This is a genomic window from Bradyrhizobium sp. HKCCYLS1011 (assembly GCF_051167795.1).
Lineage (GTDB): Bacteria > Pseudomonadota > Alphaproteobacteria > Rhizobiales > Xanthobacteraceae > Bradyrhizobium.
On record NZ_JBNPTT010000001.1, the window covers coordinates 507,121 to 736,500 of the forward strand.

Here is a 229,380-nt window from a genome sequence, read left to right on the forward strand (position 1 = left end):
GAGGTCGAGCGGCTGACGGATCAGTGCGCACGCAGCGAGGCGGCCGCGAGATTGGCCGACAAGGCCTATGGTGAGCTGCGCCGCTTTTTTGACGACCGATCTGTCACCTTCGAGTCGATCATCGCCGACTTCGCGAAGGCCCGGCAGGAGAATGACGAGATTGCCGAGCGCATGACTGCGCTCGACGGCGAGGGCGATGGCGGGTTGCGCGACAAGCGGCGGGAGCAACGCAAGCTGCGCGAGCACAGGATCGAGCAGAAACGAAGCCAGCAGCACGCCTTTAATACGCATCTGGTCGAGGCCGGGAAGGCAGAGGGCGTGATCGGAGGCGGAGAAAACATTCCGGGGTCCCGGCTCAGCGTCAAGCACGCCTGGAATTTATTTGGCAAGACCTTGCTACTGTACGATCGGCTCGCGGGGCGCGCGACCTATCGCAACCGGATCGATGCCGCCCCAAAGCGGCCGGATGCGGATCGCCACCGCGCCATTGCCGATGCCGCGACAAAGGCAGCCGAGGCCGCCGAGACCGAGCGCAACCGGATCGAACGCGACGTACGCCGCGCGCTTGGTGCTTATTTCGACAAGTTCGGCGTCGTGACGCAGGTCGGCGTTGAGAGCGAGCCGCTCGGTGAAGTCAAGCCGTGGATGGATCTTCTGATCGAGGAGATGGAAACCAGCGAGCTGCGCAAATATGAGAGCCAGGCGCGCGAGGCGGCAGAGAAGGCCGCGACCCTGCTGCGTGGCCAGTTCATCAACGCGCTGACCTCCAGGATTGCGAAAATGGAGCGCGAGCTGACCGCGATGAACCGCGGTCTCGCCGATCACCCGTTCCACAATGAGAAGTATTCGTTCCATCACACCCGGTTGGCCGAATTCCAGCCGATCCTGAAGATCATCGAGATCGGCAAGACCTCTCCGGAAGCGCTCGACATGCTGTTTCGGGGCGACGAGGTGCCCGAGGATTTTCCGCACCGGGACACATTGCGCGAGATCGAGGTGCTGCTGGAAGATCCCGAAAAGGATTTCAGCGAGTTCGAGGACTATCGCAACTTCTTCACCTTCGAGATCGTCATGGAGGACATCGTCAGCGGACGCAGGACCCGCTGGGAGACGCGGCGCGGCACCGGCTCGGGTGCCGAGCAGCAGGTGCCGATCTATGTCTCGATCGGCGCCTCACTGGCGTCGGTCTATGGCGGCGGCGGCCGGCATGGCGAGCGCGCGCCGGGCATGGCGCTCGCGATCTTCGACGAGGCCTTCTCCAAGATGGACGGCAAGAACCAGCGGCAGATGATGAGCTTCTACAAGAAGCTCGGCCTGCAGATCATCATCGCCGCGCCGAACGAGAAGCGCGTGGCCGTTCTGGAGCACATCGACACCGTGATCGAGGTCGACCGGATCGGCGAGAGCGCCCGTGCGAGCGTCGCGCAATTGAAGGAGCGCGCCCGCGCCGAGCTGAGGGCGATGGATCCGGACCTGCTGTCGGATGATGAATTGAAGAAGCTGGCAGCCGAGTAGGGCGATGGGACGGCGATTTTCCGATGCCGAGGCGCTCTTGTCCCATCTGCTGGACCGGCGCGAGGACGGCATCGCTGATCCGACCGCTCGTCCCGATTTTTCACCACTCGATAACGTCTCGGAGATCGACTGTTTCGTCAGGCGGCTCGAGGAGGCCGAGTCCGCTGGTGCCATCCGCATCGTCAAGGGGAAGGGGCGCGACAGCGACCAGATCAAGCTTGTCCGATTGCAGGATACCGTGCGGCTCTATGATCTGCTCGAACGCCGTCCAGTCGCAGAACTCGCTGTAGCGGCGACCGAACGGTTGCGCGACGGGCTCGATGTGCCGGATGCGCTTGCCCCCTCGATTGCCGCGATCAGCGCGCAATGGGAGCGTGGCCGTCCATGGCAGGGCTTTGCTGCAGCAGATGTTGATCGGTTGCGGACCGCGTTGATGCTCGCAACAGCCATTCTCCACGACAAGCACAAAGGCACAGACTACCGGACCTTCTCGCGCAAGATCGCCGGCGACAGCAAGGCGTTGGAGAGACTCGAAGGAGCAGTTGTCAGGCTGTTGGGCTTGACGCTCGAGCTGCCGCCGGGAGCGCGTCCGCGCGATGCGCTCAGGACGCTCGGACTGGAGAAGTTCGCGCCGCCACTGCTTCTGGCCGGTCGTCTCGATTTCGACAGCGCCGAGCTGTCTCTGATACGGCCGGCCTATTTCGGTATCCCGCCGCAGGAGGCGTCGCGCATCCGCTTGCACGAGACGCCACGCTACGTGCTGACGATCGAGAACTATGCCAGCTTCCACCGACATATCGCAGAGGCCGATCGCGACAGCATGGGCGTGACGATCTTTGTCGGCGGCTATCCGTCGTTGGCGACGCAGGGTGCGTTGCGCGCGCTTGCGGGTCTGGTGCCAGGCAATGTGCCGTTCTTTCATTGGTCGGACATCGATCCTGACGGCACCTGGATCTTCCGAACCATCGAGCGGATCATCGCGCGGCCGTTGCGGCCACATCTGATGACGCCGGAGCTTGCCGAGGTGTTCGGACGGTCGCCCGACGATCCGAGCCGGCCGCCGAGACAGGTGGAAAACACCGCAATTGCAGCTCTGACAACTTATCTGTCGAGCGAGGGCGCCAAATGGCTGGAGCAGGAAGAGCTCGATCCGGCAATGCCCGTGTAGGACCGTTCTCCGCGCAGGCTGCGGTCAATCGCCACATGCGATCATCACCCCGCATTGATGAGATGGGTTGCCACAAGCGGCGATTGCGGCGGCTGATGCGGCCAACACACACCGTGCAACTCTTTTGAGTTGGCCGCCGCTCCTTACGGCACGATTCACACACTTGCCGTAAACACATGGTGCAGCCTGAGTTCCGGCCCCATCAATCGAGATGCCTTCATGCGGATGTTTGCTCCTTCGACTGCCGTCGCCCAACGCGCCGGTATGCTGTTCTGTGTCCTTTTTGGCCTGTCCATGCCGACCCATGCGCAGACGGTGACACCCGAGCAGCCGGCGCAGGCCGCGGCGGACAAGCCGGACGAAACAAAACCGGTCGCGTCCGACGAGAAGCCGGCGCCTGCCGAGCAGAAGCCGGTGGCTGGTGCGGCGGAGCAACCCGCAGCGACGGCGGACAAGGCGGCCGAGAACAAGGCCCAGGCCGAGCCGCAATCGGCGCCGGTGAAAGCTGACGCTGCAGATGCGAAGGATCAGCCGGCCTCCGCCGCAGAGACTCCAGCGCGCAGCGATGAGAAGCCGGCGGCGGCTGAGCAGAAGACCGCTACGCCAGCCATCGTCGAGGAGAAGAAGGAGCCGGAAAAGCCGGTTCAAGCCGAGGAGAAGCCTGCTGCTGTGCAGGGGAAACCGGTTGCTGCGCCCGAGCCTGCCGCTGCGCAGAGCGAGAAAGCTCCCGCGCCTGAGACGAAGCCGGCCGACGCTGCGGAGAAGGCAGCTGTGCAGGACAAGCCAGCCGACGCCGGCGCGCCATCTCCTGCGCCGGAAAAACCTGCTGTCGCGGAGGACAAGAAGCCAGCCGCAGCCCCGCAAGAATCCAAAGCCCCGCTGGATTCCAAGCCGGCGGCGGCACAGGACAAGCCGGCTGCAGCGCAGCCGACGGCTTCAGAAGCGAAAGAGGCGAAGCCTGCGGCCACACCAAAACCAGCCGACAAGCCGAAGCCAGCTGCGGTTGAAGAGAAGCCGGCCGCCAAGCCCAAAGCGGCGACGCATTCAGAACATGCGGATGATGATGCGCCCAAGCACCGCAAGCATCACGCGCGCAGCGACGATGACGAGCCGGTCAAACGCAAGCGTCATGCGCATGTCACACACAAGCCCAAGGCGCATCAGAGGTGCACCCAATTCCGCACCTATGACGAGGATCGCGGCACCTATAGGGGATACGACGGGCGCATCCATTCCTGCAGGTAAGCTCGGACCGATCCGGCATAGCTGTTCGCGCCGGCTCACACCGACGCGCCAGCATGCCAGATTCTAACACGTGCGGCGGGCGCCGCGACGAGCGCAGCCCGGCGGTGACGGACTGATCATCGTCATCTTGCAGTCTCAAGTTGTGCCGCCTTGCACGACATCCCGGTTTCACGATACCATCGTTATTGCGTTGGGGATTTCGGGGGAGTGGGGCTCGTGCAAAGGTTGATCGTTGCTGCCGGCGCGATGGTGCTGGCGGCGCTCGTGGCGTTGTCCGCGTTTGCGCAATCGGCGCCGCCGAGCGAAGCTGCCCGCAAAGCGGAACTGAAGGCCGCCTGGCAGGCGGCGAGCCAGGCCGGCACCGACGGCCCCAGCGATATCACGCTGATCGACCAGGGTTCGCTGAAGCTGCCCGCCGACCATTTCTTCGTCCCGAAGAGCGAAGGCCTGCGTCTGCTGCGCGCGCTCGGCAACGTCGTCGATGATGCGACATTCGTGGGGCTGGTGCTCGGAAAGCGTCAGAACGACCAGTGGATGGTGGTGATCCGCCATATCAAGGAAGGCTACATCAAGGAGGACGACGCCAAGAACTGGAATGCGGACGACCTCCTGAAGAACATCAGCGCCGGCGTCGAGCATGCGAACCAGGACCGCGCCGCGCGCGGCTTTCCCGAGATGCAGGTGATCGGATGGATCGAGCCGCCGACCTACGATGCGAACGCGCATCGTCTGGTGTGGTCGCTCTTGGGCAAGGACAAGGGCGAGGCGGACGACGCGCCGAAGAACGTCAATTACAACACCTACGCGCTCGGACGTGACGGCTATTTCAGCTTGAACCTGTTATCCGGATCCGATCGGATCGCGAACGACAAGGCGGTCGCGCATGAGCTGCTGTCCGATCTCTCTTACAACCCGGGCAAGCGCTATGAGGATTTCAGCGCGAGCACGGACCGGATCGCCGAATATGGGTTGTTGGCCTTGGTTGGCGGCGTCGCGGCGAAGAAGCTCGGACTGCTCGCGCTCGCCGGCGCCTTCGTCCTGAAGTTCGCCAAGCTGATCATTTTCGGCGTGGTCGGCGCAGGGGCTGCCATCATGAATTTCTTCCGTCGCAAGCCGCGCAGCGACAACGCCGGCGGAGCCGCGTGAGGCGCCAACTGCGTCAGCCATCCCGACTCATTCAGCCCAGGGTGCGCCTCATCTCGATCCTGCTATCGGCACGACATGAACGTCATTCACAACGTTGTTGAACTGAATTCAGTGGATTGACAGCAAGGTCCACGGCAAGCGAATTGCAGCCCCGCTGCGTGGCGTCGCGGCTGCTCCTTGGGCCGAAATTTGCTTGCGGCGCGACCAATTGGACGCAGAGTGGACAAGCGTAGTTCGGGCAGGGGCGGCACATTTCTCAGGCGCAGCTTGAGCCGACCGTCGTTCTGAAGAGGGCAGTTGAATGGATTCACCTTTGCCGGAAAGCGAGACGGGTCAAGTCGCAGCCAATTCGAGCGATAAGCCGAAGACGCAACCTTCGACGCGTGCACCCGCCGTCATCGTGGCGCTGGTGGTGACAGGCGTCGCCGCGTTATCGATCTGGTATCTGATGCGGCCCGAGCCGTTGCTGGTGCAAGGCGAGGTCGACGCCACCCGCATGGATATCGCAGCCCGCATCGATGGACGTGTCGCCGAGATTCCGGTGGCGCGCGGGCAGAACCTTCCGTCCGGCGCGGTGCTGGTGAAGATCGACAACCCCGAGACCCTGGCCAAGCTCAGGGATGCCGAAGCTGCGAAGGTCGTTGCGCAGGCGCAGCTCGCCCATATCGAGGCCGGCACGCGCGTCGAAACCATTGCCGCGCAGAAAGCAGCCTATGAGCGCGCGCAGGCGGCGGCGACGCTGGCGCAGAAGACGTTCGATCGCGTCCACGAACTCTTTGGGCTTGGCCACGCGCCGCAGGCACAGCTTGACCTCGCGACGGACCGGCTGCAGGAGAGCCAGCGCGCGGCAGACCAGGCCAAATCGGCCTATGATCAGGCCGTCAACGGCGCCACGCGCGAGGAGCGGGCGCTGGCCGCAGCCAGCGTGCAGAAGGCGACCGCTGATATCGCCAGCGTGCAGGCACTGGTCGACCAGATGACCGTCACCGCGCCCGTTGCCGCTCAGGTCTATCAGCGCAACGTCGAGCTCGGCGAATATGTCTCGCCTGGGGTGCCGCTGCTCACTTTGATCGATCTCAGCGACATCTGGCTGCATTTCGATCTGCGCGAGGATCTCGTCAGGGCGCTGAAGGTCGGCGACCGTTTCGAGGTGCGGGTGCCGGCGCTGGGCGACCGCGCGATCACCGCCGAAGTGAAGCTGATCGCGACCCGCGGCGAGTATGCGAGCTGGCGGGCCACCCGCGCGACCGGCGCGTTCGACCTGCGCACCTTCGAGGTCCGTGCTTATCCGGTCGAGAAGGTGCCGGAGCTGCGCCCCGGAATGAGCGTCTACGCCGACTGGCGGAGCCGATGATGGCATCCGTGCCCAAGCCGGGTTTCCGCCTGGTCGTCACCCGCGAATGGCGCTGGATGCTGCGCGACCGCGTGATGCCGATCCTGGTACTCGGGGTTCCGCTCCTCGCCGTCATCGTGCTCACCGCGGTGTTCAGCCATCAGGTGATGCGCGGCCTCGGCGTTGTCGTGGTCGACGACGACAGGACGCCGACCGCGGCCACGTTCATTGAATCCGTCGCGGCGTCGCCGACGCTGGCGATCGTTGCCCGCCCGGCCGATTTGTCGGCCGCGGCCCGTGCGATCCGATCGGGCGAGGCCGGGGCGGCGGTCTACATCCCCGCGAATTTCGAGCGCGATTTGCAGGCCGGCCGCCGGCCGCAGGTCACGGCCTTCTACAATCAGCAGGCACTCACTGCGGCGGGCGTGGCCTCCCAAGGATTGTCCGATGCGTTGCATGCCGCAGCGAGCCACGTGGCCGCAGCCGGCCATAGCGCACCTTCGCGGCATCGGATCGGCACGCTCGCCGTCGAGCAGATCGCGCTCACCAATCCCGAACGCAATTATGCGCAATATCTGGTTCGCGCGCTGCTGCCCGTGGTTCTGCACATCGTGGTCGCCATCAGCGCCGGCTACGCGGTCGGCTCCGAGTTCCGGCGCCGCAGCTTGCGGGCTTGGCTCGCCTGCGCGGGCGGCAATCCCATCACCGCGCTCGCCGGCAAGCTGACGCCATTGTTCATCCTGTTCATCGGCATGATGGGCGTGCTGACGCTGGTGATCGAAGGCGTGTTCGGGATTCCATTCCGGGGCGACCTGCCGATGATGCTGGTCGCCGCGCTGCTGTTTCTGATCGCCTATCTCGCGCTTGGCGCGCTGTTGCAGTTGGTGACCCGCGAGCTTGCGACGGGGCTTGCGCTCACCGGCCTGATCGTGTCGCCGGCATTCGGCTTTGCCGGCGTCGGATTTCCCGTGATCGGCATGAACAGCTTTGCACAATATTTCGGCGCGCTGCTGCCCTTGCGCTGGTACATGTCCATGCTGTTTGGCCAGGCGGCCTGCGGCCTGCCGGTGCAGGCGAGCGCACAGCCGTTTGCAGCACTGGCTTGCTTGGCGGCCCTCTTTGTCATCCTGGCAGTGTGGCGGCTCCACGCGATCCAGCCTACCGCCCGGAGCGCGCGGACGTTGGAACGCGGGCCGGAGGATCCGGCGCTGCCGCAGCGCGACTTTGGCGGCGTTTTCGCAACCGAATGGCGTCGGGTCCTGTCGAATCGCAGCGTGTTCTCGACCCTGATGCTCGCGCCGCTCATCTACGGCATCTACTACCCGCAGCCCTATCTGACGCAAATTCTCCACGAGGTCCCGGTGGCGGTGGTCGACAACGACCTCACCCATCTCAGCCAGGACATCGTGCAAGCCCTCGACGCTAGCGGAACGGTGCGCGTCGCGGTCCGCGCACAGACCCTGGAGGAGGCGCGCGCGGCGCTTCAGCGCGGAAAAGTGTTCGCGATCCTCGGCATTCCGCCCGGTACTGAACGCGACGTGCTCAAAGGCGACATCGCCCATCTGCCGTTCTATGCCGACGCGACCTATCTCCTGATCTTCAAGGCGACCGCCGCCGGCGTGGCGTCTGCGGTCGCGACACTTTCGGCTGATCTGACCAGCCTCGGCGCGCGCAGCGAGGGCAGCCTCGCCAAGGCCTCTCTCGCCTCGGCAAGCCCCGCTGACATCCTGATCCAGCCGATCTTCAACCCGACCGGCGGCTACGCGAGCTATATCGTGCCCGCGGCGTTCGTGCTGATCATTCAGCAGACGCTGCTGATGGGGGTTGCGATGCTGACGGTGGGCGGGTTAGCGGCGTACCGTCCGCTGCCCACTGTGATTGGCCGCGCGGTCGCTCACTTGACATTGTCGTTGCCGGCGCTGGCGTTGTTTCTTGTGGTCCTGCCGCGCGTCTACGGCTTCTCGACGCTCGGCCAGACCCCGGCGCTGTTTGCGCTGGCGGCCCCATTCATCCTCGCCACCAGCTTTCTGGGCCAGGCTGCTGGCGCCTGGTTCAAGCAGCGCGAGACAGCCGTCCTGCTGTTTCTCGCCACCAGTATTCCGCAGCTCTTTGTCGTCGGCTTTGCCTGGCCGCGCGAGGCGATCCCTGCACCGGTCCTGACGGCAAGCCGGATATTCCCCTCCGACTTCGCCATCGACGGGCTGTTGCGGGTCAACCAGATGGGGGCCGATCTCAACGAAGTTTGGCCCGACTGGCGCGGCCTCTGGCTGATGACGTTGGTGTATTTCATCCTGGCCTGGCTGTCGGCAAGATGGCTTCAAGGGAGGCGGACCTATGGCTAGCATACGCACCCGGCTTCGCCGCCGCCGGCTGATCGGGCTGGCGGTGCTCGCTGCGCTGGCTGGCGGCGCCGCCTACCTGGTCTGGCGGCCGGAGCCCGATCTGCCAGTGGTCGGCATGGTCCGCTCCACCGAGATCAGGATTGCTCCCGCGGTCGGAGGTCAGCTCGCCGCCATCAAGGTCACGCGCGGTCAGCACGTGAAGGCCGGCGACGTGCTCGCTGAGCTCGGCGCGCCTGAGCTTGCGGCGGCGATCGTGCAGGCCCGCACGGCAGGCGACGTGGCGCGCGCCTCACGGGCTCATGTTTATGCCGGCGCGCGCGAGGAGCAGGTCGCGATGCTCGCGGCGGAAATGCGCAAGGCGCAATCGCGCCAGGACTATGCGACGCAGCAGCTCGGCCGCACCTCGCAGCTGGCGCATGATGATTTCGCCTCGCCGGCGGCGCTCGACCAGGCGAATGCCGATGCCGACACGGCGCGCGCCGATGTTGCGGAGGCCGAGGCCAATCTTGAATCGGCCAAGGCTGGACCGACGCGTGAAGAGCGCGGCATTGCCGATGCCCAGGTGGACGCTGCCGGCACGGCGCTGCGCGTATTGGAGCGACGCTTCGACAAGACCATCCTGCGCGCTCCGTCGGACGGCATCGTGGGCGTGATCGTTGCCGAAGTCGGCGAGGCTGTGCAGGCTGGCCAGCCCGTGCTCACGATCGAGGCCGTCGCGCAGCCCTGGCTTTCCTTCAACGTGCGAGAAGATCGCCTCCACGGCCTCACCTTGGGCACGAAGGTCGATCTCGTCGCCTCCGGTCATGATGGCCACTTTGCCGGCGTCGTCACGGAGTTGTTGCCGCTCGGCGAATTCGCGATCTGGCAGGCCGCGCGTGCGGTCGGCGATCACGATCGCAGCACGCTGCGCATGCGCATCGACCCGCTGCCCGATGCACCTGCACTCGAACCCGGAATGACGGTGCATCTCCTGCGCTAAGCGCGATCGGGATCCATGCGCGCCGTGCTGCATGGACGCGGCGGCGAGCGAGGTCGCGCTGCGACGCTGTCGCCGCACGCAACGCAAGATCAGGTTCTCTCTCACCTAGATCGCGGCCTGATGATCGATGACGGGGTGCGCCGGGCTGATCATATCGGGCAGCATCGCCGGCCGGCCCTGCAAGAGCTGCGTCGCCAGCGCCGCACATTGGTTGCGGATATCGGGAATGGCCATGATCTCCCAGAAGGCCGCGCGCGTGAGCGGACCAACCGCAAACAGCCGTTGCGACGGCAGGCCGTCGGCGCGCACGATGGCGCAGTCGGGCGTGATGTCGATGCCGATGCGGAGCACGTCAGGCCGCGCCAGGCCCTGGTCGAACAGGCTGCGCACGGCGACATTGGTGGTCGCACGGGGATCTCGCACGATACCGGTGCAGTCGACGATGGCACCGACTTCCATGCTCTCGATCTCGGATCGGCCGCGTCGACGATAATGGACGCGCGCACCGCTGATGCCGCCGTCGATGCCGACCAGCTTGGCCGCCTTGATCGTCAACTGTCCGTCGGCGATCACCGCCGCGATGCGCGCTTCGACTTCCGGCGCCATGCGATGCCGGTGGACGTCCCACCAGGCTCGGGCATGTTCCAGGAAGCTGCGCTTGGCGGAGAGCGGCAGCTCGCGCCACAGCCGATGACTGAAGGGTCTGATCGCGTCGATCACGCTGCGCCAATCACCACCGTCCACCGCATGCGCGGCGATCCGTTGCCGGAACCAGCGCAACAGCCTGCTGGCGCCGATGCCGAACGGCACATCCTCCTCGCGCAACGAAAGGGGCGCCGTGCGCCGATGGCCTTTGGCCATCAGGCCACGGCGGGACATTGCGATGATGGGACCGTGATGTCCTTCGCGCAGCAAGGTGAGCACGTAGTCAGCCATGCTGAGGCCGGTGCCGAGGATCAGCACGGTTGTGTCCTTGCCGAAGCCGGGAACGGATGGCGATATCCAGGGATCGGCATGCCAGGCGGATCGCGCGGTTGCCGCGTCATGGCCGGTCGCGAGCACCGCAACGTCGCCGACGAGGCGCGATCCGTCGGCGAGGCTCACTGTGACGTTGCCCCAGCCTTCGCTCACCGCCACGCATTCGCCGCGCAGGATCGTCAGTCGCTGCGCACCGTGCTGAGGCGACAGAAACGGATCAACGAGGCTCGTGACGTAATCGCCATAGAGGCGGCGAGGGACGAAGCAATACGGATCAGGACAGAGTGGCGCGCCCTTCGCGCCCGTCGACAGCCAGCGCCAGAAATGGTCGGGGTCGTCGGGGAGCGCGCTCATATTGGCGGCGCGAACGTTGAGAAGGTGTTCGGAGTTGCCGGTATGATAGGCAAGCCCGCGGCCGATCTCGCTGCGCTTCTCGATCAGCGTTACGCGGAAGTCCGAATCCGGATGTTGTAGCAGCTGATAGGCGAGCAGGACGCCTGATGCGCCGCCGCCAATGATGATTGCGTGTCGGTCTGGAGCGCAGCTCATGGATGGGCGCCTCTTTGAAACACCGCAAAACGCAGCAATTGCACTGTAGCATGCAATGCGGCTCCTGCCCGCAGGGCGCACGAAAAGACAAATCTATTCTCTTGTGCTGCGCGTTCCCGCTACGCGTCGGCTAGGAACAGGCACACGCCTGACGAAACGACATCGCGCCGTGGCCGGCGAGGGGACACTTGCTAACCGACCTTATGAGGGCGGCCCACATGACCGCCCGGTGCTCAGCGCGGAAACAGCGTCTGTGCTGTGGCGTTGGCGTTGCGAGGCCGTGGTGGCGGTACCACGCCTGGTGGCCGCGCTGCATCCGTTCGTTGCGGCAGGGGCGCAGCGGGCTTCGGCTGCTGCAGCGTCGAGATCCTGGTCATCACGCGCATCAGCTGGTCCTGGCCGGCCTGCAACTGCTCGGTTGCCCTGGCTTGATCGCGAACGACCTGCTCCTGGCCGGCCTTGAGCTGCTCGATCCCGATCTGCAGATCGGCGACGTCGCGGGCCAGCTTCTGGATCAACGGCATCATGTCCCGATCGACGGACGCGGTGTTGTTATCTCCACGGTCAATCGACGGCTGCGAAAGCGATGCGGATGACGCGTTCAGCGAGGCGGTCGTCATGTCCGAGGACTGTGTGCCGGCGGCAGACGACCGCACATTGGCCGAACTCACGTCGGTGGATGCATCGGCATCGTTGGTTGCCGAAAACTTCAAAAGCGACGGCGTCCAGCGCGCCACCATCGATGTCGTAGCGTCGGGATAGAACCAGGCGGCAGCTCCCCCGATCAGGCCGGCCACAACCAGAATACCGATTGCACTATGCAAAGCCCTGCGGCGAAGCGACCTGCGCAAACGTGTTTGCGGAGTGCCTTTGTCACCACCCAGCTCGGGCCCCCGGGGGGCGGGCTGGGCCGCGATATCCGCAAGTCGCTGGTCGATCCGCGACAGCACGTCGCGCACGACCCGCTTGTAGATATCCGTGTAAGAATCCTTCTCAGGCGACAGACCGATCTCGCCCGGATCAACCTCGTTCACGTTCTGCGTCGACTGCACTGGTATTCCTTTCAGGTCCAAGCCCCCCGGACCAAAGGCGCCCGTCAGTTCCCGAATCGTCCGACAAATCGGCGCGGTGCTTTGACCAAACAAAGACTTCGCCGTGACAAGTGCGAGGCGATTTCAGGTTCCAGGCGAGGTTCTTGGGTGAGCTTCTTGGGTGAAGTTCTCAGGTGAAGTTCTTGGGGATCGACCGCGCTGCCGGGCCAGGGCCCAGAGCGATTGCGACGCGCATGACGAAGATATTGTGACGATGAATTTGGCCGCCCTCGTGAATTGACCCAGGCAGGAAGCGGGCGGCCGGCTCCAATTTCCTGCGTGCTGGACGACGCGAAAGCGGCTCGCTACAAGGATGTATATTAAGTTTGATAAAGCTTAAAATTGCGAGACAAATCGATCGCGGCGGCCCCCGGAGCGCCGGAGCCCCGTCAGCATGCTGGACCGGCGACGCGGTCGGGGGCGCTCATTCTGTGCGGCGGCATTTCAACGCGGCCGCCAAACGGCCTTGTCAACGTCGCATCAATGGCACTAGAAGAAAATCGTCAGCGAGGCACCCAAGAAACATAAGCTGATCTCCAAGGGAGGAAGAATGCGCAAAATCATCATTACTGTCGCCATGACCCTGCCAATGCTGGGGGCGGCCTATGCGCAAGACAGCATCAAGCTCGGCTACATCGATCCGCTGTCCGGAGGCGGTGCCAGCGTCGGCGAGGGCGGTCTCAAGACCTTCCAGTATCTCGCCGATGAGGTGAACGCGAAGGGCGGCATTCTCGGCCACAAGATCGAAATCCTGCCGCTCGACAACAAGACCAACCCGCAGGAGAGCCTGATCCAGGCCCAGAAGGCGATCGATGCCGGAGCGCATTACGTCACCCAGGGCAACGGCTCGTCGGTGGCGGCTGCGCTCGAGGATTTCGTCACCAAGCACGATACGCGCAACCCGGGCAAGGAAGTGCTTTTCTTCAACTACGCCGCGGTTGATCCGAGCCTGACCAACGACAAATGCAGCTTCTGGCATTTCCGCTGGGATGCGAGCTCCGACATCAAGATGGAGGCGCTGACCAGCTACATGAAGGGCCAGTCGTCGATCAAGAAGGTCTATCTGATCAATCAGGATTATTCGTTTGGTCAGTCGGTGCGGTCAGATGCGCGCAAGATGCTGGCGGCGAAGCGGCCCGACATCGAGATCGTCGGCGACGAGCTGCACCCGCTGCTCAAGGTCACCGATTTCTCGCCCTATATCGCCAAGATCAAGGCCTCCGGCGCCGACAGCGTCGTCACCGGCAATTGGGGACAGGATTTCGCGCTGCTCCTGAAGGCTGCGGCGGATGCCGGTCTCAAGGTGAACTGGTACACCTATTATGCAGGCGGCGCCGGCGGTCCCACCGCCATCAAGCAGACCGGCCTCGATCATCAGGTGTTCCAGATCACCGAAGGCATCCCGAACTCCGGCAACAAGGAGGCCATGGAGTTCGAAACGGCATTCCGCGCCAAGGCCAACATGTCGCTGTGGTATCCGCGGGCGGTCAACGAGATCAGGATGTTCAAGGCGGCGGCTGAAAAGGCCAACTCGGTCGATCCGATCAAGGTTGCGGAAGCGCTCGAGGATATGAAGTTCCAAGTGCTGGACGGCGGCGAAGGCTTCATGCGCAAGGACGACCACCAGTTCTTCCAGCCGATCTACATCTCCTCCTTCGGTACGCTTGCGGACAAGGAGAAGGAGCCGTTCGACGAGGAGAACACCGGCTGGGGCTGGCACATGGTCTCCAAGATCGACACCGCGCAGACCATCGTTCCAACGACCTGCAAGATGAAGCGGCCCTGACAGGCCGGCCACGTCGCGCCCCGTGCCCACAGCGGCACGGGGCAGCGCGGCTGTTTCCGCTTATGAGCGGGCGAGGGCTCGATCCCTTGTCCAACGGGCCTTGGCTAGGTGCTTGGCCCGGCCCAAAATTGCAATCGAGCCGTCCGGAGAACAAACGAGTGCGTCGTGCTTGAGTTGATCGTCATATCGACCCTCAACGGCGTCTTGTTCGGGATGCTGCTGTTCTTGCTGTCGAGCGGGCTGACCGTGATCTTCAGCATGATGGGCGTGCTCAATTTCGCCCATGCGAGCTTCTACATGCTGGGCGCGTTTTTCGGCTACCAGCTCACCAAATGGATCGGCTTCTGGCCGGCGCTGGTGCTGGCGCCGCTCCTGGTCGGCGCGATCGGCATGGCGGTCGAGCGTTATGGCCTGCGCAACACCCACAAGCACGGTCATGTTGCCGAGTTGCTCCTGACCTTCGGTCTCGCTTTTGCGATCGAGGAGATCGTGTCGATGATCTGGGGCAAGAGCCCGGTCGACTATCGCGTTCCGGCTGCGCTCGATTTCCCGGCCTTCACGCTGTTCTCCACCAATTATCCGGCCTACAAGCTCTTCATGCTCGCGATCTCGGTCGCGATCTTCGTGGGGCTCTTGCTCGTCTTGAAGCGGACGCGCATCGGGCTCATCGTCCAGGCTGCGCTGACCCATCCGCACATGGTCGGCCACCTCGGTCACAATGTCGGGCAGATCTTCATGCTGGTGTTCGGGGTCGGCAGCGCGCTTGCCGGCGTGGCCGGCGTGATCGCGGGCCCTGCGCTGGTCACGCAATCCGACATGGCCGCGCTGCTTGGGCCGATCCTGTTCGTCGTCGTCGTGTTCGGCGGCCTCGGCTCGCTGCCCGGCGCCTTCATTGCTTCGCTTTTAATCGGGCTGATCCAGACGTTTGCGGTGGCGTTGAACGGCTCGCTTGCGACCGCCTTCGGGCCGCTCGATCCGAGCCTCGGCCCCTCGGTGCTGACCGACATCTGGAACGTCACGATTGCCCAGATCGCCCCGATCCTGCCTTACGTGCTGCTGGTGTTGATCCTGATCGTCCGTCCGCTTGGCCTGATGGGAACGCGTGAAACATGAGCCAGGCCATCACCACCGCCGCCGACCTCCTCAAGGAGCACAACGGCCGCAACCTCGGTTTCTATGGCATCTGGCTCGCGGCCGCCGCCGCACTCGTCGTGTTGCCGCTGATCTTCTCCTCCGGCGGCGCGCTGACCTCGTTCAGCCTGATCGGCATTTCGATCATCTTCGCGCTGTCCTACAACATCCTGCTCGGGCAGACCGGCCTGCTGTCGTTCGGCCATGCCGTCCAGTATGGGCTCGGCGGCTTCCTCGCGGTTCACGCGATGAACGCCGTGGCCGATCATCAATGGCCGGTCCCACTGCCGTTCATTCCGCTGATCGGCGGGGTCGGCGGGCTCGCCTTTGCCATGCTGGTCGGATGGGTGATAACCCGGCGCGCCGGCACCGTGTTCGCCATGATCTCGCTCGGCATCGGTGAGCTCGTTGCCTCGTCTTCGCTCATTCTGCGCAGCGTGTTCGGTGGCGAAGCCGGCATCACCACCGACCGCACCGCGCTGCCGCACATGTTCGGCTGGAGCTTCGGGCCACAGATCCAGGTCTATTATCTGATCGCGTTCTGGCTGATGCTCTCGGCGATCGCGATGTATGCGCTGACCCGCACGCCGCTCGGACGCATCTGCAACGCCGTACGCGACAATCCGGGGCGGGTCGAGTTCATCGGCTATGATCCGCATGTCGTGCGCTATCTGGCCTACTGCTTCGCCGGGCTGTTTGCCGGCGTCGCCGGTGGGCTCACCGCGATCAATTTCGAGATCGCGAACTCGGCCTTTCTCGGCGCGACGCAATCGGGGCTCGTGCTGTTTGCGACCTTCATCGGCGGCACGGCGTATTTCTTCGGCCCGGTCCTGGGCGCCATTCTCGTGACCTATCTGCAGCTCGGGCTGACCAATCTCACCACCGTCTGGCAACTCTATTTCGGCATCATCTTCATCGGCATCGTGATGTTCGCGCCGGGCGGCATTGCCGGCCTGCTGATGATGCATCGCCCACTGATCCGGGGCCGGACCCTCGGCATGGTGATCCCGTCCTATCTGATTGCTGTGCTCCCGACCGTGGCGCTGGCGCTCGGCATCATCCTCGCGATCGAGACGGTCGCGCGTTACGGCCAGGGCCAAGGGGAGGGCAGCGTCATCAACCTGCTCGGTGTTGCCTTCAACGCCACCTCGCCGATCACCTGGATCGTCGCGGCAGTGCTGATCGTCGCAGGCTTGCTCGTCTCCCGCATCACCTGGCGGCGAATGGCGGAGGCGTTCGATCACGCCGCCACCGTAGCCCGCGATCGGGGGTACCTGGCGTGACCGCAGCCATTGACATCAGCGCCGTTGAAAAGCGGTTCGGCAATATCAACATCATCCGCGATCTCAATCTGAGCGTCGCCAAGGGCGAACGCCACGCCATTATCGGGCCCAACGGCGCCGGCAAGTCGACGACCTTCAATCTGATCAGCGGTCATCTGAAGCCGACCTCGGGCGAAATCCGCTTGAACGGTGAGGTGATCTCCGGCCTGCGCCCGTTCGAGGTCAATCGCCGCGGTCTGTCGCGCTCATTCCAGGTCACCAACGTCTTCGCCAAGATGACGGTCTGGGAAAATGTCCGTTGCGCGGTGCTGTGGGCCACCGGCCATCGCTATGCGTTCTGGAAGAATGTCGACGAGCTGCCGGAGGTGCGCCGGCGCACCGCCGAGATCCTCGAGGACATTCACCTGATCCATCGCCGCGACGTGCCCGCCGGGCTTCTGACCTATGCCGAGCAGCGCGAATTGGAGATCGGCATCACCATCGCCGGGGGCGCCGATGTCATCATGCTGGACGAGCCAACCGCAGGCATGAGCCACGCCGAGACCGAGCGGGCTGTCGCGCTGATCCGCCGCCTGACCGAGGGCCGCACGCTCGTCATCGTCGAGCACGACATGAGTGTCGTGTTCGGGCTGGCCGACCGCATTTCGGTGCTGGTGTACGGACACATCATCGCCTCCGGCACGCCCGAGCAGGTTCGCGGCGATCCCAAGGTCAAGGAAGCCTATCTCGGCGAGGAGGCGCATTGATGCTCGAGGTCAAGGACCTCCACGCCTTCTACGGCAAGAGCCACATCCTGCAGGGCGTCGATATCAGCATCGGGGCAGGCGAGGTGGTGAGCCTGCTCGGACGCAACGGTGTCGGCCGCTCGACGACCGTGAAGGCGATCATGGGCGAGGTGGCGCCACAAGGCACGATCCGCTTCAAGGGAAAGGATATCGCCGGCCTCCCGAGCCATCGGATCGCGCGCGCCGGGCTCGGTTATGTTCCGGAGCACCGCGACATCTTTCCGGGGCTGACCGTCCGTCAGAACCTGCTGCTCGGCATCAAGGACGTCCGCAAGCCCGGCAAGTGGCGCCTCGAGACCATGCTCGAGATGTTTCCCAATCTGGCCTCACGGGCCGACACGCCTGCGGGCGTCCTGTCCGGCGGCGAGAAGCAGATGCTGACGATCTGCCGGACGCTGATGGGCGATCCCGAGCTGATCATGATCGACGAGCCGACCGAGGGACTCGCGCCCCTGATCGTCCAGCAGGTCGGCGATCTCATCGCGCAAATCGCAGCCGCCGGCGTCGCCATCCTGCTGGTCGAGCAGAAGCTCTCGATCGCGCTGCGGATCTCGCACCGCGTCTATGTCATGGGCCACGGCCGGATCGTCTTCGAAGGCACGCCCGACGAGCTCAAGGCCAACGCCGCCATCCGCAAGGAATGGCTCGAGGTGTGACGGTGGGTTGCGATCGACGGCTCCCGCGATCGTGCCGTATATGTTCAGCTTCCTGCCAAGGCGTCGCGCATGGCGACGCGGCTTCCGTCCGGCTTGCTGAAATAGAGATGGTTCTCAAGCACGGATTGCATGTTTTCAAACATCGAATAGAGGTCGTCGCAATAGACCGATGGATTGTCGTAACCGTTCTTCTTCGAAAAGCGATGTGGAAGATAGCCGCCGCCACACGCATTCATGAACTTGCATTCGCGGCACTTCGCGCAAAGCTTAACCGACGCGTCGCGTGCCGCTTTCCAGCGAGGCTCGTTCCTGACCTCGTCGATCTCATGATCGAAGATGTTGAACCTGGTGCTCGTGAAGCCGTCGCCCGCGATACGCAGCACATCGTGAGCCTCCACGGTGCCGTCGGTCATAACGGTGCAGAGCTCGACAGGCTTGTGGCCCACGCCTTCGGTCGGTGAATTGTTTCCGAGCAGGGCAGTGATCATATCGGAAATGATGCGGATGTTGGCCGTTTGCGTCGTGCGGTTGGCCGCAAGCCAGACGTCGAACAGGCCCTTGTAGAACGCGGCGATGGACGGCGGGCTTTCATCCACCGTCGCATCGGGGATCATGATGTCGTAGTTGACGATTCCGCATGCGGCGAAGAAATCGGCATATTGCTGCGGCGGGCAGTCAGGATTGCAGACCGCCAAGGCGATGACGCCGATGTCACGCGATACAAGCATGCGAGCGGCTCGTTCCACCGCAGCGTGGGTGCCTGTCCCCTGAAAGGTCCTGCGGTTTAGGTCGTGAATATGCGCGGGCCCGTCCAGACTGATCGCAACCGAAATGTTACCGCGCTCGAAGCAGTCCAGCCATTGGTCATCGATCAGCACGCCGTTGGTCGTGACCGCAATCGGTATGTCGCAGCCCGTGCGTGCTGAAATGCCGTCGCAGGCTTCGGCAAAGCGGTCAAAATTTTCAACGCCCCAAAGCAGGGGCTCGCCCCCGTGCAGGATAATGGGAAATTCAGCCAGACAGTATCTCACGACGTGCTGCTCGATGCGCTGAAGCAATCGATGCAGCACGTCAGCACTCATCAGCTTGGGCTTGCTATAGACGGACGCGTCGCGAAACCAGTAGCAATAGGAGCAGTCGATGTTGCATCTGGTTGCAACCTTGACCAGCAGCTGCGTGATCGGCTGATCCAGAAACGCGGCAAAGTCTGAACGTTCAGCCAGCATGCCGACACCGAGATAGACGTGGAGAAACCATCTGGAGCAGCGAATTTGAAATTCCGATCAGTCGGGCGGTGCGTTCTTCATCGGAACTTCAAATTCAAAGCCGCACCGGCGACGTGATGCGAAGGTCGCGGAGTGCTAGTACCCTCGAACAAAACCCCCGCGGCGGAATGCACCTACGCCCGGAGCGTACCCGCCTCGGCGAAAGGCGCCCGCATGTGGTCCTTTCGCAAACCCGCCACGTCTGAAATAAACCTGGGTCGTCGTGGCCTCGTCGGCGACTTCCTTCGCATTCTGTCCGCGGAGATCGTTCAGCAATGCCTCGATACCCTGATGGTCGCTCTGAATAGTCGTGCCTGGCCCGTGCAGCTGTATGAGGCTCGCCAAAATCTTCAGCGTCGTAATTGGCATGATGTGCTCCTCTTTTCGCGACGCAGCGTAGGAATCGAACGAAAGGCCGGTCAATCAAACCCGGCAGAGCAGCACCAACGTGTAAACCTTTTCTCGCACGGTGGCAACGCCACGAGAATGCACGCGCTCGAAGCGACCTGAGGACCAGCGCCCCCAGGGCTTTTGAGTGCAGAGGCTTTCGAGTTCAGGGGCTCAGGTCACTGGAATCGCAGAGGGCGCGGCAGAGCCGGCCGAGGCGCCGGACGTGGAGCTGCTCCGGCGGGCGCATCGCTTTTTGCAGTTCGGCAAACACGCGCCAGCTGGTCCTGACCTGCCTGCAGCTGCTCGGTCGCGCGGCTCGACTGTTCCTGGCGACTCTTCAGCTGCTCGATCCCGGCCCGCAGATCGGCAACGTCCTGCGCAATCTTCTGGATCAATGGCGTGAGGTCTCGCTCGGCGGCCGGCGCAGCGGCTGGCGAATTCGAATCGTCCGCCTCGGCTACCGTCTCCGCCGCTCCTGCATTCGTATCCGGCAAGGGTGAGGCAGGGGCCGCATGCGTCACATTGGCCGAGCTCAGATCGGTCGGCGTCTCGACTTCGCTGCCCAAGACTTTCTGAAGCGAAGGCACCCAGCGGGCCACCAAGGATGTGGCGGTACCGCCGCGAAACCAGATCACGACGGACCCGACGAGCCAGATCGACAAAGCCAGACCAATGACGGCGCGCACCAGGCGCAGCCCCCGTCGTCCCGAGCGGCGTACCTCCGCTTGCGCGCTGCCATCGACATCGCCGACGAGTTCACCAGCGTCGGACGACTCAGGGACAGAGGTCTGAGCTTCGATCTGCGCGATCCGTTGATCGATGCGCGCAAGCACCTCACGTACGACCCGCTTATAGATGTCCTCATAGACATCATTGTTGAGCGACAGAGCAACGTCACCCGGATCAACTTCTTTCGCGTCGTTCGCGTCTGACGTCGACTGCATTGGCATTTCCCTCAGGTCCAATACCCCCAGGGCAAAGGGTGACATTCCCGTGCTCCAATCATCCGCTGCTTTGACCAAAGCAAGACAGTGCGGTGACGAGCCCGAGGTGATTTTTAAACGGCGTTGCAACGCATGTCGGTGCAATCGGTACGCCGAATGAGATCACAGGCGACCGAATTGCCGAATTGAAAGGACATCGCGCAATGCTTACGCGAGAAAGTCCTCGACAGCCCTTATGAAGGCGTCAGGTTGCTCCAGCGGCGGACAGTGCCCGCACCCCGGCAATTCCACGTAGGTCGCGCCCGGAATCTTGTCTGCGAGCAGACGGCAGAGCGGGGGCGGGGTGGCCGCGTCGAGCTCGCCGCAGACGACGCGCGTAGGCTTGCGGATGGAGCCGAGCTGCGGCGTCAGGTCCGCGGACATCAGGCTGCGGCAGGCGGCGATGAATCCTTCCGGCGCAATCCCCAGCAGGACGCGCCGGCGCTCCTCGACGGCGCCGGGATGGGCGGCCAGATAGGCGTCGTGGAATACCCGCTTGGCCGAGATGGTCGCCACCGATCCGATGCCTTCGTGCTCGACCTTGGCCGCCATTACCTCGAACGCTTTCCGTCCCTCCGGCGGGAAGCCGGCCGCGACGTCTGTCAGCACCAGCTTGCCGAACTTGTCGCCGTGTCGGAGCGCCATCGAGATGGCGGTGGTGCCGCCGAAGCCGTTCCCGATGACGATCGTCTCCTTCGAAAGTCCGCCCGTCACGAAGACCGATGCAAGGCGATCAGCATAACCCTCGATTCCCGGCGCGATGCAGGCGGAGCCGTGAAAGCCGGGCAGGTTCACCAGCGTGACCCGGAACCTGCGCGCCAGCCAAGGCAGCACCGGATCGAACGCGGCGCGATCGGCAAGAAGCGAATGGACGATGAGCAGGTCCGCCCCAGCGCCGGTCTGCACCGCGGTCAGGCGACCATCCGCAAACGTGACGGAGTTGAGTTCCACCGGCTGCCTCATTCAATATCAGATTGAAGGAAATAAGCAGCATCTGAAATTGGCGTCAATGGAACTTGGATATGAAATTACGTGAATATTTGTCCTATTGCGCGTCGATCTGACCAGCCTATAATATATCAGATGAACGAGATTCCTTACCAGCTGATGCGTTCGGATATCTACGGCGTGCTGCGGCGTGAGATCCTGAGCTGCGCCATTCCGCCTGGGGCGGAAATCCGCGATGCCGACATCGCCGATCGCTTTTCGGTCTCCCGCTCGCCGGTCCGCGATGCGCTGCTGCGGCTCGAGGCGGAAGGCCTGGTCGTCATCAGCCCGCGCAAGGGCTATCGCGCGTCTCCGATCTCCATCGCTGATGCGCGCGATCTGTTCGAATTCCGCGCGGTTCTCGAGCCTGCTTGCGCCGCAAGCGTGGCGACCGAAGCCAGCGAGGAATCCTTGCGCGCGCTCGACCGGTTCCGTTCGATGAACGGCTTTGCTGCGGCCGAGGAGGGGACCGCGCCGTCCTTCGTGCACTACAATCGCGAATTCCACCTCGCCATCGCGCGCCTTTGCACCAATCAGCGTATTCGCGTGGCGACCATCGACCTGATCGAACAGTTCGATCGCCTGGTCACCGTGAGCATCAGCAGCAACGAGGCCGGTGGGCAGCGCGATGCGCTGATCGCAGAGCATTGCGACATCATCGATGCACTGCAGGCCCGCGACGGCAAGCGGGCCGGACGGATATTGGCGCGGCATGCCGGCCGTGCACGCAAGCGCGTGCTGTCGGCCCTGTCGCGCTCGCCGATCGTACCTTGAGGAGGCGACGGTGAAAGCCTCCGCCTTCGCCTATCACGATCCTCGCAGCTGCAGCGACTTGGTTGATCTGCTGGCGAAGCTTGACAATGCCAAGCTGCTCGCCGGTGGCCAGTCCCTGATGCCGATGCTCAATTTACGGGTGGTGGCGCCGGATCATCTCATCGACATCAACCGCATTCCGGAGCTTGCCGGCATCCGCCTTGCCGCGGACGCGGTCGAACTTGGCGCCATGACGCGGCAGTCCGACCTTCTGGACTCCCCGGATCTGGCCGTGGCGGCGCCGATCTTTCGCGCAGCGCTTGCCCATGTCGGCCATGTCCAGACCCGGTCGCGGGGCACGTTCGGCGGCAGTTGCTGTCATCTCGATCCCGCCGCCGAGCTGCCCGCACTCTGTGCGCTGCTGGATGCGGAGTTCGATGTCGTCGGCGCGGGCGGTTCGCGCGTTGTCAAAGCGCGCGACTGGTTCAAAGGCTATCTCGAATCTGCGCTGGACGAGCGGGAGCTGCTGCGCTCCATTCGATGGCAGCGATGGCCGGGCGGACACGGTTATGGATTCAGCGAATACGCCCGCCGCCGCGGCGATTTTGCGATTGCCGGCGCGGCGGCCCTGCTGGAATTGAACACGGAAGGGGCTGTCCGACGCGCCGCGATCGTCGTGTTCGGCGTAGAGCCGTCGCCTGTGCGACTCGCTGAGACCGAGCGGGCGCTGACCGGACGCAGGCTCGATAGCGGTGCCATTGACGAGGCTGTCGCGGAAGCCCGCAGGCTGGATCCGATGTCCGACGTGCATGTATCAGCCGCTTATCGGCGCCATCTCGCCGGGATCGTCACGATGCGCGCGCTCGCTGATGCCGCGCGCAATGCGGAGATGCCCACATGAGCGCACGCCGGATCAGTCTCCACATCAACGGCGGGAGCGTCGAGGCGGAGGTCAATGTCCGCACCAACCTCGCCGATTTCCTGCGGCAGCAGCAGGGTCTGACCGGAACGCATGTCGGCTGTGAACACGGTGTCTGTGGCGCCTGCACGGTCATCGTCGACGAGCGGCCGGTGCGTTCCTGCCTGATGCTCGCAGTGCAGGCCGACGGTGCGCGGGTGGAAACGGTCGAGGGACTGGGAAAACCGGAGGCGCTGTCCCCGCTGCAACAGGCTTTTACGAACCACCATGCGCTGCAATGCGGATTCTGTACGCCGGGCATGCTCATGACGCTCGAAGCCTTCCTGCGCGTCAACCCGTCGCCGACGCGCGACGAGGTCAGGGACGTGCTTTCCGGCAATCTCTGCCGCTGCACCGGCTATCAGGGCATCGTCGACGCCGCGCTCGATGCGGCGGCGGTGCAGAGGGGCACAAGATGAGCACACGCTATTTCGGCGTTGCCGTGCCGCGCCTGGAGGATCCCCGCCTTCTGACCGGCGGCGGCAACTATGTTGATGACATCGTGCTTCCCGGCATGCTGCATGCGGCGTTTCTGCGCTCGCCGGTCGCGCACGGGCTGATCAGGCGGGTCGATCTGTCAGATGCGCGCGCCATGCCGGGCGTGCGCGCCGTCTACGGGATGGCCGACTTCGGAAAGATTGCCGGCGGCCCGATGCCGCCCATGGCTCCGCATCCGCTGCTGAAAACGCCGATCACCTGCGCGCCGCTGACCAGCGACGAGGTCTGCTACGTCGGCGAGCCCATCGCCATGGTCTTGGCCGACAGCCGCGCCGAGGCCGAGGACGCACTGGCGGCGATTGAACTCGACATCGAGCACCTGCCGGCCGCAGCCGACGCCCGTGATGCGGCTGACGCCGGCGCGGCGCGCGCGCATTTGAATCGCGAGAGCAACGTCATCGCGACCTTGCGCGGGGCACACGGCAATGTCGACCAGGTCTTCGCGCGCGCAGCGCACCGGTTCACGGAGACGTTCGAAACCCATCGCGGCGGCTGCCATTCCATGGAATGCCGCGGCGTCGTCGCCGCGATGAATGCGCGCTCGGCCGAACTCTCGGTTTGGACGTCCTCGCAGTCGCCTTACATGGTGCGTCGGCACCTCGCGGCCTATCTCGGCCGTGATGAATCGGACATCCGGGTCATCGCCCCCGATGTCGGTGGCGGCTTCGGACCCAAGGCCAATGTCTATCCGGAAGAGTTCGCGGTCGCGCTCGCGGCGATCACCTGCGGCCGGCCCGTCAAGTGGATCGAGGACAGGCAGGAGCATTTCCTGGCCACAACGCAGCAGCGTGACCAGATCTGGACGCTGGAGGTCGCCTGCGACGCGCAAGGCCGCATGCTGGGCGTACGCGGCCGCTGCGTCCACGACAACGGCGCCTATGCGCCGTATGGCCTGATCCTGCCCGCGACCGCGCTGGCGTCCTTTCCGGGTCCCTATGCGCTCGACGCCTTCGACATCGCGGTAGATGTCGTGCTGACCAATCTGGTACCGACATCGCCGGTACGCGGCGCAGGCCGGCCGAACACGGCTTTCGTGCTGGAGCGTCTCGCCGATTGCGTGGCGCGTCACCTCGGCCTTTCCCGGGACGAGGTGCGACGCCGCAGTTTCGTGACTGCGGATCAGATGCCGTACGCCACCGGCGGAAGAATGCGCGATGGCTCGGCGGTTGCCTATGACAGTGGGGACTACACGCGGGCGCTCGATCTTGTGCTCGAGAAGATCGACGCTGCAGGCTTCGAGCGCCGCCGCACTGAGGCTGCCGCGCGCGGCCGCCTGCTTGGGCTTGGGCTCGCATCCTGTGTCGAAGACACCGGGCTCGGCCCGTTCGAAGGCGCTTCGGTGCGGGTGACGCCGGCGGGCCAGGTGGTGGTTTCGACGGGAGCCGCAAGCCAGGGGCAGGGCCATGCAACCACACTGGCCCAGATCGCGGCAGACGCTCTGGGAGTCGATTTGTCCCAGGTGTCGGTCAAGTCCGCGGATACCGGCGCCTTTCCGCTCGGCATTTCCACCATCGCCAGCCGCATCGCCGTCACGGCAGGCTCGTCCGTCGAGATCGCGGCGCGAAAGGTGCGCGACAAGGCGATCAAGGTGGCGGCCCATATGCTCGAGGTCGGCGAGCACGACCTGGAGATCGAGAACGGAATGGTCGGGGTCGTCGGCGTGCCCGGACTGACCGTGAGCCTTGCCGCGATCGCCCGGACGTTGTCCGGTGCCGCCGGCGTCCGGCTTCCCCCGGGCGTCGATCCCGATCTCGCCGCCACCGGCTATTTCGAGGCGAGCCAGCTCGCATTCGCGTACGGATCGCATGCCTGCGAAGTCGAGATCGATCCCGAGACCGGCGATGCGAAAGTGACGCGCTATGTCGTTGCCCATGACTGCGGCAAGTTGATCAATCCCTTGATCGTCGACGGGCAGATCCGAGGCGGGATCGTGCACGGCATCGGAAACGCCTTGTACGAACGCATGAAGCACGATGAGGCAGGCCAGCCGCTCACGACGACCTATGCCGACTACCTGCTGCCGGCCGCGTCCGAGATGCCTGATATCGAAATTCACCACATCGAGACGCCGTCGCCACGCAACCCGATCGGGGTGAAGGGCGCGGGCGAGGGCGGCACGATTCCTGCCGCGGCCTGCGTGATTTCGGCGATCGAGAATGCGCTCGGACCGGCCGGGCCATTCCTCAGGGCACATCCGGTATCTCCGGAGCAGATCGCAGAGTGGGTGAACGCAACCAGGCAATAGACGATCAGGCAATAAACATCAGACAACAAATAAAAGGGGGAAGCGATGAGTGTAGTGGCTGAAGCAGGCGCGGTAACAGCGGCGACAACGTCCATCTCGGTGCAATCGGGGGCGCGGCTCGACCGCCTGCCGATTTCCGCGTTTCACAAGCGCATCTTCTGGCTGATCGGCGCCGGCATGTTCTTTGATGGCTACGACCTCTATGTCGGCACCAGCGTGCTCGGCGCCACGCTCGCCAGCAAGTTCTCGACGCTGGCGCAAAACGCGCAGTTTGTTTCGTTCACCTTCTTCGGCATGACGGTCGGCGCGCTGGTCGCGGGATTTCTGGGTGATGCCTATGGCCGCCGCTTCACCTATCAGTTCAACCTGCTGCTCTTCGGCATTGCGTCACTTGGGGCCGCCGTCGCGCCTTCGATGGAGTGGCTGGTCGCGGCGAGATTCCTGATGGGCCTCGGTCTCGGTGCGGAAATTGTGGTCGGCTATTCGTCGTTGACCGAATTCGTTCCACCGGCCTCGCGCGGCAAGTGGCTGGCGCTGATGGCGATGATCGTGGTGTCCGGTCTGCCGGCAACGATCCTGCTGGCCTCGATCCTCATTCCCCTTGTCGGGTGGCGCGCGATGTTCGTGATCGCAGGGGTCGGCGCGCTTATCGTCTGGTACTTACGAAAATCCCTCCCGGAATCTCCGCGCTGGCTGGAGTCCAAGGGGCGCGCAGGGGAGGCGGAAGCCCTGGTGGCGGAGATCGAACGGGAATGCGGCGGGACGTCCCTGCCGCCGGTTCGCGCAGCTGCGCCCGTGAGAAGCTACGCCGTGACGGAGCTGTTCGGTCCGGTCCTGCTGCCGCGCCTGATCCTCGGGTCGATCGTCCTGATCGTGATCAACACGCTGATCTTCGGTTTCGTCACCTGGCTGCCGACCTTCTTCGTCCAACAGGGCGTGACGCTGACCAAGTCGTTTGCCTATACGCTGATCATGTCGTTTGCCGCACCGATCGGGTGCGCGCTCGGCGCGTTCCTGGCTGACCGGCTGGGGAGACGAATGACGATCGTGGGCGCGTCGGTTTCCACGATCGTGTTCGGCTTGATCTATCCCATGCTGGCGGAGCCGGTGGCCTTCGTGGCGATCGGCTTCTGCCTGCTGCTGTCGATCTACGTGCTCGTTGCCTTGCTCTACGGCGTCTATACGCCCGAGCTGTTTCCAACCGAGGTCAGGCTCCGGGCCAATGGTATCTGCAACATGCTTGGACGCGGCGCGACGATCGTTTCGCCATTCATCGTCGTCGGGCTTTTCAAGAGCTATGGCGTCAGTGGGGTCACATCGCTGATGGTCGGGCTTCTCGCGATCCAGATCGCTGCCGTGCTGGCTTGGGGAATCGAACCGGCCAAGCGCGGCCTGGAAGAGCTTTCGCCGCAGGACTAGTCCTTGAAAGATGCTTGGCCCTCAAGATGCTTGGCGCTCAAGATCCTTGGCACTTGAGCAACGAGAGTTGAAAAGCGCCTTCGGTCGCTCAAGCGTCGCGCGATCCAGCAAGCCCGGCCATCAGCGCCGCCTCGTTCACATGTTGCACCGGCATGCCGAGCGCCAGCGCTTGACCTGACAGCGCCGTCTCGAAGACCTCGCGAACATCACGCGAGGCGCAGAACAGCCCGGCGACGTCGCCATCGACGCCCGGGCGCAGCATCGCCTGCACGCCCGCGCGCGCAAGGCCCGCGACGCCGCCGAGCCATGAGAACAAGGCCGCCGGCTGCGATGCGATCGCCTCGTAGGCCGGAGGCGGCGCATCGGTGGACGAAAGCAGCACCACCTGCGCCTGCGCATACCAGGGATAGCCGGCGTCATCGAACAGACGCCGCGCCGTTGCGGTTTCCGTCGTCGACAGCAGGACGAGGTCGGCGGGCGCGCGACCCGACAGGCTCGCCACGGCGCGGCCGAGCGCCGAACGCACCCGGATCCGGGCGACGAAATCGCGTCCGAGCGCTTGCCATCCTGGCGCATCGGGAGCCGCGACCGTGGAGCAGGCGAAAGTCATGCGCCCGCAGGCGGCAAGCGCCGTCGCCAGCACGTCCGCGACCGGCGCCGGGACGCCGTCGCCATCGGCCTCGCCGCTCCAGCCGATCAGCGCGAAGGCGCCGGCGGATGGGGGCGGGGCGTCAAGCTGCCAATGGGCTCCCGGCGGATCATAGGTGATGAAGAACTGCACGTTGGTTCGTCCCGAAGCTGTGAGCAAAGAGATCAGGGCTGGTCGGCGGCCGGGAGCGGCGTGAAGAAGGTGTCCTCGGCCCAGTCATAGACGACGCCGCCGACTTTGCTGCCGAAGAGATAACCGCCGATGCCGCCGCCGATGCATCCGACAAAGCCACCCACCGCGGTGCCGCCACCGGGCTCGATGAACGTTCCGATCCCGCCGACGACGGCTCCGCCGCCTTCGCATCCGGCCCAGGCACCGGCCCAGCCGAACACGACCTGGGTGGTGCGCCGCAGTGGCTTGGAGGATTGGACGATCGACCAAATGTCCAGCGCGACGCCGACGACCAGCAGCACCCGTCCGCCCCAGCGCAGATACTTGCCGGCACGATAGAGTATCTTGCCGCCTCTGCCGACGGTCGTGTGATCCTGGATGCCCCAGACGTTCTTGGCGGCGCCACCGCGGTTCCAGTGATAGTCGATGGTCTTCGACTTCGTGTTGTAGCCGTAGTCCAGCCGCAGGTGCTTCTTGCCGGTGACGTCCTGAATGAAAATCGTGGATGTCGAGCCGGTTGGCGGCACCCATCCGCGCGGGCTGAGCTCGAGCGCAAGTCCGTTTGTGCCCGGGATCGGAATGCGCGCCACCGATGCGACGCCTGGCCCTGCCATATAGGGCACAATGCCGGACAGCGGCGCGTCCGATCCATCCACGTCCCAGGGATTGGAGCCGGGCACATTGCCCTCCATCTGGTCGACCGCATGGTCAATGACGGCTTGGCGCCGGTCGGCTTCCGCCATGGCATCGGACATCGCCTTGACGGCGCCGACCACGAGGTCGTGCATATTCGCCAGGCGCTCCATCTCGGTGAACGTGCGGCTGCCGGGATCGACATGGCCATCGGCGACCTGGGGTAGGGTCTTCTTCTGGAATGTGAGTATGGCGAGATAGAGCTTGTTGCTGCAGATGCCTTCGATCATCCGCTCGTTCAACGCGCCTTCCGCGCCGCCGAGTCTCGCCGGGATCTTGTTCAGGAGTTCCTGCACGGTTCGCTGATCGCTGACGCGATTTTGCGAATTCCGTCCGTGTCGCCGACCGACCGACGATACGATACCCATTGGAACCTCCCGGATGGCAGGTCCGACCAACAAAGCCGGCCGGAGCGCAACGGCTCATCGTTAGTGGCACGCGGCGCGCCGCCGGTTCATATCGATTGCGATCTGCAGATGCGCGGCAGGCTTGGTCAGCGCTACTTGCACGTGTCGTTTCGCGTTCAATCGGAGTCTGCGCGCCGAAAAGGGTAGGCGTTTCAGAGAGCGTTTTCGGCTTCGAACGGAGTGAATCTTTGTTCAATCGGAATCAGTCGGTGGAAATTGCGCTTCCATCGGAGTCGTTGGACCCGGACCGACGCGCGGAACTTATTGGCGCCCCAGATTGTTCCTAAAGCAGTACGTGGCGTTGCCGGCTTTTCCCGACCGCCGTTCTGCAGGGGAGGAAAACATGAGCGTTTCCGGCCGACAGGTTTCGTTCGCGCTTGCCGCAATCCTCGCGGGGGCTGTTGCAGGCGTCACATTCACCGGCTTCGCCCAAGCGCAGCCAGGCCGTGGAGGCGGTGGAGGCGGAGGCTTTCATGGCGGCGGCGGTGGCGGTTTCCATGGCGGTGGCGGCGGCTTTCACGGCGGTGGCGGCGGCTTTCATGGCGGTGGCGGCGGGTTTCACGGTGGCGGTGGTTTCCATGCGGCCGGTGGCGGCATCCACCCAGGTGGAGGCTTTCGCGGAGGCGGTGGTGGCTTCCATGGCGGAGGCATGCGCGCCGCCGGTGGCTTTCACGGAGGCGGCGGCTTTCATGCCATGCGCGGCGCACCCGGTGGTGTACGACACGGGTTTGCGGGCCACGCTCCCTCGGGCCGCAGCTTCGCCGGCCACAATGCGCCGGTGGGCCGCATTCATGCGCCGGCCGGCATTGCCGCGGGCAACCGCGCAGCGCCGAACAGCCACGTCGTCTCGAACCGCATGATGCTGCGTGACGCCAGAGCCGTCGGCCATGCGCTGTCGTCGCGACAGGTCAGGACCGCCATGCACGCACCCGGCGGCCTGCGCAATCCGGCGCGCCGCGCCGCGATCACCGCAGCCGTTGCCGGTGCCGCCTTCGCGCATCACCATGGCGGGTTCTGGTGGCGCCATGCGCATGGCGGCTTCGGCTGGGTCGGCCCGGTGTTCTGGCCCTACGCTTACGACGATTTCTACGATTACGCTTGGTGGGGCGGCGACTATTATCCGTTCTGGGACTACGGCTATGGCGATCTCTATGCCGGCCTGTTCGGCCCCTATGATTACGGCTCGCTGAACGCCTATGCCCGCTATCTGCCCGAGACCACAGGCTCGACGCGGCCGGCGCATGCGGCCAAGAACGAAGAGACATCGACGCTGGCCGACATGTGCGGCAGCGACAGCAAAACCATCGCCGGTTTCCCGGTCGAGCAATTCCGTAGCGCCATTCAGCCCAATGCCGAACAGGCGGCGGCACTCGACGATCTCGCCAATGCCTCGCAGAAGGCTGCGGAGCTCATCCGCAACTCCTGCCCGAAGGATGTGGCGCTGACCGCGCCGAGCCGCCTCGCTGCCATGCAGCAGCGGGTCCAGGCGATGCGCGATGCCGTCAACATCGTGAAGCCACCGCTCGACAGGTTCTATGGACTGCTCAGCGACGACCAGAAGGCGAAGATTACCGCGCTGGCAGCGGAGCAGCGCACCGCGCGGCGCGGCGACACCAACGCGAGCGGCGGCAGCTGCACCGCGGACCAATCTGCCACGACGTCGTCTGCGATGCCTTGGCCGAGCGATCAGATCGAGCGCGACGTCAAGCCGACCGACGCACAGCGCGCAAGTCTCACCGCTCTGCAGGATGCGACGACGAAAGCCGCCGATATCCTGAAATCATCCTGCCCACCGACCGAGGCGCGCACACCGCCGGCCCGGCTGGATGCAGTCGGCGCGCGCCTCGACGCGATGCTGCAGGCGCTCGGCACCGTGCGACCGGCGCTCGACACGTTCTACAACTCGCTCAGTGACGAGCAAAAGGCCGCCTTCGATGCGATCGGCCCGGCGCGTAACGGTCCCTCGACCGCCTCCGCCGACGAGGACGAGACCCCTCGCCGTTCTCGCCATCGCCACCATCACGGCGTGAGCGTGCGCAGCCTGGTGTTTCGGATGATGGGGCTGTGAGGGACGCATGCCTCATCTGATGGAGCGCTAAAGCAACCAGCCTATTTCCATCAAGCGATTTTTCGAAAGCTAATAGTAGCGAAGAACTAGCAAAACTAATCGTGACGCGCATGCGTGAGCACGATGGGATTATTGTTCAAATGAAAGGCGAATTTTCGATCCGGGAACGTGCTCGCAGCCAGTCAGCCAGCAACCTGAGTGAAAGGCTACGGTCAGCAGGGGTGCCAGATAGCAACCTTCGTGAGTTAAATTCGGAATCGTCTCAACGCTAAACGCTCCGTTGCGGATGAGAAATATCCAGCCGGTGCCAAGCTTCGGCGCTTCCGAACGGGCCAGGCAGCGCTCCAGCCGCCTGCAGGAGCTTCTCAGCCGATCCGGATCAAGGCCCGTCTCGTCTCTGACGCCGCTGCCGCGCGGCGCGGAGTATCGGCCGCCTTGGGGCAGCTAGGGGGGGCCGCCGAGGGTGTGTCAGACTTCGATTGAAGCAGAAAGACTCAGAACGACAGCACGGGCGATGCGCTCCATATCCAATTCGCATAAGGTATATTATGGAATATATTTATTCATAGAGCACACAGAGGCTTAGGCGGAAATCCTGCATTTGAACCTGAGTTTCGCGGCGCGCTTGAAGCTCCTGGAGGCCCGGTTCGGCGCTTGCCAAGGGTGCGTTGCCGACGCTGGTTCGAGGCGCGGCCCTGTCGCCCCGATGGCCCATATTGTCGCCGCGTCGTTCGCCTGCAATAAGCGCACGATGGACGGGGATCGCGGATGACGTCGGCGGATTCGGTCCGTATAGATCACGTGAAGCCGCATGAGACCTCGCGTCTCGAAACCACAAAAAGACGTCCTAAGGGAGAGACGAGCATGAGCCTGTCACGACGCGCGCTACTGAAGGCCTCCGCGGCGACAGCGGTTGTCGGCGGGATCGGCAGTATGGCTGCGCCCCATGTGGCACGCGCGCAAACCGCCGAGTTCACGTACAAATACGCCAACAACCTGCCCGACTCCCATCCGATGAACGTCCGCGCCAAGGAGATGGCGGCGGCGATCAAGGCCGAGACCAACGGCAAATTCGACCTCCAGATCTTCCCCAACAACCAGCTCGGTTCCGACACCGATATGCTGAGCCAGATCCGCTCCGGCGGCGTCGAGTTCTTCACGCTGTCGGGCTTGATCCTGTCGACCCTGGTACCGGCAGCGTCGATCAATGGCATCGGCTTTGCGTTCCCGGACTACGACACGGTCTGGAAGGCCATGGATGGCGATCTCGGCGCGTACGTGCGCGGCCAGATCAACAAGGCCGGGCTCGTGGTCATGGACAAGATCTGGGACAATGGCTTCCGTCAGACCACATCGTCGACCAGGCCGATCAATGGGCCGGATGATTTCAAGGGCTTCAAGATCCGGGTTCCCGTATCGCCATTGTGGACCTCGATGTTCAAGGCGTTCGACGCCGCGCCCGCCTCGATCAATTTCAGCGAGGTCTATTCGGCGCTGCAGACCAAGGTGGTCGAAGGCCAGGAAAATCCGCTGGCCATCATCTCCACCGCCAAGCTCTACGAGGTCCAGAAGTACTGCTCGCTGACCAACCACATGTGGGATGGCTTCTGGTTCCTGGCGAACCGGCGGGCCTGGGAAAGCCTGCCCGACGACGTCAGGACGATTGTCGCCAAGAACATCAATGCTGCCGCGGTCAAGGAGCGCGAAGACACGGCGAAGCTGAATGCCGGCCTTCAGCAGGACCTTTCGGCCAAGGGGCTGGTCTTCAACCAGCCGGCGGTGGCGCCGTTCCGCGACAAGCTGCGCGCGGCCGGATTCTATGCCGAATGGAAGGGCAAATATGGCGAGGAAGCGTGGGGCCTGCTTGAAAAGGCCGTCGGCAAGCTGTGATAGCAAGCTGATTTAACAGTCTGTCGCTCTCGTTTGGATCGACGCCATGGCGCATGCCGAGTTCACCGAGATTGTGGTCAGCGAGGTCGTCGTCGAGTCCCCTCGCCGGCGCTTGCTGATCGGGACGATCGAAGCTGTGCTCGGCCGTCTGGTGGAAATCCCGGCAGCAATCCTGGTCGTCGCCGAGATCGTGATCCTGTTTGCCGGCGTGGTGGCGCGTTACGCGCTGCACCAGCCGTTGATCTGGTCGGACGAACTGGCGTCGATCCTGTTCCTGTGGCTGGCGATGCTCGGCGCCGTCGTTGCGTTCCGCCGTGGCGAGCACATGCGCATGACGGCAGGCGTAGCCGTCGCCGGACCGCGGCTTTGGGCCTATCTCGATGCGGTGGCGACCGCCGCCGCGCTGGCCTTTCTGGTCATGGTGGTGCGGCCCGCTTATGACTATGCCGTAGAGGAGAGTTTCATCACCACGCCGGCGCTCGGAATCGAAAACATCTGGCGGGCGGCGGCGCTGCCGGTCGGCATCGCCCTGATGACGCTCTTTGCGCTGCTGCGGCTGATGCGAGCGGCCAATCTCAGGACCGTGCTGGCCGCCCTTCTGTCCGTCGCCGCCATTATTGCATTGTTCTGGCTGGCGCAGCCCTGGCTGAAGCCGCTCGGCAACCTCAACCTGGTCATCTTCTTCGTCGGCGTGGTCGCCTTCTGCGTCTTCGCCGGTGTGCCGATCGCATTCGCGTTCGGACTCGCGATCTTCGGCTATCTGGCGCTGACCACGCGCACGCCGCTGATGGTGCTGGTCGGGCGTATGGACGAGGGCATGAGCCACCTGATCCTGCTCTCGGTGCCGCTGTTCGTCTTCTTAGGGCTCCTGATCGAAATGACGGGCATGGCGCGCGCGATGGTCGCGTTCCTGGCGAGCCTGCTCGGCCATGTCAGAGGCGGCCTGCATTACGTGCTGGTGGGCGCGATGTACCTGGTCTCCGGCATTTCCGGCGCCAAGGCGGCTGACATGGCGGCCGTGGCGCCAGTGCTGTTTCCGGAAATGAAGGCGCGCGGCGCCCGTCCCGGCGACCTCGTCGCCCTGCTCGCGGCCACTGGCGCCCAGACCGAAACCATCCCGCCGAGCCTCGTGCTGATCACCATCGGCTCAGTCACGGGCGTCTCGATCGCGGCGCTGTTTACCGGCGGTTTGTTGCCGGGCGTGGTGCTCGCGGTCACGCTGTGCGCCTTGGTGTGGTGGCGCTATCGCAAGGAGGATATGAGCGGCGTGCGGCGCGCCACGCCATCCGAGATCGGCCGCAGCTTTGTCGTCGCCCTGCCCGCGCTCGCCCTGCCCTTCGTCATTCGCTTCGCCGTGGTGGAAGGCATCGCGACCGCGACCGAAGTCTCGACCATCGGCATCGTCTATGGCCTGCTCACCGGCCTCCTGATCTACCGCAGGTTCAACTGGCGCCGGCTGTTTCCGATGCTGGTCGAGACCGCGGCGCTATCCGGGGCAATCCTGCTGATCATCGGCACGGCCACCGGCATGGCCTGGGGGCTGACGCAGTCCGGCTTCTCGCGCTCGCTTGCGGCGGCCATGACCGGGTTGCCGGGCGGCGCGGCGACCTTCATCGCGGTCTCGATCCTGGCCTTCACGATCCTCGGCAGCGTGCTGGAAGGCATTCCCGCGATCGTGCTGTTCGGGCCGCTGTTGTTTCCGATCGCGCGCGCCGTTGGCGTGCACGAGGTGCATTATGCCATGATCATCATTCTGGCGATGGGGATCGGGCTGTTCGCGCCGCCCTTCGGCGTCGGTTATTATGCCGCTTGCGCCATCGGCCGTGTCGACCCCGCCGCCGGCATGCGGCCGATCTGGGGGTATCTGCTGGCGCTCCTGATCGGGCTTACGATCGTAGCGATTTTTCCCTGGATTTCGATCGGGTTCCTGTAGAATCCTCAGACAAGACGGGAACACAGCCAGGAGGGAGCCATGAGTGCGAACCAATACGCGATCGGTTTGGACAAGACCCCGGCCAATTATGTCGCGCTGACGCCGCTCAGCTTCCTCGCCCGCAGCGCCGCGGTCTATCCCGATCATGTCAGCACGGTCTATGAGGGCAAGAGCTTCACCTGGGCGCAGACCTATATGCGCTGCCGGCAGTTCGCGTCCTATCTCGCCGCACGTGGCATCGGCGAAGGCGCCACGGTCGCAGCCATGCTGCCGAACATCCCGGCGATGAACGAGCTTCATTTCGCGGTGCCGATGGCGGGCGCCGTGCTGAACACACTCAACATCCGGCTCGACGCACCCTCGATCGCGTTTCAGCTCGATCATGGCGGGGCCAAGATCATCCTGGTCGATCCCGAGTTCTCTGGCGTGATCACCGACGCGCTCAAACTGATGACCGGGCCGAAGCCCTTCGTGATCGACGTCGATGACCCCGCCTTCAAGGGCGGCAGCCGGATTGGCGAAATCGAATATGAGGCCGCGCTCGCGCTCGGCGATCCCGCCTTCGAGCCGCGCCGCCCGAATGACGAGTGGGACGCCATTGCGCTCAGCTACACGTCGGGCACCACCGGTAATCCCAAGGGCGTCGTCACCCATCACCGCGGCGCCTATCTGAACGCGGTCAGCAACATCCTGGCCGGAAATCTCGGCCAGCATCCGGTCTATCTCTGGACCCTGCCGATGTTCCACTGCAATGGCTGGTGCTTTCCCTGGACGATCGCGGCTGCCGCCGGCATCAATGTCTGCCTGCGCAAGGTCGAGCCGACCAAGATCTTCGAGCTGATCCGCGAGCATGGCGTCACCCATATGTGCGGCGCGCCCATCGTCTACAATGTCCTGATCAACGCGCCCGACGCGCCGAAGGGCAAGCGCGAGAAGCCGGTGGTCGGGCTGATTGCCGGCGCGGCGCCGCCGGTGGCCGTGCTCGAAGGCGCAGAAAACATCGGCATCAAGCTGACGCATGTCTACGGGCTGACCGAGGTCTATGGCCCAGCCTCGGTCTGCGCCGAGCAGCCGGGCTGGGACGATCTGCCGGCGGCCGAGCGCGCGCGGATGAAGCGCCGTCAGGGCGTGCCCTACCCGCTGGAGGAAGCGGTCACCGTGCTCGACCCCGAAACCATGCGCGAGGTGCCGCGCGACGGCGAGACCATCGGCGAGGTCATGTTCCGTGGCAACATTGTGATGAAAGGCTATCTGAAGAACGAGAAGGCAACCACGGAAGCTTTCGCCGGCGGCTGGTTTCACACCGGCGATCTCGGCGTGCTCGACGCGCACGGCTACGTCATCATCAAGGATCGCTCCAAGGACATCATCATCTCCGGCGGCGAGAACGTGTCCTCCGTCGAGGTCGAGGACATCCTCTACAAGCATCCGGCCGTGCTGTTCGCGGCCGTGGTCGCCAAGCCCGATCCGAAATGGGGCGAAGTGCCTTGCGCCTTCATCGAACTGAAGGAAGGCGCGGAGGCGACCGAAGCCGAGATCATCGCCTATTGCCGCGAGCGGATGTCCGGCTTCAAGACGCCGAAGGTCGTGGTGTTCGGCCCGATCCCGAAAACGTCGACCGGCAAGATCCAGAAGTATCTGCTGCGCAACGAGGTGCAGTCGGCCAAGGCGATCTCGGCGTGAGGCCGCGGCTTAACGCGGGGCGCTCCGGCGAAGCCGAGGAACGACGAAATTAAAGACGAGCGGCGCCAGCGCGAGATCGAGATGTCGAGCGGGCTGGTGAAGGTCGTACCAAGCCAGCTCCTCGATCTCGCCAGACGTCTTGGGTTCGTCCAGCAGCGAAACGCGATAAACTCGCGCTGCGATCCGATGGCCGGGTTCGTTGGCAGCATCGGCTTCAAACGTGCCAAGATGCTCGGCTGCGCCGAGCGGAGCAGTGCCCAATTCCTCCTGGATTTCCCGGACCAGGCATTCACGGTCGCTTTCGCCGGGCTCGAGCTTTCCACCCGGAAGCATGAACGCCGCCGTGCCCTGCTTCCGAACTAGCAGCAGGCGGCCCTGCGCCACGACAGCAGCAGCGGCGACGTTGAAAGTCTTGGATGGTCGCGACATCGGCTCGATCAATATCCCCGCGCCCACCAGTAGCAGAAGCGCTCGACATTGGCCGGCAAGCTCGCCTCATAGTTCGCCCATTTCTCGTATTTGGGCAGCTTGACCTCCTTCATCGCGGTGTCGAAGCACTTGCCTGCATCCGCGGCCTTCTTCACCTCCGTCGACAGATCCTCCATGTAGGCGATATCGTCCTCCACATCCTTCTTGGTGCCGTAGCGTCCGCCGGCATAGGGATGGCCCGGAATCATGCGCTCCCAGTCGAGCGCGGCGAGCTTCTTGAGCGAGGCGATATATTCCAGCGGTGAGGCGTTGTCGGGAATATTGCGAAACTGAACCGTTTCGATCGGGGCGAAATCGACCACAAAGACGATCTTCTCCTTAGGCAGCCGCATCACCAGCGAATTGTCGGAATGGTTGCGACCGACATAGATGAGTTCGAGCGTGGTATCGCCGAGCTTGATCGTCTTCTTGTCGTCAACGAGCTGGTCGGGCATTACCACGTCGGCGAGCAGCGCGTTCTGCTTCTTCAACTCGAGCAGACGCTCCTTGACCCGCCGGTGCGCCACAAACGTCGCGCCGAGGTCCTTGAAGGGCTGGCCGCCGGCGATGTGATCGTAATGGTGATGACTGTAGATGACGTATTTGATCGGCTTGTCGGTGACGGCCTTGATGGCGTCGATATAGGGCTTGGCGGGGCGCAGATATGAAATCGGATCGGTGGCGATGACGCCTTGCGACGTCACCACAAACATCGACTGGTGGCCGCCATAGCGGAAGACATACACGTTGTCGGTGCCATCGACCTTCTTGGTCGAGGTTTGCGGTGCGTTCTGCGCCGCGGCAGCTCCCATGCCGAGCAGAAGGATCACGACCGAGACGGCGGCATTCAGCGCTTTCATGGTGACCTCCGGCGCAAGCGCGTTGCACCGCCCCAGCCTCGATCAAAACGCTCTGCCCCTCAACCGAATTATTTCAACTATCAGGCTGGAATAAATGACGCAAAGGCGGGGTGCCGCAACGCTACGCCTCCCTGCTCTTTTCCGGATAATATTGCGGCGCCTCGCGGCGGTCGTACATGCCGTAGTCCCTGATGACCTCGACGATACGCACATACTCTGTCGCCGGATCGGCCAGCAATCTCGGGCTCAGCGCCAACCCTACTTCATAGTCCGGCAACGCGATCAGATGGGCATAGCGGCCCTCGCGATAGACGCTGGCGAAGCTCGCGAGCGGCATATCCAAGGCGGTGCCGAGCTTCGCCTGCGACGTTTCGGTCGCGAGCACATAGGTCGGCGGCCGCCGCTTCGGATCATTATAGGACGTGCGCCGCTCCGGCTGCCAGGCCGGCTTTCCGGACCGCGCTTCATGGATCACCTGCGCGACCCGCAGCCGGTAGTCGGAAAACACCTTGTCGCGCCCGAGCGTCTGGACCTGATGATGATGCGCATGCGCGCGCCAGGCGGTCAGCGCGCCCTCGTCCTGCCAGATCTGGTAAGACAGGATCAGATTGTCACGCGACAAACTCTTGAAGCGGTCGAGGAACAGGCAGCCACCGAGCTCCTCAAGCTCTGGCTTCAGCGCCGCCGCCAGGTTCAGATATTGCTCGATGCGGTCGGGCTTGACCTCGACCTCGAAGAACAAGGACATCATGGCTGCATCTCCATGTTCCAACCGCGCCCCTTGCCCACCTGCAATTCTTACCCGACCGTCAGCTGCATCCCGTCATAGGCAGGGATCACGCCCTCCGGCAGGCTCTGGCGCAGCACCTCATAGTCGAGATCGGCATGCATATTGGTGATGACGGCTCGTTTCGGCTGGAAGCGTTCGATCCAGGCCAGCGCGTCGTTGACCGAGAAATGGCTGGAATGCGGAGCATAGCGCAGGCCGTCGACGATCCAGAGATCGAGATTTTCCAGCGCACCCCAGCTCTCTTCCGGAATGTCGTTGAGGTCCGGCGTGTAGGCGGCGTTGCCGATGCGGTAGCCGAGCGCCGGGATGTTGCCGTGCTGAACCAGGAAGGCCGACAGCTTCAGCTCGCCGCCCTTGCCTTCCACGGCCTGAGTTCCGCCGGCCTCGATCGCGTGCTGGGTCAGGATCGGCGGGTAATCGCTGCCGGCCGGCGAGATGAAGCAATAGGAGAACCGGTGCATGATGTCCTTGGCCGTCGACTGGCTCAGATACACCGGAATGCGCCGGCGCTGATGCATGACGACCGAGCGCAGATCATCGATGCCGTGGGTCTGGTCGGCATGCTCGTGGGTTAGGAACACCGCGTCGATATGATCGACATCGGCGTCGATCAGCTGCTCGCGCAGATCCGGCGAGGTATCGATCACCACGCGCGTGGTGCCGTGGACGGACGTTCGCTCCACCATCAACGAGCAGCGGCGGCGGCGGTTCTTTGGATTGTTCGGATCGCAGGCGCCCCACCCCAGCGCCGGGCGCGGCACGCCGGCGGAAGAGCCGCAGCCAAGGATGGTGAGCGTCAGCATCATCAGGCACCTGTCGGGCGCGGCACTTTGGAGAACAGCTTGAAGAAGGTCTCGGTGGTCTGTCGCGAGAGGTCCTCCAGCGACACGCCGCGGGTCTCAGCCAGCACCCTGGCGGTCTCCACGACATAAGCCGGCTCGTTGCGTTTGCCGCGGAATTTGCCCGGCGCGAGATACGGCGCGTCGGTCTCGACCATGATGCGATCGGCCGGCAGCTCGGCGGCCAGCGCACGCAGGGCCTCCGACTTCTTGAAAGTCAGAATGCCCGTGAACGAGATGTGCAGTCCGAGATCGATCGCCTTCATCGCCAGCTCGCGTCCGCCTGTGTAGCAATGCAGCACGGCGTGAAAAGGTCCCTTTGCGATCTCCTCCTCCAGGATGCGGCCGCATTGCTCGTCCGCCTCGCGGGTGTGAATCACGAGCGGGAGCCCGGTTGCGCGCGCCGCGGCGATATGGGCACGGAAGCCGCGCTCCTGCGCCGCGCGCGAGCCGTACTCATAGAAATTGTCGAGCCCCGCCTCCCCGAGCGCCACCACTTTCGGATGGCTGGTCAGCGCGATCAGTTCGTCGGCCGTGATGCCGTCTTCCTCGTCGGCATTGTGTGGGTGGGTCCCGACCGAGCAATAGACGTTGTCGTAGCGCTCGGCGATCGCGAGCAGCTCGGCAAGGCGCCGCACCCGGGTCGAGATCGTCACCATGCGTCCGACCCCGGCCGCGACCGCCCGCGCGATGATGCCATCGAGATCGTCGGCGAAATCCGGGAAATCCAGATGGCAATGGCTGTCGACCAGCATCACTGAGCCGCCGGTTCGATGTAGCGCGGGAACACGGCCTGCGGCGCCGGGACCTGGGTGGCAGGCGCGATCCTGTCCTCGCCGCCGAGCCGCGCGAAGTCGCGCTCATCCTCGGGGATGCCGAGGCTGTCGAGCAGCTTTGCCGATGCGGCCGGCATCACCGGCTGGGTCAGGATCGCGATCTGCCGGATCACTTCCGCTGTGACATAGAGCACGGTGCGCTGCCGCGGCGGATCGGTCTTGGCCAGCGCCCATGGCGCCTCGCCGGCGAAATAACGGTTGGCTTCGGCGACCACCGACCACACCGCGTTGAGCCATTGGTGGATCTGCTGCGTCGCCATCGCCTTGCGCGCGGCGCCGATCATGGCATCAGCCTCCGCCAGGATCGATTTATCGTTGGCGGAGAGCTCGCCGGGCTCGGGCAGCACGCCGCCCAATTGCTTGGCGATCATCGACAGCGAGCGCTGCGCGAGATTGCCGAGATCGTTGGCGAGATCGGCGTTGATGCGCGCGACGATGGCCTCATGATTGTAGTTGCCGTCCTGGCCGAACGGCACCTCGCGCAGGAAGAAATAGCGCATCTGGTCGACGCCATACTGGTCGGCGAGCGTGAAGGGATCGACGACATTGCCGACCGACTTCGACATCTTCTCGCCCCTGTTGAACAGGAAGCCGTGCGCGTAGACGCGCTTCGGCACCGGAACGCCGGCCGACATTAGGAAGGCCGGCCAGTACACCGCGTGGAAGCGGATGATGTCCTTGCCGATGACGTGCACATCGGCCGGCCAGTACTTCCAGTTGGGATCATCCTCGTCGGGAAAGCCGATGCCGGTGATGTAGTTGGTCAGTGCGTCGACCCAGACATACATCACGTGCTCGTGGTCGTCAGGCACCCGCACGCCCCAGTCGAAGGTCGTGCGCGAGATCGAGAGATCCTTCAGCCCGCCTCTGACGAAGCTGACGATCTCGTTGCGGCGGGAGTCCGGGCCGATGAATTCAGGGTTGCTCTCATAGAGCGCGAGCAGCTTGTCCTGATAGGCCGACAGCCGGAAGAAATAGCTCTTCTCCTCGACCCATTCCACCGGCGTGCCCTGCGGACCAAGGCGGACATTGTCGTTGTTGAGGCGCGTCTCGTCCTCGGCGTAGTAGGCCTCGTCGCGCACCGAGTACCAGCCGGAATACACATCGATGTAGATATCGCCATTCTGCTGCATCCGGTTCCAGATCGCCTGGACCGAGCGGTGGTGCGCGGGCTCCGTGGTGCGGATGAAGCGGTCGAACGAGACGTTCAGCCGCTCGTCCATTTCGCGGAAACGGCCGGCATTGCGGGCGGCGAGTTCAGCAGGCGTCAAACCTTCGTTCTGCGCGGTCTGAATCATCTTCAGCCCGTGCTCGTCGGTGCCGGTCAGGAAGAACACCTCCTTGCCGTCGAGCCGCGCAAAGCGCGCGATAGCATCGGTCGCGATTGCCTCATAGGCGTGACCGATATGCGGCTGGCCGTTGGGATAGGCAATCGCAGTGGTGACGTAGAACGTGTTGCTGGCGGCGCGTTCGGTTGCCGCCGGCGCAGCGGCCTCCCGCTGTTGCGCCTCGCGATCAACCGCAGCTTTCGGCTTGCGCGGCGCCTTTGGCTTGGTGGGACGTGGCGCCTTCGGAGCCTCGACCACCGTCCTGATCTCAGCTGGTGTGGCAGCAGCCGGCTTTTTCGCAACGGGGGCCTTTGCGACCTTGCCCGCCTTTGCCGGAGCATTGCTCACATGCTTGACGGCTTTTTTCACGGTCTTCTTGGGCGCCTTTTTTGCGCCCGTCTTGTTTGCCGCCTTATTGGCTAGCTTGGCCTTCGGTGCCTTCGCTTTCGGCGCTTTCGCTTTCGAACTCTTCGACTTGCTCACCTTGGACTTGGCAGCCTTGGACTTCTCAGCCTTGGATTTGGCAGCTTTGGATTTGGCGCGCGGTTCGGCCTTGGCCTTCTTCGAGCCCTTCTTGACAGTTTTCTTGCTGGCCTTCGCCACGGCAAATTCCCCTCAAACGACGTCGGACGGATGATCTCGGGATGGGCGCCCGGACACTAGCGCGGCTACCGCGTGGCTTCAGCGAGCATCCCGAACACCGAGAAAACCAGCGGTTTTCGCTCCAGATTATAGGATTCGGTGTCGCGCGCGGCGCGAACGATCTTTTCCCATACCTCGGCGAGCCGTGCAAGGCGGGGCAGATTGGCGTTAGGATCGGGTCCACGCAGCCGCGCGGCCACCCAACGCTCGATCGTATCGATGAAGCTCGCAAGCGCGACGCGGTCGCTGGTGCCGAGCGCGTCACCCAGGGCATGCAGCTCGTTCGGATCGAGGTGCGGCAGGGTCGCAAGCAGCGCCGCGGTGCGGGTCTGCAGCTGCAACGCATCACCACCCAGTAAAGCCAGCGCGCGGGACACGCTGCCTTCGGATGCGGCCGCGGCCTCGATCAGCGCGGGATCGGCCGGGTCGGTCGCTGTGGCCTCAGCGACAGCGCGGATCACATCTTGAGTCGCGAGCGGACGTAGGCTCAGCCTCCGGCAGCGCGACTTGATGGTGGCAAGCACCCGCGCCGGGGCGTGGCTGACCAGGAGAAACAGCGAGCGCTGCGGCGGCTCCTCGAGGATCTTCAAGAGCGCATTGGCGGCATTGGGATTGAGCTCGTCGACGGTGTCGACGATGCAGACCCGCCAACCCTCGGCGGCAGCGGTCGAGCCGAAGAAGCTGATCGTCTCGCGTGTCTCGTCGACGGTGATGACGGTACGCAGCACGCCCTTGTCGTTGGCGGAGCGCTCGAGTGTCAGCAGCCCACCATGAGCGCCGGCAGCGATGCGGCGCGCGGTCTGGTCATTCGGATCGACGAACAGCGTATCGGCTCCGCGCACTGCGGGCGCGCCCGAATCGCCATGCGCGAGCACGAAGCGCGCCATCCGATAGGCCAGCGTCGCCTTGCCGATGCCAGGAGGACCTCCGATCAGCCATGCGTGAGCGATGCGGCCGCTGCGATAGGCCGCAAGCAAGGCCGCCTCGGCCTCGCGATGCCCGACCAGAATCGACGTCTCGCGCGGATGGCGGACCGCGATTTCGGTTTCGGTCTTGCGCGCGCTCATGGTGGTCCCACGGTGACGGGCGTGAACAGATGCATGCGAACCGTATCCCAGACGGCATCCGCGACCCGGTCCGGCTCGACAGTGGCGTCGATCAACACGCAGCGCTTGGGATCATCGGCTGCGATCTTGCGATAGGCCTCGCGCAGGCCCTGGTGGAATTTGACGTCTTCGCTCTCGAACCGGTCGGGTGCGTCACTGCCGCGCCGAACGGCGGCCCGTTGCATCCCGATCTCGACGGGTACATCGAGGATGATGGTCAGGTCCGGCTTGAGATCGCCGATCGTCACCCGCTGCATGGCATTGAGGACGTCGGGGGCGACCTTGCCGAGACTGCCCTGATAGGCACGGGTCGAATCAAAGAATCGATCGCAGAGCACCCAGCTGCCCTGGTTCAGCGCCGGCAGGATCACGTTGCGGACATGATCGTCGCGAGCGGCGGCAAACAGCAGTGTCTCGGCGTCGGCGCCGAGCAGCTTGCCAATCCCTGACAGGACCAGATGCCGCATGATCTCGGCACCCGCGGAGCCGCCGGGCTCGCGGGTTGAGACATTGCGCACGCCAGCGGCCTCAAGACGTTTGGCCAACATCTTGATCTGGGTGGATTTTCCGGCGCCTTCGCCGCCTTCGAAAGTGACGAATTTGCCGCGGCCGGGGCCGCGTTGCACTTGAGCATCGCCCATTGCTAGAGCTTCTCGACGCCAGCGCGGAACAAACCGATCACGAGCTCGCCGACGCCATCGATTGCGCGCCGCATGGTCGATCCCTTCTCGATCGGCTCGGCGGCATAGATCGGGCTTTCCACCGCGATATTGGGTCCCCGCCATACCCTGACAACCCCGACGCGCTGCCCTTGCTCGATCGGCGCCCGAACCGGACCGCTATAGACGATCCGGGCGATCAGCTTGTCGCTGCCGTTCTTCTGCACCATGACCTTGATCGGCTCCGGGCTCGACAGTTTGACGGAGCGGCTTTCGCCGCCGAACACCCGGGCGTAGCCGATCGGCTGGTTGGCTGCAAAGAGGGTGCGGGTTTCGAAATTGCGAAACCCCCATTCCAACATCTTCTTGGCTTCGGTGGCGCGGTCCTCGGGATCCTCGAGCCCATTGACGACAACGATCAGCCTCGTGCCGTTCTGCACCGCAGAGCCGACCATGCCGTAGCCGCCCTCCTTGGTGTAGCCGGTCTTCAGTCCGTCTGCGCCCTCCATCGCGTTCAAGAGCGGATTGCGGTTCTGCTGGCGAATCTTGTTCCAGGTGAACTCCTTCTCGCCGAACAGCTTGTAGAACTCCGGATAGTCCAGGATGATGTGGCGCGCGAGCATCCCAAGCTCGCGCACGGTCATCTTGTTGCCGGGGTCGGGCAGCCCGTTGGCATTGGCGAAGGTGGATTTGGCGAGGCCAAGCTCGCGGGCGCGCTTGGTCATGAAATCGGCGGCGAAGATCTTCTCGTTGCCGGCCATGCCCTCGGCCAGCGCGATGCAGGCATCATTGCCGCTCTGGATGATGGCGCCGTGCAGGAGATCGTCGACCGAGACCTTGCTGTTCAAGGCCGCGAACATTGTCGAGGTGCCCGAGGGGGCCCCACCCCTGCGCCAGGCGTTCTCGCTGATCCGGTACTCATCCGTCAGCTTGACAGTGCTGTCCTTCACGGCGTGGAACACCACTTCCGCCGTCATCAGCTTCATCATGCTCGAGGGGGCGCGGAGCTCGTCGGCATTCTTCTCGAACAGGACGCTGCCGCTGGTGGCTTCGATCAGGATCGCGGTCGGGGCGTCGCCTTCGAAGCCGCCCTCCTCCTTGCGCGCGCCTTGCACGCTTTGGTTGGCGGCCTGGAGCACACCGCTCCAACCGATGATGAGGGCAGCCGCGACCGCGGCGAGTGCACGCCAGGGGCGCCCGGAAAACGGAACGGACGGACGGAATGGTAACATTTTCAGTGCCATCGGCGGGGCCCCGGAGCAAATGGCGTTCTAACAGCTGGCCACAGCGCGAACAACATCGCCAGCCCTGCCGCCTTCGGCGCTCCCCAACCATCGGGCGCTCAGAGCAGAAAGGGCCCGAGCGGATATGGCTGCATCGATCCCGCGCTGCGTGAACCTTTTGCGGAATGCTGCGACACACTATCGCTGGGGATATTTCAGGGCCCAGTATTCGTCGCAGCGTTGCCTTGAGAACATATTCCTCACGGCAACGCTGTTGCTTTTTGGGAATTCAACCTTAAATATGCGTGATCAGTCGGCGCCTTTGGCCCTGAATCCCCGGTACGCCGACTGAGGAAACCCCGCGTCCAGCCCCGCGGGGTTTTCTTTTGCCGGCTTGGAGCCCGGCCTGACGGTCGCTTAATAGAGTCCGCGACCGCTGAGAATGTCGCGCGCCTCCTGCGCGCCGTCGTCCGGCGCGTAGGCGGAGGCCCGGCTCGTGCCGGTCACATAGCCGCCGTCCTGATCATAGCTCACGGCACGTGGATTCTCGAGCACGCGTCCGCGTGAGCGGCTCGATGCCGACAGCTCCGAACTGCCCCCGGACGAGGCGGCATCCGCCGCCGAGTTGCCCAGCGTGTAAGGCCGCTCCTCGGGCATCGGAATTTCGCCGCGGACCGAACGTCCGGCGCCGCCGATCTCCGGCACGAACGGCCGCGCCGAGGCGACCCGTACCAGGGAGGGCGCAGGCGCCGGGATTCCGGTGCGCAAGGTCGCCATCAGCTGCACGTCGTCGGAGCCTTCGAGCGGCGCGCGGCCGACATATTCGACCCGCACCTTGGCCACGCCGTGGTTCTTGAACTCGAGAAGCTCGGCGGCCTTGTTGGAGACGTCGATCAGGCGGTTGTCGTGATACGGGCCGCGATCATTGACCCGAACGATCAGCGACTTGCCGTTGGCCAGATTGGTGACGCGGGCATAGCACGGCATCGGCAATGTCGGGTGAGCCGCGGTCAGCGAGGCCATGTCGAACACCTCGCCATTGGCGGTGAGCCGGCCGTGGAAATCGTCTCCATACCAGGAGGCCAGCCCTTCGGCTCGGTAGTTCACGTCCTCTTCCGGCACGTAGACACGACCGCCCACCGTATATGGCTTGCCGACCCGGTAGACCCCGCCCCCCTTGGGCACAGGTTCTCCGAACGCAACCACGCGCGGGCTCGATGACACGCCGTATTTCGGATCGACGCGGCTGGCGAATTTGTTCGACGAGGCGCAATTTGCAACCGTCAGGCACGCGAGAACCGCGACAGCGCCGCGCACCGCTCTCTCGCCCGGATATGTCCGACGAAACCCCATTGACCCCGAATACCGTCCCGCCGGCGACCGCTGCTGGCAGCGAACCGGACTACTTCCCCGAGTCGCGTCCCACCGCGACCCAATGCACAAGGATAACGCAACCCGAACACGGCGGAAATGGGGTGGGCTTGGGCTTGGTTAACCAAGCCTTGCGCCCTATGCGTCCGCCTGGATGGACCGCTCGCGTCTCCCGCGAGGCCATCCTGTGTTTCCACTGCTTCCTTTATGCCACATCTGTTGCGGTGAATCCTCAGTCGGTCCTCATCTCATTTTGCGGGACTAAATCCTTTTGACTGTGCGGGGCCCCCCGTCGTTTGGTTCTCGCGGGGCTCAGAAGGACCTCTTGCGATGATCGAAGCAATCACAGCTGTCATGGGTTTGGTCGGCGCCGGGATTTTCCTGGCTCATGCGTTCGAAGGCGTGCGCTCCCGAGCCTGACGTCCGGCGCCTATGCGCCGCAACGTCCATCCCTTGGGCATGCCGCCGGGCGACAGGCCTGGGATGAGCTGAAGCTTAATTTCACGACCCGGCTTTTCCGAAAGTTTTAACCGGTTCGGACAAGCATCAAGCGCAGGAGGTGATCCATGCGCCATCAAGACAAGGTTTCGGGCGGCTTCCTCGCCCTGACGGCCGTCAGCCTCGCGGTTCTGTGCTCCAGCCTGATCGCGTTTGCGTTGACTTGAAGCGTTGATTCGAAACGGGTCGCGGCCGCGCCGACGCGGACGCCGACATGATGATCGAACAGGCGTGCCGAACACACAGATCGGCCCCCGTTGCACAGATAGATGAGGTCGACAGTCGGATGATCTCGGTAGCCCTTTTGTCCTGGGGGTGACCGGGTTACCCTCCCAGACGAGTTGCGGTTGGATGCAATCGGTCCGGGGGCTCGAATGGCTGCGAAGGTCGTTTCAGGAATCTGTTTGTTGCCGATCTGGTACGGCCTTGGAGGACTTGCTCCGGCCTACGCTCAGGACTTGGCCATCGCACCCTGCACGCGACATACTCCTCCAGGAGCCGCTTGTGCCTGCAATCCCGCAGTGATGCGAGGACGACAGCATATGGGTGCGCCAGGCTGGCATCTCGACGAGCGACAGCACGTGATCAAAGATGGCTGGCACGCGACTTATTACAAGGGCACACACAACGCCGTCTGTTCTCGAGATCAGTGACATCGGCCTCGCCCGAACGAAGCCACGTCGCGATCTCACCAGCTCAATCAGCTGCCCAAACAGCCATGTGACGACTGTGCGGTCTGTAATCTCCAGCCGCTCCGCTTGCCATTCATATTAGTGCAACAGCGGCAATCCCCCCTTTGAGGCTGCCCTCGCCCGTATCGGCGCGATAGTTTCGACGCTCTCTCCCTGAACTCCCCACCCCACAGCCATCGCCGGATCAGAACTCATCGCGACGGCGCGAGCCGGAGGGCCACGGCGTCGCATCGGAATTCCGATCAGCTCATTCGTCGTAATGAACTGAAACGAACTGATACCATTCTCTCACGCTGTGGCCTCATTCAACGCATTCTATCGCACACAGCGACGAGCAGCAGAACGCACGGTCCTATTAGTTGAAATCAAATAAACTCAATGGTTCTGACGTTTTACCGTGGTTCCATTCGGAACAAACTCGCCGGCCGCCGCGAACGTCGCAGGCGTGCCGCAAAGTTGATCGGCCGGCAATCAAGCGCGCTTGGCGTCGATCGGGACAAGCCGTACGCTGATCTCTTACTCATGGGATCACGCTCATGAGCTTACGCAAGACTTTTCGGCTGGTTCTGATCAAGCCGTCGCATTACGACGATGACGGCTACGTCATCCGGTGGTGGCGCGGCGGCCTGCCTTCGAATTCGTTGGCATGTCTCTATGGCATTGCGATGGATTGCCGCGAGCGCCAGGTTCTCGGCGCCGACGTCGACATCAGCATCGAAGCCATCGACGAGACCAATTGGCGGGTGCGAGTCGAGGATCTCGCGCGCACGATCAAGGCGGCGGAGGCCGGCATGGTGATGCTGGTCGGCGTGCAGTCCAACCAGTTTCCGAGGTCACTCGATCTCGCCAGGCAGTTTCGCCGCCGCGGTGTCGCCGTCGCCGTCGGCGGCTTCCATGTGTCCGGCACGCTCGCGATGCTGCCGGAGCGCGATCGAAGCCTTCAGGAGATGCTCGACCTCGGCGTTTCCGTGTTCGCTGGCGAAGCCGAAGGGCGGCTGGACGAGGTTTTGCGCGATGCGGCGGCCGGTCGGCAGCAACCCATCTACAACTTCCTTGATGATCTCCCGCATCTGGAAGACCGGCCGCTGCCGATCATTCCCCATCAGCAGATCGCGCGGGTGATCGGTCACACCACGAGCTTCGATGCCGGCCGCGGCTGTCCCTTCCAGTGCTCGTTCTGCACCATCATCAATGTGCAGGGTCGCAAATCGCGCCGCCGCTCCGCCGACGACATCGAGGCATTGATCCGCGCCAATGTCGCGCAGGGCATCTCGGCCTTCTTCATCACCGACGACAATTTTGCCCGCAACCGCGACTGGGAAGCCCTGCTCGACCGGATCATCGACCTTCGCGAAAGGGAAGGTTGGGATTTGCGCTTCACGATCCAGGTCGACACGCTGTGTCACAAGCTGCCGGGTTTCATCGAGAAATGCGCGCGCGCCGGCGTCAGGCGCTGCTTCATCGGCCTTGAGAATATCAACCCAGACAGTCTTGCCGGCGCCAAGAAGCGGCAGAACAAGATCACCGATTATCGCGAGATGATGCTGGCGTGGAAGCAGGCCAGGATCATCACCGTCGGCGGCTATATCTTGGGCTTTCCAAACGACACACCGGCGTCGATCGTCCGTGATATCAGGATCATCCAGCACGAACTGCCGATCGACATGCTGGAATTCTTCTTTCTGACCCCGCTGCCCGGTTCGGAAGATCACAAGACGCTGCATGCGAAGGGTGTTTCGATGGATCCGGACCTCAACAAATACGATCTGGATCACGTCACGGTCGCGCACCCCGCAATGACCAAGGCGGAATGGGAGCGCGCCTATGAGCTCGCCTGGGAGACCTATTACAGCTGGGAGCACATCGAGACGCTGATGCGGCGCGCCGCGGCGACCGGCAACAACATCAGCCGGATCGTCAACTACGCTCTCTATTTCAAGGGCTATCATCCGATCGAGCATGTGCATCCGCTCGAGGGCGGTGTGTTGCGGCTGAAGAGCCGGCACGAGCGCCGCCCGCCTCTGCCGGTCGAACCGGCCTGGTTGTTCTATCCGCGCTATGTTGCCGAGACGGCGGTCAAGGCGGTCCGCTGGGCCACGCTCGCCATCCGGCTTCAGCGGCTGGCGCGCAAGGTCAAGGCGGATCCGCAGCGGCTCGCTTACGTCGACCAGGCGCTGGCGCCGCTTGGGAACGAGACCGAAAAGCTGGAACTGTTCAAGACCAGATCGAGCGAGGCCTTTCTCGCGCAGCGGCGACATGTCGAGGCGGCGCAGAAGCCGAAAGAGCGCGCGCCGTCGCCTTGATCGCATCCGCGCGTGATCAGCGAAGCTTGCGACCAACGCTGGCGGACGAGGAGTCCTGTCAACTCCCTTGAAATCTCAGGATTATTACCAATCTAAGGTAGCAGAGCCATGGTTTCGGCTACGGCTCTCCGATCGAGGCCGTCGCTTCGACAAGTTCCGAATCGTGATTCTTGAGTGCCCTTTGTTCAGCGAAGCGGGGCACAGATGAGATTGCTCCGAGAATGGCGACATCCGCTCGCTTGGTTCAACAGAGCGTCGTGCCAGGGCGCCAGCGCTGAGGAATGGCAGCCCGTCGTCAGGCTTGGCACGTTCGCCCGGCTTCAAATGCGCAAGCGCGGGCCGGATGGCCGATGGACCTATCGAGAGCCGACCGAGGCCGAAGTCCAGGAGTATCTTAAGAATGAGGCCTGGTGAGCGCGGCGCTTCTCGCTCCAATTGTTTCGGTGCTTGTCAATATAGGCCTGTGCGCACTGCTCGAAGATCTAGGCCTTCTCTACGATCTCGGGCTGCCTTCTTCTCTTCAAACGAAATAGTGGCGGAAGGGGTGGGATTCGAACCCACGGTACCCTTGCGGGCACGCCGGTTTTCAAGACCGGTGCCTTAAACCACTCGGCCACCCTTCCAGCACATCGGCATCAGCCTGCTTCGGCATCGCCCTGCCCAGCCGTCAATTTGAAGCATCAAGCTGAGGCATTGTCGCCCCTTGGCGGCGTGTGACAGCTCAGAACGGGCGCCAAGGCGACCCGCCTCTTTAGGGTGATCCGGGGCGAATCGTCAACAAGGCTGATGGCGCGCGTCGATTGTCCGGATTGGACCCCGCAGAGAAGCCGCGGAACAGAGCGAATGCCGCGCGCAGGCCTGGTTGCGATCATCGCGACGGCCGGGCCTGCTGGGTGGCGGTATAGCAGGCCTGCGACGATGAGGCGTTCTGGGCGTTGCAGGTCTCGGGCGCGGTCGGCGCAGCGGCCGCGGCATTCGACGGGGCCGATGCTTCCGGCGGCGGCTTGGTCATCACGCTCGTGCCCGGCGCGACGTTGCCGCGGGACTGCTGAATGTAGACCTCCGAGCCGGCAACCCCGTCAGTCGCGCCCAGCGAGCCAAGGGCGAACGCAGCGAGCAGGGCCAGCGTTGTCGGTCTGGCGCGACTTTCGATCATCGGATCATGCCCGTTCGGCTTCCCGGTTCTGCTGAGGCGCCGCCAATTGAACTGATGCTGGACACAGATCACGGTTCCGCGCGTTTTCCAAGATGGCACCGGCAAATTAGGCAGGCGCATGAGAGCCGCTCCGTGTGCGCAGGGCCACCCTGCCCACCCGCGTTCCGTAGCCCTAGCTCTTCGGGACGTCCGGCTTGATCGCCGCCGCCTCCTGCTGCTTCTCGAGCTCGCGCATGAAGGCCTCGCCGGCCGCGCGATCCTTGAACTCCCAGAGGTGGTTCTTCACGCCTTCGAAGATCAAGGCATAGACCGCGAGCTGAACACCCTCGCGCACACCAAGCGTCGCTGGCGAGTTCTTGGTGAAGCCGAGCTCGGCCTGCAGCAGCTGATCGATCGCGGCGAACTGGAATGCTGCGCTGTGGACCTGGACCGAATAGATCGTCTTGGTGGTGGTTACGCTCGCCAGCACGCGCCCGGTCTGAACGCTGACGGCGCGCAGCGCCACCGTGATGATGTCTTGGCGATACTGGGTGTCGGCACCGATGCCGAGATAGTTGGCGCCGATGCCGCCGGTGGTCTCGTCGCTGTCGTAGCCGATGATGCCGCCTTCCAGCAGGATGCCGGCAAAGCGCAACGGCGGCAGGCTCGGCGCCTTGTCGCCTTCCGCGGCCGTGCGGGTGTTCTGGATGATCTGCCGCTCCTGCAGCAGCGGTTGCAGATCGTTGCGTTCAACGACGTTGAACCAGTCGCCGTGACCGGCCTTGGTCAACACATCGATCAGCACGGCACTAGCACCTTGCGTCAAAGCGCGAGAGAATTCCGCGAAATTGTCGTTCGGCTTGTTCTGCCCGGTCAGGTCGGGAAAGTTGTAGACGGAGACGTCGAGCTTGCGGCGCGGCGGCGGCAGGTGGTCGAGCACAATTCCGGTCTTGGTATCCGGCACCAGTTTCGCGGGCTTCGCGAACGGGTCCTTGGCCGAGCCGGTCATGCATCCGGCCAAGCTGAGAGAGAGCATCGCAATGGCCGCGATGCTTCGAAAATGTCTGTTCATGACGTGAGATCCGGCGCCGGCTCGGCGATGTCAGCGTGTCAGGGAACGAGGGAGCGCACCGCGCTTGTGGGCGCTGGCGATGAGCCGGACGGTGTAGGGTTGACGATGATGGCAGGGCCGTTGAGATTGCTCAACGCGTTGTTCAGACCCGACAGATCGGGACCCTGCGAGCCAGACTTGACGCCCTCGCCTTGCGCCTGTGCCTGCGACAGCAGGAACGAGCCGTTCAGCGGGCTGCCGCCGAAGGTCGGGTTCACCGGGTGATAGACGATCTCAGAGGCGACCGCGGCTGCTCCCGCCGCGGCGTAGGCGGATGCAATCGCGAACAAGGCCAGGCCGAACTTACGCATGTTACAGATCTCGATTTGGAAGTTGAGAGGTCATCGCTTGATCAACAGACTTCCGTTCGGAAGTCTGGCAATCAGCATGTTGATCGGGGCGGACCCGGGCGGCTGGAGCACCGCGATGTTCAGGCCCTGCGTGTTGATCAGGTTCAGGTTGGAATAGTCGCGACCGCCCTGAAGCACGGAGACATCGTTGTCGGTGCCGCCGATGGTGCCGACGTGGGAATAATTGTTGCCGCCGGTCTGTAGTTGCAGCACGTGGTTGTAGCTGCCGATCTGTAAGGTCTGTGCGATGTTGTTGCTGCGCGAGGATTGCGTCGCTTCCGGCGTCGGCACATAGGCCGTCTGCCGGGGCGCGTAGTTGGCGACCGGCATGAGTTGGGCAGGCTGGGATGCGGACGTCGAAACCGTGACACCCGCTTTGCCATTCACTTGCGCGATATAGGCGGACTCTGCGTGCGCTGAAGCGCTGACCGCCATGGCGAGGCCGGTGGCACCGATCGCGGCGATTTGTTTCATGGCGCGGTGCACGTCTGTCTCCCATGGTCCGAATCCAACATGAGCTCGGCGCGATAATGACCAGCGGCCGAGCCATCCAGCACGATCGTCGTGAGCACCTGCTCCTGCCCGGCTTGCAGCACGAAGCTGCCGCTCTGCGTGTTGCTGGAGCGTCCAGTGTCGCTCTGCTTGTCGACCAGGAAACGATAGTGACCGTTGGCGGTGATGACGGATCGGGCAATCGCCTCGATCTTCACGTAGCCGGACTGCGGAGCCGTCCGTATTGCGCATTCGATTGCCGTGGCTGCAGTCGGCTGCATCGGCCTGTTACTCACCTGTCACTCGCTCAAATTTGCCGTACATACGGCAATTTTGCGGGGACCGTATCGGTCGTTCTTTGCTGTTTTGCGACAATCTGTAAAATCGCGGTCGGCTTGGATCAACCCGGGCGCGGCCGTGATCCCCCTGCAACATAGTAAGCTGATCGCGTACACTGCAGGCTCGTGCTTCTTGCGCATCGTCATTCGACCAGTGATTGCTACTCGCATGCCTACTATCTCGGACCTTGTCGCGAACGGAGCGATCGTTCGGATCGAGGTCGAACTCGGCCCGCACGAACAGCCGCTGCGCCTGCTCTATGGGACGCCGCAATTCGTCGCCTGGTTGCAGGAGATCCTTGCAGGCGCATCGCCGCCATCACGGCTGCTCGGCCATCTGGCGCCCGCGCAGCAGATCGATGATCTGTTCTATTCGTTCTTGAGCGGCGCGCCGCTGGTCTTTAACAGACAGTTTCGCGCTGTTCGCGCCGAGGACAATGCGGTGTGGGAGCTGAAGACGCCCGATATCCGCATCTTCGGCTGGTTCATGACGAAAGACTGCTTTGTTGCGGTGTTCGGAAATTGGGCTGACATCATCAAGGATCATGATCTCTATCGCGGCTACCGGATCGCGATCCGGCGGCTGCGCCGCGAGCTTGGGATTGGTGAGACGTTGTGTGTGAAGGGGGATGCGCCGGATGACGTTCTTTCGGTTTGATATCGACGCGCGCGCACGCAAGGCCGGCCGGCTGATGGGACGGGTGCGTCGCGAGTTGCTCAAGGCGATCATGGAGGAAAGGCGTGCAGGCCTGACGCAGCAGCAATTGGCGCAGCGCCTGCAGACGCGCCGCGCGCTCGTCAATCAAAAGCTGTCCGGTGAAGCGGAGATCACCTTGCGCGAGCTTGCCGATCTCGCCTGGGCGCTCGATCGCGAGATCTGCGTCGAATTGCGCCGGCCGGACCAGATGGCCGGCGACAACATCGCCCCGCGCACGTCGACGATCAGCTATCAGCCGGCGCGGATCATCGCCCCGAAGCGATCCGCTGATTAGTCAGATCAGAGCGTACAGGCGGCGGGGAATGCCCGCCGCCTGCAAGCGCGGTTACTTCTGAACAACCGTCGCTGTGTTGTGGATGCCGTATTGGGCCGTGAACGACGTGTTGGTCACGTTGGCGCCGGTGGCCTGCACCAGCTGGATCGCGTTGCCCTGGCCGACCTGCATCGAGACCTGGTTGTTGTTGCCGGCGGTGGCCTGCTGGCCGACGCTTTGCGCGGCATTGACCACGTTGGAGCCGCCGACCTGGGAGATCAGCGAGTTGTTGTTGCCGAGCGCGAGCGGAACGGCGACCGACTGGCTGACGGTCGCGAGGTTCTTCGATCCGCGCTGCGAGGTCAGTGCGTTGTTGCTGGCATTGCCCGTACCGAAGGTCTGTGTGCTCTGCTCGATGCTCGCAGCGTTCTTGGTGCCACGCTGGAACAGCGCCTGGGTGTTGGCGCCATTGGCCTGCTCCACCTCTGCGACGTTCTTGACACCGCTTTGGCCGATGATCGAGGCGTTGGTGAAATTCGCGCGCTGCTCCTCCGGTGTATCGCCGAAGCTGCCGGCGGCGCCGCCGCCCTGCTTGGTCGATGCCAGGTTATCATTGCCGAACTGAACCGTGGCAGCGGTGTTCCGCACGCCTTCGCCCTTGCGGCCGACCGAGGTCTGTTCCGTTGCGACCTCGTTGCGGTTGCCCACTTGCAACGACATCGACGCATTGCTGTGGCCCGGCTGGAATTCACCGTCCGCGTTACCGTCTGCGCTCTTCTGCGAAACTGCGGCCTGGTTCTGCTTGCCGAACTGCTTGGTCTCGGCGTTGTTGGCGCCACCGACCGGACTCGCTGACGGCGAGGTCACGCTCGAATTCGACTGGATGACCTCCGACACGTTCATGTCGCCGACCTGCAACGTGCCCTGATTGTTCTTGCCGCCCTCCTGCTTGGCGAGCGCGGTGTTCTGGCGGCCATATTGAGCGCTGAACGAGTTGTTCCGGAAGCGCACATCCGTTGCGTCCGCGTTGGGCGCGGTGTTGGTCTGGAGCGTGGAGGCGAAGTTGTCCTTCCCAACTTGGACATTGCCTGAGTTGTTCTGGCCGCGGGCGAGTTTGTTCACCTGGCTGGTGAGCACCCTGTTGTCCTGGCCCGTTTGAGACGCGGCCTGGTTGTTGTTGCCGTTCTTCTGGTTGATCGTCGCCTCGTTATAGGTCCCGACCTGCTCGATGAAGGATTCGTTGCTGCGCGCGCCTGCGGCATTCGCGGCCGAAACGCTGGCGAGGATGAGTGCCAAGGCAGTCATCATTCTCATGAAATGGTCCTTGCGTTGTCCAAAGCGGGGCCGGCGGGGATCGCCGCCCTCGGCGCGCGTTAAAACATTGTTAACCTGACGGCCGAATGACAGACGTTCAGGCATCTGGCCAAATCGGACGCGGCGGCCCGCGGCCTTTCGCCTCGACGCGTTCGGATCGAATGATGAAATCGTCGATGTCGGTCGCAGGCGGCTGCGCTCAGCAGGCCTGGCCTTCGATCCGCAACGATCCGAGCCGCACTTCCTGCTCGGCGTCGACGAACGCACGGATGCGCAGCAACCCGCCCGATCGCAGTTCAAGCGGCGTGAAGATGAGGCTGGTGGCGGCCACGATATAGAGCGGCGCGCTCGTCTCGGGCCTGAGGTTGGCGACCAGTCCGGTCTGTTCGCTGCGCCGCGGCGTCTCGATCGGCTCTTCGGCAAACGGTTGCTCATCGCCCGGCAGATAGCAGCGCACCACGATCGAACTGAACGGCTGCGAGACCGGCGAGAAGATGTGCGTATGAACGCACAGTTTCGGCAGCACCAGCGGAAACTGGCCCGAGATGAAGATCACGCCGTTGTAGCAGCCGATGAAGCTGAGCTTGCCGCCGGGCTCGTTGCGAATATCGTCACAAAAAATCGAGTACCCGTACCGGTCCATTGCCAGAGGCCGCTGACGCGGCTGCCCCCTACTCCATGCGCCCAAGCCTGTCTTCTCTCACGAGTGTGACGGCAGCATTACAAATCCGGCCTCTGCCGAGCGATCCACATCGTCACGGCCGCACGGTCGATTGCTAATGGGCCTCGACCCAAACGTCGCTCTGGCGGACTCGTTCGAGCAGTGCCGCCGGATCGAATTTTCGCAGACCGGCCGGAAGATCGAACAGATCGACGGCCTGCACCTCTTCGCGTAGCGCTTCCACGGTGTAGGTCATGCCATCGGCAAGCGTGATCTGCAGCGGAAAGCGAAGCTGTGGATCGACCCAACCGATGAACTGCTGCTGATCACCGGCGCGCACGCGATAGGCCAGTGCACGGCGATCTCCGAGGCGCTCCTCGCCTTCGTCCGCGCACTGCCAGTCGCCGCCAATCCCGGCATTCGCCAACTGCGCCATGGCCTGCCATGCGCGGCATGGATCCTTGGGATCGACAGGGACGAACAGTCGCGTCAACCGGCTCGATCCCCGCGCATCCATATAAAGGCGGGCGGCGGGACGAATGAAATAGGCCGTCGGAACGGCAACATCCGTGAGAAAATAACCATCGGGCAGCGCCGGCGTCTCCAGACGCGTCCTCTCGCCGCGCACGCGCAGCCGGCCGGCCGGAACGGCCACACCGCCCTGCCCGCGTCCGATGATGTCGGCGGAAAACGAACGCGCATCCTGTGCCCGTGCAGGCTCCTGCCCGACCACCAGGGCCAGCAACGCCGCCCAGATCGTCAGCAGCCTCGATGCTCTTGCCATCTGACACGTCATCCCGCTGCTCGCTTCATACGACTGCTGCCGTCCATCGGCACGCAACGGCGCCGATCAAGCCGAAGCCTGATCGGCGCCGTATCAGTTGATACGGAAACGCGCGTTCACGCGCCTCAAGCGCAGCTCACTCGGTGTAGGGTTGGCTCACCGGGTGATCGAAGTCGAACGCATCGAACAGATCCGACAGCGCCGGGCTGTTGGTCGGCACATACGGATTGTTCTTCGCGATGGTTGGATTTGGCAGGTTGTCACGGCTGCGATTGGTCAGCGGCTTCAGCCGCCAGTTGCGCTCGATGAATTTGAGCAGCGACACGTGGTCACCGTAGTTGTGATAGACCTTACCGCCGGTCGTGTAGGGAGACAGGATCAGGATCGGAATACGCGGTCCGTCGCCGAAGAAATCGATCGACTGGGTGTAGCCGGAGTCCCAATAACCGCCGGCCTCGTCCCAGGTCACGAACACTGCGGTCTCCGCCTTGAGCTTCGGATTGGCGTCCAGCGCTCCGAGGATGTTCAACACATAGGCCTCGAACAGGTCGACTTTCGAGCTCTGCGGATGACCGTCGAGCAGACCGTCCGGCTTACCGAACGACACCGCGGGAAGCGCGTTGTTGTTGATCGCGGTAATCAGGTCGGCGGTGTCCTTGACATGCGCCGAGCGCACCGCCGGATTGGCCATGATCGAGGTCGCATATTGGAACGGATTGCAGATCTGGCAATACGCCACCCCGAGCGCATGAGCCGGATCTGCGAGCGCCGCGGCAGTGAGGTTCGGGCTGGTCGGGTTGGCCGTAACGGCCGCGTTTGCGAGCGCAACGGCATCATTATAGGCGCCGCCGTAATAGGCCCACGAGATGTTCTTCTCGATCAGCGCGTCACCGATCGTCCGAACCGGCGATGGCGGCAGGTTGCTGCCACCCGAAAGCGCGCCATTCGGCAGATAGCCCGGGTTGACGTTGTTGAGCATGTAGTAGTGGTTCGGCTTGCAGTTCGGTTCGGCGGCGTAGGGCAGGTTTTCCAGATAGCTGACGATCGGCTTGACGCCAGGCTGGTTGATGTCCGCGCAGTTGCTGAAATTGCCGTCGACGGTGTAGGTGTTGACGGTCCCCGCTTTCGGGTTCGGGTTGGCGACCGTGGGTGGCGTGGTCGGATTGCCATTGCCGTCGCTCCAAAACGCCGCATCGCCGGTGCCGAGCATGAAGTGGTTGGCGCCGGTGCCGCCGTGGAACGACTGATGGAAATTGTCGCCCAAGGTGAAACGGTCGGCGAGCATCTTCAGGATCGGGGCCTGCTCCTGCTGGGCGTTGTAGAAGCCCATCGCGTTGCCCTGGCTCTTGTTCGTCGCCGAATAGGTGGCCATGACGAACGGGAACAGGTCGTTCAGACAGCCCGAATTATTGGCCTTGGTCACGCTCGCGACGCTGCAATCTTCCTGCTGCCAATCCTGGTAGAAGCGGTGCGTCGTGTCACCGGTGTAGTCGTCGTCGCTCAGGTGCGGACCCTGAAGCGGGAATGGTCCGGCGAGCAAGCCCGCGCCGGGAACGCGGCTATCGAGCACGTTGGTCGGAAGGCCGCTTGCACCGGTGGTCAGGATGTCGAGATCGCTCGGCGCCATGTCCTTCTCGACGCTGGCCTCGGTGATCGTCTTGAAGGGCGGGCTGGTATCGGCCGGAGCTGACGGCGTGCCCGCCGTGTTCGGCTGCGGCATCACGTTGACAGGGTTGTAAGGCGACTTTGAAATCGCAGGCGCGCCGATATAGTACGACGACTGCGCTGCAACCGAATATTGCTGAGCCTTGGCATAGTTGGGACCCGGGGTCCCGTCTTCGTTCACGATGCCCTTCGACAACAGGTTGGAGATCGTCTGGCCCCTGCCCTTCGGCTTGTAGACGCCAAACGTATGGTCAAGCCCGCGGTTCTCGCCGATCAGGATGATCACGTGCTTGATCGGCGATGTCGTCTTGCCCTGGCCCTCGCCGGACTTTTCGATGGCATTGTGGACGTCATCCTGAATCTTTTCGATCAGACTCTGGACGGCATGGCGGTTCGGATGCTCGCGACGATCCCAGTCGCTGACGCCTCCTTCCGCAAAGGCTGCCGTCTGAATCGTAAAGCTTGCAACAAGACATAGCGCGGTCGTGGCGCGCCAGCGCTTTCGAGAGCTAATAATCATTGTGGACCCCAAGGAATTTGCGGTTAGCATCGCGTATCTAGTGGGGCAATGTGACGCACCGTTTTCGGTGATATGAATGGGCGAAAAAGCGACCGCTCAATCAACAACAATTCCGTGATGCGCATGCGCCTATGATCGACTTCAAATGCCGTTTTGTGACGAAGCGATCGCCGTCCGAGATGTCGACGAGCGGGGGACTTCGACAAGTCGACGGAAGACCGGACGGCGATCCTCGTGTATCAGACGGGATCGTCAACTTCCCTCCCATGCCTCGCGATGCTCGTATTGTTCTGCCTTTTGCTGCTTGGCTGTGCGTGTCTGGCGCTAGCCTGGATCGATTTTCGCGCGGGGATCATTCCTGACGCGATCAATCTCGCAATCGCTGTCCTTGGAGCTGCGCGCGCCGCGGCTCTGGGTGGATGGTCGGGCCTGGCCCAGGCCGCCGCCGAGGGCATCGTCATCGGCGCTCTGATCTGGCTGCTGCGCCGGCTCTATTTCATGCTGCGCGGCCTGCAGGGGCTCGGGCTCGGCGACGTGAAGCTGCTTGCGGCCTCGGCCCTCTGGGTGGGAGCGGAGGGAATCCCGACCCAGCTGCTCGTTGCTTCCGTCGCCGCCCTGCTCGCCGCGGCCGGCCTCCAACTGGGCGGCCAGGCGATGACGCGGCAAACGGCGCTGCCGTTCGGGCCGTTTCTGGCGCTCGGCCTGCTGGTCACGTTGGCGCTGCAGCAGACCGACTGGCTTAACGGGCTCTACTGAGGCTAGCGCTGCCGCCGGCGGCGCTGGATCGGATCGGCCTCGTCGTCGATGAAGGCATTCTCCGCCTGGACCGGGCCGGCGACCGAGGTCGCGGCGCCCTCGACGCCCGGCTCCGGAAGGCTGATCACGACGGTCTGCTGATCGCGCTCGAGCGCGACCTCGCGCCCCTGGACCGACCGCAAGCGCCAGCCCTGGAACTCTTCGCCGACACGCAGACGCAGCGCCGTTCGCGTGCTCTGATCGACGAAGATGCCGAAGCTCTGGTCGGCGCCGATGATGGTGCCGACCAGCGACAGCTGCGGCCGCTCGACCCGCGGCGGCTTCGGCGGCGGTGGCGGCGCGCGGACGACCGCAACGGGTGCTTCGGGAGGCGGCGGCGGTCGTCGCGAGGCGGAAAAGATCGGCCGCTCGCGCGTGTTCGACAAGGTCGCCAGCGGAATGGCCCAGAGCGGATTGGCGCTGACGGCACGTTCAGCCGCCGCCGGCTGCGGCCGAACCGGCGCCGTTGCTGATGCTGATGCTGGCGCCGAAGCCGATGGAGGATCCCAGACCGAAGGTGTCGCCGGCCCGTCCGCCTGCCGCGTGGGATCAAGCTCCAGCTCGGAGTCGGAGGCCGAGACCGATAGCGCCGTGCGCGATGCCGAAAGGCTGAGCGCGGCGGCGAGCAGCAGCACCAGTCTTGGCTTTCCTCGGAGCATCATCCGGCCTTCCCTCATTTCGCGCCCTGCCATTGTCCGGAGACGGCGACCAGGATCCGCAGCTTGCCCTCACCTGTATTGGCCAGGTTCGAGGGCGACTGCACCACCAGCTGATCGATAAACAGGAACGGCATGCCCGCCTCGATATCATACAGCAGCCGCTGCAGTCCGGGTTGATCGATGTCGCAGCTCGCGATCATGGTGATGAAACCGGTCTTGGACTGAGTCCCCTGCAGATCGATCTGGGAGGACTGCACGTTGCCGCCCAGCCTAGTGATCGCGCCGGTGACGCGTTGAAGCAACGCAGCGCCGGCCACGGTGACGGTAGCACCTTCCAGGAATGGCGACCCCGATGGTGCCGCGACATCGCCGCTGCGTCCGCGCGCAAAGGCCGGTTTGCGCCCTTCAAGCTGCTCGAGCATGGCCGTCGTTGCGGCAACGCTGGCACGACGCCCCACCAGGTCGGTCACGGAACTCGCGACGACGAACAGGAAGAAGAGCATCACGCCAAAATAGGCCATCGCGGCGGGCCAGGGCCGCGCCAGGACTTTCGCAAGCGTTGCGTTCTGGTTCATGAGCCCGACCCGAAATACGGCGTGATATGCGCTTCGATATGAAAACGCTCGCCCGGATCTTCCGCCGCGCGGGTGGTCGGCGCAAAGAAGGTGGCGCGGGTGAATTGCGGCGATTGCTCCAGCAGACGGATCAGCGACGGCGCATCCTGCGTCAAGCCGACCACCTGCATCTTGTCGCCCTCGATCCGCAGCTCCGTCGTGTAGGTGCTGTCGGGCAGCGCGCGCGACAGCGCTTCGAGCACCATGACGCTCGAGGCCGAACTCCGCTTGCGCTGGGCCAGCAACAGTTCGGCGGAACTCGTCCCCTGGTTGAGGCGCAGCGCCGCGCGGCGCTGGTTGAGCCGCTGTTGCACGTCCTGGAGTTCGGTATCGAGCCTCGCGCCGAGATAGGCGGAGACCGCGAAACTCGCGGCGGCCGCAACGCCGCCGCCGATCAGTAGTCCGCGCAACAGCCTAGGAATGCTGATGGCGAAGCGGCCGGCCTGCGCGAGCCGTGTATTGAACAGGCGAATGGTCGTTCCCGCTGTCTCGTCCGCCGGTACCGTGACAACGCCGGAGATCGATGCTGCGCCGAGCCCTGCCGCGAGATCGACCAGCGGCTGAATTTTTGCGCGCGCGGTCGCAGCCAGCATCAGCACGATGCGATCGTGGGAGCCCGGCTGCGGCGGGGTCAGACCATAGACAGCTTCACCTGCTGCCCACGGCGTCAGCCGATCGATCTGGGCCCGAACCATGCCATCGAGGAAATCGGCCGCCTGTTTCGGGAAATCGACTTCGCGGAACAACACCTGATCCGGCCGCATCTGGACCTCGACGACGCTGCTGCGGAGCGCTGCGCGCCATTGTGGCGACAACGGCGGCTCAGGACGTCCATGTGGTGTCAGCCGGAATGAGACGGGGCGAAGCCCCGCGCCCTTCGCCACCGAACCGAGCCGCGCCGTGAAACTGTCGTCATCGATTTCCTGCAGGACCACCCGGCGCCGCGATGCCAGGCGATCCATGACCGCCTCAACAGCCGCCGCCACGGCTGCGATCCAGGTTGCGAACAGCTCTTTCAGTTCCGCCAGCATCGCACTCACAACTCCCGTCCGCCGATGGTACCGATCCCGTCGCGCCACGCCAGCACGCGGTAGGGATTACCTGCGCTCTTTAAGCCAATCACGACTTCCGAGGCCGTCTGCCAGTTGTCCTTCTGAAGCCGGATCAGGATACGGTAGACATCGCATTTGTCCTGGCTGGCGCTGGCCTTGGCCTCGCCGAGCGCCCGCGCGATGGCCTGGGGATCGTTGCCCAGACTATCGCGATCGGCGAGAAACTGCTTGAGGATCAGCGGCGTCATGCCGGGCAGCGCGGCAATCACCTCCGGCTTGGCGTTGATCACGTCCACGCCGGCCGAGCCGCTGAACACCGTCACGAACGGAAGCGCCCGCTCGACCAGCGCCGGAGGCAGCCCGAGCACGAGCGCGAGTTCATTGATATGGGCGAAGGGCGCCTGGCGCGGACCGTAGGAGCGACCAGCGGCGCGGTAGAGCGCATCCTCTCCACCTGCGGCACTGCCGGGTGCAGCGCGGGTCCGCCATCCGACGATCCGGTCGGCGTAGTCCTTTGCATTCTCCGGCGGGGCGCCAAGCACGGTCATCAGGCCGGACAGGAGCTCCTTGGGCGCATTGTTGAGATCGATGCGGGCGGTTTCCGAGGTGAAACTGACGGACATCTCGGCCCCGTTCAGCCTGGCATGGAAGGCGCCGTGCGCCGGCGGGCTCTCGCCGGATGATGCCAGCTTATAGGCGGTCAATTCCACGGCCGCCGACACCAGCGCTTGCGCCTGCAGCGCATTGTCGTTGACGGCAATGGCGCGCGCCGAGTTGGCCAGAAAGGCGGAGAAAATGGTCGCGAGCGCGGCGAGCGCGGCAAGGATCCACAACACGGCGACGAGCACGAAGCCGCGCTCGGCGCGATGGCGATGACAGGCGGCAACGCTGGTTGGGCGCACCATCACGAGCCTCCCTGCTTGGCGGCGGCGCCCGTCGTCGTCTTGCCGTCGTCAGTCGCCTTCTTGTCCTTGTCTGACTTGCCGCCATCCTCCGACAAGCCGCCTGACGCGGGTGCCTCGACATGAATCGGCGTGACCGTTGACACCGCGAGAACGCGCTCGCTGGCCGCGTCGCGAACGGTGAGCCTGATCGCGGACGGCAATCGGTCGTTCTCATGCCAGCTGTCGCGGAACACGCGATCGACGCCAGCATAGGCGAAGGACAGGCGGAACGGCGGCGTCAGCAGCACGACGGGATCGCGGGTATGGATGGCCTCGGAGAGCGAGGCGCCCTGGGGGAGCGGGGCAAATGACGCGCGGGAGCGGACCATCACCAGCCGGCCTGCGTCCACGGTCTCCGCAATCCTGACGACGTCGAGACCAGGACCGGCATTCGGGCCAATTGCCGTGCGCACGAAGGTGACAGCCAACGCCGAGCCATCGAACAGCGGCTTACGGACATCGCGCGAGGGCGAGACAAATTCCGCCGCGGCAAGATCCGCCGCCATGCGCTGCATCGCGATGCCGACCAGCTCACTGCGCTGGACGCGATCGACACCCCTGTTCCAGTTCGGCAGCCATTGTGCGGTGACCGTGGCCAGCGCCGACAACACCAGCCCGATCAACGCGAGCGCTACCAGCGCCTCGATCAGGCTGAATCCCCGCTCGCCGGGGCGCTCGGCAGGATGGTCGACGTTCCAGCTCATTGCTTCGGCTTCGGCATCAGACGAACGGTCTCGAGCGTGATCATTCCACCGGCCGGACCACGGACCCGCACTTTGACCAGCTCGGGAATCCAATTCACATCATCCTTGTCCACGATCCAGTCATCGCCGACCGGACCGATGTCGATCTGCCAGCGCGCATCGCCGGTGCGGCCGTTCAGGGTGCCGGGGGCAAGCGCGCTGCGCTGCGGGATCGCCGTCGCAAGCACGGTTTGCGCCGACTGCACCAGGGCGACATGGTTCTCCAGCGCGCGCACGCCGCGGGCATTGGTCGACATCACCTGCCCGATCGCGACGATCGAGACGGCGACGATCGCAAGTGCGATCAGCACCTCGATGATCGTGAAGCCGGCATCAGGCCGGTCAATTGGCGAGCGGGACACGGGACGAAATCTCAACTCTGCCGGTCAGCCAGTTGACGCGAACCTCGTAGGTCGTATCGAGCCGGCTGAGGGCGATTGCACCGCCGCAGGACATACCGTCCGCGAAGAAGCTGATGGTGGAGAGCGCCGCGCGGTTGCGGCAGGTCTGCGGCAGGATGGCATCGAAGCGGACGTCGTCGGGAATGCGCAGCGTCTCGCGGCTTGCGCCCGAGCGGATGGCACGCGCATGCGGGTCGACCAGGGTCGCCACGTCCCGCTGGCGCCGGATCGCAGCGCTGCGGTCGATCTTCAGCAGCGTGGCCGCCTGAAGCGCATAGGCCTGCAGCCGTGCGCGCGACGTCTGGCGCGGCACAAAGGGCAGCAGCACGGCCGCGACCAGAGCGATGAGCGCGAGCACGCACACCATCTCCAGCAGTGTGAAACCGTGCTGATCAGCCTTCGTCATGGTCGTTCAATTCGTCGCCGAAGCAGTGAGGTGATCAAGCGAGAGATCGGCCGCTGTGCCGGTGCCGCCCTCCTGGCCGTCGGAGCCGAGCGAGACGATGTCATAGGGGCCGTGTTCGCCCGGCGCGCGATAGATGTAAGCGTGGTTCCAGGGGTCGTTGGGCAGGCTGCCGCCCTTCAGATACGGCCCGTTCCAGGCTCCGCCTCCGGTCGGCCGCACCAGCGCGGCAAGGCCTTCCGCCGAGGACGGATAGCGGCCGGTGTCGAGATTGTAGAGATCGAGCGCGCTGGCGAAGCTCTGCATCTGGATCTTCGCCGCCTTGACCTTGGACTCGCTCAGATAGTTCAGCACGCGCGGGCCGATCAGCCCCATGATCAGGCCGATGATGGTGATCACCACCAGCATCTCGACCAGCGTGAAGCCCGCTTCTCCCGCACGCGCCTTTGCGCCCTTCTTGGTGCCGTATCGCTTCAGCCATCCGGCAGAGTTCTGTTTCGACATTGCCTTCCCCTTCATCCCACGAGCTGGGTAACCGACAGAAGCGCGGTCATCACCGAGACGATCAATCCGCCGACGACCGTGCTGATCGTAATGATCGCGAGCGGGCCGATGATGGCCACGACGCGATCGAGGCTGCGCTGCAGCTTGGCCTCGTAGAACTCCGCAACACGGCCCGCGAGCGCCGGCAGCTGGCCGGTCTCCTCGCCAAGCCGCAGCATTCGCACCGCCATCGGCGGCAGGCTGCTGCCGGCCGACAGGGCGTCCGAGAGCTTGCCGCCATGTCTCACCCGCTCTGCCGCGGCCGACCATGCCGCCACGTTTCCGGTGACGGCCATGATGTCAATCAGAATGCGCAAGGTCGCCGTCAGGCTGACGCCGCTGGCGAGCAGAACGCCAAGGTTCCGGCAGAACAGGCTGGTCCGGTAGAACTGAAAGATGCCGGCGATCCCCGGAACGCGTGCGATCGCGCCGACGATCGCCACCCGGGTGGCGGGTCTTCGCAGCAGCCACCAGACCGTGGCGATCACCGCTGCAGTCCCGAGCAAGAGCTCCGTGGCATTGGCACGCATCGCGTCCGACAGGCCGATGAAGAAGCCGAGCGCAGTATCGGACTTGCCGCCGAAATCCTGCAGCACGGAGGAGAATTGCGGCAGCACGACCAGAATGAAGAACAGCATCACGCCGATGGCTGCGATCAGCACAAAGACAGGATATTGCATGGCATCGGTCAGCTTGCGGCGCGTCTGCTCGGCGCGGGCACGCTCCGCACCGAGGGCTTCCAGCACCTGATCGAGCGTGCCGGAGACTTCGCCGACGCGGACCAGCGCCACATACATCGCCGGGAACAGCTCCGGATGCCCGGCAACCGCGTCCGCAAAACTTTCGCCGCTCAACAACGAGGCCCGCAACTTGGCGACCACGGGACGAAGCCGGCCGACATCGGCATCTCCGGCAAGCAGTTCGAGCGCGTCATCGAGACGCGCACCCGCGCGAAGCAGCAGCGCCAGGTCCCGGGTAAAGGTGGTGACCTCGGCGGCGCTCGGCCGGTTGAGCAGGCCGAAGCCTGCGGAAGAAGATGGCTTCTTATCCTCGATCGTCTCGATCGGCAGCAACCGCAGATATTCGATCCGTGCCGCAACCTCACGCGCGCTCGGCGCCGAGAGCGTGCCGTGGACGATCTCGCCGTTTTGCGTGAGCGCGCGATAGCGGAAATTGGGCACGGTTCACCTCAGCGCGCAGTCGTGACCCGGAGGATTTCGGACGGGGACGTCAGCCCTGCGCGGCACTTGGCGAGACCGTCGTCGAGCATGGTCGTCATGCCGGCCCGAATGGCCGCCTGGTCGATCTTGTGACCGTCGGTCTTCTCTCCGATCAGGCCGCGCAGCTCATTGTCGACCTCGAGCACTTCGAACACGCCGAGCCGTCCGCGATAGCCGGTGCCGCCACAACGCTCGCAGCCGCGCGGATGGTAGGTGATTTCGCCGAGCCGCAAGCCCAAGGCGGGAAGCCGCGGATCCTCCGCAAAATCCGCCTCCGTCAGCGGCTGTGCTGTCTTGCAGCGCTCGCAGAGCTGCCGGACCAGGCGCTGTGCGATCACCGCCCGCAAGGTCGAGCGCAACAGATAGGCCTCGACGCCGAGATCAAGCAGGCGCGGCAGCGCCGCGGCGGCGGTCTCGGTGTGCAGCGTGGTTAGCACCAAGTGGCCGGTCAGCGCCGCGTGCACCGCGACATGGGCGGTCTCGGCATCGCGGACCTCGCCGACCATGATCACATCCGGATCCTGACGCACGAATGAGCGTAGCGCTGTTGCAAAGGTCAGCCCGATCGCCGGCTTGACTTGGGACTGATTGACGCCGGGAATTTCATATTCGACCGGATCCTCGATCGTCAGGATCTTGCGGCTCGGCTCGTTGAGGATCGACAGGATGGTGGCGAGCGTCGTGGTCTTGCCGCTGCCAGTCGGCCCGGTGATGACGATCATGCCGTGCGGCAGCTTGAGCAGCCGGCGCAGCTTGACCTCGTCGGGTGGCGAAAAGCCGAGCTTGTCGACCACCAGCAGCCCGCGATCCTTGGGCAGGATGCGAATGACGGCGGATTCGCCGTGCTGCGCCGGCATGATGGCAACGCGGATGTCGATATCGGTACGGCCGATCCGCAGCCGGGCCGCGCCGTCCTGCGGCAATCGCCGCTCGGCAATGTTGAGGCTGGCGATGATCTTGATGCGCGAAATGACGGCTTGCGGCAGCACGCCGGCGGGCGCGGGCACCGGCCGCAACAAGCCGTCGATTCGCAGACGCACAACAAGGCCGCTCTGGAACGGCTCGATATGAATGTCGCTCGCCCGGAGCTCGACGGCCTTTTCCAAGAGATCGTTGACAGCGCGGACGACGGGAGCGCCGCTGGCGAGGTCGCGCAGGCTTTCGATGTCGTCTTCGCGAAGCTGCGGCAGCCCCTCGGACTCGCCCTGCCCTACCTCATTGCCATCGTCGGCAAGCCGCCGGTCCAGCACGATCGACAGATCTTCGAAGGATGCGACCTTGAGGGCGAAATCAGTTCCCAGCACAATCTCGGCCGCACGTCTGGCGGCCTGATCAGTCGGATCCGCAATCGCGAGAACAACGGAGCCACCGGCCGATCGATATGGAAACAGCAGAGTCTCCCGCAGGAAGCGCTGCGAGAAAGGTGCGACCAGCGGCTCGGCGGCCAGAAGTTCTTGCAATGCAACACGGTCAAGGCCGTAGAACCGGGCCGCCTCCTCGGCGAACTCATTGGCCGACAGGTCGGTCAATTCCCATAGTTTTACCGACGGATTTCCACCCGCGCCGGCATCGTCAGCCGCAGCTGCCGCCTTGAGGTGTCGCATCCGGCGAAGATGCTCGACAAACGGCAATGGCTGATGACCGGTCATGCGTTTTTCCAGTCGCACTGCGTGGTGTGAGCGGGTGCGGCGCGGGCAGTCTATCAGCCGCGGATCGCCGGAGCCACGCTTATCAATGGCGAATGTGACGCCCGTACGAAACCGATCGGTTCCGCCACCGCAATGCGGGAAAGCCACACTGGCACTTGATCCGTGCCATGGGACTGCGCTCTAATGAATCTGTCTAATGACTCTGTCATATTGCCGCGCTAGGCATTCGGCACTCCACGGCTCGCCTTCGCGCCGCTGGGGGGAAGCGCGTTTTTTGAGTTGGGGATCGGCTAAAAGTATGGTGCGTGTCGGCAATCAGCGCCGGTCCCAGGCGACCACGGACTCTCTCTGTTTCAGAGCTCTCACGATCGCGGCTGTGTTGGGTGTCCTGACGCTGCTGGCTGCTTGTAATTCGGCGACCGTCGGCACGGTGGCGCCGGGCGATGTCGATCCGCTCGACAAGATTCGCTCGCTCGACATCATGCCGCGTCAGGCGGAGGGTGTGGGCGGCTCTCAGAACGCCGCGGCTCAGCGTAACAGCCGCGCTGCCGTCTACGAGGGCACCGAGGTCAACGATATCGGCGACGTGCCGCCGCGCCCGGTCGCAAACGGCGGCGGCTATGACCTCAACTTCGAAAACACGCCCGTCGGCACCGTGGCCAAGGTGGTGCTCGGCGATATCCTCGGCACCGGCTATACCATCGATCCGCGCGTGCAGGGGACGGTCAGCCTGGTCTCGGTCCGCCCGGTGCCGAAATCGGACATCGTCTTCGTGCTGGAGAATGCGTTGCGTCTGAGCGGCGTGGTGCTGATCCACGATTCCACCGGCTATCGATTGACGCCGCTCGGCGATGCCGTCGGAGCCGGCCGGGTCGATTCGGCAGCGGCGACCCCGGAGCCCGGCTACGGCGTCTCAGTGGTCCCGCTGCAGTATGTATCGGCGCCAACGATCCTGAAGCTGATGGACTCCTTCGCCACCAAGCCGGGCAGCGTACGCGCCGATTCCACCCGCAACCTGCTCCTGATCCAGGGCACCGGCGCGGAGCGTCGCAATGCGGTCGAGACCGCGATGAGCTTCGACGTCGATTGGATGCGCGGCCAGTCGGTCGGAATCTATCCGCTCAACAACAGCGCACCCGAGCCGCTGATCGCCGAGCTCGAAAAGATCATGGATTCCGGCGAGGCCGGGCTGAGCCAGGGCGTGGTCAAATTCCAGGCCGTGGCCCGGATGAACGCGGTGATGGTGGTCAGCCGCAAGCCGGCGCTGCTGCAGACCGCGGCGAACTGGATCAGACGGCTCGACCGCGAGGACTCGGCCCGGAACAGCGTCCGCGTCTATCAGGTCAAGTATGGCGAGGCCAAGCAGATCGCGCGCGTGCTCAACGACATGTTCGTGGGCAGCTCCTCCTCGTCCTCGCTCGACAGCGCCGACAATCAGCTGGCACCCGGCTCGGGATCGACCTCGTCGTCGAGCGCGGCGGAGCGGCTGTCTCTGAACACGAACTCGTCGTCATCCTCGCAGCCGAGCGGCTTCGGCTCGCGGCAGTCCGGCGCTTCCGGAGGCGGCATGTCAGGCTTCAGCCCCTCGCCCTCGGCAAGCGCCAACCAGGCCAGCGCGAGCGGGAGTGGCGGCGCCCTCGACAGCCGCAGCGGGACGGGCGGCAACGGACAGCCCCTGCTGCAGGGCGTCCGTATCACGGCCGACGTGGTCAACAACTCGCTGCTGATTTATGCCGATCAAGCCAACTACAAGATCATCGAGGCGACGCTCCAGCAGCTCGATCAGCCGCCGCTGCAGGTCGCCATCGACGCGACCATCGCGGAAGTCACGCTGACCAACGAACTCAGCTACGGAGTTCAGTTCTATATTACCAGCAAGCAGAACTCGCTTCTGAATACGCAGTCGACCTCGGCTCCGACGACGACAACGACCACTGATACGGCCACCGGCGCGGTGTCGACGGTCACAAACGCCCTGATCAATCGCGCCTTCCCCGGCTTCAACTTCCTGATCGGATCGGAGTCGAACCCGAAGGCCATTCTGGATGCGCTGCACGCGGTCACCAGCGTCAAGGTCCTGTCGAACCCCTCGCTGGTCGTGATCAACAATCAGGCCGCGACCTTGCAGGTCGGCGACGTCGTCCCGGTATCGACCGGCAGCGCCACGGTGCTCAGCTCCAGCAACACGGTCGTCAACACCATCGACTATCGCAACACCGGTATCATCCTGCGGGTGTCGCCGCGCATCAATGCCAACGGAGGTGTTCGACTGGATGTCGAACAGGAGATCAGCAACGTCTCACCGACGAGCAGTTCGACTTTGACGCCGACCGTTTCCGAGCGGCGGGTCAAGAGCTCGATCTCTGTGACCTCAGGCCAGACCGTCCTGCTCGCGGGCCTGATCAGCGAGCAGCAGAACGGCAGCCGCAACGGCATTCCGGTCCTGGATGAGATTCCCTATTTTGGTGATGCCTTCGGCGCCCAGGACAAGAAGGGCACGCGCACCGAGCTGATCATCTTCATCCGGCCCCAGATCATTCGCAACGGCACTGATGCCCATCATATTGCCGAGGAGCTGCGGTCGAAGCTGCGCGGCAGCGTCGGAGCGAGCACCAACGATCTCAACATGCATACGGTTCGCTGACATGCCCGGGACCAACCGCCGCCTCGCCGCATTGCTTGTCGGCCTGTTTGCTTTCGCATGGGCCTTCGGCTCGATCGCGCCGGCGCGGGCCGATAGCGTGTCGCGCGCGACCGCCGCCTACTCCCGCGGCGATTATCTGACGGCGGTCCGGCTCCTGACCCCGCTGGCATTGCGCGGCGACGCCAAGGCGCAATCGTTTCTCGGCTTCATGTATGAGAACGGCTATGGTGCACCGCAGGCCTATGTGGCCGCTGCCGACCTCTACATGCAGGCGGCGATCTGCGGCAATCCGTTCGGTCAGGTCATGCTCGGCCTGATGTACGACAAGGGTCATGGCGTCCCGCAGGACTTCGTGCTGGCCTATAAGTGGCTCAACCTCGGCGCGGCCCGCGCCGCGCGGCGCGATCGCGACTATTACTTGCGGCTGCGCAACGCGGTGGCGTTCAAGATGTCCGCCGCGCAGATCGCCGAAGGGCAGCACCTTGCCCTGGCGTGGGTGCCGGGTCAGCCCTGATCCAAGCGACCGCCTGGTCCTCCGATTGAGGTGTCGATGAGCACCGTTCCCTCGGTGGTAACGGACGATGCGGCGATGCGTCGTTGACGCGCGTGTGACGCTTTTGCCAACTCCACATGAGAGTTTCTGTCGACATAAGCGGCGTTTCATACCCGCGACGCGCAAACGTTACCGAACTATCAAAGCCTCGAAACAATCCGAAACATAATCGGCGGGCGTCGGCGATTGCCCCACTTTTGGTTGCGGCCGACTCGGGAGAGAGGCTCATGAGACGAACGAGATCAAAAATCAGGATGGCTGTGGGGCTCGCCTTTGGCGTCGCCTTGCTCACTACAGGTTCCCAATCCGCCTCGGCAGCGTGCCGGCTCAATTCGCCGGGCGGCCAGATCAAGCATGTCGTCAACATCGTGTTCGACAACGTGCATCTGCGTCGCGACAATCCCAACGTTCCATCGGATCTGGAGCAGATGCCAAACCTGCTCAATTTCCTGCAGAACAACGGCACGATCTCGGGCAATCACCACACCCCGCTGATCTCGCACACCGCGCATGACATCGTGACCGCGCTGACCGGCGTCTATGGCGACCGCAACGGCATTCCGGTGTCCAACAGCTACGGCTTCTTCAAGGCCGACGGCAGCGTCGGCTTCAGCAGCTCGTTCCTGTACTGGACTGCCGCAGGTGGCGACGGCAAGCCGCAGATGCTTGACGAGCGCGGCAAGACCGCGCCCGCGCCTTGGGTGCCGTTCACCCGCGCAGGCTGCGATGTCGGCGCCTTCTCGGTGGCCAATATCGAGTTCGAGCGTGTGCCTGACGACGTGACCACCTTCTACGGCGCGGGCAGCCCGACTGATGTCGCGGTGCGCCAGCAGCTCGCGTCCACAAGTGCCACCGTCAGGCAGCAGCCGACGACGGATTATCTCGGCATTGCGGTTCATTGCGGCCTCAACAGCCCGCTCTGCAACAATGGCTTTGCCGCCAATGACCCGCTGCCGGACGAGCCCGGCGGATACGCCGGGTTCAAGGGACTGTTCGGCAATATCAACGTGCAGCCGGTGATCTCGCCGAGCGGCGCGATCAAGGATCTCGACGGCAATGTGATCGCCGACCAGTTCGGCCGCCCGGGCTTCCCGAACGCGTTCAGTCCGCTGGCCACGCAGTCGCTCGGCTACGCGGCCACCATGCTCGAGGCCGGCGTCCAGGTTATCTACGTCTATATCGCCGACGCCCATGACAACCGCTTTGGCTCCGGCACCTTCGGTCCGGGCGAAGCCGGCTATGTGACGCAGCTGAAGGCCTACGATACCGCCTTCGGCAAGTTCTTCGCGCGCCTGGCGGCCGACGGAATCACCAAGGAGAACACGCTGTTCACCGTCACCCCCGACGAGAACGACCATTTTGTCGGCGGCGCGCCGACGCCGGCGAATTGCGATGGCGTCAATATCCCGTGCACTTACGCGGCCGGCCAGAAGGGCGAGATCAACGTCACGCTCAATCGCCTGCTGCTGACCCAGCGGGCCAATGCAACGACGTTCTCGGTTCACTCCGATGATGCGCCGACGATCTACATCAACGGCAACCCGGCCCCCGCCGACACCGTGGTCCGCACCATGGAGCACGATCTCGACGCGCTGGTTGCCACCAACCCGATGACAGGCGCGATCGATAAGCTGTCCAGCCTGCAGGCCGATCAGGCCGAGATGAAGCTCCTGCACATGGTGACGTCGAGTGCCGCGCGCACGCCGACGCTCACGATGTTCGGCAACGAGAACTACTTCTTCGCCACCGGCAGCGGCGGCGCATGCGCCACCCAGTCCGACTGTGTCTTCGTCGGTCCGAACTTCGCCTGGAACCATGGCGACTATCAGAAGGACATCACGCGGACCTGGGTCGCGATGGTCGGCCCCGGGGTGCGGCAGCTCGGCCGGCACGACTCCGACTTCACCGACCACGCCGATATCAGGCCGACACTGATAGCCCTGGTCGGGCTCACGGACGACTACGTTTCCGAGGGCCGCGTCATTGCCGAGTGGATCCAGGACCGCGCATTGCCGCAGGGCATTCGCGGCCGCACGGAGGCGTTCACTGAGCTTGCCGAGGTCTACAAGCAGCTCAATGCTCCGGTCGGCCAGCTTGGCCGCGCCAGCCTCGTCTGGTCGAACGGCGCGGTCACCGGCACCGACAAGTCCTATGCGCGGTATCTGAAGCGGATCGCCGATGTCACGGCTCGCCGTGACAGCCTGGCCGCCGCCATCAAGACCGCGCTGAACGACGCCGCGTTCCGCAATCGACCGGTCGATCTGGGGACCGCAATTGACCTCGGCGTGCGCGCCCGCATCCTGATCGAGGAGGTCAAGGCCGAAGCCACCATCGGTCGCGCCTTCACGAACTGACTCTGAGGCTGCGGCCCTCATGTTGGCGAGCCCGCCGGCTTCGACCGGCGGGCTCGTTTGCGTCCCAATCCTGGGGACAACCGTCGCGCGGCGCGTTGCCGGCGCTTGCTGCACCCGGAGCAAAGGAGAACACTTCGCCCTTGCGATTCGTGCGCGGGGGCGCCTCATGCAGAGCCGGGATCAAGGGTTCGACTACGAACGCTACCGAAGATTGTTGGCGCAGGCGGTCGACGAACCGAAGCGGCTGGCGCTGATCAGGCTGTTGATCGAGGAACGCGCCAAGGACCGGCTGGCCACAGTGCGGGCCGCCGAACAAAACGCAATGACTGGCGCCCCGACACGCTATAGCTCCCGCCTGTAGCCTGCTGCACCAATCGATCTCGCTCTCCGGCTTGGCCCGTGCAGCCTGACGGCCTAATCGAGCCCGCGCTCGTGGCTGAGGCGAACCATCTCGTCGATGAATATCTGCTTCTGCTTGTCGTCCAGGCTCGTATAGAGCGGCTCGGATGAATCGGCGACGTTGCGCTGGTCAGCGGCGCGATCGACCAGGAACTGGGCCTCGTTGCGCATCTGCTCGACGATGTCGTCAGGCGGGTCGCGCTTGGCGCGGGCAATCCGCAGGTTCAGGCGGTCGGCGCCGTTGTGGCCGAGATAGTGCATCGCGCTGGCGAACGGCCCCCAGTTCTTTTCCTGATCCGGCGTCAGATTGAGCTCCTTCTTGATGCGCTCGATATTGGCGTCGCTGTTGGCGACGATCTGCTCGCCGGTGAGCTGCGGTACGCCTTCCTGCGTCAGCATGGCTGGCGCTTTCGCCATCTTGGTACTCTTGTTCGGGCCCTTATTGGCGCTCTTGGCGGCCTTCGCGGCTTTCGCCTTGTCCGCCTCGCTGGCCTCAGGCGCTGGCTGGGCACTCTGGTTGGTGTTGCCAGTCTGGCTATTGCTGCCAGCGAAGGTTCCGGTGACGCCGGTGACGACGCCGACCACGCCGCCGATCGCGCCGCCTAGCACGCCCCCGACCGGGCCGGCCGCCTTGTTGCCCTCGCGCGCCCCCTGCTCGACGCCCTTGAACAGGCCTTGCGCGTCAACATGACGCGGCAAGCTCAGTGCGCAGCACGTGAGTAGCGCTGTCCCTACTGCAATGCACAGCCGCCACCGGTTGCGCATCGTCGACACAGGGAGGGTCATGGGCAGGCTCCGTTGGTCACTCGGCTAAATGGCAGTCGTCTCGATCGCAGTGGACCGATTCGAACTTTATCGGCGTCGCCGCTCAGAAGTCCATCTTTCGCGCCGCGCCGCGTTGCCGCGCCTGGCGCGAGAACCCAAGGTCTTGGACAGGAAACGCGCCCAGGAATTGCTGCTGATGTGCGACGCGAAATCGCGCCGCACCAATGCCGCCGCCGCCCGTCGTCTTCGACTTTCGGAGCAAGCCATCAGTTCAAGAATGTCCCCTCACCTCGTTTCTCGACAGCCGCAGGCAATTCTGCTCTGATTGCTGTTAGCGAAATCCCCGCAAGGCGATCGGCCTGCGACGCAACACAACAACAAACGGGATGCGCTCAAACAGAATCCGATTGGCCTATCCAGGGAGGAACGCCATGTCACGGAGGAAGCTGACCCGCCGACAATTTGTTGCTGCCACAGCGCTCACGACGACTGCACTGGTCGCCGCACCTTACGTGCGCGGCGCACATGCTGCAGGCAAGGTCTCGATCGGTTTCTGGGACCATTGGGTTCCAGGCGCCAACGACGCCTCGACTGCTCTCGTCAACGAATGGGCGGCGAAAGAGAAGGTCGAGGTCTCGATCGACTACATCACCAGCAACAACAAGAAGCTGGAGCTGACGGTTGCGGCCGAGGCCCAGGCCAAGTCCGGCCACGACATTCTGCAGATGCCGACCTGGTGGCCGCACGCCTATGCCGAGAATCTCGAGCCCGTCAGCGATGTGATGGAGCCGGTCATCAAGCAGAACGGCGACGTCAACGGCACGGTCAAGTATCTCGGGCAGCGCGATGGCAAGTGGCTCGCGGTTCCCGCGACGGTCGGCAGCCAGATCAAGGGGCCGTGCTCCCGCATCGATCTCATGAAGAAATATGCCGGGATCGACGTGCAGGAGATGTATCCCGCAGGCAGCCCTCCGAAGGCTGACAACTGGACCATGGAGACGTTCCTGAAGGCGGCCGAGGCCTGCCACAAGGGCGGATACCCGTTCGGCATCGGGCTCGGCGAGACCACGGACAGCGTCGACACCGCCGGCGCGATCTTCCAGGCATTCGGCGCCGAGCTCGTCAATGCCAAGGGCGACGTGACGGTCAAGACCGACGAGGTGCGGCAGGCGCTCGAATTCTACAAGAAACTGATCGCGGTGCTGCCGCCGGACGCCCCCTCCTGGGACGATGCTTCGAACAACAAGTGGCTGATCTCGGGCAAGGGCGCGATGATCTTGAATCCGCCGAGCGCCTGGGCGGTGGCCAAACGCGATGCGCCGCAGATTGCCGAGCAATGCTGGACGCACGGCTTCCCTGCCGGTCCAAAGGGGCGCTTCGCGCCGTTTCTGCCCTACTTCTGGGGCGTCTGGAGCTTTGGCAAGAACAAGGAGGCTGCCAAGAGTCTCCTCACCTATCTGTCGCAGCCGTCCTCGATCGAGAAGTTCGTGGCGGCCAGCGGCGGCTATGATCTGCCGGCCTATGCCAATATGACGAAGCTCAAGACCTGGGCCGAGGAAGGGCCGCCGAAGGGCACGCTCTTTCACTATCCGGACCCGTACAATCAACAGACGATGTCGATTGCAGCCTCGCCCGCCCCGCCTAAGATCGCACAGCAGATCTATTTCCAGGCGACGCTAACCAAGCTGGCGCTGCGTTATGCGCAAGGCCAGAAGCTGGAAGACGCGCTGGCCTGGGCTGAGGGCGAGTGCGAAGGCTTCATGCGCAGCTGATGCTCCCATGCCTGGCGACGGCCGGCCGAAAGGCAGGCCGTCGCACGCAATCTCACCATTGCTCCGCCAGCGCACCTGGTTGGCCCAGGTGAAAGGACATCCGCTCATGGTTGACGCCGCCTTTGAGCAGCCTCGTATCGCCCAGCCGGCACGCAGGCCCCGTCGCGCAAGCCTTCACTACGCGCTCAAGCGAAAGTCGACGGCGGCATTTCTGATGACATTGCCGCTGATCCTCCTGATCGCCGCCCTTGTGCTCTACCCGGCGCTCTATTCGATCCATCTCGCGACGCTGAACAAGTCGATGCAGAAGTTCGTCGGCTTCGGCAATTTCACCTTCCTGTTCAAGCGCGAAACCTTCTGGATGGTGGTGAAGCAGTCCTGCATCTTCGCCATCACGGCCGTCATCTTCAAAGCGCTGATCGGATTCATCGTCGCGCATTTCGTGCACAACATCCCGGCCAAGGGACAGCGCAAATGGCGCGGCATGCTGCTCGTACCCTGGGTGATTCCGCCCGCGATGAGCACGCTGGCCTGGCTGTGGCTGTTCGACCCCTCCTACAGTGCATTCAACTACACGCTCTCATTCTTCGGCATCGGTCCGATCCCCTGGCTCGGCGACACGTTCTGGGCGCGCTTCTCCGTCATTCTCGTCAACGTCTGGTACGGCGCACCATTCTTCATGATCATGTACCTGGCCTCGCTGAAATCCGTACCCGACCAGCTCTACGAGGCCGCCGCCATCGACGGCGCCAACTGGTGGCAGCGGATCTGGTACGTGACCTTGCCGATGATGCGCAACATCATCGCCATCACCACGCTGTTTTCGCTGATCGTCACCTTCGCCAACTTCGACATCGTGCGCATCCTGACATCAGGCGGCCCGCTGGATACGACCCATCTGTTTGCCACCTGGGCGTTCCAGGTCGGGATCCAGAGCAGCGACATCCCGCTCGGCGCCAGCGTGTCGCTGTTCATGGTGCCGATCCTCGCGGTGGCAGCGATCTTCATCCTGCGTGACGTCTCCAAGCGAGGGAACGAATCCTGATGAGCACGCTTGCGATCGACAAAGCGGGTCCGACCCGGAAGATCAAATATGGCAGCGTCAGTCGCGACCGCGCTTGGGCGCTGCGCTGGTCCTATTTCTTCCTGGTGCTGTTCGCGATCTTCTCGCTGGTGCCGCCGTTTTACATGCTGATCACCTCGCTCAAGAGCAGCGCGGAGATCTCGGCTGCGACCAATCCCTGGTGGGTCTTTCACCCGACGCTGTCGAACTACGTCGAGCTTCTGACCTCCAACCAGTTTCTGCGCTTCTTCTGGAATTCGACAATCGTTTCTGTCGTGGTGGTGATCGTTACCATGCTGATCAGCATTCCCGCGGCCTTCGCGCTGGCGCGGATGAAGTTCTGGGGCTCGGCGACGCTGGCGACGGGCGTGTTTCTCACCTACCTGATCCCGGACAGCCTGTTGTTCATCCCGCTGTTCAAGATGCTCGCGGTGGTCCAGGACCTGACCGGCATCACCTTGCTCAACAGATGGTATGTGCTGCTGTTCGTCTACCCGACGCTGACCGTGCCGTTCTGCACCTGGATCATGATCGGCTATTTCGCCTCGATCCCCAAGGAACTCGACGAGGCCGCCATCATCGATGGCGCGTCCTGGCTGCAGACCCTGACGCGGATCTTCATCCCGGTCGCCCTGCCCGGGCTGATCGCCGCGACGATCTTCGCGTTCACGGTCTCCTGGGCGCAATTCCTCTATCCGCTGGTGTTCACCACATCCATCGACCAACTTGTGCTCCCGGTGGGCATCACCACGACGCTGATCAAGGGCGACGTCTTCAACTGGGGACAGATCATGACGGGCGCGCTGCTCGGCGCTGCGCCGCCGCTGATCATCTACGCGTTCCTGATGGACTACTACATTGCCGGGCTGACCGCCGGCGCCACGAAGGGTTGAGCACCATGGCTGAAGTGAGCTTGCGAAAGGTGGTGAAGCGCTACGACGATGTCGAGGCTGTCAGGGGCATCGATCTCGACATCGCCGACCACGAATTCGTGGTGCTGGTCGGCCCGTCCGGCTGCGGCAAGTCGACGACCTTGCGCATGATCGCGGGGCTGGAGGACATCTCGGACGGCGACATCATGATCGGCGGCGACGTGGTCAACGACGTGCCGCCGAAGGACCGCGACATCGCGATGGTGTTCCAGAACTACGCGCTCTATCCGCATATGACCGTCGCGGAGAACATGTCCTTCGGGCTGCGGCTGAAGCGCTATCCCAAGGCCGAGATCAAGAGCCGGATCACTGAAGCCGCACGCATGCTCGATATCACGGACCTCATCGACCGCAAGCCGAAACAGCTGTCCGGCGGCCAGCGCCAGCGCGTGGCGATGGGACGAGCCATCGTGCGCAATCCCAAGGTGTTCCTGTTCGACGAACCGCTCTCCAATCTCGATGCCAAGCTGCGCGTGCAGATGCGGATCGAGATCAAGAAGGTGCACCAGAAGGTGCGGACCACGACCGTCTACGTCACGCACGATCAGGTCGAGGCGATGACCTTGGCCGATCGCGTCGTGGTCATGAACAAGGGCCGGATCGAGCAGATCGGCACCCCCAACGAACTCTATCATAACCCCGCCACCCGGTTCGTGGCCGGCTTCATCGGCTCGCCCGCGATGAATTTCGTGCCCTGCCGGCTCGAGGACGCGAACGGCCGTCTCCACATCCGCCTGACCGATCGCCTCGCCTTCCCGCTGCCCGGCCCGCGCGCGGCGCGCTATCAATCCGTGTCGCGGAATGAGCCGCTGCTGCTCGGCATCCGGCCCGAGCACATCACCGAGGCGAGGTCGCATCCTGAGCCCGGCGTGGAACCGTTCCAGGCCATGCTTGATGTCACCGAGCCGATGGGCATGGAAACCCTGGTCTACTTCACGCTCGAAGCCAGCCAGATCTGCGGCCGGGTCAGCCCGAATGCCGGCGCACGCGATGCTGCCCCGCTCAGAATGGCGATAGACCTCAACAACATGCACCTGCTAAACGAAACCACGGGCCTCGTCATCTGAGGCCGAAAAGAACGTGGTTCAAGGGCAGGAAATGACAACGAACACGGCCGCAAGCAACAAGAAGAAAGTCCTCGTCACCGAATCCTTCTCAGCCAAAGGCCGCGCGCTGCTTGCCGCGCGCGACGACATCGAAATGGTCGAGTTCTCCAACATGATCTCGGCCGCCGACTTCAACACGCTGCTGAGGGCGCATGCGCCGGTGCATGGCGTGGCGCTGGGCGCGACCCGGTTCGGCGAAGGCGAACTCGAGTCCTCCGGCGACATGAAGGTCGTGACCCGCATCGGTGTCGGCTACGACGCGGTCGATGTTCCCGCCTTGAGCCGCCGCAAGGTGCCGCTGATGGTGGCGGGCACGGCGAACTCACCCTCCGTGGCCGAGCAGGCGCTGTTCATGATGCTCACGCTCGCCAAGCGCGCCAATGAGATGCACGCCATGGTCAGGGATGGCACCTGGGCCTCGCGCCTGGGCGTGCTGCCGTTCGACCTCTATGGCAAGACCGTACTGATCATCGGCTTCGGCCGCATTGGCACCCGCACCGCCAAGCGCTGCCTGGCGATGGAGATGCAGGTCCTGGTCTACGATCCCTACAAGCCCGCCGCCGAGATTACCGCTGCGGGCTGCGAGCCGGTCGTAGACCTCGATGCCGCTTTGCCGCGGGCCGATTTCGTCAGCATCCACTGCCCGAAGACACCCGAGACGGTCGGCATGTTCAATGCGGCGCGCCTGAGGCTGATGAAGCCGACCACCTATCTGATCAACACCGCGCGCGGCGGGCTGATCGACGAGGCGGCGCTCTACGACGCGCTGGCTTCGGGCAAGCTCGCAGGCGCCGGCCTCGACGTGTTCGAGCAGGAGCCGCCACCGGTCGGCCATGCGCTGCACGCCTTGCCGAACGTGATCATGGCGCCGCATGTCGCCGGCGTCACCCGCGAGGCGGTCGACCGTATGAGCGAGCAGACGGCTCGCAACATCCTGAGCGTGCTCGACGGCGCCCCGATCAGCGAGAACGTCATCAACAAGGACGTCCTCTGACCGCGTGGGCCGGGTCGGCCTTCGACAAGGATTCCAATGATTTGCGGTCAGCTTTAACAGTAGGATGAAAGCCGGCCGGCAGCTTCTAGCGTTTGGATGACGCGGACGCAATCGCGCCATCCATTTGCCATATTGCAGAAGGCCTCAGAAAACAGCTACAACCATCAAGTTAAACCCTCGCATTTGCGCGCGTCAGTCAGGGGGCTGCTGATGAGTGTTGCGACTGAACATGCGCTCGCGACCATCGCGAGCATTCTGCACAGGCCGGAATTGTCGCCGGCTGTGAACGACGCCGGCCCGTCCAAGCCCGTCGAGGCCGACGGCTATAACAAGATCGGCCCAGGGCCAATGGCGGCGCTCCGCTTCAAGTGGACGGTGCGGCGCGGTGACGATGGTCACTACGTCGACGAGACCGTGGGGACAGGCTCGGTGCCGGTCAGCAAGGGCCCGATGAGCGCCGAGGCCGCGATCAAATTGGTCGATGACCGTGCAGCCGAGGCGCATGCGCGCTTCGAGGCGCTCAAGAGCGAGATGATCGGCCACGGCCCGCCTCCTCTGCCCACCGCCGGTGACGGGACGTAGGACGTCATATGGACCGCGGCGGCCCGAGATAATCGGCCTTGACGAGCGGCACGCCGGCGTGGCGCAGGATGTCGTAAGCCGTCGTGACGTGGAAGAAGAACTGCGGCAGGCTGAAGGTCAGCAGCAGGGATCGCCCGGTGAACGCGCGCGTCGCACCGCTGCGAAATGTGAACACGACCTCGCGCTCGGCACTGGCTGCGATCGGCTCGCGTGGCAGGCTCTCGATAAAAGCAATGGCGCGGCCGATCCGCGCCTGCAACTCCGCGAGATCGGCGTCACTCTCCTCGGTCGCAGGTGCCACCTGCCCGGCCAGCAAGGCGCTGGCGATGGTGGCGTGACGGTTGGCCTCACAGACCTGGCGCGTCAAATTGAACATGTCGGACGCCAGCCGCATGGGTGGGAGAGTGGCCGGATCGAGCGCACCCGTGGCCGCGTGAGCCGTCGCGCGATCAAGCAGCCCGGACAGGTTGTGCAGGTACGGCACGAAGACCTCCACCGAAGCCTGCACCATCGAGATACTCACAGCGGTCCCTCCTCCCACTCGCAGCCACGCTGCGTCTCATGTACACAGGGCGGCAACAACGAACAACGGAAGGTTAGATGGGATGAAAGGTTTCAAGGCTTCAATTTCTGTCCTGGTCGCGGCCGCCGCCTGTCTCCTCAGCGGCTCCGCGAGCGCCGATCCAGCCTCGCGGCTCGACGAGATCGTCCAGCGCGGCACATTGCGGGTCGGCATGACCGGCGACTACAAGCCTTTCACCTATCTCGACAAGGCGACCGGGCAGTTCACGGGATTTGACGTCGACATGGCGGACGCCCTCGGCAAGGTGCTCGGGGTCAAGGTCGAATTCGTACAGACGGCCTGGCCGCAGATGATGAAGGACTTCGAGGCCGACAAGTTCGACATCGCGATGGGCGGGGTCTCGATCACGTTGGACCGGCAGAAGAAGGGCTTGTTCTCGACGCCGATCATGCGCGAAGGCAAGACCCCGATCGCGCGCTGCACCGATGCAGCCAAGTACCAGAGCATCGCCGAAATCGACAAACCGGGCACGCGGGTGATCGTCAATCCCGGCGGCACCAACGAGCGTTTTGCGCGCGCCAATATCCATGCAGCCGAGATCAAGGTCTACAACGACAACGTCACCATCTTCGACGAGATCGCCAAAGGCGACGCCGACCTGATGATGACCGACGCCTCGGAGACGCGCTACCAGCAGAAGCTGCATCCCGGCGTGCTCTGCGCGGTGCATCCGGACAAACCCTTCGACTTCGCCGAGAAGGCCTATTGGCTGCAGCGCGATGTGGCGCTGAAGGACTTCGTCGACCAGTGGCTGCACATCAGCATGGAGAACGGCAGCTTCAAGAAGATGTACGACGCCTGGTTCGAATAGAGCCTGAGGTCCTGACGCAAACGGTCGTTTTCGGACCTCATCATCGGCTTCGGCTCGCGCCCGCGGGGCGATCGCGGTACATCGGGCCATGCACGACCCTGCAGCCCTTTACCAAGCTTTTTGCCGTCGTGACCCCGCCCTCGACGGCACTGTCTACGTCGCGGTCAAGACCACCGGCATCTATTGCCGGCCGGTCTGTCCGGTGCGGACGCCGCTGGCGCGCAATGTCCGCTTTTTCCGCAGCGCGGCGGCGGCCGAAGGCGCCGGCTATCGCCCTTGCCTGCGCTGCCGCCCGGAGACCGCGCCATTCTGCCCTGCCTGGAAGGGAACGCAGAGCACGGTGGATCGCGCGCTGACCCTGATCGAGGCGGGCGCGCTCGACGATGACGGCATCGATGCGCTGGCGGACCGGCTCGGCATCAGCGCCCGTCATCTCTCGCGGCTGTTCGCGCTGCATCTGGAGGCGTCGCCAACCGAGATTGCGCAATCGCTCCGCATCCAGCGCGCCAAGCGGATGCTCGACGAAACCGCGCTCCCAATCGCTGTCATCGCAAGCCGCGCCGGCTTTTCCAGCCCGCGCCGCATGAGCGCAACCTTCGTTGCCCTCTACGGTCGCCCACCATCGAGGCTACGCCCAACCAGGCGAAAGCCGCCGCACGAAGAAGCAAGGGAGCAGAGATGTCGGGCAAGAGCTACGGAACAGTCGACGACGCCAGACGCAAAGAGATGAGCGGCCTTCAATTCGTCCAGGGACTCGCTGACGGAACGCTGCCGCTCAACACCATCGCGCACACGCTCGGTTATAACGTGACTGATGCCGCGAAAGGGCGCGTCGTCGTGACCGCAATGCCCACCGAGGCGCATCTCAATCCAGCCGGCACCGTGCATGGCGGCCTCGCCGCCACGCTGCTGGACAGCTGCATGGGCCTTGCTGTCTGGTCGATGCTCGACAAGGGCGTGGCCCAGACCACGCTCGAGTTCAAGATCTCGCTGCTCCGCCCGATCACGCCGGCCACGGGCGTGATCCACGCCGAAGGCACCGTCCTCACCTGCGGCCGGCGCGTCGGCACGGCCGAGGGGCGGATCACCGATACAGGCGGCCGCCTGCTCGCGCATGGCACCACCACCTGCCTGATCTTCGATGCGTGATGCGCTGATACACCGCGGCGATTGGTAGAGAGCATCGACATCGTCCTCGATGCCTGCTGACACAACGCGATCGACGCTCACGCACGATAATTTGAGCATCCGCCTTGGAATGGTCTGGAGCCGAAACAGTCGAGTCCGGAATGGCGGCCGAGAACGATCACATGACCAGGACGGTTGCTGCCGTCACCTTGGGCGCATGCTGGCTGCCAGCATTCTCAACAGGTCCAGCAATTGATAGGATCGATAACGTCAGGAGGCGGATGTGAGAAACCTCATCGTCGGAATGGTGCTCGTGCTTTCGACGGGCGGCCCAGCCAGCGCGTATGTGTGTGCAGGCGGCCAGCAGCCTGTGCCGCCCAGCGTCGCTGCTCAGATGGCGCTGCCCTTGTGCGGCATTGCCGCGACGCAGCCTTGGGGCCCCAATGGCTGCCAGGTCTGCGACTCCCGTAACATGTATCCAAATCCGTTCAGTGCGTATGGTGAGGCGCGTGGCGGATATCCGAGAGCAGCGCGGCTCGCTCCGCGACTGAGGCATCTCGTCGACGAGACCGGGCCGCAATGAGGTTGCGCTCCGAGCCTTGGCTTTGCCGGTGAACCAGCAGGCATCCCGAAGTTGCGGAAGCTGCACGGCCTGTTGCGACGGCTGGCTGCAGATCGAAGTCCGCGGCCACCAGGTACGGAAAGGCCGGCCCTGCCCGTTCAGCGTCGCGCATCAATGTGCGATCTATCCGGAGCGGCCTCAGGATCCCTGCCGTGAGTTTGTCTGCGGCTGGCTGATCGCCTCGAGCCCGCTGCCGGACTGGATGCGGCCGGACCGAGCCGACATGATCATGCTGGCCGCCAATTTCTTCTGGCGGGGGGTTTCCGGTGGACGTGGTTGTGCCGGCTGGCGCGCGTCCCAAGCAGAAGGCGCTCGACTGGCTGAAGACATTCTGCGCCGAGAAGAAGCGGCTGCTGCTCTATCAGTTCGAAGGCGATTGGTTCGCCTTCGGCCCGCCGGCCTTTCAGGCCGACATCGCCGAGTGCCTGGCCCGCGGCGAGACGCCGTGGAGCCCTTGAGTTTCGCGGCTGAAACGACTTGCTGCATCGCAATGCGACTGATCGTCGCGACGCGTGCTTTGATGGGAATAGTTGCTTAAGAGCTACAGCCCGTCCGGAAAGGGTGCTGACCGCCGCTCCGTCGTTGTATGTGGCATCTGGCATACAATAGCCTCCTCCTGATCCCGGACTCGCAAGATGGTTCGGGGCACATAAGGGGGAATCGGATGAGGAAGGCCTTCCTGGTCGGAACGGGCGTTGCTGCCCTATGCGTGACATCTCTCTATCAACCACTGCAGGCAGCGACGCTCGAAGACGTCATTGCCCGCCTAGATGCGCTCGAGCGCAGCAATGCCAAGCTCGCAAAGGAGAACGCGCAGCTTCGCGAACGCGTCAACCAGATCGGCGAGCCCAGGGCGGCGGCCAGCGCGCCCGTCTCGCCAAAGGGAAATCCGGTCCTGCACGCGGCGGTGGCGCCGTCGCCTGCACCGGCCCCGGCAGCCGAGCACGCCGTCGTCAGCATCGGTGGCGCACCGCTCTACAGCAAGGCGCCAGGCGGCAACGCGTTCGTCGACAACACCACCGTAACGCTGTACGGCCACGTGGATCTGTCCGGCGACGTCTTCAATCCGGGTGTCTACGACCAGGGCACCAAGTTCGGCGTCTCGAGCAATCTCACCTATTTCGGCGTCCGCGCCCGACACAATCTCGAGCCCTATGGCATGCCGGGATGGGCGGCGGTGGCGCAATTCGAGTCGCTGGTCGAAGTCGCGGCCGTGCCGACCGAACGCGCGGCCTTCGGTACGCGTGACAGCTTCCTCGGCATGGAGAGCCCGTGGGGTGCAATCAAGGCCGGCAAGGCGGACACGCCCTACAAGAAGGCGACCGCGAAGTTCGATCCATTCTCGGCGACGCTCGGCGACTACAACTCGATCATGGGCAATACCGGCGGCGATCTCCGTGCCGAGTTCGATTGGCGGGCGGCGCACGCGATCTGGTATGAGTCGCCGGTGTGGAACGGCTTCCAGGCCGCAATCATGGTCTCGCCGGGACAGAACACGGCGAAGGACAACAGCGACTATGCCTTGGGTGACTTCAACTGCCCCGGCACTTCGGCCCGCGGCAGCGGCTCCGGCTTCCCGCTGACGTCGGCGCCGGAGGGCTGCACCGACGGCTCCTATGGCAATCTCTACAGCGCATCGTTGACCTACAACCAGGGGCCGTTCACCGCAGTCGCAGCCTATGAGATGCACGAAGGCACCAACCGGACCGGCGATGAAGCGGTGACGCCGCTGAGCAATGGTGGCGTTCTGGTCGTGCCTCCCGGCGCGGTCGGCATCGCCAATGAATGGGCGGCGAAGGTCGGCGCCGGCTACAAGTTCAACGACGTCGTCGGCACGCTACAACTCTACGGCATCTACGAGATGATGCGCCGCGAGCATACGGTCGCCGCCTTCAACGAACGCTCGCGTGATGGCTATTTCCTGAGCGCGACCCAGAGCGTCAACAATTGGGACGTCAGCGCGTCATGGGCCCACGCCAATTCATCGCCTGGCTCGCCCGGTACCGGCGTCCTCAACACTTACACCGCACTTGCTCCGGCCCCAGCCGGCGCTGCCGATTTCGCGCTCAACACCTTGGACTCGAGCGCCGACCAGTATGCGGTCGGGTTGAAGTACCATTTCAGCCCGTTCGTGGCCTGGTACCTGGTCGGGAGCTACCTGCGGAACGGACCCGGCGCGCATTACTGCCTCGGTGTCAGCGGCCACGGCTACGGTGTCTGCGGTCGCGACGCCAACAACAACGTGGTTGCCGGCAACAAGGCCGAGGCTGTCACGACCGGCATGACGTTCGATTTCTAAGGTGAGATGACGGTTACGCGAAACAGGGGAGCTGATGAGCTCCCCTGCAAGCCAGATGGCTTGACGTCAACTAATCGGAACCCTTGTAATACGCATCTGCCTTGAGCACTTCAACGCCGCGCCACCCCCAATACACGCGATGGGCCTGTATCAATCCCTCCTTGATCTCCATGACCTCGAAGAAATCCATCTGCTCGCCATCGGGCGCCGCCCTGGGATATTCCCAAACCAGGGTCTGGCCGTCGGTGAAGTAACCGCGCCGGTGGAACGTGCGCTCTTCAGGTTTTCGCGGCGCGGCCTTGTCGAGCAGTTTGCGGATCTGTTCGCGCCCTTTGATCACGCCGCGATCGCCGCCAAGCATGTACGGGACGAGCGGGCTCTCAAGAACCGCATCCGGCGCATAGAGCGCAATCATCGCATCGAGATCGTCATTCGACCACGCGCGATCCCATTCCGAATAGACCCGCTCGATCGCATTTGACGTTTCGGTTGGTACGACAGCCCGGCTCAGATTGTTGCTCATTGGCGCAATCCCACCTTGCAGCATTCTCGCAGACGGCAAACGCGTGGGACGCTTTCGTGTTCCGCCATTTGCGGACATGAGTTGGCGCACACGTCGTCACGATACGCGGAGGTCTTTCGCTGTCGTAGGTGAACGAGGGCATGGCCCTTGGGACGCCTCGGTGTTCGGGATCTTGCCTCGCCAAGCGACTTGTCTGGCTGCTCGGTTCCCGTACTTAGTAGGACTCGGCACGCCATACGTCCCTAGCTTGCGGAGAGCCATGAATGACGATTCCCACGACTCCAGTTAGGTAAAGGCAATCGCAGGATCGCGGGACCGATCGCCGGACCGTGATATCCGTCGTAGGCCGTTGATGATAGACTCACTGCCGCGTTCGTGCTGCCAGGTGCTTTCCTCCACGTCCCCTGCGCATTGTGGCTTTCCGTACTCCTCGAGCGGATAGGCCATGTCCTGCGCGAAATTCAGGACGCTCGCGGAACGGTCTTGAAGAGATTGCTCGATGACACCGTGGAAAGGCGGCTCGGCAGAGCGAGCACTGGGCAAGTAGTGGCGTAGCAAGACGTCCCAAGCCAGAACCGCGTCGGTCTGGCCCGGGTCCGATCCAGTCTCCATGATGAGCTCAGCAAGTCGCTTTGGTCAGGCCGATCTGATGGGGAGTGATCACCAGGATCATACGGGTTCAGGCGGCGCGGTCCCTGCCGTGCTGATCGACCCTCGCCGGGGCGACATCGAGGATGATGCCGCAAGCCCCGCACAGCGCTCGCTGCTTGCGATCGCCGGAAATCTGCTGGTCGAGGTCAGCCTGCCAAAGCTGCTGTTTGTCTGGCTGATCCTCATGGTGGTGCCCGCGATTCTGATCGGCGTTGCGCCGCTGGTCATCTCGGCTTGGCTTCACACGCTCTCGGATCGTCTGACCACGCTGTCCGAGATCGGCGCGGGATTGACGTTGGTCGCTGTCGCGGCCGTGGGCTGGATCGGCTGGCGGCCATTGTTTCGTATGGCCGAGACGAGTTTCTGGTCGCTCAACGCGCTCGCGGTCCAGCCCGGCTATGCGATCGGCAGGGAAGGATTGCGTCACCTGGTCGAACAGCTGGTTGGCCGCAAGCTCGGCAATGACTCGCGAGCCCGATTGCGCAGCCTATCTGCCATCGCTGCTGGAGTCCTGCTCTGTGCCGGCGCAGCGCTGATCGCAATGCTGGCGTGGCCCGCATCGCGGTGGACGGCTGGCCTGAATGATCTGCTTCAGCCACACCGGCTGGCCTGGACCCTGCTCGCAAACGCGCTTGTGTTGATCTCGAGTTACGTCGCCCTGGCGTCGCTCAGCTGGGGATTTGCGGACGCCACCATGCACCAGCCGGTCGGGCTGGCTGAATTCGACAGCCGTGTTCCCGGCGCGCGCTGCTGGCGCGTCGCCCATATGTCGGATATCCACGTGGTCGGGGAACGATACGGCTTTCGCATCGAGAGCGGGCGCGCCGGCCCAAGCGGCAACACGCGCCTTGCGCGTGCACTTGCGCAACTCGCGGCGATTCACCAGGCAGACCCACTCGATCACGTCCTGATCACTGGCGACATGACCGACGCCGGCCGTGCCAGCGAATGGGCCGAGTTTCTCGACGCCTTGGCCCGTCATCCCCAACTTGCTGCGCGATGCATCCTGTTGCCGGGCAATCACGACCTCAACATCGTCGACCGCGCCAATCCCGCGAGGCTCCATTTGCCCTTCAGCCCGCTCAAGCGGCTGCGACAGATGCGGGCCCTGGCCGTGCTTAGCTCGGTCCAAGGCGGTCGCGTGCGCGTGGGCGACGGATCGGGTCCCGCGGCCCCGACCTTGAACGATGTCCTCGCGTCGTACCGACAGACAATCTCGGCGTTCGCCGATCGGGGTGGTCTGCGCAACGCAGCGGCGCTGAGAAGCCTCTTTGACGATCAGTTTCCCATGGTCATTGTGCCGGAGGACGAGAATGGTTTGGGTATCGCAATCCTCAACTCCAATGCCGACACTCACTTCTCCTTCACGAACGCGCTCGGACTCCTATGCCTGGACCAAGTGCGGCGATTGGAGGCCATTCTCAACCGGCATCCGAAGGCGCATTGGATCGTTGCGCTGCATCATCATCTCGTGGAGTACCCGATGCCGGTCACTTCGTTCTCGAAGCGCATCGGGACCGCGTTGATCAACGGGAGCTGGTTCGCCCGCAAACTGGAGCCGCTTGGGCAGCGCCTGATCGTCATGCACGGCCACCGCCACATGGACTGGATCGGCCGGTGCGGTGCCTTGAAGATCATCTCAGCGCCGTCGGTGGTCATGAATTCCAAGGACGACTGCGCAAGCTCGTTCTACATCCACACGCTTTCGGCAGGCCCGGACGGAACGCTTCGTCTGCTTCCACCGCAGCGGGTGGACGTGGCCGGAGAGAACGACCATCGGATCTAACAGCCTTTCAATCGATCCGCCCGGCAGGTCCGCAATCGGGCCGCTGGATGGAACCCTGCATTCGACAACGCCGCGGGAACTTCGACTCAGCGATCGCAATCAGTTGCCGACCTTCTCTTCGCAGAACAGCCCGACCTACGAGATTTCCGAACTGTAATTTGCGAGTCCGGAAACAATTTGCCACATCCTCGGCACGACCGTGTTTGTCTTTAGGAGCAAAAATTTTGGGACGGCGGAGTCAGCTCGAGTTGCACGAGCGACAGCCTGATGCGCGTAATTCGTTCTTGGTCAAACGGAAGCGGTGGCATTGGTTCTCCGCCGAGCTCGTTCGTATCAGGCCAACTGAATTGGATTTTCGCGTGAAGGGAGATGCGGCTTTTCTTGCGCTGCATAACTCCGTGCGCTCCGATGGAGAAACGATGATAGCCGGCGGAGGCCGTTCTACAATCAATGACCTTCGGGACAAGTTGACGTTCGTGCCGATCGGGTCTTATGGAGAAGGCTGGAATCGTTTCGAACGCGGCACATCGTCCGTCTTTGCCGTTCATCTCTGCCCGACGACATCGGAACAAGACGCCAACGATATCTCCAAAGTTCCTCCGGCGCTGTATTTCGAAAACGACAATCTCAGAGCGACGCTCCAGAAGTTGCAAAGTGTCCTGGACGGCTCCGGCATCGACGACCATGCCTATGCGGAGACACTTGGGTTGTTGCTCTTGTGGGAGCTACGGCACGCCGCCGATCCAAAGCGGTCGCGTCTGAAACCGGTTCGGGGCGGTCTGACTGCACGGCAGTTGAAGCGGGTGACGGAATTTATCGACGCCCAAATTCCGAATGAAATTACGATATCCGATCTTGCGGCCCTCGCGGGACTGAGCCACTACCACTTTATCAGGGCGTTCAAGGACACAGTCGGGCTTACGCCCTACCGGTACGTCCTGTCGGAACGGGTTCGCCGTGCAAGAACATTATTGTCCAATCCAGCTCTCTCGCTGGCCGACGTGGCGCTTGCGGCAGGATTCAGTAACGTTTCCCACCTGAACCGGATCTTTCGTAAATTCTCCCGCATGACGCCAACTGCCTTCCGCCGGGAAATCGGTTGGAGACTTCCCTAATATTTGCGTCGCCACGTTCGCTCCGCTCAGAGCCACCTGAGCAAATGGGGACGTGCGATTACCTGCGCAAAATGCCGAGCCGTTCGCCGATCGACACGAGCTCAATCAGGTTGCCAGCCTTCATTTTCTCCATCACGCTGCGGCGATGTGCTTTGATAGTGCGTTCGGTCGCACCCAATTCATGGGCTATCTGCTTATTCATCCTGCCCCGGACAATGAGCAGGAATACCTGCCGTTCGCGCGGCGTCAATTTCGCCAGGCGGCCCCGCAAGGCGTCGACCTGGCGCTTTGTCTCAAGGGCAGCCTGGTGACGCGCCAAAGCGCGCTCGATCGCTCCAACGAGCTCATCTGATTTGATGGGCTTGACCAGGAAATCCTCAGCACCTTCCTTGATCGCCGTCACGATCGCAGTCACGTCGACGTAGCCCGTGAGAAACACGATCGGAAGCATTGAGCCGAGCTCAAGCAGCCGGCTGTGAAGCGCCAGTCCGTTCAAGCCGGGCATCCGAACGTCGAGGAGAATGCATCCTTTTTCCTTCTCATCGGGGCGCTGCTCCAGCAGCTGCTCGGCCGACGAATATGTGACCACACGATATCCAATCTTCTCCAGGTGCCGTTTGATGGCGGTGCGAAAGGATACATCATCATCAACGACATAGACGGTTCCAGACAAATGCTCTCCTGCAGGGAAGCCATCGCGCTTCTTCGTTCTGTTGGATTCGGACGGAACCATGCTTTTGGGTTCCCGTTGCGCAAATCAATGGCCGAGCTGATTTTCACAGCAAGAAATGCTCTTTGGCGCAATTTTGAGGATCCCGCGCGAACGGACGAACGATCATGGTTGCCGAACCGCGGGGCTGTTGCCCCGACCGCAAGCCGACAGGCGCCGGCGTTGTGAGGCGGAGGGGGGTGCGATCTTCCGTGTAGCGGTCCACGTGATGCAAGACCGAGCCAAGAAGACCCGGCGCCGAAACGCGATGTTCGCGAGCGTTTTCAACGCGAAGAGTCCTGTCCAGTCCCCTTTGCGAAAATACTTCTATTTCTTTTTTTCAGAAATTATGATTGACTACTGTTATCCCACCTCGGCAAGAGGGGCGTTTCGGCCGATCGTCACGACACGTGAGGTGGGGAAGCGATGGCCGCGTCGCGCCGTGAGACGAACGGCAGCTCGCGGACGTGAAGTCGCAGCGTCCCGACACCCCGACGCTGGTGTCCTCGTGCTGGTGCGTCAGCATCATGCGCGACATGGTGGCCAAAAAGCCCGGCGCACCAGGGAGACTGCGTATAAGCGTTAAGACCATCGCGCAGGGAATGCCGGATGTTCGGCTTGACCTGTGGTGACTGCCGCCTGCTTTTCTTCTGCAGGCGGGCCATGGGTGAGGCCTTCACCCGGCATTCCCTGCGCCCTCTTCCCTATCAGAGGGTAACGACTGATTGATCACTCGGACGCCGATGGGCGCCGCGAGAAGGCGAGGTCACGAGTGGATCGCCCGCGCGCCATAGACGGTGTCGTCCTCGAGCCGGGACCCATACTCACAGGCCGTCGTTCGTGGCCGGTCGGGACATGCAGGGTACCAGAACAGCTCTTCCGGTGGTTATGCGTCCCGGCTCGAGGCCGGGACGACGGCCGAGTGTGTTGGAGCGCTTAAGCTCTTCGCGACGAGACGAGTGCCGCTCAGACCGCCCTCACCCGTTCCGATACGTGTAGCTATAGCCGTTGATCGCAGGCGCGCCGCCGAGATGGGCGTAGAGCACCTTCGCTCCTTCCGGGAAGTAGCCCTTCTTAACGAGGTCGATCATGCCCTGCATGGATTTGCCTTCGTATACGGGGTCGGTAATCATGGCTTCGGTACGTGCGGCGAGACGGATGGCCTCGTTGGTCTCCGCGCTCGGCACGCCATAGGCCGGATAAGCATAATCCTCGAGGATCACGATCTCGTCGTCGCGAACCTTGCGCCCGAGTTCGACCAGCTCGGCAGTGTTGTCGACGATCTCGCGCACCTGGACGCGCGTCTGCGCCGGCGTGCCGGAAGCGTCGATGCCGATCACGCGATCGGCGCGGCCATCTGCAGCGAAGCCGACGATCATGCCGCCCTGGGTCGAGCCGGTGACCACGCAGACGATGATGTAGTCGAACTTGAACCCGAGCTCGGCCTCCTGCTTGCGAACCTCCTCGGCAAAGCCGACATAGCCGAGCCCGCCGAATTTGTGCACGGAAGCGCCCGCCGGGATGCCGTAGGGCTTGCCGCCGGCATCCTTGACCGACTGGATCGCCTCTTCCCAGCTCTTGCGAATGCCGATGTCGAAGCCATCCGGCACGATGCGGCTGTCGGCGCCCATCAGGCGGGTCAGCAGGATGTTGCCGACACGGTCATAGACCGCGTCCTCATGCGGCACCCAGCTTTCCTGGACCACCACGCATTTCATGCCGATCTTGGCGGCGGTGGCCGCGACCATGCGGGTGTGGTTCGACTGCACGCCGCCGATCGAGACCAGGGTGTCCGCGTTGGACTCGATCGCATCGGGCACGATGTATTCGAGCTTGCGCAGCTTGTTGCCGCCGAACGCGAGCCCCGAATTGCAGTCGTCGCGCTTGGCGTAGATCTGGACCTTGCCGCCGAGGGCCGCGGTCAGCCGCGGCAGATGCTCGATCGGCGTGGGACCGTAGGTAAGCGGATATTTCTTGAACTTGTCGAGCCGAAGCACCTGGCATCTCGCTATTGGAATGAAATTGCTTGAAAAGCATAAGGGCAAAGCGGAGAAAGGTGCTCTCTTTGTTCGGGATTAGATATGTGCTTTTGTTCGACAAATGCGATCAGATAGAGATATTATCCATTCCAAAGCCAATAACATGAAAGACTCTTCCATTCCGGATCCGATCGATCGGATCGACCGCAAGCTCCTGCAGCTGTTGCAGCGGGACGGCCGCATGACCAATGCCGACCTGGCGCAGGCGGTGAACGTCAGCCCGGCGACCTGTCATCGGCGCACGCAGCGGCTGTTCGAGGACGGCTATATCAGAAGCGTGCGCGCCGAGGTTGCGCCGGAGAAAGTCGAGCGCAGCGCCCTGGTGCTGGTCGGCGTCGTCCTGGATCGCTCGACCCCGGAAAGCTTCCGCACCTTCGAGGCTGCGATCAAGAAGCTCAAATTCGTGCTGGACTGCCATCTGGTCGCCGGCGACTTCGATTTCTTCCTGAAGATCCGCGTCCGCGACATCCACGATTTCAACCGCCTGCACGGCGATCAGCTGATCTCGCTGCCGGGCGTACGCCAGACCCGCACCTTCTTCGTGATGAAGGAGGTCGTCGACAATGCGCCGCTGGATTTCTGAGAGCGGCCGACGGGAACGCCCATTGAACCGCTGCGGTTGCGTTTAAGACTTAAGCAGGGAGCGTGACGTGGATCACGTCGCAGAGAGGTCAGGCGCCGGAGGCATCATGAAAAGGCTGTTGGCTTTCGCCGCGCTTTTGCTCGCGAGCAGTGCTGCTCAGGCGCAGTACACCATCGATTACGGCGGCAAGACCATCCGCATCGATCCCGACCGCGGCACGGTGTCGATCCCAGGGGTGTTCGACAACACCGGCGCCAAGAAGCCGAAGCGGGCCAAGCACGATCAGGACGCTGCGCGGAAGCCGGCGACACAGCCGCCGTCCGCGACGGATCCTGCGCCCCCAGCCGCTGATGCGGCTCCGACCACCGCTGCTCCGCCAACCGCCAATACACAGCCGGCACCGGCGACGGCTGGATCACCTGCTGCGACATCGTCGCCGGCGGTACCCGCGCCACCCTCCACTTCGATTCCACTTCCTCCGCCACGTCCGCCCCAAGCGCCCGGTAGCGCGCCGGCCGCAGCTTTGGCGGCCGCGCCGGCCACGGCCCCTGCTGCTGCTGCCCCCACCCCGGCTCCGGCGCGCGATCCCAGCTCGCCGATCGGTGTCTGGCTCACCGAGGAGAAGGAAGGCAAGATCCGCATCGAGCCCTGCGGCGCCAATCTCTGCGGCTACGCCGTCGACGAAAAATCGAACGAGAACCGCGAGCAGATCCTGATCAACATGCGTCCGGGCACCGACAAGAAATGGACCGGCCGCATCTTCGATCCCGACAGCGGCAGCACCTATGATTCCACAATCGCGCTGAAGGGCCCGGATGCCTTGCGGGTGCAGGGCTGTGCGCTCGGCGGCATGTTCTGCGGCGGCCAGACCTGGACGCGGGTCAACTGAGATGATGAAGCCGCCGTATCTCTACCAAGGGCGGCGGCAAGGCCCGTCGAGCAGCTGGACCGAATTTTCAATGTGCGTGAGCGTCGAATGGCGCTCCCTAGCGGAATCGAACCGCTCTCTCCACCGTGAAAGGGTGGCGTCCTGACCGATAGACGAAGGGAGCCAAACGCATGGCGCCACGAGCGGAACGGCCCGTGCAGCGTCATCGTTCTCCAGGTTTTTGCGAAACCTTCAGCAAATCAACGTCTTAGAACGTCGAATTGCGACACCGGTGCAGTTGCGAACGCGATTCCGCCCCGGCGCGGCCGAACGTATAGTGGCCTTTGGCCGGTCGGGCAAGCCGATGTTGGGAAATCCACGTGTCTCGCCCTGCCCGTCCCTGGCTCAGCGAGCGGCAAACAGCGGCGTGATTCCGGCGGTGTCGATATAGACGATCCCATCCTCGACCTTCACCGGATATTCGGCGAGCGCGCTTTCCTGCGGATGCAACGGCACACCGGTCGAGGCGTCCCAGCTCCAGTTGTGAACCGGACAGCTCAGCACCCGGCCATCGAATCCGGCTTCCTCCAACGGCGCGGCGGTATGCGGACAAACGCCCTGGAACGCCTTGAGCTCGGCGTTGTCGGGCCAAGCCAGGATGATGAGCTGGGCGTCGGCGATGACGAGGCGCATGCCGCCTTCATCGATCGTGTCGGCCTTGCAAACGCGGGTGAACATCAAGAGACCTTTCCATCAAGCACGCCGCCTCGCCATCCTAAGCAGATCGCACGCGACAGCGTGAGCCTTGAAAAGCGGCACTCGTCTCCGAGCGCGTCGCGAGCGTCGCCGCGGCGCTGGCACCCTTCTTGCTGCCGTGATCACAACAGTCTTCGTCGTGAAGTGCTGGTGTCGGGAGTCCGACACGGCCGCGCGATCTGAGACGACGCGGCGACGGAGCAGGTCATGACCGATATGACGGAGCTGAGACAGCGCAAGGAGCCGCTCAATCTCGCCATCGTCCATGTCGACCCCGACGCCTTCATCGCCAATCTGATGGGCTGGCTGGAGATCACGGCCTTCATCAAGGCGCAGCGCGCCGGCGAGGCTGACATCCCCGCCGATGGCAAGACGCCCGCCCTCTCGGCGGCTCAGCTCAAGGGCGGTGGGGTGCACGAGGTCGGCAATGACGCCCTGTTTGCGTTTGCGATGACGGCTGCGCTGAAAGCCGACAAGCCTGCGCTCGACAAGGTCGAAGCGGCGCTGCTCGAGCGCATGGGCAAGGACTTCCCCGGCTCGTTCGCGCTGTGGCATTTCCGCGCCAACATCGACGCGCCGACGACGCTGGATGATTTCGTCGGCCAAGCCGGCAAGAAGCTTCTGCTTGGCGACATTCCGCCACCGCCGCTGCGCGCCAAGGAGAACTGGAGCACGGGCCTGCGCTTCTTCGAGAAGGCGCGCAAATCCAATTTCATCCACGAGATCATGTTTCCGCTGGCAAAATGGACACGCGCGCGCTGGAGCGAGACGGCGGAGAAAGGCGTCGCCTTCCTGCACCACATCGAGGACAACGTGCCTGTGCTGCGCGAGGTGCTGGACGAGCCGCGCAACGACCAGCCGTTCATTGCCAATGTGCTCTTGAGGATGGCGCCTGCGGTCGACATGGAGCTGAACGAGGAATACCAGGGATTCTTGCGCTCGCTGGCCCGACGGAACTGATCAGCGCTCAGCAAAAAGGCCGGCGGGCACTACGCCGCCGACCTTTTGTCGCGACTGCCGGCTCCCGGTCGTCCGGTTCCGTCGCACTTCCAGGATCGGAAGCGTGAGCCTGATTTGGTTAACGAAACGTAAACAGATTGTTCCGGATGAGTACGGATAGGCGCAGGCATCGAAGGCCGGGCCGGCCGCAGCGACGAACCGTGTCGCCCCGCGCGGATCAGCTCAACAGGACCGCCCGCGTCTTGTCGCGACCGTCACGGCGGACTGAGAGTTCCTGACAACCCGACAAACGCACGAAACCTTGCGGGTGCATGTCATAGCCATGCGAGCCGAACGGGCTCTGCTGCGACATGGGAATCTGGATCTGGCGGACCGCACCAACGCCGCTCGTCTCGGCACCTTGGACCTGTTCAAGTCCAGTGTTCGAAGCGGTCATGGCGAACTCCCTGCGAAGGTGCTGCCCCCTCCTCGCACTATAGGCCCAAGCCTCGCCAACGCAATGCAGGGTCGGTTACCGTGCTGCGGTGCGAGCGTCCTCGGCCTCCTGCTCCCAGCGCAGGATGTTTTGCTCAAGGCTACGGAATTTCTCGTCGCTGGCGCCCTCGAACAGCGGATCCTTCCGGTTGGCCATGCGGGCGTCGATCTCGGCCCAATCTTCCGCGGTGAGCGCCTTGGCCGCAGCCGGGAACAGCAGGGCTTCTTCCTTCTTCAGATGGTCGCGCTGGTTCTTAATGAAGTCCTGCACGGCCAGATGGAAGGTCTCGCGCAGAAGCTCCTGGTCGGACAGAACGGCATTCACCGCGTCGCCGAACTTCCGCAGCCGCTTGGCCTCGATCGCGTGCTCGGCGTCGATATCGCCGTACGCTGCGGCACCGCGCGGATCGCGGGCGCGTAGCTTCTCAAAGATCATCTCTTCCTTGGGATGATGACAGCTTTGCGGATAATCTTCGAAATATTGGATGATGCTTTGCAGGATCTCGTAGTCCGGCCGCTGATTGTGGTCGAACAGCTCAAGCTCGCGCTCCAGCACGGCCAGCAGCTTCTCAAGATTGTGGTGCTCCTCCCGCAGTGCGTCGATGATCTCGGTCATAGCCAACCTCGCCTGCTCGCGAGCCCGCTTGCAAGATCGGGCCCGCCCGATTGTCCTTTTCGAAGCTAGGCGAGAAGACTGGCCGGGCGCATTGCGCGGGATCAAATTGCTATCGCGGATCACTCCGCTGCGCGCGCCTGCTCGGTCCGCTGCAGGCCGAGCCGCTCCCACACATCGACCAGCGCCTCGGCCAGCGCGTCGATCAGGCCATCATCATGATAGGGCGACGGCGTGATGCGCAGCCGCTCCAACCCGCGCGGCACGGTCGGGTAGTTGATCGGCTGGATGTAGATGCCGTGCTCGGAGAGCAGCAGGTCGGACGCCCTCTTGCATTTTTCAGGGTCGCCGACATGCACCGGGACGATGTGGGTGTCGCTCGGCATCACCGGCAGGCCCGCGGCCTGCAGCACCGCCTTCAGCCGCGCAGCGCGATCCTGGTGCCGCTGGCGCTCCCATTGCGAGGTCTTCAGGTGCCGGATCGCGGCCGTCGCAGCGGCGCAGACCGGCGGCGGCAGCGCGGTGGTGAAGATGAAGCCGGGCGCATAGGAGCGCACCGCGTCGATCAGGTTGGCATTGGCCGCGATATAGCCGCCGAGACAGCCATAGGCCTTGGCCAGCGTGCCCTCGAGGATGTCGATCCTGTTCATCGCGCCGTCGCGCTCGGCAATGCCGCCGCCGCGCGGCCCATACATGCCGACCGCATGCACCTCGTCGACATAGGTCAGCGCGCCATAGCGCTCGGCCAGATCGCAGATGCGATGCAACGGCGCGACATCGCCATCCATCGAGTACAGGCTTTCGCAGATGATCAGCTTCGGGCGGTCAGGATCGGCGGCACGCAGCAGCTGCTCCAGATGCGCCGTATCGTTGTGCCGCCAGATCTGCTTCTCGGTCCCGGCCTTGCGGACGCCTTCGATCATGGAATTGTGGTTCAGCGCGTCCGACAGCAACAGGCAGTTCGGCAGCAGCCTGGCGATGGTCGAGATTCCCGTTTCGTTGGAGACGTAGCCGGACGTGAATACCAGCGCCGCCTCCTTGCCATGGAGATCGGCAAGCTCCCGCTCCAACTCGATCAGCGGATGGTTGGTGCCGGCAATGTTGCGGGTGCCCCCGGCCCCGGTGCCCATCCGCGTCGCCGCATCCACCATGGCCCCGATGACCTTCGGATGCTGGCCCATGCCGAGATAATCGTTCGAGCACCAGATCACGACGTCCCGCTTGCCCTCAGGCGAATGCCAGAGCGCATGCGGGAAACGGCCGGCAAGGCGCTCCAGATCGGCAAACACCCGGTAGCGACGCTCCTGATGCAGCTGGTCGAGGGCGCGGTCGAAATAGCTATTGTAATCCATGGTGTGATCCGTTCCCCGGCGCTTGGCTGGCAGCTCCGCGCGGCATCGTGTGCCGGAGAGCGCCCGCTGCGGTAAACCTGCGATGTCGGATCGAAGCCCGGTTTGCGTGCCACGTCGTTGATCCAGATCAGCATTCCATCGTAACGCCCCGCCAAATACGAGACGTTCGCAACTGATCCGCCCCGCACGTGGGTGTGCAAATTTTTTTTTCAATGGTCGATAGAATGGCCAAATTGATGCACGCTTTCGGCACGATATTGACGCGATCCCTGTCGATTGAGACATTGCCAGGGCTTTCGCATCACCGGGCGCCGTGCCCGAAATCACGAGGGCGTTCATGAAATTTCTACCTGTTCTGATTGTCGCCTGCGTTTTCAGCCAGGCTGCCTTTGCCGAAGGATTGGAATGTCGGCGCGTCGCCGACCCCACTCCGCGACTGAGCTGTGTGGAGAAGCCAGCGACTGCCGAAGCACCATCGGCGACACGACCGGATGCCTGGACTCCGCCAGCCACAAGCCGACGCGACTCGGACGCGGCGCGCGACAGCGACGGCGTCACCTCGCGCACCACCCGGATCTGCCGCGACTGCTAAAGACAATCCACGCCTGACGCCAAGGGGGGCACGAAGGGGGCGCGAAAGGTGGCACGCGCAGATCGCGCGTCTGAACGGGACTGGCACATGATGGCCGCAAATTTGCGGTGCGACGCCTTGCCCTGTGGCCAGAAGCCGATGTCAAATCCAGATCGTAGGTGGAACCTGCCCTAGTGTCCCGGTTCTGACGTTCGTATCATTTTGCGGCGTCAGATCCGCCACGTCAGCTGTTACGTTCCGCCCCGGTACTGGATGATCGGATCATATGGCCTATCTGCCATCGCAGATGAATCTGCTTGAAGCCCTCCCGACCGTCATTGGAACGGCAGCCATCGCCCCTGCGCTGCTGATCCTCTGGCTCGTGGTAGCGGCCGGCGACCACCCCGGTCCGCCGCTGAGGATCTGGACCGCCTTCACGTTCGGAGCCGCCAGCGTGCTCCTGCTCGGCATCATCCGCGCGCCGTTTCGTCCGATCAGCGTCATCATCGACAATCCCTGGGTTGCCCAGGTCGTGCATTCGGTCGCGGGCGTCGCCTTGCCGGAGGAGCTGGTCAAGGTTCTCGTCATCGCCGCCATGTCCTCGCGCCGCCGCCACTTCGGCAATGCCATGGACACGGTGGTTTATGGCGCCGCAGTCGGCCTCGGCTTCGCCGCCTATGAGAACCTGGCCTATCTGGTGCAGCATGCCGATATGTGGCGCTCGCTGGCCGCGCTACGGAGCGTGCTGACGGTGCCATTTCACGGCGCACTCGGGATCATCGCAGGTGCCTATCTCGCGATCGCGCGCGCCGGAACGGCGCTCGGCGCGCACCGGCGTCATCGCGATTTCGCGCGAATGTCCAGTTGGGCCTTGGTGCTGATCGCTCCCGTCGCATTGCACTCAGCCTTCGACTTTCCCCTGCTGATGCTGCAGCGGAATCCGGATCTCGATCCCACGCTCCGCATCGGCCTCGGGGCCGTGAGCCTGCTGATCGGCTTTTCCTCGATCGGGCTTGCGGCGCGACTGGTCCGGCGGGTGGCTCACCACCACAGCCCGCGCACCGAGGTGGCGCGCGCACGGCTGAGCCAGCTCAGGCGGATGTGGGCGCTGCTCCTGATCGGAGGCGCCGCCGGCTTCATCGGCCTCGCCTTTGTCCTGACCTCGGTCCACCATTGGCTGCTCAATCCCGACCACAACGTGGCGATGGTGCTGGTTCCGCTCGGGCTGACTGCGATCCTGCTCGGGATCGCCCTATTGATTGTCACGACCGCGATCTACATTCTGGGACGCAATCGGATACGAACGACGGGCTGACGTCAGGGCGACTTGCGTCGGATCAAGCCCAGCCCGTGTCACCAGGTTAGAAACGATGCCTGCAGGCTAGCGTTCGTTTGGCGCTACAACCGTCGGGAGTATGAACATGACCCTTCCCCAAGGCAGCGAAGCCGATCGGCTCAGATCGGAGGTTGGCGCCGCCGTCCGCGCGCATTGGGTCGCGTTTCTGATCGAGGGCATTCTGCTCGTCATCCTGGGCCTTGCGGCGATGATCCTGCCGCCGCTTGCGAGTCTCGCCGTGACGATCTTCCTCGGCTGGATGTTCCTGATATCCGGGGTCGCCGGGCTCGCGCTGACCTTCTGGGCGCGTGCCATGCCCGGCTTCTGGTGGTCGCTGATCTCGGCCGTGCTGGCGATTGTCGCCGGCATTATCCTGTTGGCAGCGCCCGTCCAGGGCACGCTGACGCTCACAATCGTCATCGGCGCCTACTTCCTGGCCGAGGGCGTCGCCAGCATCATGTATGCGCTCGAGCACCGGCGCGAGATGTCCGAGCGCTGGGGCTGGATGTTGGCCGCGGGCGTGGTCGACATCGTCATTGCCGGCATCATCATCACCGGCCTGCCGGGCTCGGCGCTGTGGGCGATCGGCCTCTTGGTCGGCATCAACTTGCTGTTCGGCGGCATTTCGTTGATCGCCATGGCGATTGCGGCACGCAGCGCCTGAGGCGGCTCCACCTGAGCGGCTCAGTGAGAGCAGCTTCCGAGTCAGGGCCGCGCGATTTAGGGGGATGACAAACCGCGCGGCCGACGCTATACAGCCGGCCATGATCACCGTCGCCACCAGCTATTTTTGGTACTCTAGCTACGACAGCTCGCTGGCGGCGGGAGGATCGCGCTCAATCTGACACATTGCAGCAAGACATCCGAACAGCCGCCAGACCTGGCGGCTTTTTTGTTGCCGGCGGGTCGCGAAAATTACGCAAGGAGCCCGCCGTGCTGAGTACCACAGACGATCTTCGCATCAAGGAAATCAAGGAGTTGAGTCCGCCCGATGAGGTGATGGGCGAGATTCCGCGCACGCTCACCGCAACGCGCGTGGTGATGGCCGCGCGCAACGCGATCCGCGCCATCCTGAACGGCAGCGACGATCGCCTGCTGGTCATCGTCGGTCCCTGCTCGATCCACGACCCGATCGCCGCGATCGAATATGCCGAACGCCTCACGTCCTTGCGCGAGCGGCTCTCCGACCAGCTTGAGATCGTGATGCGGGTCTATTTCGAGAAGCCACGCACCACGGTGGGTTGGAAGGGGCTGATCAACGATCCCGATCTCGACAACAGCTTCGACATCAACAAGGGCCTGCGGCTGGCGCGCAACCTGCTCTCGGCGGTGAACAATCTCGGCCTGCCGGCGGCGACCGAATTCCTCGATCTGACCACGCCGCAATATATCGCCGATCTCGTCTCCTGGGCCGCGATTGGCGCGCGCACCACGGAAAGCCAGATCCACCGCGAATTGGCCTCCGGCCTGTCCTGCCCGGTCGGTTTCAAGAACGGCACCGACGGCAACATCCGCATCGCCAGTGACGCGGTGAAATCCGCCGCCCATCCCCACCATTTCATGGCCGTGACCAAGGGCGGACGTTCAGCCATCGCCGCCACGACCGGCAATGATGATTGCCACATCATCCTGCGCGGCGGCAGCCGTCCGAACTACGACGCCGCCAGCGTCGATCAGGCCGCCAACGAGCTGGTCCGCGCCGGCCTGTCACCGCGGCTGATGATCGACACCAGCCACGCCAATTCCGCCAAGAAGCCGGAGAACCAGCCGCTGGTCGCGGCCGACATCGCGCGGCAGCTGTCGGATGGCGAGCAGCGCATCATGGGTGTGATGGTCGAGAGCAACCTGGTGGCCGGACGCCAGGACGTGAAACCCGGCGTGCCGCTGGTCCATGGCCAGAGCATCACGGATGGTTGCATCGATTGGAGCACGACGGTCGATGTGCTCAACGGGTTGGCTGACGCGGTCACGGCGCGGCGCACCGCCGGTGACGGCGCTCTGCGCGAGCGCCCCGTCTCGGCTTGAAAACCAAGGGGGCGCGTGCTCGACACGCGCCCCGCTCAAGCGCTCAACCTAACAGCCGCGGCAGATGCTCTTGATCTTGCGATCGAGCGCCGCGTCTTCCTTGTTCTCCGGCGTGCTCGGATCGCTCAGGCTCTTCTCGTTCGAAAAGTCGCTGGCACGCGGCTGCCGGTGGCCGACCGGCGCTTCGACGCTGGGACTTGCACTACTTCCGGTATCCCGGCCTGAGCCGCTGACGCCCGTTCGGCCAGCTCCGCTCTGTGCAAGGGCCGGCCCGGCCGTCACCGCAATCAGGAGCCCCATCGCAATCGCAAATCTGTTCATGTTGCTCCTCCTCAGCCAAATCAGTCGCCCGTCTGGGGCGGATAGAGATGCACCTCGCCACAATAGTCAATCACACGATAGCGCGTATCCGCAGCCGCTTTCTGATCCCGCTCAACAGAATCATCTGTTGCCAGATATTGCGGACCGACCGGCGCCTTGCCGTGTCCGCCGGGGATGTCGAGCACATAGTCCGGCTGACACAATCCCGAGACCCGACCACGCAGCGCCCGCATCAACTCCTGGCCCCGCGCCAGCGTCGTGCGCAAATGCCCGGTACCGGGCGCGAGGTCGCCGTGGTGGAGGTAATAGGGCTTGATGCGGCATTCAACGAAGGCCCGCATCAAGGCTTCGAGAGTTTTGGGATCATCATTGACGCCGCGCAGCAGCACGGACTGGCTGACCATGGGAATGCCGGCGTCGACCAGCCGCGCGCAGGCGGCGCGGACCTCCTGGCTCAACTCCCGCGGATGATTGGCATGGAGCGCGACCCAGACCGTGGCCCCTGCAGGCTTCAGGGCTTCGACCAGCGCAGGGCTGATCCGCGTGGGCTCGGCAACCGGCAGGCGGGTATGGATGCGGATGATCTTGACGTGATCGATCCCAGCCAGATCGGACACGATTTCCTCGAGCCGGCGCGGCGACAGCATCAGGGGATCGCCGCCGGTGAGGATGACCTCCCAGATCTCGCGATGCGCACGGATGTAATCGAGCGCAGTCCGGTAGGCGGCTTCCGACAATCCGCTCTCTTTGCCCGGCCCGACCATCTCGCGCCGAAAGCAGAAACGGCAATAGACCGCACAGACATGGACCAGCTTCAGCAGCACGCGGTCGGGATAGCGATGCACGACGCCCGGAACCGGCGCATGCGTCTCGTCGCCGATCGGATCGGCGCGCTCGCCCGGCGCCGCAACGAGCTCGTCCGCCGTCGGAACGAACTGGCGGGCAATCGGATCGGCGGCATCGCCCGGCTCGATCAGCTCGGCCAGATGAGACGTCACCGCGATCGCATAGCGCTCACCGACCTGTTCCAGGACGGACTGATCCGTCGGCGCGGCCAGGCCACGCGCAACCAGGTCTGCGGCTGTCCGCAACGTGTTCGGCCGTAAGATGCGGTTCATGGTTCACCTGCAGGCGGCGTCCACACCACCTGATCGATCCTGACGGCACCGGCCGCCAGCATCACCAGCCGGTCGAAGCCGAGCGCGACGCCGCTGGCCGGCGGCATGGCGCCGACCGCGGCAAGAAAATCCTCGTCGATCGGATAGCGCTCGCCATAGCGGCGCAGCTTCTCGTCCATCGATTCGTCAAAGCGCCGGCGCTGCTCGGCGGCGTCGGTCAGTTCGCCAAAACCATTGGCGAGCTCGACGCCGCAGGCATAGACCTCGAAACGTTCCGCCACCCGTGGATCGGCTTGCTTCACGCGCGCCAAAGCGGCTTCCGGGGCCGGATATTCGCACAGGACGGTCAAACGCCCCTGCCCCAGATGCGGTTCGATATGCTCGACCAGGATCTTGCTGAACAGGTCGGACCAGGTGTCGTCGGCGGCGATCCGGACCTTGCCTTCGGCCGCTTCGGCCAGCGCCGCCCGGTCGCCCTCGCCCTTGGTGACCGTCGCGAGCAGATCGATCCCGGCATAACGGGCGAAGGCGGCGGCCACCGTCAGCAATTCCGGCTCGGCAAAGGGATCGGCGCGGCGGCCGCGGAAGGAAAACTCCCCGATTCCGGTCGCCTGGGCGGCACCACGGATGACTGCGATCGTGTCGGTCATGATGACGTCGTAGTCGGCATTGGCCCGGTACCATTCCAGCATGGTGAATTCCGGCAGATGCAGGTCGCCGCGTTCGCGGTCGCGGAATACGCGCGCCAATTCAAAAATTCGGCTTTCGCCGGCGGCCAAAAGCTTCTTGCAGGCGAATTCCGGCGAGGTCCGCAAGTACCGCCTGGCCCGGCTGCCGTCCGCACCCGTCAGCTCGGTGGCGGGCGCATGCAGATGGGTCTCGTTGCCCGGCGATACCTGCAAAATCCCGGTCTCGACCTCCGTAAAGCCCTGCTCATCGAACCAAGCCCGCAACGCACGCGTCACTACGCCCCGGGCCGCCAGAAACGGCCGTCTGTCGGCGTGCCGGCTGGCCGACCACCAGGGCGAGATCAGGGGCTGGGCGGGCATCAGAGGGGGGCCCTGCAGGTCCGCAAAAGACTGGCAACCCCAGACAAAATCAGTATGTTGCGCCCCGAAACCGCATTCAGCGTCGCGTGGCGCCCAGGTTCTGCCCGGGGCCCCGCTTCAATATCAGGAAAAACAGCTTTGAAAGTCATCGCCAGCTCTATTCGCAAGGGTAACGTCATCGAGCAAGACGGAAAGCTCTACGTTGTCGTGACCGCCGAGAACATCCATCCCGGCAAGGGCACGCCGGTCAGCCAGATCGAAATGCGTCGAATCAGCGATGGCGTAAAGATCTCCGAGCGCTACAAGACCACCGACCAGGTCGAGAAGGTCACCATCGAGGAGCGCAACTTCACCTATCTGTACGAAGATGCCGACGGCTTCCACTTCATGAACCCGGAGACCTACGATCAGGTCCAGGTGCCGAAAGACGTCGTGGGCTCGCAGGCGGCTTATCTGCAGGAGAATATGACCGTCAAGCTGTCGATGCACGATGTGGTGCCGGTGGCGATCGCGCTGCCGCAGCGCGTCACGCTCGAGGTCGTCGACACCGAGCCTGTCACCAAGGGTCAGACCGCATCGTCGTCCTACAAGCCGGCCGTGCTCTCCAACGGCATCCGCACCGGCGTTCCGCCGCACATCACCGTCGGCACCCGCATCGTGGTGATGACGGAAGACGGCTCCTATTGCGAGCGCGCCAAGGACTGACGCTTCGAGTACGAACGCGGATGAAGCCGATCTGACGCTCTCCCCCTTTGCCGAGCATTCGGCATGCGAACGTCACATCGAAAGCTTCAACAGAATCGGTCTGTCGGGTAGAGTTCCCCAGGGTTCGCCGAACATGCCTCTGAACAGCGGTCGGCGGCGGATCACGGGGCAACATATCGTCTGAGACCCGGGGGCGGGTCTCTTGGGGCAAGTCTTGGTACAAGTCTTGGGGGGCAAGACTTTCGCCGGCAGGATCTTCGGGGTCAGGATCTTCGATCTCGTCGCCATCCTGCTGGGATTGCCGGCGCTGGCCGTGGATACGTCTCGCCTGCTGGCCCAGGAATTTCGCACACCGGCGGTAATCGTGAGCCGCGCCGATTGGCGCGCCGCGATGGATCAACTTCGCTCCGAATTGAACACCGCGCCCGCGGTCGCGGCCGATTTCTCCCCCTTCGGCCGGCGGCACGGCCTCTCCTCGTCCGATCCTCGTGCGCGGCCGGCCTTGCTTGAGCTCAATGGGGCGACCTCGCCCATTTTCACCGGCATCGGGCGCAGTCCGGTGCCGGTGCTGTTGCCCTTCGACACCGCGGGCTATCTGGGAGCGCGACGGAGCGGCCTTGCCGACGGCACGTCGCTCACCCGCTATCAGGCCGACTTCCGCACCGATCTCTTCGATGCCGGCCCGGCCGGCTATGACGCGGTATTCTCACTGCCACCCGACGTCGGCGCGGGCCTGCCGTCCCGCATTTTCGCCAAGCCGGTCGAGGTGCAGATCACCGGGTCGCGCCTCGTCTACGACATCTCCGATCCGCAAGGCGGCAAGGGCGAGCCGGTCAAGGCGCTGGCGCAATATCCCGATCTGCGCCGCTTCATTCGCGAAGGCTATGTGCGTTACGCCTTCACCCGCTTCGGGATTGCCTATGTCGTGTCGATCCAATGTCTCGACAGCGCCCCCCGCCCGCGACGGCTGGCCTGCCGCGAGGCCTATCCGGTCGCCGAGCGCTTCCTGAAAGCGCTGCGCGTGGTCGGCGGCCTGCCGGCACCATCGCGGCCCGATGTCGCGCCGCTCGCCATCACACGTCCGACAAACCTCTCGGCCGAATTCACCTATCGTCCGCCCGGCGATGTGCTGCCGCCCAACGGGGCGCGCGGCCAAAGCGGGCGAGCCGATCGAACCGTCTATTCGCAGATCCGCTTTCCGCTGGACGCACCGGCCTATGTGCATTCGCAGTCATCGGGCAAAGGTCGCTCGGGCGACGCCGCCGACCTGCGCCTCGGGCAATTTCCCTGGCGCGACAATTTCTGTGAGCCGCGCAGCTTCAACGTCGGACAATGCGCAAGCGGCTCTGGACATCAGGGCGACGACATCCGCCCCGGCGCCTGCCCGGCGCGGCGCGAGGGTGCCGATGGCTGCGATCCCAAACGGCAGCGCGTGCTGGCGGTTCGCGACGGCACCGTGATCCGTACTGCCAAGGAGCAGGCCGCGACGCTGCAGGTCAACAGCGGCACCGAACATGTCCGCTTCCGCTACATGCACATGAATCCTGCTGTGATGGATGCCGACGGCCTGCTCAACGGCCGCAAGCTCGGCGAGGGCGAACAGATCGGCGTGGTCTCCAACTATCTCGACCATCCCAACGGCACGTCGCGCCATCTGCATTTCGACCTGCAGGTGTTCACGCGCGACGGCTGGATCTGGGTCAGTCCCTACGTCACCTTGGTGTCGGCCTATGAGCGTCTGATCGGCGGCCGTGGCCGCGAGATCGGGCCGCAGATGGCCTTATCGCCTGCGCTCACGGCCGCGCCGCTCGAGCCGGATCAAACGGCCGGCGTCCCGAGCGGGCGCAACTAGAGCATGATCCGGAAAAGTGCGAAGCGGTTTTCCGAAAAGATCATGCTCAAACAATAACCTAAAGCGCGATGACGATTCATCCTAATCTCATCGCGCTTTAGCGCAAGTTCCGCGCTTGCAGCGGCTGCGCAGCGCCGGAACCGCGACCCGACCGACGTCGTTAACCTGCGATAACGGAGGAGACGGCCGTGAGCAGCGAGCGGCGTGGCGGCAAAGGTCCGGTGGCCATCGCATTGGTGGTTGCGATCGTCAGCGTGGCGTCGCTGACCATGTTGGTGCGCGACCGCTGGCACGCGCCCGAGATCAAGCCGGCAACCGAGGCCCAGCACTCAACAACGGGCCAAATCGCGCGCGCCGCGGGCGCCACCGTGCTTCCGACCGATCCCTCGCTCGCCGTCGAGCCCAAGCCGGCCGGACCGAAGCGCGCCCAGCCGGCTAATCCCTATTGAATGCTGCGCTCTTGAGCGTTGGGATCTTGAACCTTGGGATCACGCGGGCAGCTGCCCTTGTCGGCCTCGACCGGAAAATCATGCGGTTTCAACTGGTCCGGCGCCTTGGTCGTCGTCGCCTCCTCCACGGTGTTATTTGCTCCATCAACTCTGCGCCTTACGGGCATGTTCCATGGCTGCGCTGCAACATGCGTAGAGAGGACACCAGCGCAACAGACCCGCGACCGCTTGACGGCTTCCCATTCCTCAAGTCATATAGATGACTAGATGACACAGATCAGTTCGGACGCCCGTCTGCCGCTCTATCAGCGCCTGCGCGACCATCTCGCCGAGCGGATCGCGAGCCATGCCTGGCGTCCGGGCGAGGCGATCCCGACGGAAGCCGAGCTCGCCGCCGCCCATGGGCTCTCGATCGGCACCGTGCGAAAGGCGATCGACTGCCTGGTCGCGGAAGGCATTCTGGAGCGTCAGCAGGGCCGCGGCACCTATGTCCGACGCGCCCGCTTCAACTCATCGCTGTTCCGCTTCTTCCGCTTCCAGTCGGAAAGCGGCGAGCGGCGGGTGCCGCAGAGCCGCATCCTCAGGCGGAAAGAGGTGCCCGCGCCGTCCGCCGCCGCCTCGGCGCTGCGCATTCCGCCGGGCGAGCCCGTGATCAACCTGTCGCGGCTGCGACTGATCGACGGCGTCCCCCTGCTCGCCGAGGAGATCTGGCTGCAGAAATCGCGCTTCGCTGCCATCATGGAGATCGACAGCGGCGATTTCTCCGACCTGCTTTATCCGCTCTACGAAGAGCGCTGCGGCCAGGTGGTGGTGTCGGCCGATGAGGTGCTGACGGTCGAAACCGCCAACACCATGCAGGCGCGGCTGTTGCGGCTCGAAGCCGGGGCGCCGCTGATCGTGATCGAGCGCATCGCCTACGATCTCGAACGACGCCCGATCGAGTGGCGCCGCTCGCGCGGGCCGGCGGACCGCTTCCGCTATCACGCCGAAATCCGCTGAGCTCGACCAACAAACAACAACAGAAATGATCAAGGGAGGACCAATGTCGAACTGGTACCAGGATTCCACGCCGCTGGAGCGGCGCACCTTCTGGGCGAGCTTCGGCGGCTGGGCGCTGGATGCGCTCGCCGTCCAGATGTTCAGCCTGGCCATTCCGGCCCTGATCGCGGCTTTTGGCATCACCAAGGCGCAGGCCGGCCTGCTCGGCTCGATCACGCTGTTCTTCGGCGCCTTCGGCGGCTGGCTGGGCGGCGCGCTCGGCGACCGCTTCGGCCGCGTCAACGCGCTGCAGATCACGGTCGCGACTTTTGCGCTCGCCACCTTCGCCTGCGCCTTCGTCACCGACTACAACCAGCTGCTCGTGCTCAAGGCCATCCAGGGCCTCGGCTTCGGCGCCGAATGGGCCTGCGGCGCGGTGTTGATGGCCGAGATCATCCGGCCCGACCATCGCGGCCGCGCGCTGGGCGCGGTGCAGAGCGCCTGGGCGGTCGGCTGGGGCGCCGCCGTGCTGCTCTCCGCCGTCGTCTTCACCTACCTCCCGAAAGACATCGCCTGGCGCGTGCTGTTTGCGGCCGGGCTGGTGCCGGCACTCCTGATCCTCTACATCCGCCGCGGCATCGTCGAGCCCCCGCGCGCGGTGAAAGCGGCCGATACGCCGTTCCTCGCCACCATCTCCGGCATCTTCAAGCCGGAGGTGCTGCGCTCGACCCTGATCGGCGGCCTGTTCGGCATCGGCGCCCATGGCGGCTATGCGGCGCTCACGACCTTCCTGCCGACCTATCTGCGCGAGGTCCGGCAATTATCGGTGCTGGGCTCGAGCGGCTATCTCGCCGTCATCATTGTCGCCTTCTTCTGCGGCTGCGTCGCCAGCGGCGTGCTCAGCGACCGCATCGGGCGCCGCGCCAATGTGGCGCTGTTTGCCTCCGCCTGTATCGCCACGGTGCTGGTCTACATCTTCGCGCCGCTGTCGAATGCGCAGATGCTGGTCCTCGGCTTTCCGCTCGGCTTCTTCTCGGCCGGCATTCCCGCCAGCATGGCCGCGCTGTTCAGCGAGCTCTATCCCGCCGGCGTTCGCGGCACCGGAGTCGGCTTCTGCTACAATTTCGGCCGGGTCGTCTCGGCCGCGTTCCCGTTCCTGGTCGGCTATCTCTCCGAGCATATCGGCCTTGGGCCTGCGATCGGCATCGACGCCGCCTTCGCCTATTCGCTGGTTCTGCTCGCCGTGCTGATGCTGCCGGAGACCCGCGGCAAGGTGTTCGAGCAGCCAGCCGAAGCGGCCTTACGGGCCTGACGATCGATGATCAGCATCGACGCGCATGCGCACGTGTTCCATCGCGGCCTGACGCTCGCCGGTGAGCGACGCTACGCACCGGACTACGACGCGCCGCTGGACCGGTATCTCGCGCAGCTCGACAGCGGCGGCCTCACGCACGGCGTGCTGGTGCAGCCGAGCTTCCTCGGCACTGATAATTGCTATCTCCTGAGCTGCATCAGGGCTGCTCACAGCCGCCTGCGCGGCATCGCCGTGGTCGACCCCACCATCGGCATCGAGGAGCTGCAAAGGCTGGATCGCGGCGGGGTCGTCGGCATCAGGCTGAATCTGGTCGGGCGGCCGTTGCCCGATCTCGACGAAAGCCATTGGACGCGACTGCTCGCCAACGTCGCTGATCTCGGCTGGCAGGTGGAGCTGCAGCGGCGCGCAGCCGACCTGCCCGACCTGGTCACACAGCTGCTCGATCACGATGTCACCGTCGTCATCGACCATTTCGCCCTGCCCGATCCAACCTATGGCATCGCGGACCCGGCCTTCGCTGCCGTGCTCAGACTCGGTACGTCCGCCCGCGTCTGGGTCAAACTATCAGCACCCTATCGCAACGGCCCCCAAGGGCGCGCCTTCGCACGCCAGGCCTATCCGCTGCTCCGCGATGCCTTCGATGTCGACCGCCTGATGTGGGGCTGCGACTGGCCCCACACCCAGTTCGAGGCGACGCAGGACTACGCCGCCAACCGCGACTTCCTCGATGAGCTGATCCCGGACGCAACCGAGCGCGCGCGCGTGCTGGCCGCGCCGCGCGGGCTGTTTCGGTTCTAGACCACCGCGCGCATCACGCGCAGCTATTGCAGATAGGTCGTCAGCTGCGCGCCTTCGTCGGCGACGAACACCGCGATCAATTCCGCAGGCTCCGTCGTGCTCGCATTCGCCGAGACCAGATGCGTCGACCCCGGCGGCTCGAAGAACGACTGACCGGCCGCGAACACTTCGGGCGGACCGCCGGCAAGCTGCGAGCGGATTTCGCCCTTGGTGATGTAGGCCGTCACCGAGCCGGAATGCCGATGCGGGGGTGAGAAACCGCCTGGGCCATAGAAGACGCGGACGATGGTGACGCGCTTGCCCGCCACATTCGGCAGCGGATACGACGCGATCGGCTCGACCTTGTCGAGCGGTGATCCCGCTGCCGCTGTTGTCATGCACAGAGGCTGCAGCGCGCCCGAGATCGTCGCGCTGGTCGCAGGCAAGGCCTTTGCCGCGGCCAGCGCGCAGGCAAGACCCGCCATGGCCGACAACCAGATCGGTTGCCTCAGCGGCCGCGCAGGCCGGCCGAACGCCATTGTCATAAGCGATGTCATGGTCCTTCTCCCTCATCGTTGACGGGCCGTTCACCTCAGGATCTGGCAATGCGCGCCGGCGGCGTCCAGGCATAGGCAACGCCGAACCGATTCCAGACATTGATCACGGTGATCGCCGAGCTGAGATAGACCAGCTCCTTCTCCGAGAACTCGGCACTCGCCTGCGCATAGACCTCATCGCTGACGCCGGCGGACACCAGGGTCAGCGCCTCCGTCCATGCCAGCGCCGCACGCTCGCGGGCCGAGAATAGCGGCGCCTCGCGCCAGACCACGACGAGGTTCAGCTTGTCGGCGGAAACGCCGAGCCGCTCGGCTTCCAGAATGTGGAATTGGACGCAGAAGGCGCAGCCGTTGATCTGCGAGGCGCGGATCTTCACCAGCCCCATCAGGTCCTTATCGAGGCCGGCCTTTCCGGAGAGCTGGCTGAGCGCCAGCACCCGCTCGTAAATGTCGGGCGCCAGCGCCTTGAAGTCCGGATAGTCCTTGCGCGCATGTGACATGTGTCACTCCCTGTGCTATATAAGAATACTGTTACGTTATAAGAGCTCTTATATCATGCGCAAGCCGACGAGCAAGCAACGCGCCCATGACGACAGCGCGACGCAGGAACCCGCTCCAAAGGGCCGCGGGCGGATCTTACCTTCGGCTGCAGGCGAGCCGGCGGTTCCGCTGCCGGCCGCGGTCCGGCCGCCGCCCCCCGGCGAGGGCAAACGCGGCGAGCAGGGCTATCTGGCCTATCTCCTGCGCCAGGCCCAGGCGGCCGCCCGGCTGTCATTCGAGCGCGCGCTGGGTGAGCTTGGCGTCACGCCGCCGCAATTCGTGGTGCTGACGATGCTGAAGGCCTATCCCGGACTGTCAGGTGCCGACCTTGCCCGGGTCGCGCTGCTGACGCCGCAGACGGTCGGCGTCATCATCCGCAATCTCGAGCGCGACGGCGCGATCGCCAAGACGCCTCACCCGGTTCACGGCCGCATCCTGCAATGGAGCCTGACGGAGCGCGGCCTCGATCTGCTGCAGGCCTGCCGCCGTCACGCCATGGCCCTGGAACGGCGTCTGGAAAAGGGCATGAGCGACACGGAACTTGCGACCATCCGCCGTTGGCTCGCCAAAATTGCGGTTGATCTGCAGGAGGGTTGAGGCGCGCGAGAACTTTGCCGGCACGCCATCGGAGCGGGTAAACTGTAGCCCATGACCCAGTATGATTCCTTCTCCCGCCGCGCACTGCTCCGCACCGCGGCCGGCGCGGCCGCACTGCTGGCCGTATCGCGCGCGGCAAGCGCCCTACCCGCGGGCTATGAGGCCTGGCGCGACGGGTTCCGCGACCGCGCGCTCGGCAAGGGCATTTCGTCCGCCACCTGGAACCGTGCCATGGCCCATGTCGAGCCCGACATGAGCGTGTTCAAGGAGCTGCGCAATCAGCCTGAGTTCAAGGAGGAGCTCTGGCAATACATCAACCGCCGCGTCTCCGACTGGCGCATCATCAATGGCAAGATCGCGCTGAAAGAGAACGCGGCGCTGTTTGCACGCATCGAAAAGGATTTCGGCGTCGAGCGCGGCACCTTGCTGGCGCTGTGGGGCGTCGAGTCGGCCTATGGCGATCCGCTGGTGCAGCAGAACCATATGCGCCCGGTGTTCCCTGCCCTCGCCGCGCTCGCCTGGAACGAGCCGCGCCGCAAGGCCTATTGGGAAGCTGAGCTGATCAACGCCCTGAAGATCGTCGACCGCGGCTGGAGCACGCCGGAGGAAATGAACGGCTCCTGGGCCGGCGCGATGGGGCATACGCAGTGGATGCCCGAGGTCTGGCTCAATGTCGGCTTCGACTATGATGGCGACGGCAAGATCTCGCCGTTCGGCAAGCCCGACGACGCGCTCGGCTCGACCGCGCGCTATCTCGTCAACAGAGGCAAGTATCACCGCGGCGAGCATTGGGGCTACGAGGTCCGCGCGCCCGGCAACATCTCCGGCAGCCGCTCCTATTCGGCGTGGCAGAGTGCCGGCGTCACCCGGGCCGACGGCGAGGCCTTCCCGCAACCGAACGCAACAGCACAGCTCTGGATTCCCGTCGCCGGCGGGCCTGCGTTCCTGCTCGGTCCGAACTTCTATGCGGTGAAGAGCTACAATCCCGCGATGAGCTACGCGCTCGCGATCTGCCATCTCGGCGACCGCATCTTGGGCGGCCCGCCCTTCATCCAGCCCTTCCCCGGCTCGGAGCGCGTGCTCACGCTCGCCGAAGTGCAGGAGATGCAGAAACGCCTCACGGCCGCCGGCTTCGACACCGGCGGCACCGACGGCCGCGTCGGCAACGACACTATGAAAGCGATCCGCGACTTCCAGGCCAAGGCGGGCATTCAGCCGGCCGACGGCTATGGCGGGCTGAAGGTGCTGGCGAAGCTAAGGCAGGGCGGGTGAGCGGCGTCCGCGCGGTGCATTCTTTTGCGATCTATGCTGACGAACATGCTCGCATGCTCCGTCATGACTACTGACAGCGGACTGACTGGAGCCGGCAATGACCGTGATCGTGGCTGAGCGTACGTTCCGAAATGTAACGACCGATACCGATGTCGTCGCACGACTGTTCGCGCCGGAAAGGATTGCCGGCACGTCGGAGTGGAGCTGCGAGATTGAAATTCTCGGGCTAGAAAGGTCCTTCGAACGCTCGATCATCGGGGTGGACTCGTTTCAGGCTCTTTGCCTTGGACTGCGTCGCCTGTGCACGCTCCTGGCCAGCCATGAAGCAACCCTGGCGTTCCTGGATGGAGCTCCGGGAGACGTTGATATCCCGTTGATTGCAAGCTGTTGTTTTGCTCAAACGAGGATCGAAGCGTCTCGCTTCATCACGGAGAGGGACCGCGAGCTGCTCGACGCAGGATCGTGACCTGTGCCCGTCATTGCTCGCAATGACGACAGAATCGAATAAGCGCAGCCGGAGTAACGAAGTCACGGCTTGGCCGGTGCCTCGCGCTGGCTTGACCTCGGCGTCTTCGCCTTGGGATGTGATCCGCTCGCCACCTTGACTCGAATGCGCACCGAGCCGCCCTTCGGCTGCTCCTCGATTTCGAAGGCGCCCGTCTTGCGCACGAGATCGCTCAGCTTCCGGCAGCCATAAGTCCTTGGATCGAAGTCTGACGCCAGATTGGCGAGCTGCTTGCCGACCTCGCCGAGCGCGACCCAGCCGTCCTCGCTCTCCATCTGCGTGATCACCTTCTTGATAATGGGGGTCGCCGCGCTGATCGGGAGCAGAGACTTCGGTGTCGAAACAGTATCAGCATCCTTGCTGTTCGCTGCGCCGCTGCGCAGGTTCTCCGTGTAGACGAACCTGCGGCAGGCCTGCCGGAAGCTTTCCGGCGTCTTCTGCTCCCCGAACCCGAACACGTCGATGCCCTGCTCGCGGATGCGTGCCGCAAGCCGGGTGAAATCACTGTCGGACGACACCAGGCAAAATCCGTCGAAACGCCCGCTGTGGAGCAGGTCCATCGCATCGATCACCAGCGTGATGTCGGAGGCGTTCTTTCCGGTGGTGTAGGCAAATTGCTGCTGCGGGACGATTGCGTATCGCGCCAGCGTATCGGCCCAAGGCTTCGAGCGCGGACTGGAAAAATCACCGTAGATGCGGCGCACGCTCGCTTCGCCGATCTTGGCGATCTCCTCGAACAGCCCGTCCACGATCTTGGCCGAGGCATTGTCCGCATCGATCAGAACGGCGAGACGAGGCGAACGAACTTCGGATGGCATCACGTATCCCTCGGAATGGCCCTGGTTGCCCGCTTCTATATACGCGCGCCGAGATCACGTCAGACTAAATTTCTTGGGGTTGCGCCGGGCGCGCGGGCGTTGTGGCGAGTTGATCGTCGGGCGGTCGGTGAGCGTTCTCATGACCAGAGAACTGATAACGGGCGTCCGGTCACGATGAGGATGTGAGACCTCCTCCTTGCAAACCTCCGGAATTGTTGAGGCTGTCGATATAAGCGCAGAACATGTCCGCCATCGCGTCGGCATAGGCGGCGATCTCCGCCGGCCTGCGCGGCGTCTGCGAGAAATGCTCGCCGACCTTGTTGAGCGTCGTCTTGATCAGGTCGCTCGCCAATTTGCGCGTCTGGTCTGACGCGTCAGGCAGCGCCTCCTGCATGAAGGCCCGCATCGTGCGGCCGCTTCCCGCGTGCGCCTGGCGGGCTTCGGGCGCATCGCGATAGAGCGGCGCGGCGTCGTGCAGTGCCACGCGGATCGCCGCCTCCTCGCATTCCGAACGGATGAACGCGTGGACCAACCTGCGCAGCCGATCCAGCGGCGGCCGCTCGCGGTCCTCCAGGATGCCGCGCAAGAGATCGCTGGTCTGCCGCCACTCGTCACTCTGCAATCGGAACAGGATCGCCGCCTTGTTCGGGAAGTATTGATACAGCGATCCGACACTGACCCCGGCCTTCTCGGCGACGCGCGCGGTGGTGAAACGCTGCGCGCCTTCCTTCGCTAAAACCTGAACAGCAGCTTCCAGGATGGCGGCGACGAGGTCGGTCGAGCGCGCCTGTTTGGGCTGTTTTCGCGAGGAAATTGAAGCACTTCGGCGAGGGGCCATGGCGGGGTCCGGGGAATGCGAATAGGAAATGCGACGAATTAGTCGTATTTCAAGCCCCGCACAACAACGCACTTCGCCTGACCGGAGACCTCCATGACTACCCTGACATCAGCCCCGCTTGCGCCGCTGCTGGAGCGCCTGTTCGCACAGGCCGCCGACAACCGGCCTGAGGCGAGCCCCGCGTTCGCGGATTTTTCCGACGCGGAGCTGTCACGGCTTCTGCAGAGCCGGACCGACTACATCGATCTCTACGCCCGGCTCAAGGACGTCCCGCTCCCGGTCTCGCGCGAGACCGGCGCCCTGCTCTACATGCTCGCGCGGGCGAGCCACGCGCGCGATATCGTCGAGTTCGGGACGTCGTTCGGCATCTCGACCCTGCACCTTGCCGCCGCGCTGCGCGACAATGGCGGCGGCCGGCTGATCACCTGCGAGTTCGAGCCGTCCAAGATCGCGCGGGCGCGCGCCAATCTGGCGGCCGGCGGCGTGAGCGACCTGGTCGAGATCCGCGAGGGCGACGCGTTGAAGACGCTGAGCACCGATCTTCCCGAGACGATCGACCTCGTGCTGCTCGACGGCGCCAAGCCGCTTTATCCCGACATCCTGCGCCTGCTCGAGAGCCGGCTGAGGCCGGGCGCCCTCATCATCGCTGACAACGCCGATGACAGCCCCGACTATCTCACGCAGGTGCGTTCAGCGGCGAGCGGCTACCTGTCGGTGCCGTTCGCCGAGGATGTCGAAGTGTCGATGCGGATCAGCTGAAGCCGTGTCCGGCGGGCGCCTATGCCCGTCGCATTGCGCTGCCTGCAAACATGCCGCCATCGATGACGAGCTCCGTGCCGGTCACGTAGGCCGAGGCATCCGACGCCAGATAGAGCACGCCGGCCGCGATCTCCGCGGCCTGCCCGGCGCGGCCGAGCGGGGTGGCGAGCCTGGCGCGCTCCTGCGGATCGATCGGCGCATTCTGCCCGCCACTAGCTTCGGTCGGGATCTTGCCCCAGATCGGAGTGTCGATGATCCCGGGGTGCACCGAGTTGACGCGGATGCCGTCACCAAAGGTCGCACACTCCATCGCGATCGCCTTGGCGAACAGCCGCACGCCGCCCTTGGTGGCGCAGTAGCCGGCCAGTCCGACGGCGCCGCGCAAGCCAGCCAGCGACGACATCATGATGATCGAGCCGCCGCCGGTCTTGCGCATCAAAGGCAGGCTGTGTTTGACCGACAGAAATACGCCGTCGAGATTGATCGCGGTCTGCCTGCGCCAGTCGGCCAGCGACATCTCGGTGATCGAGGGCACGCCAATGCCGATGCCGGCATTCGAGACCAGGATGTCGAGACCGCCGTGCCGCTTCCCGACCTCGGCGACCACTTCGATCCAGCGCGGCTCGCTGGTCACATCCTGATGCAGGAACGTCGCATGATGGCCGTGTTTGCTGATGCCGGCAACGACCTCCGGACCCTTGAGGTCATCGACATCGCTGACCACGACCGACGCGCCTTCGCGCGCCAGTAGCTCGGCAACTGCCGCCCCGATCCCGGATGCACCGCCAGTGACCAGCGCGACCTTGCCTTCGACCTGTCCTGCCATCCTGATTCCCTGCCGTTTCCTATTGCCCGACTCATCTTTCGAGGTAGCTCGATTCATACCTGACCGAGCTCGCCGGGATATTCATTTCACATCTAAAATTCAACATTGGAACGCTGGTGATGCAACACTAACGGCGCCGCTCGCTAGCTATTGTCACACATACGATTTCCTGTGTGACAACTAATGAGTTCCATGGACTACAAAGATAGCCTGTGGAACTATATAGGACAACATTACTGTCTAATTGGTCACAATTTGCCCATTGTCTTCTGACTCTGATCTGACTTCGCGAGAATAGGAATCGATTAGTATCAGTATGCGTGTGTTTAACTAACGATGGAGCGACGCCATGCGTGTCGCAGTTATTATTGTAGCAATCGCCACGATGACGACGCCATCCTACGCGTCGAATTCATGCATGACCAAGAGCGAGGCGCGTAGTCAGTTCGCCACCGTCCATATCTACTGGCACGGCCTTAACCACTGTTGGGACGCTACGCCGCCGTCGCGGCGACATCACATCGCGCGAGTTGAACGGCAGGCTGTTCGGCACAAGCTGTCGAAGGAGGAAGCGCCAAAAAAGTGGCGTGATGCGCGGTCGGAGCTGATGGTTAGCGCCGCCCCCCCACAATCGAGCGAGCAAGTCATCGATCCCTCGAATACGCCCATCCCTAAGAATACGCCTATTCCTAAACCGAATTGGTCCGAGCGCTGGGTTGACGTCGCGCAAGTTGCTCCAGTCTCTCTGCCCACGATCGCACCCTCTGTCCTGCTCGCATCGTCGAACCCAAAACCCGCATCCAAATCCAAAGTCGAACCTTATGGAGTCGTCCTGTTGGTCTTCGGCTCAATCTTGATGCTTGTCTTTGTTGGAGCCGTGTTTAGATCCGGTAGCACATCCATCGGCGTTATCGTCGCGAATGCACAACGCCGAATGTACTATTAATGCGCGCAGTCCCGACTTCGCTTCTGTGCATGCCGGCAGCATGTTCGGCGACGACCTTTTGGGCTGACGACGACGTCGTGCTGTCACGACGCGACCGCCGGGGTGCCAGACGCCAACCGGCCCAAATGGACCCAATGCCGGCCTCAGACGTTAGGGGAAGTCTTGCACCAGCGATCTCCCCATGGAAACGATCGAGGCCTATCTCAACCGAAAAGGTGAAGAACTCAGGCTCCTCAATGACTGCCTGAGAAACCCGCTGCAACTCGCTCGGCCGGGTTCGGTGAACCAGGTGATCCGGGACAAGTTCCAGCTGACCGCCAGGCTCAAGGCTGAGTATGCGCTGTCTCATTGGGCGATCACCGAGACAGCTTGGGCAGATCGGGTTCAGCCTCGCAGCGGTCCATTCGCGTTCGACTATGATTACCAGCGCGCGGATCTCGATGTGCGCGGCCCATCCTTTTACGATTTCGACCCCGGCTGGACCAGCGAGACGATCTATACCGCTTCCGGCATGGCCGCGATCTCGGCGCTGCTGTTCGCCTCGGCTCGGGTGATCGGCAAAGCCGATCTGGTCCTGCTGCCCGGCACCTACGGCGAAACCCTCGAACTGGTCGACGCCTACACCCGCCACCTGCGGCCGGTCACGGTGGGCCGCGCGTTGGACGACGTAATCACGTCAACGAGCTCTCCTCGCGTGATGCTGCTCGATGCCTGTGCCTCGGCCGCCCTGTTCGAAGCCACCCTTGGCTGCAGGACTCCCGCGTTCGATCTCCTGATTTTTGACAGCACCTGCCTCGCAACCGGCTCGGGACGCATCCGGCGCGTCCTCAACTGGGCTCGCAATTGGGAAATCCCCGTCGTGATGGTGCGGAGCCATACCAAGCTGGATTCTCTCGGAGCGGAATATGGCCGCCTCGGCTCTGCGGTTTTCCTCGATTGGAACAGCGATCATTCGCGGCTGATCGGATCCAAGCTCAAACAGCTGAGCAAGGAGATGCGGAATGCGGTTCGGCTCCTGGGCGGGGCGGCGCTGCCGGCGCATTTCCCGCCCTATGTCGGCACGTCAGCCCATCGCGAACTGACCAACAAGCGGATGGCTGCGATCCTGCGCAACACCCGCCGGGCCGCCCGATATTTTGCCTCCGCGCTCCCAGGCTTGACCGAGGAGCTACGCTTCGCGCACGCCCTCTATGTCACGCTCAGCAGTGCGACGCCGCTTGATGAGGCAACAGCGCGGCGCAGAGCCGCTGCCATGAGCGATGACTTGGCCGCGGACGGCTTTCCGATCCGGCATGCCGGCAGCTTCGGCTTCGATTTTGCCGCGACGGAGTGGTTTCACAGCGCCGCGACCGACGAGTACAGCGTCCGTGTTGCCGTTCCTGATCTTCCGACTGCGCTCTGGAGTGATCTCACGGAGGCAATTGCGCGATGGTGGTCGGCGCATCAGGGCGCAACGCGCGCAGCCCGTCGGGCGACTCACCTGGCATGAGTCTGCCCGGCTGCTCCCCGCTTCCGCGGGCAATCCGACCAGACAGCACGTGCGCGCAAAGATTCATTTCGCGAAGTGCTTCAACTACATTACCCAGTCGAGATCTCTCGCCCCAATTTTCTTCTTTCGTTTTTTCAGAATTTATGTTCTGTTCGGGCTGTCCCGCCTCATGAGAGGGGCGCATCGCGATCGTCACGAACGTCGAGTGCGGGATGCGGTGGCCGCGATGATGTCGCAGCGTAGTTCACCTACGCGGACGAACGGCAGCGCGCGGACGTGAAGTCGCGTGGTCCTGGCGCCCCGACGCTGGCGCTAAGCCTTCAGGTGATGATCCCGAGGGCGACGGTGGCTAACAAGCCCGGTACACCGAGGAGAGCGCGATATAAGCGTGAAACCATCGCGCAGGGAATGCCGGTTGATCGGCAACACCTGTGGTGACTGCCGCCTGCTTTTCTGTTTGCAGGCGGGCCATGGGTGAGGCCTTCACCCGGCATTCCCTGCACCCTCTCTCATGAAGAGGGTCTTTGATGACGTAACACTCGGGCGCGAATGCGTGCCGAGATCGACTGGTCATGCGGGCACGACGCGTCCACAAATTCCGCTGTCGTCCCGGCCTGCGCGCCGGGACCCATACGCCGCGGCGGCCGTATGAGGCACAGTCGCGGCGACATCGCATCCTCACATCATCCGCCGCGGCCGATGGGTCCCGGATCTGCGCCTCGCCGACGCCGGCGCGTCGACGAGGCTTGTCCGGGACGACAACCCAGACGTTGTCACCTGATCACCGCAGGCCCCTGGTCCGGCACGGCGACGTCGAGCACGCGCAGCTGCACCCGCTCGACACCCTGGTAGCGATCGACCGCGAGCGTTCCGGCGACATGCAGCAACTGGCCGCGATGCTGGACCAGCGCGTTGCCGAGCTTCTGGCCAACAGAACGGAAGGCGATGCCATTCACCGTCGCGCCGTCGCCAGCCTTGAAGCGCAGCTTCAGATGCGCCTGCCCCACTTCATCGGCATAGACCAGCTGATGCGCGGGCAGCGCCACGACAGGCTCGGGATTGCCGCTGCCGAACGGGCCGGCGCGGTTGAGCGTCGCGACGAGCTCGGGCGTTGCCGCGCGCGCACTGATCGCGCCATCGATCAGGAGCTCGTTGACGTGCCGCGCTTCTGCGACGTCAGGGCCGAGCGTGGTTTCGAGAAAGGCGCGGAACTCCGCAAGTTTCTCCTTGCGCAGCGTGACGCCGGCAGCCATCGCGTGCCCGCCGCCTTTCATCAGGATGCCCTGCTCGACCGCGTGCCGCACCGCCTTGCCGAGGTCGACGCCGAGGATCGAGCGGCCGGAGCCGGTGCCAATGCCACCGGGCTCGAGCGCGATCGCAAAGGCCGGCCGGGCAAATTTCTCTTTCAGCCGCGAGGCGACCAGGCCGACGACGCCGGGATGCCAGCCTTCCGACGCCGTGACGATCACATTGCCTTTGTCTTCCAGTCCAAGCGCGGCCAGCGCCTCGGCTTCGGCCTGCGCTTCCGCGGCCTGCTCGATCACGCGCCGCTCGCTGTTGAGGCGGTCGAGCTCGGCAGCGATCCGCGCCGCTTCGGACACATCACCTTCGAGCAGCAGCCGCACGCCGAGATCGGCCCGGCCGATGCGGCCTCCGGCATTGACGCGCGGCCCCAGCATGAAGCCGAGATGCCAAGCCTCGGGCGGTCCGTTCAACCGCGCCACATCCATCAGCGCGGTGTGGCCGACATGATCGCGCCGGCGCAATGCGATCAGCCCCTTGGCAACGAAGGCGCGGTTGAGCGCGACCAGCGGCGCGACGTCGGCGACGGTGCCGAGCGCGACGTGATGCAGCATGCCCAGCAGGTCCGGCTCCGGCATCTCGCGAGTCCAGAAGCCGCGCCCGCGCAGCTCGCGATTGACCGCAACCAGAGTGACGAGGGTCAGACCGACGGCAGCGAGATAGCCGAGGCCGGAGAGGTCATCAGGCCGGTTCGGATTGACCAGCGCGTCGACCTCCGGGAGATCCTCACCGCATTGATGGTGGTCGATCACCACCACGGACATGCCGAGCCGCCGCGCTTCGGCGAGCGGCTCCAGACTTGTGGTGCCGGAATCGACCGTGACCAGCAGCGTCGCGCCCTTCGCGGCGAGCGCACGCACGGCCTCTACGTTCGGCCCGTAACCTTCGAAGATGCGGTCCGGAATATGGATCAGCGGATCGAGCCCGCAATGGCGCAGATGCCAGGCGAGCAGCGCCGCCGAGGTCGCGCCATCGACATCGTAGTCGCCGAAGATCGCGACCTTTTCACCGCTGGTCGCCGCGTCCGCGATGCGGTTGGCCGCCGCCTCCATCTGCGTCACCGTGAACGGATCCGGCATCAGCTTGCGAATGGTCGGATCGAGGAAATCAGCCACCTCATCGAGGTCGACGTCGCGGCCGGCCAACACTCGCGCCAGCATCTCCGGGAGCTGATAGCGCTGCACGATGGCAAGTGCGCGTGCCGCCCCGCGCGCATCCAGCCTGCTGCGCCACAGCTTGCCGGTCAGGGACAGCTGCACGCCGAGGAACGCAGGCGGTGCTTCGATGGGCAATGCGGTGGCGGACAGGGGCATGATGCGCTGACGATGCGATTCGGAAGCCAGCCCCGAATCTACACCATCCGGAGGACGCATGAGGGCAACCGCCGGAATCGCTGTGGGAACTGCCAAAAAATCGAGTTTGCTCAAATTACAGGCAGTTTTGGCCGGTTGCAAACGCCCTGTATTAAACCGCCGTTAGGCCAAATCCACGACAAATCGAGTCAAATATACCTCAATTTGTTTTCTCGCGCTCTCCTTGCCGGGACGAGACGCGCGCCGCAACGTGGAGGCCATTTGCCGATGTTGACTGCGCTTGATTTGAAGAAATCCCCTGTCCTCGCTCCATCACAAGCAGCCAACGCCGAGGACGAAACCGATGTCGCCGCGCTGATTGCGCGGCTGACCGGCGAGGTCAACCAGATCGCCTGCGAGAAGACCAAGTCGATCCAGCAGATCACCAATCAAATGAAGATGCTGGCGCTGAACGCGCTGATCGAGAGCTCACGCGTCGGCGCGCAAGGCGCGGGCTTCGCGGTGGTCGCGCAGGAGGTGCGCGCCGTCGGCCAGCAGGTCGAGACCATCGCGCGCGAACTGGAAAGCCATCTCACCACCCGCACCGGCAATCTGAAGAGTTCGATCGAGCGGATGACCGACCGCGCCCGCGGCGAGCGCATGGTCGATCTGTCGCTCAATGCGATCGAACTGATCGACCGCAATCTCTATGAGCGGACCTGTGACGTGCGCTGGTGGGCGACGGATTCCGCCGTCGTCGACTGCGCCGCGACCCCGACTGCAGCGACGGTGTCCCACGTGTCCGAGCGGCTCGCGGTGATCCTGTCGGCCTACACCGTGTATCTCGATCTCTGGCTGTGCGATCTCGACGGCAAGGTCATCGCCAACGGCCGCGCCGATCGCTTCAAGGTGGTCGGCCAGAGTGTCGCGGACACCAGATGGTATCGCGAAGCGCGTGGCCTGCGCTCCGGCGACGACTACGTGGCCGGCGACATCGAGTGCCAGCCGCTGCTCGGCAACGCCCAGGTCGCGACCTATTGCGCCTCCGTGCGCGAGCATGGCAAGGCCCATGGCAAGCCGCTCGGCGTGCTCGCGATCCACTTCGATTGGGAGGCGCAGGCGCGCGCGATCGTGCAGGGCGTGAGGGTCGGCGCCGCCGACCAGGCGCGCGTGCTGCTGGTCGATTCGAATTTTCGCATCATCGCCGCCTCTGACGGCCAGGGCATTCTGAGCGAGCGTCTCGCGCTCAAGCTCGATGGCAAGCCGAGCGGCTTCTATCAGGACGCTTCGAAACGGCTGATCGCGTTTCACGCGACGCCGGGCTACGAGACGTATCGGGGGCTCGGCTGGTATGGTGTGATTGTCTCGGGAGGCTAGCAGCCGAGCCGGTCGGCGATTGCGCCGAAATCCTTGGCGACGATGTCCCAGGCGCCGGTGGCCTCGAAGTCGCGGCTCTGCAGCGGACCGTATTCGGTCGGCCGCGCCACGAACGCCGTCTTCAGGCCGTTGCGCTGCGCGGCTTCGAGATCGTTGTTATGCGCGGCCACCATCATCACCTCGCCCGGCGCCAGCCCAAGCAGGCGGGCAGCGCCAAGATAGGTCTCGGGATCCGGCTTGTAGTGCGCAAACAGCTCGGCCGACATCACGAGGTCCCAAGGGAGACCTGCGAACTTCGCCATGTTGGTGAGCAGCGCGACGTTGCCGTTCGACAGCGGCGAGAGGATGAATTTGCGCTTCAGCCGCGTCAGCCCGGCGACGCTGTCGGGCCACGGATGCAGCCGGTGCCAGCACTTGGTGAGATGGTCGAGGTCGGCATCCGTCAGCCCGGTGATGCCGAGCTGCGCCACCAGCTGCTCCAGCGAGCGGCGATGCAGCGTATCGAGAACCACGAAGCCGCGCTCGGGATGCCTGCGCACCTCATCCATCGAGGCGACATACATGCCGCGCCAGCGGTCGACCAGCGTGGTCCAGTCGCCGGTGACACCGCGGCTCTCCGACCATTTGGTGAAATCGGCGATCAGGCTGGTGCGCCAGTCCACCACCGTGCCGAATACGTCGAAGACGAGCGCCTTGACCGCGGACAGATCGGACATCAGCTGGCTCCGCTTGTAGTCGGCCGATCAATCGAGGTGGAATTTTTCCAGCTGCCGGTGCTCGGCGCGGATATAGCGCACCGTGCCCGTCACCGAGCGCATCACCACCGTCTCGGTCTCAATCACGCCGTCCTTGCGGAACTTGACGCCCGAGAGCAGCGAGCCGGTGGTTACGCCGGTGGCGGCAAACAGGCAATCGCCGCGCGCCATGTCCTCGATGCCGTAGATCATCTTGGGATCGCCGACCCCCATCTTGGCGGCACGCTCGCGCTTCTCCTCAGTGTCGAGGATCAGGCGGCATTGCATCTGACCGCCGATGCAGCGCAACGCTACGGCGGCCAGCACGCCTTCCGGGGCGCCGCCGGTGCCGAGATACATGTCGACGCCGGTATTGTCGGGATCGGCGCAGTGGATCACACCGGCGACGTCGCCGTCCGTGATCAGGCGGACGGCGGCACCGGTGGAGCGCACGCCCTGGATGATGTCGGCATGGCGCGGACGATCCAGCACCAGCACGGTGATCTGCGCGGGATCGACGCCCTTGGCCTTGGCGAGCCGGCGGACATTGTCGGCCGGCGTCGCATCGAGGTCGACAACGCCCTTGGCATAGCCGGGCCCCACCGCGAGCTTCTGCATGTAGACGTCGGGCGCATGCAGCAGTGTGCCGCCATCTGCCATCGCCATGGTGGCGATCGCACCCGGCATGTTCTTGGCGCACAGCGTGGTGCCTTCCAGCGGGTCGACGGCAATGTCGACCCTGGGGCCTGCATTCATGCCGACCTTCTCGCCGATATAGAGCATCGGCGCCTCGTCGCGCTCGCCCTCGCCGATCACGACCGTGCCTTCGATCGGCAGCTTGTTGAGCTCGCGCCGCATCGCGTCCACCGCGGCCTGGTCGGCCGCTTTCTCCTGGCCATGGCCGCGCAGGCGCGCGGCCGACACCGCCGCGCGCTCGGTCACGCGCACCAGCTCCAGCGTCAGAATGCGCTCGAGCAGCATCTGCTGCGGGACGGAAATATGCGTCGACATCGGCCAACTCCTCAAGACGTCACAGCGGGCGCCCAGCGCCCGCAATTCTATCGCTCAACCGTCTCCGAAACGACGGCACCGGATCGGCGACTGGCGTCGCCCGTCGATCGCCCGGTTTGAGCATGATCTCTCCCCAAACACCATGCGCTAATTTGAGCACAGCGAATGAGTTCCGTGAGCATCATGCCCTAATTTTTCTCGATCCGGATGACCTGCGGCTTGCCGCTGATCACCTTATCGTCCTGCACCGCCTGCAGCGCCCGATACACCGCATCCTCGTGGGTCGCATAGGTGATCAGGATGACCGGCACCGGAGCGCCCTCACCGACCGAAGCCGGCCCGGCACCATCCGGATGGCGCTGCACAATCGATTCGATCGAGATCTTCTGTTCGGCCAGGCGGGTCGCGATGCTGGCGGCCGTGCCGACGTGATCGCGAGCCATCAGGCGGATGTAGTAACCGCCCTCGTGACGCTCCATCGGCGCCTTCTCGGTGGCGCGCAACGTCTCGACCGGGCGCCCAAACGGCGCTGCACGCACGCCGCGCGCGACATCGGCAATATCGGCGACGACGGCCGACGCCGTGGCGGCGCCGCCGGCGCCGGGTCCGACCAGCGTGATTGGCGGAATCCCCTCGCCGTCGATGGTGACCGCATTGGTCACGCCCATCACCTGCGCGATCGAGGACGATTTCGGCACCATGGTCGGGTGGACGCGCTGCTCGATGCCCTTGGCGGTGCGCATGGCGACGCCAAGCAACTTGACCCGATAACCGAGTTCGGCCGCGGCGCGCAGATCTTCCGGTGCGATCGAGGAGATGCCTTCGACATAGACCGCGCTCTCCGCCACCTCGGTGCCGAAGGCGAGGCTCGCCAGGATGGCAAGCTTCTGCGCGGTATCATGACCGTCGACGTCGAAGGACGGATCGGCCTCGGCATAGCCCAGGCGCTGGGCATCCTTCAGGCACTCTTCGAAGGATAGCCCCTCCTGCTCCATGCGGGTCAGTATGTAGTTGCAGGTGCCGTTCAGGATACCGTAGACGCGTTCGATCCCGGTCCCGGCCAGCCCTTCGCGCAAGGTCTTGACGACGGGGATGGCTGCGCCGACCGCGGCCTCGAAATTCAAGGCAGCGCCGTGTGCCTCCGCGGCCTTGGCAAGCCGCAGGCCGTGCTTGGCGATCAGCGCCTTGTTCGCTGTCACCACCGACTTGCCCGATTTGAGCGCGGTCTCGATCGCCGACAGCGCCGGGCCGTCGGCGCCACCCATCAATTCGACCAGGCAATCGATCTCGGGATCGGCTGCAAGCGCGATCGGATCTTCGACCCAGCTGATGCCGGACAGATCGATGCCGCGGCTCTTGGCCTTGGAGCGGGCCGTGACCGCCACGACCCGGATCCCACGCCCGGTACGCTCGGTCAGCACGCGCTCCTGGCGCGCGATCAGACGGACAACCTCGGCACCCACGGTGCCGAGGCCCGCGATACCCACTCTCAGGGGTGCAACCATCACGAAAAGAACCTGCCGGAAATATTACCGCCGGTTGGCGAGGGGAACCACGTTGTGCAACGTTTCAATGCCGCTTTCAAGGAAGCGACGTACCCCACGTGCCGCTTGCCGGATTCGCTGTTCGTTTTCCACCAGCGCGATGCGGACATAGCCCTCGCCATGCTCGCCGAACCCGACGCCGGGCGACACCGCGACGCCGGATTTCTCGACCATCAAGGTCGCGAACTGCATGCTGCCCAGCCCCTTGAACGCCTCCGGCAGCGGGGCCCAGGCGAACATAGAGGCTTCCGGCGCGGGGATCTCCCAGCCGGCCCGGCCAAACGCCTCGACCAAGGTGTCGCGGCGCTTGCGGTAGGTTTCGCGCATCTCGCGGATGCAGTCGTCAGGGCCGTTCAGAGCGGCCGTTGCCGCGACCTGGACCGGGGTGAATGCGCCATAGTCGAGATAGGACTTCACCCGCGCCAACGCAGCGATGATGCGTTCGTTGCCGACCGCAAAGCCCATGCGCCACCCCGCCATCGAATAGGTCTTCGACATCGAGGTGAACTCGACGGTGACGTCCATGGCGCCGGGCACCTGCAGTACCGATGGCGGCGGGTTCTTGTCGTCGAAATAGACCTCGGCGTAAGCGAGATCGGACAGGATGAAGATCTCGTGCTTTTTCGCGAACGCGACCAGGTCGCGATAGAAATCCAGGCTCGCCACATAGGCGGTCGGATTGGAGGGATAGCAGACCACGATCGCAAGCGGTTTCGGGATCGAATGGACGATCGCCCGCTCGACCGCCTCGAAGAATTGCGGTGTCGGTTCAGACGGGACCGAGCGGATCACCCCGCCGGCCATCAGGAAGCCGAAGGCGTGGATCGGATAGCTCGGATTGGGACAGAGGATGACATCGCCCGGTGCGGTAATCGCCTGCGCCACGTTGGCAAACCCCTCTTTGGAGCCGAGCGTGGCGACGATCTGCGTATCCGGATTGAGCTTCACCCCGAAGCGGCGGTCGTAATAGGCCGCCTGCGCCTTGCGCAGCCCGCCGATCCCGCGCGAGGCCGAATAGCGGTCGGTGCGGGGCTTGCCGAGCGTGTCCTTGAGCTTTTCCAGGACGTGCGGAGGGGCCGGCAGATCCGGGTTGCCCATGCCAAGATCGATGATGTCGGCGCCAGCGTTCCGTGCGGCCGCCTTGGCCCGGTTGACCTGTTCGAACACATAAGGCGGCAAACGGCGGATACGATAAAACTCTTCCATGGGTCTCTGGCTCCGGCAACCGACGGGTGCTCACTCCCTTCGAGGCGGGTTTGCTGGCGGACCTGTGTGCCTGAAACCCACGCCAAGTCAGTACCTTGGCATGACTTCCGAGCTGACCGGCCCGCTTACCCTCACCACTTGACGGTTGATTCCGGTCTTTTAGCACGGACGCCGCGCCGCGCCAGAAGATTACTGCGTCAGCGAAGCCAGTTACTTCCCGGCGTCCTTGGCCACCGTCGAGGCCTGCCGGTCGCGCGCCGCCAGCAGCTCCTTTTCGATCTTGGCGCGCTCGTCCGGGGACATGGTCGCGGAGTCGCGCTCCGGCGGCAGCTCGTTGACCGGAAGGTAGCCGCCGGCCCGGGCCTGCGCGTCAGCGGGATTCGCGGTTGCGGGCAGATCCGCGATCGGCGTGGAACAGCCGGACAGCACGAGCGCGCTGGCGAGCAGCGTCATGCCCGTCACCAGCATCCCCAGCCTACGACTGCCATACCAAGACGCTGCCATTACCTGCGCCAACCTTCGTCCTTGGGTGCTGCGCTGCCGCTGGGTACATTTTGCCGCGGGACAACCAAATGTCACCGGACGCGTTGACAATCCCAACAGCAACCTCGCCGGGTAGAAGCGCAATATGTCGGAAGCACGATCCTTTGTCGCGGCGCAACACGCTGCAATCGAATTAACCGCAAACTCGCGGATTGTTGATCTCGCGCGGTGACGAACCGCCCACGACACGGTAGTGTAGTTGAGCCATGACTGACGTTCCCACCGAGACCAAACCGACAACAACATTTGATTCCGAAGCTTTCGCGAGGAACATCGCGAAAGCCCTGGAGAGCAGCGGCAAGGCGCTTGCGGCCTATCTGAAGCCGCGCGAGAGCGGCGAGGTGCAGGACCGGCCGCCGACCGAGCTCTCCGAAGTCGTCAAGGCGTTCACCGCGGTCGCCGAATATTGGCTCTCGGACAATGAGCGCGCCAGCGACATCCAGACCAAGATCGGCAAGGGTTATCTGGATCTATGGGGCTCTGCCGCGCGGCGGCTCGCCGGTGAAGAGGCGCCGCCCGCGATCTCACCTTCGCCGCGCGACCGGCGATTTGCCGATTCAGAGTGGAAGTCGAACCAGTTCTTCGACTTCATCATGCAGGCTTATCTGCTGACGACACAATGGGCGCAGGACCTTGTGCACAACGCGGAAGGCCTCGATCCGCAGACCCGCAAGAAGGCCGAGTTCTACGTCAACCAGATCACCAACGCGCTGGCGCCGTCGAATTTCGTGCTGACCAATCCGGAGGTGCTGCGCCACACGGTTTCGTCGAGTGGTGAAAACCTGGTACGTGGCATGCAAATGCTGGCGGAGGACATCGAAGCCGGCAAGGGCATGCTGAAGATCCGCCAGTCCGATCCGGCCAACCTCGAGGTCGGTGTCAACATGGCGACGACGCCGGGCAAGGTGATCTTCCAGAACGACCTGATGCAGCTGATCCAATATACGCCGAGCACGGAGACGGTGCTGCGCACACCGCTCCTGATCGTGCCGCCCTGGATCAACAAGTTCTACATCCTCGACCTCCGGCCCGAGAAGTCCTTCATCAAATGGTGCGTCGATCAGGGCATCACCGTATTCGTGATCTCCTGGGTCAATCCCGATAAGAGCCTCGGAGCCAAGGGCTGGGAAGACTATATGAAGGAAGGCCCGCTGAAGGCGATGGACGTCATCGAGCGGGTCACCGGCGAGATGAAGGTGCACACGCTCGGCTATTGCGTCGGCGGCACCATGCTGGCGACGACGCTCGCCTGGCTCGCGGACAAGCGGCGGCAGCGCGTCACGTCGGCAACGTTCCTGGCCGCGCAGGTGGATTTCACCCATGCCGGCGATCTGCTCGTGTTCGTCGACGAGAACCAGATCTCGGCGCTGGAGCGGGACATGCAGGCCTCGGGCGTGCTCGAGGGCAGCAAGATGGCGATGGCCTTCAACATGCTGCGCTCCAACGACCTGATCTGGTCCTATGTCGTCAACAACTACCTGAAGGGGCAGCCGCCGTCGGCCTTTGATCTGTTGCACTGGAATTCCGACGCGACGCGGATGGCCGCCGCCAACCATTCCTATTATCTGCGCAACTGCTATCTGGAGAACCGGCTGACCTCGGGCACGATGGTGCTGGACAACACGCTGCTCGATCTCACCAAGGTGAAGGTGCCGGTCTACAATCTGGCGACGCGCGAAGATCACATCGCGCCGGCCGACTCGGTGCTCTACGGCTCGCAGTTCTTCGGCGGCCCGGTGAAGTACGTCCTTTCGGGCTCCGGCCATATCGCCGGCGTCGTCAACCCGCCCGCGGCGGGCAAATACCAGTACTGGACCAACGAGACGATCCACGACATTTCGCTGAAGGATTGGATCAAGGCGGCGCAGGAGCACAAAGGGTCCTGGTGGTCGGACTGGCGCGAATGGCTTGGCCAGCTCGATCCGGAGCAAGTTCCCGCGCGCAGCGTCGGCAGCGAAGATTTTCCGCCGGTCGAGGATGCGCCGGGCTCCTATGTGCGCGCTCGTGCATAGCGCGGCAAGCCGCGATTGAATATAACCCCCGCGTCCCGCCGGGACGGGACGGCATAAGTTGAGGGGAAATCGATGACGCGGGAATTGTTCTGGCTGACGCTCACGGTGATTCTGACCGGGCTGTTGTGGATCCCTTACGTTCTGAACCGCTGCCAGGTGCGCGGCCTGTCCGGCGCGATGGCCAACCCGGCGCGCGGCGACAAGCCGCTGGCGCCGTGGGCCACGCGGCTGATGTTCGCACATGACAACGCGGTCGAAAACCTCGTCATCTTCGCGCCCCTGGTGCTCATCCTGAATTCGATGGACTACTCGACCAAATGGACCGTGCTCGCCACGGCCGTGTATTTCTGGGCGCGCGTTGCCCATCTTATCGTCTACACGCTGGGACTGCCGGTGTTCCGGACCCTCGCCTTCACCGTCGGCTTCTTCGCCCAGGCCGTGCTGGCGATCGCGATCTTCGGCTGGCTATAAGCTCGGGCCAGTCGTTACACGCAGCGCGCCTTGAAATTGGCCGCAGCGAGCTTCGCCATGACATCATCGAGATGCGCCTGATCGCGGGTCTCGATGACCAGCTCGAGCAAAGTCGCCTTGGCCGGCAGATCGGAGAAGGTGCGCTGGTGCGATACCTCGATGATGTTGGCGCCGGCCGCGGCGAGCAGCGTCGAGACCGCGGCAAGCTGGCCGGGACGATCGACGATGTCGATCGACAATTGCGTCAGCCGGCCCTCGCGCGCGAGTTCGCGCGTCAGCACCGAGGCGATCAGCCGCGTGTCGATATTGCCGCCGGTCAGGACCAGCCCGACATTGCGTCCGGCAAAACGCTCCGGAAAAGCGAGGACCGCGGCCAGCCCGACGGCGCCGGCCCCTTCCACCACCGTCTTCTCGATCGAGATCAGGGTTGCCACCGCACGCTCGATCTGCGGCTCGGTGACGAGCACGATGTCATCGACCAGATGCCGGATGATCTCGGTCGTGATCGCGCCCGGCGCCTTGACCGCGATGCCTTCGGCTAGGGTGTCGCCGCGCATCGGCAGATCCCGGCTGTAGACGGCGTTGTACATCGATGGGTAGAGCTCGGCCTGGACACCGATCATGCGCATGGACGGCTTGCGCGCGCGCGCCGCGATCGCCATTCCCGAGATCAGGCCTCCGCCGCCGATCGGCACCACCAGCGTGTCGAGATCAGGGATCGCGTCGAGCATTTCGAGTGCGACCGTGCCTTGGCCAGCGATGATCAGCGGATCGTCGTAGGGGTGGATCAAGGTCAGCCCGTTCGCCTTGCCATGGCTGCGTGCGAAAGCGCCCGCCTCTTCCAGCGTCGCCCCTGAGACGATGACCTCGGCACCTAGCCGTCGCGTGTTCTCGATCTTCACCATCGGCGTGCCGATCGGCATCACGATGACTGCGGGGATGCCGAGCCGCCTGGCATTGTAGGCCACGCCTTGGGCGTGATTGCCCGCCGACATCGCGATGACACCGCATTTCCGCTGCTCGGCCGACAGCGCCTGCAGCCGGTTCAAAGCCCCGCGCTCTTTGAACGAGGACGTGAATTGCAGGTTCTCGAACTTCAGCCAGATATTGCAGCCGCAGATGTCGCTGAGCGTGCGGCTCTTGTTGCAGGCGGTGGCCAGCACCGAGTCCTTGATCGTGGTCGCGGCGGCGCTGATATCAGACGGTGTGACCGGCAGGCGGTTGAAGTCGAATGTGGTCGCGGGTCCGCCCATCGTCTGCTCGTGCGGTTGGAATGTGAAGCATCGCATAGGCCGGGTCAGAGCCGGCCGGTCAGCGATCGAGCGCCCAGCGGCCAAGGCCGCCGAGCGAAGTGATTTGCGAAGTTATCAGCTCTCGAGATCGGGAAGGCCGAGCATCAGCCGCAGGTTCTGCACCGCTGCGCCGGAGGCGCCCTTGCCGAGATTGTCGAGCCGCGCCACCAGCACCGCCTGGTGATGCTTGGCGCTGGCGAAAACGTAGAGCTCGAGCCTGTTGGTCTCGTTCAAGGCTTCCGGCTCGAGCCGGCCGCTCCTGGCTGCGTCGTTGTCGAGCGGCATGACCGAAACATATTTGCTCCCGGCATAGTGCTTGGCCAGCGCTGCCTGCAGGTCGGCGCCATCAGGTTTGCCTGGCAGCGTGTCGAGCTGCAGCGGCACCGAGACCAGCATGCCCTGCCGATAGTTGCCGACCGACGGCACGAAGATCGGCCTCCGCGTCAGCTTCGAGTAAAGCTGCAGCTCCGGCAGATGCTTGTGCTCGAAGCCGAGGCCGTAGAGCTCGAAGGCCGGCGCGGTGCCGTTCTCGAAGCTCGCGATCATCGACTTGCCGCCGCCCGAATAGCCGCTGACGGCATTCACCGTGACCGGATAGTCCTGCGGCAGCAGTCCGGCATCGACCAGCGGCCGCAGCAGTGCGATTCCGCCGGTCGGATAGCAGCCGGGATTGGAGACCTTTCGCGCGATGCGGATCTTGTCAGCCTGGTCCGGGGCAAGTTCAGGAAAGCCGTAGGTCCAATCGGGGGCGACACGGAACGCGGTCGAAGCGTCGATCACCTTGGGTGCGGCGTTCCCCATGCTGTCGATCAGCGCCGCCGTCTCCTTGGCGGCGTCATCGGGCAGACAGAGGATGACGAGGTCGACCTCCTCCATCAGTGCCCGCTTGGCACCCGGATCCTTGCGCTTGTCGTCAGCGATCTGCTTCACCGTGATGTCGGGCTGCCGGCTCAGCCGCTCGGCGATGCCGAGGCCGGTCGTCCCCGACCCACCGTCGACGAAGACGGAGCGTGTCGCGGCACCTGCGGCTTGGTCTTTTGGCTGCTTGGTATCGATCAAGGTCATGACACGCTCCCTTCAGGTCCTGTTGGTCTCACCGGCAAAGGCGTCCGGCCGGGCCTCGCGCATCAGACGCGCAATCTGTTGCGAACTCGTGTCAGCTTGCTCGGAGAGCGCGCCAGCGACGGCGACGAAGTCGGCCTCCGACTTGTGCTGGTTGAGCTTGAAGCTGCCTTCGACCTCCTCGACGGCCATGACGAGACCGATGATCGCCTTCTTCATTGCCTCGAGGCGCCCAGCGCTCATCTTGTCCGACGTCCACGGCTTCTTCGGCAACAGCCAGTGTTCGAACTTGGCACTGAGGGCATCGACCTGCGCGCCGAGTTCGGCCTCCGACAAGATGCGTACCGGTCCGGTCAGGTGTACGGCCTGGTAGAGCCAGGTCGGGACCTGATCGGGCGAAACGTACCAGTCGGCCGAGACATAAGCGTCCGCACCGGACACTGCGAGGAGCCAGGACGTCGTGCCGTCCGCGAGCTTCGCCAACGGATTGCCGCGCGCCACGTGGAAGAAGGCCCGCGGCGTACCGTCGGCGGAGGCGCTCAGGTAGAACGGCAGCGACGATGCGATCGGCTTGCGTCCGTCCCACGCACAGACCGTGCCGAAGCCACGGGCCTCGGCAAAGCCGAGGCTCGCGGCGCGGTCAGGCTTGAAGGGCGGTGGCGTGTACATCGAAAGGCTCCTGCTTGGCGAAGGAGCCGCCTGATCAGATCACGCTGCAAGGGAGGCGCCGCGGGATCGGATCCGGCGGCAAGGGCTGTGATCTAAACGCAGATCGACGCCCGCACCGCGGAGGTACGGCGGCGTTCAATGGCGAACATCATGGTCGCGGCGTCGATCATGGGCGCAGGGCTATAAGGCCGCGCGGTTCCCGCGTCAAGCAGTGGACGGCAACGGCTTTCAGAAGAGCCGCCAGATCCATTCGACGGTGCGTCCGATGATATCGCCGAACAGCAACAACACGGCCGACCAGACCAGGGCAGAGACGAAATTGGCGATCTGAAACTGCAGGTAGGGCATCTCGAAGATGCCGGCGGCCAGCGGCACCGAAGCGCGCAAGGGTCCGAAGAAGCGTCCGATGAAGATGCTTGGGACCCCCCACTCCCGCACGAATGTCTCGCCGCGGATCAGGATGTTGGGGTAGCGGGACAGCGGCCACATCTGGGCGACGTGGTCCTTGTACCGGTAGCCGAACCAATAGGAGACCCAGTCGCCAAGGGCCGCGCCCAGTCCGCCGGCGAGCCAAAGCGGCCAGAAGTTCATGCCGGCGACACCGATCAGCGCCCCGATCGCAACCAAGGCCCCCCAGGCCGGGATCAGCAGGGAGATGAAGGCAAGCGATTCCCCAAAGGCGAGCAAAAGCACGATCGGAGCAGCCCAGGCCTGATGGTCGCGCACGAAGTCGGCGACCGTGCGCCCAACGTCTTCCATCTCCGCTTTGCCTTTCCCGCGTCCCGCGCCTTAAGTCATTGAAGCCTATTACGGTTCCCACGAAACGGACTGGTACGCCGGGGAACCATTTGACTTCAAGTCACAAAGGCCGGCACGGCGCGTGAAAGTGGCCGGCGCGGTCCCCATTTCAGGCGCTAGAACCGCCCCACAGGTGGCGGTCATTGTTTTCTGCCCATCCATGGCATAGTCAGGCCAACCGATTCGTCATGCTCGGCGTTCCGCCTGGCGCATGCAAGCTATCAAAATCTATGGACAAGCCATTGAAATCCGCAGCCAAAACCAAGGCAAAGCCCGGCGAGATGTTGGCGCAGGCCGCCAAGGCAACCGTGAAAAGCAAAGCGCCGGCCAAGGCGGCCGCGCGCGCCGCCGGTTCCGAAGGCGAATATACCGCCCGTGATATCGAGGTTCTGGAGGGGCTGGAACCGGTCCGGCGCCGCCCCGGCATGTATATCGGCGGCACCGACGAGAAGGCGCTGCATCACCTGTTCGCCGAGGTCATCGACAACTCGATGGACGAGGCGCTGGCCGGCCACGCCACCTTTATCGAGGTGGAACTTGATACCGACGGCTTCCTGACCGTGACCGACAACGGCCGCGGCATCCCGGTCGACCCGCATCCGAAGTTCCCGAAGAAGTCGGCGCTCGAGATCATCATGTGCACCCTGCACGCAGGCGGCAAGTTCGACTCCAAGGTCTACGAGACCTCGGGCGGCCTGCACGGCGTCGGCATCTCGGTGGTGAACGCGCTCTCGACCCGGCTCGAGGTCGAGGTCGCCCGCAACCAGAAGCTCTACCGAATGGTGTTCGAGCGCGGACACCCGAAGGGCAAGCTCGAAGAAGTTGGCAAGGTGGCGAACCGCCGCGGCACCAAGGTCCGCTTCCAGCCTGACCCGACCATCTTCGGCGCCAAGGCGGCGTTCAAGCCGCAGCGGCTGTTCAAGATGGCGCGCTCCAAGGCCTATCTGTTTGGCGGCGTCGAGATCCGCTGGAAGTGCGATCCGTCGCTGCTCAAGGGCGTCGAGGACGTGCCGCCCGAGGCGACCTTCCACTTCCCGGGCGGCCTCAAGGATTATCTGGCAGCCGCCATCCATGCCGATACCCTGGTGCATCCGGACATCTTCGCCGGCAAGTCGGGCCGCACCGGCGGCCATGGCGGCTGCGAATGGGCGGTGGCCTGGACCGCCGATGCCGACGGCTTCCTGTCTTCCTACTGCAATACCATTCCGACCCCTGACGGCGGCACCCACGAATCAGGCATCCGCAGCGCGTTGCTGCGCGGCTTGAAGGACCATGCCGAGCGCGCCGGCCAGGGCAAGCGCGCCGCCAACATCACCTCCGAAGACATCATGGCGGGTGCCGCCGTCATGCTCTCGGTGTTCGTGCGTGAGCCGGAATTCCAGGGCCAGACCAAGGACCGTCTGGCCACTGCCGAGGCTCAGCGGATCGTCGAGCAGGCGGTCAAGGACCCGTTCGACCACTGGCTGTCGGGCAATCCGGTGCAGGCGAATCGGCTGCTCGACTTCGTGATCGAGCGCGCCGAGGAGCGCATCCGTCGTCGCCAGGAAAAGGAGACGCAACGCAAGACCGCGACCAAGAAGCTCCGCCTTCCCGGCAAGCTGGCCGACTGCACCGATGCAGGGACGGCAAATTCGGAGCTCTTCATCGTCGAGGGTGATTCGGCGGGCGGCAGCGCCAAGGCGGCGCGCGACCGCAAGACCCAGGCCGTGCTGCCGCTGCGCGGCAAGATCCTCAACGTGGCTTCAGCCGGCAAGGACAAGCTGACCGCCAATGCCCAGCTCTCGGACCTCGTCTTGGCGATGGGTCCCGGCACCGGAACCCAATACCGGGAGGAAGACCTGCGCTATCAGCGCATCATCATCATGACCGATGCCGACGTCGACGGCGCCCATATCGCCTCGCTGCTGATCACCTTCTTTTACCGGCAGATGCAGCGGCTGATCGACGAGGGGCACCTCTATCTGGCCGTGCCGCCGCTGTACAAGCTTACCCATGGTGCCAAGTCCGTGTACGCACGAGATGATGCCCACAAGGACGAGCTGCTGAAGAGCCAATTTCACGCCAACGCCAAGGTGGAGATCAGCCGCTTCAAAGGTCTCGGCGAAATGAGTGCGGCGCAGCTCAAGGAAACCACGATGGACCCGTCCAAGCGCACGTTGTTGCGAGTGATGCTGCTCGCCGACGATCGCGAAGGCACGGCCGACTCGGTCGAACGGCTGATGGGCACCAAGGCCGAGGCACGCTTCGCCTTCATTTCGGAAAGAGCGGAATTTGCCAGCGACGAGCTCCTCGACGTCTGATTGGAAACGCCCTTTCAAGCCACAATTGCAGGTTCCACACAGTTCGCGTGGAGCCAGTTTTTCACAAAAGATTCAGAAACTTACTTCCGAAGCAACGAGTAGAAACCGTAGTTTTCCGCATGGTGTGCCCGTCGGGCAACAGCTTTTAGGCACCAATCGGCTATAGTTCGGGCACATCAGGCGAGGGAATCGCCGACAAAATGTCTGCCAGCGGCGGCATGTGGACTTGGGGATTAGGATTATGAAAAAGCTTTTGCTCGCTTTGACCGCGGTGGCCGCGATGACGGGAGCCGCTTCGGCAGCTGATCTGGCTGCGAAGCCCTATGTGAAGGCTCCGATGGCTCCGGTCGCTCCGAGCTGGACGGGCTTCTACATCTTCGGTGGCGCCGGCGGCGGCATCTGGGATGCCGATGAGCACACCACCCGCCTCGGCACCCCGACCCTCTCGACGATCGATTCTCGCGTCGGTGGTGACGGCTGGTTCGGCACCGTTGGTCTCGGCTATGATTGGCAGGTCAATCCGAGCTGGGTGATCGGTGCGTTCGCTGACGGCCAGTTCGGCAGCCTCCGTGGCAACGTCGAGGACGTCTTTGCCGGATTTACTGGCCGCATCAAGCTGCAGGATTCGTGGGCTGCTGGCGCTCGCGTCGGTTATCTCGTCGCGCCGAACGTGCTGTCCTACGTCAACGCTGGTTACTCCGGATCGCACTGGTCGGGCACGACCCTCGTTTCCAACATCACTGGGATCCCGGCAGGCTTCCACACCGACTCGTTCAACCGCAACGGCTGGTTCGTCGGCGGCGGCGTCGAGAACAACCTGAACATCTTCGGCATCTCGGCTCCCGGCTGGTTCATGAAGACCGAATATCGCGCTGCTTACTACGATCGGAAGGACCTCAACGTCCGTTTCGATGGTACGAACGCGCTCAGCACGGACACCGTCAGCTTCAAGCCGTGGGTGCAGACCATCAGCACCTCGCTGGTGTATCGCTTCAACTGGACCGGCCCGGTGGTCGCCAAGTACTAAGCCGAAAAGTACTAAGTCGATCCGACGGATCGGATGAGAAAAGCCCCGGCTCTGCCGGGGCTTTTTGTTTATGGCGCCCGTCGGTCCCAGCCAGTGCTCTGGTCAGAGCTGCACTCAGCCGGTACGGTCGCGGTAAGCCGCAAATAACAGCAGCCGCAGTTGACCGCCGCACCAGCGGACCTGCATGCAACGGCCTTGACCGGGAGGGATGCGGAGATGCGCAGAGTTCTTCTGATCGCAGGTCTGCTCCTGCTCGCCCTCGGCCTGCTGTGGATCGGCCAAGGGACCGGCGTGATCGCCTGGCCAAGATCGAGCTTCATGATCGATCAGATCGAGTGGGCCGGCTACGGCGCAGCCGCGGCGGCGCTCGGCCTGATCTTGATCTGGCAGAGCAGCCGTTGATCTGGCAGAGCATCCGCTCGTAAGCCAGCGCCCTCGCCGCGTCCCATCAGATCAGGATCAGCGGCGAAAGCTCTTGATCTCCGACACGCTCCCGTCGCGATAGGTCAACTCGACCGACACGAACTGCGTCGACGGCGGCAGCTTCAGATACGGCGTCGCATTGGAGGGAATCGCAATCGGATCCTTCATGTCGCAGGCCGGGAGGCTGAGGACCTTGTCGGGCACGGCGGTATCGATGCCGATTCGTATCTGGCGGATCGCGCAGCGATACGACATCAGATGCGTGTAGTAGACGAGCAGCCCGTTGAACTCGCGGAATGACAGCCAGCTGGTCGCGGTCATGTCGAGGATCTTGCGCTGATCTCGAATCAGCGCCGCCTCAGGCTCGAATTTGATCGGGAACGGCCCCTGCATCTCGCCACCGGCGTCGACATAGCGCACCTGGATCGTCCCGGCCGGCGCGTCTGCCGGCAGCTCGATCGAGGGATTGGGCATGCGCTTGCGGGTGCGCGGATCCAGCACATCCATGAAGCCGGTCTCGCGGAAGTCGCCGGCGTCACCCATCCGCCAGGAAATGCCGAGCGTCGGATCCACGATCGAGAAGGTGATGGTCCAGCCGCCATTGTGGCGCGAGAACATCGCGATCGGCGCATTCACGCTCTCATTGGCCGGAGGCAGGCGCGGCGCCGCGACCGGCGGCAGCGCCGCCAACGTCTGCGGCGGATCGGCAGGTTTGGCGCCTCCCGCTATGGCACTGGCGATGCCGTTGAGAAAGACGTCATCCACCATCTGATCGAAATAGACCGGGATCTGCTTATGGTGCACGGTCTCGGCCATCTCGCTGACGAGGCGGCGCGTGCGCTGCGCGACCTGCACCAGATTGACGCCGGGCTGGGTCAGCTCCTTGGCAAAGGTGCGCGTGAAGACCGAATTCGGGTTGGCATCATCGTTCGACAGCCGATCGAGCGCGGTCTGCCGCGGCCCTGCGGAGAACACCGAAAACACGCCTTCGGGGAGTTGCGTCATCGGCGCAAGCCCGCCGCCGCCGGCAACCGCGCGCGTGCCGGGGCGCTCGAACGGGTTGTTGCGGCAGGCGTCAAACACCAGGATCGAGGTCCGCGCCTTCTTGTTCTGCAGCCGCTCGATGATGCGGTCCGCCAGAACCGAGGCGTCGCGCACCAGTTCCTCCTGCCCTTCGGTCGCGGCCGGAACGTCGGTCGGCAGCAGGAAATTCTGGCCGGCAATCTCGAAGCCGTGTCCGGCATAGAAGAAGAACGCGGTGTCACCGGGCTCGACCGCATTGTCGAAGGCCAGCAGCGCCTGGCTGAACTGCTGCCGGCTCAGATTCTCGGCGACCATCACGTTGAAGCCGAGCTGCTTCAACGTGTCGCCCATGGTGCGCGCATCATTGACCGCCTTTTGCAGCTTCGGAACGAATCGGTAGTCGTTGTTGCCGATCACCAGCGCGACGCGTTTTTCCGCCTGCGCCGGAGCGGTCATGGCCATCGCGATCAGCGCCAAGCCGCCGGCAATCCACGTCCTGAGCGTTCTCGTCATTATCGTCCTCTGTCCCGCTCCGAGGCCGCGCTTGCGTCGTTCGGACCGATGCGAACCCATCTCTCGGCATAGTCGGACAATCATCGGGGGCGGTTCAATTCGCGACCGGCAGCTCCTGCCTCCAGCGCCGCAGCAGCGGGCCGCCGAAGGCCAGCAGAAAGGACCAGAGCGCAAGATGCGGAGCGACGAAACTCACGACGATCGCAACGACCGATGCGAGCATCAGCAGCAGCGCCGAGAGCTGCCGCTCGCGCAAATGATCGCCCTGCTCCAGATGCGGCGTGATCCGGACCAGGCGCGAACCGACCAATGCGATCAGGAGCGTGTGGCCGGCATAAAGCCATATCGCAGCCTGCACATGCGCGAAGCGCCCAACCACGATCGTGGTGAACGGAACGCAGGTGATGAGCAGCAGGTAGGACAGCCACCAATAGACATATTCCCGGTTGACGTAATCGGCGCGGCTGCGAACCTGAATATTGGCGAGCCAGCGCAGGCCCAGCACCCCGAAGCTCAGCAGATAGGGCAGAAATTTCGGCCAGAGATTGACGACCCCAACAATCAGGTCGTTGTTGTCGCGCGGGTGGAAATCGTCCGGCAAACGAACGTCCAGAACGAGCAAGGTCATCGCCACGGCGAAGATGCCGTCGCTCAATGCATCGAGCCGTACCTTCGAATACATCGCCCCTCCCCATCTGCGCCGATCTGAAATCCCTGATTCTTGAAATAGCTGGTTCTGATGTCGCAAGCCTCTCGAACCGGCTCGCGCAACGCCCTTCGGCGACGATTCTCGAGCTTCAGCAGCGGCTAAGGGCTCGTTCAAATGCAACAGCTTTGCGACAGGCTGCCTCCAAATAATGCAAAAACATTAAGCTTTTTCGATACTTCGCGCATCTCCTCCATTGACTTTGCCCAATTACCCCCTATCTTTCGTGGCGACGCGGCTCGGGATCGGTCCGATTCCTAACAGAGCAACCGCGGGGTCAGCGTAAGTCACAGAGCCCCCAGCTTATCAAAAGCACGCCGTTTGGGGCTGAGCGCGACCACAGCCTTTTACCTTCGATTCCTAACGGCGGCGTCGAATAGAGGCCTCGTCATAGAGGGGCCCGCCAAACAGAGGCTCGATGTCCTTTTCCAATCTCGGTTTATCCGACAAGGTGCTGGCCGCAGTCGCGGCAACTGGTTACACCGCACCGACACCCATTCAAGAACAAGCAATCCCCCACGTCCTGGCCCGCCGCGACGTTCTCGGCATCGCCCAGACCGGCACCGGCAAGACGGCCGCCTTCGTCCTTCCGATGCTGACGATCCTGGAAAAGGGACGCGCCAGGGCCCGCATGCCGCGGACCCTGATCCTGGAGCCGACCCGCGAACTGGCTGCCCAGGTCAAGGAGAATTTCGACCGCTACGGCGCAGGTCAAAAGCTCAACGTCGCACTGCTGATCGGCGGCGTCTCCTTCGGCGACCAGGACTCGAAGCTGACGCGCGGTGTGGACGTTCTGATCGCGACGCCCGGCCGCCTGCTCGACCACACTGAACGCGGCGGGTTGCTGCTCACCGGCGTCGAGCTCCTGGTGATCGACGAAGCCGACCGCATGCTCGACATGGGCTTCATTCCTGACATCGAGCGGATCTGCAAGCTCGTCCCCTTCACCCGGCAGACCCTGTTCTTCACCGCCACCATGCCGCCGGAAATCCGGCGCGTCACCGAGGCCTTCCTGCACAATCCGCAGAAGGTCGAAGTCTCCAGGCCCGCGACCACCGCCGTCACCGTGACGCAGTCTCAGGTGCCCGCCGGGCGCGAGGCACACCAGAAGCGCGAGGTGCTGCGCCGCCTGCTGCGCGAGGCCAAAGACCTCAAGAACGCGATCATCTTCTGCAATCGCAAGCGCGACGTCGCCATCGTCTACAAGTCGCTGCAGAAGCACGGCTTCAGCGTCGGCGCCCTGCACGGCGACATGGATCAGTCGGCGCGCATGGCCGCGCTGGACCAATTCCGCAAAGGCGAGCTGCCACTGCTCGTCGCCTCTGACGTTGCGGCCCGCGGCCTCGACATTCCCGAAGTCAGCCACGTCTTCAATTTCGACGTGCCGCATCACCCCGACGATTACGTGCACCGCATCGGCCGTACCGGCCGCGCCGGGCGCACCGGGACCGCAATCTCGATCGTGACGCCACCCGACCAGAAGTCGATCGCAGCGATCGAAAAGCTGATCGGACAAAGCATTCCCCGCGCCGAGGGCGACTACACCGTCCAGGAAGCGTCCTCGCATGATGACGAGGCGCAAGAGCGGCGGCCACGCGATGCGGCCCGACGCGGCCGCAAGGCGCCGTCGCGTGAACGCGAGACGCGCCGCACCCATAGCGAGCCGCGTCGCTCGGAGAGCGAACCGGCTCATGCCAATGGCGGCCGAAGCCGCGCAGCAGCTGCCGCGCCGCAGCCCGCTTCACCGGGACGGACGCCGATGCGACGCCCGCACCGCGAACCCGACAATGAGCCGGCGGATCACTCGCATCTTCCTGCGTTCCTGCTCAGGCCAGTTCGCGCGCCGGTCTAAGCCAAGCCCATCGCCATAAAGTCGTCGCCGACTAAGACTTTGTCGGCGCGGAATATCGCGCGCGCATTGCGCAGCGAGGGCTATGGCGTTGCGCCCCCTAGTCGTGCACGCGGCAGCAGGGTCCGCAGACGCGCGAGCGTCCCCTTCACCACACGCGTTTACCGCTGATTCATTCTCGTCCAATAGCTTGGCTCTCATTATTTAATGATTGCTGGCGACGCGGCTGATTGCGAGGAACTGGTAGTGGTCAATGTGCTTGACGAACACGAACGCACGATGGCCTTTGCCGATGTCGCGCTCAGCCAGATCAAGTCGCTGCGCCATCCGGCCACCCCTCGCAACTATGAGATCTGGTACGTCTACGCCACCGGCTACAACGCCGCGCTCAACAAGATCATCAACGAGACGCTCGCGCGTAGCGGCAAGCTGGCCGAAGCCGAGCTCGAGCAACTCTACGAAACCTATCTGTCCCATCTGAAGACCACCGACCGCCTCGACAAGGTCGGCGCGCGCGTCATCGGCGAGATTGACGACGTGATGAACCTGATCACAGACGCGCTCGGCATGACCGCAAGCTATGATGCAAGCCTTGCGAGCGCAGACCAGAAGCTTGCCTCTGTGACCGACCGCGAGCAGCTGGTCGAGATCATCGATATGCTCGCGAAGTCGACGCGCGAGATGCGCGACACGAACCGCATCCTGGAACAGCGACTGTCGCTCTCGAAGAGCGAAATCAGCGGCCTGCAGCACAGCCTTGAGGCGATCCGGGCCGAGAGCCTGACCGATCCGCTGACCAGTCTCGGCAATCGCAAATATTTCGACCGCATGATCGAGATTGCCGTGCAGACCGCGCTCGCCAACGACGAGCCGCTGTCGCTGTTGATGTTCGACATCGATCATTTCAAGTCGTTCAATGACTCTTATGGCCATCTCACCGGCGACCAAGTGCTCCGTCTGGTCGGTATATCGTTGAAACAGGCGATCACAGGCCGGGACGTCACGGCGCGGTATGGCGGCGAGGAGTTCGCTGTCCTGCTGCCGAACACAGCGCTACGGCAGGCATTGACCGTGGCGGATCAGATCCGCCGCGCCGTGATGGCGAAGGAGCTGAAGAAAAAATCGACCGGCGAGGTCCTCGGCCGCGTCACCATCTCGGTGGGCGTGTCGATGCTCAAGCCGGGCGACGATACCGACGCGCTGATCGAACGAGCCGACGCCTGTCTCTATGCCGCCAAACGCAACGGCCGCAACCGGGTGATCTCAGAAGTCGACTCGGAATACACCGCACAAGCCCGGAGCCAGGTGGCCTAGCAATATCCCCGGGAGTGATTGGCTCGCCGGCGCCTGATGCGCAGAAGCCTCATCGGCCCCGCGCTCAGCTTCTCTTGCTGCTGCCTTTGCGGCCGGATTTGCCCCCGCGTGCTGCGGCCTTCGCCGTCTTCGATTTCCTGCTTGGCGGCGCAGCGCCTCGCTTTGTTGCACGCGTCTTGCCCGATCCCAGGCGTCCGGATGCTGTCTTCGCCGCGGGTCGCTCCACGCCGGTCCCGGTCTTCTTTGTCGCCGGCTTGCGCGCCCTGCTCCGTTTCTTCAACGCGGCGCGCTGTGCCGCGGCCAACGCCGCCCTCGCCCATTCGGCGAATTCCTCGACGTCGTCGAACAGATGGGCAGGCACCTCCCAGTACGAGCCGACCGTCATGGTCCGCGCCCGCGTCTGGTATTGGAACGGCTTTGAACCTGCGGCTTCGAAAGCGGCAACGTTCTCCTCGTCGACGCGCAGATAAAGCCCGCTGCGCAGCGCCAGCGCGAAGTTGATGCCGTCGGCGGAGATGCCGAAGCCCGAGAACATCCGCCGTATCGTGACCGGCCCGAAGCCGGCAAACAGATCGACCAGGAATTCGCGGTCCATCGCGTCCACCGCTGATTGCTGTCCGGCATGCGATGCCGGAGTCCCGATGCGGTTGTCCTATCTGCGAGGAGCGATTGTCAATGTCCGGAATGCGACAAGGAGCGTAGCCGTCCAGCCGCGGAGCTGTCACACCTCGGCCGGCTTGAGCTGCACCGATTCGCCGCAACCGCAGGCGCTGATCTGGTTCGGATTATTGAACACGAACTGGGCCTGCATCTTGTCGGCGTGATAGTCCATCTCGGTGCCGAGCAGGAACAACACCGCCTTAGGGTCGACCAGGATCTTGACGCCCTTGTCCTCAACCACCTCGTCGGTGGGCCGGATCTCATGGGCATATTCGACCGTGTAGGACTGTCCGGCACAGCCGCCATTCTTGACCCCGACGCGCAGGCCCACGATCTGGGAATCCGCGCGGTTCGTCAGCTCACGGATGCGCGCGGCAGCCGCCTCCGTCAGCTTCATCACCTGCGGACGGGGCCGCGGCTTCGGTTTCGTGGCAGGGGTGGATTGCGTGTTTGTCATCGTGTTCATGTCGTCAATCCCGGCGGTCATGGATTCCGCCCTCTCATCAAAATTCGTGCCCGACAACGCCTCACCACATGTTGAGAACGAGCCGTGCCTCGTCGCTCATCCGGTCCGGCGTCCATTGCGGCTCCCAGACGATGTTGACGCTTACAACCCCGACCCCTGGCACGCTCGCAATGGCGTTCTCGACCATGGTCGGCAACTCACCCGCGGCCGGACAGTTCGGCGTCGTCAAGGTCATGACAACATCGACGCTGCGATCGTCCTTGATCTCGACCTTGTAGATCAAGCCGAGCTCATAGATATCGGCTGGGATTTCCGGGTCGAACACCGTCTTGAGCGCCGCGATGATCTCTTGCGAGAGCCGTTCGGTTTCTTCCGGCGGCAGGGCCGAATGCGTTTCGACGGACTGGGTTTTGATTTCGGCTGTGTCGCTCATGCAAACAAATCCCGCGCCTTGATCAGCGCCTGCGCCAGTTGATCGACTTCGTCCCGGGTATTGTACATGCCAAACGACGCCCGGCAGGTCGCCGTGACATTGAATCTCTCCAAAAGCGGCATCACGCAATGGGTGCCAGCGCGCACCGCAACGCCCTGCCGATCGATCACGGTGGCGACGTCGTGCGCATGCGCGCCCTTCATTTCGAAGGAGATCACCGGCCCCTTGCCTCTGGCCGTGCCGATCAGCCGCAGCGAATTGATCTCGCGCAGCCGTGCCTCCGCGTAAGTCAGGAGATCGTGCTCGTGCGCGGCGATTCGGTCTTTGCCGATCGAATTCACATAGTCGATCGCAGCACCAAGTCCGACCGACTCCACGATCGCCGGGGTTCCTGCCTCGAATTTGTGAGGCGGATCGCCATAGGTCACCCAGTCGCACGCGACCTCGCGGATCATCTCGCCGCCACCATTGTAAGGGCGCATCGCGACGAGGAGATCATATTTGCCGTAGAGCACGCCGATGCCGGTTGGGCCGTACAGCTTGTGTCCGGTGAAGACGTAGAAGTCGCAATCGATATCCTGGACGTCGATCGCCAGATGCACGGCAGCCTGGCTGCCGTCGATCAGCACCGGAATCCCGCGCGCATGCGCGATCCGGACCACCTCTTTGACAGGGACCACGGTGCCCAGCATGTTCGACATCTGCGTGATCGCGACCAGCTTGGTGCGGTCGGTCAGCAGCTTCTCGAACTCATCGATCAGGAAGTTGCCCTCGTCGTCGACCGGGGCCCATTTGATCACCGCGCCCTGGCGCTCCCGCAGGAAATGCCATGGCACGATGTTGGAATGATGCTCCATGATCGAGAGCACGATCTCATCGCCCGCACCGATATTCGGCGCGCCCCAGGATGATGCGACCAGGTTGATCGCCTCGGTCGCATTGCGGGTGAAGACGATTTCTTCCGTCCGGCGCACATTGAGGAATTGCGCGACCTTGGCGCGGCCGCCCTCATAGGCCTCCGTGGCGGCATTGGCGAGGTAATGCAGGCCGCGATGCACGTTGGCGTATTCGGACGTATAGGCCTGCGTCATGCGCTCGATTACCGCAGTCGGCTTTTGCGCCGAGGCCGCGTTGTCGAGATAGACCAGCCTCTTGCCATAGACTTGTAGCGACAGCGCCGGAAAATCGGCGCGCACGCGCTCCACGTCGTAGCTGCCGTTGGCGACTGCCGGATGCGTGCTCATGCGCGGGACTCCAACCAATGTTGTGCGGCGTCGATGACGCGTTCCCGCAAGCTCTCGTCCTCGATCGCCTCAATCGCCTCGCCGACAAAGGCTTGAACCAGTAGCGCCTGGGCCTGCTTCTCGGGCAGGCCGCGCGCACGCAAGTAGAACAGCAGGCTCTCGTCCAGCGCACCCGAGGTCGCTCCATGGCCGCAGGAGACGTCGTCAGCAAAGATCTCGAGCTCGGGCTTGTTGTCCGCCTCGGCCTCGTCGGACAACAAGAGCGCCCGCGTCATCATCTTGCCGTCGGTCTTCTGTGCGTCGGGGCGAACGATGATGCGGCCCTGGAACACCGAATGCGCGCGATCGTCGAGCACGGCGCGGAAATTTTCGCGGCTGGTGCAGCCGGGAACGGCGTGGTCGACGACGAGCGTCGTGTCGCCATGCTGCTTGCCGCGCAGTAGGTTGACGCCGTTGACCGTGAGTTCGCTATCCTCGCCCGCAAGCGTGATGAAGCCCTGCAGCCGACTCACAGCGCCGCCGCTGGTCATGTTGAACAGATTGAGCTTGGACCTGGCACCGATGGTGACGATGTCCGAGGTCACGTTGAAGGCGTCAGCGGCGTCGCGCATCAGCCGGATATGCGACAGCTCGACACCGTCGCCGATCCAGATCACTGCAGCGTCGTTGGCCTGATAGGCGTTGGCACCCTCGGCCGCGACGCAGGTCTCGACCAGGGTCGCACGCGCGCCCTTCCCCACCTGCAGATGCGAGCGGGTGTAGCGCGACGCCTTTCCGGCGGTCGCAACGTGAATGATCTGCAGCGGCGCCGCCAACTGCACGCCATCGGCGATTCCGACCACCACGCCGTCGGTCGCCAAAGCCGCGTTCAGCGAGATCATCGCGTCGGTCGAGGTCGTCAACAGCAGATCGCCACGCGCCTCGTTGGATTCGTTCTCCAGCACGTCGCGCAGCGTCCTAACGCTGACACCCGCCTGGACGCCGTCTGACAGCTCGGCCGCGAACACGCCATCGACCAGCACCAGCCTGGTCGCGCCGTCGATCGTAACGGACGGCAGCGCCGCCTTGGCACGCGCCAGCGCCGCCGCATCAGGCGCAGCAGCCTGCGGCAGCAGCTCGCGCATCAGCGCGCGCAGATCGGTGTATTTCCATTCCTCAACGCGCCGATGCGGCAGGCCAGCGCGTTCGAACGCCGCGAAGGCCTCTCGCCTGAGATCGGCGACCCTGCCCTTCCCGGGCAGCCGGCCGGCCGCAGCGGCAAAGATCCCGCTCGCCGCTGTGCCAGTGTCGTTCTTGACCAAAGCAACCGTCATCACAGATCCATTCGCGCGTTTTACGCCGCGTCTTCGAACTGGGTGTAGCCCGAAGCCTCGAGCTCCAGCGCCAATTCCTTGTTGCCGGTCTTCACGACGCGGCCCTTCGACATCACATGCACGACATCAGGCACGATGTAGTTGAGCAAGCGCTGATAGTGGGTGATGACGATCATCGCGCGCTCGGGCGAGCGCAGCGCATTGACGCCGTCGGCAGCGATGCGTAGCGCGTCGATGTCGAGACCGGAATCCATCTCGTCGAGGATGCAGAGCGACGGCTCGAACAGCGCCATCTGCAGCACCTCGTTGCGCTTCTTCTCGCCGCCGGAAAAGCCGACATTGACGCCGCGCCGGAGCATGTCCTGCGGGATGTTCAGCGATTTGGCGACCTCGCGCACTTTCTTCAGGAAATCGGGTGTCGAATATTCGTCCTCGCCGCGCGCCTTGCGCTGCGCATTCAAGGCCGTGCGCAGGAAGGTCATGGTGGCGACGCCGGGAATCTCGACCGGATATTGAAAGGCCAGGAACACGCCCTTGGCGGCGCGCTCATCCGGCTCCATCTCCAAGAGGTTTTCCCCCTTGAACAGGATCTCACCGCCGGTGACCTCGTAGCCGGGCTTGCCGGCGATGACGTGGGACAGCGTCGACTTGCCGGAGCCGTTCGGCCCCATGATCGCGTGGATCTCGCCTTCGTTCACGGTCAGCGAGAGCCCGTGGAGAATTTCGCGCTCCTCAACGCGCACCTGCAGATTCTTGATTTCGAGTAGTGCCATTGTTTCTCTTCCGTCTGTTCCTCGTCCTGAGGAGCGCCGAAGGCGCAACTCGAAGGACGAAGGCCGAGATATTTTTCGAAAACCATCCGGCGGGACGGACCGGGCCATCCCGCGACGAGGCGTTATCCCACCGAGCCTTCGAGCGAGATCGAGATCAGCTTCTGCGCCTCGACCGCGAACTCCATCGGCAGCTGCTGCAGCACGTCCTTGACGAAGCCGTTGACGACGAGGCCGACGGCCTCCTCTTGGCTCAGCCCGCGCTGGATGCAGTAGAACAGCACGTCCTCGGAGATCTTCGAGGTCGTCGCCTCATGCTCGAACACGGCGGACGAGTTCTTGGCCTCGATGTAAGGCACGGTGTGTGCGCCGCATTTGTCGCCGATCAAGAGCGAGTCGCAGGCGGTGAAATTGCGCGCGCCGCTTGCCTTGCGATGCGCCGTGACGAGCCCGCGATAGGTGTTCTGCGACTTGCCGGCGGCGATGCCCTTGGAGATGATCCGGCTGGTCGTGTTCTTGCCCAGATGGATCATCTTGGTGCCGCTATCGACCTGCTGGAAGCCGTTCGAGATCGCGATCGAATAGAACTCGCCACGCGAATTGTCGCCGCGCAGGATGCAGCTCGGATATTTCCAGGTGATCGCCGAACCCGTCTCGACCTGGGTCCAGGAGATCTTCGAATGGTTGCCGCGGCAGTCGCCACGCTTGGTGACGAAGTTGTAGATGCCGCCCTTGCCTTCCGAGTTGCCCGGATACCAGTTCTGCACCGTTGAATATTTGATCTCGGCATCATCCAGCGCGACCAGCTCGACGACCGCCGCATGCAGCTGGTTCTCGTCGCGCTGCGGCGCGGTGCAGCCTTCGAGATAGGAGACGTACGAGCCCTTGTCAGCGATGATCAGCGTGCGCTCGAACTGGCCAGTATTGCGCTCGTTGATGCGGAAATAGGTCGACAGCTCCATCGGGCAGCGCACGCCCGCCGGCACGTAGACGAATGAGCCGTCGGAGAACACCGCCGAGTTCAGCGTCGCGTAGAAATTGTCTGAAGTCGGCACCACGCTGCCGAGATATTTCTGCACCAGCTCCGGATATTCGCGGATCGCCTCCGAGATCGGCATGAAAATCACGCCAGCCTTCTTCAGCTCCTCCTTGAACGTGGTCGCCACCGAGACCGAGTCGAACACCGCGTCGACCGCGATCTTGCGGCTCTCCGGACTGCCGGCCCCCGGGACCGGCTCGACGCCCTCGAGGATCGCAACCTCGCGCAGGGGGATACCGAGCTTCTCGTAGGTCTTGAGAATCTCCGGATCGATCTCGTCGATCGAGGACAGCTGCTTCTTCGGCTTCGGCGCCGCGTAGTAGTAGATGTCCTGGAAGTCGATCTTGGGATAGTCGACGCGCGCCCAGGTCGGCTCCTCCATGGTCAGCCAGCGGCGATACGCCTCCAGCCGCCATTCGAGCATCCAGGCGGGCTCGTTCTTCTTCTCCGAAATGAAACGGACAATGTCTTCGGACAGCCCCTTGGGGGCCTTTTCGGATTCGATGACTGTCTCGAACCCATATCTATACTGGTCGACGTCGATCCGCCTGACGCGGTCGACCGTCTCTTGTACGGCTGGCATTCCATCCTCCGCTCGCGGTTTCAAGGACCGCGGTGGACCTCTTCCGGAACCGTCTTACGACGTTTCTCCGGCGAAATCACCTGCTTAGAATCGCTCAAGCTCTGTTTCGCCGCTCTTCTTAAGTAGGCTCAGGGACAGCTTTCGCCAAGCCTCCAGACAGCGATCCACATCCTCCGGACCCGTAGACCAGCCCAGACTGAGGCGCACCGCTCCCTGTGCCAAAGCGGAACTGGCCCCCATGGCTTCCAGGACGTGCGACGGCTGCACCTTGCCCGAGGAGCAGGCGGAGCCGGAGGAAACCGCGATTCCAGCCAGATCGAAGCCGATTACCGCCGTTTCAGCCTTCATCCCAGGGGCGGCAAACAGCGTCGTATTCGGTAACCGGGGGACGTCCGACGAGAACACGACGAGGCCGGCCGTCTGGCGCAGGCCGGCCTCGAGACGGTCACGCAAGCTGCCGACCCGCTCCGAGTCCGCCTCCAAAGCCGCCATGGCGGCCTTCACGGTCGCGCCGAAGCCGGCGATTCCGCTCACATTTTCGGTTCCGGCGCGGCGCCCGCGCTCCTGGCCGCCCCCCCGCAACAGCGCGGCCGGGCCTTCGCCCCCGGCGCCCAGCACGAGGGCGCCGACGCCTTTCGGGCCACCGATCTTATGCGCAGAAACGCTCGCAAGGTTCACGCCTAGTTCACTGATATTGAATGGTATTTTTCCAAAAGCCTGGATCGCATCGACGTGCAGAATTCCACCCGCCTGGCGTACCAGCTCAGCCACCTGCGAAATCGGTTGAAGCGCACCGGTCTCGTTATTGGCAGCCATGACCGAGATCAGCGCCGGCGGGCCGCCGGCGAGCATGGTCCGCAGACGCTCCAGATCCACCACTCCGGACGGGGTCACGGGGATGGTGCTGAGCCCCCTTCGATCAAACTGCCCGCCAGCCAGCACCGAGGCGTGTTCCACCGCCGAGACCAACAGCCGCTCGACCGGTCCGGCGGGTGCACGCAAGGCCGGGCTGAGCGCGAGCACGTTGGCCTCGGTCCCGCCTGAGGTGAACACCACGTTCCGCGGCACGGCCCCGAGCACCCGAGCGATGGTCTCCCGCGCCTCCTCGATCACCCGCCGCGCCTGTCGTCCCTCGGCATGCACGGACGAGGGATTGCCGACCAGGTCGAACGCCGCCGTCATTGCGGCCCGAGCCTCGGGCCGCAGCGGCGTGGTGGCATTCCAATCGAGATAGACGCGATCCGGCATGGTCCCTCTTACCACCTTCTGGCATTCGGCCAATCGGAACCGACAGCCTCAGGCGGGCTGCGGAATGGCCTTGACCGGCTGCTTCGCCTCCATCCGCAATCCGAACAGCGGCCTGAGCCAGGTGATCCGCCGCACGATCTCATAGGTCGACACGCACACAAGCACGGTGCCTCCAATGACGATCGAAGCTTCGAGGCCGGCCGACAGCCCGCTGCCCTGCAGGGCGTGCGCGATCATGATGATCGCGGTCTGATGCACGATGTAGTAGGGGAAGATCGCGTCCGTCAGATAGCGGCGCACCGGTCCATCGGCGGTGAAGTGGCGCCGCGCCTGCCCCAGCACCGCGGCCATCGCGAGCCATTGGTAGCAGCCATAGGCGACACCAGCGCTGATTTTCAGCGCCGGTGGCGGCGCGAGTGTCGCGCCGAGGCCCGCGCGCAGCAGGATGAAGACGGTAAACGAGCCGGCCGCGGCGGCGAGCGTCGCCCAGCGCCGGCGCTCCAGCTCGGACCAGACGCTGTCCTGCCGCGCCAGCAGGAAGCCGATCAGGAACGCCGTCGCATAGTCGGCGTGGTTGTACCAGTCCCCGAACAGCGCATGGGTCGACGGAAAGTTCGGGAACAGAGCGAGCCGCCACACGACGAACAGCAGGCATGGCAGGATCAGGAGCCATGGGCCGGCGAGCGCAGCCGCGAGCCGGGTTCCGAGCCGGTCGGCCAGCGGCGGCCACAGCGCCAGCACGCCGAGGAGCGCCATGGTGTAGACCCATAGATAGACCACGAACCAGAGATGGTTCCAGGTCGGCAGCACGATGCAGGGACCGGGGCAGAACTCCACCGCAAAGCTAAGATAATGCCGCAGGTAGAAATCGAGGAAGCCCGCAGGATATCCGACGCTCTCGACCACCTGGTCATAGGCCTGCGGCGGCACGATCACCAGCATGCCGAAGATCAGCGGGATCAGCAGTCTGGCTGATCGTGCGCGGAGCAACGCCAGCCGGTCGTATTTGCCGAGCATGAAGCGGGTCGCCACTCCCGACACCAGGAACAAGAGCGACAGCCGCCAGGGGTTGAGAAACAGCATCAGGGGCTCGAGCCAGACCAGCCGGTGCGCGCTCTTGATGTGGAATCCCCAGGATACGTAGAGCATGCCGACGTGGTAGAAGATCAGGAGCCCGAATGCTCCAATCCGCACCCAGTCGAGATCGATGCGCCGTTCCGAGGTCGTATGTTTCTGCGGTGTTGACATGGCTGCCGCCTCCTTGTCCTTGCCCGGACGCCGAGGACGATTGTCGCGCCAGGACTGATGAGATTGGCCTGAGATGAAGATGGCCGAGACGAAACATGCCAGCGATGCCGGTGGCGTCGAACCGGTTCGGGACCAGCACCGGAGCCCGTGGGATGAACCGCCGCCGACTGGGACGAGCGGTGGTTTCAGCGGGATCAGCGGCAGCGATTGGGCAATGTTCGGCGCCATCGCGGGCATCGCGATTGCGATCGGTATCGTGAACGCCCTGTCGACGGCACAGGACGCAGCCCGGCGTGGCAACAGCTATGACCCCGGCCGGCTCGTGTTCTGGGAACTGTCGAGCATCGCCGTCATCCTGTTGGCGATGCCGATCCTGGTTCTCGCCGTTCGGCGCCTGCGCCGGACCTCACGCTGGCTGCCCCGGGTCGTGATCGCGGCGGGCGCTCTGATAAGCTTCTCGACCGTCCATATCGCCGGCATGGTTGGGATCCGAAAGCTCGTGCTTTGGGCGATCGGAAGCTCGTACGACTTCAACACCTCATTCGCGACGCTGCTGTATGAATTCCGCAAGGACGTGGTGACCGCGATCCTGATCGGGAGCACGATCTGGCTGGTCGACAGCCGGCGCGACCTGATGGCCGAACGCAGAAGCGAGGCCGCGGGGCCGATCACGGCAAAGCCGGAACTGCCGCAATCGATCTGGCTGCGCGACGGCGCCAGTCGGATCCGGATTGAGCCGCGACAGATTCTCTCGGTCGCCTCCGCCGGCAATTACATCGAATACCGCCTTGCCGACGGCTCAGAGCACCTGATCCGCGGGACGCTGGCGGCCGCCGAAGCGGAGCTTGCGCCATTCCGGATCGTTCGCGTGCACAGGACCAAGCTTGCCAATCTCGATCGGGTGAGAGGTGTCGATTTCAAACCGTCGGGCGATTTCGAACTCATGTTCGATAACGGCCAGTCACTGCAAGGCAGCCGCCGCTACCGCGCAGGCGTGAGCGCGCTGGAGCGGCCCGCAGCGCCATCCTGAGCGGCGGCCGGCATCGGGAGCCAGATGCGCCCAATCACGATGTTCGGCAGCAATTCCAGGTACATAGAAGAGGTCGGCGGGACGCGGGGCCGGGGCAGCACGGAGCTGCGGCACAACGGCCCACTAACATCTTGAACCGACTGCCGGATGTTGAAAATCCTTGCTTTTTGCCCTGCGCTCCATGTTAGAAGCGGCCTTCCGTTCACGATGGTACCGCCCGCGTGTTTCACCGGATGGTGCCCCCGATCACCACTTTTTCCAGCAAAGTTTCGTCGGCGAGGCGCCAGATGAAGCACGGGCGAAGTCGGTCGACGATCTGCCAAGGATTCCAAGGGTTCTCTGATGCCTGAAGTCATCTTCAACGGTCCGGCTGGCCGTCTCGAAGGCCGCTATCATCCGGCCAAGCAGAAGAACGCGCCGATTGCGATGATCCTGCATCCGCATCCGCAGTTCCATGGCACGATGAACCACCAGATCGTGTACCAGTGCTATTACGCCTTTGCCCATCGCGGCTTCTCGGTGCTGCGCTTCAATTTCCGCGGCGTCGGCCGCAGCCAGGGGTCGTTCGACCACGGCACTGGCGAATTGTCGGATGCGGCGTCCGCGCTCGACTGGGCCCAGACCATCAATCCCGAGGCGCGCGCCTGCTGGGTCGCGGGGTTCTCGTTCGGCGCCTGGATCGGTATGCAGCTTCTGATGCGCCGCCCGGAGGTCGAGGGCTTCATCTCGATCGCCCCGCCCGCCAACCTCTATGACTTCTCGTTCCTGGCGCCCTGCCCGTCCTCCGGACTGATCGTGCACGGCGAAAGGGATGCGGTGGTGCCGCCGAAGGACGTCAACACGCTGGTGGAAAAGCTGAAGACGCAGAAGGGCATCGTAATCGATCAGCAGGTCATCCCCGGCGCCAACCACTTCTTCGACGGCAAGCTCGAGCCGCTGATGGAGACCATCACCGCCTATCTCGACATGCGGCTCGCCAACGTGCGGTAAGACTTCGACCACCGGTCCGCGACTGCTGCGCGCTTGACCGGTGGTCCAACGCCAAAATTTGCACCCCATTCGCGGTCGCTTCGCCGTTCAGCGTGACGGCACCGTCCTTCGCTCATCCGGCTGGTTGCCGATGGCGTCGAGAGGCTGCGCCACGCGCGTTGCCGGAGCCGCACGAACTCTGCTGATGGCGACGGCCGCCAGAACCATGCCACCGGCAAAATATGCACTCTTCGGCAGTCTCTCACCGAGCACGACGGCGCCAAGAAAGAGACCGAAGACCGGGACCAAGTATCCGGTGTAGGACACGAAGGTGTATCCGACCTGCGCGATCAGGCGAAAGCGCAAGTAGTGCAGCAGCGCTGTAGGGAAAATCGCCAAATAGAGCAGCGCGAAAACGGCCCACCCGTCGACAGGCTGACTCGTGGCCCGCACAAATGGAAACGCGGCGGCGGTGAGGAGCGCGCTCACGGTCATGGCGACGGCGGCAATACGAATCGGATCGATCGACTCACGAAGGCGGTTCTGAGCCACACCAGCTACCGCATAGAGCAGCGCAGCAGCGAGCACGGCTGCCTGCGCATAGATATCGGCTGCATGCCCCTGCGACAGGCCGGGATAGAGCACGAGCGACACGGCCGCGAGACCGACAATGACACTGAATAATTTATAAGGAGAAAACCGGTCGTCCCTCGTGAAGAGATGAGCAAGCACGAGCCCAAAGAGCGGAAGGGTCGACCACAACAGAGCGGCCATCGCACTCTCCAGATGGGTCTCCGCCCAATTCAGCAATGTGAACGGCACCAAGCCGCCGCACATGGCGATGACGGCCAGCAACAGCCAGCTATGGGCCATCCTCGGCCACCGCCCCGGCGCAATCAGAGCGAACGGCCAGAGCACCGCAGCGGCAATTGCCGCGCGTCCCAGCGTGACCTCGAAAGGAGAAAACGCGGTATCGGCAATCTTGATGGCAAGGAACGTACTGCTCGCCAGGCTCGAGATAAACAGCAACTGTAGGTACTGCCAAATGTTTGCCCGCATATGCCCCCGCGCCTTTTCAACTGGCCATCACCGACAGGATAGATAGCAATCCCAAGCGCGAGGGCAAAAGTGCGAGCGCAACGAATACCCGCGGATTGCCGCCAGCATGCCGATTGCGGACGCGCCAGGACCTGCATCGGTCCCCCGCCGGGGTCTTCCGGTCAGCCCCACCTCCTGCAACCACCGGCGCGAGGAGACACTTCGACGGTGTACTCAGCTCGAAGCCGACCCAAGGCGCGCTGTCCGATGCAGGCCATTGTCCCCCAGGCTCGTCACCCCTCCATGAGCTTCTCGCCGTCTCGCAGTCCGCTGAAGCTGGGCAGCGGAATGCCCCGCGCTTCTCGAATCTCGTAGAACCCGGACCTTAGTTCCACGGGATGATGCTCGGGATGCATGATACGCGCCTTGGCACAGAGCACCTCGACATAAAATGAGCTCCCGTCGCTGTAGAATACGAAACCCTCAACGGGTACCAGCACATGTCGTCCACTGAACGCCGGCTCGAACACGCGCTCATAGTCTCCGCTGGGGACGAGCGGCAGATGCCCCGGCACTGCATCTCGCGCATATATCCCTACATCACCCTGGCGATGCAGGAAATCCTGCGGCAGCAGCCACGCATAGGTCTCATCAATATTGCTCAATGCGCAGTCGACTTCGCGAACGTTGGTTTGCACCGGGTCCGCATCAATGAACAGAACCCGTCTTCCGGACTGTTCGCTGTCAACCGTCAACAGCAGAACGTGCTGCTTGCTCCCGGACTCATAACGGTACTGCTCTTGCAAACGCATGACGCCGTCAATCTCGGTCACAAGCTCACCCTGCCGGACGATGGCGAGCTTTCGCCCATACCAGACGAAGGTGAGGTTGAAGAATGTCGTATCACGGCCGATTTGCACCCATTGACAGACATTGGTCGTCCCCTGCCGCAGCAGCTTGTGGACGTCCGTGGCGCTGATCACACCGGTCACCCGCTCTTCCCCGTCCACGACGATGAGCCGCCAAGTGCGGTTATCGCCCATCCGGTTTACGACCCCGAGGACAGGATCGCTCTCGTGAACAAATACGGGATCGCGGATCATCGAGTCGTCGATCAATGCTTCGTCCTCTCCTTCCACGTATTTGCGGACTGCGAAATAGATCGGAGCGAGGCCGGCGATCGCATCCCGCCGCAAGGCAGCCTCAACGTCGCCGCCGCCATGCTTCACAACGACGAGTGAACCAACATTCGCCGATATCATTCGTCTCAGCGCGGCCACGATCGGCGTACCCGACTCCACAGTGGCAATCTCAGTGGTCATGACCGCGGAGACAGGCGTCGTCTGCAAGATGGTTTCGATCGTATGCATCACATGGCCTCCGCGATGACCTGGCTTTCTCGGCAGAATGTCGTTACGGCCTCGATCACCACGTCCGCCTGCGAGTCGGTCAGTTGAGGATGGCAGGGCAATGAAACAATCTTCGGGGAAAGGCCCCGTGCTACCGGAATGCTGAGACCCTCGACGCCGAGGCCCCTCACAGGTTTCTGGTCCGGGATGAGCGTCGGATAGTGGATAGCGGACGCGATTCCGCGCTGAGCCAAGTAGTTGCGCAGGCCGTCCCGATCATCGAGCGCGATGACGTATTGATGGTAAGCCGGCAGCGTGTCTAGACGAGGGCGTATCGGGCGAATATGCGGTGTTTGGTTGAATGCCTGATCGTAGCGCTCGGCTATTTCTCGTCGACGGCCATTCCACTCGTCGAGGCGAGCGAGCTTCAGGTCCAGAATGCGCGCATTCAATGTTGACAATCTGACATTAAACCCGGCGACGTCGTGCCGATTTTTCTCCACGCGTCCATGGTCGCGAAGGCCGGCGACCATCGCAGCGATGGCATCATCATCCGTGACCACGGCGCCGGCATCGCTAACACCGCCGATGTTCTTGCCCGGGTTGAAGCTGAAACAGCCGATGTCCCCGAGCGGCACCGGCGTGCCGCAGTATTGTCCCCCCACGGCATGTGCGCAGTCTTCGATGATGAGGACCGCCCCCCTTCCAGCCAGTTCAAGCCTGCTCCTCAGCCCGTTGATATCGACGATCTGACCATACAGGTGAACCGGGAGGACCGCCTTCGTCTTGTCGGTAACGAGCGCAATGGCGTGCTCGATGTCCATGAGATGTGTCTCCGCTTCCACATCGCAGAACACCGGCCTCGCACCCGTCAGCAAGATGGCCTCGGTCGTGGCAAAAAAGGAATTCGGTACCGTAACCACCTCATCCCCGGGGCCGATACCCGCCGCGAGGAGGGCGAGATGGAGGGCAGCGGTACCGCTCGCCACCCCAACGGCATGCTGCCTTTTGCAATAGCGTGCCAGACTACGCTCGAACGAAGTTGGCTTGCCATCGGATACGTAGCTTGCCGTGCGCACGACAGACAGAAGCGTATCGACGAACTCCGCACCCAAGGCCTCTTGCTGGCCGACCAAATCAAGCATCGAAACCTGCATCGCGTTGTTCCTCCCAGCGATCCCTGTAGATGTTTGTTATCGACCGTTTCCCCAGAGGGGCGCCGGATGCACCCCTCGGGAAGCCATGTCATATTCCTCCAATATCTCGGCGAGCGGTGAAAACCGCGAGTCCAGCTCGAGAATGCGATTTGCGGTGGACGGCACGTGCCGGAGTAGTCGTGCTACATCGACGGTCAGCGGCGCGACAGGATGTTCATCGGCTGCGCCCTTCTTCGCGTATATGGCATAGCCCTCGAACGTCCGTTCAAACGCGCTGTTGTCGGATCCGAGTCTTGGCTGTTCGATTTGCTCCAGTACCTGAAACCTGGATAGCAGAGGCAGATGGGTATCAATCTCCTGCAAAGGCGGATCGTGCGGCTTTTCCTCGAACCAGAAGCGCTCCAAGGCGTGGCGGCCACCAAAGTTCTGATGGATATGCGTCGTCCATATCAGCTCGCGCGCTCTCTCGACGGCGAGGTCCATTTCTTCCCTCAGCGCGCTTTCCGCGAGAGCGAGATGACCTATGTCGAGACAGATGCCTACGTCACCGCCAAACTCCGCAGCAACCGCGAGAACGTGGTCCAAATGAATACCGCCATATCCCAATCGCGGATTGAGGTTTTCCAGAACGATACGCTGTCGTGGATACCTGGCTTTCAGGCGAGGCAGCAAGGATTTCAGATTGCCTGTCGCGCGAGCTTGAGCCTCTGCATACTCGCTGCTCTTGACGTATTGACGTATGTCTCCTCCATTTGGAAATAGCCTTCGCAATTCGTCCATGCGCGCGATATCGTCAACAGGCAATTGAGCAGGAAGGCAGTAGAACGCGTGGATGACGACATACCGCGCGTCGAATTGGGCGGCCGTCGACATCGTGTCCTCGATCGCAGCGGCCGTCGCATCCCAATCATGACCGTCGGCAGCAAGATCCACGCTCGGTCCTCGACCAGGGCACGGGCTGTGCACACTGACAACTTTGGTACGTTCGCGCTCGAGGCCGAGAGCGATCTCAGGCATCGCGGCGGGTCTATGGCTCGATAGTTCCACGAACCGCACGCCGCTTCCTTCGATCGCCTGGTGGTGGCCAGTGAAGCAGCCGGTGCTGAGACCAACGATGCTCATGACAGCAACGATCTGAATGTCGAATCGAGAAGGCCGCTCACCGCGGCGTTCTCACGACGGCACTTCGTGTAGATGGAATCGATAAGGCAAACGACTCGCAGCCCATCCAGCCCCTCGACGACCTCCGCCGGCTCGTCTTGGAGATTTGCTTCGACCCGCCTGAGGTAACCGGCGTGATCTCCGGCCAATGGCCCCTGGAGTCGCCCGGTGGCTTCTGCCATCTCGGTTTCCGTTAGCCCGACGAGTTGCTCCCAGTGGTTGCCTCCCAGAGCAACGCGCCTGCCGTCGAATATGATTAGAAGTTCGGCGCTGTTATGCCCCTCAGGTGCGGCCGTGGTAACAGCAAAGTCGACCACGACATCGTGTTCGAAGACGATGCTCCCATAGGCCGTATCCTCAACGTCGATCTTGTGCAGCAAATTGCCGACAGCGCCATCGACCGTGATCGGCTCGCCGAACAGATAGATTAGGATATCGAAAAAGTGACTGGCCTGATTGAGCACAACGCCACCATTTTGGGACTCGGCGCGCCAGGGCCGCTCCTGGAAGTATTCGGGACGCCGATTCCAGGCCAGCCGCATTGAAGCTTTTCGGACAGCGCCGAACTGCTTGGCGGCGACGAGGGCGTTCAAAATCTGAACTGACTTCAAATACCTGCGCTGCCTCATCACAAAAATACGTCGGTCACAGTCGGCCGCGGCACGAAGGACGGCGCGGCCATCGTCCGACGTCGTGGCGAGAGGATGCTCCACAAGCACGTGGTGCCCTGCCCTTAACGCCGCTTGCGCGAGAGGCGAGTGCGTCGTGTTCGGACTCAGGATGCAGATCAGGTCGAGCCGTTCCGCGAGCAGAGCCTCCATCGATGGCTCGAATCGACATTGATATTTTGCAGCAAATTGCCGGCCGGCAACGGGATCGGTGTCGTGCACCATATCGAGTTGAAACGAGGAATTGCTCTTCGCGAAATATTCTCCGTAGTGACGAGAAACTGCGCCGCAACCGATCAGTCCAACTCTGCGCACGAGACACCTCCACGCTGAACCTGTAGAGATTTCAACGTACAAATAAGACCACCTTAAGTTGATGGTAGTATGACACTCACAAGATGTTTATCGATGAATAAAGCTATTTTGGGTTGTGGACCTTCCCGCGCGCCGCCCGTCCGCATCCCTTCCCGTCCCTCGGACTGCAGCATCTCGGGTCCACAAACGGCGACCGCTTCGGTCGGCCTGGACACGCAAGCGCAGAGCGACGAAGCTTCAACATTTCGCGCTGAATCTCTGCTCGCCTCGTGCAGGCGAGTCGCACAAGACAAAGAGCTCGATAGCCGGATGAGTGTACCGGCCGGTCGTCAATGACGGGGACGTCCCAGAGGTGGCCGAGCGGCACCGACCTCCGCGGACATGGTCGGGATTTTTATGCCGGCGCCAGTTTGAGCGCCGCGATGCCGGCCAGCACAAGCGCGATCCCGGCAAGCTTGGTCACGCTCACGGACTCGCCGAACAGCAGCACACCCATCAGCACCGTGCCCGCAGCGCCGATCCCGGTCCACACCGCATAGGCGATGCCAACATCAAGCACCTGCAGCGCGCGCCCGAGCAGGAAGACGAAGGCTGCAAGCAGCACCAGTGATACGAGGCTCCAACCGAGCCGCGTGTAGCCGTCGGTATATTTCATCGCGATCGCCCAGCCGACGTCCAGCACGCCGGCAACGATCAGCGCAAGCCAAGCCACCGGTGCCGACATCTCACGCCGCGATTTTCAACAGATGCGCATCGTGCCGCGCCAGGAAGGCTCGCAGCAGCTGCGGATAGTCGGCGCCGACGGCCGCCTTCACGCTGGGGCGCTGCGCCAGCGCGGTCCGCCAGGCCCGCAGCTTCGGCGTTTCGGCAAACACTCGGAGGTCGCTGAGTTCGTCGAAGATGTCGAAATAGCGGAAGATCGGCGCGAACACCGCGTCCACCAGGCTGAAGCTTTCGCCTGCGAAGAACGGCCCCTGCCTGAGCGCAGCCTCCACTCGCACGAATTTGGCGATCACGGCCTGCCGCTTGGCCCCGAATGTCGCGGCGTCGGTCGCCGTTTCCAGGCCCCACAGATCGGACAGGATCGCCGAGCCGAATTCCATCCAGGCGCGATGCTCGGCACGCTTGAGCGGATCGGCAGGGTGCAGCTTCGGCCCCGCTTGCGTCTCCTCGATATACTCGCAAATCACGTTGCTCTCGAACAGCGCCACCTCGCCTTGATCGGTGGCCACGGTCAGCACCGGCACCTTGCTGAGCGGCGAGATCTTCAGGAACCAGTCCGGCTTGTCGGCGAGATCGATATCGATCCGCTCGAAGGCGACACCCTTCTCGGTCAGGGCAATGACCGCCCGTTGCACATAGGGACAGAGCTTGTGGCTGGTCAGCTTCAGTGCGGCGGCCATGGCGATCCTCGCTGTTCATGCAGACGCATCAAACTAGATGCATTTGCATTGAACAGTCAAGGTGGATGCAACTGCATCCAATCACGGCCGCGCGATCATGCCCCCGGTCATCGGCATCGTGACGCCTGTGGTGGTGGGATAGCTCAGCGGCAGGCCCTTCATGCCGCGCGCGGCGAGAAAGCCGAACGCCTGTGCCTCGATCGCATCCGCCGACCAGCCGAACGCTTCGGCGGACTCCACCGTCGCCGGCGCCAGCAGCTGCCGCAGCATCTGCATCATGGTCAGGTTGCGGGCGCCGCCGCCGCAGATGATCCAGCTCCGAGGCACCTTCGGCAGCAGCGGCACGATTTGCGCAATGGCCGCAGCCGTGAACGCCGTCAGGGTCGCAGCGCCGTCGGCGGGCGAGACGCCCCCGAGCGCGAGATCAGCGAAATCATTACGGTCGAGCGATTTCGGCGGCGGCAGCTTGAAAAATGGCCGTGCCAATGCCTGGGCCACCCAGGCCTCATCGGCCGTGCCTAGCGCGGCCATGCGGCCATCCTGATCGAAGGCCTGGCCGGTGGTCCGGACCATGAAGTCGTCGAGCAGCGCATTGCCCGGCCCGGTGTCGCAGGCGATCAGCGTCTGCTCACCGTCGATATAGGTGATGTTCGAGACGCCGCCGATGTTGACGACCGCAACCGGCCCCTCGCGTCCGAGCGACTGCACCAATGCGCGGTGATAGACCGGCACGAATGGGGCGCCCTGCCCGCCCGCCTCGACGTCGGCGGCCCGGAAATCATGCATGACCGGGACATGGATCACCTTGGCCAGCACGGCGGCGTCGCCGATCTGCACGGTCAGGCGGCGCTCCGGCCGATGCAGCACCGTCTGGCCGTGGAAGCCGATGATATCGATGTCCTGGGCGGCGAGCCGGTTCTGCGCCAGGAACGCGGCGACCGCTTCCGCATGCGCCACGGTCACGGCCTCCTCGGCGGCCCGCAAGGCACCCGGCCGCGCCTCGCGGCTGTCCAGATGCACCGCCTCGGTGAGCGCCTGGCGCAACAGGCTGCGCTCGCTCGCGCTATAGGGCCGGTAGCCGGTCGGGCCGAACGCCTTGATCCGGCGGCCATCGGTCTCGAGCAGGGCTACGTCCACCCCATCCAGGGACGTCCCGCTCATCAGACCCAGCGTTGTCAGAATCATCGCCATTAGAACCCTAAAATGCCTACCTTTCGCACCGAGTGCGGCCATTTTGCGGTGACGCTTGTCGAAGGTGACGGCATCTTATAAGCCACAACGCGCGCCGTGGTCTGCGAAGTCTCCCCGCCATTTGCGCAATTCAGCGTAAACACCATTCGTCAGAGTCGTCGATAAATGACTGCCTTCAAGTCCGATTTCCTCAACGTGCTGCAGAGTCGCGGCTTCATCCACCAGTGCTCGGATTTCGAGGGCCTCGACGCGCTTGCGGCCAAGGGCGAGGCGACCGCCTATGTCGGCTACGACTGTACCGCACCCTCGCTGCATATCGGCAACTTCCTGACCATGATGATGCTGTATTGGCTGCAGCAGACCGGGAACAAGCCGATCACCCTGATGGGCGGCGGCACCACCATGGTTGGCGATCCCTCCGGCAAGGACGAGACCCGCGCGATGCGCACCATCGCGGAGATCGAGGCCAACAAGGCGAGCATCCGCGGGGTCTTTGCCAAGGTGCTGCGCTACGGCGACGGTGCGACCGATGCCGCCATGCTCGACAATGCGGAATGGCTGACCAAGCTGAACTGGATCGAGATGCTGCGCGACATCGGCCGGCATTTCTCGGTCAATCGCATGCTGACCATGGATTCCGTGCGGCTGCGGCTCGAGCGTGAGCAGGAGATGAGCTTCATCGAGTTCAACTACATGGTCTGCCAGGCCTACGACTTCGTCGAGTTGTCGCGGCGGGTCGGCTGTCGGCTGCAGATGGGCGGCTCGGACCAGTGGGGCAACATCGTCAACGGCGTCGACCTCGGCCGCCGCATGGGCACGCCGCAGCTGTTCGCCCTGACCACGCCGCTCTTGACCACCGCTTCCGGCGCCAAGATGGGCAAGACCGCGCAGGGCGCGATCTGGCTCAACGCCGACCAGTGCAGCCCCTACGACTTCTGGCAGTATTGGCGCAACACCGAGGACGCCGACGTCGTGCGCTTCCTCAAGCTGTTCACGACCCTGCCGCTCGGCGAGATCGACAAGCTTGCCGCACTCCAGGGCGCCGAGATCAATGAGGCGAAGAAGGCGCTGGCGGATGCCGCTACCGCCTTGCTCCACGGCGAAGAGGCCGCGCGCACCGCGGCGGAGACCGCGCGGCGCACCTTCGAGGAAGGCGCGATCGCCGAGAACCTGCCGACGGTCGAGGTTCCCTCCGCCGAGCTCGAGGCCGGACTCGGCGTGCTCACGGCTTTCGTGAAAGCCGGCCTCGTCGCCTCCAACGGCGAAGCGCGCCGGCAGATCAAGGGCGGCGGCTTGCGTGTCAACGACGCGACCGTGACCGACGAAAAGATGGCGCTGACGCCGAACGACATGACCAGCGAGGGCGTGATCAAGCTGTCGCTGGGCAAGAAGCGCCACGTCCTCGTCAAGCCCGCATAGGCGCATTCGCTTTTCACGGCTTGCCAGGGCGGACAATCTGCGGCCCCCTGGCAGGCATGAAAACAGAAGCGTCACGGGAGGACGCAGCCCCAGCACAAGCGGCGCAGCCCGCGCGCGTGGCGCTGGTCGTGCTGGCGCTGTGCTTTGCGCTCTCGGTGCTCGGGCGCGGCCTCGCCGAGAGCTTTACCGTCTTCCTGAAGCCGATCTCGGAAAGCATGAGCTGGGACCGCGCCGAGGTGGTCTCGATCTATTCGCTGGCAGCGCTGGCCGGCGGGCTCGCAGCGCCGCTGATCGGCCGGCTGTTCGATCACTCCGGTCCGCGGGCCGTCTACGCGCTCGGCCTGCTGCTGCTCGGCTCGGCCTTCCTGATTGCCGCCTCTGCCTCACAGCTCTGGCAATTCCGACTCTCGCTCGGCCTGTGCGTCGGCATCGGCATGGCCCTGATCGGGCTGGTGCCGAACTCGATCCTGCTCGGGCGCTGGTTCGGACCGCGGCTGCCGACCGCGATGTCGGTGATCTATTCGGCCACCGGCGCCGGCGTGCTGATCCTGCTGCCGGCATCGCAGCTGCTGATCGACAGCATCGGCTGGCGCAGCGCCTATCAACTGTTCGGCGCGAGCACGCTCGCACTGCTCGTGCCGCTGTTGCTGCTGCCGTGGCGACTGTTCGCCAAGGGCGCCTCGCATATTACACGCCCCCTCGGCAGCGAAGCAGCCGATGACGGCTGGACCTTGCCACGCGCCCTGCGCCATCACGCGTTCTGGGCGCTGTTTGCGACCTTCTTCTTCACGGCAATCGGGATGTTTTCGATCGCGCCGCAGGTTGTGGCCTATCTGATCGATGCCGGCTTTCCGCCGCTGCAGGCGGCGACCGCATGGGGCTTCTCCGGCGTGGTTCTGCTGTTCGGCATGCTCGGCGTGTCCTGGCTCGACGGCGTGATCGGGCGCAGGCCGTCGGTTCTGTTCAGCTATGCGCTGTCGATCGCGGGCATTCTGATGCTGTGGGGCCTGCAGTTTGCGCCGAGCATCTGGCTCCTGACCGGCTTCGTGATCTGCTTCGGCAGCATGATCGGCTCGCGCGGTCCGCTCCTGTCGGCGACCGCGATGAAGATCTTTCGCGGCAGGTGGCTCGGCACGATCTATGGAACCATCACGATCGGTTCGAGCCTGGGCGCAGCGCTCGGCTCATGGGGCGGCGGCGTCATCCACGATCTCACCCACAGCTACAATCCGCTGATCGTGCTGGCGCTGGTCAGCGTCATCATCGGCATGATTCCATTTCTCGTCGTCCCCGCGCTGCGTAATTAGTTCAAGGGCCGCAGCTGGATCGAACTACTCCGTCCATCTAATGGACACGCAAGAAGCGGGCCACATTCACCATTAGTAAGAGGATTGATGATAATTCGTTCGTCAAAATAATCATGACGAGGAAGCCATGGCCCTGCTCAGCCGCATGAAGATCCGCACCAAGCTCGCGAGCATGGTGATCCTGGCCGCCATGAGCGTGCTGGCCATCGTCGGTGTCTCGGCATGGCTCAGCCGCGCCCGCATGCTGGAGGATCGCGTCACGCAGATGCACACCGCGGTCGATCTGCTGCACGGGCTCGCGGAAACACTGCAGACCGAGGTCGCGGCCGGCAAGATGACCGTGGACGAGGCCAAGACCAAATTCCGCTATCTCGCGCGGCGCATGAACTTCAACAACGGCCAGGGCTATCCGATCGCGTACAACGTCTCGGATAGCTCGCTGCTGCTCAATGGCCCCAATGAGAAGCTGGAAGGCAAGATCCTGGGCACCACCGACGCCAACGGCGTCAAGATCGCCGACGCCCAGATCAAGGCCGGGCTGGAAAAAACGGAAGGCAGCACGACGTCCTATCTCTATCCGCGGCCGGGTCAGACCGAACCGGTTCGCAAGGTGGTCTTCGTCCGCAGCTTTGCGCCGTGGAACATCGTCATGAGCTACGGCCTTTACGTCGACGACATCGAGGCCGACGTCACCGCGCTGTTGATACGGCTGGGCACGATCGGCGCTGCGCTGCTGCTGCTGCTCGGCATCCTGTCGTTCCTGATCTCACACAATGTGGTCGGGGGTTTGCATCGGTTGAAGGACCGGATGCAGGGCATCGCTGGCGGCGCGCTCGAGCAGCCAGTGGCCGAGACCGAACGCGGCGACGAGATCGGCCGGATGGCCGAGACGCTCGAGGTGCTGCGCAAGACCGCGATCACCGCACGCATGCTGGAAGAGGAGCAGTCCGCCACCAAGCAGCGCAGCGAGGCGGAAAAGCGCGACGCCCTGATCGCCATGGCGAACCGCTTCGATGCCTCCGTCGGCCGGCTGGTCGGCATGATGGCGTCCGGCGCCGGCGAACTCGAGGCTACCGCGAAGTCGATGACCGGCACCGCCGAGAGCACTAATGCGCGCGCCACCGCGGTGAGCTCCGCCGCAACCGAAGCCAGCTCGCGCGTGCAGACGGTCGCCACCGCCGCCGAGGAACTGTCCTCGTCGATCACCGAGATCAGCCGCCAGGTCGCACAATCCGCTGAAGTGACCGGCCGCGCCGTCGATAGCGCCCGCCGCACCGACGCCATCGTCCGCGCGCTCGCCGATGGCGCCCAGCAGATCGAGCACGTCGCCGAGCTGATCTCCAGCATTGCGGGCCAGACCAACCTGCTTGCACTCAACGCCACCATCGAGGCCGCGCGTGCCGGCGAAGCCGGACGCGGCTTTGCCGTGGTCGCTGCCGAAGTGAAGAGCCTCGCCAGCCAGACCGCCCAGGCGACGCAGGAGATCGGCGACCGCATCGCCCAGATCCAGAACGCAACCAAGGAGGCGGTCGGCGCGATCGACGGCATCACCTCGACGATCGAGGAGGTCTCGGCCATTGCCGCCACCATCGGCTCGGCCATCGAGGAACAGGGCGCGGCAACGGCCGAGATCGCCCGCAATGTGACCCAGACCGCGCAGGCCACGCGCGAGGTCACCGCCAATATCGGCGGCGTCTCGACCGCCGCCAACGAGACCGGCAGCGCCGCCGGTCACGTGCTGGCAGCCGCCAGCAACCTCTCCAAGCAGGCCGAGCAGCTTTCCGCCGAGGTCAACACCTTCTTGGCGGGCGTGCGGGCGGCGTAGCATCCTGTCGACTGATCATGCGACAAACGGCCCGACAAACAATGTCGGCAGGTCACAAAGGCAGCCATCATTGCGGGCGAAACGACTTGCCCTCCATAGCCCGACGGGCGACGGCGGAAGCAATCCATCATCTCTCATCAGGGACGGTCTCGATGAGGACGCGCTGGGATTGCTTCAGCGCGCAAGCGCGCGGCCCGCAATGACGGAAACAACGACTCCAGGCCGTCGTCAGTTATTGGGAGGCGCGTCCATCGGCGTATAAGGCTGGTTGCCGGTGTTGAACCGGAAAATGTTGCGGAACACGCCCGGCGCGATCGCTGAGATCGGATTGACGCGGACGACCGGTTGGCTCGGCGTCCCCACAACTTCATAGGTCAGGCCAAACATGCCCTCCTTGTTGCCGTTGCCGAGCAGCAGGCCAATGAGAGGGATCTGACCTGGGATAGCGTTGAGCCCGCAAGCCGGAATCATGGTTCCGTTCATGCGAACCTTGTTGGCATTGTAGTCGATGCTGCCCTCGACGGTCAGGCAGATCGCTGCCCCCTGCACGATTCCGTCCCTGACCGACAACAGGCCGGGCTGCCGCGTGAACTCCGCGCGTGCCGCGCTGAAGGCGATGCCCTGCCCGCCGCCACCTGTGCCACCCCCGGCGACCGCGCGGTCCAGCGCCTGCTCGCCCTTGACGGTGAAGTCGCGCATGTTGATCAGCCCTTCCTTCGGGCCGGAATCAGCGGTCGGCGGCTCCATGGCGAGCTCCAGCTGGCCGCCGATCACCTTGGAATAGGTGTCGGTGAAATTCAGGAAGGCGCCAGCGTCGGCGGTCTGTAGATAGATCACCTCGCGACCTTGCGCGCGGCTGCTGCGCTGAGTCGAAGTCGGGCTGTCGCGTCCGATCCGCAGATCGGCGCTCACCGACGTGTCCCGGCCAAGCTTGCCGCTCAGGTTGAAGCTCTTGAAGGCGCCGCTCCGCCGCGACAGCTTGATGTCGACGCTGCGCAGTGCCTCGCCATTGAAGCCGGCGACCGCGCCGAGCTTCACGTCGGCGTCGATGTCGATGGCCTTGGACTTGCCCTTGTCGGTATCCTTGCCGGACATCGTCGATTTGATGAAGCCGCGGCCGTCAAACACGTCGCCGCGCATCGTCACTTTGAGCACCCCGTCCGGGCCGCGCTCGGCCTTGATCTGCGCCTTGTCTCCGTCCGATGGTGAATAGACCGGGAAGTTGGCGTTCACCAGGTCGCCATTCTGGTCGACCTCGAGCGACCCTTTGATCGAGGCGCCGCTGCTGTCGATGACGATGTCTTCGAACCGGGTCGATTGCGGCTTCGACACCACGTTGAAGATGGCGCGGCCAGCCCTGCCCGGCGACTTCACCCACCCAGGCAGGACGTTGTCGAGCTTCAGCTGGGTGAGATCGGCCTCGACGCCGATCTTGCTGTCGTGATCGCTGGAGGCGGCGATCTTGCCGTTGAGCTTGAGCGGGATATTGCCGCTGACCGCGGATCCGAGATCCATGCCCAGCCGCGCGCGGCCGGCGTCATCAAGCGTCGCCTGCAGCTTGATATCGGCATCGCCATCGGCCGGCTTCCTATAGTCGAGCGATGCCTGCTGTCCGTTGATCTTGACGTCGCCCTTGACCTGATAAGCCTGGTTGTTGGCGGCGATCTTCAGCGTATTGGCCTCGAGCTTCTGGCCCATCACCAGCTTTTCCGCGGAGAAGCCGTTGAGATCGGCCGTCGCAGTGTAGCTGGTATCGGTCTTGGACAATTCGCCCTTCACCGGCATGGCGAGATTGATATTGGCTGCGAAGGTGCCCTTGGTGGTGTTCGGATCGATCGGCATCGCCGACAGATCGCTCAGCCGATCAGAGGAGAGAATCTCGGCGGCAGCGGCCACCTGACCATCGACCCGCATGCGGATGCGCGAGGGCGACGGCTTCGGCGCCATGTCCGGCACCTCGAACACGACGTCGGAGAAATTGATCTTGCGCCCGGCCGGCGTGTCGGCCACGCCCTGCCCGATGCTGACGGTCGCGGTGCGACCGGTCACATGCGCCTTCAGATCGGCGTCGCGCACCGAAGGCAGTCCATCGACCGGATGCACGCTGACGCCGGAGGCGAGGATGTTGATCTCGAGGCCGTCTTCCGGAATCGGCGGTCCCTTCCGCGGCAGGTTCTTCACCGGCGAGTTGAGCGCGATGTCGATGCGCTGCAGCGAGCCCCGCTCGATGCGGTCGATCACCCAGGCCCGGACCTCCGGCACGATCAGCGCCGGCCACAGCCGCTTCATCGCGATCGCCGACATCGGCGTACCCGCAAAGCCGAGCTTGATCTGCGGCTCGCCCGAATAGTCGATGCTGCCGGTGCCGGCGACGCCGATCTCACCGTTGGAGATGTCGGCCTGCGTCAGCAGCACGCGCTTGCCCTGGGTATCGAAGCGGAAACCGATCGAGATGCGGTTGAAGATCAGCGGCGGCTCGTTCTCGATGCCGCCCAAGAGGATCGTGCCGCCGGACAGGCCAAGCCGCCAGTCATTCGCCGCGCCATCGGGCGGCTCGAGATGGGCGAGCAAGGTGATGCGGTTGGCGCCGGAGACGATCTTGAACGGGGCGACCAGCGCGTGACGCCCGGCATCCCATTCCAGGTTCAGCTCGGCCTGATCGATCGGCATCGGATAGTCGGGCGTGTCGGTGTCGATGATATTGCCCGCACCGACGGCGATCTTGCCGTGCAGATAGGTCGGCACTCCGTCGCGGCCGAGTTCGCCCTTGACCTCGCCGGACAGCGGCAGGTCGGCCATATAAGTGAGATCCTTCAGCCGCAGCGCCAGCAGGATATTGCTGGTCGGCACCTTGTCGGCCTTGATATCGACGGCGCGGACGCCGCTCGAGGGCGTACCGACCGTGACGCGCAGCGACCAGGGCTTGGCGCCCTCCTCGCCGACACTGAGCGCCACGCCGCCGCCCATGGGACGGCGCAGGCTCAAGCTGATGTTTTCGAACGTCCATTTGTTGCCGCGCTGCTGGTCGTCCACCACCAGCACGCCGTTCTTGAGGCCGATCTCATTGAGGTTCTGCCCATCGAGCCCGCTTAGGCTCAAACTGTCCAGCCAGTCGAGCCCGGCAAGCACCCCGCTCGGCGCATTGCCCGGTGCAGGCACTGCCGATGGCGGCACAGGTACCGGCTGGCTCGCGCCTGGCGGTGCGGCCATGCCAGGGGCAGCAGCGCCGCCGTCGGCGCGGGGGAATGTCGGCGGCAGGCCGGCGTCGCGCTTGGAGGCAACGCCGGTGGCCAGCGGCTTGTTGCTGGCGCCGGTCGACACCGTGACGGTGCCGTCGGGCGTGATGCGGACGGCAAGTTCGGCATCGACCAGCTTCAAGCTCTCGGCGCGCAGTCGGCCCATCAGCAGTTCGGCACCGGACAGCCGCACCTCGGCCTTCGGCGCGCTCGCGACCACCGCATGATCCTGATCGCGGACGACGACGTCACGGAGACGCACCGCGATGTGGATCCGACCCGCGCGCTCGATCTGGGTACCGCCAACCTCGACCGTGTTGCCGTGGCCGATATTGTCCTCGATCGCCGCCGCGAGCCAAGGCGTGGCGATGTCGAGATTGATGGGGCCGGTCCCCAATCGCCACCACAGCACGGCGAAACTCACCGCAAATACCGCCGCCACAGTGACGATCGAGACGACGAGCCGCCTGATCCAGCGTTCTCTCACCAGCCAGCGTGGCAGTGCCAGCAGCCGATCGATGAAAACATCCAGCCGCGAGTTGGAGCGCGACAGCAGCCGACGCGCATGGTGACCCGCCACATCGTCGTGCTCGCGCTCGTCGGCGTCGGAATCATCGTGCACACGCGCATGATCCCAGTCGGCATGATCCCACTGTCCGGCCTGGGTCTCCGCCTGCAGATTGGGCCGTTGGGGGGATGTATTCCTTGCCATTGCCTCTCGGTATTGGCGTCGTGTGTCAGATGAGTCGCAACCCACCTGGTACGTACCAGATTGGTCGCCGGTTCGGCTCCGCCCGTTGACAGGTAACGAGCGCTCCTCTGCCGGCATCGCGCCCCCAATCGCTGATTGATCCTGTTGCTCGCTAGGGTGCTGCCGGCCCGCTCGAGGAGCGCAACTGGCGAGGCGCCGAAATCCTTGTCACCATACCCCGGCGGCGTCAGATTTGCCCAGTCACACCTGCCCCCGATCTGAAGTTCCTGCGGCCGTCATCTCGTCATGCCATACCGGGAACTCCGATCGAATTGCCGAACAGGAGCCCGCAGATTTGAGACCTGCAAGCTTACTGGTAGCTTACCGGTGCCCATGAGCTTCCACGTCCATTTTCCGAAGTTCGCGCCACGCCGGCGGCGATCGCTTACGCGGGCTTCGGAAACTGGGGTGTGCCAGCCGCTCGATCCGGCATGCCGGACGAGGATTCGCATCCTCCCATGATTGATCCGCGGAAAACGTCGAAAGGAAGGCGTATGTCAAAGCAATCACGTAAGAAATCCCCCAAAACGTCACCAGCGGACAAATCCGCTGGAAAGTCCGGCGCACGCGCGAAGGCGCCGGCCAAAGCTGCCAAGACCTCTGCGGCGCCCGCCCGGAAGACCGCTAAGAAGGCGGTCAAGAAGGCCGTCTCCAAGGGCAGCAAGGCGTCCACCAAGCCAGGAACCGCCAAACCCGCCGCGGCACGTCGTCCGGCTGCGAAGTCCGCCAAGTCCCCGTCGTCTGCCGCGACTGGCCGCGAATCGGCCCCCAGGCCGGCGGCGCTCGCCGAAGGCGCGAAGGCGCCCGGCTTCAGCCTGCCGCGCGACGGCGGCGGAACCGTATCGCTGGCCGATTATGCCGGCCAGAAGCTCGTGCTGTTCTTTTATCCCAAGGCCAATACGCCGGGCTGCACCAAGGAGGCGATCGACTTCACCCGCCTCGCCGCGGCGTTCGCCGACGCCGGGGCGGCCGTGCTCGGCGTCTCCGCCGACACGGTGAAGGCCCAGGACAATTTCCGCGACAAGCACGGCCTCGCGGTGCCGCTGGTCTCCGACGAACACCATGAGATGCTCGAGGCCTACGGCGCCTGGGGCGAGAAATCGCTCTATGGCCGCAAGTTTCTGGGCATCATCAGGAGCACGGTGTTGATCGATCACGATGGCCGCATCGCCAAGGTCTGGCGCAACGTCAAGGTGGATGGCCACGCCGACGCCGTGCTCGCCGCTGCCCAAGGACTTTGAGAGGCGCTTTGAGGGGAGCTTTGAACGGAGCTTTAAAAGCCGCATCCTCTCGTTGGGATAAAATTAACCATGCATGGGTCAAATCGGCAGGCGTTGATGCCGTAGGAACTTGATCCGACCGGCACGGGAGTGCCGATGTCGCATCGTTCCGGCCACTATGCCGAATATCCCCAGCACCATGCCCATGATCGCGGCCGCGCCATGCAGGCGCGCCGCATGCAGGCCAGCCACTCCGCCCCTACTGCGGCCGTCTCGCAAAGCGACTACACGCTGGTGCATGCTGGCAAGCAGGTGCGCGTCGGCCCGGTGGTGTTCTGGATCGTGGTCGGGACCATCACGTTGCTCGGCCTGTGGTCGGCAGCCACCGCGACCTATTTCGCCTTCCGCGACGACGTGCTGACCCGGCTGATCGCCCGCCAGGCCGAGATGCAATATGCCTATGAGGACCGCATCGCCGAGCTGCGCGCCAAGGTCGACCGCGCCACCAGCCGCCAGATGCTCGACCAGGAGCAGTTCGATCAGAAGCTCGATCAGATCCTGAAGCGCCAGACCGCGCTCGAGAGCCGCGCGACGGCGCTCGGCAGCATGCCCGACATCACCGGCTCGATCCGCTCCCCCGCGCGGGGCGCCGCGCCCGAGACGGCGCCTGCGATCACCACGCCGAAACCGTCGCCGATCAGCGACACCGTGATCTTCAGAGCCCCGCCTGATCGCGAGGCGCGGCTGGAGTCCCGCACCCCTGTTCTCTCCAACGCGCAGCCCAGCCAGTTCGCGAAGCTCAATGGCGTCGACAATGTGCTGACCAGGCTGCAGCGCTCGCTCGATCAGGTCGAGGCGCGGCAGATCGCGATGCTCAATAACGCCGAAGAGAGCATGGAATCGCGGCTGCGGCGGATGCGCGGCGTGATCACCGATCTCGGTCTCGACATGGCGCAGCTCGAAGCGGCGGCGCCAAAGGGGCCCCCGATGGGCGGCCCCTTCGTTCCCGTGAAGCTCAACGCCGAGTCCGGCCCGTTCGAGCGCCAGCTCTACCGCATCAACATCACCCGCGCCCAGGTCGAGCGGCTCAACCGTACGCTGACGCTGGTGCCCTATCGCAAGCCCGTGGTCGGCGAGGTCGAGTTCACGTCGGGCTTCGGCGTCCGCTCAGATCCGTTCCTCGGACGGCCGGCCATGCATACCGGGCTCGATTTCCGGGCGCAGACAGGCGATCCCGTGCGCGTCACCGCCAACGGCAAGGTGGTCTCGGCCGGCTGGTCCGGCGGCTATGGCAGGATGGTCGAGGTGGATCACGGCAACGGCCTCTCGACGCGCTACGGCCATCTCTCCGAGATCAACGTGCATGTCGGCCAGCAGGTCAGGATCGGCGAGGTCATCGGCGAGGTCGGCTCGACCGGCCGCTCCACGGGCCCGCACCTGCACTACGAGACCCGCATCGACGGCGAGGCGGTCGACCCGCAGAAATTCCTCCGCGCCGGCGTCCGCCTGAGCGCGGGATAGGCTGCAACGCAGTCCACGCGCAGCCCGCAAGGGGTGGAGGTTCGGAGTTGGCGCCGATTGCTGCTCAACCGTTTCGGCGTGAGCCGCGGGCGCGTGAGTTGGCGCAGGCGCAGCGATCCTCACGCGCCTCGCTGCGGGCCGATCGCTTCGAATTGCGTTTTCTGCTCCTCGCTCAGGTTGAAATAGAAATCGTCGAGCGCGTCGGCGACCTCTTTTGCTGCCTGCAGCATGGCCTCCAGCTGCGCCTTCACGACCTCAACGCGGGCGGGCATGATGCGCGCGCCCTGAGCGCGGCAGGAGGCGCTCTGCAGCTCCAGTGTTTTCAGGCTGGTGTCCTGCAGCACTTCAAGTGCTGCGCGCTGAGTATCATCGAGATGCAGATTGCCAGCGATCTCGTCGAGCGGCCATTGCACTTTCGAAAACTGCTCGGCCAGCTGATCGAGCGAGGGTTCGCCCTGCTGCTCGGCCTGGCAGGCGGCAGCCAGCGCCTCTCGAGGCGTGCGGTCCGCAGAGGCGGTGCGTCGGCCCTTGCGCAGCGGCTCGGCGGCCTGCGGGCGCGAATCGGCTCCCAACACATCGAGCCGCGCCTTTTGATTGTCGTCGAGCAGATCATAAAACTTCGACAGGCTCGGCTGCACGGCATCGACCGCGCTGATCATGGCGGCGAGGCGGCTTTGCATCGTCGCCAGCCGGTCAAGCCCGTTGGCCGGGGCCTCGGCCGGACAGGATGACGCGATGGTTTTGTCTGCAGATGTCCAGGCGGCGGCGAGTTGGTCCAGACCTGTACGCTGCGCTTCGTTCAGCCGCAGGTCTTGCGCAATACGCTCGACGGGAAAGCCAGGCTCCTCGCCCCCGGCGTTGCCGCAAAGATCCTTGACCGCGGGGACCTTGCGCGAGCGCCGCCCCGTCGCGTCGCCCGGCAGATAGGCCGCGAGTTCACTCGTGCCGTAGGGCGCGAAGATCGCGGCATTGATGTCGGGGTAGCCGTAGCCGAACAGGGCGCTGCCGTTGCCGAACACGATGAAGTCGGCGAGATCGTCAGCCGCGTATGGCCAGAACAGCGGACCGACCCAGCCATATGAGCCGTCGGCGTGATGCCACCAGCCTTGGGTATTCCCTTCCGCGCTATGGCCGCCGTGCCAGCCGGACAGCGCCGCGAATGCGGTGAGCTGGGCGCGCTCCGAAAGCCGGTTGCCGGCGCGTCCGGATTCGGCCGCGCGGCGATCCTGCGACCCAAGCGCGGCGGTGCGGATGCGGCCATGATGCGCCATGCGCGTGCGGCGCGCGCCTACCAGGCCCAGCATGCCGCCCATCGCCATGCGCACGACTGCGACAGGGCCGACGCGAAGGCGAAGGCCGGCCTCGGCCGGACCTGACGGCAACGCGCCCAGCACAACCGCGGCAACGGCGAGCGCGGCCATCGCTTCGCGGGATTTTGACAAGCGGAACCTTGACATGGGCTGCCGCCTTCCTTGGCCCTGGTCTCCTTCGCGCCAGACTTAAATCGCGCTTTGTGAAATGACGCGCAAGGGAACCGAAAGTTCCCGGCGATCGCTACGAACCCGATCTGCTTCAGGCCTTATGCGATGGCCTTGCTGCGATAGCCGCGCGGGCCGCCGCCTCACGTCCTGAAGCTTGGATCGGTCCGATCGAGCTTCCGGAGCAAGGCAGGCCAGACCAGTTGCTCTGCAAGCTGCGACATTCCGCCTGACATCGCGAGCTTGGCGTTTTTCTCGATCACATCAGGCGCGGTCGGATGATCCATGGAGATGTCCCCGAGCATGCGGGTGCGGACCTGCATGGTGCAGGCGCGCTCCAGGAAATACATGCGCAGGAACGCTTCCGCGCAGGTGCGACCCACAGCGAGCGTGCCATGATTGTGCAGAAGCATCAGGTTCTTGGATCCGAGGTCTCGCTGCAGGCGCGGGCGTTCGTCGTGGTCGAGCGCGACACCCTCATAGTCGTGATAGGCAAGATCGGGAAGCACCAGCTGCGCGGTCTGGTTCAGCGGCAGCAGGCGCTCCTTGGAGGTGGAGACCGCGGTGCCGCCGTGTGCAAATGCATCACGCAGCCGGCGTCGTCGCGAACCTCGTGCACGGCGGAATGGATCGTGAAGCCTGCAGGATTGACGGGGTATTTCGAATCGCCAACCGGCTTGCCATCGAGCCCGATCTTGACGAGGCTCGACGCCGTGATCTCCTCGAACATCAGGCCGTAGGGGTTGATCAGGAACTGGTGATCCGGCCCCGGCAGGCGCGCCGAAATATGCGTGAAGATCAGGTCGTCCCAGCCATAAAGGGCGACGAGCCGATAGCAGGCGGCAAGATCGATACGAATGGCCTTCTCGGCCGCGAACACGGCATCCTGGTTCATTTTTTTCTCCCCGGCGGTCTTGTTGTGCAATTCGATGGAACCCGAACCCTATCAGAAAGCTGGCCTACGTCCCATAGCCCGCTTCAACCGCGCACCGAACTCAGCTGCGCCTCGGCCTCGGCTTCCAGGTCCGCGCCCGTGATCGGCTGATCGACAACGAACAGATAGGAGCCGGCAGAGATGATGCCGATCAAGGCCCCGACCACGAGCGCTGGAATGAACGAGCCGGTCTTCTGCACGATGAGACCAGTGACGGTGGGCGCGAGCGCACCGCCGAGATAGCCGCCAAAATTCTGCACGGCGCCGATCGAGGCCGTGCAGTTGGTCGGGACTGCGACCGAGCTCAGCGCCCAGGCGCAGGTACTGGTGACATAGACAAGGAACAGCGAGATCGAGATGAAGGCGATCGCCAGCGCGTTGCTGGATACGTAGGCCGCGGCCACCGTGCAGGCGGCCGTACCCAACAGCGCGATCGCAGCGGGGATTCGCCTGCTCCTGAGCGGCTCGGTCCCACGGCGCACCAGGTGATCGGCGATGTAGCCGCCGAACACGCCACCGATGACGCCGCAGGCGAACGGGATGGCCGCGGCCCAACCGGTGTACTTCACGCTCATGTGGCGCTCGATCTCGAGATAGCCGGGCAACCACGCGGTGTAGATCCAGGTCAGATAGATGCAGCCGAAATAGCCTGCGACCATGCCCCAGGTGGTGCGGAAGCGGAACAGCAGCTTCCATTCGCGGAAGGTGACCTTGGTGCGCTGGCCCGGCGGATCGCCCTGGGTGCGATAGACATTTTCCTGCGGTGTCAGGGCCACCTCTTCCGGGTTGCGATAGAACACACACCATGCCGCCGCAACGATCAGGCCGGCGACGCCCATGATGACGAACATCACCCGCCAGCCGAATGAGAGCATGAGGAAGGTCAGCAGCGGCGCTGCGATCGCGGTCCCCAGCGATGACGCGCAATTGAAGACGCCGGTGGCGAGCCCGCGGTCGCGTTGATTGAACCAGTCCCGCACCACCCGCGCGCCGGTTGGAAACTGCGGCGCCTCGCCGATCCCGAGCAGGATGCGCGCGCCGAAGAACTGGCCGAAATTCTGCACGAGGCCGCCGAGCAACTGCGCCAGCGACCACAGGCTCAAGCCCAGCGTCAGCAGAATGCGCGGTCCCAATCGGTCGACCATCGCGCCGGTCGGCAATTGCGCGAAGGCATAGGCCCAGAGGAACGCCGACAGCAGATAGCCCATGTCCGCGATCGAGAGCCCGAGTTCCTCGCGGATCAGCGGATTGGCGACCGCGAGCGTCGCCCGGTCGATGTAATTCACCACACCCGCAACGACCAGGAGCGTCAGCGCCAGACGTTGAATGACCTTGATACGCGGCGTCGCCGACTCCAGTCCGGACATCGTTTCCTCGCTTGTTCTTCGTGTTGTTGAAACGAAGGTATCAGCGAGTCCGTTCCGGACCAGTCACGCGATTGCGGGATCAGGCGTGCAGATTCGACATGGTGACGAGCGCCTCCGCCTGCGAAGGCACAACGGTCCGCGCACGGGCGCTGTCAGCGTATGAGAAACCGCGTGATCGCGCGGCCGAGCTTGGCGCTGTCGAGCGGCTCGACCAAGGACGCTCTGGCCGCGGCCACGACACTCTCGGGAGCATGGTCCGCATGCAGCTCACACAACGCATGGACGAAATCGGTGTCGAATTCGGGATGCGGCTGCACCGTCAAGGTCGCGCCGTTCGCATAGAGCAGGCCGGCATGCTCCGTGAACGGCGAGGACAGGATGGTGCGGGCGTCGCGCGGGGCCGCGATGACCTGATCCTGGTGCGAGCAGACAATGGCGAGTTCTACATCCTCGATGACACCGTTGCCCGGCATCACCTGGTAGACATGCCGTCCGATGCCCCAGCCCTTGTCGGATTTGCGCACGATGCCGCCCATGGCTTGCGCGATCAGCTGATGGCCAAAACAGACGCCGACCATCGGCGTGGAGTTGGCGTAAGCCGCGCGCACGAAATCCTCCAGCGGCGCGATCCAGTCAAGCTCATCATACACGCCGGCAGGAGACCCCGTGATCAGGATTGCCTGCAACGAGGCAGGATCGGGAAGCTGCGCGCCGCCAAGCACGCTTACGACGTCGACGCCGATCGAGGGGTCCTCGGCGTGGATCATGCGCGCGAACATCTCGGGAAATGTCCCGTGCCGCGCGCGATATCGTGAAGGTATAAGCCCGGTTTCGATAATGGTGACGCGAGGCATGAGGTCTCCCGGAGCCAGTCGGCAATACGGTGCGTGCGCCTCGATTGGATCAATTGAAAACGGAAAAATGGCAAGCCAAATCACGCCGATCGACTGATCGCGCCCCTCCGATTGCCAGGCTCGGTCTCAGCGTAATGTTCTGAGATAGGCGATGATATCGGCCACGTCTTGATCGCGGAGACCCGCGTAGAACGCGAAGGCCATCGGAAGGGCCAGGTGATGGCCATCGCGTGCGATGCCATGCCGGATCGCGTTTGCGATCTCTGCATCGGACCAGCCGCCAAGCCCCGATGTGGAATCGGAAGTGATGTTGGGCGCGATCGCGCCATGCCAGTTGGCGCCGAGTCCCTGGACCAGCGCAGGCCCGAACGGCCGGCCGCCTCGCCCCAGTCCGTTCCGATAATCCGAGCGGCCATCCGACCAAGTCGAGTGGCACTCCATGCAATGGCCGATCGTCACCAGATAGGCACCCCGGCGTGCTGGACGGGTGAAGTCCGCGTCGGCAAAGCCGGCTTCCGCCTCCGGATAAGGCTCACGGTGGACCGCGGCAGCGTAGGTCGGTTGCGGGACCAGATTCCTGACCGGCTTGACCGTGCGCAGATAGGCGACGATGGCGTCAAGGTCGGCGGGCAGCAAGGCCTTGTAGAATCCGACGGGCATCACCGCCGCAAGCGGCACGCCGGGCAGCGGGCCATGATCCGGACGGACGCCTTCGGACAATGCGCGCTTGATCTCGGCGTCGGTCCAGTCGCCGATTCCGGTGTCGCGGTCGGACGTGATATTGGGCGCGGTCGCCGTGAAGCTGGGCGTCGTGATCGTCAGACCGCCCGACAAGGCGCGGTCCGCAATCACGGCTCCGGCGTTGTCGCGTGGGCTGTGGCAGTTGCCGCAGGCCATGATGGTGTTGACGAGGTAGGAGCCGCGCGCAACCGGCGTTTCCGCTGACACCGCTCGATCAAGCTCCGTGCCGACGAGGCACAGGATCGCTGCGAACCATGCTCGCGCGCGGCATCGCGATCGCGCGGGCGCGAACCAGGCGGCGTTCAAGGTGCTCATCTCCCGTCGTCGGACTCGACTCTGCTCTTCAGATGCACGAGACATGATGCGCATCGATGTCAGCCGCAAGGATTTGCGTTACGGATGCAATGTCGGCCGTGTAAACAAATAAGCGGCGCCGCGGGACACAATTAGACGCGTCCATATTGTCGGTCAGGCGATCGGGTTCGTCTTTGTCAGGGTTGATGAAAAATCCCGATGTCGGCTCGCGCCGCTCTCATTCGTCCTTCTATATCAGTCCTTTTCGCCGGAGAAACCCATGCGTGACGCTTCGCAAACCGACCGGACGCACAGCGCCGCCCGCCTCATCAGGGCAACTCAGGACGCGATCTACGACGCGTTCATCCAGCCCGAAAAGCTCGTGCGCTGGCTGCCGCCCGATAGAGCGAGCGGAGAAATCAGGCACTTCGATCCGCGCGAGGGTGGACGTTTCGAGATCGTGTTGACGTTTGCGCTTGCGCCCGGGAAATCCTCTGAGCACGACGATGTGGTCCGGGGACACTTCCTGCGGATCCTGCCGGGAAAGCTCATCGTGCAAGCGGTCGATTTCGTTTCCGACATGCCGGAGTTCGCCGGCACGATGACGATGACGTGGTCATTGTCTCCAGCAGCGGATGGTACGCTGGTCTCCCTTCTCGCCGAGAACGTACCGGTTGGAATCAGTCGCGCGGATCACGAGCTCGGCATGGCGTCGACATTGGAGAACCTCGCGCGGCATGTCGAATGAACGTCAGCGCGTTCGAAACGCATCCTCGTTTGGCTGGTGCCGCCTATGGCTCATGGGGCTTGCTTCCGACCACTCGCACCGCCCTGCCCTGGCTGACGAAGGCATAATGACCGCTGCCGAGGCTGCCGATCATCAGGGCTTCGGCCACGGGTTCGGCGATCGGAGCGGTCGCGGCCCAGTCGATCACGAAATTCGCCCCGGTGCCGCCGCGCACGTCCTTGGTGGAGATGAAGATCTCGATGGTCGCAAACGGCTTCAGCGCAATCGGCTCCTGCAGATAACTCTGCACCAGCACGCCGGACGTATCGAAATAGGCGATGCGCTTGAGGATGAGCGGCACCGATTCCGAGGCGTTATGGAGGCTCAAGGTAACCGAAAAATCGGCGCGCATCTTGCCGGGTGTCATCGCCACGCTCGAATAGGCTGGGACATAGACCGAACCCGCGACAGTCTGCGGGTCGGTTGGAACCGCCGTCAGCGACGCCGTAAAACTCTGCGTCAGGCCTGACTGGCCATGGACCATGGCCGTCGGCACCAGCAGAAGCAGCATCAGCAACAGCTCCATGCGCATGTGACATATTGTCCGTTTGAGCTTATTGCTACGTCGTCCTAGTGCTCCGGGTCCGAAATTCGCAACAAATCGCGGCAGCTTCGTCTGCGGACTTCGGAATCGAAGTGCACTAGCAATTCTTGAGTCTGGTGCGGCTTTGAATTGCCGCGGTGAGGCTGGATTCATGCACGAACTGATTGGGGACATCACGCTCTGCATCCTGTTTGCGTGGGTGCTGGGGCTGGCTGCGCAGTTTTCGCGGCAACCATCGATTCTCGCTTATCTGATCGCGGGTTTCGTCATTGGTCCATTTGGAACCGGCTGGGTCAAGTCCCAGGACTCGATCTCGGTCATTTCTGAGCTCGGCCTGATCTTCATGCTGTTCATGATCGGTCTCGAGATCGATCTCAAGAAGATCATCCGTGCCGGTCCCGTGATCCTGATCGCGGGCGGCGTACAGATCATTGGTGGCGCCCTGCTCGGCCTGCTGTTCTTCATCGCGGTCGGCGTGGCCATGGGTGAAGGACACTACGACGCGCTCTATCTCGGCGTGGCTTGCGCGCTGTCTTCGACCGTGATCATCGTCAAGGTGCTCTACGAGAAGCGCGAGCTCGACACCCTGCCCGGCCGCATCACGCTCGGCATCCTGGTGCTGCAGGACGTGTTCGCGATCCTGTTCCTGGCGGTGCAGCCGAGCCTCGACAATCTCCAGATCAGCGTGATCCTGCTGTCCTTCGCCCGCGCTGGCACACTGGTCGCGATCGCGCTGCTGCTCAGCCGCTACGTGCTGCCGCAGCTGTTTCATCGCGTCGCGCGCAGTCCGGAGCTGATCCTGCTCGGCGCGCTCGCCTGGTGCTTCCTGATCGCGGAGATCGCCGAGCAGCTGCAGCTGTCGCGTGAGATGGGTTCGCTGGTCGCCGGCGTCTCACTCTCGACCTTCCCTTACGCGCTGGACGTCACCGCAAAAGTGACCACCTTGCGCGACTTCTTCATCACGCTGTTCTTTGTCGCGCTCGGCATGACCATTCCCGTCCCCAACATGTCGGTGGTCGGGCTGGCGCTGATCGTTGCGCCGTTCACGGTCGCAAGCCGGCTGCTGTCGACCTTCACCCCGCTCTTCCTGATGCGGCAGGGCCTGCGCGCGAGCCTGTTGCCCGCGATCAATCTGGCCCAGATCAGCGAATTCTCGCTGGTCATCATCCAGACCGGCGTCGCCGCCGGCCATCTGCGCGGCGAGACGTCGAATGCGGCCTCGTTTGCCTTCGTCGTGCTGGCGGTGCTCTCGACCTTCGTGATCGTCCGCTCGGATCCAATCACCCGCCGTACGATTCCGCTTTTGAAGCGGCTCGGCCTGCGCGACCTCGATCATGGGCAAGCCCATGAGGCCGGAGACAAGGCCGGCCATGGCGCCGGGCGGCCGATCGTAATCCTCGGCTTCTTCCGCACCGCGAGCGCACTGCTGGCCGAGATCGAGCGCAACCAGCCGGCACTGCTGGACCGGATCGGCGTCATCGATTTCAATCCCGTGGTCTTCAGGACACTGTCAGAGCGCGGCATCCAGGTGACCTATGGCGACATCAGCAATGTCGATACGCTTGTTCATGCCGGCATCGGCCATGCCGAGCTGATCGTCCTGAGCGTGCCGGACGCGCTGCTCAAGGGCGCCAGCAACGAGAAGTTGGTGCGGCACGTCCGCGCCATCAACGGCACTGCCAAGATCGTGGCGACCGCCGACCTGATCGCCGACGTCAACGATCTCTATGATGCCGGAGCCGATTACGTCGTGCTGCCGCGGCTCAACAATGCGCAGGTGCTGCTCAATCTGATCGAAGCTGCAAGCGGCGGCCTGCTGGCCGAACGCCGCAGCCACGCCGAGGCGCTGCTCGCCGATCGCCGCGAGGTGCTGCCGTGAAGCGGTCCGGGAGCGATCTGCCCGTGAGACGCCGGCCGATTTTCTGCGCAGGCCCGCTCCGGCAGCCGCTGGCGCAGCCGAGCGAAAGCCGGTAAGTCATACCCATGACATCAGCCAATCTCCACGTCGTCGACCACCCGCTGGTCCAGCACAAGCTCTCCTTGATGCGCGAGCGCGACCGCTCGACCAAAGGCTTTCGCGAGCTCCTGAACGAGATCGGCATGCTGCTCGCCTACGAGGTCACGCGCGACCTGCCGCTGGTGCTGGTCGACATCGAGACGCCGCTCGCCCCGATGAAGGCACCCAAGATCGCGGGCAAGAAGCTGACCTTGGCGCCGATCCTGCGCGCCGGCGTCGGCTTCCTCGACGGCATGCTGGCGCTGCTGCCCTCGGCGCGTGTCGCCCATATCGGCCTCTACCGTGATCCGCAGACGCTGGAGGCGGTGGAGTATTACTTCAAGGCGCCGCAGGACCTCTCCGACCGCACCGTGATCCTGATGGACCCGATGCTGGCGACCGGTAATTCCGCCTGCGCCGCGGCCGCGCTGTTGAAATTGCGCGGGGCGCGCGACATCCGCTTCGTCTGCCTGCTGGCCGCGCCCGAGGGCATCGCGCAATTCCAGAGCGAGCATCCGGAGATCTCGATCTGGACCGCCGCGATCGACGAGAAGCTCAACGATCACGCCTATATCGTGCCCGGTCTCGGCGATGCCGGCGACCGCATGTTCGGCACAAAATAACAGCCGGCGCTCTCGTGTTGATGCAGCCGAGCCAGCCTGGATCGTCGAAGATCATCCGGCGCATCGGACCGAAGCATCCCCGGCTTGGTGCCGCGGCCGGGGGCGCAGCCGAATGGCTGGCAACCAAATTGTTCGCGCGCGCCGGCTTCCACCGCCTCGGCTCGACTTTCGCGGATACACGGCTGGCCGAGGCGCGCGAGCGGCTCGCGCGCGGCGAGACGCTCTATCTCGCCGGCCTCGGCCCGCCGGGCACGCACAATTCCGGCATGGCGCTGGTGGAGGTGACGCTGGCGGACGGTCCGCAGCTGATCCTCAACAACGAGGAGGAGCGCTTCTCCGGCAACAAGCACACCAGCGAATATCCTGGTGCCTCGATCGATGCGATGGTCGCGGCGCTGCGCGGCATGGGCCGCGACGTTGCCGATATCTTTGCCTGGCTCACCACGTGGGACTATCCGGCGCTCGCCGGCACCTTGGCCCACACCATCCTGGAAGAGGCGCCGGAGAGCCTGAAACTGCTGCGCACCACCGAGGCTGCCGGCTTCGACGCGCGCCGCATGGACACGATGACGCGGACGCCGAAGATCCTGGCGAGGCAGCTGGGTCTCACTGAGCGCGTGCCGCTGATCATGATGCCGCATCATGACAACCACGCCTGGTTCTCCTATGCCGCCTCACCCTATGCCGATGGCGACGAGCCGGTCGCCATCGCCGTGCTCGACGGCACCGGCGATCGCGGCTCGGTGTCGCTCTATCAAGCCCAAGGCGGCGCACTGCGGAAACTGTCCTGCAACGACAGCATGTTCGACGGTCTCGGCGCCTTCTACAGCGTGATCGCCTCGACCCAGGGCGGCTGGACCTGGCTTTCCTGCGAGGGCCGCTACATGGGCGCCGCAGCCTGGGGCAACATGGATCGCGCCGGCAATCGCTACTATCAGCGGCTGAGGGACGTGCTGGTGTTCACCGACAGCGGCGAGGTCAGGCTCAACCGCGCGCTCGCCAACTGGTACGCCTCGCCATTCGACGAGCCCTACCACCCTGCCCTGATCGACATTCTCGGCGCACCGCTCGGACCGTCGCAGCTGTGGAATCCCGACGCCGTGCTGCGTGTCGAAGACATCCAGCATCGCGCCGATACCCAGGACCGGCTCGACAAGGCCGCCGCCACGCAGATGGTGTTCGAGGACGCGCTCATCCATGTTGTCGATCATCTGTTGCGCACGACGGGAGCGCGGCGGCTGATCTTGACCGGCGGCGTGGCGCTGAATGCGGTCGGCAATATGCGGCTGCTCGAACATTTCGACGAGGGCTGGTTCGCGGCAGCACAGGCGCGCAAGGCGCGCCTGCATCTGTGGGTGCCGCCGGTGCCGGGCGATCCCGGCGTTCCCATCGGCGCGGCATGGCTGTTTGCGCATCTGGCGGGCGCCCCGCGCGGCGCGCCGCTGGATCACGCCTTCTATTGCGGCCTGGCGCCGGCGCGGACGGAGATCGAAGCCGCGCTCAGCGCCGATGACATCGCGGCCGAGGAGATCGGCGAAGTCGCAACTCCAACCGGACGCGACGCAGTCGCCGACCTCATGGCCTTCATGGTCGCGCAAGGCGGCGTGATCGCGCTCTATCAGGGCGCCGGCGAGACCGGACCGCGCGCGCTCGGCCACCGCTCCATCCTCGCCAACCCCTGCGATCCCGATGTCCGCGAGCATCTCAATGCGCGGGTGAAGTATCGCGAGGCGATCCGCCCGCTGGCGCCAATGGCGACGTTGGAGGCGGCGCGCGACCATTTCGTGCTCGAGGACGGGGCGTCAGACGCCGACTATAACGCCTACAACTACATGGTGCTGACGGCGCATGCGAAGCCGCATGCCCGCGACAGGATCCCGGCTGTGATCCACGCCGACGGCACCGGACGCATCCAGATCGTGCGCGAGGGCTGTGATCCCTTGACCCACGCTTATCTGAAGGCGATGGGGCGTCATGTCGGAGTCGAGATGTCCGTCAACACCTCGTTCAATGTCGCAGGTCCCATCGCGCAGACCCCGCAGCAAGCGGTCGAGACCCTGCGCCGTGCCAAGGGGCTTGACGCTGTCATCATGGTGGCGAGCGACGGCACCGCCTACGCGGTGCGCCATGGCAGCGACCACGACAGCGGGCGGTTTTCGGATTGGCAGAAGCGCTGGCAGCGCAGCTCGCGTTGAGTGCCCGGGGCCGAACCGATGTCGCGACCCAGCCCATCGCCAGACCGGCGCGTTAGTCCACGTCCTCGATTTCCGCTCCGGGCGTGGTACCAAAGGCGCGCTGTGCCAGAGTCGCGGCCATGAACTCGTCGAGATCGCCATCGAGCACGCCGGCGGTATCGGACGTCTGCACACCGGTGCGCAGGTCCTTCACCATCTGATAGGGCTGCAGCACGTAGGAGCGGATCTGGTGACCCCAGCCGATGTCGGTCTTGGCCGCCTGTTCGGCGGCGGCCTTCTCCTCGCGCTTCTTCAGCTCGATCTCATAGAGTCGCGCCCGCAGCATGTCCCACGCCTGCGCGCGGTTCTTGTGCTGGGAGCGGCCGGCCTGACAGACCACCGCGATGCCGGTCGGAATGTGGGTCAACCGCACCGCGGATTCGGTCTTGTTGACGTGCTGGCCGCCGGCACCACCGGACCGCATCGTGTCGGTGCGAACATCAGACTCCTTGATGTCGATCTTGATGGAGTCATCGATGACCGGGAAGATCTGCACCGACGAGAACGAGGTATGGCGCCGCGCGTTGGAGTCGAAGGGCGAGATCCGGACCAGCCGGTGCACGCCGGCCTCCGTCTTCAACCAGCCATAGGCGTTGTGGCCGGAGATCTGGATCGTCGCCGACTTGATGCCGGCCTCTTCCCCCTGCGACTCCTCAAGATACTCGATCTTGAATCCGTGCTTCTCGGCCCAGCGCGCGTACATGCGCAGCAGCATCTGCGCCCAGTCCTGACTCTCGGTCCCGCCGGCGCCGGCATGCACCTCGAGATAGGTGTCGAACTTGTCGGCCTCGCCGGACAGCAGAGCCTCGAGCTCGCGCCGCGCGACCTCCTTCTTCAGGTCCTTCAGCGCATTCTCGGCTTCGGCGACCACACCGGCATCGCTCTCAGCCTCGCCGAGCTCGATCATCTCGATGTTGTCGTTGAGCTCACGCTCGACCTTGCCGATGCCGGTCAGCGAATCCTCCAGGGAGGTCCGCTCCTGCATCAGCCGCTGCGCTTTTTGGGGGTCGTTCCAGAGATTGGGATCTTCGGCGAGCTTGTTCAGCTCGGCCAACCTTGCCGTCGATGTCTCGACGTCAAAGATGCCTCCTCAGCAGCCCGACCGACTGCTTGATCTCTTCTACAATTTTCTCGATCTCAGCGCGCATATCGCTCTCTTCGAGCCGCGGCTCAACAGCCGCAGCGACAATCCTACACCGGGATGTAGCGGTGCACGACGCAAAGCGCAACCGCAGTGCGTCGCGAACTGACCGGTTTCACACCGCGCTAATACAGGCTGCCCGTCCCCGGCCGCATGAAGAAGCCGCCATTGTCCGGCTGGCCGCCGCTCTGAGACGGCATCGCACCCACACCGCGCTGATCGGCATCGGCGACTCCGATGACCGAGTAGTTATCCGGCGGCGCCGTGCCCGGCTTGAATGCTTCCATGATGGTGCGGCCGGAATCGCCGGGACCTGCGCGCATGCCGGTCTTGGAATCGACGCGGACGAGCTTGATGCCGGCGGGGATCTTGAACGGCGTCGCCGGCTTGTCGGCCAGCGCGAGTTTCATGAAATCGCGCGCGATCGGCGCCGCCAGATGGCCGCCGGTCGCCGCGTTGCCCCGGCCAAGCGGACGCGGCTTGTCGTAGCCCATGTAGATGGCGACTGCGAGGTCCGGCGAGAAGCCGACGAACCAGGCATCCTTGGCCTCGTTGGTCGTGCCGGTCTTGCCGGCGATCGGCTTGCCAACCTCCTTGAGGGCGGTTGCGGTGCCCGCATTGACCACGCCTTCCAACATCGAGGTGATCTGGTAGGCGGTCATGGTATCCAGCACCTGCTCGCGACGGTCGACAAGCGGCGGCTCGGCCTGATTGTGCCAGCCATCCGGCGCGTCGCAGCCGCGGCATTCGCGGGCATCGTGCTTGAAGATGGTGTGGCCATAGCGGTCCTGGATGCGATCGATCAGCGTCGGCTTCACGCGGCGGCCGCCATTGGCGATCATCGAATAGGCCGTCACCATGCGCATGGCGGTGGTCTCGCCGGCGCCGAGCGCGTAGGACAGATAGTTCGGCAGCTCGTCATACACGCCGAAACGCTTGGCATATTCGGAGATCAGCGGCATGCCGATATCCTGAGCCAGCCGCACGGTGACCGTGTTCAACGACAGCCGCAGCGCGTTGCGCAGCGTCGTCGGGCCGAGATATTTGCCCGAGGAGAAGTTCTCCGGACGCCAGACGCCGCCGCCCTGCCCCTGGTCGATCTCGATCGGCGCGTCGACCACCTGGGTCGACGGCGTGTAGCCGTTGTCGAGCGCCGACGAATAGACGATCGGCTTGAACGACGAGCCGGGCTGACGATAGGCCTGGGTCGCGCGGTTGAACTGACTCTGATCGAAGGAGAAGCCACCGACCATCGCGAGCACGCGTCCGGTGTTGGGATCCATCGCAACCATGGCGCCAGAGACTTCAGGCAGCTGCTCGAGCCGGTACTGGCCCTCTACGGGATTGCCTTCCTTGTAGAGCGGATCGGCATAGATCACGTCGCCCGGCTGCAGCACCTGCGACACCGCCGTCGGCGTCTTGCCGCGCAGATTGCCGGAGGCAGCGCGCGCCCACCTGACACCGTCGAGCGTGATCAGTCCGGTCTGCCGTTCCTTGCTGACGGCGCCGCCGAGTTCGCGGCCAGGCTGGAATCCGATCCGCGCCGACTGGTCGCTGATTTCAAGCACCACGGCCATGCGCCATGGCGAAATATCCGCAAGCGACTTGATATCAGCCAGCTTCACGCCCCAGTCGCCGGACACGTCGATCTTGCTGACCGCCCCGCGCCAACCCTGCTCCTGGTCGTATTTGACGAGGCCCGCGACCATCGCCTTTCGCGCCATGACCTGGATCTTCGGATCCAGCGTGGTGCGCACCGACAATCCGCCCTCGTAGAGCTTCTTCTCGCCATAGCGCTCGAAGATGTCGCGACGAACCTCCTCGGCAAAATATTCGCCGGCGAAGATGTGGGCGCCGGTGTTCCGGCTTGCGATCGTCAGCGGATCCTTGCGCGCCTTGTCGGCATCGGCCTGCTTGATCCAGCCGTTCTCAAGCAGACGATCGACCACGTAATTGCGGCGCTCGATGGCGCGGTCATGGTTGCGGATCGGATGCAGGCTGCCCGGCATCTTCGGCAACGCCGCCAGATAGGCCGCTTCGGCCACCGTGAGCTCGTTGACGGACTTGTCGAAATAAACGAGCGAAGCAGCCGCCACGCCATAGGCGCCCGAGCCCAGATAGATCTCGTTCAGATAGAGCTCGAGGATCTTGTCCTTGGAATAGGTTCGCTCGATGCGCATCGCGAGCAGCGCTTCCTTGATCTTACGGGTGAACGACACCTCGTTGGTCAGGAGGAAGTTCTTGGCGACCTGCTGCGTGATGGTGGACGCACCCTGCGGACGGCGGTTCGAGCCGAAGTTCTGTGCGTAGACGACGGCGGCGCGCGCCATGCCCGTAAAATCGATGCCGCCATGCTCGTAGAAATTCTTGTCCTCGGCGGCGAGGAACGCATTGATCACGAGCTTGGGAACGGCCTGGATCGGCAGATACAGCCGCCGCTCCTTGGCATATTCACCGACCAGCGAACCATCCACGGCGTGGACACGCGTCATCACTGGCGGCTCGTAATCCTGCAGCTGCGAGTAGTCCGGCAGATCCTTGGAGAAATGCCAGATCAGCCCGGCGACCCCGGCCACGCCGACCAGAAAAACGACAGTCCCCGCGGCGAACAGGAAGCCAAAAAACCGCACCAGAAAGCGCATCGGCAAATATCCGTTTCAACTCTCGTTCGTCTCTCGGCTCGGACATCCAGCGCCTCACAGGGCACATCGGTCAAGAACCACGCGGGCGGCAATGACGCCGCATGAGCCGTCTTTAGGAACCTTGCACAGGCAAGCCTATCACAAGTTCACCAGAGTGGAATCTGTCCCGATTCCCAATCACTCGCGGTACGCTTATAAGGCGGTTGCTGTGGCCAAACTAGGGCTTTGGCCGGGCTGGCGATTTGGGCTCCGGACGCGGCCCGGATGCATTGGCGATACGCTTGGCCAGGAACGAATCCACGGCACGGGCCATCGCGTCCGCCGTCTTCGAACGCCAGCTCTCCGAGATCAGGTTACCCATGTCACCCTTGTTCGAGACGTAGCCGAGTTCGACCAGCACCGACGGGACATCGGGCGCCTTGAGCACGCGGAAGCCAGCGGATTTCAGCGGCCGCTTATGCATATGCACCGTGGGTTTCATGTCATTCATCAAAAGATGGGCGAACCGGTTGGAAAATGTTCGGGTTTCGCGCCGCGCCAGATCGATCAGGATGTCGGCGACATCCGTCGGCTCGTCGGTCAGATTGACGCCGCCGATGGCGTCCGCGCGGTTTTCCGCCTCGGCCAGCCGCTCGGCTTCGGCGTCCGAGGCCTTGTCGGACAGCGTGTAGATCGTGGCGCCCTGGGCGGTGCCTTCGCCGCGTGGCAGGGCATCCGCGTGGATCGAGACGAACAGATCCGCTGATTGCTTTTGCGCGATCTTCACCCGATCCCCGAGCGGGATGAAGGTGTCGTCGTCGCGGGTCATGACGACATGGTATTTGCCGGTCTTCTCCAGCCGGTCACGCAACGCGAGGCCGAACGCAAGCACCAGGTCTTTCTCCGGAACCTCGCCGGTCTGGGTGCCATTGTCGACGCCGCCGTGGCCGGGATCGATGACGACCACCGGCCGTCCATCGGGAGGAGCAACAGGCGCCTGGGTCGCCGGCGTGGTGGCCGCGGGCGCCTGAATGGAGGGCGGACCACCCGATGAGCCGATCGCGCCGGCATTCGCAAGGGCCTGCGTCGGCTGCGGGCGGCTCTCGGTCCCAATCAACTGGGCAAAGGTGGCTTGATCCACCTCTTCCAACTCCAGCACCAGCCGGGCCGGCTGGCCATTGACCGAGTCGAGCACGGAAGCGGCGGTGATCCGCACCGGGCCGGTGACATCGAATACCATTCGCGAGCCGCCCGGCAGGACCAGTCCGTAACGGAACGCCTTGATCAAGCCGCGCCCGCCGGCGCCCGCCCCGGTCGGAAGATGGAAACTGACCTGTGGCAAGTCGACGACCACCCGATAAGGGTCGCCCAGCACAAAGGCGCGAAATGCGACCGGTTTATCCAGGTCCAAAACAAAGCGGGTCTGCCGGGAATCACCCGCAAGCCTGGCGTCGGAGGCGATCGGAACGGCTGGCGCCTGGATGGCCGGTACCTGAATGGCCGGCACAGGCGTCTGCGCCCATACTGCGGTATTGCCAGCGCATAACATTTCCGTGACGCACAGACATGCGCATCCCAGCCAAAATGAACGATTTGCCCGGTCAGCCAACGATTCCACGCCTCCGCATGCTCTCTTAGCGCAATCAAACCACAGGGTTAAATGCCAACTTTAGTCACCTCCCTCAAATTGGGTAAATTGCGGCGATTGTTGCGGTTCCGCGACGCCTCCCTTGCACGCACTCTCCATTCCACGTATGTACAAGAGGCTGAAGACTCATACTTACTGCCGGTTGTGTCGCGTTCAGCCTCCCCGGTGCCACGCCGGATCTTCGTGCTCTAGACGATCGAAAAGCGCGAGGATTCCAGCACCCGTCCCTCCTCAGAACCTGCGCGTCCCGCGCGGTTTTCGTTGAGGGTCGGTGACGCACCCGAGCGGGGCCGGTTCCCAGGGCCACTCATTCCGAGACGCCCAGGCGCTGCGCCAGACACGGCATAGCCCGATACCACGCCCTCGACGGGGCTGGTATCGAAATCCAAGGCAAGCGTTTCGGCGCAATCTGGCCTTCAGCATGAGACCGGCGGTACCCACTGCCGCCCACGTGTTCAGACGGGCCGACGCTTGATGCGCCATACTGTATTGCCGACCAATACTCGCGGGATGTCCGCACCGATGCGGGGCCAAGGTCCCGCCCGGCGGATCGATCCGCGGGTTCTGCGGTCGGCGCGGCGCAGTGTTAGGCGTTTAGGCCTTCCCCTCACCCCCGAATCAGGTGGACCGTCGCGTCGTCCGACAGCGCGCCACGCGCTCGCGGCCAGCCGCGTCCGTCGCCTTCAAGAGTTCCAATATGCCCAACAAGATGTTGATCGATGCTACCCACCCGGAAGAGACCCGGGTGGTTGTCGTCCGCGGCAATCGCGTCGAGGAGTTTGATTTCGAGACTGCCCAACGCAAGCAACTGCGCGGCAATATCTACCTCGCCAAGGTCACGCGGGTCGAACCTTCGCTGCAAGCCGCTTTCGTGGAATATGGCGGCAATCGCCACGGCTTTCTCGCGTTCAGCGAAATCCATCCCGACTATTATCAGATCCCGGTTGCCGATCGGCAGGCGCTGATCGAGGCCGAAGAGCGCGCGCATCGCGAAGCCGAGGAAGAAAACGAGAGCCGCGCGAACCGGCGTCGCAATCGCCATCGCAGTTCGCGACGTCGCGGCAGCGGCGAGCGCGTCCAGAGCGAGATCGTCGAGGGGACCGAGGCGGCAGCAGCGATGCCGCAGGCCGAAGGCCATGAGCCCGAGGAGCATCATCTCGAGAGCCATGATGTGGAGCCCCACGATCTGGAGCCTCACGCGCACGAACCCGAGGGTGACCGCTTCGAGGCCCACCACGAAGGCTACGGTGAAGACGACGATGCCGAATCCGACCGAGTGCAGGGCTTTGGCGAAGCCGGTCTCCACCAGGCGCGGGAGGTCGACGAGCATCATGCCGGTGACGACCATCATCACGACGACGACCATGATCATGATGAGGATGATGATCATCCGGACGACGACGTCCATGATGAGGAGCATGACGAACGCTGGCACGCCGCAGGGAGCGCCGTTGCCGAACGAGCCGAGGGTGAGGCACCGTCCGACATCCCCGTAGTCGGGTCCGAGAATCTGACCATGGCGCCGGGCGCCGAGCATCATGAAGCCGATGCTGCAGGCGAATACGGCGCGGAGCGCGCGGACCTGCACGATCATGATGACCACGTCCATGACGAGCACACCGCCGCCGATACCGAACAGGTGCATGAGGGCAGCGGCGTCAGCATCGTCCCGCAGGATGAGAACGGTGTCGCCCGCGGTGACGACCACCATGACGACGAAGACGAGGACGGCGAAGAGGCCGAAGAAGAGGTCGTCGAGTCCGTCGGCGGCGACGATGTGCTCGAAGAGGTGCCGGAGCGGCCGTTCCGTCCCCGCCGCCAGTACAAGATCCAGGAAGTAATCAAGCGCCGCCAGGTGATGCTGGTCCAGGTGGTCAAGGAAGAGCGCGGCAACAAAGGCGCGGCGCTGACGACCTACCTGTCGCTGGCCGGCCGTTACGCGGTGCTGATGCCCAACACCGCGCGCGGCGGTGGCATCAGCCGCAAGATCACCTCGGCCCAGGACCGCTCGCGCCTGAAGGAAGTGGTGCAGGATCTCGACGTGCCGGAGGGCATGGGCGTCATTCTGCGCACGGCCGGCGCCAACCGCACCAAGCCCGAGATCAAGCGCGACTTCGAATATCTGCTGCGGCTGTGGGAAACCGTCCGCGACATGACCTTGAAGTCGCAGGCGCCGACCCTGGTCTATGAGGAAGGCTCGCTGATCAAGCGCTCGCTGCGCGACCTCTACAACAAGGAGATCGACGAGATCCTGGTCGCCGGCGAGGCCGGCTACCGCGAGGCACACGATTTCATGAAGATGCTGATGCCGTCCAACGTGCGGGCGGTGAAGCAGTATCGCGACGGCCAGCCGCTGTTCTCGCGGATGGGGGTCGAGAGCCAGCTCGATGCGATGTTCTCGCCCACGGTGCAGCTGCGCTCCGGCGGCTACATCGTGATCAACCAGACCGAGGCACTGGTCTCGATCGACGTCAACTCAGGCCGCGCCACCCGCGAGCACCATATCGAGGACACCGCGCTCAAGACCAATCTCGAGGCCGCCGAGGAAGTCGCCCGCCAGCTCCGGCTGCGCGATCTCGCCGGCCTGATCGTGATCGACTTCATCGACATGGACGAGAAGCGCAACAACCGCGCGGTCGAGCGCAAGCTCTCCGACTGTCTGCGGCAGGACCGCGCACGGATCCAGGTCGGTCGGATTTCGCATTTCGGCCTGCTGGAGATGTCGCGCCAGCGCATCCGCGCAAGCGTGCTGGAAAGTTCGACCGAGCCCTGCCCGCAATGCGGCGGCACCGGCCATGTGCGCTCGGTGTCGTCGGTCGCGCTGCAGCTGCTGCGCAGCCTCGAAGAGGTGCTGATGCGGGGCGCGACGCATAACCTTGTCGTGCGCACCCGCACGGAAGTTGCGCTCTACGTGCTGAATCACAAGCGCGGCCATCTGCGCGATCTCGAGAACAGCTTCAAGGTTTCGCTCGCGGTGATCGCCGATCCGACGGTGAGCGGACAGCAGGCCTTCGTGATCGACCGCGGCGAGCAGGTGCATACGCTCGAAGCGGCCAAGGCGCTGGTCGCTGCGCAGGCGTCCGCTCCGGCGCTGGTCGCCGATGACGTCGAGGACGAAGATGAGCCGTTCGATCTCGAGACCGAGTCCGAGGTCGAGACGGACGAGACCGAAGGTCTGTCTGACGAGACGACCGCGGATGGTGCCAATGGCGAAGGCGAGCGCGAAGGCCCGCGTCGCAGGCGTCGCAGGCGCCGGCGCGGCCGAGGTGGCGAAGCGCGCGAAGGCGCGCAGCCCGAGGGAGCCGTCGCAGCACATCCATCCGAAGCGGGCCAGGCCGCGGATCTGACGGCCGAAGACGCCGAAACCGACGACGAGGATGCCGACGAGCAGCCCGCCTTCGCTCACGGCGAGCCGCAGGGCGACCAGCCCAACGGCGAACGCCGACCGCGGCGGCGCGGCCGGCGTGGCGGGCGGCGGCGCCGCGGTGGCGCCGATGACGGGCTCGCGGCCTCGATCGCCGATGATCTCGCGCCGCCTGCGGCGTCCGAAGTCGAGACGGCCGTTGCTGATTTCGATGGCAACGGCGGAGCTCTGCATCAAGAGGCGCCTGGCGAGCCGGATTCGGCCAGCTCCGAGGCGACAGCGGGCGCAACGGATCACGAACCGGTCGCCTCGGCGCCCGTCCCTGCTCCGCAGCCCGTCGTCACGCAGGAGGCCGAGCAGGAGGAGCCGCAAAGGGCGGAGTCGGACAAGACGCCGCGCCGTTCGACGGTTCGCGAGAAGGTCAGCTTCTTCACGCAGCCGAAGCAGGACGCGCCCGCCCCCATGGTCGATGTCGGCGCGAGCGAGCCATCGTCGCCTCCGCCCGCCCCTGCTGCCGAACCGCAGGCCACGGAAGCCGCAACGGCGCCGAGCGAGACGCCCGGACCGCGCCGCGCCGGCTGGTGGTCGCGCCGCTTCGGCGGCGGGCAGTAATCGACCGGCCAGACAACGCTCTCAAAAGCAAACGCCCGGCCATCCAGCCGGGCGTTTTCATATCTGCGAGACGGTGGAGGCTTCAGCCGGTAGTGACGGCGGTCTCGACGTCGGAGGGATCGATCTCCTGGTTCAGGCGCTTCTGCAGCCGCTCATGGTCGAGCTCGCCTTCCCACCACGACACGAACACGGCAGCGATGCCGTTGCCGGTGATATTGGTGAGCGCACGCACCTCGCTCATGAACTTGTCGATCGAGAACACGATCGCCATGCCCGGCACCAGCGCCGGGCTGACCACCGACAGCGTCGCCGCAAGGGTGATGAAGCCCGCGCCGGTGACGCCGCTTGCGCCCTTCGACGTCAGCATCGCCACGACCAGGATGGTCAGCTGCTGGCTGAAGCTCAGATCGACACCGAGCGCCTGCGCGATGAACAGCGTCGCCAAGGTCATGTAGATGTTGGTGCCGTCGAGATTGAAGGAATAGCCGGTCGGCACCACAAGGCCCACCACCGGCTTCGAGCAGCCGAGCCGCTCGAGCTTCTCCATCAACTGCGGCAGCGCGCTTTCCGACGAGCTGGTGCCGAGCACGATCAGGAGCTCGTCCTTGATGTAGGCGATGAACTTGAAGATGGAAAAGCCGATGAAGCGGGCGATCAGGCCGAGCACGAGCACCACGAACAGAGCGGCCGCGAGGTAGAACAGCGCGATCAGGCCGATCAGGTTGCCGAGCGCGGCGGGCCCGAATTTTCCGATCGTATAGGCCATGGCGCCGAACGCGCCGAGCGGAGCCGCCTTCATCACGATCGCGATGACGCCGAACACCGCATGCGCGGCATCGTCGATCACATCGCGCAGCCGGTGGCCACGCTCGCCGAGCGCCATCAGCGCAAAGCCGAACAGGATCGCGAACAACAGGACCTGCAGGATGTCGCCGCGCGCCAATGCGCCGACCACGCTGTCAGGGATGATGTTGAGGACGAAATCGACGGTCTTCTGAGCCTCCGCCTGCTTCACGTAATTGGCGACTGCGGAGGCATCCGGCTTGGCGGCAAGCCCGTGTCCGATCGGGACCAGATTGCCGACGATGAGGCCGATGACCAGCGCAAAGGTCGAGACGATCTCGAAATAGACCAGCGCCTTGACGCCGACTCGTCCGACCTTGCTCGCATTCTGAATATGCGCAATGCCCGACACAACCGTGCAGAAGATGATCGGCGCGATCACCATCTTGATCAGCTTGATGAAGCCGTCGCCAAGCGCCTTGACCCAGTCGTTGGTGGCAACGCTGGGCCACAGCCAGCCGACCAACACGCCAATGACAATGGCGATCAGGACCTGGACATAGAGAATCTTGTACCAGGGCTTCTTCGCCGTCTGGGGCCGGTCATACGTCCCGGCCTGGGTTGCTGCCACCATGGCGTTCCTCATCCTACGCGTGCAAGGGCGCTACATCGGCCCTCATCGAAGCGCACCTCACACAAATTGGCGCGCCGCTGTCAATGGCGGCAACGCCGGTAAACCACTGGTTGGCCTATCCGAGCCACTGCCCGATCCGCCGCACGGCTTCCCGCATATCGTCAGCTGATCGCGCATAAGAAAAGCGCACGAAGCTGCGGCCATGGATGGGGTCGAAATCGAGCCCTGGCGTCGCAGCAACGTGGATCTCCTCCAGCATCCGTTTGGTGAATTCGAAGCTGTCGGAGGTAAAGTCGGACACGTCGGCATAGAGATAGAACGCACCGTCGGCCGGCAGGAATTTGCGCAAGCCTGCGGTCGGAAGCCCCTCGATCAGGATGCGGCGGTTCTCCTGATAGCCATGCTTGATGGCGTCCATCTCGGTCCGGCCGTCGAATGCCGCTTCCGCCGCGATTTGCGAGAGCGTCGGCACCGAGATCGCAAGGTTTTGCTGCAGCCGCTCGATCGGGCGAACCAGCGCGTCCGGAACCACCATCCAGCCGATCCGCCATCCCGTCATGCAAAAATACTTGGAGAAGGAATTGATGACGAGCGCATCGGGCGACAGCTCGGCTGCGGTCACCGCCGGGAAGGCATAGTCCAGCCCGTGATAGATCTCATCCGAGATGAAGCGGATGCCGGCGCCATGGGCGGCCGCAAGAACGCCCGCCAAGGCTTCGCGCGACATCATCGTACCGGTGGGATTGGCGGGGCTCGCGACTAGCACGCCCTTCAGCGGCGCCTTGCGGTGCGCTGCGAGCAACGCCTCGCCGGTGAGCGCATGGCGGGTCTCGCTGCTGGTCTCGATCAGCACCGGCTCGCAGCCGAGCGCAGTCAGGATGTGACGATAAGGCGGATAGCCCGGCACGGTCACCGCGACGCGGTCACCGGGCTCGAACATCGCCAGGAAGGCCAGGATGAACGCGGCCGACGATCCCGTGGTGATCACGATCCGCGCCGGATCGACCGTGCAGCCATAAGTCTCGCGATAGTGCCGCGCGATCCGTTCCCGCAGCGAGCTCATCCCCAGCGCCGAGGTGTAATCGATCCGCGCCGTCTCGAGGGCCTGATGGGCCGCCGCGATCGCGGTGCGTGGCGCCGGCGCGGCCGGCTGGCCGACCTCCATGTGGATCACCTGGCCGCCAGCCGCCTCGATTCGCTCGGCGGCCGCCATCACGTCCATCACCATGAACGGCGGAACATCGCTGCGCCGCGAGGGCGAAAGCAGGCTTGCAATCCGTGGTTCCATTTTGCTCGTCAGTGTCGCCTCGAACATCGATATCTGCTATTGACCCCGGCTGTTTGGGCCCGGCTGCTCAACCTTGCGGCGCGCGCCGGGATAAAGTCTTTTTGCGCCGCAGATGAGCCGCATTCCGCGGTTTGGTGGGCAATAGCCCGTATCGAGCCCCGCGCCAATTGCAAAGATCGCCTTGATGTTGCTCCGTATCGTGCCTCGCAAGAACCTGTCCGGTCTGGTCTCCGCCGTGGTGGCAGCGGCGCTGGCGCTCGCGCCGGCCACCACCCCGGTCTCGGCCCAGGAGGGCAAGGGACCGCCTATACTGCGCGACACCGAGACCGAGGTGCTGCTGCGCGAATATACGCGCCCGATTCTCCGCGCCGCGGGCCTCGAGAAGCAGAATATCCAGATGGTCATCATCAACGACGCCTCGTTCAACGCGTTCGTTGCCGACGGCCGCCGCATCTTCGTCAATTACGGCGCGATCATGCAGTCGGAGACGCCGAACCAGCTGATCGGCGTGCTTGCCCACGAGACCGGCCATCTCGCCGGCGGCCATCTCGCCAAGCTGCGCCAACAGCTGGCGACCGCGCAGACGCAGATGATCATCGCCACCGTGCTCGGCGCTGGTGCGCTTGCGATGGGCGCGCGCAGCGGCAGCGGCAGCGGGCTTGCCAATGCCGGCGCCGCCGCGCTCGCCGGTCCCGGCGAGATGATCCGGCGCTCGCTATTGTCCTATCAACGGCAGCAGGAGGAGAACGCCGACCGCGCCGGCGTCAAGTTCCTGACTGCGACCGGCCAGTCGCCCAAAGGCATGTACGAGACCTTCAAGCGCTTCACCAGCGAGAGCCTATTCGCAGCCCGCGGCGCCGATCCCTACCTGCAATCGCATCCGATGCCGGCGGATCGTGTCGAGGCGCTGGAGGGGCTGGCCCGGCAGAGCCCCTATTGGGACAAGAAGGACGAGCCGTCGCTCCAGCTCCGTCACGACATGGCCCGCGCCAAGATCTCGGCCTTCATGGAGCGGCCGGATACCGTCGCGCGGCGCTACCCCTTGTCGGATACTGGCCTGCCGGCACGCTATGCTCGGGCGATCTCGACCTATCTGCATGGCGATTTGCGCAGTGCGCTGGCGCAGATCGACACATTGATCCAGGTCCAGCCGAACAACCCCTATTTCTATGAAGTGCGCGGCCAGGCGCTGCTTGAGGGCGGCCGGCCGGCGGAGGCCATCGCGCCGCTGCGCAAGGCCGTTGCGCTCTCCAACCATGCCCCCCTCATCGAGATGTTACTTGGGCAGGCCTTGGTCGGCACCGACAATAATGCCTATACCGACGAGGCGATCGCGATCCTTCGCGCTGCGGTATCGCGGGAAGGCGAAGCGCCGCTCGGCTATAGCCAGCTCGCGATGGCCTATGGCCGCAAGGGCGATTATGCGGAGGCCGATCTCGCTTCCGCCCAAGCGGCCTTCCTTCGCGGCGACAACAAGACGGCCCGCGAGCTCGCCTCGCGCGCCAAAACCCGTTTCGCGGTCGGCTCACCGGGCTGGGTGAAGGCCGACGACATCGTTTCGGCAAAACCGCTTCCCGGCCAAAAAGGCGAATAGACTTTGCGGTATCATCTCGCGCTGCGCCCGTCAGACCCGACCACGATCAACGATAAGGACACGACCGTTTTGACCCAGAGAGCCATTCACATGCTGCCCCTTCGCCCTCTCTTTGCCTTTGCAGCGCTGTTCGCACTCGCGCTGTGCGGCGCGCCGCAGGCGGTGTCCGCCGAGAGCTTTTCCGACGGCCAGCGCGGCGAGATCGAGACCATCATCAAGAACTACCTGGTCTCGCATCCCGAGGTGCTCGAGGAGGCGATGACCGAGCTCAGCAAGCGTCAGGCGGCCGCGGAAGCCGCCAAGCACGAGGCCTCTATCGCCAGCAACGCGGACGCGATCTTCAACTCGCCGCGCGGTGTCGTGCTCGGCAACAAGGACGGCGACGTGACCTTCGTCGAGTTCTTCGACTACAATTGCGGCTACTGCAAGCGCGCCATGGCCGACATGCTCGACCTCATGAAGAACGACAGCAAGCTGAAGATCGTGCTGAAGGAATTCCCGGTGCTGAGCCAGGGCTCGGTCGAGGCGGCGCAGGTCGCGGTCGCCGTGCGTATGCAGGCGCCGCAGAAATATCTCGATTTCCACCAGAAGCTCTTGGGCGGCCGCGGCCCCGCCGACAAGGCGCATGCGCTGGCGGTGGCGAAGGATCTCGGGCTGGACATGGCGCGCATCGAGAAGGACATGGCGAGCCCCGAAGCCAAAGCGACGATCGAGGAGAATTTCAAGCTCGCCGAGGAGATGGGCATGAATGGCACGCCCAGCTATGTGATCGGCAAGCAGGTCGTGATCGGCGCCGTCGGGCTCGAAGGCCTGAAGGAGAAGATCGGTGTTGCCCGCTGCGGCAAGGCGACCTGCTGATTCACATCCTACTACGGACTGAACGTACCGCTTCATCGTCCGATAGAGGCCGGCTGACCCATCAGCCGGCCTTTTCTCTTTATGCGGTCATCTTGTGTTCACCTTGATGAGCGTCGGTTCAGAACAGCGCGAGCGGCGACAAAATCCTGGAACCAATCGCGCTGCGCGGAACATCTCCGATCCCCTGCAGTTGTCGGCGCGGGCAATGCCGAAAACACGAGGAGGACTGAAATGACTAATCGCTTGATGGTATCCGTTGCTGCAATCGCGCTGATTGCCGGTGCCGGATTTGCGCACGCGCAAGGCGCGGGTGCCGGGGGCCACGAATCCGGCGGCGCTGCGATGCACGGTGGCGCGTCGACCGGCGGAGCTGCAGGCGGCAGCGCGGGTGCAGGCGCCGGGCCGGGCGGTGGCGCAGCGATGAATCGCGACAGCGCGTCGCCTTCAGCGGGCGGCTCGTCCGAGATGAAGTCGAGCCAGTCTGACGAGAAGACGGGCACCAAGAGCAAGCAGGCCGAAGACAACATGCGTGGTCCGCAGGGTCAGAAGTCGAAGAGCATGAGCTCGGAGAACGAGACCAAGGGCGGCAAGGACATGAAGGCTGAAGGTCGCGAAGGCCACGACAAAAACATGAAGGCCGAGGGCCGGGACAACAAGACCGGCACCAACAACGCGGAGAACCGCGAGGGCCGCAGCAACACCAACATGAACGCGGAGACCAAGACCGGCGGCGATCGCTCGCAGGTCACCACCGGCCAGGCGGGCGCCGGCGCCAAGCTCTCGACCGAGCAGCGCACCAAGATCACAAGCGTGATCCGCAGCCAGCACGTCGAGCCGGTCACCAACGTGAACTTCTCGGTCTCGATCGGCACCCGCGTGCCACGCGACGTGCACTTCTATCAGCTTCCGACCGAAGTCGTGACCGTCTATCCGGAATGGCGCGGATTTGACTACATCCTGGTCCGGGACCAGATCGTCGTGATCGATCCGAACACCTACGAGATCGTGGCGGTTCTCGACACCTGATCCCGACCAGGCGGGCGACGAGATTCCGGGTGACGAAACTTGGGGCGGGCAGCGATGCCCGCCCTATTCATGGGTGGGACAATCCACCTGCGGGGTCGCGGTCGGCCCTGCGTGGTTAATCAGCGATTTCCACAGCTTCGCCCGGGCTCTTCGCAGGGGATGCGAGCGGTTTCGGGTAAGATCCTGCCCTGCGAAAGGCTTCCCCTTCGCAGTTTTGTTACATATAACCCCGGGCCAGCCAGTGGAGTGGATTTGACATTCGCTGCCCATTCTGCGGCAGGCCGCAAAGCGAATGTCAAATCCAAAGCCCACTGGCATCAAGAACTTGCTGGTGGTCCTTCAATTCCAACGTTCGCAAACGATCCGGGCATCGGGGATGCGACGATCGGAATTGGACCAGTAGCCGCCAAATTGCCGGGATTAGGATGGCCGAAACCCCTCAGCGGACGATTTATGTTCTAAATGGACCCAACCTGAATCTGTTGGGCACCCGCGAGCCTGAGACCTATGGTCATGCGACCCTCGCCGATGTCGAGAAGCTGTGCGTCGACACCGCAGCTGCCTATGGCCTGACGGCCGAATGCCGTCAGTCGAACCACGAGGGCGTCCTCGTCGATGCGATCCACGAGGCCCGGGCCAAGCAGGTGATCGGTATCATCATCAACGCCGGCGCCTATTCTCACACCTCGATCGCGTTGCACGACGCGTTGATGGGGGTGAAAATCCCCACCGTCGAGGTGCATATCAGCAACATTCACGCTCGCGAGAGCTTCCGACACCATTCTTTCACCGCGAAGGCAGCGTTTGCATCCATTTGCGGCTTCGGCATTGACGGCTATCGGCTCGCGATCGCCGGTCTCGCGGAGAAGATTGGCGCCGAAAACACCAAGGCGAAGGCCTGACGTCTCGCCGCCCCAAAGAACACCAAGCAGAAGAGTTTTGGATCACCATCATGGCGCGCCAGCCCAATGAGAAGACCCCCGCGAAATTCGAAGACAGCGAGCTGATCCGCGAGCTCGCAGCCCTGCTCGACGAGACCAGCCTGACCGAAATCGAGCTTGAACGCGCCGGATTGCGGATTCGCGTGGCCCGCAACGTCACCGTGGCTGCCGCTGTGCCCGCTGCCATGCCGTCCGCCGCGGCAGCCATGCCGGTTGTCGTGGCCGCCGCCGCAGCTGCTGCGAGCGCCGACCTGTCGAAACATCCGGGCGTCGTGCCGTCGCCGATGGTCGGCACCGCCTATTGGGCGCCCGAGCCCGGCGCCAAGCCGTTCGTCGAGGTCGGCGCCAAGGTCGCGGTCGGCCAGACCTTGATGATCATCGAAGCCATGAAGACGATGAACCAGATCCCCTCGCCGCGGGCTGGGACGGTCACCCAGATCCTCGTCGAGGACGGCCAGCCGGTCGAGTTCGGCGAGCCGCTGGTGATTATTGAATAGAGGCGAATAGCGAATGGCGAGCAGCGACTAGGCTCTCGTCTCGTCTCCCTTCCTCGCTGTTCGCTACTCACCATTCGCCCATCGAGGCAACATGTTCGACAAAATTCTCATCGCCAATCGCGGCGAAATCGCCCTCCGCATCCTGCGGGCCTGCAAGGAGCTCGGCATCTCCACTGTCGCGGTCCACTCGACCGCGGACGCTGATGCCATGCATGTGCGGCTCGCCGATGAAAGCGTCTGCATCGGCCCCCCGCCTTCGAAGGACAGCTATCTCAACATTCCGGCACTGCTCGCGGCCTGCGAGATCACCGGTGCCGATGCGGTCCATCCCGGCTACGGCTTCCTGTCCGAAAATGCGCGTTTTGCGGAAATCCTGGCTGACCACAACCTGCATTTCATCGGTCCGAAGGCTGAGCACATCCGCCTGATGGGCGACAAGATCGAGGCCAAGAAGACCGCAAAGCGCCTTGGCATTCCCGTGGTGCCCGGCTCGGACGGAGCCGTGACGCCCGACCAGGATGCGATGGCCATCGCCCGTCAGATCGGCTTTCCGGTGCTGGTGAAGGCCGCAGCCGGGGGCGGCGGACGCGGCATGAAGGTCGCGCATACCGAGGGCGATCTTGCGCTCGCGCTCACCACCGCCGCCAATGAGGCCAAGTCGGCGTTCGGCGACGCCTCGGTCTATCTGGAAAAATATCTGCAGAAGCCGCGGCACATCGAGATCCAGGTGCTCGGCGACGGCCGCGGCGGCGCCATCCATCTCGGCGAGCGCGACTGCTCGCTGCAGCGCCGTCACCAGAAGGTCTGGGAAGAAGGCCCCTCGCCTGCGCTGGATGCCGCAGGCCGCGCCAAGATCGGCCAGACGGTCGCAAAAGCGATGCAGCAGCTGAAATATATCGGCGTCGGCACCGTCGAATTCCTCTACGAGGATGGGGAGTTCTACTTCATCGAGATGAACACCCGCATCCAGGTCGAGCATCCCGTGACGGAGATGATCACCGGCATCGATCTGGTGCTGGAGCAGATTCGCATCGCCGCCGGCGGCGATCTGCCGATGAGCCAGGATGAAGTCGTCATCAACGGCCATTCGATCGAATGCCGCGTCAACGCTGAAAACCCGGTCAGCTTCCGCCCGTCACCCGGCAAGATTCTTCAGTACCATCCGCCAGGGGGGCTGGGCGTCCGCATCGATTCGGCGGTCTACCAAGGCTACGTGATCCCGCCCTATTACGATTCGCTGGTCGGCAAGCTGATCGTGCACGGCAAGAGCCGTGTCGAATGCCTGATGCGGCTCCGGCGCGCGCTCGACGAAATGGTGGTCGATGGCGTCGAGACCACGCTGCCGCTGTTCCGGGCGCTGGTGCGCGAGCCCGCGATCATCGACGGCGACTACCATATTCATTGGTTGGAGCAATATCTGGCTGGGCAGAAAGCCGAATGACGCGCGCGTTTTTTACGCCCGCCGGGAACTAAATCGGCGCACAAGCGTTCTGCCCGTTCGGGAGTTCGGTCCCGTGGGGGCATCCATTTTTCAGCCAACAATGAGTATGCGTCGTGGCGCCTGAGGTGAGACACAGGCGCGCGCTGGGCCAGATCCTGCTGCTGTCGGCAGGCTTCCTGGTCCTGGTTGCTATCAGCACGGCCTCCGTGCTGCTGGTCAACAAAGCACGCGAGGATAGCGCGTGGGTGGTCCACACCATCGAGGTCGAGAACCAGGTCAACACGCTGTTGCTCGATGTCCGCCGCGCCGAAAGCAATGCGCGCGGCTATCTGCTGACGCGTGACGACCAGTTCCTGACGGCACACGACGAGGCCGTGGCGGCGATCCGCCCCGACCTCGACAAGCTGGCGAGCCTCGTCACCGACAATCCGATGCAGAAGGGTCATATTGCCAAGCTGCGCGCCGAGATCGAAACCCGGCTCAGCCAATTCGAGCGCGAGAAAGCACTGGCCGCCGGCGGAGACGACGCGGCTGCAACCGCGCTAGTCCGCAGCGCGGCATCTGGAAACACCAACGCCAACATCGGCGCTGTCGCCGACCTGATGCGTGCCGAGGAAGCGCAACTATTCGCGCAGCGGTCGGCCAATGCCGATCACAGCCAGAGCCTGGCGACGCTGGTGACCATCACGGGCTCCGGGCTGGTGGTGCTGCTCGCCTGCCTTTCGGTCGTGCTGGTCCGCCGTTCCACCCGCGCCCGCGATGAGGCCGAAGCGCGCTTGCGCGAGAACTATCTCAATCTCGAGGCCACAGTCGACGAGCGCACGGCGGATCTGCGCGAGGCCAATGACGAGATCCAACGCTTCGCCTATATCGTCAGCCACGATCTGCGCTCGCCGCTGGTGAATATCATGGGCTTCACCAGCGAGCTCGAGGAGCTGCGCAACGACATCTTCCGGCGGATCGCCATGTTGGCGCGCACAGCCTCCGCTTCGCCGCCGCCGGCCGAAGGAACGGACCCCGAGCTCGAGGGCGCCGACCAGCAGCTCTCGGAGGATTTTTCCGAGGCACTCGGCTTCATCAAATCGTCGATTGCTAAGATGGACCGCTTGATCACCGCGATCCTGAACCTGACCCGCGAAGGGCGCCGCGAATTCGTGCCGACCCGGATGGACACGCGCGAGCTGATCGAGGCTGTCGTGACTACCCTCGCTCATCAGGCCGCCGAGGCCAATGCGACGATCCGGATCGAACCGCTGCCGACCATTGTCAGCGACCGCCTCGCGCTGGAGCAGATTTTCTCCAACCTGATCGACAATGCGATCAAATATCTGAAGCCTGGAGTGCCGGGGGACATCGCGATCCGCGCCCGCACCAAGCTCGGTTTTGCGATCTTCGAGATCGCTGATAATGGCCGGGGGATTGATCCCAAGGATCACCAGCGTATCTTTGACCTGTTCCGTCGCGCCGGGGCTCAGGACCGGCCGGGACAGGGCATAGGACTTGCACATGTGCGGGCACTGGTTCGGCGATTGGGTGGAACCATGTCGGTCGCATCGGAGCTCGGACAAGGCAGCACGTTCACGATAACGCTCCCGATCAACTGGAACGCCAGCAACCGGAACTCAGACCGATGACCATGCCCGTGACGATCATCATGATCGAGGACGATGAGGGACACGCCCGCTTGATCGAGCGGAACATCCGCCGTTCCGGCGTCAACAATGAGATCGTCCCGTTCACCAACGGTACAGATGCCGTGAGGTACCTGTTCGGAGACGACAGCAGCGGCGTGGTGCAAAAAGGCCGCGCGCTCCTGATCCTGCTCGATCTCAATCTGCCGGACATGACCGGCATCGAGATTCTGCGCATGGTCAAGGAGAACAAGTTCCTGAAGAGCGCGCCGGTCGTCATCTTGACCACGACCGACGACTCGCAGGAGATCAAGCGATGCTACGAGCTCGGTTGCAACGTCTACATCACCAAGCCGGTGAACTACGAGAGTTTCGCCAACGCCATTCGCCAGCTCGGCCTGTTCTTCTCGGTCATTCAGGTTCCGCCGACCCTATGAGCTCGACGTCGCCCACGCTGCTCTATATCGACGACGACGCGGCGCTGGCCCGGCTGGTCGAGCGCGGCTTGGCGCGGTTGGGCTTTGCGGTGGAACATGCCTCCGGCGCCGCCGAGGGGCTCGCCCGGCTCGAACAGGGTGGCATCGATGTCGTGGCGCTCGACCAGTACATGCCGGGCCTCGACGGGTTGGAGACGCTGGAGCGGATCATGGCCCAGCCCGATCCGCCGCCGGTGGTGTTCGTCACGGCGTCGCAGGATTCGAAGATCGCGGTGACGGCGCTGAAGGCCGGCGCTGCCGATTATCTCGTCAAGGACGTTCAAGGCGAGTTCATTCCGCTCCTGCAGGTCGCGGCCGAAGGCGCCCTGCGCCAGGCGCGGCTGCAGAAGGCCCGCGACGAAGCGGAAGCCGAGGTCCGGGCCTCGCGCGACCGCTATGCGGCGCTCGCCGCCGAGCGCGAGGTGCTGCTGCGCGAGGTCAATCACCGCGTCGGCAACTCGCTGCAGATCATCGCCTCGCTGCTGCACCTGCAGGCCAACACCAGCACGCAGGACGACGTCAAGGCCGCGCTCACCAATGCGATGGGGCGCGTGGCGGCGGTGGCGCAGGTGCACCGCCGGCTCTACACCTCGCACGACCTCAAGAGCGTGCTGCTCAATCAATATCTCGATGCGCTGCTGGAGGATCTCCGCCGCTCCGCCGAGGGCAACCGGATGTCGCGGCTGACCTTGAAGGCGGAGCCGGTCGAGATCGATCCGGACCGCGCGGTCGCGATCGGCATCGTCGTCAACGAACTCGTGATGAACGCGGTCAAATATGCCTATCCCGATTGCCCCGGCCCGATCCATGTCGAGCTGAAGCTCGATAGCGACGAGATCCTGTTATCGATCGCCGACAACGGCGTGGGACTGGAAGCGTCCGGCAGCGATCCGCGCTCGACCGGCATGGGTCAGCGCATCGTCAGCGCGATGGCCACCAAGCTCGACGCCACCGTGCAGCCGGATCCGAACCACCAGGGCACCAAGTTCGTGGTCCGGTTCCGGCGCACCAAGGAGGCGCCGCGACCTGCCGCCGCTGCGGCCAGCTGAGCGCGACGGAGCCGACGCACACCATACGCCGATCGCCGGTCGCGCACGCCGTGCTGCCCTGCTATGCTTTCGGCCATGACTTCGCGCGACTCTGCTGCGACCGAAATCACGCCGGAAGTTCTGCTGCGTGCCTACGCCTGCGGCATCTTCCCGATGGCCGAAAGCGCCGACGATCCCAGCCTGTTCTGGGTCGAGCCGGAGCTGCGTGGCATCATTCCGCTCACCGGCTTCCGCATCGCCTCGCGGCTGGCGCGCACGGTCCGTTCGGATGCGTTCACGGTCACGGTCAACCAGGCCTTCAAGGCGGTGATGGACGGCTGCGCCGCGCCACAGCCGGGCCGCGAGGACACCTGGATCAACAAGCGCATCCGCGAGCTCTACACCGGCCTCTATGCAATCGGCCATTGCCACAGCGTCGAGTGCTGGCAGGACGGCGAATTGGTCGGCGGGCTCTATGGCGTCAGCCTGGGCCGGGCCTTTTTCGGCGAGAGCATGTTTCATCAGACCCGCGACGCATCGAAGGTGGCGCTCGTGCATCTGGTGGCGCGGCTGATCGCCGGCGGCTTCGAGCTGCTCGACACGCAATATGTCACCGAGCACCTGAAGACCTTCGGCGCGCTCGAAATCCCGCGCCGACGCTATACGGCGCTGCTCGAACGCGCGTTGATCGGTCCGGCGGCGGATTTTGCCAGGCTCTCGCTCGATCGTCCGACCTCGGGGGCGGAGGCGCTCGCGATCATCGCGGGGCGCCAATAGCGCCCTCATGTGCGTCCGCGTCCCAGCGCAGACGGTTCGCAGCCCGCGATGACGTTGCCGATCGGCCTACCTGAAAACTCCGAACGGCCCGCCGGATTGCGGCGGCGGTGGGGGCGGTGGCGGCGCGACCTGCTGGGTCTGATATTGCGGCGGCGGAGGCACCTGTGCCTGCGGGCGCGGCGCGGCCTGACGCTGCGGGCGCTTCTGCGCCGGCTGCGTGGCGGGCGTTGCGGCCGGCTTCGGCTGGTCCGGCGCCGCACTGACCACGGTGGTCTGCGGGTCTTTGCAGTCCGTCAGCCAAATGTCGTAGATCGGATGCTCGACGCCATGCAGGCCCGGGCTCGCCGCGAACATCCAGCCGGAGAAGATCCGCTTCACCTCGCCCTGCAAGGTGATCTCGTCGACCTCGACGAAGGCATCGGTGTTGGCAGCTTCGGTGGCGGGACGCGTGTAGCAGGCGTCCGTCTTCACGCGCAGCGCGCCGAACTGCACGGTCTCGCCGATATCCTCGTCGAAATTGATGATGCGGCCAGTGATCTTGTCGAGGCCCGAGAAGGTGGCCTTCTTGTTCACGATCTTCTGGGCCGGCGGCTCGGTCACGACCTCATCGCCCGGCTGCAAAGTCGCCGGCGTTTGAGGCACGTTGCCGTTGGGCGGCACGGCGGCATTCTGCGGCGCGCCGGTCTGCGGAGTCCCACGCGACGGTGACCGCTGGCCGGGCGGCAGAGCCGACAGGCCGGGGTTGGCGCCGGGCGCCGGCGCGGCCCCGGGTTGACCGCCGGGCGGTACGGCGGCGACAGGAGGGTTGTTTTGCGGGACGACGGTGGTCCCCGGCGGCGGCGCCAGCGGCTGCGATTGCACCGGGCCGGGCAACCCTGCGCCTTGTCCAGGCGCCATCCGAGGCTGCGGCGCCGGCAACACCCGGCCTTGCGGGAGCTCCGGAACCTCTTCCTCCTCGTCCGGCGGCGGCATCGGCTCGCCACGGCGTGGAATATTGCCGGGAGGACGGGGAACGGGATCAGAGAAAATCGTGCCGATCTGGGCCCGCGCCGGCACAGGCAGCGCGAGGGAGGTGGCGGCCAGCAAGGCCGCGAGACCGGTAACAGCAATAATTCGATGCATCTCGCGCGGCTTTATCAGGCGAATCGGGTTCTCGGACAGTTTAAAGGGGAATGTCCCATCCGCCGCTCTCGATCGGGTACCCCGTTAACATGCCGAATACGGCGGGGAAAGGGCGACCTGTCGGCGCAGGGCGCGCTGGTCGGGCCGCTCCCCGGATGAGATAGTCGGCCCACGGCCAGGTTCCAGTGCCGTAACGATAAGCCTCCGGCGCGACCGGACGCAGAATGAGGAAATAACAGGTCCCCCATGCCCGTTACGCTCGATGCCGATGCGGCCGCCGTCTACAAGGCCTTCCAGGAGGCCGGCCGGCCCGCTTATGAAACGCTGACGCCCGATGAAGCCCGCGCCTACTACCTCGCCGCGCGGGTCGTCACCAATCCGGAGCCGCCGGAGCTTGCCGAGGTGACGCAGCTCGCCATCCCCGCCCCGCATGGAGCCATCCCGGCGCGGCTCTATCGGCCGACCACGCTGCGACAAGCTGGCGGCCTCGCGCCGGCCCTGGTGTTCTTCCATGGCGGCGGTTGGGTCATCGGCGACCTGGATTCGCACGACGTCGTCTGCCGCATGCTCGCGCATGAAGCCGAGCTGATCGTGATCTCGGTCGACTATCGCCTGGCGCCCGAGCACAAATTTCCGGCCGCCATCGATGACGCGATCAGTGCGACGCAATGGGTCGCCGACAACGCAGCCGCGCTCGGGATCGACCCCACGCAGCTTTGCGTTGGCGGTGATTCCGCGGGCGGCAATCTTGCGGCCGTGGTCGCGCTCTCCGCGCGCGACGCGGATGGGCCGACGATCGCGGGCCAGGTGCTGATCTACCCCGCCACCGACTTTGCGATGAGCCATCCCTCGCATCGCGAGCCGGAGACGAGCGTGCTGCTGACGCATTCCGTCATTCGCTGGTTTCGCGATCATTATCTGACCAGCGCCGCCGATGAGCATGATTGGCGCGCTTCGCCTGCGCGCGCGGAGACGCTCGCTGGCCTGCCGCCGGCCTATGTGCTCACCGCCGGCGCCGATCCGCTGCGCGATGAAGGCAACGATTATGCGCAGCGTTTGCGCGACGCCGGCGTCCCGGTCACGGACCGGTTCTTCCCTGGCCAATTCCACGGCTTCTTCACCATGGGCAAATTGCTACCGCAGGCCAATGTCGCAGCCGCGGAGATCGGGGTTTGGCTCAGGGCGTTGAACGCTGAATGAGGCCGAGGCAGCTTGCCCCGGCAGGTCGTTCCGTGTGATGTAGGGTCTGGTATACCAGGCTTGCGATTGACGGCCTGGGCCTCATCGCCACCCGCTGGTGTCGCGGTGGGGCAGAAAATTCGAATGAATCGTCTGGGGAACACCAAGGTATGGCACGCAATATTCTGATCCTGGGAGCCTCATACGGCTCGTTGCTGGCGACCAAGCTGTTGATGGCGGGTCATAACGTGACCCTGGTCTGCCGGAAGAATACCGCCGAGCTCATCAATCGTGAGGGCACCGAGGTTCGCATCAAGCTGCGCGACGAGCCGACCCATCGCTCGATCTTTTCGCGCACTTTGCCGGGCACCCTCGATGCCACGCCTCCGCACGAGGTCGATCTGTCGCGCTACGATCTGGTCGGCCTGGCGATGCAGGAGCCGCAATACACCAACCACACCATCCGCGTTCTGATGATCAAGATCGCCGAGGCCAAGCTGCCTTGCCTGTCGATCATGAACATGCCGCCCCTGCCCTATCTGAAGCGGATTCCGGCGCTGGCGAACATGGATCTCGAGGAAGCCTACACCAACCCGCGGGTCTGGGAGCGCTTCACGCCCGGCCTGGTGACGCTGTGCTCGCCTGATCCGCAGGCGTTCCGTCCGCCCGAAGAGGGCGCGAACGTGCTGCATGTCGGCCTTCCGACCAACTTCAAGGCCGCGATCTTCGAAGATGAGAAGCACAACGCGCTGTTGCGCGAGCTGGAACGCGATATCGACGCGGTGACCCTGGACGGCCAGGACGTGCCGGTGAAGCTCAAAGTGTTCGACTCGCTGTTCGTGCCGCTGGCCAAATGGTCGATGCTGTTGACCGGCAACTATCGCTGCATCACGCCGTCCGACCCGCAGTCGATCCGCAATGCCGTCCATGGCGACCTCGCGCGCTCGCAATCGATCTATGACCATGTGGATGCCGTCGCACGGCGGCTCGGCGCCGATCCGAAAGATCAGGTGCCGTTCGAGAAATATGCCAAGGCCGCGGAAAGCCTGTTGAAGCCGTCGTCGGCGGCCCGCGCGGTGGCGAGCGGAGCGCCCTTCATCGAGCGGGTCGATCTCCTGGTGAAGCTGATCTCGCATCAGCTCGGCATGCCCAGTCCCGAGATCGACCGCACGGTCGAGATCGTCGATCAGAAGCTCAACGAGAAGATCGTGGTGAGCGGATCCGGCCCGCAGTAGCACACGTCATCACGCGCGCGTCATGGTGACGCGCGCTTCGGACACGCCGACGATGCCCGACATCATCGGTAACGAGATGTGACTTTGCGCTGTGACCGTGCTGACGCATGGTCCCGCCGTGCATTGATCTCGTTGCCCTGGACGTTCGGATGTTATCCCCGCTGCGCGGTGCGTTGCTTTTCCCGCTTCAAGCTCTCACCTGGCTCGGCAATCAGGGCACGCGCGCGATTGCCGCGCTCGTGCTGTTCGGCATCGCGCTGCCGCCGCTTGGCGAATTGCTCCGGCCCTACGTCACCGAAGCGATCTTCCTGCTGCTGATCATCTCCTTCATGCGCGTCGATCTTTCGGCACTGCGCAGTTATCTGCGCAGGCCGGCGCTGGTGCTGGCGGCAACGGCATGGACAACAATCGCGGTCCCCGCGCTGGTCGGGATGTCAGCGCATATCGCCCATGCCGATGCGCGTGCGCCCGATCTGCTCCTGGCACTGATGCTGCAGGCCATGGCGTCGCCGATGATGGCATCACCGGCCCTGGCTGCGCTGATGGGCCTCGATGCGACGCTGGTCCTGATCACGCTGGTGACCTCGACGGCGCTGGTGCCGCTCACCGCCCCGCTGTTTGCCTATTTCTTCCTCGGGACAATCCTGACGCTGTCGCCGCTCGCGCTCGGGCTGAAGCTTGCCGGCATCCTGGCCGGAGCGCTCGTCGTCGCCGCCATCATCCGCGTCGCGGCCGGCATCGCGGCGATCCGTCGCCACCGCGCCCCGATCGACGGGCTGAACGTGCTGATCCTGTTCGTCTTCGTCGCCGCCGTGATGGGCCATGTCCTCGCGGACCTCTGGGCCGATCCGCTGCACATGCTCGCGCTTGCAGCGCTCGCCTTCGCGATGTTCTTCCTGCTGTTCGCCCTCACGATGCTGCTGTTTCGTGGCTCAGGCCGCGACCGCGCCATGGCGCTCGGACTGATGGTGTCGCAGCGGAACATGGGACTGATGCTGGCGGCCACCGAAGGCGCGCTGCCAGGCGCCACCTGGCTCTATTTCGCGATGAGCCAGTTTCCGATCTATCTCGCGCCGCTCCTGTTGCAGCCGCTGGCCGAGCGACTGCGCGCCAAGCCGCGCAGCGAGACCGATCACGGGCTGATCAGCCCTGCATCCGAATGATGCATCCCCTCGTACACGGCACGCTCAGAGATGGCCGCAGGACCTCGCCGCGTCGCTCAGGTTGCCGAAGCGCTCGATATGCGTGTTGCTGGCGCGGCAAGCCGAAGCTACCCTGCTGCGCACTGCCGGGCAGGAGGATCAAGTGACGACATCCGACGAACAAAAGATTTCCGAAGACCGCCGCGAGGCGTTGCGCTACGCCCTTGCGATCGGCAGCGGTGCTGCGCTTGCATCCGCGATGGCCAGTCCCGCCTCGGCGCAAGCCGCCGCCGACAATACGCTCGATCGCGTCCGTGCCAGCAAGGTGCTGCGCATCGCAGTGCTGCCGGGCGAACTGCCCTATTTCAACAAGGACCTCGCCACCGGCAACTGGTCGGGCTTCTCGATCGAGATGGCCAACGACATCGCCAAGCTGCTCGATGTGAAGCTGGAATACACCGAATCCACCTACGGCAATTCGGTGCTCGACCTGCAGGCCAACAAGATCGACCTCGGCTTCGCGCTCAATCCGACCCCGCAGCGCGCGCTGGTGGTGGATTTCACCAACACCGTATTTCCGCATCCGTTCGGCGCCATGCTCAAGAAAGGCCTGGAGGCGAAGACCTGGGCCGACATCAACAAGCCCGAAGTCAGGATCGCCGTCGACGTCGGCTCCGCCAATGAGGCGGTGGCCCGGCGCTTTGCGCCGAATGCCACGATCAAATCCCTGAAGTCACGCGACGAGGTGATGCTGGAGATGGCGTCCGGCCGCGTCGACGTCGTCGTCAATGCACTGGTGCTGGGGCTGACCGCGATCGCCAAGAACCCCAATCTCGGCACCTACAAGATCCTGCAGTCGCCCTCGGTCTCGGTCGCTTCCGCCATGGCGGTGCGGCGCGAGTCCGACAAGCGCTGGCGCGACTTCCTCTCAGTGTGGGTCGACTACAACAGAGGCATCGGCCAGATGCGCGAATGGTTCGTCAAGGGCCTGTCGCTGTCGGACGTGAAGCCCGAGGACGTGCCGGTCGAACTGAGCATTTGATCTACCCGCCGTCATTGCGAGGAGCGCAAGCGACGAAGCAATCCAGACTTCTTTCCCGGCTCTGGATTGCTTCGCGGAGCTGTCATCGGGCCGCGCATCCGCGCGGACCCGTTGGCTCGCAATAACGACAACCGAACTCACGCCTTGTCGTAGGTCATGCCGCGCTCGAGCCACCGCCCGAGCCAGGTGGCGGGGAACAGGATCGCGAAATAGATCAGCGCGATGATGGTGTAGACCTCGAGCGGCCGGTAGGTATCCGCATTGATCAGGGTTGCATTATAGACGAGATCCGGCACCGCGATCACCGACACCAGCGAAGTGTTCTTCAGCTGCGTCACCGACTGGTTGACGTAAGGCGCGAGCATCGGCTTGAGCGCCTGCGGCAGGATCACGAGCCGCATCATCCGCCACGACTTCAGGCCCAGCGCGCGCGCCGCGTCCCACTGCCCGCGGGGCACGCTTTCGATGCTGCCGCGCACGATCTCCGCGTAGAACGCGCCGCCATAGAGCGACAGCACGGTGACGGCCGCGATATGCGCGGGGATGTTGACGCCGATCAGGACCGGAAAGGCGTAATAGAACCAGATGATCTGCACCAGCAGCGGCGTGCAGCGGAACAGTTCGATATAAGCAAGCAGCAGCCAGTCGATCACCCGCCAGCGCCTGAGCCTGGCCAGGCCGACGATCAGCCCGATCACCGTGCCCAGAAAGATCGTCCCGACGGTGTAAGCCATGGTCCAGCCGAGCCCGATCCAGAACAGCCGGCTGTATTTGGTGAGGATCGCGAAATCCCAGACGTAGTTCATGCCCGCTCCGCAGTGGCGCGACCGCGCGCCTGCTCTTGTCCGGTTCTCACAGGTAGCGGCTCGGGGCAAACGCCGAGGCGTCGAAGGACGGCCTGTCTTGCGCGATCATGGCCGCGACCGCAGCCCCCGTGGCCGGCCCCGTGGTGAAGCCGATATGCTGATGGCCGAATGCAAACCACAGGCCGGAATGGCGCGGCGCAGGGCCGATGATCGGCAGCGAATCCGGCAAAGTGGGCCGCGCGCCGCGCCAGGGCGCGGCAACGGCCTCGCCGAATTCCGCGACAGCGTGCGCCAGCGGCACCACCTGCGTCAGCTGGGCGAAATTCGAGGGCGCATCGCGGTCGGTCAGTTCGACACCGCTGGTGACGCGGATGCCGTTCTCCATCGGCGTCATCACGAAGCTGCCCTCGGCATCGTGGATCGGCCGCTGCAGCTTGCGCGCCGGGTTAGGCCTGAATTCCTGGTGGTAGCCGCGCTCGAACGCCATCGGCACCTTGTAGCCCAGTGGCTTGAGGATATCCGGTGACCACGGCCCCAGCGCGACCACGACATGGCGGGCGCGGATGACGCCGTCGCCGAGCACGACCCGCCAGCCATCGCCGTCCGTCACCAGCGCGTTGATGTCGGATTGCCGCAGCAAGCCGCCGCTCCCCGCGACCATCCGCGCATAGGCCTTGGTGACATTGCCCGGCGAGTCGACCGATGCCGTCTGCGAATGCAGCAAGCCGACCGCGTAGGACGGGACGATGTTGGGCTCGAGCGCAGAAATGGCCTGGCGATCCAACAGTTCGCTCTTGATGCCGTAGTCGGCGAGGACATCATGCTCGGCCCTGGCCGCCGCGACCGCCTCGCTGCGCCAGACTTTGAGCCAGCCGGTCTCGCGGATACGCTCGGGCACGCCGGCCCGCGCGATCCAGTCGCGATGCAGCTTGAGCGAGGCGCCAATCAGCCCATGTAGCGCGGTCGCGCGGGGCTTGACCCGGGCATCGACCGCATTGGCAAGGAAGCGCAGCACCCAGTCGACGTTCCTGATCGTCCAGGACGGACTCCAGCGCAACGCCGCGCTCTGGTTGGTGAGATAGGACGGCAGAGTCTTGAACAGCGACGGCTTGTTCAGCGGCAGGATCGAGCCGCTCGAGAGGATGCCTGCATTGCCGTGGGAGGTCTCCTCGCCAGGCGGCCTGCGATCGACAAGAATGACGGAGAGACCGCGCTCGCGGATCGCATAGGCTGCGGACACGCCAACGATGCCCGCCCCCAGCACGACGACATCAGCTGCTTGTTCGTTTGTCCCGGCCGCCATCGCGCCGTCATTCCCCTACATCAAGGTCAGTCCGCCATCGACCGGCAGCACCGCGCCGGTGATGTGACGGGCTTCCGGCGACAGCAGGAAGGCCACCGTCGCCGCGATATCATCGGGCTCGGCAAGTTGCTGCAGCGGATTGGCTTTGGCGGCCCTCTCCCACGCCGCTGGATCCAGCGAGCCGAGCCGTCCCACATCCTTGCGCGTGTAGCCGGGCACGACGACGTTGGCCGTCGCCCCCGTCGGCGCAAGCTCGATGGCAAGACACTTCACCAGCGCTTCCAGCGCGGCTTTGGCTGCGGCCGAGGCGGGAAAGGTGCCGCCCGGCACGAAGCGGTGCGCCACGAAGCTCGAGATCGCCACGACCCGCCCCTGCGCGCTCCGCGTCAGATCCGGCAGCGCCGCGCTTGCAAGCTCATGGAAGGCCCCCGGCATCACCGCAAAGGAGCGATCAAACTCCTCGCGTGGCAGATCCCGAAAACTGCGGCGGTCGGCGAAGCCGGCGGCATGGACCAGCGCGTCGATGCCGCCGAACGTGTCGCGCGCCGCGCGAACCAGATCGGAGGCCGTGTCGGCGGTGGCGAGGTCGCCGCAGCGATAACTGACGGTGGCTCCCGCCTGCCGGCATTCGTCAGCGACGGCCTGCAGCCGCGACAGCCCGGCCTCGTCAGCCCCCTGCCCGTGCAACATCAGTGCCTGTCCCGGACCTGCCAGTCGCCGTGCTACGGCCGCGCCGATGCCGGCCCCGCTGCCGGTGATGATGGTGGTGCGCATGCCCCCAAATCGCAATCGAACTTATCTCGGCCGGACTATAGGTCGCGCGTCCACGGATGCCAACAATCGCCTAGAGCATGATCCGGAAAAGGGCGAAGCGGTTTTCCGAAAAGATCATGCTCAAACAATAACCTAAAGCGCGATGACGATTCATCCTAATCTCATCGCGCTTTAGACCGACAATCCACTGCAGGTCGCCACGATCCTCGTGGCTTGCCAGAACCAGTGACCTCCATCGCGTGCCGCCTGCATGCTGAAGAAGCGCTTGTTCCAATGCGGATCATGCGTGAAGCGGATGTTCTCGATCTCGAAGGCCTGCTGTTGCCGCCTCCATTCTGTGACCCAGGCGAAATGGGCCTCATCCAGCTGCTGCCGCAGCCTGGAGACTTCGATCACATAAGGGGCTGGAAACAGAATCGCAAAACTCATGGAGCCGGCCATCGTGCGATCCTTTCGAGCTTCCGGACCATTGCCGAAACTCTATCCCGCCCGCGCCGCGCGGCGCAACGCCTGCGGCGGCTGGCCGAAGGCGCGGATGAAGGCGCGGCGCATGCGCTCAGGATCGCGGAATCCCGTCGTCTCCGCGACGCGCTCGATCGGCTCATGCGAGGCCTGCACGCGCAGGCGCGCCGCCTCGATGCGCAGCCGCTCCACGGCTTTCGACGGCGTGGTGCCGGTCTCCGCGATGAAGGCGCGCGTAAAATGCCGCGCGCTCATGCCGGCGCGCTCGGCGAGATTGTCGACCGTCAACGACGCATCCAGATTCTCGCGCGCCCAGGTGAGCAGCGGACCGAAGCGGCCGGTCGGCGCCTTCAATTCCAACAGTGACGAGAACTGGGACTGGCCGCCGCTGCGGCGATGATAGAGCACGAGCTGGCGCGCGGTGTCCTGCGCGATCTCGGCCCCGTGATCCTCCTCGACCAATGCCAGCGCGAGATCGATCCCGGCACTGATCCCGGCTGAGGTCCAGATATTGCCGTCGCGAATATAGATGCTGTCAGGCTCGAGCTTGACGTCGGGATAAGTCGCCAGGAATTGCCGGGTGCGGTGCCAATGCGTGGTGGCACGCTTGCCATCCAACAGACCGGCTTCCGCAAGAACGAACGCGCCCGAGCAGACGCTGGCGATGCGCGTCCCGCGCCTGGCAACGGACTGCACAAAGCGGAGGACGCATGTGTTGCGGGCCGCAGCTTCGACCCCGTCTCCACCCGCGATGAGCAAGGTCGACAACGCTGCGGCAGGTCCGAACTTGCGCGCCAGCATCTCGACGCCGGAAGACGAGCGCACCGGCCCCGGTTCGGCGGCGATCACCCTGATCGGCGTGGACCTGCGGGCATAGCGGCCGGCGATCTCGAACGCCGAGATCGGCCCGGCGGCGTCGAGCAGCTGGAAATCCGGAAAGATGAGGACGCCGATCATGGCACCGGTCTCACGATGGTTACACCGGACGTCACAAAACGAGGGAAATCCGGCATTTCTGACGTCGAGCCCATCACGCATAATCCGCGCGGTCAAGCATCTTCTCACTCAGCAAACCAGGAGGCCCGTCATGGCTGCGCCGCTCTCGGTCGTTTTCGTGTTGTTTCCGCGCGTCACCCAGCTCGACCTGACCGGTCCGCTGCAGGTGTTTTCCAGCATCCCGGGCGCGAGCCTGCAGCTCGCCTGGAAGCGGATCGAACCGGTGCCGACGGATTCGGTCCTCACGCTGATGCCGACCACGACATTCGCGGACTGCCCGCAGGCCGATGTCATCTGCGTGCCCGGCGGCTTCGGCGTCGATGATATCGTCAATGACGACGAGGTGATCGGCTTTCTGCGCCGGCAGGCGCCTGGCGCCCAATACATCACTTCGGTCTGCACGGGTTCGCTGGCGCTCGGCGCCGCCGGCCTGCTCGACGGCTATCGTGCCGCAACCCATTGGAGCGCGCGCGAGTGCCTGCCTTTGTTCGGGGCCACGGTCAGCACGGACCGCGTCTGCATCGACCGGAACCGCATCACCGGCGGCGGCGTGACGGCGGGCATCGATTTCGCGCTCACGCTCGTCTCACATCTGGTCGACCGCCAGACGGCCGAGATGATCCAGCTGCGGCTGGAGTACAACCCAGCGCCGCCGTTCCGCGCGGGCGCGCCGGATACGGCACCGGCCGACGTGTTGAGCGCGATGCTGGAGCGGATCGCACCGTCTCGGGAGCGCCGCATCGCCTCGGCGAATCGCGCCGCCGAACGGCTTCATCAGGCCTCACCGGTTCGATCGTAGCTTCGCATCGCAAAGAAAAAGGCCGCCGGATTGCCCGAGGGCACCCTGGCGGCCTTTCCTGTTCTTACGGCGACACCACATCTGGCGGGCGATTGCCGGACTGAGGCGCGGAGGAGCTGAGCTCCGTCCGGGCGTGAGATCCAGCTCGGGTGCCGCTGCATATCGGAGACAGTCGCGATTCTGTGCCCCGAACCGTCGCAGTGGAGAAACCCACCTCCGTAAGACCACGCCATTGAGCCGCATGCGCGGGCGATCGGCAAGAGGTCTCGGTAGAACGCGCATGCGCCATCCCCGTTAGTCCCGCAATTCACAGGACCGCTGACAGATCAGGCTTCGAGAGCGCTTCCGCGCGGCGCGATGCGCGCTGCAGCTACGTTCTGCCGGGGTGGAATGTCAAATAGGCCGATGATCAGTTGCCGGGCGTCCAGGCCTGATAATCACCCGTCGCCTTCGGCCGGCGACCGCTCGCGAGCGTCGAACCGGCTGGTCGATACGCCAACGGCGTTCCCGTCAGATTCGGCTGATGCGCCTTCTCCCACTCGCGCGGCTTGTAGCCGTCCTGGGTTGGAGGCACGTCGACCATATGGTGGATCCAGCCGTGCCAAGCCGGCGGAATCCGGCTCGCTTCAGCGAGCCCGTTATAGATCACCCAGCGGCGCTCGAAATGCAGCACCGGATCGATCTTGCCGCCGGCCGTGCGGTAATAGCGGTTGCCCTGCTCGTCCTGCCCGACCAGTTCCCCGAACCGCCAGGTCCATAACTGCGTGCCGAAGGTCTGACCGTTCCACCAGGTGAAGAACTTGAGCAGGAACTGTTTCATGCGAGCGAGCCGGATTGGAGGCGGGTTGCGTCCTGATGCCACCCCGCCACCGACTTGTCCAGTGTCACGCCTGGGCGCGCCCGCGGCCAGCATCACGTGTTCTGCCGGTTTCAACCGCTGCACACGGCAAGGTGTGGGTCCCGATCGGGAACGACCCCCGTCGCCTGAGGTTAGGTCATTTTCCCCTGATGGAGTCTGACCGATGTTCAATCTGAAGAAAACGGGCGCCGCTTTGGCGGTGGCGCTGATTCTGCCGGTGGCGGCGTCCACGGCGAGCTTCGCCCAAGGACCCGGCGGCCACGGAGGTGGTGGCGGAGCGATCGGTGGCGGTGGCGGCGGTGGCGGTCACGGTGGCGGCTTCGGCGGTGGTCCTGGTGGCGGCGGCTTCGGCGGCGGCCGGGGTGGCGGTGGCTTCAGCGGGGGCGGCAGCTTCGGCGGTCGCGGCGCGATGGCTGCGGCCCCAAGCGTCGCGGCGAGCCCAGGCACCCGAGTCGCAACCGGCCCGGGCGTGGCAACCGGTGGCTTTAGCGGCGGCGGCTGGCGCGGCGGTACCGGCGGCGGCGGTGGTTGGCATGGCGGCGGCTGGCATCACCGTGGCGGCTTCTGGCCGGGTGTCGCTGTAGGCGCCGCGCTCGGCTCCTACGCCTATTATGGCGGTCCAGACTATTATTATGATGATTACAGCCCGGACTACTACACCGATTATTCCTACTACGATGACAGTGCCCCGGTCGCAGTCGCAGCCGGCGGCGACGCAAGCTATTGCGCGCAACGCTACCGCTCCTACGACCCTGCGTCGGGCACCTATCTCGGCTATGACGGTCTGCGGCATCCCTGCCCGTAGGCTGCAGGCGACGATCCCAGGCATGACGACGACGGCGGCGCATCCCAGCGCCGCCTTTGTTTTGTGCCCAAGTTTTGTGCCGAATATTTTTTGCATCTGCTCTGTCATATGCCCGGCGCTGTGCAGAGATGCGGCGCATTCCGTCCTATACGCTTCGCCACTGCGTCATTGTCCTCGGCAAACGTGATTCGGGATCCGCCGCCGCATTTGACTGGGTGAAGAGTTGCGGGCCGCGGTTCTGAGCGAGACCGTCGAGTGCCATCGCTCGGACACGCCGCGCAGCGTTGCGCGCCCGAATGCTTCGCCCCTTGCGACGCAAGCCGTCTCGGCAGATCATCTCCTTATGGACATCGTCTCTGGATGCGCGGCGGAACCAGTGCGGCAACCGTCCGTGGCCTTGCTATCGAGAAGAACTGAGCAGAGTCGATGATCTCACAGCGATTGGCAGTTGCACTTGGTCTGGGAATGTTGCTGGCGATCGGAGCCGCATCGACGGCTCTCGACGTCAAGTCCCGTCACGATACGGACCGGGTCAATCATACGCTGAAGGTGCTGCAGCAGGCCTCCGAACTGCGGCTGCTGCTCCGCGAGGCCGAGTCGGCCGCCCGCGGATTCGTGCTGACCGATGCTGCGAGCCTGCACGTCGAATTCGAGCAGGCCAGCGCAAAGATCCCGCCCGCCCTCGCCGAGCTGATGCAGGGGGTCAGTGAGAATCCCGAGCAGTGGGCGCTGCTCAAGACCACCGAACCGCTGATCAAGCGCCGGCTGGAGATCGCTGCCCAGGCGATGGCCCTCCACACCGCAGGCGACACAGAGGGGATGCTCGATTTCACCAAGCGCGCCGAAGCGCGCGCCATGATGGCGAGGGTCTCGGAGCATATCGATCGTTTCACCACCGAGGAACGGCGGCTGCTGGCGCTGCGGTCTGCGACCTCGCGGAGCACCGGATCGCTGCTGCTGGGGATCGATCTTGCCGGCGTGGCCTTCGTGCTGCTCGTTGCCGCCCTGCTGCTGCGGCGCGCCTATATTGCCGACCGCACCTTGCGCGCCTCGCTCACGCGCTCCGAGGCCGAAGCCAGCTCGCTGGCGGAGAAATCCGAGAAGCAGCACGCCGATCTGATCGCGGCGCATGACAAGCTGCAGCACTCGGCGGAAGTGCTCGCGAACACGTTCAATACGATGGCCGAGGGCGTGCTGGTCATCGACGCCTCGGACAAGGTGATATTCTCCAATCCGGCGGTGGAGCGCCTGCTCGGCTACCGTGAGAACAAGAGCCTTACGGAGGTGCGCAGCCGGATCAGGGTGTTCGAAGGCGACGGCGTCACCCCGGTTCCGGATGCGGCGTTGCCGACGCCGCGCGTGCTGCGCGGGGAGTCCTTCGATCGCAGCGAAGTCGTGGTTCATCGTCTCGACAGCGACGACGTGGTGCGGCTGATGATCAGCGGCCGCCCGTTGCGCAACGCCGAGGGCCAGATCACGGGCGCGGCGATGGTCTATCACGACATCACGGCCGTCCACGAAACCGAGCGGCTGTTGCATCAGGCGCAGAAGCTGGATGCGATCGGCAAGCTGACCGGCGGCGTCGCGCATGACTTCAACAACATGCTGACCATCATCACCGGCACGATCGAGTCCCTGATCGAGGACACCAAGGATCGCCCGGCCGCGGCGGCAACGGCCACGCTGATCAGCGAGGCGGCGGACCGCTGCACGGAACTGGTCCGGCACCTGCTCGCCTTCGCGCGCAAGCAGCCGCTGCATCCGCGCGACAGCGACGTCAACAGCACCGTGCTCGACATCGCCAAGCTGTTGCGCCCGACGCTGGGCGAGCAGATCGAGATCAACTCGATCCTCGAAGAGGACGAGCCGCTGGCCCATATCGATTCGGCGCAACTGGCCAATTCGCTGGTGAATCTCGCGATCAACGCCCGCGACGCCATGCCCGATGGCGGCAAGCTCCTGCTGGAGACGCAAAGGGTCGTGCTCGACGAAGCCTATGCGGCGGCCAATGTCGGTGTCGCGCCCGGCCCCTACATCATGGTGGCGGTCAGCGATACCGGGACCGGCATGTCGGCGGAGGTGCGCGACCGCGCCTTCGAGCCGTTCTTCACGACCAAGGAGGCCGGCAAGGGCTCGGGCCTTGGCTTGAGCATGGTCTACGGCTTCGTCAAGCAATCCGGCGGCCATATCAAGATCTACAGCGAGGAAGGCCGCGGCACCACGATCCGGATGTATCTGCCGCCCGCCAAAGGCGGTGCGGAAATCAAGGAGACGCTCGAGGCTCCGATCCCCGGCGGCAGCGAGACCATTCTCGTCGTCGAGGACGACCGCCTGGTGCAGGATTTCGTGGTCACGCAGTTGAAGATGCTGGGCTACAAGACGCTCACGGCCTCGACCGGCGCCGAGGCGCTGGCGCAGGTCGATGACGGAGCGCGATTCGATCTCCTGTTCACCGACGTGATCATGCCGGGCGGCATCAACGGCAAGGAGCTCGCCGAGGAGATCAGCCGGCGCCGGCCGGAGATCAAGGTGCTCTACACCTCCGGCTACACCGACAATGCCATGGTGGAACATGGCCGGCTCGATCAGGGCGCGCTGCTGCTGACCAAGCCCTACCGCAGGTCGGATCTGGCGCAGATGGTGCGGCTGGCGCTGAAGGGCGCCGAGCATGAGACCGCCGAATCGTCGCCCTCGGCCCTCGCCTGAGCCGGCTGAAGCCCCGTCTCCGTAACCGCTGGTGAGTCCCGCCGATGCAAGGGCAAAAACCGTAATCGGACGGAGGCGAATGACTGCCCTGTGAACAGCGGGGCGAACGGCTGTGGACGACGTGCCCAACAAATTTTTCGGGTTTGGAATCCGCTCGGACTCACCGATACTTAAGCCCATCACGAGGCCGGGATCGGCCCTGGTTATCCCGCACTTTCCCCCATATTTAGTGTTTGATTCAGGAACTCGTACTAGTCCTTGACGGGCGCGACAGAGTCATCCTAGCTTCCACCCCGTCGGCGCGAGTTCTGTTTCGGGTCCCGCTGGCACCTCCCGATGGGTTCCGAAATGACCACTCCGCCGGCCTCATGGCCTCGGGTGAAGGGCGTGTCTGCCCTGCTTTTGGGATGATCTGGAACGCGCTGATTGAGGGGCTGCCGATAAGGCCCAGGGGACAGTTGGGGCGTTGAAAGAGACGGACCGGACCACCGGTTCTCACGGTTGCGTTTCGTTGTCCGCCCGTCAGGCGGGCGACGGCGCGGCGAATGAAAAATGACCCGGGTCTGCGCCAACGCAAAGCAGCCCGGAAACTTGATTGGGGCACGACCGATGCGGATTGAACGGCGTCATACCACCGAAGGACAGTCACCCTATGCCGGGCTCGAGTTCCGGCTGACCACCTCGGAGATCAAAAACCCTGACGGCTCGGTCGTGTTCCGGCTCGAGAATGTCGAGGTGCCGGAGTTCTGGTCGCAGGTCGCCTCCGACGTGCTCGCCCAGAAATACTTCCGCAAAGCCGGCGTCGCCGCGCGCCTGAAGAAGGTCGAGGAAGAGAGCGTGCCGTCCTGGCTGTGGCGCTCGGTGCCCGACACCGAGGCGCTGGCTGCGCTGCCCGAGACCGAGCGCTATGGCAGCGAGCGATCGGCCAAGCAGGTGTTCGACCGCCTCGCCGGCTGCTGGACCTATTGGGGCTGGAAGGGCGGCTATTTCACCGCCGAGGAGGATGCGCAGGCGTTCTATGACGAGCTGCGCGTCATGCTGGCCAAGCAGATGGTGGCGCCGAACTCGCCGCAATGGTTCAACACTGGCCTGCACTGGGCCTATGGCATCGACGGCCCCGGCCAGGGCCACTATTACGTCGACTACAAGACTGGCAAGCTGACGAAATCCAAATCGTCCTACGAGCATCCGCAGCCGCATGCCTGCTTCATCCAGGGCGTCGAGGACGACCTCGTCAACGAGGGCGGCATCATGGATCTGTGGGTGCGCGAGGCGCGCCTGTTCAAATACGGCTCCGGCACCGGCTCGAACTTCTCCAGCCTGCGCGGCGAAGGCGAAAAGCTCTCCGGCGGCGGCCGTTCGTCCGGCCTGATGAGCTTCCTCAAGATCGGCGACCGCGCCGCCGGCGCGATCAAGTCGGGCGGCACCACCCGCCGCGCTGCCAAGATGGTGGTGGTCGACGCCGACCATCCGGATATCGAGGCCTATATCGACTGGAAGGTGAAGGAGGAGCAGAAGGTCGCGGCCCTCGTCACGGGCTCCAAGATCAACCAGAAGCACCTGAAGGCGGTGCTGAAGGCCTGCGTCAATTGCGAGGGCTCGGGCGACGACTGCTTCGATCCCGAGAAGAACCCGGCGCTGCGCCGCGAGATCAAGCTCGCCCGCCGCGCGCTGGTGCCCGACAACTTCATCAAGCGCGTGATCCAGTTCGCCAGGCAAGGCTACAAGGACATTGACTTCCCGGTCTACGACACCGACTGGGATTCGGAAGCGTATCTGACCGTCTCCGGCCAGAACTCCAACAACTCGGTGTCGCTGAAGGACGATTTCCTCCGCGCGGTCGAGACCGACGGCGACTGGAATCTGGTGGGCCGCACCACCAAGAAGATCACCAAGACCCTGAAGGCGCGCGACCTCTGGGAGAAGATCGGCTACGCCGCCTGGGCGAGCGCCGATCCGGGCCTGCACTTCAACACCACGATGAACGACTGGCACACCTGCAAGGCGTCCGGCGACATCCGCGCCTCCAATCCGTGCTCGGAATACATGTTCCTGGACGACACGGCGTGCAACCTGGCCTCGGCCAATCTGCTGACCTTCTACAACACCACCACCAAGCATTTCGACGTCGGAGCCTACGAGCATCTCTGCCGGCTCTGGACGCTGGTGCTCGAGATCTCCGTGCTGATGGCGCAGTTCCCGTCCAAGGCGATCGCGGAATTGTCCTACGAGTTCCGCACGCTCGGCCTCGGCTACGCCAATATCGGCGGCCTGCTGATGACCATGGGTCTTCCCTACGACTCCAAGGAAGGCCGTGCGCTGTGCGGCGCGCTGTCGGCGATCATGACCGGCATTGCCTACAAGACCTCGGCGGAGATGGCGGGCGAGCTCGGCACCTTCCCCGGCTACAAGAAGAACACCGCGCACATGCTGCGCGTGATCCGCAACCATCGCCGCGCCGCGCATGGCCAGGCGACCGGCTATGAGACGCTCTCGGTGGCCCCGGTGCCGCTCGATCACGCCTCCTGCCCGCAGGCCTCGATCATCGCTCATGCCACCAAGGCCTGGGACGATGCGCTGGAGCTCGGCGAGAAGAATGGCTTCCGCAATGCGCAGGTCACCGTCGTGGCGCCGACCGGCACCATCGGCCTCGTCATGGACTGCGACACCACCGGCATCGAGCCTGATTTCGCGCTGGTGAAGTTCAAGAAGCTGGCCGGCGGCGGCTACTTCAAGATCATCAACCGCGCGGTTCCCGAGGCGCTGCGCGCGCTCGGCTATCGCGAAGCTGACATCGCGGAGATCGAGGCCTACGCGGTCGGCCACGGCTCGCTGTCCAATGCGCCGGGCATCAACGCCTCGACCTTGAAGGCCAAGGGCTTCACCGACGAGGCGATCGCGAAGGTCGAGAAGGCGCTGCCGACCGCCTTCGACATCAAGTTCGTCTTCAACAAGTGGACGCTGGGCGAGGACTTCATCCGCGACCAGCTCGGTGTCGGCGCCGAGGCCCTTAGCGCGCCGAACTTCGACCTGCTCTCGGCGATCGGCTTCACCAAGCGCGAGATCGAGGCTGCGAACGTCCACATCTGCGGCGCGATGACGGTGGAAGGCGCGCCGCATCTGAAGGCCGAACACTATGCGGTGTTCGATTGCGCCAATCCCTGCGGCAAGATCGGCAAGCGCTATCTGTCGGTCGAGAGCCACATCCGCATGATGGCGGCGGCGCAGCCGTTCATCTCGGGGGCGATCTCCAAGACCATCAACATGCC

General features: G+C 64.1%; 201 protein-coding genes, 2 tRNA genes and 1 pseudogene (2 of these 204 cut by a window edge). 99 read left to right on the plus strand and 105 right to left on the minus strand.

The window, feature by feature from the left end; all coding sequences use genetic code 11:
* The 7 genes from ACQR1W_RS02360 to ACQR1W_RS02390 all read left to right on the plus strand — a co-directional run.
* Positions 1-1,515 carry the final stretch of an SbcC/MukB-like Walker B domain-containing protein gene (locus ACQR1W_RS02360; RefSeq protein WP_434849300.1) on the plus strand. It extends 1,926 nt beyond the left edge of the window, so 1,515 of the gene's 3,441 nt are visible here — the last part of the coding sequence; its start codon lies beyond the left edge, outside the window; it ends in the stop codon at positions 1,513-1,515.
* Between the two features lie 4 nt (positions 1,516-1,519).
* The gene (locus tag ACQR1W_RS02365) at positions 1,520-2,683 is read left to right on the plus strand and encodes a Wadjet anti-phage system protein JetD domain-containing protein (RefSeq protein WP_434849301.1); all 1,164 of its coding nucleotides are present in this window, start codon (positions 1,520-1,522) and stop codon (positions 2,681-2,683) included.
* 219 nt (positions 2,684-2,902) lie between these two features.
* Positions 2,903-3,928: a hypothetical protein gene (locus ACQR1W_RS02370; RefSeq protein ID WP_434849302.1), complete on the plus strand. Its 1,026-nt coding sequence runs from the start codon at positions 2,903-2,905 to the stop codon at positions 3,926-3,928.
* 216 nt (positions 3,929-4,144) lie between these two features.
* Positions 4,145-5,074, plus strand: coding sequence for a DUF2167 domain-containing protein (locus tag ACQR1W_RS02375; RefSeq protein ID WP_434849303.1), 930 nt, complete (start codon positions 4,145-4,147; stop codon positions 5,072-5,074).
* Between the two features lie 301 nt (positions 5,075-5,375).
* Positions 5,376-6,428 (plus strand): HlyD family secretion protein, encoded by a 1,053-nt coding sequence (locus ACQR1W_RS02380; RefSeq protein WP_434849304.1) that lies wholly within the window; start codon positions 5,376-5,378, stop codon positions 6,426-6,428.
* Complete coding sequence (locus ACQR1W_RS02385) at positions 6,428-8,749, plus strand: ABC transporter permease (protein WP_434849305.1); 2,322 nt, start codon at positions 6,428-6,430, stop codon at positions 8,747-8,749. Before ACQR1W_RS02380 ends, ACQR1W_RS02385 begins: the two co-directional genes overlap by 1 nt.
* Positions 8,742-9,728: an HlyD family secretion protein gene (locus tag ACQR1W_RS02390; RefSeq protein WP_434849306.1), complete on the plus strand. Its 987-nt coding sequence runs from the start codon at positions 8,742-8,744 to the stop codon at positions 9,726-9,728. Before ACQR1W_RS02385 ends, ACQR1W_RS02390 begins: the two co-directional genes overlap by 8 nt.
* A 105-nt stretch (positions 9,729-9,833) precedes the next feature.
* On the opposite strand, the gene ACQR1W_RS02395 is transcribed toward ACQR1W_RS02390, so the two are convergent.
* Both ACQR1W_RS02395 and ACQR1W_RS02400 read right to left on the minus strand, forming a co-directional pair.
* Positions 9,834-11,255, minus strand: a complete 1,422-nt coding sequence (locus ACQR1W_RS02395) for an FAD/NAD(P)-binding protein (RefSeq protein ID WP_434849307.1) — start codon at positions 11,253-11,255, stop codon at positions 9,834-9,836.
* Positions 11,256-11,488: 233 nt separating this feature from the next.
* Positions 11,489-12,307: a hypothetical protein gene (locus tag ACQR1W_RS02400; RefSeq protein ID WP_434849308.1), complete on the minus strand. Its 819-nt coding sequence runs from the start codon at positions 12,305-12,307 to the stop codon at positions 11,489-11,491.
* A 589-nt stretch (positions 12,308-12,896) separates the two neighbouring features.
* Here ACQR1W_RS02400 and ACQR1W_RS02405 point away from each other — a divergent pair.
* The 5 genes from ACQR1W_RS02405 to ACQR1W_RS02425 all read left to right on the plus strand — a co-directional run bounded on the left by ACQR1W_RS02405 (position 12,897) and on the right by ACQR1W_RS02425 (position 17,987).
* Positions 12,897-14,132 (plus strand): branched-chain amino acid ABC transporter substrate-binding protein, encoded by a 1,236-nt coding sequence (locus ACQR1W_RS02405; protein WP_008968628.1) that lies wholly within the window; start codon positions 12,897-12,899, stop codon positions 14,130-14,132.
* 165 nt (positions 14,133-14,297) lie between these two features.
* Positions 14,298-15,245: a branched-chain amino acid ABC transporter permease gene (locus ACQR1W_RS02410; protein WP_434849309.1), complete on the plus strand. Its 948-nt coding sequence runs from the start codon at positions 14,298-14,300 to the stop codon at positions 15,243-15,245.
* Positions 15,242-16,546, plus strand: coding sequence for a branched-chain amino acid ABC transporter permease (locus ACQR1W_RS02415; protein ID WP_434849310.1), 1,305 nt, complete (start codon positions 15,242-15,244; stop codon positions 16,544-16,546). The genes ACQR1W_RS02410 and ACQR1W_RS02415 overlap by 4 nt, the downstream gene beginning before the upstream one ends.
* Positions 16,543-17,292 (plus strand): ABC transporter ATP-binding protein, encoded by a 750-nt coding sequence (locus tag ACQR1W_RS02420; RefSeq protein WP_434849311.1) that lies wholly within the window; start codon positions 16,543-16,545, stop codon positions 17,290-17,292. The genes ACQR1W_RS02415 and ACQR1W_RS02420 overlap by 4 nt, the downstream gene beginning before the upstream one ends.
* On the plus strand, positions 17,292-17,987 hold the full coding sequence (locus ACQR1W_RS02425) for an ABC transporter ATP-binding protein (RefSeq protein WP_434849312.1): 696 nt from the start codon (positions 17,292-17,294) through the stop codon (positions 17,985-17,987). Before ACQR1W_RS02420 ends, ACQR1W_RS02425 begins: the two co-directional genes overlap by 1 nt.
* 44 nt (positions 17,988-18,031) lie before the next feature.
* Here ACQR1W_RS02425 and ACQR1W_RS02430 read toward each other — a convergent pair whose 3' ends face one another.
* From ACQR1W_RS02430 to ACQR1W_RS02440, 3 genes are all read right to left on the minus strand, one after another.
* Positions 18,032-19,213: a radical SAM protein gene (locus tag ACQR1W_RS02430; protein ID WP_434849313.1), complete on the minus strand. Its 1,182-nt coding sequence runs from the start codon at positions 19,211-19,213 to the stop codon at positions 18,032-18,034.
* A 605-nt stretch (positions 19,214-19,818) separates the two neighbouring features.
* The gene (locus ACQR1W_RS02435) at positions 19,819-20,631 is read right to left on the minus strand and encodes a hypothetical protein (protein ID WP_434849314.1); all 813 of its coding nucleotides are present in this window, start codon (positions 20,629-20,631) and stop codon (positions 19,819-19,821) included.
* 162 nt (positions 20,632-20,793) lie between these two features.
* The gene (locus tag ACQR1W_RS02440; protein ID WP_434849315.1) at positions 20,794-21,576 is read right to left on the minus strand and encodes an alpha/beta fold hydrolase; all 783 of its coding nucleotides are present in this window, start codon (positions 21,574-21,576) and stop codon (positions 20,794-20,796) included.
* Between the two features lie 132 nt (positions 21,577-21,708).
* Between ACQR1W_RS02440 and ACQR1W_RS02445 the strand changes: the two genes are divergently transcribed.
* Genes ACQR1W_RS02445 through ACQR1W_RS02465 form a run of 5 tightly spaced genes read left to right on the plus strand, consistent with a single transcriptional unit; the run spans position 21,709 to position 27,485 of the window.
* Complete coding sequence (locus ACQR1W_RS02445) at positions 21,709-22,386, plus strand: GntR family transcriptional regulator (RefSeq protein ID WP_434849316.1); 678 nt, start codon at positions 21,709-21,711, stop codon at positions 22,384-22,386.
* A gap of 10 nt (positions 22,387-22,396) precedes the next feature.
* Positions 22,397-23,266: an FAD binding domain-containing protein gene (locus tag ACQR1W_RS02450; protein WP_434849317.1), complete on the plus strand. Its 870-nt coding sequence runs from the start codon at positions 22,397-22,399 to the stop codon at positions 23,264-23,266.
* Positions 23,263-23,742, plus strand: a complete 480-nt coding sequence (locus tag ACQR1W_RS02455; protein ID WP_434849318.1) for a (2Fe-2S)-binding protein — start codon at positions 23,263-23,265, stop codon at positions 23,740-23,742. The genes ACQR1W_RS02450 and ACQR1W_RS02455 overlap by 4 nt, the downstream gene beginning before the upstream one ends.
* Positions 23,739-26,066, plus strand: a complete 2,328-nt coding sequence (locus ACQR1W_RS02460; protein ID WP_434849319.1) for a xanthine dehydrogenase family protein molybdopterin-binding subunit — start codon at positions 23,739-23,741, stop codon at positions 26,064-26,066. Before ACQR1W_RS02455 ends, ACQR1W_RS02460 begins: the two co-directional genes overlap by 4 nt.
* A 45-nt stretch (positions 26,067-26,111) precedes the next feature.
* Entirely contained in the window at positions 26,112-27,485 is a 1,374-nt protein-coding gene (locus ACQR1W_RS02465; RefSeq protein WP_434849320.1) for an MFS transporter, read from the plus strand.
* 88 nt (positions 27,486-27,573) lie between these two features.
* On the opposite strand, the gene ACQR1W_RS02470 is transcribed toward ACQR1W_RS02465, so the two are convergent.
* From ACQR1W_RS02470 to ACQR1W_RS02480, 3 genes are all read right to left on the minus strand, one after another.
* Entirely contained in the window at positions 27,574-28,266 is a 693-nt protein-coding gene (locus ACQR1W_RS02470) for a hypothetical protein (RefSeq protein ID WP_434849321.1), read from the minus strand.
* A gap of 32 nt (positions 28,267-28,298) precedes the next feature.
* On the minus strand, positions 28,299-29,366 hold the full coding sequence (locus ACQR1W_RS02475) for a hypothetical protein (RefSeq protein ID WP_434849322.1): 1,068 nt from the start codon (positions 29,364-29,366) through the stop codon (positions 28,299-28,301).
* Positions 29,367-29,688: 322 nt separating this feature from the next.
* Complete coding sequence (locus ACQR1W_RS02480; RefSeq protein WP_434849323.1) at positions 29,689-30,096, minus strand: hypothetical protein; 408 nt, start codon at positions 30,094-30,096, stop codon at positions 29,689-29,691.
* 3 nt (positions 30,097-30,099) lie between these two features.
* On the opposite strand from ACQR1W_RS02480, the gene ACQR1W_RS02485 reads away from it, so the two are divergent.
* The 4 genes from ACQR1W_RS02485 to ACQR1W_RS02500 all read left to right on the plus strand — a co-directional run bounded on the left by ACQR1W_RS02485 (position 30,100) and on the right by ACQR1W_RS02500 (position 36,979).
* The gene (locus ACQR1W_RS02485; RefSeq protein ID WP_434849324.1) at positions 30,100-31,473 is read left to right on the plus strand and encodes a Spy/CpxP family protein refolding chaperone; all 1,374 of its coding nucleotides are present in this window, start codon (positions 30,100-30,102) and stop codon (positions 31,471-31,473) included.
* An 864-nt stretch (positions 31,474-32,337) separates the two neighbouring features.
* Positions 32,338-33,363 carry a TRAP transporter substrate-binding protein gene (locus ACQR1W_RS02490; protein ID WP_434849325.1) on the plus strand — a complete coding sequence of 342 codons (1,026 nt, stop codon included), beginning with the start codon at positions 32,338-32,340 and terminating at the stop codon, positions 33,361-33,363.
* 46 nt (positions 33,364-33,409) lie between these two features.
* Positions 33,410-35,296: a TRAP transporter large permease gene (locus ACQR1W_RS02495; protein ID WP_434849326.1), complete on the plus strand. Its 1,887-nt coding sequence runs from the start codon at positions 33,410-33,412 to the stop codon at positions 35,294-35,296.
* A 39-nt stretch (positions 35,297-35,335) separates the two neighbouring features.
* Positions 35,336-36,979, plus strand: coding sequence for an acyl-CoA synthetase (locus tag ACQR1W_RS02500; RefSeq protein WP_434849327.1), 1,644 nt, complete (start codon positions 35,336-35,338; stop codon positions 36,977-36,979).
* A gap of 9 nt (positions 36,980-36,988) precedes the next feature.
* Here ACQR1W_RS02500 and ACQR1W_RS02505 read toward each other — a convergent pair whose 3' ends face one another.
* The 10 genes from ACQR1W_RS02505 to ACQR1W_RS02550 form a co-directional block, all read right to left on the minus strand.
* On the minus strand, positions 36,989-37,408 hold the full coding sequence (locus ACQR1W_RS02505) for an NUDIX hydrolase (RefSeq protein WP_434849328.1): 420 nt from the start codon (positions 37,406-37,408) through the stop codon (positions 36,989-36,991).
* Positions 37,409-37,416: 8 nt separating this feature from the next.
* Positions 37,417-38,307: an MBL fold metallo-hydrolase gene (locus ACQR1W_RS02510; RefSeq protein WP_434849329.1), complete on the minus strand. Its 891-nt coding sequence runs from the start codon at positions 38,305-38,307 to the stop codon at positions 37,417-37,419.
* 121 nt (positions 38,308-38,428) lie between these two features.
* A complete protein-coding gene (locus tag ACQR1W_RS02515; RefSeq protein WP_434849330.1) occupies positions 38,429-39,058 on the minus strand; it encodes an antibiotic biosynthesis monooxygenase family protein in 630 nt (209 codons plus the stop codon).
* A gap of 47 nt (positions 39,059-39,105) precedes the next feature.
* Positions 39,106-39,903 carry an MBL fold metallo-hydrolase gene (locus tag ACQR1W_RS02520; protein WP_434849331.1) on the minus strand — a complete coding sequence of 266 codons (798 nt, stop codon included), beginning with the start codon at positions 39,901-39,903 and terminating at the stop codon, positions 39,106-39,108.
* A complete protein-coding gene (locus tag ACQR1W_RS02525) occupies positions 39,903-40,691 on the minus strand; it encodes a TatD family hydrolase (protein ID WP_434849332.1) in 789 nt (262 codons plus the stop codon). The genes ACQR1W_RS02520 and ACQR1W_RS02525 overlap by 1 nt, the downstream gene beginning before the upstream one ends.
* Positions 40,691-42,703: a methionine--tRNA ligase gene (gene metG / locus ACQR1W_RS02530; protein WP_434849333.1), complete on the minus strand. Its 2,013-nt coding sequence runs from the start codon at positions 42,701-42,703 to the stop codon at positions 40,691-40,693. The genes ACQR1W_RS02525 and metG overlap by 1 nt, the downstream gene beginning before the upstream one ends.
* 65 nt (positions 42,704-42,768) lie before the next feature.
* Positions 42,769-43,809 (minus strand): DNA polymerase III subunit delta', encoded by a 1,041-nt coding sequence (locus ACQR1W_RS02535; RefSeq protein ID WP_434849334.1) that lies wholly within the window; start codon positions 43,807-43,809, stop codon positions 42,769-42,771.
* The gene (gene tmk, locus ACQR1W_RS02540; RefSeq protein WP_434849335.1) at positions 43,806-44,489 is read right to left on the minus strand and encodes a dTMP kinase; all 684 of its coding nucleotides are present in this window, start codon (positions 44,487-44,489) and stop codon (positions 43,806-43,808) included. Before tmk ends, ACQR1W_RS02535 begins: the two co-directional genes overlap by 4 nt.
* A gap of 2 nt (positions 44,490-44,491) precedes the next feature.
* Positions 44,492-45,751, minus strand: coding sequence for a D-alanyl-D-alanine carboxypeptidase family protein (locus tag ACQR1W_RS02545; protein WP_434849336.1), 1,260 nt, complete (start codon positions 45,749-45,751; stop codon positions 44,492-44,494).
* 396 nt (positions 45,752-46,147) lie between these two features.
* On the minus strand, positions 46,148-47,083 hold the full coding sequence (locus ACQR1W_RS02550) for a septal ring lytic transglycosylase RlpA family protein (protein WP_434849337.1): 936 nt from the start codon (positions 47,081-47,083) through the stop codon (positions 46,148-46,150).
* Between the two features lie 1,744 nt (positions 47,084-48,827).
* Here ACQR1W_RS02550 and ACQR1W_RS02555 point away from each other — a divergent pair.
* Positions 48,828-50,594 (plus strand): B12-binding domain-containing radical SAM protein, encoded by a 1,767-nt coding sequence (locus ACQR1W_RS02555; RefSeq protein ID WP_434849338.1) that lies wholly within the window; start codon positions 48,828-48,830, stop codon positions 50,592-50,594.
* A 533-nt stretch (positions 50,595-51,127) separates the two neighbouring features.
* Here the strand turns inward: ACQR1W_RS02555 and ACQR1W_RS02560 are convergent.
* The 6 genes from ACQR1W_RS02560 to csgH form a co-directional block, all read right to left on the minus strand.
* A tRNA-Ser gene (locus ACQR1W_RS02560) sits at positions 51,128-51,217 on the minus strand.
* 245 nt (positions 51,218-51,462) lie between these two features.
* A complete protein-coding gene (locus ACQR1W_RS02565) occupies positions 51,463-51,750 on the minus strand; it encodes a hypothetical protein (RefSeq protein ID WP_434849339.1) in 288 nt (95 codons plus the stop codon).
* Positions 51,751-51,922: 172 nt separating this feature from the next.
* On the minus strand, positions 51,923-52,801 hold the full coding sequence (locus ACQR1W_RS02570; protein ID WP_035981422.1) for a CsgG/HfaB family protein: 879 nt from the start codon (positions 52,799-52,801) through the stop codon (positions 51,923-51,925).
* 38 nt (positions 52,802-52,839) lie between these two features.
* Positions 52,840-53,151 carry a curli assembly protein CsgF gene (locus ACQR1W_RS02575; protein ID WP_008968991.1) on the minus strand — a complete coding sequence of 104 codons (312 nt, stop codon included), beginning with the start codon at positions 53,149-53,151 and terminating at the stop codon, positions 52,840-52,842.
* 30 nt (positions 53,152-53,181) lie between these two features.
* Positions 53,182-53,664, minus strand: a complete 483-nt coding sequence (locus tag ACQR1W_RS02580; protein ID WP_434849340.1) for a hypothetical protein — start codon at positions 53,662-53,664, stop codon at positions 53,182-53,184.
* Entirely contained in the window at positions 53,661-53,963 is a 303-nt protein-coding gene (csgH, locus tag ACQR1W_RS02585; protein ID WP_434849341.1) for a curli-like amyloid fiber formation chaperone CsgH, read from the minus strand. The genes ACQR1W_RS02580 and csgH overlap by 4 nt, the downstream gene beginning before the upstream one ends.
* Here csgH and ACQR1W_RS02590 point away from each other — a divergent pair.
* Positions 53,944-54,678 (plus strand): hypothetical protein, encoded by a 735-nt coding sequence (locus ACQR1W_RS02590; RefSeq protein WP_434849342.1) that lies wholly within the window; start codon positions 53,944-53,946, stop codon positions 54,676-54,678. The genes csgH and ACQR1W_RS02590 overlap by 20 nt on opposite strands.
* Entirely contained in the window at positions 54,659-55,012 is a 354-nt protein-coding gene (locus ACQR1W_RS02595; RefSeq protein WP_434849343.1) for a helix-turn-helix domain-containing protein, read from the plus strand. Before ACQR1W_RS02590 ends, ACQR1W_RS02595 begins: the two co-directional genes overlap by 20 nt.
* A 51-nt stretch (positions 55,013-55,063) precedes the next feature.
* Here ACQR1W_RS02595 and ACQR1W_RS02600 read toward each other — a convergent pair whose 3' ends face one another.
* From ACQR1W_RS02600 to ACQR1W_RS02615, 4 genes are all read right to left on the minus strand, one after another.
* A complete protein-coding gene (locus ACQR1W_RS02600; RefSeq protein WP_434849344.1) occupies positions 55,064-56,305 on the minus strand; it encodes a hypothetical protein in 1,242 nt (413 codons plus the stop codon).
* A 199-nt stretch (positions 56,306-56,504) separates the two neighbouring features.
* The gene (locus ACQR1W_RS02605) at positions 56,505-56,948 is read right to left on the minus strand and encodes a hypothetical protein (protein ID WP_434849345.1); all 444 of its coding nucleotides are present in this window, start codon (positions 56,946-56,948) and stop codon (positions 56,505-56,507) included.
* A 133-nt stretch (positions 56,949-57,081) separates the two neighbouring features.
* Positions 57,082-57,750 carry a hypothetical protein gene (locus ACQR1W_RS02610; RefSeq protein ID WP_434849346.1) on the minus strand — a complete coding sequence of 223 codons (669 nt, stop codon included), beginning with the start codon at positions 57,748-57,750 and terminating at the stop codon, positions 57,082-57,084.
* A gap of 136 nt (positions 57,751-57,886) precedes the next feature.
* On the minus strand, positions 57,887-59,935 hold the full coding sequence (locus ACQR1W_RS02615; protein ID WP_434849347.1) for an alkaline phosphatase family protein: 2,049 nt from the start codon (positions 59,933-59,935) through the stop codon (positions 57,887-57,889).
* A gap of 276 nt (positions 59,936-60,211) precedes the next feature.
* Between ACQR1W_RS02615 and ACQR1W_RS02620 the strand changes: the two genes are divergently transcribed.
* Positions 60,212-60,691, plus strand: a complete 480-nt coding sequence (locus tag ACQR1W_RS02620) for a prepilin peptidase (RefSeq protein ID WP_434849348.1) — start codon at positions 60,212-60,214, stop codon at positions 60,689-60,691.
* 2 nt (positions 60,692-60,693) lie between these two features.
* On the opposite strand, the gene ACQR1W_RS02625 is transcribed toward ACQR1W_RS02620, so the two are convergent.
* From ACQR1W_RS02625 to ACQR1W_RS02670, 10 genes are read right to left on the minus strand one after another with little or no spacing between them, the layout of a single operon-like run.
* Positions 60,694-61,392, minus strand: coding sequence for a hypothetical protein (locus ACQR1W_RS02625; protein WP_434849349.1), 699 nt, complete (start codon positions 61,390-61,392; stop codon positions 60,694-60,696).
* 11 nt (positions 61,393-61,403) lie between these two features.
* Entirely contained in the window at positions 61,404-61,964 is a 561-nt protein-coding gene (gene gspM / locus ACQR1W_RS02630) for a type II secretion system protein GspM (RefSeq protein WP_434849350.1), read from the minus strand.
* Positions 61,961-63,034, minus strand: coding sequence for a PilN domain-containing protein (locus ACQR1W_RS02635; RefSeq protein ID WP_434849710.1), 1,074 nt, complete (start codon positions 63,032-63,034; stop codon positions 61,961-61,963). Before ACQR1W_RS02635 ends, gspM begins: the two co-directional genes overlap by 4 nt.
* 5 nt (positions 63,035-63,039) lie before the next feature.
* The gene (locus tag ACQR1W_RS02640) at positions 63,040-63,960 is read right to left on the minus strand and encodes a general secretion pathway protein GspK (RefSeq protein ID WP_434849351.1); all 921 of its coding nucleotides are present in this window, start codon (positions 63,958-63,960) and stop codon (positions 63,040-63,042) included.
* Positions 63,960-64,703 (minus strand): PulJ/GspJ family protein, encoded by a 744-nt coding sequence (locus ACQR1W_RS02645; RefSeq protein ID WP_434849352.1) that lies wholly within the window; start codon positions 64,701-64,703, stop codon positions 63,960-63,962. Before ACQR1W_RS02645 ends, ACQR1W_RS02640 begins: the two co-directional genes overlap by 1 nt.
* A complete protein-coding gene (locus ACQR1W_RS02650; RefSeq protein ID WP_434849353.1) occupies positions 64,700-65,104 on the minus strand; it encodes a PulJ/GspJ family protein in 405 nt (134 codons plus the stop codon). The genes ACQR1W_RS02645 and ACQR1W_RS02650 overlap by 4 nt, the downstream gene beginning before the upstream one ends.
* Entirely contained in the window at positions 65,085-65,549 is a 465-nt protein-coding gene (locus tag ACQR1W_RS02655) for a pilus assembly FimT family protein (RefSeq protein WP_434849354.1), read from the minus strand. The genes ACQR1W_RS02650 and ACQR1W_RS02655 overlap by 20 nt, the downstream gene beginning before the upstream one ends.
* 6 nt (positions 65,550-65,555) lie before the next feature.
* Positions 65,556-66,050: a type II secretion system major pseudopilin GspG gene (gene gspG, locus ACQR1W_RS02660; RefSeq protein ID WP_434849355.1), complete on the minus strand. Its 495-nt coding sequence runs from the start codon at positions 66,048-66,050 to the stop codon at positions 65,556-65,558.
* Positions 66,051-66,061: 11 nt separating this feature from the next.
* Positions 66,062-67,270: a type II secretion system F family protein gene (locus ACQR1W_RS02665; RefSeq protein ID WP_434849356.1), complete on the minus strand. Its 1,209-nt coding sequence runs from the start codon at positions 67,268-67,270 to the stop codon at positions 66,062-66,064.
* An 8-nt stretch (positions 67,271-67,278) separates the two neighbouring features.
* Positions 67,279-68,958 carry a GspE/PulE family protein gene (locus tag ACQR1W_RS02670; RefSeq protein ID WP_434849357.1) on the minus strand — a complete coding sequence of 560 codons (1,680 nt, stop codon included), beginning with the start codon at positions 68,956-68,958 and terminating at the stop codon, positions 67,279-67,281.
* A gap of 298 nt (positions 68,959-69,256) precedes the next feature.
* Between ACQR1W_RS02670 and gspD the strand changes: the two genes are divergently transcribed.
* The 4 genes from gspD (at position 69,257) to ACQR1W_RS02690 (ending at position 74,870) form a co-directional block, all read left to right on the plus strand.
* Positions 69,257-71,602: a type II secretion system secretin GspD gene (gene gspD / locus ACQR1W_RS02675; RefSeq protein WP_434849358.1), complete on the plus strand. Its 2,346-nt coding sequence runs from the start codon at positions 69,257-69,259 to the stop codon at positions 71,600-71,602.
* 1 nt (position 71,603) lies between these two features.
* Positions 71,604-72,116, plus strand: coding sequence for a tetratricopeptide repeat protein (locus tag ACQR1W_RS02680; RefSeq protein WP_434849359.1), 513 nt, complete (start codon positions 71,604-71,606; stop codon positions 72,114-72,116).
* A gap of 266 nt (positions 72,117-72,382) precedes the next feature.
* The gene (locus ACQR1W_RS02685) at positions 72,383-74,509 is read left to right on the plus strand and encodes a hypothetical protein (RefSeq protein ID WP_434849360.1); all 2,127 of its coding nucleotides are present in this window, start codon (positions 72,383-72,385) and stop codon (positions 74,507-74,509) included.
* Between the two features lie 166 nt (positions 74,510-74,675).
* Positions 74,676-74,870 (plus strand): hypothetical protein, encoded by a 195-nt coding sequence (locus ACQR1W_RS02690; RefSeq protein WP_434849361.1) that lies wholly within the window; start codon positions 74,676-74,678, stop codon positions 74,868-74,870.
* Positions 74,871-74,923: 53 nt separating this feature from the next.
* Here ACQR1W_RS02690 and ACQR1W_RS02695 read toward each other — a convergent pair whose 3' ends face one another.
* Positions 74,924-75,694: a Spy/CpxP family protein refolding chaperone gene (locus ACQR1W_RS02695; protein ID WP_434849362.1), complete on the minus strand. Its 771-nt coding sequence runs from the start codon at positions 75,692-75,694 to the stop codon at positions 74,924-74,926.
* Between the two features lie 28 nt (positions 75,695-75,722).
* Here ACQR1W_RS02695 and ACQR1W_RS02700 point away from each other — a divergent pair, with 28 nt between their 5' ends.
* From ACQR1W_RS02700 to ACQR1W_RS02730, 7 genes are all read left to right on the plus strand, one after another.
* Positions 75,723-75,998, plus strand: coding sequence for a hypothetical protein (locus tag ACQR1W_RS02700; RefSeq protein WP_434849363.1), 276 nt, complete (start codon positions 75,723-75,725; stop codon positions 75,996-75,998).
* Between the two features lie 106 nt (positions 75,999-76,104).
* Positions 76,105-77,445 (plus strand): ABC transporter substrate-binding protein, encoded by a 1,341-nt coding sequence (locus tag ACQR1W_RS02705; RefSeq protein WP_434849364.1) that lies wholly within the window; start codon positions 76,105-76,107, stop codon positions 77,443-77,445.
* 106 nt (positions 77,446-77,551) lie between these two features.
* Positions 77,552-78,490, plus strand: coding sequence for a carbohydrate ABC transporter permease (locus tag ACQR1W_RS02710; RefSeq protein WP_008969021.1), 939 nt, complete (start codon positions 77,552-77,554; stop codon positions 78,488-78,490).
* Entirely contained in the window at positions 78,490-79,401 is a 912-nt protein-coding gene (locus ACQR1W_RS02715; RefSeq protein ID WP_434849365.1) for a carbohydrate ABC transporter permease, read from the plus strand. Before ACQR1W_RS02710 ends, ACQR1W_RS02715 begins: the two co-directional genes overlap by 1 nt.
* Before the next feature lie 5 nt (positions 79,402-79,406).
* The gene (locus ACQR1W_RS02720; protein ID WP_434849366.1) at positions 79,407-80,507 is read left to right on the plus strand and encodes an ABC transporter ATP-binding protein; all 1,101 of its coding nucleotides are present in this window, start codon (positions 79,407-79,409) and stop codon (positions 80,505-80,507) included.
* Positions 80,508-80,538: 31 nt separating this feature from the next.
* A complete protein-coding gene (locus tag ACQR1W_RS02725; protein WP_434849367.1) occupies positions 80,539-81,540 on the plus strand; it encodes a hydroxyacid dehydrogenase in 1,002 nt (333 codons plus the stop codon).
* 210 nt (positions 81,541-81,750) lie between these two features.
* A complete protein-coding gene (locus tag ACQR1W_RS02730; RefSeq protein ID WP_434849368.1) occupies positions 81,751-82,122 on the plus strand; it encodes a hypothetical protein in 372 nt (123 codons plus the stop codon).
* 4 nt (positions 82,123-82,126) lie between these two features.
* Here ACQR1W_RS02730 and ACQR1W_RS02735 read toward each other — a convergent pair whose 3' ends face one another.
* A complete protein-coding gene (locus ACQR1W_RS02735; protein WP_434849369.1) occupies positions 82,127-82,633 on the minus strand; it encodes a DUF1993 domain-containing protein in 507 nt (168 codons plus the stop codon).
* 94 nt (positions 82,634-82,727) lie between these two features.
* Between ACQR1W_RS02735 and ACQR1W_RS02740 the strand changes: the two genes are divergently transcribed.
* The 5 genes from ACQR1W_RS02740 (at position 82,728) to ACQR1W_RS02760 (ending at position 87,565) form a co-directional block, all read left to right on the plus strand.
* On the plus strand, positions 82,728-83,516 hold the full coding sequence (locus tag ACQR1W_RS02740) for a transporter substrate-binding domain-containing protein (protein WP_434849370.1): 789 nt from the start codon (positions 82,728-82,730) through the stop codon (positions 83,514-83,516).
* An 88-nt stretch (positions 83,517-83,604) separates the two neighbouring features.
* Entirely contained in the window at positions 83,605-84,246 is a 642-nt protein-coding gene (locus ACQR1W_RS02745) for a bifunctional transcriptional activator/DNA repair enzyme AdaA (protein ID WP_434849371.1), read from the plus strand.
* The gene (locus ACQR1W_RS02750) at positions 84,195-84,665 is read left to right on the plus strand and encodes a PaaI family thioesterase (protein ID WP_434849372.1); all 471 of its coding nucleotides are present in this window, start codon (positions 84,195-84,197) and stop codon (positions 84,663-84,665) included. Before ACQR1W_RS02745 ends, ACQR1W_RS02750 begins: the two co-directional genes overlap by 52 nt.
* Positions 84,666-85,532: 867 nt before the next feature.
* Positions 85,533-85,724, plus strand: coding sequence for a hypothetical protein (locus ACQR1W_RS02755; protein WP_434849373.1), 192 nt, complete (start codon positions 85,533-85,535; stop codon positions 85,722-85,724).
* A 206-nt stretch (positions 85,725-85,930) separates the two neighbouring features.
* Entirely contained in the window at positions 85,931-87,565 is a 1,635-nt protein-coding gene (locus tag ACQR1W_RS02760; RefSeq protein ID WP_434849374.1) for a porin, read from the plus strand.
* Between the two features lie 70 nt (positions 87,566-87,635).
* On the opposite strand, the gene ACQR1W_RS02765 is transcribed toward ACQR1W_RS02760, so the two are convergent.
* Positions 87,636-88,166, minus strand: coding sequence for a nuclear transport factor 2 family protein (locus tag ACQR1W_RS02765; RefSeq protein ID WP_434849375.1), 531 nt, complete (start codon positions 88,164-88,166; stop codon positions 87,636-87,638).
* A 535-nt stretch (positions 88,167-88,701) separates the two neighbouring features.
* On the opposite strand from ACQR1W_RS02765, the gene ACQR1W_RS02770 reads away from it, so the two are divergent.
* Both ACQR1W_RS02770 and ACQR1W_RS02775 read left to right on the plus strand, forming a co-directional pair.
* Entirely contained in the window at positions 88,702-90,525 is a 1,824-nt protein-coding gene (locus ACQR1W_RS02770) for a metallophosphoesterase family protein (protein ID WP_434849376.1), read from the plus strand.
* Between the two features lie 359 nt (positions 90,526-90,884).
* Positions 90,885-91,640, plus strand: a complete 756-nt coding sequence (locus ACQR1W_RS02775; RefSeq protein ID WP_434849377.1) for a helix-turn-helix domain-containing protein — start codon at positions 90,885-90,887, stop codon at positions 91,638-91,640.
* Positions 91,641-91,698: 58 nt separating this feature from the next.
* Here ACQR1W_RS02775 and ACQR1W_RS02780 read toward each other — a convergent pair whose 3' ends face one another.
* Together ACQR1W_RS02780 and ACQR1W_RS02785 are read right to left on the minus strand one after the other, a co-directional pair.
* Positions 91,699-92,313, minus strand: coding sequence for a response regulator transcription factor (locus ACQR1W_RS02780; protein WP_434849711.1), 615 nt, complete (start codon positions 92,311-92,313; stop codon positions 91,699-91,701).
* A 1,013-nt stretch (positions 92,314-93,326) separates the two neighbouring features.
* Positions 93,327-94,346: a 1-aminocyclopropane-1-carboxylate deaminase gene (locus ACQR1W_RS02785; RefSeq protein ID WP_434849378.1), complete on the minus strand. Its 1,020-nt coding sequence runs from the start codon at positions 94,344-94,346 to the stop codon at positions 93,327-93,329.
* Between the two features lie 145 nt (positions 94,347-94,491).
* Between ACQR1W_RS02785 and ACQR1W_RS02790 the strand changes: the two genes are divergently transcribed.
* Together ACQR1W_RS02790 and ACQR1W_RS02795 are read left to right on the plus strand one after the other, a co-directional pair.
* Positions 94,492-94,971, plus strand: coding sequence for an Lrp/AsnC family transcriptional regulator (locus ACQR1W_RS02790; protein ID WP_434849379.1), 480 nt, complete (start codon positions 94,492-94,494; stop codon positions 94,969-94,971).
* A gap of 106 nt (positions 94,972-95,077) precedes the next feature.
* On the plus strand, positions 95,078-95,860 hold the full coding sequence (locus ACQR1W_RS02795; RefSeq protein ID WP_434849380.1) for a DUF2147 domain-containing protein: 783 nt from the start codon (positions 95,078-95,080) through the stop codon (positions 95,858-95,860).
* An 88-nt stretch (positions 95,861-95,948) separates the two neighbouring features.
* On the opposite strand, the gene ACQR1W_RS02800 is transcribed toward ACQR1W_RS02795, so the two are convergent.
* Together ACQR1W_RS02800 and ACQR1W_RS02805 are read right to left on the minus strand one after the other, a co-directional pair.
* Positions 95,949-96,023 (minus strand) — tRNA-Glu (locus tag ACQR1W_RS02800).
* A gap of 221 nt (positions 96,024-96,244) precedes the next feature.
* The gene (locus ACQR1W_RS02805; protein WP_434849381.1) at positions 96,245-96,577 is read right to left on the minus strand and encodes a Rieske 2Fe-2S domain-containing protein; all 333 of its coding nucleotides are present in this window, start codon (positions 96,575-96,577) and stop codon (positions 96,245-96,247) included.
* A gap of 225 nt (positions 96,578-96,802) precedes the next feature.
* Here ACQR1W_RS02805 and ACQR1W_RS02810 point away from each other — a divergent pair, with 225 nt between their 5' ends.
* Positions 96,803-97,555, plus strand: coding sequence for a hypothetical protein (locus ACQR1W_RS02810; protein ID WP_434849382.1), 753 nt, complete (start codon positions 96,803-96,805; stop codon positions 97,553-97,555).
* Between the two features lie 217 nt (positions 97,556-97,772).
* On the opposite strand, the gene ACQR1W_RS02815 is transcribed toward ACQR1W_RS02810, so the two are convergent.
* From ACQR1W_RS02815 to hemA, 3 genes are all read right to left on the minus strand, one after another.
* A complete protein-coding gene (locus ACQR1W_RS02815; RefSeq protein WP_434849383.1) occupies positions 97,773-97,991 on the minus strand; it encodes a hypothetical protein in 219 nt (72 codons plus the stop codon).
* A 75-nt stretch (positions 97,992-98,066) separates the two neighbouring features.
* Positions 98,067-98,645: a hemerythrin domain-containing protein gene (locus tag ACQR1W_RS02820; RefSeq protein WP_434849384.1), complete on the minus strand. Its 579-nt coding sequence runs from the start codon at positions 98,643-98,645 to the stop codon at positions 98,067-98,069.
* Positions 98,646-98,764: 119 nt separating this feature from the next.
* Positions 98,765-99,994 (minus strand): 5-aminolevulinate synthase, encoded by a 1,230-nt coding sequence (hemA, locus tag ACQR1W_RS02825; RefSeq protein WP_434849385.1) that lies wholly within the window; start codon positions 99,992-99,994, stop codon positions 98,765-98,767.
* An 878-nt stretch (positions 99,995-100,872) separates the two neighbouring features.
* Here hemA and ACQR1W_RS02830 point away from each other — a divergent pair.
* The 3 genes from ACQR1W_RS02830 (at position 100,873) to ACQR1W_RS02840 (ending at position 103,926) form a co-directional block, all read left to right on the plus strand.
* Positions 100,873-101,880: a PrsW family intramembrane metalloprotease gene (locus tag ACQR1W_RS02830; RefSeq protein ID WP_434849712.1), complete on the plus strand. Its 1,008-nt coding sequence runs from the start codon at positions 100,873-100,875 to the stop codon at positions 101,878-101,880.
* Positions 101,881-101,986: 106 nt separating this feature from the next.
* Positions 101,987-102,565 carry an HdeD family acid-resistance protein gene (locus ACQR1W_RS02835; RefSeq protein WP_434849386.1) on the plus strand — a complete coding sequence of 193 codons (579 nt, stop codon included), beginning with the start codon at positions 101,987-101,989 and terminating at the stop codon, positions 102,563-102,565.
* 269 nt (positions 102,566-102,834) lie between these two features.
* Entirely contained in the window at positions 102,835-103,926 is a 1,092-nt protein-coding gene (locus ACQR1W_RS02840) for a 3-deoxy-7-phosphoheptulonate synthase (protein ID WP_434849387.1), read from the plus strand.
* Between the two features lie 48 nt (positions 103,927-103,974).
* Here ACQR1W_RS02840 and ACQR1W_RS02845 read toward each other — a convergent pair whose 3' ends face one another.
* From ACQR1W_RS02845 to epmA, 3 genes are read right to left on the minus strand one after another with little or no spacing between them, the layout of a single operon-like run.
* Positions 103,975-104,247: a hypothetical protein gene (locus ACQR1W_RS02845; protein WP_434849388.1), complete on the minus strand. Its 273-nt coding sequence runs from the start codon at positions 104,245-104,247 to the stop codon at positions 103,975-103,977.
* A gap of 20 nt (positions 104,248-104,267) precedes the next feature.
* On the minus strand, positions 104,268-105,365 hold the full coding sequence (locus ACQR1W_RS02850; protein WP_434849389.1) for a lysine-2,3-aminomutase-like protein: 1,098 nt from the start codon (positions 105,363-105,365) through the stop codon (positions 104,268-104,270).
* Positions 105,362-106,414 carry an EF-P lysine aminoacylase EpmA gene (gene epmA / locus ACQR1W_RS02855; RefSeq protein WP_434849390.1) on the minus strand — a complete coding sequence of 351 codons (1,053 nt, stop codon included), beginning with the start codon at positions 106,412-106,414 and terminating at the stop codon, positions 105,362-105,364. Before epmA ends, ACQR1W_RS02850 begins: the two co-directional genes overlap by 4 nt.
* 138 nt (positions 106,415-106,552) lie before the next feature.
* On the opposite strand from epmA, the gene efp reads away from it, so the two are divergent.
* The 3 genes from efp (at position 106,553) to ACQR1W_RS02870 (ending at position 109,420) form a co-directional block, all read left to right on the plus strand.
* Positions 106,553-107,119, plus strand: a complete 567-nt coding sequence (gene efp / locus ACQR1W_RS02860) for an elongation factor P (protein WP_434849391.1) — start codon at positions 106,553-106,555, stop codon at positions 107,117-107,119.
* A 214-nt stretch (positions 107,120-107,333) separates the two neighbouring features.
* Complete coding sequence (locus tag ACQR1W_RS02865; protein WP_434849392.1) at positions 107,334-108,971, plus strand: M23 family peptidase; 1,638 nt, start codon at positions 107,334-107,336, stop codon at positions 108,969-108,971.
* Positions 108,972-109,192: 221 nt separating this feature from the next.
* Positions 109,193-109,420, plus strand: a complete 228-nt coding sequence (locus ACQR1W_RS02870; RefSeq protein ID WP_434849713.1) for a hypothetical protein — start codon at positions 109,193-109,195, stop codon at positions 109,418-109,420.
* Here the strand turns inward: ACQR1W_RS02870 and ACQR1W_RS02875 are convergent.
* On the minus strand, positions 109,414-109,548 hold the full coding sequence (locus ACQR1W_RS02875) for a hypothetical protein (protein ID WP_434849393.1): 135 nt from the start codon (positions 109,546-109,548) through the stop codon (positions 109,414-109,416). The two genes, ACQR1W_RS02870 and ACQR1W_RS02875, sit on opposite strands and share 7 nt — an antisense overlap.
* A gap of 139 nt (positions 109,549-109,687) precedes the next feature.
* On the opposite strand from ACQR1W_RS02875, the gene ACQR1W_RS02880 reads away from it, so the two are divergent.
* The 3 genes from ACQR1W_RS02880 to ACQR1W_RS02890 are packed head-to-tail and all read left to right on the plus strand — an operon-like array spanning position 109,688 to position 112,511.
* Positions 109,688-110,419 (plus strand): GntR family transcriptional regulator, encoded by a 732-nt coding sequence (locus ACQR1W_RS02880; protein WP_434849394.1) that lies wholly within the window; start codon positions 109,688-109,690, stop codon positions 110,417-110,419.
* A 43-nt stretch (positions 110,420-110,462) separates the two neighbouring features.
* Complete coding sequence (locus ACQR1W_RS02885) at positions 110,463-111,710, plus strand: MFS transporter (protein WP_434849395.1); 1,248 nt, start codon at positions 110,463-110,465, stop codon at positions 111,708-111,710.
* A 6-nt stretch (positions 111,711-111,716) separates the two neighbouring features.
* On the plus strand, positions 111,717-112,511 hold the full coding sequence (locus tag ACQR1W_RS02890) for an amidohydrolase family protein (RefSeq protein WP_434849396.1): 795 nt from the start codon (positions 111,717-111,719) through the stop codon (positions 112,509-112,511).
* A 23-nt stretch (positions 112,512-112,534) separates the two neighbouring features.
* Here the strand turns inward: ACQR1W_RS02890 and ACQR1W_RS02895 are convergent, their stop codons facing one another.
* Together ACQR1W_RS02895 and ACQR1W_RS02900 are read right to left on the minus strand one after the other, a co-directional pair.
* Positions 112,535-113,029 carry a cupin domain-containing protein gene (locus ACQR1W_RS02895; RefSeq protein WP_434849714.1) on the minus strand — a complete coding sequence of 165 codons (495 nt, stop codon included), beginning with the start codon at positions 113,027-113,029 and terminating at the stop codon, positions 112,535-112,537.
* Between the two features lie 53 nt (positions 113,030-113,082).
* Positions 113,083-113,547, minus strand: a complete 465-nt coding sequence (locus ACQR1W_RS02900) for a carboxymuconolactone decarboxylase family protein (RefSeq protein WP_434849397.1) — start codon at positions 113,545-113,547, stop codon at positions 113,083-113,085.
* Positions 113,548-113,602: 55 nt separating this feature from the next.
* Here ACQR1W_RS02900 and ACQR1W_RS02905 point away from each other — a divergent pair, with 55 nt between their 5' ends.
* The 3 genes from ACQR1W_RS02905 (at position 113,603) to ACQR1W_RS02915 (ending at position 115,922) form a co-directional block, all read left to right on the plus strand.
* Entirely contained in the window at positions 113,603-114,184 is a 582-nt protein-coding gene (locus ACQR1W_RS02905; RefSeq protein WP_434849398.1) for a MarR family winged helix-turn-helix transcriptional regulator, read from the plus strand.
* Between the two features lie 51 nt (positions 114,185-114,235).
* The gene (locus ACQR1W_RS02910; RefSeq protein ID WP_434849399.1) at positions 114,236-115,456 is read left to right on the plus strand and encodes a lytic murein transglycosylase; all 1,221 of its coding nucleotides are present in this window, start codon (positions 114,236-114,238) and stop codon (positions 115,454-115,456) included.
* A gap of 97 nt (positions 115,457-115,553) precedes the next feature.
* Entirely contained in the window at positions 115,554-115,922 is a 369-nt protein-coding gene (locus ACQR1W_RS02915; protein WP_434849400.1) for a DUF6968 family protein, read from the plus strand.
* 62 nt (positions 115,923-115,984) lie between these two features.
* Here the strand turns inward: ACQR1W_RS02915 and ACQR1W_RS02920 are convergent, their stop codons facing one another.
* Positions 115,985-116,779 (minus strand): NYN domain-containing protein, encoded by a 795-nt coding sequence (locus ACQR1W_RS02920; protein ID WP_434849401.1) that lies wholly within the window; start codon positions 116,777-116,779, stop codon positions 115,985-115,987.
* A gap of 169 nt (positions 116,780-116,948) precedes the next feature.
* A complete protein-coding gene (locus tag ACQR1W_RS02925; protein ID WP_434849402.1) occupies positions 116,949-117,617 on the minus strand; it encodes a TetR family transcriptional regulator in 669 nt (222 codons plus the stop codon).
* 93 nt (positions 117,618-117,710) lie between these two features.
* On the opposite strand from ACQR1W_RS02925, the gene ACQR1W_RS02930 reads away from it, so the two are divergent.
* Positions 117,711-118,376 carry an O-methyltransferase gene (locus tag ACQR1W_RS02930; RefSeq protein ID WP_434849403.1) on the plus strand — a complete coding sequence of 222 codons (666 nt, stop codon included), beginning with the start codon at positions 117,711-117,713 and terminating at the stop codon, positions 118,374-118,376.
* Positions 118,377-118,395: 19 nt separating this feature from the next.
* On the opposite strand, the gene ACQR1W_RS02935 is transcribed toward ACQR1W_RS02930, so the two are convergent.
* A complete protein-coding gene (locus ACQR1W_RS02935) occupies positions 118,396-119,202 on the minus strand; it encodes a glucose 1-dehydrogenase (RefSeq protein WP_434849404.1) in 807 nt (268 codons plus the stop codon).
* 349 nt (positions 119,203-119,551) lie between these two features.
* On the opposite strand from ACQR1W_RS02935, the gene ACQR1W_RS02940 reads away from it, so the two are divergent.
* Entirely contained in the window at positions 119,552-120,148 is a 597-nt protein-coding gene (locus ACQR1W_RS02940; RefSeq protein WP_434849405.1) for a hypothetical protein, read from the plus strand.
* A gap of 181 nt (positions 120,149-120,329) precedes the next feature.
* Complete coding sequence (locus tag ACQR1W_RS02945; protein WP_434849406.1) at positions 120,330-121,637, plus strand: hypothetical protein; 1,308 nt, start codon at positions 120,330-120,332, stop codon at positions 121,635-121,637.
* A gap of 773 nt (positions 121,638-122,410) precedes the next feature.
* On the opposite strand, the gene recJ is transcribed toward ACQR1W_RS02945, so the two are convergent.
* Positions 122,411-124,252 (minus strand): single-stranded-DNA-specific exonuclease RecJ, encoded by a 1,842-nt coding sequence (gene recJ, locus ACQR1W_RS02950; protein ID WP_434849407.1) that lies wholly within the window; start codon positions 124,250-124,252, stop codon positions 122,411-122,413.
* A gap of 267 nt (positions 124,253-124,519) precedes the next feature.
* On the opposite strand from recJ, the gene ACQR1W_RS02955 reads away from it, so the two are divergent.
* Entirely contained in the window at positions 124,520-125,608 is a 1,089-nt protein-coding gene (locus ACQR1W_RS02955; protein WP_434849408.1) for a methyl-accepting chemotaxis protein, read from the plus strand.
* Here ACQR1W_RS02955 and ACQR1W_RS02960 read toward each other — a convergent pair.
* From ACQR1W_RS02960 to ACQR1W_RS02980, 5 genes are all read right to left on the minus strand, one after another.
* Positions 125,605-126,324, minus strand: a complete 720-nt coding sequence (locus ACQR1W_RS02960; RefSeq protein ID WP_434849409.1) for a haloacid dehalogenase type II — start codon at positions 126,322-126,324, stop codon at positions 125,605-125,607. The genes ACQR1W_RS02955 and ACQR1W_RS02960 overlap by 4 nt on opposite strands.
* 27 nt (positions 126,325-126,351) lie before the next feature.
* The gene (glpX, locus tag ACQR1W_RS02965) at positions 126,352-127,353 is read right to left on the minus strand and encodes a class II fructose-bisphosphatase (RefSeq protein ID WP_008971254.1); all 1,002 of its coding nucleotides are present in this window, start codon (positions 127,351-127,353) and stop codon (positions 126,352-126,354) included.
* 188 nt (positions 127,354-127,541) lie between these two features.
* On the minus strand, positions 127,542-128,858 hold the full coding sequence (locus ACQR1W_RS02970) for a homoserine dehydrogenase (protein WP_434849410.1): 1,317 nt from the start codon (positions 128,856-128,858) through the stop codon (positions 127,542-127,544).
* 24 nt (positions 128,859-128,882) lie between these two features.
* Positions 128,883-130,103, minus strand: a complete 1,221-nt coding sequence (locus ACQR1W_RS02975) for an LL-diaminopimelate aminotransferase (protein WP_008971252.1) — start codon at positions 130,101-130,103, stop codon at positions 128,883-128,885.
* Between the two features lie 210 nt (positions 130,104-130,313).
* Complete coding sequence (locus ACQR1W_RS02980; protein WP_434849411.1) at positions 130,314-130,556, minus strand: hypothetical protein; 243 nt, start codon at positions 130,554-130,556, stop codon at positions 130,314-130,316.
* Positions 130,557-130,852: 296 nt separating this feature from the next.
* Here ACQR1W_RS02980 and ACQR1W_RS02985 point away from each other — a divergent pair, with 296 nt between their 5' ends.
* Both ACQR1W_RS02985 and ACQR1W_RS02990 read left to right on the plus strand, forming a co-directional pair.
* The gene (locus ACQR1W_RS02985) at positions 130,853-132,658 is read left to right on the plus strand and encodes a PHA/PHB synthase family protein (RefSeq protein ID WP_434849412.1); all 1,806 of its coding nucleotides are present in this window, start codon (positions 130,853-130,855) and stop codon (positions 132,656-132,658) included.
* 72 nt (positions 132,659-132,730) lie between these two features.
* Positions 132,731-133,129, plus strand: a complete 399-nt coding sequence (locus ACQR1W_RS02990) for an MAPEG family protein (RefSeq protein ID WP_434849413.1) — start codon at positions 132,731-132,733, stop codon at positions 133,127-133,129.
* Between the two features lie 14 nt (positions 133,130-133,143).
* On the opposite strand, the gene ACQR1W_RS02995 is transcribed toward ACQR1W_RS02990, so the two are convergent.
* The 4 genes from ACQR1W_RS02995 to ACQR1W_RS03010 all read right to left on the minus strand — a co-directional run bounded on the left by ACQR1W_RS02995 (position 133,144) and on the right by ACQR1W_RS03010 (position 136,911).
* On the minus strand, positions 133,144-134,382 hold the full coding sequence (locus tag ACQR1W_RS02995) for a threonine ammonia-lyase (protein ID WP_434849414.1): 1,239 nt from the start codon (positions 134,380-134,382) through the stop codon (positions 133,144-133,146).
* Positions 134,383-134,496: 114 nt separating this feature from the next.
* Complete coding sequence (gene argC, locus ACQR1W_RS03000; RefSeq protein WP_434849415.1) at positions 134,497-135,486, minus strand: N-acetyl-gamma-glutamyl-phosphate reductase; 990 nt, start codon at positions 135,484-135,486, stop codon at positions 134,497-134,499.
* A gap of 12 nt (positions 135,487-135,498) precedes the next feature.
* A complete protein-coding gene (locus ACQR1W_RS03005) occupies positions 135,499-136,152 on the minus strand; it encodes an FMN-binding negative transcriptional regulator (RefSeq protein WP_434849416.1) in 654 nt (217 codons plus the stop codon).
* A gap of 228 nt (positions 136,153-136,380) precedes the next feature.
* Complete coding sequence (locus tag ACQR1W_RS03010) at positions 136,381-136,911, minus strand: DedA family protein (RefSeq protein ID WP_434849417.1); 531 nt, start codon at positions 136,909-136,911, stop codon at positions 136,381-136,383.
* 269 nt (positions 136,912-137,180) lie between these two features.
* On the opposite strand from ACQR1W_RS03010, the gene parE reads away from it, so the two are divergent.
* The 3 genes from parE (at position 137,181) to ACQR1W_RS03025 (ending at position 140,679) form a co-directional block, all read left to right on the plus strand.
* Positions 137,181-139,250, plus strand: a complete 2,070-nt coding sequence (gene parE, locus ACQR1W_RS03015; RefSeq protein WP_434849418.1) for a DNA topoisomerase IV subunit B — start codon at positions 137,181-137,183, stop codon at positions 139,248-139,250.
* 241 nt (positions 139,251-139,491) lie between these two features.
* Entirely contained in the window at positions 139,492-140,277 is a 786-nt protein-coding gene (locus ACQR1W_RS03020) for an outer membrane protein (RefSeq protein WP_434849419.1), read from the plus strand.
* A gap of 216 nt (positions 140,278-140,493) precedes the next feature.
* A complete protein-coding gene (locus ACQR1W_RS03025) occupies positions 140,494-140,679 on the plus strand; it encodes a hypothetical protein (RefSeq protein WP_008971241.1) in 186 nt (61 codons plus the stop codon).
* 57 nt (positions 140,680-140,736) lie between these two features.
* Here the strand turns inward: ACQR1W_RS03025 and ACQR1W_RS03030 are convergent, their stop codons facing one another.
* The gene (locus tag ACQR1W_RS03030; protein WP_434849420.1) at positions 140,737-142,236 is read right to left on the minus strand and encodes a caspase family protein; all 1,500 of its coding nucleotides are present in this window, start codon (positions 142,234-142,236) and stop codon (positions 140,737-140,739) included.
* 94 nt (positions 142,237-142,330) lie between these two features.
* A complete protein-coding gene (locus ACQR1W_RS03035; protein WP_434849421.1) occupies positions 142,331-142,918 on the minus strand; it encodes a TMEM175 family protein in 588 nt (195 codons plus the stop codon).
* A gap of 442 nt (positions 142,919-143,360) precedes the next feature.
* Between ACQR1W_RS03035 and ACQR1W_RS03040 the strand changes: the two genes are divergently transcribed.
* Positions 143,361-144,794, plus strand: coding sequence for a DEAD/DEAH box helicase (locus tag ACQR1W_RS03040; RefSeq protein ID WP_434849422.1), 1,434 nt, complete (start codon positions 143,361-143,363; stop codon positions 144,792-144,794).
* Positions 144,795-145,037: 243 nt separating this feature from the next.
* Positions 145,038-146,105, plus strand: a complete 1,068-nt coding sequence (locus ACQR1W_RS03045; protein WP_434849423.1) for a diguanylate cyclase — start codon at positions 145,038-145,040, stop codon at positions 146,103-146,105.
* 64 nt (positions 146,106-146,169) lie between these two features.
* On the opposite strand, the gene ACQR1W_RS03050 is transcribed toward ACQR1W_RS03045, so the two are convergent.
* The 9 genes from ACQR1W_RS03050 to ACQR1W_RS03090 form a co-directional block, all read right to left on the minus strand.
* Entirely contained in the window at positions 146,170-146,700 is a 531-nt protein-coding gene (locus ACQR1W_RS03050; RefSeq protein WP_434849424.1) for a TfoX/Sxy family protein, read from the minus strand.
* 126 nt (positions 146,701-146,826) lie between these two features.
* Positions 146,827-147,222 carry a HesB/IscA family protein gene (locus tag ACQR1W_RS03055; RefSeq protein ID WP_434849715.1) on the minus strand — a complete coding sequence of 132 codons (396 nt, stop codon included), beginning with the start codon at positions 147,220-147,222 and terminating at the stop codon, positions 146,827-146,829.
* Between the two features lie 70 nt (positions 147,223-147,292).
* Positions 147,293-147,664: an SUF system Fe-S cluster assembly protein gene (locus ACQR1W_RS03060; RefSeq protein ID WP_008971234.1), complete on the minus strand. Its 372-nt coding sequence runs from the start codon at positions 147,662-147,664 to the stop codon at positions 147,293-147,295.
* Positions 147,661-148,908, minus strand: a complete 1,248-nt coding sequence (locus tag ACQR1W_RS03065) for a cysteine desulfurase (RefSeq protein ID WP_434849425.1) — start codon at positions 148,906-148,908, stop codon at positions 147,661-147,663. Before ACQR1W_RS03065 ends, ACQR1W_RS03060 begins: the two co-directional genes overlap by 4 nt.
* Positions 148,905-150,221: a Fe-S cluster assembly protein SufD gene (sufD, locus tag ACQR1W_RS03070; protein WP_434849426.1), complete on the minus strand. Its 1,317-nt coding sequence runs from the start codon at positions 150,219-150,221 to the stop codon at positions 148,905-148,907. Before sufD ends, ACQR1W_RS03065 begins: the two co-directional genes overlap by 4 nt.
* A gap of 20 nt (positions 150,222-150,241) precedes the next feature.
* On the minus strand, positions 150,242-150,994 hold the full coding sequence (gene sufC / locus ACQR1W_RS03075; RefSeq protein ID WP_008971231.1) for a Fe-S cluster assembly ATPase SufC: 753 nt from the start codon (positions 150,992-150,994) through the stop codon (positions 150,242-150,244).
* 122 nt (positions 150,995-151,116) lie between these two features.
* The gene (gene sufB, locus ACQR1W_RS03080) at positions 151,117-152,613 is read right to left on the minus strand and encodes a Fe-S cluster assembly protein SufB (protein ID WP_434849427.1); all 1,497 of its coding nucleotides are present in this window, start codon (positions 152,611-152,613) and stop codon (positions 151,117-151,119) included.
* 84 nt (positions 152,614-152,697) lie between these two features.
* Positions 152,698-153,861 (minus strand): cysteine desulfurase family protein, encoded by a 1,164-nt coding sequence (locus ACQR1W_RS03085; protein WP_434849428.1) that lies wholly within the window; start codon positions 153,859-153,861, stop codon positions 152,698-152,700.
* A gap of 48 nt (positions 153,862-153,909) precedes the next feature.
* The gene (locus ACQR1W_RS03090; protein ID WP_434849429.1) at positions 153,910-155,109 is read right to left on the minus strand and encodes an acyltransferase family protein; all 1,200 of its coding nucleotides are present in this window, start codon (positions 155,107-155,109) and stop codon (positions 153,910-153,912) included.
* 79 nt (positions 155,110-155,188) lie between these two features.
* Here ACQR1W_RS03090 and ACQR1W_RS03095 point away from each other — a divergent pair, with 79 nt between their 5' ends.
* Both ACQR1W_RS03095 and ACQR1W_RS03100 read left to right on the plus strand, forming a co-directional pair.
* Positions 155,189-156,139, plus strand: coding sequence for a LytTR family DNA-binding domain-containing protein (locus ACQR1W_RS03095; RefSeq protein WP_434849430.1), 951 nt, complete (start codon positions 155,189-155,191; stop codon positions 156,137-156,139).
* A 342-nt stretch (positions 156,140-156,481) separates the two neighbouring features.
* Complete coding sequence (locus tag ACQR1W_RS03100; RefSeq protein ID WP_008971476.1) at positions 156,482-157,129, plus strand: alpha/beta hydrolase; 648 nt, start codon at positions 156,482-156,484, stop codon at positions 157,127-157,129.
* Positions 157,130-157,216: 87 nt separating this feature from the next.
* On the opposite strand, the gene ACQR1W_RS03105 is transcribed toward ACQR1W_RS03100, so the two are convergent.
* The 8 genes from ACQR1W_RS03105 to ACQR1W_RS03140 all read right to left on the minus strand — a co-directional run bounded on the left by ACQR1W_RS03105 (position 157,217) and on the right by ACQR1W_RS03140 (position 165,384).
* Entirely contained in the window at positions 157,217-158,167 is a 951-nt protein-coding gene (locus ACQR1W_RS03105; protein WP_434849431.1) for a DMT family transporter, read from the minus strand.
* Positions 158,168-158,439: 272 nt separating this feature from the next.
* Entirely contained in the window at positions 158,440-159,516 is a 1,077-nt protein-coding gene (locus ACQR1W_RS03110; RefSeq protein WP_434849432.1) for a CBS domain-containing protein, read from the minus strand.
* The gene (locus ACQR1W_RS03115; RefSeq protein WP_434849433.1) at positions 159,516-160,652 is read right to left on the minus strand and encodes a DegT/DnrJ/EryC1/StrS family aminotransferase; all 1,137 of its coding nucleotides are present in this window, start codon (positions 160,650-160,652) and stop codon (positions 159,516-159,518) included. Before ACQR1W_RS03115 ends, ACQR1W_RS03110 begins: the two co-directional genes overlap by 1 nt.
* Before the next feature lie 36 nt (positions 160,653-160,688).
* On the minus strand, positions 160,689-161,774 hold the full coding sequence (locus ACQR1W_RS03120) for a sugar phosphate isomerase/epimerase family protein (protein WP_434849434.1): 1,086 nt from the start codon (positions 161,772-161,774) through the stop codon (positions 160,689-160,691).
* A complete protein-coding gene (locus ACQR1W_RS03125) occupies positions 161,771-162,796 on the minus strand; it encodes a Gfo/Idh/MocA family protein (protein ID WP_434849435.1) in 1,026 nt (341 codons plus the stop codon). The genes ACQR1W_RS03120 and ACQR1W_RS03125 overlap by 4 nt, the downstream gene beginning before the upstream one ends.
* A gap of 394 nt (positions 162,797-163,190) precedes the next feature.
* A complete protein-coding gene (locus ACQR1W_RS03130; RefSeq protein ID WP_434849436.1) occupies positions 163,191-163,520 on the minus strand; it encodes a DMT family transporter in 330 nt (109 codons plus the stop codon).
* Between the two features lies 1 nt (position 163,521).
* The gene (locus ACQR1W_RS03135; RefSeq protein WP_434849437.1) at positions 163,522-164,199 is read right to left on the minus strand and encodes a glutathione S-transferase family protein; all 678 of its coding nucleotides are present in this window, start codon (positions 164,197-164,199) and stop codon (positions 163,522-163,524) included.
* 81 nt (positions 164,200-164,280) lie between these two features.
* Entirely contained in the window at positions 164,281-165,384 is a 1,104-nt protein-coding gene (locus tag ACQR1W_RS03140; RefSeq protein ID WP_434849438.1) for an anhydro-N-acetylmuramic acid kinase, read from the minus strand.
* Positions 165,385-165,555: 171 nt separating this feature from the next.
* Here ACQR1W_RS03140 and tyrS point away from each other — a divergent pair, with 171 nt between their 5' ends.
* From tyrS to ACQR1W_RS03155, 3 genes are all read left to right on the plus strand, one after another.
* Positions 165,556-166,809: a tyrosine--tRNA ligase gene (gene tyrS, locus ACQR1W_RS03145; RefSeq protein WP_434849439.1), complete on the plus strand. Its 1,254-nt coding sequence runs from the start codon at positions 165,556-165,558 to the stop codon at positions 166,807-166,809.
* Positions 166,810-166,865: 56 nt separating this feature from the next.
* The gene (locus ACQR1W_RS03150) at positions 166,866-168,116 is read left to right on the plus strand and encodes an MFS transporter (protein ID WP_434849440.1); all 1,251 of its coding nucleotides are present in this window, start codon (positions 166,866-166,868) and stop codon (positions 168,114-168,116) included.
* A 127-nt stretch (positions 168,117-168,243) separates the two neighbouring features.
* A complete protein-coding gene (locus ACQR1W_RS03155) occupies positions 168,244-169,941 on the plus strand; it encodes a methyl-accepting chemotaxis protein (protein ID WP_434849441.1) in 1,698 nt (565 codons plus the stop codon).
* Positions 169,942-170,169: 228 nt separating this feature from the next.
* Here the strand turns inward: ACQR1W_RS03155 and ACQR1W_RS03160 are convergent, their stop codons facing one another.
* Complete coding sequence (locus ACQR1W_RS03160) at positions 170,170-173,889, minus strand: YhdP family protein (protein WP_434849442.1); 3,720 nt, start codon at positions 173,887-173,889, stop codon at positions 170,170-170,172.
* A 533-nt stretch (positions 173,890-174,422) separates the two neighbouring features.
* Here ACQR1W_RS03160 and ACQR1W_RS03165 point away from each other — a divergent pair.
* Positions 174,423-175,169 (plus strand): peroxiredoxin, encoded by a 747-nt coding sequence (locus tag ACQR1W_RS03165; protein ID WP_434849443.1) that lies wholly within the window; start codon positions 174,423-174,425, stop codon positions 175,167-175,169.
* A 135-nt stretch (positions 175,170-175,304) separates the two neighbouring features.
* Positions 175,305-176,669, plus strand: a complete 1,365-nt coding sequence (locus ACQR1W_RS03170) for a peptidoglycan DD-metalloendopeptidase family protein (RefSeq protein ID WP_434849444.1) — start codon at positions 175,305-175,307, stop codon at positions 176,667-176,669.
* Between the two features lie 119 nt (positions 176,670-176,788).
* Here ACQR1W_RS03170 and ACQR1W_RS03175 read toward each other — a convergent pair whose 3' ends face one another.
* From ACQR1W_RS03175 to ACQR1W_RS03195, 5 genes and pseudogenes are all read right to left on the minus strand, one after another.
* Complete coding sequence (locus tag ACQR1W_RS03175; protein ID WP_434849445.1) at positions 176,789-177,988, minus strand: Spy/CpxP family protein refolding chaperone; 1,200 nt, start codon at positions 177,986-177,988, stop codon at positions 176,789-176,791.
* A gap of 302 nt (positions 177,989-178,290) precedes the next feature.
* Positions 178,291-179,042, minus strand: a pseudogene (locus ACQR1W_RS03180) (class II aldolase/adducin family protein).
* Positions 179,043-179,125: 83 nt separating this feature from the next.
* Positions 179,126-180,448 carry an MFS transporter gene (locus ACQR1W_RS03185; RefSeq protein WP_434849446.1) on the minus strand — a complete coding sequence of 441 codons (1,323 nt, stop codon included), beginning with the start codon at positions 180,446-180,448 and terminating at the stop codon, positions 179,126-179,128.
* A 152-nt stretch (positions 180,449-180,600) separates the two neighbouring features.
* Entirely contained in the window at positions 180,601-181,302 is a 702-nt protein-coding gene (locus tag ACQR1W_RS03190) for a type 1 glutamine amidotransferase (RefSeq protein WP_434849447.1), read from the minus strand.
* Positions 181,303-181,428: 126 nt separating this feature from the next.
* Entirely contained in the window at positions 181,429-182,250 is an 822-nt protein-coding gene (locus ACQR1W_RS03195; protein WP_434849448.1) for a c-type cytochrome, read from the minus strand.
* A gap of 367 nt (positions 182,251-182,617) precedes the next feature.
* On the opposite strand from ACQR1W_RS03195, the gene ACQR1W_RS03200 reads away from it, so the two are divergent.
* On the plus strand, positions 182,618-183,085 hold the full coding sequence (locus ACQR1W_RS03200; protein WP_434849449.1) for an SRPBCC domain-containing protein: 468 nt from the start codon (positions 182,618-182,620) through the stop codon (positions 183,083-183,085).
* Positions 183,086-183,128: 43 nt separating this feature from the next.
* Here ACQR1W_RS03200 and ACQR1W_RS03205 read toward each other — a convergent pair whose 3' ends face one another.
* Positions 183,129-183,656 (minus strand): DUF3124 domain-containing protein, encoded by a 528-nt coding sequence (locus tag ACQR1W_RS03205; protein WP_434849450.1) that lies wholly within the window; start codon positions 183,654-183,656, stop codon positions 183,129-183,131.
* Between the two features lie 163 nt (positions 183,657-183,819).
* On the opposite strand from ACQR1W_RS03205, the gene ACQR1W_RS03210 reads away from it, so the two are divergent.
* From ACQR1W_RS03210 to ACQR1W_RS03220, 3 genes are all read left to right on the plus strand, one after another.
* On the plus strand, positions 183,820-185,547 hold the full coding sequence (locus ACQR1W_RS03210; protein ID WP_434849451.1) for a cation:proton antiporter: 1,728 nt from the start codon (positions 183,820-183,822) through the stop codon (positions 185,545-185,547).
* 104 nt (positions 185,548-185,651) lie between these two features.
* Positions 185,652-186,287, plus strand: a complete 636-nt coding sequence (gene upp, locus ACQR1W_RS03215; RefSeq protein WP_434849452.1) for a uracil phosphoribosyltransferase — start codon at positions 185,652-185,654, stop codon at positions 186,285-186,287.
* Between the two features lie 20 nt (positions 186,288-186,307).
* The gene (locus ACQR1W_RS03220; RefSeq protein ID WP_434849716.1) at positions 186,308-188,482 is read left to right on the plus strand and encodes a carbamoyltransferase C-terminal domain-containing protein; all 2,175 of its coding nucleotides are present in this window, start codon (positions 186,308-186,310) and stop codon (positions 188,480-188,482) included.
* Between the two features lie 52 nt (positions 188,483-188,534).
* On the opposite strand, the gene prfB is transcribed toward ACQR1W_RS03220, so the two are convergent.
* The 3 genes from prfB to ACQR1W_RS03235 form a co-directional block, all read right to left on the minus strand.
* Positions 188,535-189,669, minus strand: a protein-coding gene (gene prfB, locus ACQR1W_RS03225) for a peptide chain release factor 2 (RefSeq protein ID WP_434849453.1) whose coding sequence is annotated in 2 segments (ribosomal slippage) — positions 188,535-189,599 and positions 189,601-189,669 — 1,134 coding nt in all. Because the reading frame shifts where the segments join, the coding sequence is not laid out codon by codon here.
* 118 nt (positions 189,670-189,787) lie between these two features.
* Positions 189,788-192,304 (minus strand): penicillin-binding protein 1A, encoded by a 2,517-nt coding sequence (locus ACQR1W_RS03230; protein ID WP_008966862.1) that lies wholly within the window; start codon positions 192,302-192,304, stop codon positions 189,788-189,790.
* A 217-nt stretch (positions 192,305-192,521) separates the two neighbouring features.
* Positions 192,522-193,892, minus strand: coding sequence for an N-acetylmuramoyl-L-alanine amidase (locus ACQR1W_RS03235; protein ID WP_434849454.1), 1,371 nt, complete (start codon positions 193,890-193,892; stop codon positions 192,522-192,524).
* A 736-nt stretch (positions 193,893-194,628) separates the two neighbouring features.
* On the opposite strand from ACQR1W_RS03235, the gene ACQR1W_RS03240 reads away from it, so the two are divergent.
* On the plus strand, positions 194,629-197,907 hold the full coding sequence (locus ACQR1W_RS03240; RefSeq protein ID WP_434849455.1) for an Rne/Rng family ribonuclease: 3,279 nt from the start codon (positions 194,629-194,631) through the stop codon (positions 197,905-197,907).
* Between the two features lie 82 nt (positions 197,908-197,989).
* Here ACQR1W_RS03240 and ACQR1W_RS03245 read toward each other — a convergent pair whose 3' ends face one another.
* Positions 197,990-199,324 carry a dicarboxylate/amino acid:cation symporter gene (locus tag ACQR1W_RS03245; RefSeq protein WP_008966865.1) on the minus strand — a complete coding sequence of 445 codons (1,335 nt, stop codon included), beginning with the start codon at positions 199,322-199,324 and terminating at the stop codon, positions 197,990-197,992.
* A gap of 115 nt (positions 199,325-199,439) precedes the next feature.
* Positions 199,440-200,639, minus strand: coding sequence for a pyridoxal phosphate-dependent aminotransferase (locus tag ACQR1W_RS03250; RefSeq protein ID WP_434849456.1), 1,200 nt, complete (start codon positions 200,637-200,639; stop codon positions 199,440-199,442).
* 157 nt (positions 200,640-200,796) lie between these two features.
* Between ACQR1W_RS03250 and ACQR1W_RS03255 the strand changes: the two genes are divergently transcribed.
* The 10 genes from ACQR1W_RS03255 to aat all read left to right on the plus strand — a co-directional run bounded on the left by ACQR1W_RS03255 (position 200,797) and on the right by aat (position 210,881).
* Positions 200,797-202,206, plus strand: a complete 1,410-nt coding sequence (locus tag ACQR1W_RS03255; RefSeq protein WP_434849457.1) for a M48 family metalloprotease — start codon at positions 200,797-200,799, stop codon at positions 202,204-202,206.
* A 90-nt stretch (positions 202,207-202,296) separates the two neighbouring features.
* Positions 202,297-203,064 carry a DsbA family protein gene (locus ACQR1W_RS03260; RefSeq protein ID WP_434849458.1) on the plus strand — a complete coding sequence of 256 codons (768 nt, stop codon included), beginning with the start codon at positions 202,297-202,299 and terminating at the stop codon, positions 203,062-203,064.
* 231 nt (positions 203,065-203,295) lie between these two features.
* Positions 203,296-204,090, plus strand: a complete 795-nt coding sequence (locus tag ACQR1W_RS03265) for a DUF1236 domain-containing protein (protein ID WP_434849459.1) — start codon at positions 203,296-203,298, stop codon at positions 204,088-204,090.
* 425 nt (positions 204,091-204,515) lie between these two features.
* Positions 204,516-204,992, plus strand: coding sequence for a type II 3-dehydroquinate dehydratase (aroQ, locus tag ACQR1W_RS03270; protein ID WP_008966871.1), 477 nt, complete (start codon positions 204,516-204,518; stop codon positions 204,990-204,992).
* Between the two features lie 50 nt (positions 204,993-205,042).
* On the plus strand, positions 205,043-205,528 hold the full coding sequence (gene accB / locus ACQR1W_RS03275) for an acetyl-CoA carboxylase biotin carboxyl carrier protein (RefSeq protein WP_434849460.1): 486 nt from the start codon (positions 205,043-205,045) through the stop codon (positions 205,526-205,528).
* A gap of 91 nt (positions 205,529-205,619) precedes the next feature.
* Positions 205,620-206,969: an acetyl-CoA carboxylase biotin carboxylase subunit gene (gene accC, locus ACQR1W_RS03280; RefSeq protein ID WP_008966873.1), complete on the plus strand. Its 1,350-nt coding sequence runs from the start codon at positions 205,620-205,622 to the stop codon at positions 206,967-206,969.
* 113 nt (positions 206,970-207,082) lie between these two features.
* Positions 207,083-208,603, plus strand: coding sequence for a sensor histidine kinase (locus tag ACQR1W_RS03285; RefSeq protein ID WP_434849461.1), 1,521 nt, complete (start codon positions 207,083-207,085; stop codon positions 208,601-208,603).
* Positions 208,600-209,037, plus strand: coding sequence for a response regulator (locus ACQR1W_RS03290; RefSeq protein WP_008966875.1), 438 nt, complete (start codon positions 208,600-208,602; stop codon positions 209,035-209,037). The genes ACQR1W_RS03285 and ACQR1W_RS03290 overlap by 4 nt, the downstream gene beginning before the upstream one ends.
* A complete protein-coding gene (locus ACQR1W_RS03295) occupies positions 209,034-210,125 on the plus strand; it encodes a sensor histidine kinase (protein WP_434849462.1) in 1,092 nt (363 codons plus the stop codon). The genes ACQR1W_RS03290 and ACQR1W_RS03295 overlap by 4 nt, the downstream gene beginning before the upstream one ends.
* Positions 210,126-210,200: 75 nt before the next feature.
* Positions 210,201-210,881 carry a leucyl/phenylalanyl-tRNA--protein transferase gene (gene aat, locus ACQR1W_RS03300; protein ID WP_434849463.1) on the plus strand — a complete coding sequence of 227 codons (681 nt, stop codon included), beginning with the start codon at positions 210,201-210,203 and terminating at the stop codon, positions 210,879-210,881.
* A 66-nt stretch (positions 210,882-210,947) separates the two neighbouring features.
* On the opposite strand, the gene ACQR1W_RS03305 is transcribed toward aat, so the two are convergent.
* Positions 210,948-212,003, minus strand: coding sequence for a DUF2155 domain-containing protein (locus ACQR1W_RS03305; RefSeq protein ID WP_434849464.1), 1,056 nt, complete (start codon positions 212,001-212,003; stop codon positions 210,948-210,950).
* A gap of 246 nt (positions 212,004-212,249) precedes the next feature.
* On the opposite strand from ACQR1W_RS03305, the gene ACQR1W_RS03310 reads away from it, so the two are divergent.
* From ACQR1W_RS03310 to ACQR1W_RS03325, 4 genes are all read left to right on the plus strand, one after another.
* The gene (locus ACQR1W_RS03310; RefSeq protein ID WP_434849465.1) at positions 212,250-213,203 is read left to right on the plus strand and encodes an alpha/beta hydrolase; all 954 of its coding nucleotides are present in this window, start codon (positions 212,250-212,252) and stop codon (positions 213,201-213,203) included.
* Positions 213,204-213,352: 149 nt separating this feature from the next.
* Positions 213,353-214,417: a ketopantoate reductase family protein gene (locus ACQR1W_RS03315; protein WP_434849466.1), complete on the plus strand. Its 1,065-nt coding sequence runs from the start codon at positions 213,353-213,355 to the stop codon at positions 214,415-214,417.
* Between the two features lie 149 nt (positions 214,418-214,566).
* The gene (locus ACQR1W_RS03320; protein ID WP_434849467.1) at positions 214,567-215,580 is read left to right on the plus strand and encodes a Na+-dependent transporter; all 1,014 of its coding nucleotides are present in this window, start codon (positions 214,567-214,569) and stop codon (positions 215,578-215,580) included.
* Positions 215,581-215,722: 142 nt separating this feature from the next.
* Positions 215,723-216,601 (plus strand): transporter substrate-binding domain-containing protein, encoded by an 879-nt coding sequence (locus tag ACQR1W_RS03325; RefSeq protein ID WP_434849468.1) that lies wholly within the window; start codon positions 215,723-215,725, stop codon positions 216,599-216,601.
* A gap of 137 nt (positions 216,602-216,738) precedes the next feature.
* Here the strand turns inward: ACQR1W_RS03325 and ACQR1W_RS03330 are convergent, their stop codons facing one another.
* From ACQR1W_RS03330 to ACQR1W_RS03350, 5 genes are all read right to left on the minus strand, one after another.
* A complete protein-coding gene (locus ACQR1W_RS03330; protein WP_434849469.1) occupies positions 216,739-217,407 on the minus strand; it encodes an amino acid ABC transporter permease in 669 nt (222 codons plus the stop codon).
* A 46-nt stretch (positions 217,408-217,453) separates the two neighbouring features.
* Positions 217,454-218,710: an NAD(P)/FAD-dependent oxidoreductase gene (locus ACQR1W_RS03335; RefSeq protein ID WP_434849470.1), complete on the minus strand. Its 1,257-nt coding sequence runs from the start codon at positions 218,708-218,710 to the stop codon at positions 217,454-217,456.
* 15 nt (positions 218,711-218,725) lie between these two features.
* Positions 218,726-219,484: an SDR family NAD(P)-dependent oxidoreductase gene (locus ACQR1W_RS03340; protein ID WP_434849471.1), complete on the minus strand. Its 759-nt coding sequence runs from the start codon at positions 219,482-219,484 to the stop codon at positions 218,726-218,728.
* Positions 219,485-219,655: 171 nt separating this feature from the next.
* On the minus strand, positions 219,656-219,925 hold the full coding sequence (locus ACQR1W_RS03345) for a hypothetical protein (protein ID WP_008966886.1): 270 nt from the start codon (positions 219,923-219,925) through the stop codon (positions 219,656-219,658).
* 39 nt (positions 219,926-219,964) lie between these two features.
* A complete protein-coding gene (locus ACQR1W_RS03350; RefSeq protein ID WP_434849472.1) occupies positions 219,965-220,903 on the minus strand; it encodes a GlxA family transcriptional regulator in 939 nt (312 codons plus the stop codon).
* A gap of 130 nt (positions 220,904-221,033) precedes the next feature.
* On the opposite strand from ACQR1W_RS03350, the gene ACQR1W_RS03355 reads away from it, so the two are divergent.
* Positions 221,034-221,741: a DJ-1/PfpI family protein gene (locus ACQR1W_RS03355; protein WP_434849473.1), complete on the plus strand. Its 708-nt coding sequence runs from the start codon at positions 221,034-221,036 to the stop codon at positions 221,739-221,741.
* Positions 221,742-222,150: 409 nt separating this feature from the next.
* Here ACQR1W_RS03355 and ACQR1W_RS03360 read toward each other — a convergent pair whose 3' ends face one another.
* Positions 222,151-222,561, minus strand: coding sequence for an NADH:ubiquinone oxidoreductase subunit NDUFA12 (locus tag ACQR1W_RS03360; RefSeq protein WP_434849474.1), 411 nt, complete (start codon positions 222,559-222,561; stop codon positions 222,151-222,153).
* A 202-nt stretch (positions 222,562-222,763) separates the two neighbouring features.
* Between ACQR1W_RS03360 and ACQR1W_RS03365 the strand changes: the two genes are divergently transcribed.
* The 3 genes from ACQR1W_RS03365 to ACQR1W_RS03375 form a co-directional block, all read left to right on the plus strand.
* Positions 222,764-223,405 carry a BA14K family protein gene (locus ACQR1W_RS03365; RefSeq protein ID WP_434849475.1) on the plus strand — a complete coding sequence of 214 codons (642 nt, stop codon included), beginning with the start codon at positions 222,764-222,766 and terminating at the stop codon, positions 223,403-223,405.
* A 426-nt stretch (positions 223,406-223,831) separates the two neighbouring features.
* The gene (locus ACQR1W_RS03370) at positions 223,832-226,111 is read left to right on the plus strand and encodes a CHASE3 domain-containing protein (RefSeq protein WP_434849476.1); all 2,280 of its coding nucleotides are present in this window, start codon (positions 223,832-223,834) and stop codon (positions 226,109-226,111) included.
* Positions 226,112-226,720: 609 nt separating this feature from the next.
* Positions 226,721-229,380, plus strand: the 5' portion of a protein-coding gene (locus ACQR1W_RS03375; protein WP_434849477.1) for a vitamin B12-dependent ribonucleotide reductase. Its footprint extends 1,120 nt past the window's final position; only the first 2,660 of its 3,780 coding nucleotides appear in the window; its start codon is at positions 226,721-226,723; the stop codon falls past the right edge of the window.

Bases quoted from the DNA above. Each gene is read 5' to 3' on its own strand.
- ACQR1W_RS02365 (WP_434849301.1), top strand. From the start codon at position 1,520: ATGGGACGGCGATTTTCCGATGCCGAGGCGCTCTTGTCCCATCTGCTG.
- ACQR1W_RS02370 (WP_434849302.1), top strand. From the start codon at position 2,903: ATGCGGATGTTTGCTCCTTCGACTGCCGTCGCCCAACGCGCCGGTATG.
- ACQR1W_RS02380 (WP_434849304.1), top strand. From the start codon at position 5,376: ATGGATTCACCTTTGCCGGAAAGCGAGACGGGTCAAGTCGCAGCCAAT.
- ACQR1W_RS02385 (WP_434849305.1), top strand. From the start codon at position 6,428: ATGGCATCCGTGCCCAAGCCGGGTTTCCGCCTGGTCGTCACCCGCGAA.
- ACQR1W_RS02390 (WP_434849306.1), top strand. From the start codon at position 8,742: ATGGCTAGCATACGCACCCGGCTTCGCCGCCGCCGGCTGATCGGGCTG.
- ACQR1W_RS02395 (WP_434849307.1), bottom strand. From the start codon at position 11,255: ATGAGCTGCGCTCCAGACCGACACGCAATCATCATTGGCGGCGGCGCA.
- ACQR1W_RS02405 (WP_008968628.1), top strand. From the start codon at position 12,897: ATGCGCAAAATCATCATTACTGTCGCCATGACCCTGCCAATGCTGGGG.
- ACQR1W_RS02415 (WP_434849310.1), top strand. From the start codon at position 15,242: ATGAGCCAGGCCATCACCACCGCCGCCGACCTCCTCAAGGAGCACAAC.
- ACQR1W_RS02425 (WP_434849312.1), top strand. From the start codon at position 17,292: ATGCTCGAGGTCAAGGACCTCCACGCCTTCTACGGCAAGAGCCACATC.
- ACQR1W_RS02430 (WP_434849313.1), bottom strand. From the start codon at position 19,213: ATGCTGGCTGAACGTTCAGACTTTGCCGCGTTTCTGGATCAGCCGATC.
- ACQR1W_RS02435 (WP_434849314.1), bottom strand. From the start codon at position 20,631: ATGTCACCCTTTGCCCTGGGGGTATTGGACCTGAGGGAAATGCCAATG.
- ACQR1W_RS02445 (WP_434849316.1), top strand. From the start codon at position 21,709: ATGAACGAGATTCCTTACCAGCTGATGCGTTCGGATATCTACGGCGTG.
- ACQR1W_RS02455 (WP_434849318.1), top strand. From the start codon at position 23,263: ATGAGCGCACGCCGGATCAGTCTCCACATCAACGGCGGGAGCGTCGAG.
- ACQR1W_RS02460 (WP_434849319.1), top strand. From the start codon at position 23,739: ATGAGCACACGCTATTTCGGCGTTGCCGTGCCGCGCCTGGAGGATCCC.
- ACQR1W_RS02465 (WP_434849320.1), top strand. From the start codon at position 26,112: ATGAGTGTAGTGGCTGAAGCAGGCGCGGTAACAGCGGCGACAACGTCC.
- ACQR1W_RS02475 (WP_434849322.1), bottom strand. From the start codon at position 29,366: ATGGGTATCGTATCGTCGGTCGGTCGGCGACACGGACGGAATTCGCAA.
- ACQR1W_RS02480 (WP_434849323.1), bottom strand. From the start codon at position 30,096: ATGAAAGCCGCCGCCTCCGTGAAAGCCACCGGCGGCGCGCATGCCTCC.
- ACQR1W_RS02485 (WP_434849324.1), top strand. From the start codon at position 30,100: ATGCGCGGCGCACCCGGTGGTGTACGACACGGGTTTGCGGGCCACGCT.
- ACQR1W_RS02490 (WP_434849325.1), top strand. From the start codon at position 32,338: ATGAGCCTGTCACGACGCGCGCTACTGAAGGCCTCCGCGGCGACAGCG.
- ACQR1W_RS02495 (WP_434849326.1), top strand. From the start codon at position 33,410: ATGGCGCATGCCGAGTTCACCGAGATTGTGGTCAGCGAGGTCGTCGTC.
- ACQR1W_RS02500 (WP_434849327.1), top strand. From the start codon at position 35,336: ATGAGTGCGAACCAATACGCGATCGGTTTGGACAAGACCCCGGCCAAT.
- ACQR1W_RS02505 (WP_434849328.1), bottom strand. From the start codon at position 37,408: ATGTCGCGACCATCCAAGACTTTCAACGTCGCCGCTGCTGCTGTCGTG.
- ACQR1W_RS02510 (WP_434849329.1), bottom strand. From the start codon at position 38,307: ATGAAAGCGCTGAATGCCGCCGTCTCGGTCGTGATCCTTCTGCTCGGC.
- ACQR1W_RS02515 (WP_434849330.1), bottom strand. From the start codon at position 39,058: ATGATGTCCTTGTTCTTCGAGGTCGAGGTCAAGCCCGACCGCATCGAG.
- ACQR1W_RS02520 (WP_434849331.1), bottom strand. From the start codon at position 39,903: ATGATGCTGACGCTCACCATCCTTGGCTGCGGCTCTTCCGCCGGCGTG.
- ACQR1W_RS02525 (WP_434849332.1), bottom strand. From the start codon at position 40,691: ATGCTGGTCGACAGCCATTGCCATCTGGATTTCCCGGATTTCGCCGAC.
- ACQR1W_RS02535 (WP_434849334.1), bottom strand. From the start codon at position 43,809: ATGAGCGCGCGCAAGACCGAAACCGAAATCGCGGTCCGCCATCCGCGC.
- tmk (WP_434849335.1), bottom strand. From the start codon at position 44,489: ATGGGCGATGCTCAAGTGCAACGCGGCCCCGGCCGCGGCAAATTCGTC.
- ACQR1W_RS02545 (WP_434849336.1), bottom strand. From the start codon at position 45,751: ATGGCACTGAAAATGTTACCATTCCGTCCGTCCGTTCCGTTTTCCGGG.
- ACQR1W_RS02550 (WP_434849337.1), bottom strand. From the start codon at position 47,083: ATGGGGTTTCGTCGGACATATCCGGGCGAGAGAGCGGTGCGCGGCGCT.
- ACQR1W_RS02555 (WP_434849338.1), top strand. From the start codon at position 48,828: ATGAGCTTACGCAAGACTTTTCGGCTGGTTCTGATCAAGCCGTCGCAT.
- ACQR1W_RS02565 (WP_434849339.1), bottom strand. From the start codon at position 51,750: ATGATCGAAAGTCGCGCCAGACCGACAACGCTGGCCCTGCTCGCTGCG.
- ACQR1W_RS02570 (WP_035981422.1), bottom strand. From the start codon at position 52,801: ATGAACAGACATTTTCGAAGCATCGCGGCCATTGCGATGCTCTCTCTC.
- ACQR1W_RS02575 (WP_008968991.1), bottom strand. From the start codon at position 53,151: ATGCGTAAGTTCGGCCTGGCCTTGTTCGCGATTGCATCCGCCTACGCC.
- ACQR1W_RS02580 (WP_434849340.1), bottom strand. From the start codon at position 53,664: ATGAAACAAATCGCCGCGATCGGTGCCACCGGCCTCGCCATGGCGGTC.
- csgH (WP_434849341.1), bottom strand. From the start codon at position 53,963: ATGCAGCCGACTGCAGCCACGGCAATCGAATGCGCAATACGGACGGCT.
- ACQR1W_RS02595 (WP_434849343.1), top strand. From the start codon at position 54,659: ATGACGTTCTTTCGGTTTGATATCGACGCGCGCGCACGCAAGGCCGGC.
- ACQR1W_RS02600 (WP_434849344.1), bottom strand. From the start codon at position 56,305: ATGAGAATGATGACTGCCTTGGCACTCATCCTCGCCAGCGTTTCGGCC.
- ACQR1W_RS02605 (WP_434849345.1), bottom strand. From the start codon at position 56,948: ATGGACCGGTACGGGTACTCGATTTTTTGTGACGATATTCGCAACGAG.
- ACQR1W_RS02610 (WP_434849346.1), bottom strand. From the start codon at position 57,750: ATGGCAAGAGCATCGAGGCTGCTGACGATCTGGGCGGCGTTGCTGGCC.
- ACQR1W_RS02615 (WP_434849347.1), bottom strand. From the start codon at position 59,935: ATGATTATTAGCTCTCGAAAGCGCTGGCGCGCCACGACCGCGCTATGT.
- ACQR1W_RS02620 (WP_434849348.1), top strand. From the start codon at position 60,212: ATGCTCGTATTGTTCTGCCTTTTGCTGCTTGGCTGTGCGTGTCTGGCG.
- ACQR1W_RS02625 (WP_434849349.1), bottom strand. From the start codon at position 61,392: ATGATGCTCCGAGGAAAGCCAAGACTGGTGCTGCTGCTCGCCGCCGCG.
- gspM (WP_434849350.1), bottom strand. From the start codon at position 61,964: ATGAACCAGAACGCAACGCTTGCGAAAGTCCTGGCGCGGCCCTGGCCC.
- ACQR1W_RS02635 (WP_434849710.1), bottom strand. From the start codon at position 63,034: ATGCTGGCGGAACTGAAAGAGCTGTTCGCAACCTGGATCGCAGCCGTG.
- ACQR1W_RS02640 (WP_434849351.1), bottom strand. From the start codon at position 63,960: ATGGTGCGCCCAACCAGCGTTGCCGCCTGTCATCGCCATCGCGCCGAG.
- ACQR1W_RS02645 (WP_434849352.1), bottom strand. From the start codon at position 64,703: ATGAGCTGGAACGTCGACCATCCTGCCGAGCGCCCCGGCGAGCGGGGA.
- ACQR1W_RS02655 (WP_434849354.1), bottom strand. From the start codon at position 65,549: ATGACGAAGGCTGATCAGCACGGTTTCACACTGCTGGAGATGGTGTGC.
- gspG (WP_434849355.1), bottom strand. From the start codon at position 66,050: ATGTCGAAACAGAACTCTGCCGGATGGCTGAAGCGATACGGCACCAAG.
- ACQR1W_RS02670 (WP_434849357.1), bottom strand. From the start codon at position 68,958: ATGACCGGTCATCAGCCATTGCCGTTTGTCGAGCATCTTCGCCGGATG.
- gspD (WP_434849358.1), top strand. From the start codon at position 69,257: ATGGTGCGTGTCGGCAATCAGCGCCGGTCCCAGGCGACCACGGACTCT.
- ACQR1W_RS02680 (WP_434849359.1), top strand. From the start codon at position 71,604: ATGCCCGGGACCAACCGCCGCCTCGCCGCATTGCTTGTCGGCCTGTTT.
- ACQR1W_RS02685 (WP_434849360.1), top strand. From the start codon at position 72,383: ATGAGACGAACGAGATCAAAAATCAGGATGGCTGTGGGGCTCGCCTTT.
- ACQR1W_RS02690 (WP_434849361.1), top strand. From the start codon at position 74,676: ATGCAGAGCCGGGATCAAGGGTTCGACTACGAACGCTACCGAAGATTG.
- ACQR1W_RS02695 (WP_434849362.1), bottom strand. From the start codon at position 75,694: ATGACCCTCCCTGTGTCGACGATGCGCAACCGGTGGCGGCTGTGCATT.
- ACQR1W_RS02700 (WP_434849363.1), top strand. From the start codon at position 75,723: ATGGCAGTCGTCTCGATCGCAGTGGACCGATTCGAACTTTATCGGCGT.
- ACQR1W_RS02705 (WP_434849364.1), top strand. From the start codon at position 76,105: ATGTCACGGAGGAAGCTGACCCGCCGACAATTTGTTGCTGCCACAGCG.
- ACQR1W_RS02710 (WP_008969021.1), top strand. From the start codon at position 77,552: ATGGTTGACGCCGCCTTTGAGCAGCCTCGTATCGCCCAGCCGGCACGC.
- ACQR1W_RS02715 (WP_434849365.1), top strand. From the start codon at position 78,490: ATGAGCACGCTTGCGATCGACAAAGCGGGTCCGACCCGGAAGATCAAA.
- ACQR1W_RS02720 (WP_434849366.1), top strand. From the start codon at position 79,407: ATGGCTGAAGTGAGCTTGCGAAAGGTGGTGAAGCGCTACGACGATGTC.
- ACQR1W_RS02725 (WP_434849367.1), top strand. From the start codon at position 80,539: ATGACAACGAACACGGCCGCAAGCAACAAGAAGAAAGTCCTCGTCACC.
- ACQR1W_RS02730 (WP_434849368.1), top strand. From the start codon at position 81,751: ATGAGTGTTGCGACTGAACATGCGCTCGCGACCATCGCGAGCATTCTG.
- ACQR1W_RS02735 (WP_434849369.1), bottom strand. From the start codon at position 82,633: ATGGTGCAGGCTTCGGTGGAGGTCTTCGTGCCGTACCTGCACAACCTG.
- ACQR1W_RS02740 (WP_434849370.1), top strand. From the start codon at position 82,728: ATGAAAGGTTTCAAGGCTTCAATTTCTGTCCTGGTCGCGGCCGCCGCC.
- ACQR1W_RS02745 (WP_434849371.1), top strand. From the start codon at position 83,605: ATGCACGACCCTGCAGCCCTTTACCAAGCTTTTTGCCGTCGTGACCCC.
- ACQR1W_RS02750 (WP_434849372.1), top strand. From the start codon at position 84,195: ATGTCGGGCAAGAGCTACGGAACAGTCGACGACGCCAGACGCAAAGAG.
- ACQR1W_RS02760 (WP_434849374.1), top strand. From the start codon at position 85,931: ATGAGGAAGGCCTTCCTGGTCGGAACGGGCGTTGCTGCCCTATGCGTG.
- ACQR1W_RS02765 (WP_434849375.1), bottom strand. From the start codon at position 88,166: ATGTCCGCAAATGGCGGAACACGAAAGCGTCCCACGCGTTTGCCGTCT.
- ACQR1W_RS02770 (WP_434849376.1), top strand. From the start codon at position 88,702: ATGAGCTCAGCAAGTCGCTTTGGTCAGGCCGATCTGATGGGGAGTGAT.
- ACQR1W_RS02790 (WP_434849379.1), top strand. From the start codon at position 94,492: ATGAAAGACTCTTCCATTCCGGATCCGATCGATCGGATCGACCGCAAG.
- ACQR1W_RS02795 (WP_434849380.1), top strand. From the start codon at position 95,078: ATGAAAAGGCTGTTGGCTTTCGCCGCGCTTTTGCTCGCGAGCAGTGCT.
- ACQR1W_RS02805 (WP_434849381.1), bottom strand. From the start codon at position 96,577: ATGTTCACCCGCGTTTGCAAGGCCGACACGATCGATGAAGGCGGCATG.
- ACQR1W_RS02810 (WP_434849382.1), top strand. From the start codon at position 96,803: ATGACCGATATGACGGAGCTGAGACAGCGCAAGGAGCCGCTCAATCTC.
- ACQR1W_RS02815 (WP_434849383.1), bottom strand. From the start codon at position 97,991: ATGACCGCTTCGAACACTGGACTTGAACAGGTCCAAGGTGCCGAGACG.
- ACQR1W_RS02820 (WP_434849384.1), bottom strand. From the start codon at position 98,645: ATGACCGAGATCATCGACGCACTGCGGGAGGAGCACCACAATCTTGAG.
- hemA (WP_434849385.1), bottom strand. From the start codon at position 99,994: ATGGATTACAATAGCTATTTCGACCGCGCCCTCGACCAGCTGCATCAG.
- ACQR1W_RS02830 (WP_434849712.1), top strand. From the start codon at position 100,873: ATGAATCTGCTTGAAGCCCTCCCGACCGTCATTGGAACGGCAGCCATC.
- ACQR1W_RS02835 (WP_434849386.1), top strand. From the start codon at position 101,987: ATGACCCTTCCCCAAGGCAGCGAAGCCGATCGGCTCAGATCGGAGGTT.
- ACQR1W_RS02845 (WP_434849388.1), bottom strand. From the start codon at position 104,247: ATGAACAGATTTGCGATTGCGATGGGGCTCCTGATTGCGGTGACGGCC.
- ACQR1W_RS02850 (WP_434849389.1), bottom strand. From the start codon at position 105,365: ATGAACCGCATCTTACGGCCGAACACGTTGCGGACAGCCGCAGACCTG.
- epmA (WP_434849390.1), bottom strand. From the start codon at position 106,414: ATGCCCGCCCAGCCCCTGATCTCGCCCTGGTGGTCGGCCAGCCGGCAC.
- ACQR1W_RS02880 (WP_434849394.1), top strand. From the start codon at position 109,688: ATGACACAGATCAGTTCGGACGCCCGTCTGCCGCTCTATCAGCGCCTG.
- ACQR1W_RS02885 (WP_434849395.1), top strand. From the start codon at position 110,463: ATGTCGAACTGGTACCAGGATTCCACGCCGCTGGAGCGGCGCACCTTC.
- ACQR1W_RS02890 (WP_434849396.1), top strand. From the start codon at position 111,717: ATGATCAGCATCGACGCGCATGCGCACGTGTTCCATCGCGGCCTGACG.
- ACQR1W_RS02895 (WP_434849714.1), bottom strand. From the start codon at position 113,029: ATGGCGTTCGGCCGGCCTGCGCGGCCGCTGAGGCAACCGATCTGGTTG.
- ACQR1W_RS02900 (WP_434849397.1), bottom strand. From the start codon at position 113,547: ATGTCACATGCGCGCAAGGACTATCCGGACTTCAAGGCGCTGGCGCCC.
- ACQR1W_RS02905 (WP_434849398.1), top strand. From the start codon at position 113,603: ATGCGCAAGCCGACGAGCAAGCAACGCGCCCATGACGACAGCGCGACG.
- ACQR1W_RS02910 (WP_434849399.1), top strand. From the start codon at position 114,236: ATGACCCAGTATGATTCCTTCTCCCGCCGCGCACTGCTCCGCACCGCG.
- ACQR1W_RS02915 (WP_434849400.1), top strand. From the start codon at position 115,554: ATGACCGTGATCGTGGCTGAGCGTACGTTCCGAAATGTAACGACCGAT.
- ACQR1W_RS02920 (WP_434849401.1), bottom strand. From the start codon at position 116,779: ATGCCATCCGAAGTTCGTTCGCCTCGTCTCGCCGTTCTGATCGATGCG.
- ACQR1W_RS02925 (WP_434849402.1), bottom strand. From the start codon at position 117,617: ATGGCCCCTCGCCGAAGTGCTTCAATTTCCTCGCGAAAACAGCCCAAA.
- ACQR1W_RS02930 (WP_434849403.1), top strand. From the start codon at position 117,711: ATGACTACCCTGACATCAGCCCCGCTTGCGCCGCTGCTGGAGCGCCTG.
- ACQR1W_RS02935 (WP_434849404.1), bottom strand. From the start codon at position 119,202: ATGGCAGGACAGGTCGAAGGCAAGGTCGCGCTGGTCACTGGCGGTGCA.
- ACQR1W_RS02940 (WP_434849405.1), top strand. From the start codon at position 119,552: ATGCGTGTCGCAGTTATTATTGTAGCAATCGCCACGATGACGACGCCA.
- ACQR1W_RS02945 (WP_434849406.1), top strand. From the start codon at position 120,330: ATGGAAACGATCGAGGCCTATCTCAACCGAAAAGGTGAAGAACTCAGG.
- recJ (WP_434849407.1), bottom strand. From the start codon at position 124,252: ATGCCCCTGTCCGCCACCGCATTGCCCATCGAAGCACCGCCTGCGTTC.
- ACQR1W_RS02955 (WP_434849408.1), top strand. From the start codon at position 124,520: ATGTTGACTGCGCTTGATTTGAAGAAATCCCCTGTCCTCGCTCCATCA.
- ACQR1W_RS02960 (WP_434849409.1), bottom strand. From the start codon at position 126,324: ATGTCCGATCTGTCCGCGGTCAAGGCGCTCGTCTTCGACGTATTCGGC.
- glpX (WP_008971254.1), bottom strand. From the start codon at position 127,353: ATGTCGACGCATATTTCCGTCCCGCAGCAGATGCTGCTCGAGCGCATT.
- ACQR1W_RS02970 (WP_434849410.1), bottom strand. From the start codon at position 128,858: ATGGTTGCACCCCTGAGAGTGGGTATCGCGGGCCTCGGCACCGTGGGT.
- ACQR1W_RS02975 (WP_008971252.1), bottom strand. From the start codon at position 130,103: ATGGAAGAGTTTTATCGTATCCGCCGTTTGCCGCCTTATGTGTTCGAA.
- ACQR1W_RS02980 (WP_434849411.1), bottom strand. From the start codon at position 130,556: ATGACGCTGCTCGCCAGCGCGCTCGTGCTGTCCGGCTGTTCCACGCCG.
- ACQR1W_RS02985 (WP_434849412.1), top strand. From the start codon at position 130,853: ATGACTGACGTTCCCACCGAGACCAAACCGACAACAACATTTGATTCC.
- ACQR1W_RS02990 (WP_434849413.1), top strand. From the start codon at position 132,731: ATGACGCGGGAATTGTTCTGGCTGACGCTCACGGTGATTCTGACCGGG.
- ACQR1W_RS02995 (WP_434849414.1), bottom strand. From the start codon at position 134,382: ATGGGCGGACCCGCGACCACATTCGACTTCAACCGCCTGCCGGTCACA.
- argC (WP_434849415.1), bottom strand. From the start codon at position 135,486: ATGACCTTGATCGATACCAAGCAGCCAAAAGACCAAGCCGCAGGTGCC.
- ACQR1W_RS03005 (WP_434849416.1), bottom strand. From the start codon at position 136,152: ATGTACACGCCACCGCCCTTCAAGCCTGACCGCGCCGCGAGCCTCGGC.
- ACQR1W_RS03010 (WP_434849417.1), bottom strand. From the start codon at position 136,911: ATGGAAGACGTTGGGCGCACGGTCGCCGACTTCGTGCGCGACCATCAG.
- parE (WP_434849418.1), top strand. From the start codon at position 137,181: ATGGACAAGCCATTGAAATCCGCAGCCAAAACCAAGGCAAAGCCCGGC.
- ACQR1W_RS03020 (WP_434849419.1), top strand. From the start codon at position 139,492: ATGAAAAAGCTTTTGCTCGCTTTGACCGCGGTGGCCGCGATGACGGGA.
- ACQR1W_RS03025 (WP_008971241.1), top strand. From the start codon at position 140,494: ATGCGCAGAGTTCTTCTGATCGCAGGTCTGCTCCTGCTCGCCCTCGGC.
- ACQR1W_RS03030 (WP_434849420.1), bottom strand. From the start codon at position 142,236: ATGACGAGAACGCTCAGGACGTGGATTGCCGGCGGCTTGGCGCTGATC.
- ACQR1W_RS03035 (WP_434849421.1), bottom strand. From the start codon at position 142,918: ATGTATTCGAAGGTACGGCTCGATGCATTGAGCGACGGCATCTTCGCC.
- ACQR1W_RS03040 (WP_434849422.1), top strand. From the start codon at position 143,361: ATGTCCTTTTCCAATCTCGGTTTATCCGACAAGGTGCTGGCCGCAGTC.
- ACQR1W_RS03050 (WP_434849424.1), bottom strand. From the start codon at position 146,700: ATGGACCGCGAATTCCTGGTCGATCTGTTTGCCGGCTTCGGGCCGGTC.
- ACQR1W_RS03055 (WP_434849715.1), bottom strand. From the start codon at position 147,222: ATGACAAACACGCAATCCACCCCTGCCACGAAACCGAAGCCGCGGCCC.
- ACQR1W_RS03060 (WP_008971234.1), bottom strand. From the start codon at position 147,664: ATGAGCGACACAGCCGAAATCAAAACCCAGTCCGTCGAAACGCATTCG.
- ACQR1W_RS03065 (WP_434849425.1), bottom strand. From the start codon at position 148,908: ATGAGCACGCATCCGGCAGTCGCCAACGGCAGCTACGACGTGGAGCGC.
- sufD (WP_434849426.1), bottom strand. From the start codon at position 150,221: ATGACGGTTGCTTTGGTCAAGAACGACACTGGCACAGCGGCGAGCGGG.
- sufC (WP_008971231.1), bottom strand. From the start codon at position 150,994: ATGGCACTACTCGAAATCAAGAATCTGCAGGTGCGCGTTGAGGAGCGC.
- sufB (WP_434849427.1), bottom strand. From the start codon at position 152,613: ATGCCAGCCGTACAAGAGACGGTCGACCGCGTCAGGCGGATCGACGTC.
- ACQR1W_RS03085 (WP_434849428.1), bottom strand. From the start codon at position 153,861: ATGCCGGATCGCGTCTATCTCGATTGGAATGCCACCACGCCGCTGCGG.
- ACQR1W_RS03090 (WP_434849429.1), bottom strand. From the start codon at position 155,109: ATGTCAACACCGCAGAAACATACGACCTCGGAACGGCGCATCGATCTC.
- ACQR1W_RS03095 (WP_434849430.1), top strand. From the start codon at position 155,189: ATGGCCGAGACGAAACATGCCAGCGATGCCGGTGGCGTCGAACCGGTT.
- ACQR1W_RS03100 (WP_008971476.1), top strand. From the start codon at position 156,482: ATGCCTGAAGTCATCTTCAACGGTCCGGCTGGCCGTCTCGAAGGCCGC.
- ACQR1W_RS03105 (WP_434849431.1), bottom strand. From the start codon at position 158,167: ATGCGGGCAAACATTTGGCAGTACCTACAGTTGCTGTTTATCTCGAGC.
- ACQR1W_RS03110 (WP_434849432.1), bottom strand. From the start codon at position 159,516: ATGCATACGATCGAAACCATCTTGCAGACGACGCCTGTCTCCGCGGTC.
- ACQR1W_RS03115 (WP_434849433.1), bottom strand. From the start codon at position 160,652: ATGCAGGTTTCGATGCTTGATTTGGTCGGCCAGCAAGAGGCCTTGGGT.
- ACQR1W_RS03120 (WP_434849434.1), bottom strand. From the start codon at position 161,774: ATGAGCATCGTTGGTCTCAGCACCGGCTGCTTCACTGGCCACCACCAG.
- ACQR1W_RS03130 (WP_434849436.1), bottom strand. From the start codon at position 163,520: ATGTCGGCACCGGTGGCTTGGCTTGCGCTGATCGTTGCCGGCGTGCTG.
- ACQR1W_RS03135 (WP_434849437.1), bottom strand. From the start codon at position 164,199: ATGGCCGCCGCACTGAAGCTGACCAGCCACAAGCTCTGTCCCTATGTG.
- ACQR1W_RS03140 (WP_434849438.1), bottom strand. From the start codon at position 165,384: ATGATTCTGACAACGCTGGGTCTGATGAGCGGGACGTCCCTGGATGGG.
- tyrS (WP_434849439.1), top strand. From the start codon at position 165,556: ATGACTGCCTTCAAGTCCGATTTCCTCAACGTGCTGCAGAGTCGCGGC.
- ACQR1W_RS03150 (WP_434849440.1), top strand. From the start codon at position 166,866: ATGAAAACAGAAGCGTCACGGGAGGACGCAGCCCCAGCACAAGCGGCG.
- ACQR1W_RS03155 (WP_434849441.1), top strand. From the start codon at position 168,244: ATGGCCCTGCTCAGCCGCATGAAGATCCGCACCAAGCTCGCGAGCATG.
- ACQR1W_RS03160 (WP_434849442.1), bottom strand. From the start codon at position 173,889: ATGGCAAGGAATACATCCCCCCAACGGCCCAATCTGCAGGCGGAGACC.
- ACQR1W_RS03165 (WP_434849443.1), top strand. From the start codon at position 174,423: ATGTCAAAGCAATCACGTAAGAAATCCCCCAAAACGTCACCAGCGGAC.
- ACQR1W_RS03170 (WP_434849444.1), top strand. From the start codon at position 175,305: ATGTCGCATCGTTCCGGCCACTATGCCGAATATCCCCAGCACCATGCC.
- ACQR1W_RS03175 (WP_434849445.1), bottom strand. From the start codon at position 177,988: ATGGCGATGGGCGGCATGCTGGGCCTGGTAGGCGCGCGCCGCACGCGC.
- ACQR1W_RS03185 (WP_434849446.1), bottom strand. From the start codon at position 180,448: ATGTCCGGACTGGAGTCGGCGACGCCGCGTATCAAGGTCATTCAACGT.
- ACQR1W_RS03190 (WP_434849447.1), bottom strand. From the start codon at position 181,302: ATGCCTCGCGTCACCATTATCGAAACCGGGCTTATACCTTCACGATAT.
- ACQR1W_RS03200 (WP_434849449.1), top strand. From the start codon at position 182,618: ATGCGTGACGCTTCGCAAACCGACCGGACGCACAGCGCCGCCCGCCTC.
- ACQR1W_RS03205 (WP_434849450.1), bottom strand. From the start codon at position 183,656: ATGCGCATGGAGCTGTTGCTGATGCTGCTTCTGCTGGTGCCGACGGCC.
- ACQR1W_RS03210 (WP_434849451.1), top strand. From the start codon at position 183,820: ATGCACGAACTGATTGGGGACATCACGCTCTGCATCCTGTTTGCGTGG.
- upp (WP_434849452.1), top strand. From the start codon at position 185,652: ATGACATCAGCCAATCTCCACGTCGTCGACCACCCGCTGGTCCAGCAC.
- ACQR1W_RS03220 (WP_434849716.1), top strand. From the start codon at position 186,308: ATGCAGCCGAGCCAGCCTGGATCGTCGAAGATCATCCGGCGCATCGGA.
- ACQR1W_RS03230 (WP_008966862.1), bottom strand. From the start codon at position 192,304: ATGCGCTTTCTGGTGCGGTTTTTTGGCTTCCTGTTCGCCGCGGGGACT.
- ACQR1W_RS03240 (WP_434849455.1), top strand. From the start codon at position 194,629: ATGCCCAACAAGATGTTGATCGATGCTACCCACCCGGAAGAGACCCGG.
- ACQR1W_RS03245 (WP_008966865.1), bottom strand. From the start codon at position 199,324: ATGGTGGCAGCAACCCAGGCCGGGACGTATGACCGGCCCCAGACGGCG.
- ACQR1W_RS03250 (WP_434849456.1), bottom strand. From the start codon at position 200,639: ATGTTCGAGGCGACACTGACGAGCAAAATGGAACCACGGATTGCAAGC.
- ACQR1W_RS03255 (WP_434849457.1), top strand. From the start codon at position 200,797: ATGTTGCTCCGTATCGTGCCTCGCAAGAACCTGTCCGGTCTGGTCTCC.
- ACQR1W_RS03260 (WP_434849458.1), top strand. From the start codon at position 202,297: ATGCTGCCCCTTCGCCCTCTCTTTGCCTTTGCAGCGCTGTTCGCACTC.
- ACQR1W_RS03265 (WP_434849459.1), top strand. From the start codon at position 203,296: ATGACTAATCGCTTGATGGTATCCGTTGCTGCAATCGCGCTGATTGCC.
- aroQ (WP_008966871.1), top strand. From the start codon at position 204,516: ATGGCCGAAACCCCTCAGCGGACGATTTATGTTCTAAATGGACCCAAC.
- accB (WP_434849460.1), top strand. From the start codon at position 205,043: ATGGCGCGCCAGCCCAATGAGAAGACCCCCGCGAAATTCGAAGACAGC.
- accC (WP_008966873.1), top strand. From the start codon at position 205,620: ATGTTCGACAAAATTCTCATCGCCAATCGCGGCGAAATCGCCCTCCGC.
- ACQR1W_RS03290 (WP_008966875.1), top strand. From the start codon at position 208,600: ATGACCATGCCCGTGACGATCATCATGATCGAGGACGATGAGGGACAC.
- ACQR1W_RS03295 (WP_434849462.1), top strand. From the start codon at position 209,034: ATGAGCTCGACGTCGCCCACGCTGCTCTATATCGACGACGACGCGGCG.
- aat (WP_434849463.1), top strand. From the start codon at position 210,201: ATGACTTCGCGCGACTCTGCTGCGACCGAAATCACGCCGGAAGTTCTG.
- ACQR1W_RS03305 (WP_434849464.1), bottom strand. From the start codon at position 212,003: ATGCATCGAATTATTGCTGTTACCGGTCTCGCGGCCTTGCTGGCCGCC.
- ACQR1W_RS03310 (WP_434849465.1), top strand. From the start codon at position 212,250: ATGCCCGTTACGCTCGATGCCGATGCGGCCGCCGTCTACAAGGCCTTC.
- ACQR1W_RS03315 (WP_434849466.1), top strand. From the start codon at position 213,353: ATGGCACGCAATATTCTGATCCTGGGAGCCTCATACGGCTCGTTGCTG.
- ACQR1W_RS03320 (WP_434849467.1), top strand. From the start codon at position 214,567: ATGTTATCCCCGCTGCGCGGTGCGTTGCTTTTCCCGCTTCAAGCTCTC.
- ACQR1W_RS03330 (WP_434849469.1), bottom strand. From the start codon at position 217,407: ATGAACTACGTCTGGGATTTCGCGATCCTCACCAAATACAGCCGGCTG.
- ACQR1W_RS03335 (WP_434849470.1), bottom strand. From the start codon at position 218,710: ATGGCGGCCGGGACAAACGAACAAGCAGCTGATGTCGTCGTGCTGGGG.
- ACQR1W_RS03340 (WP_434849471.1), bottom strand. From the start codon at position 219,484: ATGCGCACCACCATCATCACCGGCAGCGGGGCCGGCATCGGCGCGGCC.
- ACQR1W_RS03345 (WP_008966886.1), bottom strand. From the start codon at position 219,925: ATGGCCGGCTCCATGAGTTTTGCGATTCTGTTTCCAGCCCCTTATGTG.
- ACQR1W_RS03350 (WP_434849472.1), bottom strand. From the start codon at position 220,903: ATGATCGGCGTCCTCATCTTTCCGGATTTCCAGCTGCTCGACGCCGCC.
- ACQR1W_RS03355 (WP_434849473.1), top strand. From the start codon at position 221,034: ATGGCTGCGCCGCTCTCGGTCGTTTTCGTGTTGTTTCCGCGCGTCACC.
- ACQR1W_RS03360 (WP_434849474.1), bottom strand. From the start codon at position 222,561: ATGAAACAGTTCCTGCTCAAGTTCTTCACCTGGTGGAACGGTCAGACC.
- ACQR1W_RS03365 (WP_434849475.1), top strand. From the start codon at position 222,764: ATGTTCAATCTGAAGAAAACGGGCGCCGCTTTGGCGGTGGCGCTGATT.
- ACQR1W_RS03370 (WP_434849476.1), top strand. From the start codon at position 223,832: ATGATCTCACAGCGATTGGCAGTTGCACTTGGTCTGGGAATGTTGCTG.